Origin of the sequence: Amycolatopsis sp. NPDC023774, assembly GCF_040639695.1 — a bacterium.
Lineage (GTDB): Bacteria > Actinomycetota > Actinomycetes > Mycobacteriales > Pseudonocardiaceae > Amycolatopsis.
This window is the reverse complement of the sequence record NZ_JBFAAJ010000012.1, coordinates 36,108-237,437: the sequence shown is the minus strand read 5'-3', so window position 1 is coordinate 237,437 and position 201,330 is coordinate 36,108. Positions and strand designations below refer to the sequence as shown.

Genomic DNA, 201,330 nt, shown 5'->3' with positions numbered 1-201,330 from the left:
GTTTCTGTTCCTCGACAGCTCAGAAACCTAGACCCAGCAACGACGTGCCCTACTGCTACCAGGGCAAACCCACCCACACATCACTACGAAGAGCCAGAAATAGCCCATCGGTCCGACGGTCACGCGACGTCCGTCGAGCCACACAGCAAGTCCACGCCCAGCCCACTGGTTCGAGCGACACAACGCCTGGCCCCGAATAGCTCACATCCGGAGTGCCGCCGAGCACCACGAGCGCGGTGGCACTCCCGTCTACACTCGCGTCGGCTCCGCAACGCTCCACACCAGATCACTGCGCCGCCGCCGCACGACGGCGAGACCGATCCGCCCCGCACCACGTCCCACCCCACGACGACGTGTACCTCACCGGCACCAACTTCGGTATCGCCACCAAACGGCGACACCAACCCAGTCCCTGCTTCCCTTCACCAGCTGCGCCTCGCCACTGCGCGGCAACTGCTGGCCCGACGGTGTCGCGAAGCTCGATCGCGCGGCCGCCGCCAAACTCGGCGCGGCTCCCCCATCGCCAACCAGGAGGTCGCCACCAAGCGGCAACACCCGGCGCCGCCGCACGTCGCATCTCGAGCGCCGATCGACTACGACGAGCAACCCGCTCCCCGCCGACCAAGGCGTCGCCACCGAGCGGCAACGTCCACCCGGCCGCGCTCGCGGGCTCAATCACCGGACGACTCCCAGCTCAGCGACTAGTTCCACCGCCGGCCAACCCGATCCCGCCGCAAAGCTTTGCGGCCAAGCCAATCCCACGCCCCTCTCTCCGGCCGGCCAAGCTGTCGCCGCCGAGCGGCAACGTCCACCCGACCGCGCCGCGAAGCTTCGCGGACCCAGCGAATTCCGGCTCAGCACCACCACCCCGTCGACCAGCCGTCGCCGTTGAGTGGCAACGCGCCGCCAGACCGGGTCACAGAGCTCGATCGCGGGCGTCGCCACTGAGTGGCGACACCCGCCGTTGCCGTGGTCAGCCACAGAAATCCGGCAGCCGACCTGCAGATCCCACCGTTCGCCACTCAGCGGCAACAGCTCCAGCCGGCGGCGAAAGGCCAAAGCACCGTTGCCACCGAATGGCGAAAGCCGAACCGAACACGAGCCAGCGACCTCAGTCACCACCCCGGAAATACGGAAGCCCGCCGGCCGTCGCCATTCAGAGGCGAACGGCCGGCGGGCCTCGAGGTGAACCGAAGTCAGATGTCCTGGACCGGGTTGGTCAGGGTGCCGATGCCTTCGATGGTGATCGAGACCGACTCGCCGTCGACGATCGGGCCGACGCCTTCCGGCGTGCCCGTCAGGATGATGTCGCCGGGCAGCAGCGTCATGACGCCCGAGATGAACTCGACCAGCTCCGGCACCTTGTGCACGAGGTCGGACGTGCGGCCGTCCTGCTTGACGTCGCCGTTGACCTCGCTGCGCAGTGCCAGGTCCGACGGATCGATCGACGTCTCGATCCACGGACCGAGCGGGCAGAACGTGTCGAAGCCCTTCGCGCGGCCCCACTGGCCGTCGGACTTCTGGAGTTCGCGGGCGCTCACGTCGTTGGCCACCGTGTAGCCGAGGATCGCGCTCGCCGCCCGGTCGGCGGACACGTTCTTCACCGGCTGACCGATGACGATCGCCAGCTCGCCCTCGAAGTCGATGCGACCGACGTCACGCGGGCGCCGGATCGGCGCATTGGGGCCGATGACCGTGGTCGACGGCTTGATGAACAGCATCGGCGCCGCCGGCACCTCGTTGCCGAACTCGGCCGCGTGCTTCGCGTAGTTCCTGCCGACGGCGATGACCTTCGACGGCAGGATCGGCGCGAGCAGGCGGACGTCGGCGAGCGGCCACCGCTTGCCGGTGAAGTTCGGCTGGCCGAACGGGTGCTCGGCGATCTCCAGGACTTGGGCGTCGTCGCCCTCGCCCTCGATCGAAGCGAACGCGACACCACCACTGGGATGAGCAATACGGGCTAGACGCACCCGGCCAGTCTACGTACGCCGCCGCCGAGACGCTCGCCCCCGGCGGCGCGAACGGTCCCCTCGCGCCGTCCCGGAGCGAATGGGCCGCTCGCGTCCGCCGCGACCTGCGGATCGATCGCTACGAGGTGCACGAGAGGTCCGTTCGCCCGCTTTCTCACCGGAAATCCTCGACGTCCACGCCGGCCATGCGCCAACCTGACCGCACAGCCATCGACGCAGCCCACCCGACACAGCCCACCGACGAACCTCGCAGAGAGGAGCCGCCGATCTCAGACGCGAGCCGTGAGGCTCTTGTGGACGAGCGCGTCGCACATCGCCATCCAGCTCGCCTCCACGATGTTCCCGTGCACACCGACAGTGGTCCATTCCCGCTCACCGTCGCTGGATTCGAGCAGGACACGGGTCACAGCGTGGGTGCCCGGGTTTGACGGCAGGATGCGCACCTTGTAGTCGGACAGCTCCACGGCGTCCAACCAGGACAGGTGGGGGCTGAGCGCCTCCCGCAGGGCGGCGTCCATCGCGTGCACCGGTCCGTTGCCCTCGGCCGTGGCGATGACGCGTTGCCCATTCACGTGGACCTTCACCGTCGCCTCCGAAACGACCTCGCCGTCCGACCGGTGGTCGAGGACGACGCGGTACGACTCCAGGTGGAACGGCGGCGTCACCGGCTCCTCACCGGACACGTCCTCGACTTCACGGCGCAGCAGCAACTCCAGCGACGCATCGGCAGCCTCGAACGACCAGCCGTCCGCTTCGAGGTCCTTCACCTTGCGCACCGCGTTCGTCAGCGCTTCGGGCTGGCCGGCAAGGTCGACCCCGAGTTCACGTCCCTTGAGCTCGAGGCTGGCCCTGCCGGCCATCTCCGTGACCAGTACCCGCATGCCGTTGCCGACTGAAGATGGATCGATGTGGTTGTACAGCAACGGATCCACCTTGATCGCGCTAGCGTGCAGCCCCGCCTTGTGGGCGAAGGCCGACGACCCGACGTAGGCCTGGTGGGTGTCGGGTGCGAGGTTGGCGATTTCGGCAAGCGCATGGGAGACGCGGGTGAGCTCGATGGCACCTCCGATCGGGAGGACCTCCATTCCGAGCTTGGTCACGAGGTTTCCCGTCACGGCGAACAGGTCGGCGTTGCCGGCCCGCTCCCCATAACCGTTCGCGGTGCACTGGACGTGCGTCGCGCCGGCCTGCACCGCGGCGACGGAATTCGCCACGGCGCAGGAAGTGTCGTCCTGGCAATGGATTCCCAAACGGAACCCGGTCTTGTCCTTGACCTCGCGCACGGTCTCCGCGAGGCCGAGCGGCAGCTGGCCGCCGTTGGTGTCGCAGAGCACGAGGACGTCCGCGCCGGCACTGGCGCCGGCGTCCAGTACTCGCAGCGCGGTGTCGGGTGAGAACGCGTATCCGTCGAAGAAGTGCTCGGCGTCGAGGAACACGCGCCGGCCTTCGCCGGTCAGAAACGCGACGGTGTCGCGGACCATGGCGCACGCCTCTTCGACGTCGACGCGCAGCGCGCGTTCGATGTGCCGCAGGTCGGATTTCGCCACCAAGGTGACCACGGGAGCTTCGGCGTCCAACAGCGCACGGACCTGCGGATCCTCGGACGCGCGGGTGCCCGCCTTGCGCGTGGCCCCGAAGGCGACCAGCGCGGCGTGCTTCAGCTCCAACTCGCCCTTCGCCGCCCGCGCGAAGAACTCCGTGTCCTTCGGCAACGCGCCCGGCCAGCCGCCCTCGATGAAGCCCACGCCGAGCTCGTCGAGCAGCCGGGCGACGGCGAGCTTGTCGGTGACGGAGTACGTGATGCCTTCGCGCTGGGCGCCGTCGCGCAGGGTCGTGTCGTAGAGGTGGAAGGCGTCACCGAGGGGCGTTTCGGCGGGCTCCGTGCGGGTCACGGTGTCTCCTTGTGGCGGGGCAGAACCTGTTTCTGGCAACAAAAAAACCTCCCGCATGGGTGCGAGAGGTTGCGCGCCGGAAGCTCTTGTGGAGCGTCTATCCGGCGCGCTCGGCGATAATGATCGAGATGGCGGTCATGGTTTGCATGATGCCACAGCTCCGCCCGGCATCCAAGTGCCGGGCGGCGCTTCTCACTTCCTGGGAGCCGGTCAACGGGGCAGACCAGCCAGGTACCTGCCGAACGCTTGCACGGCCGAAGCGTTGCGCGGCCCCTCCACCAAAGCCCCTCGGGGCAAGGCAAAAAGCGGCCCTGCTTTACCGGGAGGTCACGCAGGCCGGTTGCGAGCGGAGGACGTTGTCCTTGTCTGCGACGGTGCCGACCTCACCGCCGTAGTCGTTGGTGAGGATGATGTCGGGCGAGCGCTGGACCACGGCCTCCCGGCTGACCGTGGTCCAGCTGTCGTCGACGTCGGAGAAGATGTTGGTGTCGCCGCTTTGGTGATGACCTCGTGGGGGCCAGCCTTGCGGGCGGCCGTGAACGGCTGGTCGCGGCCGTCGTCGTAGAGGAACACCGTGTGCCGTTGCCCCTGAGTGGCGACGGCCTTCCTGGCCGCCGCGACCTGGTCGCGGTATTGCTTCACCAGTTTCTCCGCGCGGCCGCAGACGCCGAAGAGCTGGCCGAGGTTGCGCAAGGTTGGAGTAGAGCGCTGCGAGCGGAGGCATGATGCCGCACTGCTTGCCGACACCGTCGCGGCAGGCCTCCGTCAGCTGGTCGCTCTGGATGCCGAGCTGCGTGAACGTGTCGGGCGTGAAGCCGGTGCTCTCGGAGAAGCCGCAGGTCCAGTCCGCGAACACCAGGTCGGCTCCGGCGCCCTCTACGACTTCGCAGTTGATCTTCTCAGCAAGCTTGGGCACCTTCGTGAAATCGGCTTCCACGGCGAAGAGGCGACGCCACCCGACTGTCCTTTGTCGACGACGTAGCCGGCCACCCGGTCGTCGAGGCCGAGGGCGAACATCAGCTCGGTGATGCCGATGTCGTTGGCTGGCAACGGCCGGTGTCGGCGGTCCGGAACTTCAGATGCCCGGCGAACCGACGAGGTCGGATCCCGCGGACGGCGCATCATCGGCGGCTCGGTCGGCACGCTCGGCTTCGCCGCTGATCGGCGCCAGCCATGGCGGTTCCGGCGGAGTTGGGTCGGCGCCGCGTTTGCTGCGGAAGGGTTCACCGCTTTTCGGCCACGATCCGAGTGCCGTGTCCGGACCTCCGATGGGTGGACCAGACTCGCGCGAATCGCGCCCGGCCGACGGTGGGACGTCAGCGGATCCGTCACCAGGCTTGGGTTCGCCACTGAACGGCAACGCCGGTGAAAGGCCTGCCGCGGCTGAGTCGGCAAGGCCTGAGTCACCAAAGCCGGATTCGCCGTCGGTCGGCGACGCCCGAGGCGACCCGTTCGGAAGCCGCAGGGAAAGAAGGCGTGGAGTCCGAACCGTCAGACGACGAGAATTTCGGAGCGGCACCGGCAGGGCCCGACCTGCTCAGGGTCCACACAACGACGACGTCAGCCATGCCGAGGAGAGGAGGGTTTCGTCTCCCGTAGACCGCGACGGGAGGGACGAGGGTGATGCTAGAACCCCGCCGGTGTCGGGCTCGCCCGCGGTCTGCGAGAACACAGACCGCGGGCCAACCGTTGCGGAACAGCGCCGGATTTCGACCGGCTTCCGCGGCGGGAGTTCCTTACGACAGCGTCAGCTGACGGAGCGCACGTTCGACGAGACGAGCGCGGCCAGCCGGTCGCCGATCGCCTGGGTGGTGCCGGGCGACGCCTGGTCGCGCGTCGCCAGGTCGAAGGCCACCGACGCCTCGATGCGGCGCGCGGCCTCCTTGTGGCCCAGGTGGTCGAGCAGGAGCGACACCGAGAGCACGGCGGCCGTCGGGTCGGCGAGACCCTGGCCGGCGATGTCGGGGGCACTGCCGTGGACCGGCTCGAACATGCTCGGGTTGCGGCGCGTGATGTCGAGGTTGCCGCTGGCCGCGAGGCCGATGCCGCCGGTGACAGCGGCTGCCAGGTCGGTGATGATGTCGCCGAAGAGGTTGTCGGTGACGACCACGTCGAAGCGCGACGGGTCCGTGACCAGGTGGATCGTGGCGGCGTCGACGTGGGAGTACGCGACCGTGACGTCGGGGTGCTCCAGCGAGACCTCCTCGACGATCCGCGACCACAGCGACCCGGCGTACTCGAGCACGTTGGTCTTGTGCACGAGCGTGAGGTGCTTGCGCGGCCGCTCTTCGGCGCGGTTGAACGCGTCGGCGACGACACGGCGGACGCCGAACGCCGTGTTGACGCTGACCTCCGTGGCGACCTCGTGCTCGGTGTCCTTGCGCAGCAGGCCACCGTTGTTGGTGTACGGGCCTTCGGTGCCTTCGCGCACCACGATCATGTCGACCTCGCCGGCGTCGGCCAGCGGGCCGCGCACGCCCGGGTACAGGCGCGCCGGGCGCAGGTTCACATGGTGGTCGAGCTCGAAGCGCAGGCGCAGCAGCAGGCCGCGCTCGAGGATGCCGCTGGGCACCGTCGGGTCGCCGACCGCGCCAAGCAGGATCGCGTCGTGCTGACGCAGCTCGCCGAGCACCGACTCGGGGAGCAGCTCCCCCGTCGAGTGCCACCTCGCGGCACCGAGGTCGTAGTTCGTGATCTCCGCCGTCGGTGCTACTTCACCGAGCACCTTGAGCGCCTCGGAGACCACCTCGGGCCCGATCCCGTCACCTGGGATCACCGCGAGCCGCATCCACACACCTCCGTAGACCAGGCCACCGAACGCACCGATGGCCCATCCGCAAGAAAACGCCAGCAGCGGAAGGTTACCGGCCGTAGACAAGACGCCGTAGCCGCACCACCCTTATGCCGCATCCTCCCGCAGGGTGAGACACCTGAACGGGTGAAAACAAAGGGGGCCTCCCGGGTCGCCACGACCCGGAAAGCCCCCTATCACCGCTATTCGGGGAACGTGGCCAGTAAGACGAGCCTTCCCCGATCGGAGGACCCCGCCACCCTGTTCAGCCCGGTGACGGGGCCTCACCTCACGGCCGCGTCACCGCCGACTCGATCCGCACGACGCCCGCGCGCGAGCCGGCCGCGTTGTGGTGCTCGATCGCCAGCAGGCCCTTCGGCTTGTCACCGGCGACGGCCCCGGCGTTGCGGTTGACCACCAGCTGGGTACCGGGCTTCGCGACGTAGCCCAGGGCCGCGTCACCGCCGCCCTGCACCGAGAACGCCGGCGCCAACGCGTCGAACGAGATCGGCGTGCCGACGAAGTCGATCAGCCCGTCGGTGCTGCCCGGCGCGACGTAGTAGCCCGCCGTGCCGACGGTGTAGCTGATCCGGTGCGACGCCTCGTTCGGATCGATGCCCAGCGCGGCGATGCTGACCGGCAGCACGATCACGTTGGTGTCGAACACGTTGGTGTCCACGTCGCCGAGCTGACCGTTGACCGCCTGCAGGTCCACCGTCGGGTTGCCCGCCTGCGTCAGCGACACCGTGGCGGCCAGGAGCACGTCGGTGCCCGTCGCCTTCGTCACGAAGGTCTCGAAGTCCGGCTTGCCGTCGCCCGTCGTGTCGAAGTCGACGAACGGGATCGTGTTGCTGCCCAGGTTCGCGAAGTCGCCCCAGGTGGTGAGGCCGAACGCGAGCATGGCGCTCTCCGGTTCGCCCTGCGCCTTGGCGAGCGGGGCCGTCGACGCCGCGCCGATGTAGCGCAGGTCGCCGCCCTTCGCGGTGCCGTTGAGCGTGCAGTCGGACGAGACGCCCGCGCCGCACTCCGGCAGCTGCGCCGATTCGGCCTGCAGCTCCAGGACGCTGACCAGCGAGCGGTAGCGCTGCGCGCCGGTGCCCTGGTCGATGCCCTTGCCGCCGAGGTTCAGCACGGCCTGGTTCTGGCCCCCGCCGAAGTGCACGCCGGCCGGCGTCGTGATGGCCGAGACCGGTTTCGGCGCCGCGTACACGGCGACCCGCAGCGGCACCGTGGCGTCGGTCTTCGGGGTGAACGCGACGCGGCCCGAAGCGTCGGCCACGAACTGGCGGGCGAGCCCGGCCTGCGCGGCCTCCATGGTCGGGTCCATGACCTTGCGCAGCGCCTTCGGGTCGGTGATCTTCAGCGTCACCTTCACCGTCGCGACCCCGCGCGGGCTGAGCTTCACCGAGCTCTTGTCCACTGTGTACTGCACGCCGGGCAGCGAGGTCACGGCCTCGTACGCCACCGAGTACTCGACCGGCGCGGTGCCCTTGTTGACGACCTTGATCGTCTTCGAGAGCGTGACCGGTCCCGCCGCCTCGACGGTGCCGAACGTGACGCTCACGGCACCCGGGTCGTCCTGCACGTAGGCGAGGACCTGGTTGTCCAGCGCGGCCTTGGCGTCGATACGACCGGTCCCGACGCGCTGCGGCGCGTAGGTGTGGCCCGCGCCGTCGGTGATGTCGTGCACGGCCGAGCCGACGACGTCGGCCTTGACCTCCTCGACGTTCCAGTCGGGGTGCGTCTGGCGGACCAGCGCCGTGATGCCCGCGGTGTGCGGGGTGGCCATCGACGTGCCAGAGATGGAGAGCCGGCCGTTGCCGCTGCCGCGGAACGCCGACGTGATCGTGTCACCAGGCGCCGTGACGTCCGGCTTCACCGACGGGCCACGGCCACCACGCGAGGTGAACGAGCTCGGGGTGTCCACGATGGTCTTGTCCGTGGTCTGCAGGCTCGCCCGGCCGGCGCCGAAGAAGCGCACCGCCAGCGTGCCCGCGGTCAGGCCCGGACGCACGGCCGTGGTGGCCTTGCCGGTGAGCTGGAACATCGGCACGCCCGCGTTGCCCGCGATGCCGGCGGCGGGGTGCTCCAAAGTGGACGACAGCAGCACGCCCTTCGCCCCCGCGGCCTGCGCGTTGTTGGCGCGCGCGGCGGAACCACAGGCACGGGTGGCGTCGTTGTCGTCCCACTCCAGCCACGCGATCTTGCCCGCGACCTTGGCCTTGTCCTCGGCGGAGAACGCGTTGCAGCCCGCGTTGTTGGCGGGCGAGATCGGCACGACGGGCGCGGTGAGGTCGAGCGTGTCGTAGCCGGTGTAGTCCTGGCTGTACTGGCCCGGCTGCTGCCCCTTGATCGGGGCGGTGACCTCGAGAGCGTCCTTCAGCTCGCCGGCGTCGCGGCTGCTGGCGACGGTGAGCGCCTCGGGCGTGTTGCCCGGCGAGCCCGCGACGTCGTTGAGGTCGCCGCCGTTGCCGGCCGCGATGACCGGGAGGACACCGTTCTGGGCGAGCTTGCGCACGAACAGCGAGTCGGGGTCGTCCGGCGCGCCGAAGTCGCTGCCCAGCGACAGGTTGACGATGTCGAGGTGGTCGGTGAAGTCACCGTCGCCGTCGGGGTCGAGCGCCCAGTCGAGAGCCTGCGAGGTGACGTTCGTGGAACCCGTGCAGCCGAACACCTTGATCGCGTAGAGCAGGGCCTTGGGCGCGGTGCCCGGGCCGATGCGCATGGCGTCGAGTTGCTTCTTGTTCAGCTTCTTGTAGTTCCCGGTGAACGTGGTGCCGTCGGCGTTCACGCCGAAGCCCGCGATCGTGCCGGCCACGTGCGTGCCGTGCTCGCCGCACGCGATGGGGTTGAGGTCCGGCTTCGGCGTCGGCGAGCCCGTCTTGCCCTCGGCGTCGTAGTCGTCACCGACGAGGTCGGCGCCGCCCACGACCTTCGCGCTCGGGAACAGCGGCGACGGCTTGGTCCGGTCCACCGCCTGATAGGCCGCGGGCGTGCCGGGGCCGCCGAAGTCGGCGTGGGTGTAGTCGATGCCGTCGTCGATCACGCCGACGCGGATGCCGTCACCGAACTTGCCGGTCTGCTGCCAGCTCGCGAGCGTGTTGGTGAGTTGCTCGGCGCTGGCGTTGTTCTTCGTCTTCGGCACGACCGTGCGCACCGAAACGACGTCGGGACGCTTCGCGAGCTCACGGATCTTCGCGGCGTCGGCGGTCACCACGGCACCCGCGACGGCGTTCGACGTCTGCGTGACCAGCTTCGTGCTCGCATCGGCCTTCTTGAGCTGTCCGACGACGGAGTTCACCGCAGCGGCGACGTCCGCCTTCGCGGCGCGCGCGGCCTGCTTGGCCTTCTCCTTGCCGGCGCCCTTGCCCTGCTCGGCGTTGAACGCGTCGACGGCCGGCTTCTTCGCCAGCTCCACAAACGCGGTGACCTTGCCCCGCGCGGCGTCGAGCCGCGGCGAGATCTTGCCCTGCAACCCCGCGGCGGCGACCTTGGCCGGCGCGACCGGGTCGGCGAGCGGCGCACCCTGCGCCGACGCGCCCGACGCGGCGGAGACGGCTGCGGCCAAGACCACCGCGGACACGGCAGCCGTGGAACGCGCAGCCCACCCGGGCAACCGGGATCTGCTCATGAGTACCCAACCCCTTTACTCGAGGCCTGGATCGCGAACCTGCCTGGCGCTCCCCGATCAACCACCCCCGACAGGTGAGCACCGGCGCCGCACCGTGCTCTCACGGTGCGTGGTTCTGCCTCGCGGCACAGAACCTAGCTGCCCGATACACCTACTTTCGTGGTGAAAATGCTCCGTTACACGAATGTTGCCCGTCTGGGGGGACTCGACAAAGGAAAGCCCCTCCCCCCGCCACTCGGACGGGGAAAGGGGCTTTCGAAAAGCGGACGGGACTAGTTGAAGTCCACCGCGCGGATCGTGTGCGCGCCCACGGTGGCACCGATCGGCTCGAGGACGTTGCTGTCCACGTGGCGGTCGACGCGCAGCAGCATCACGGCGTCGGAGCCGTCGGTGGTCTGGCTGATCTGCGCGGCCTCGATGTTGATGCCGGCCTCGCCGAGCAGCGTGCCGACGCGGCCCATCACGCCCGGGCGGTCCGGGTAGTCGAGCAGCAGCACATTGCCCTCGGCGCGCAGGTCGAAGTGGCGGCCGTTGACCTCGACGATCTTCTCGACCTCGTCCTTGCCGGTCACCGAACCGGAGACAGTCAGCGCGGTGCCGTCCGTGTGGACCGCACGCACCGTGACGAGGCTGCGGAACTTCGGGCTCTCGCTCTCGGTGACGAGGTCCACCTGCACGCCCAGCTCCTCGGCGAGCCGCGGCGCGTTGACGAACGTGACCTGGTCGTCGACGACACCGGCGAACACCCCGCGCAGCGCCGCGAGCTGCAGCACCGACGTGTCCTCACTGGACAGCTCGCCCTTGACCTCGACGGTCACCGACGTCGGCGCCTTCGGGCTCAGCGCGGTGAGCACCGTGCCCAGCTTCTGCGTGAGCGACAGGTACGGCCGCACGTGCTCGCCGACGGCGCCGCCGCCCGAGACGTTCACGGCGTCCGGCACGAAGTCCCCGCGCAGCGCCAGCAGCACGGAACGGGCGACGTCGGTGCCCGCACGGTCCTGCGCCTCGGAGGTGGAGGCGCCCAGGTGCGGCGTGACGACCACGTTGGGCAGCTCGAACAGCGGGCTGGCGGTGGTGGGCTCGGTGACGAACACGTCGATGCCCGCGCCGCCGACGTGGCCGCTGCGGATCGAGTCGGCCAGCGCCTCCTCGACGATCAGACCGCCGCGCGCGGCGTTGACGATGATCACGCCCGGCTTGGTCTTCTTGAGCGCCTCGGCGTCGATGAGGCCCTTGGTCTCCGGCGTCTTCGGCAGGTGGATGGAGATCGCGTCGGCGCGCTCCAGCAGCTCGTCGAGCGGCACGAGCTCGATGCCGAGCTGCGCGGCGCGGGCGGCCGAGACGTAGGGGTCGTACGCGATCAGCTTCGTGCCGAACGCGGCGAGGCGCTGGCTGAACAGCTGGCCGATCTTGCCGAGGCCGACGACACCGATGGTCTTGCCGTTGAGCTCGACGCCCGAGAACGAGCTGCGCTTCCACTCGCCGCCGCGCAGGCTCTGGTCGGCGGCCGGCACCCGGCGGGCGACGGCCAGCAGGAGCGCCACGGCGTGCTCGGCGGCGGACACGATGTTCGACGTCGGGGCGTTGACCACCAGCACGCCACGCTCGGTGGCGGCGGGCACCTCGACGTTGTCCAGCCCGACACCGGCGCGGGCCACGACCTTGAGCTGCGTGGTCGCGCCGAGCACCTCGGCGTCGACCTTCGTGGCGGATCGCACCAGGAGCGCGTCGGCGCTCTTCACCGCCTCGAGCAGCGCGGGACGGTCCGTGCCGTCCACATGCCGGACCTCTACCTCGTCACCGAACACACTCAGCACGGAAGGCGCGAGCTTCTCCGCGATGAGGACGACGGGTTTGCTGGGCTTGGTCACGATGCGGCTCCCACTATCTGGTCACGAAATCGAGGACGCTCTCCTACGCGCACGCCGTTGTGCCCGGATGGGCGGGAGTTTAGCCCGGTTGGGGGCCCCGGTGCTGCCCGCGTTGTTAACTCGCTCGTAATCCGGCGAAAACTTCGTCGCGGGGCCGGTCAGGGTGGTCGGGGGTCGGGCTGGGCCGCAGCGGCGGGGGTTGGGTTTGCGGCAAGGAAAACGGTGCTGGGTAGGGGCGGCGGGGTGCGGCGAGTGGGATGTTTCGTGCGTTCCACGTGGTGGGATGAGTGGGTGGTGAGGTAGGGGCGATTGGGGTGAAAGGGATTTACTACGTCGCGGTGCCCGGATGAGGGAAGGGGATGAGCTGAGCCCGCCCCCGAAGAGAAGTGCGGCGCGTGCGCCTTCTTCCCTGCCCGGTGCCGGCGGACCACGGGCGAACCGGGGGGACGGAAGGACTCCCCATGGCCTCGTTGCCCGCCAAACCCGACCTTGCCCAGCTGCGCAAGCTCGCGAAAGAGCTGGCGCGCGCGAAGTTGATCAAGTTGTCCGAGGCGCAGTTCCGCGTCGCGCGAGGGCACGGGTTTCCGAGCTGGCCGAAGTTGCAGGCGTAAGTCCGGCGCGTCGCCGAGGGCGGGCCGAGTCAGCAGCACGCCTACCACGCCGACACCGAGTACTACAGCGAACGCGCCTTCGGGCTGCTCGCGTCCGCCGAGGACGGGACGGCCGGCGCGCGCGAGGCGTTCGAGCGTCAGGAGCAGCCGTTGACGCATGAGGGCGCGCGGACGGTCGTCGCCAAGGAGCACGGTTCGGGTCGTGGCGCGGGTTGCGCCGGCACGTCGTGGCGCCGGCGGACAGTGGCGAGCCGTTCGCGCGGGCGTTTCGCCTCCTGGAGGGGAGGGACGTCGACGGGCTGGCGGCGGTGGTCGACGAGTTCCCCGAGCTCGTCCACGCGCGCGGCACCAACGGCAACGACCTCCTCGGCATGGCCGGCGCCACGTGCGACGAACGGCTCACGCGCGTCCTGCTCGAACGCGGCGCCGATCCCGCGCGGGGCCACGCCCACAGCTGAACCCCGTTGCACCAGGCCGCCTACAGCAACCTCCCCCTGCTCGCCGATCCGCTGCCGACGCCGGCGCACCATTCGACGTGTCCGCACGCGGCGACAGCGGGACTCCTCTCGTCGTCGCGTTGTTCTGGGGAAACCGGGCCGTGGCCGAAAAACTGGCGACGCGCGAGCGGCCCCCTCGCAACCTCCGCGTCGCGGCGGGTATCGGGGACGCCGAGCTGCTGGACGCGCTCGTCCGTCCGAACGGGACACTCGCGACGGCGGCGGGTGCGCACCGTGAGTTCTACCGGCCCCACAGTGGTTTCCCGTTGTGCCCCCACCGACGATCCCGGGAGATCCGCGACGAAGCCCTCAGCTGGGCAGCGCGCAACGACCGCACCGAAGCCCTGCGCACCCTCGCCGAGCGCGGCGCGGACCTCGACGCCGACGTCTACCGCGGCACCGCCCTCACCCGGGCCGCCGCGCAGGGCAAAGTCGCCGCCCTACGCACGGCGCTGGAGTTGGGCGCGGACGTGAACCGCGTCGGGACGTTCGGCGGCCCGAGGCAGTGTGGGGATCACGGCCCTGCACCTCACCGCGCAGAACAATCGGCTCGACGTCATCGAGGTCCTCGTCCGAGCCGGCGCCGACCTCGACGCGCGCGACAACCTCTGGAACTCGACCGCCGAAGGCTGGGCCCACGCGTGCGACCGCCCCGCCTCGCGCGATTTGCAGGCGAAAGCCCGGTAGACAAGCGGAGTCCGTAGTCCGTATCGTCGACTCGGCCGAGACGGACTACGGACTCCGTTTCATTCGCTGGGAGGACTCCATGACCACACCCCGAGAAGTCTTCGAACAGCTTTCCGAGGGCATCACCGCCGGCCGGTTCGACGAGCTTTCGCAGCTGTACGCAGAGAACACCGTCGTCGAGCACGCCACCCCGATCCCCGTCCCCGGCCGAATCGAGGGGCGGGAGGCGGTGCACGAGCGGTTCGTGGGCGGCTTGGGGGCAACGTTGCGGCTGTCGACGAGCGACGTCGTCGTCCACGAGACGACGGACCCGGAGGTGATCGTCGCCGAGTTCCGGTACACGGTGGAATCGTCGCTCAGCGGCAAAAAGACCGAAACCGGGAACATCCAGATGCTGAGGGTGCGCGACGGGCTGATCGTCCACAGCCGCGACTACCACGACTACCTGCGGATGGCGGCCGTCCAGGGCGCGGCGGCCGGGCTCGCCGAGGCGTACGCCCAGGTTCCGCCGCACGAACCCGGCCCGGTCCAACCGCGGCCGGCGCAGCTCGCCGCCCGCGAAAGCCCGCTCGGCGTGTTCCAACGCCTCTGCTACGGCGTTTCCGACCAGCGCTGGTCCGAGCTGCCCGACCTCTACGCCGAGGTCACCGACGTCCGCCACCCGTTCCTGCCGGGCGCACCCGTTCTGACGTCCCGCGAAGACCTGCGCACGCACTTTGCGCTGGCCGGCGAGATCGGCATCCGCATGCAGGCGACGGACCTCGTCACCTACCAGGGCACCGACCCCGAGGTGCTGATCGGCGAATTCGCCTACGAGGGGCAACTATGCGCAACGCCGTTCCGCGTGAACAACATCTTCGTGCTGCGCGTGCGCGACGGGGAGATCGTCGAGTCCCGCGACTACGGCGACCACCCGGCGCTCGCGGCCGGCCGGCTTCAGGAGCTGGTCGAGCGTGTCACCGCCTAGGCCTCGAGATCCTCCGGCAGGTCGAACTCGCCGTCCCGGACACCCTTCACGAACGCGTCCCACTCCGACGGCGTGAACACGAGCACCACACCGTCCGGTTTGGACGACTGGCGCATCGCCACGTACGTGACGCCATCGGTGTGCGGCACGAAGGCGTACTCCACGCAGTCCTCGAGCGTGACGCCTTCGGGCTCGGCCCTGATCCAAGGGGCGTCGGTGAGGTCCAGCTCGTGCCGGATGTGCGCCTTGTCGTCGACGGGCTGATCACTCATGGCACCAGCGTATCGACCCACCGCGACAGGTCTCGCCACTGAATGGCGAAAGCACCGAAAAGGCCCCCTCACCTGCGGGCGAGGGGGCCTTTCGAACGATCACAAGACGATCAGGCGGTCTCGGTGATCGGCCGGTCCACCCACGACATGAGAGCACGCAGCTTCTTGCCGGTCTCCTCGATCGGGTGCTGGTTGCCCTGCTCCTCCAACTTGAGGAAGTTCGGGCGCCCGGCCTCGTCCTCAGCGACCCACTCGCGCGCGAAGGTGCCGTCCTGGATCTCGCCCAGGATCTTCTTCATCTCCTCCTTGACGGCCGGCGAGATCACGCGCGGGCCGCGGGTGAGGTCGCCGTACTCGGCCGTGTCGGAGATCGAGTAACGCTGACGCGCGATGCCGCCCTCGTACATGAGGTCGACGATCAGCTTGAGCTCGTGCAGCACCTCGAAGTAGGCGATCTCCGGGGCGTAACCGGCCTCGGTCAGCACCTCGAAGCCCGTCTGCACGAGCGCCGACGCGCCACCGCAGAGCACAGCCTGCTCACCGAAGAGGTCGGTCTCGGTCTCCTCGGTGAACGTCGTCTTGATGACGCCCGCGCGGGCACCGCCGATGGCGGCCGCGTACGACAAGGCCAGCGCCTGCGCGCCACCGGTCGCGTCCTGCTCCACCGCGATCAGGCAGGGCACGCCCTTGCCGTCCACGAACTGACGGCGCACCAGGTGACCCGGGCCCTTCGGGGCGACCATGGCGACGTCGACGTTGCCCGGCGGCTTGATCAGGTCGTAGCGGATGTTGAAGCCGTGGCCGAAGAAGATCGCGTCGCCGTCCTTCAGGTTCGGCGCGATGTCCTCGGAGTAGATGAAGCGCTGCTTCGTGTCCGGCGCGAGGATCATGATCAGGTCGGCCTCGGCCGCGGCCTCGGCGACGCTCAGCACGCGCAGGCCCTGCTCCTCGGCCTTCGCCCGCGACTTCGACCCCTCCGGCAGGCCGATGCGGACGTCGACACCGGAGTCACGCAGGCTCAGCGAGTGGGCGTGGCCCTGGCTGCCGTAGCCGATCACGGCGACCTTGCGACCCTGGATGATCGAAAGGTCCGCGTCGTCGTCGTAGAAGATTTCCACTGCCATGGGGGTACTGCTTCCTTTCGGGTTACTGCTGAAAAACGACTTGAAGAAAAATCAGCGGGGCGAGGTGGCGGTGATCGAGCGGGCCCCGCGGCCCACCGCGACCATGCCGGACTGCACGAGCTCCCGGATGCCGTACGGCTCGAGCATCCGCAGAAGCGCGCCGATCTTGTCCGACGTCCCGGTCGCCTCGACGGTGAGCGCCTCCGGGGACACGTCCACCACCTTGGCACGGAAGAGCTGAACGGTCTCGAGGACCTGGCTGCGCACGGTCGCGTCGGCCCGGACCTTCACGAGCAGCAGTTCACGCTGCACTGCGGAAGACTGCTCCAGCTCCACGATCTTGATCACGTTGACCAGCTTGTTGAGCTGTTTGGTCACCTGTTCGAGCGGTAGCTCTTCAACGGCGACCACGATCGTCATGCGGGACACCTCGGTGTTTTCCGTAGGGCCCACGGCGAGGGACTCGATGTTGAAGCCGCGGCGGGAGAACAGGCCCGAGACCCGGGCGAGCACGCCGGGCTTGTTCTCGACCAGCACGCTCAACGTGTGGACGGTCATCGGTCTTCTCCTTCCGCAGCGCCAGCGGCTTCGGCGGCTTCGAGGGTCTCGGCGGCTTCCTGCGAAACCTCGTCGTCGTCGAACAGCGGCCGGATGCCGCGGACGGTCATGATCTCGTCGTTGCCTGTGCCCGCGGCCACCATGGGCCACACTTGGGCATCCTTCCCCACGACGAAATCGATCACGACGGGGCGGTCGTTGATCTCCATCGCGCGGCGGATCGTCGCGTCGACGTCCTCCTTGGTCTCACAGCGCAGCCCCGCGCAGCCGAGCGCCTCGGCCAGCAGCGTGAAGTCGGGGATGCGGTGCTTGTGAGTACCGAGGTCGCTGTTGGAGTACCGCTCCGAGTAGAACAGGTTCTGCCACTGCCGGACCATGCCGAGGTTGCCGTTGTTGATCACGGCGACCTTGATCGGCGCGCCCTCGATGGCGCACGTGGCGAGCTCCTGGTTGGTCATCTGGAAGCAGCCGTCGCCGTCGATCGCCCACACCTGCTGCTCCGGCAACCCGAACTGCGCGCCCATGGCCGCCGGGACGGCGAAGCCCATCGTGCCGAGGCCACCGGAGTTGATCCAAGTACGCGGCTTCTCGTACTTCACGAACTGCGCGGCCCACATCTGGTGCTGGCCGACGCCGGCGGTGAACACCGCGTCGGGGCCGGCCAGCTCGCCGATGCGCTCGATGACGTATTGCGGCGACAGCGAACCGTCGTCGGGCCATTCGTAACCGGCCGGGTAGGTGTCGCGCCACGAATCGACCTGCGTCCACCAGTCGGTGAGGTCGGGCCGGTGGCCGTGCTCGAACTCGGCCTTCACGGCGGCGATCAGCTCGCCGATGATCTCGTTGCAGTCGCCGACGATCGGCACGTCGGCCTTGCGGTTCTTGGAGATCTCGGCCGGGTCGATGTCGGCGTGGATCACCTTCGCGTCGGGCGCGAACGACGACGTCGCGCCCGTGACGCGGTCGTCGAAGCGGGCGCCGAGCGCGATCAGCAGGTCGGAGCGCTGCATCGACGCGACCGCGGCGACGGACCCGTGCATGCCGGGCATGCCGACGTGCTGGCGGTGCGAGTCGGGGAACGCGCCGCGCGCCATCAGCGTGGTGGCGACCGGGATGCCGGTCAGCTCGGCCAGCTCCATCAGCTGCGCGGACGATTCGGCCTTGATCACGCCACCGCCGACGTAGAGCACCGGGCGGCGCGCGTTCGCGATGAGCTTCGCGGCTTCGCGCACCTGCTTGCCGTGCGGCCGCAGCGTCGGGCGGTAACCCGGCAGCCGAATGTCGGGCGGCCAGGAGAACGAGGTCATCTCCTGCAGCACGTCCTTGGGAATGTCCACCAGCACCGGGCCGGGCCGGCCCGTCGACGCCAGGTGGAACGCCTCGGCGATGGTCCGCGGGATCTCCGCCGGATCGGTGACGAGGAAGTTGTGCTTGGTGATCGGAATCGTGATGCCGCAGATGTCGGCTTCCTGGAACGCGTCGGTGCCGATCAGCCCACGCGACTGTTGCCCCGTGATGGCGACGACAGGCACCGAGTCCATGTTCGCGTCGGCCAGCGGGGTGACGAGGTTCGTGGCACCCGGGCCCGACGTCGCCATGCAGACGCCGACCTTGCCGGTCGCCTGGGCGTAGCCGGTGGCGGCGTGCCCGGCGCCCTGCTCGTGGCGGACGAGGACGTGGCGGACCTTCGTGGAGTCGAGCAGCGGGTCGTACGCCGGGAGGATCGTGCCGCCGGGGATGCCGAAGACGACTTCGGCGCCGACCGCCTCGAGCGAGCGGACGAGCGACTGCGCGCCCGTGACCCTTACCGGTGTTCCCGCCGGCGGCGCCGGCTTCGGACATGCTCCTGGGACACCGGGCGCGGTCGGCCCGGGCTTCGCGTCGCTGCGCGACGTGGCACTGGTCATCGGTTCTGCCTCGTAGGTTCTCGGTGTCACTCGTTCGGATTGTCTGTGGCCGTACTGCCGGTCGGAAACCGGTTCGACGCAACAAAAAACCCCCGCCGACCAGTAAGGTCGCACGAGGGTCGCGCGTCGACGCAGCGGACTCTTCCTAAGCGTCGACGCGCTGAGGAAGTACGAGGCCGGTCTGCGTTGTCACGACGCTGACGTTAGACCGGCGTCCGCGCGAGTGTCAACTCTGCGGGACGGCGGTTCCGCATGCTGGACCGCCAGTACTACTCTCCGGGCGGCCCCGCGACCCCGGCGCAAGCACGCCGGAGACGCGGTGCACCATTCATTGGTGGCGGAAAAAGAGCAGGGCCAGCGCGCGGACGAAGGCCGGAAGGCCGTGTTCAAGATCCCCAGCACGGCGTACATGGCGATCGCGCTCCTGACCGTGTGTGTGACACCGATCGCACTCGGGGAGATCAACGGGCTGCAATGGCTGTACGTCTTCCCGATCGCGCTGTTCGTCTTCGTCATGCGCACGCGCACCGTCGCGACGCGCGAGGGCCTGGCGGTACGGACGGTGTTCGGCAAGCGCGACCTCCCGTGGTCGGCATTGAAGGGGCTCGCCATCACCGGCAGGGCTCGTGTGCGTGCCGTACTGGGCGACGACACGCAGGTCACGCTGCCGACGGTGCGGACGCGCCACCTTCCGGTGCTCGCCCTGGTCAGCGAGGGGAAGATCAAGGACCCCTCGGGCGTGCTGAGTGACGAAGAGCTGAAGCCGGCCGATGAAAAGGCCACCACGAAGCCGGTCGAGAAGGCCCCGAAGCAGGCCTCCGAGGCCGCGCCCGCCGAGACCGGCGGTTCGACGGCCGAACCCAGCGAGTAGAATTGGTAGGACCAGTTTGCGGAGCGGTCTCGTGACTCCGCCTGGACAAGCCTTCTGACTTGGGAGAATGCCGTGCCGCACCTCCGTTCCCGGACCACCACCCACGGCCGCAACGCGGCGGGCGCGCGCTCGCTCTGGCGTGCGACCGGCATGACCGACAGCGACTTCGGCAAGCCGATCGTCGCGATCGCCAACTCCTACACGCAGTTCGTGCCGGGCCACGTGCACCTCAAGGACCTCGGGGAGATCGTCGCCGAGGCGGTGAAGGAGGCCGGCGGCATCGCGCGTGAGTTCCACACGATCGCCGTCGACGACGGCATCGCGATGGGCCACTCCGGAATGCTCTACTCGCTCCCTTCGCGCGAGATCATCGCGGACTCCGTCGAGTACATGGTCAACGCGCACCAGGCCGACGCGCTCGTGTGCATCTCCAACTGCGACAAGATCACGCCAGGCATGCTCAACGCCGCCATGCGCCTCAACATCCCCACGGTGTTCGTCTCCGGCGGACCGATGGAAGCCGGCAAGGCCGTGGTCGTCGGCGGCGTCGCCCAGGCCCCCACCGACCTGATCACCGCGATCGCCGCCTCGGCGAGCAGCGAGGTCGACGAGGACGGGCTGTCGGTGGTCGAGCGTTCGGCCTGCCCGACCTGCGGATCCTGCTCCGGCATGTTCACCGCGAACTCCATGAACTGCCTCACCGAGGCGCTGGGCCTGTCGCTGCCGGGCAACGGCTCCACGCTGGCCACGCACGCCGCGCGCCGCGAACTGTTCTCCAACGCCGGCCGCACGGTCATCGACCTGTGCAACCGCTGGTACGGCGAGGACGACGCGTCGGCGCTGCCGCGCTCGATCGCCACCAAGGAGGCGTTCGAGAACGCGATGGCGCTCGACATGGCCATGGGCGGCTCGACCAACACCGTGCTGCACATCCTCGCCGCCGCGCAGGAAGGCGAGGTCGACTTCACGATCAGCGACATCGACGAGATCGGCCGCCGCGTGCCGTGCCTGTCGAAAGTGGCGCCGAACTCCGACTACCACATGGAAGACGTCCACCGCGCCGGCGGCATCCCCGCCATCCTGGGTGAGCTCTACCGCGGCGGGAAGCTGAACACCGGCGTCCGCTCGGTCCACTCCCCCGACCTCGACTCCTGGCTGAAGGAGTGGGACATCCGCGCGGAGTCGCCGTCGGAGAAGGCGCTGGAGCTGTTCCACGCGGCTCCGGGCGGGGTGCGCACCACCAAGGCGTTCTCGACGGAGAACCGCTGGTCGTCGCTCGACACCGACGCCGTCGGCGGCTGCATCCGCGACGTCGAGCACGCGTACACGAAGGACGGCGGCCTCGCGATCCTGCGCGGCAACCTCGCCGAGAACGGCGCCGTGATCAAGGCCGCCGGCATCGACGAGGACCTGTGGCACTTCGAGGGTCCCGCGCGGGTGCTCGAGAGCCAGGAAGAGGCCGTGTCGGCGATCCTCAACAAGGAGATCCAGCCGGGTGACGTGCTGGTCATCCGCTACGAAGGCCCCGCCGGCGGGCCGGGCATGCAGGAGATGCTGCACCCCACCGCGTTCCTCAAGGGCTCTGGCCTGGGCAAGAAGTGCGCGCTGATCACGGACGGGCGCTTTTCCGGCGGTTCGTCGGGCATCTCCGTCGGTCACATCTCGCCGGAGGCGGCGGCGGGCGGCCTGATCGGCCTGGTCGAGAACGGCGACCGCATCCTGCTGGACGTCCACGAACGCCGCCTCGAGCTGCTGGTCGACGCCGAGATCCTGGCGGAGCGGCGGTCGAAGATGGAAGCGGCGGAGCGGCCGTGGCAGCCGAAGGAGCGCCAGCGCCCGATCACGGCGGCGCTACGTGCCTACGCCCGGATGGCGACCTCGGCCGACACGGGTGCGGTGCGGGACCCGAACAAGTGAGTCTTCGCTCGCGAGTCTGAGCGGGAGGGCCGTCCACCTGGTGTGGGCGGCCCTTTCCTTGGTCGCCGCTTCGTTCGTTTCCGCTGAGTGGCGACGTCGGTGTTCGCGGTGTTCACGGCAAGTTCTCGCTCGTGAGGGCCGTCCACTCCGGTGCGAGTGAATGGCCCTTTCGTTCGTCGCCGCTCAACGGCGATACGCAGGTCAGCGCGGCAAAACGATGACCACGACCGACGCCGCCGCGGCCAGCAGCAGCGAGACGATGCCCAGCGGTAGCGGCCGCCTGCGCCACGGCGTGTTCTTCTCCAGGGAGATGCGGCCGGCGCCGGTGAAAATCAGGGCGAGGGCGACGATGCCGATGAGGAGCTCGAACTCCCAGCCGCGGCCGTCACCCTCGAAGAAGCCGCCGTGGAACTTCGCGTAGACGACGTTCGCGGCGACGCCCAGGATGCCGGCGGCCGCGAGCGGCGTGAAGAGGCCCACCAGCAGCAGGGCGCTGCCGCCGACCTCGACGATCCCGGTGATCCAGGACAGCAGCGTGGTCTGCTTGTGGTAGCCGAACGTCTCGAGCACGTGCGCGAACCCCGTGATGCCGGGTCCGCCGAACGCTCCGAACAGGTGCTGCAGGCCGTGGGCCCCCACGATCACGGCCAGCCCCACACGCAGGATCAGCAGGCCGAGGCCGCCCTGGCGCACTTCATCGTCGTTGTTGCTCGTCGAGTCCTCGACCCCGGACAGCAGGCCGGTCTGGTAGTCGTCCCCTTGACTGGTCACGCGCGAAGGGTAGGGGATACCGATCCCGGCCGCGGGCGAGCGCGCCGAGGTCAGGGGACCTTTCGGGTCTTGCTGTCAGTACTCGTCGTGGACCAAGTTGTCGGGCAGGTCACCGCCCGCATAGCGCGCGATCTCGGCTGCGGCAACGGCGTACGCACGACGGAGCACCCCGGACACGACCCCGCCGACGTGCGGCGTGATCAGCAGACCGGGCACCGTCCACAGCGGGTGTTCCGCCGGCAGTGGCTCGGGGTCAGTCACGTCGAGCGCGGCGCGCAGGCGGCCGGCGGATAGCTCGGCGAGCAGCGCATCGGTGCGCACAACGGGACCTCGTGCCGCGTTGACCAGCACCGCGCCGTCGCGCATCGCGGCCAGGAACTGCGCGTCGACCATCCCGCGGCTGCGCGACGTGAGGGGGACCATCAGCACCACGATGTCATGCTGCGGCAGCAGTTCGGGCAGTTCAGCGACGCCGTGGACGCCATCGCGGGCCGACACGCCCACCATGGTGCAGCGGACGTCGAACGGTTCCAGCCTGCGCCGCAGCTGTCGGCCGAGGTCGCCGGCGCCGATGATGAGCGCGTGCTGTCCCTGGAGGGTCTCGGACGGGAGCCATTCCCAGTGCCGTTCGCGCTGGGCGGTCGCGAACACGTCCAGCTTCCGGTAGATCGACAGCAGCACCGCGACGACCCATTCAGCCGTGCTACCGCCGTGCGCGCCGCGGCCGGTGGACAGCAGGACGCCGTCGGGGAGCTTGCCCACCCATTCCTCGGCGCCGGCGGAGAGCAGCTGGACGAGTTTGAGGTTGGGCAGTTCGCGCCACAGCTCGTCGCCCGCGGGGTGGCGGCCGGGGATGAGCACTTCCGCCTTCTCGGCCTCCGGCGGAACCGGGTCTCCCCACTGGTAGCGCACAGCGTGCACCATTGGGCTCTCCGAGAGCGCTGCGACGCCCTCGTCGTCAGGTACCAACACAGTCAGAGTCATGATCACCACGTTAGCCACTTACTCCGCGCTCACGCGGGGGCACCTAGGCTGGAGCATCATGCGTACCCGGTACCGGTGGTCGGCGCCGCTGGCCCTCCTCGCCTCTGGCGGGCTCCTGCTGTCGGGCTGCGCGCGGTTCGACGACACCGCCGCCGGCCAGACGTTCAGCGCCGCCCCGGTGCCCAGCCCCGAGTCGCCGCCGCAGGTGCAGGACCCGAACGACCCGTCCGGCGACGGCCAAGGCGGCGTCGGTCAGGGCGGTCAGCAGCAGTCGCCCACGCCGATCCCGCCGCCGCAGGGGTGCAAGGACTTCGACAAGGCCGTGATCGCCACGTGCCTCGACACGGTCGCGGCCGTCGCCGGCCTCCCGGGCGACGGCTCGACCCCCGCGGCGCTCGCCGGTGAACGGAAATCGGGCCGCGTGGTTCTTGCCACAGCCGGCCGCGACGCGACGCCGTTCGAGCAGCTCGACGTCGTCGCCACCGGTGACGGCGGCCTGACCTCACTGGCACTGTCGCCGAGCTACGTCGAGGACCAGCTGGTATTCGCGTACATCACCACGGCGACCGACAACCGCGTCGTGCGCTTCGCGAAGGGCCAGCCGCCGAAGCCGGTGCTCACGGGCATCCCGAAGGGCGCGACCGGCAACCGCGGCGCCCTCGTCGGCGACGGCCGCGGCTCCCTGTTCGTCGCGACGGGCGACGCGGGCAACCCCGCGGCGGCGGCCGACCCGAAGTCGCTGGCGGGCAAGGTACTGCGCATTGACACGTCGGGCAGCCCGGCCGCAGGCAACCCGACCGCGGGCTCGGCTGTGTACGCCTCGGGCCTCCACGCCCCCGGCGGCCTGTGCAGCTCCCCCGACGGCAAGCGCGTGTGGGTCACCGACCAGACCGCTGGGCCCGACGCGCTGTACCGCGTCCAAGCGGGCCAGCCCCTGTCGACGCCCGCGTGGACCTGGCCGGACAAGCCGGGTGTCCGGGGCTGCGCCGACTTCTCCGACCTGGACGGCCTCCTCAGCATCGCGTCGTCCGTCGGCCTGCAGAACCTGCCGGTCAACCCGGACGGGGCCGTCACCGGAAAGCCCAACGTCAGCCTCGACGGCAAGGGCAAGCCCCCCACGACATACGGCCGACTCGCCGCCATGAGCATGATCAGCCCCCAGCTGGCGGTCGCCGGCACCACCAACAAGGACGGCGCCAAACCCGTCTCCAGCGACGACCGCGTTGTCCTCATCACGATCGTCCAAACCGATGGCGGCCCGGGGAAGGATTGAGGTCCGGCTTCGGCCTGACCTGGGGGTTGGTGGTTGTCGCCGTTGAGCGGCGACGACTGGTACCGGGCTGATCCTCGCCCAGCGCGTTGCCTCAGCCGATGGCCCCAGCACGTCGCCATCGACCGACGAACGCCCGGACTTCACGCCACCTCTCAACAGCGCGTCTCCGTTCGCCCTTCGGCGGCGACGAGTTCACCGAACCTTGGCACCGCAGTGGTCGCCACTTCGCGGCGAATCGCGGTGACCGTTCCGAGTCGAGTCGACAGTCGCCGTTTAGAGGCAAATCCCGGTTGCGGTTCCGAGAGACACAGCACCCGCCATCCGGGGGCCAATCCTGCTGCTGTTCCTTGGCGAAGCGGCAGTCGCCCTGCAGTGGCGAATCGCGTTGCCCCATAAGCGAAGCGACAGCACTCGCCACCCAGCGGCGAGTCGCGGTTGCCGTTACCCAGACGAGCCGGCAACCGCTTTCAGAGGCGAATCGCGTTGCCGTTCAGGGGCGAGGTGACCGTCGCCATTGAGAGGCAACGGCGGCTTTCGCCCCTCAATGGCGAGAGCGCGGAGAGCGGCTTTCTGCGCGGGCCGCCCGGATGTCCAGGATTGACGCGGCGATCGACACCAGCACGGCGAGCAGCGCGACGTACCGGCCAAGCCCCGGGTTGATCATCACGCCGGCCGTTTCCAGGAACGCCCGCTGGTCGCTGTCGAAGACCCAGTCCAGCGTCGTCCAGCCGATGACCATGAGCAGCAGCGCGGCAAGGCCCGCGACGAGCCACAGGTGCGGCAGGCCGCTGACCCGGACCTTCCTGACCTGCCCGAAGATCACCACCACGAGCCCGACCAGCACCAGCACCAGCGGCGGGAACCACGAGAAAAAGTCCGAGTGCCAGGCTGAGCGCACGACGTCGTCGTGGGGCAGGGAGTTGAAGGCGTCGCGGACGTCAGCCGTGGCGGTGTCGGCGGTGAGGACCGTCCAGGGAAGAAACACTGCCACGAGCGCGAGCAGCCCGGCACCCAGACCGAGCCACTCGCGCCACGTGACGCGTTTGACGGAGAACGCCACTCAGGAACCGACGCGCTCGATGATGAGCTCGCGCACGCGCTTGGCGTCGGCCTGGCCCTTGGTGGCCTTCATGACCGCGCCGACGATCGCGCCCGCCGCGGCGACCTTCCCGCCGCGGATCTTCTCCGCGACGTCCGGCTGCGCGGCCAGCGCCTCGTCCACGGCGGCGATCAGCGCGGAATCGTCGGAAACGACCTTCAGCCCACGCTTGTCCACCACCTCGCGCGGCGAACCCTCGCCGGCGAGCACGCCCTGCACGACCTCCTTGGCGAGCTTGTTCGTCAGCTCACCCGAGGACACGAGCGCGATCACCTCGGCCACCTGCTCCGGCGTGATCGCCAGCTCCGCGAGTTCGACCTCGCGCGTGTTCGCCTCCTGCGCCAGCGTGTTGACCCACCAGCCGCGGGCCTCGTCGGGCTTCGCACCGGCCTCGACCGTGGCCGCGACGAGGTCGACGGCCCCGACGTTCAGCAGGTCGCGCAACGCTTCGTCCGACAGGTTCCATTCGGTCTGGATCCGCTTGCGCCGCTCGGCCGGCATCTCCGGCAGCGTCTTGCGCAGCTCCTCGACCCACTCGCGCGAAGGCGCGATCGGCACCAGGTCGGGCTCCGGGAAATACCGGTAGTCCTCCGCGGTCTCCTTGGTGCGCCCGCCGGACGTGGTGCCGTCGGCCTCCTGGAAGTGCCGCGTCTCCTGCTTGATCGAGCCGCCGCCCGCGAGAATCGCCGCTTGGCGCGTCATCTCGTACCGCACGGCGCGCTCGACGCTGCGCAGCGAGTTGACGTTCTTCGTCTCGGTGCGCGTGCCGAACTCGGTGGCGTCCTTGTCCATCAGCGACACGTTCGCGTCGCAGCGAAGGGACCCCTGGTCCATGCGGACGTCGGACACGTCGAGCGCCCGCAGCAGGTCGCGCAGCGCCGAAACGTAGGCGCGGGCCACCTCCGGCGCTCGCGCGCCCGTGCCCTCGATCGGCTTCGTGACGATCTCGATCAACGGTACGCCCGCGCGGTTGTAGTCCAGCAGGGAGTAGTCCGCGCCGTGGATCCGGCCGGTCGCGCCGCCCATGTGCAGCGACTTGCCGGTGTCCTCCTCCATGTGCGCGCGCTCGATCTCCACGCGCACGACCTCGCCGTCGTCGAGAGTGACGTCGAGGTAGCCGTTGAAGGCGATCGGCTCGTCGTACTGCGAGGTCTGGAAGTTCTTCGGCTGGTCCGGGTAGAAGTAGTTCTTCCGCGCGAACCGACACCACTCGGCGATCTCGCAGTTGAGCGCCAGCCCGATGCGGATCGCACCCTCCACGGCCTTGCCGTTCACCACGGGCAGCGCGCCGGGCAGGCCGAGGCACGTGGGGCACGTCTTCGTGTTCGGCTCGCCGCCGAACTCGTTTGCGCAGCCGCAGAACATCTTCGTCTTCGTGTTGAGCTCGACGTGGACCTCGAGCCCGAGCACCGGGTCGAAGCGCTCGACGACGTCGGCGTAGTCCATCAACTCGGCCACGGCAGTCACTTCGTTCCTCCCAGCTCCGGGACCTTGTGCACGAGCGACCCGCCGGCGGCGGCGTCGCGTGCGGCCTCGTAGGCGGCGCCGACGCGGTAGAGCCGGTCGTCGGCGAGCGCCGGGGCCATGATCTGCAGGCCGACCGGCAGGCCGTCCTCGTCGGACAGCCCGCTCGGGACGCTCATGGCGGCGTTGCCCGCGAGGTTCGACGGGATGGTGCAGAGGTCGGCGAGGTACATCGCCATCGGGTCGTCCACGCGTTCGCCGATCTTGAACGCCGTGGTCGGCGTGGTCGGCGACACGAGCACGTCCACCTGCTCGAACGCGGAGGTGAAATCCTGCGTGATGAGCGTGCGCACCTTCTGGGCCGAGCCGTAGTAGGCGTCGTAGTAACCCGACGAAAGCGCGTACGTGCCCAGCATGATCCGGCGCTTCACCTCGGCGCCGAAACCCTTTTCGCGCGTCAGCGACATGACTTCTTCGGCGCTGTGCGTGCCGTCGTCGGCCACGCGCAGGCCGTAGCGCATCGCGTCGAACCGCGCGAGGTTCGACGACGCCTCGCTCGGCGCGATCAGGTAGTACGCGGGCAGCGCGTAGACGAAGTGCGGGCACGAGACCTCGACCACTTCGGCGCCGAGCGCGCGAAGCTGCTCGACGGCGGCGTGGAACGACCGCAGCACACCGGCCTGGTAGCCATCGCCCGCGAACTCCTTCACCACACCCACCCGGACGCCCTTGAGGTCGCCACGGGCCCCTTCGCGCGCCGCGGCGACGACCGGCGGGACCGGTGCGTCGATCGACGTCGAGTCCATCGGGTCGTAGCCGGCGATGACCTCGTGCAGCAGCGCGGCGTCGAGCACCGTCCGCGCGCACGGGCCCGCCTGGTCGAGCGACGACGAGAAGGCGACGAGGCCGTAGCGCGAAACCCCGCCGTACGTCGGCTTCACGCCGACCGTGCCCGTGACGGCACCCGGCTGGCGGATCGAGCCGCCGGTGTCCGTGCCGATGGCCAGCGCGGCCTCGAACGCCGCGATCGACGCCGACGAGCCACCGCCCGAACCGCCCGGGATGCGGGCGTGGTCCCACGGGTTGTGCGTGGGACCGAAGGCGGAGTTCTCCGTGGACGAGCCCATGGCGAACTCGTCCATGTTCGTCTTGCCGAGGATGACGATGCCGGCTTCGCGCAACCTGCGCGTGACCGTCGCGTCGTACGGCGGGATCCACCCCTCCAGCGTGCGCGAACCGCACGTCGTGGGGATGCCCTCGGTGGTCAGCACGTCCTTCAGCGCCAGCGGCACGCCCGCCAGCGACGACGCGGGCTGCTCCCCCGCGGCCAGCTTCTCGTCGACGGACTTGGCCGCGCCCAGCGCGCCTTCCGTATCGACGTGCAGGTACGCGTGGACGTGGTCGTCGACCTCGGCGATCCGGTCCAGGTGCGCCTGGGTGACCTCGACCGCGGAGACCTCGCGCGCGTGGATCTTCGCCGCCAGCTCGGCGGCGGTCAGCTTGACGAGTTCACTCACTGTTCTTCTCCCAGAATCCGCGGCACCCGGAACCGGCCCTCCTCGGCGGCCGGCGCGCCGGCCAGCGCCTGCTGCTGCGTCAGGCAGGGGCGGATCTCGTCCTCGCGGAAGACGTTCGTCAGCGGCACGGAGTGCGAGGTCGGCGGGACGTCAGCCGCGGCGACCTGGCTCACCTTCGCCACCGAGTCCAGGATCTGGTCGAGCTGGCCCGCGAAGACGTCCAGCTCGTCATCGGTGACGGCCAGCCTGGCCAGCTTGGCGAGGTGCGCGACCTCGTCTCGGGAAATGTTGGGCACGCGGGTGACTCCCGGGGTGTGCTGTGCGGGTGCGGTCGGAAGCTGCAAGTCTATGGTGGCGGCGCCGGACGGCTCGACCGGGTTATGGCCGGACCTGCTGCGACCCGGGGTGTCCCGTTCGCCGGACAGCGGTCCCCAAGAAGTACCCGGTCTGTCACAATCGGCGCCCGGTTACCGCGTTCCGCGACAAGGCGGAACGCCTGAGGCGAGAGGGGCGTGTGGTGTCGTTCCTGCTGCGGGTCCAGCTTCCGGACTCCCCCGGCACCCTCGGCGCCGTCGCGACGGCGCTCGGCACCGTCGGCGCCGACATCCTCAGCGTCGACGTCGTGGAGCGCGGCGGCGGAGTCGCCATCGACGACCTCGTGGTCGAGCTCCCGTCCGGCCGGCTGCCGGACGCCCTCATCACTGCGGCCGAAAGTGTCGAAGGCGTCGAGGTCGACGCGGTGCGCCCGTACGCGGGGGTGCTCGACACCCACCGTGAGTTGGAGCTGGTCGAGGAGATCGCGGCCCAGCCGAAGTCCGGGCTCGACCTGCTGGCCGAGGGCGTACCGAAGATCATTCGCGCCGGCTGGGCCGTCGTCGTCGAGCACCGGGAATCGGGCACGCGCCGGCTGGCTTCGTCGAGCGCGGCGCCGGAGAACCCGTTCACGGATCTGCCCTGGCTGCCGCTGGAGCGCGCGACCGTTCTCGACGGTGAAGAGGACTGGATCCCGGAGACGTGGAAGGAGCTGGGCACGGAACTCGCGGCGACGCCGCTGGGCAAGCCGGGCAAGGCTCTTCTCGTGGCCCGCCCCGGTGGCCCCAACTTCCGTGCGGCGGAGGTCGCCCGCCTGGCCCACTTCGCCGGCATCGTCGCCGTCGTCCTGGACGGCTGACGGGTCCTGGAATTCGCCGCTGAGCTGGGATTCGCCGCGCAACGGCGACGGCTTCCTTCGGCGAGCGACAGTTCTCGTCGGGGCCGCTTTCCGATTGTTCGGCGGGGCCGCCGCTGAGGGGCAACGACGCCTCAGCGGAGAAGCTCCGGCCGGTCACGTGCGAGCACGGGCCGCTCGTCGGCAACACCTATCCATGGTGTCGCCGACGGGCGGCAACAGCCCTGGCCGGCGCACCTCGGCCTCACCGTGTTCAGGCCGCTCGCCGGACCGTCGCCGCCGCGGGTTCGCTGGCGAGAAGCTCAGCGCTCCCGTGGCTACGCGAGATGCGCCGCCGCGATCACACCGGCAATCGGACCCCTGCCCCAGTCCTTTCGAACGCCCAGTTCCGAACCGTCGCCACTCAGCGGCAAAAGACCCTGACCAGCAGAAACACGCTACAGATCGTACTCATACGCGATCAAGGTGATGTTCGGAAACGGGTTCCAATCCCGCTCCGGCAACCGCCGAAACCCGATGCGCTCGTACAGCCGATGAGCCGTCCGCATTCGATCGAGACTGCTCAACACGACTTTCCCCAACCCCAGCTGCCGCGCCCGCTCCAGCACCGCCCGCGTGAGCGCCTCGCCGATCCCCCGCCCACGCGCGGAACCGGCGACGGCCAGCATCCGGAACTCCAGCTCACCCTCACGCGAGATCTCCGCGTACGACGTACCCGGCCGCACCACCGCGACCGTCCCGAGGACCGCAGCGCCGTCGACAGCCACCAGCAGCTCGGCGTGCTCCGCCCGGTGCGCGACGTCTCGCAGCTCGCTCTCGTACCCGACCTCGTCGGAGAGCAGACCGTCCAGGCGATACGCCTCGACCGTCAGCTCCCCCACCGCCGCGAGCTCCTCGGACCGCGGCGGCCTGATCTCGACGTCACCCATCGGAAGGCTCCTCGGCGGTGCCGGTGTCCAGCGCCACCTCGGCGGCCGCGTCCGGACCGCGCTCCAGCAGCACGCGGAAGCCGTCCTCATCGAGCACCGGTACCTTGAGCTGCACGGCCTTCTCGTACTTCGATCCCGGCGCCTCACCCGCCACGACGAACGCCGTCTTCTTCGACACCGACCCCGCCGCCTTGCCGCCGCGGGCCATGATGGCTTCCTTGGCCTCGTCGCGGGAGAACCCCTCGAGCGAGCCGGTGACCACGATCGACAGCCCCTCGAGGTGACGCGGGATCGAGTCGTCGCGTTCCTCTTCCATCCGCACGCCGGCGCGTCGCCATTTTTCGACGATCTCCCGGTGCCAGTCGACTTCGAACCACTCCTGCACGGCGTGGGCGATGGTGGGGCCGACGCCGTCGACGTCGGCCAGCTCCTCCTCGCTCGCCGCCTCGACGCGTTCGATCGACCCGAACTCGCGCGCCAGCGCCTGCGCCGCCGTGGGCCCGACGTGGCGGATCGAGAGCGCGACGATCACCTTCCACAAGGGACGGTCCTTCGCCACGTCGAGGTTCGCCAGGAGCTTGCGCGCATTGGCCGAGAGGTCGCCGGCCTTGGTGCGGAACAGTTCCACCTCGGACAACGCGTCCTCGTTGAGGTCGAACACGTCGCCCTCGTCGGCGACCACGCGCGCGTCGAGCAGCGCGACCGCCGCCTCGTACCCGAGCACCTCGATGTCGAATGCGCCGCGCCCGGCCAGGTGAAACAGCCGTTCCCGCAGCTGCGCGGGGCAGAAGCGGGTGTTCGGGCAGCGGATGTCCTTGTCGCCTTCCTTCTGGTAGGCGAGTTCCGTGCCGCATTCCGGGCAGTGCGTGGGCATGACGAACTCGCGCTCGTCGCCCGTGCGCGCGTCGACGACCGGCCCCATCACCTCGGGGATGACGTCGCCCGCCTTGCGGATCACGATGCGGTCGCCGATCAGCACCCCCTTGCGCTTGACCTCTTCGGCGTTGTGCAGCGTCGCGCGCGCCACCGTCGAACCCGCGACCTTCACCGGCTCCGTGACGGCGAACGGCGTGACGCGCCCCGTGCGCCCGACGCCCACCTGGATGTCGAGCAACGTCGTGATCGCCTCTTCGGGCGCGTACTTGTAGGCGATCGCCCAACGCGGCGCGCGCGACGTGGTGCCCAGCCGGCGTTGCAACGCGACCTGGTCGACCTTGATCACCACGCCGTCGATCTCGTGCTCGGCGTCGTGGCGGTGCTCGCCCCAGTACGCGATGTGGTCGGTGAGCTCCTTCGCCGTGTGCAGCACGCGCGTGTGCGGTGAGACCGGCAGGCCCCACGCCACCAGCGCGTCGTACGCGTGCGACTGCGTGACCGGCTCGAAGCCCTCGCGCTTGCCCAGTCCGTGGCAGATCAGCCGCAGCCGGCGTTCCTTGGTGATGCGCGGGTCCTTCTGCCGCAACGACCCCGCGGCCGTGTTGCGCGGGTTCGCGTACGGCGGCTTGCCCGCTTCGACCATCTTCGCGTTGAGCTCCAGGAAGTCCTCGACGCGGAAGAAGACCTCGCCGCGCACCTCGATGAGCTTCGGCACGGGAAACTCGTCGGTGCCGGTGAGCTCGTCGGGGACCTGCTCCAGCGTGCGGATGTTGAGCGTGACGTCCTCGCCCGTGCGGCCGTCGCCGCGGGTCAGGCCGCGCGTGAGCTTGCCGTCCTCGTAAAGGAGGTTGATCGCCAGGCCGTCGATCTTCAGCTCGGCCAGGTACTCCGTGGAGCCGATCTCCTTCTCGACGCGCTCCACCCAGGTGAGGAACTCGTCGGTGTCGAAGACGTTGTCCAAGCTCAGCATGCGTTCGAGGTGGTCGTGCGCGGTGAACTCGGTGGAGAACGTGCCGCCCACGTTCTGCGTCGGCGAATCCGGCGTGACCAGCGCCGGGTACTCCTCCTCGAGCGCCTGCAGCTCATCGAGGAGCGCGTCGAACTGTCCGTCGGAGACGATGGGCGAGTCCAGCACGTAGTAGCGGAACTGGTGCCCGCGGACGTCCTCGGCGAGGGCGCCGTGGCGTTCGCGCACGTCGGCGGGGACGTCGGTGACGTCCTGGGCCGCCACTGCCGGTTCAGCGGGGGCGGCCAACTGGTCGTGGGGAAGGTCGCTGCTCACGGGTGGTAACCCTAGCCGGAGGTGCCGACAGTTTCGTCCTCTTGCCCGTTCAGACCCCGGACCAGGTCACGGAGCTCCAGGAGGCCGATCGTGCCCTCCGGCTCGGTCTTGGCGGTCTCGACGCGGCGGAGCCGTTCGGCGGCGACGCGCTCACCGAGCGTGGCGTCCAGCGGGAGGAAGGTCATCGTGGTGCGCGCCGCCGGATCGAGGTCGGCCAGCGCGGGGTGGTAGACGGCCACGTCGACCACCCCCTCGGCCACCTGCGCGACGACACGCACGTCGGCCAGCGAGATGTGGTGGTCGCCGAAATTCACCGTGACCTCGGTCGGGTCCGGGACCGGCGGCACGGAGTCGTGGTGCTCCCAGATGGCATCGTCCGGCGGGGCGGCGGCCTTCCAGGCGTCGGTGAACGGCCGCAGCTCCGGGTCTTCCTGACCGGTGACCACGAGGGCGTAGATGGCCTGGCGGCCGCGTTCGAGCGAGAAGTGCAGCCGCGGGTGCAAGGCCTCGACCAGCACGCAGAGATCGTGCTCGACGCGGTGCGGTTCGCGGTCGCCCAAGGCCGCGTTGACCACGGGGAGCAGCTCGAACCAGCCGGCCCAGAACCTCGCCGCGGCCGCCTCGACGTCGGAAGGCACGGGCTGGGCCGGCCACGGCGTACGCGGGTCGGGCGGCGTCGCTTTGGCGTCGGTGTCGGCGCGGGCAGTGCGGCGGCGGAACAGGCCCATGGAACATCCCCCGTTGTCGATCGTTGCCCGACACGCTACCGGGCGCTCACCACGTCTCGGGCGGCTCCACGAAGGCCTTGCCGAGGTCGCGGGTGAGGGCGAGTGCGCGGCGCATCCACTCGTTCGTGGCGCCGGCCATCCCGCAGGTCGGCGTCGGGACGGCGCGTTCGGCCAGGATCGACCGGTTGAAGCCGAGGCGGTCCACGAGCCTGAACGCGGGGTCGGCGACGTCCTTCAGCGTCGGGCGCGTGCCGGGGTCCGTCGCCGGGACGAGGCCGAGGAACAGCGACGTGCCGCTGTCCCACGTTTCGCCGATCGCGTCCAGCGTCTCAGCCGACGCCTTGCCGAGCAGCGTGACGTCGAACGCGACGGCGTCCGCGCCGGCCGCCCTGAGCAGCGCGAGCGGCGGCTTCGGCGCGCAACAGTGCACGACGACGGGCTGGTCCGTGATCGCCCGCACGCCCTCGATCATGGTCGACAAGAGTTCGCGCGCCTCCGGCTCCGGCACGGCCGACACGTTCCCGTAGCCCGAGGGCGTCGACAGACTCCCGGCGAGGACCGCTGGCAAGGACGGCTCGTCGATCTGCACGACGATCGGCGCCCCGATGCGCGCCTTCAGCTCCGCGACGTGCTGAGCGAGGCCATCCAGCAGCGAGGACGTGAAGTCCCGCAACGCACCACGATCGGTAAGGACGCGGTGCCCACGCGGCAGCTCGATGCCGGCGCCGAGCGTCCACGGCCCGGCCACCTGCGTCTTGAACACCGGCGGCACGACGCCGGCTTTTTCACGCGCTTCCTGCACGGCATCGAGGTCCCACTGCAGGAGGTCCCGCCCCCGCCGGTGATCGTGCCCGGGCCGCCCCGCCACGCGGTATCCACTCGGCACCACCTCCACCGCCAGGTCCACGAGCAGCGCCGCGGTGCGACCAAGAATGTCGGCCCCCACCCCACGCCCCGGCAACTCCGGCAGGTGCGGGAAGTCGGGCAGCTCGCCGAACACGACGGCAGCTGCCTCGGCCGGGTCCGCCCCGGGCATCGAGCCGATCGCGGTCGCCGCGCCGTCGGGCCAAGCTCGTTCAGTCACGGGCGAATTCTCTCCGAACCCACCCGAATGCCTCGCACCGCCCTCGCCGGGTCACCCGAGCGAGCCGGACATTCGCCGCATATCCCTTTGCCAGCACCGAATTCGCGGAGACAGCGATACTCTGGATGGCCATGACGAGCTCCTCGCCACCACCGCCGGGCCGGCGCCCCGACGAGGTGAGTCCCACCCGGCTGCGCCGGTGGGACGACGAGCCGCGCATCCCTGAACGTCGCTACCCGGGCCGCTCCTTCGGCGGGACCCTGTTCACCGAAGCTGTCCTCATCGTCAGCCGACGCGCCGAGGTCGTCGAGACCACCGAGGAGTTCAGCGTCTTCGACCGCGATGGCACCCGCGTCGGCGGCGTGGCCGACGTCAGCCAAGGCTTCCTGCACAAGGCCGCGCGCCTGTTGCCGAAATACGACCAGTACGTCACCCACAAGTTCGAAGTCCGCGACGCCAACCACAGCACGGTGCTGAAAGTGGCGAGGCCGGCCAAGGAACTGCGGACGCGCTTCGTCGTCACTCGCGCCGACGAGACCCCGATCGGCGAAATCGTCCCCACCCGCACCCCGGACGAGACTCGCTTCGCCTTCGTCGTCGACGGCCGCACAGTCGGTCGCGTCGCCGCCACCGGCCGGCAAGCGTGGGACGTAACCATCAAGAACCACGCCGACACCGTGGTTGCCCGCGTCAGCAGCCCGCCGTCCGGGCCTTCGCCGATCGCCGGCGACGCCTACCTCGTCGAAATCCCGCGCCAGCTGCCCGAACCCCTGGCCAGCATGGTCGTCGCCACAACCCTCACGATCGATACGGCCCTCACCCGCCAGACCGCCTGAGCACGTGACCGTTGTCTCAGGCCGCCCAGGTGGACACCGCGCCGGTAACGGCCCAATGTGAGGCGAAAGGCCGGGACGCCGGAGTCCTGCCTGGACGGAGGTCGCCGTGGAGCCGTTGCCCGAAGACAGCAACCGGAACTGGACAGAACCCGGGGTTTACGAAGTGGCCGTCGGCGTCTACCGGATCCCGTTGCCGTTGCCGAACGACGCGCTCCGCGCAGTGAACGTCTACGCCGTCACCGACGGCACCACCCTCGCCCTGGTCGACTCCGGCTGGGCCCTCACCGAAGCGCGCCAGCTCTTGACCGAGGCACTCAAGGGCATCGGCGCCGAACTCGGTGACGTGCGTGAGTTCCTCGTCACCCACGTGCACCGCGACCACTACACCCAGGCCGTTGCTCTTCGGCGCGAATTCGGCAACAAGATCTCCTTGGGCCAGTTGGAGGAGCCTTCACTGAAGGTCACCGCCGACCCGGACCAGCTCCCGATGCACGCCCAGATCGAACTCCTTCGTCACTCCGGCGCCGAAGAAGTCATCGCCGCTCTGGGGCGAATGTTCGCCGACGTCCCCCGCCGCACCGACCTCGATCTGTGGGAGGACCCGGACGAGTGGCTCACTCCCGGCCGCCGCCAGGTCCTGCCGAACCGCGAGCTCGAAGTGGTCCACACCCCTGGCCACACCACCGGCCACGTCGTTTTCGTCGACGACGCCGCAGGCCTGCTGTTCTCGGGCGACCACGTCCTCCCCCACATCACGCCGTCGATCGGCTTCCAGCCGGTGCCGGCCGAGTTGCCGCTCAACGACTATCTCGACTCACTGCGCCTGGTCCGCGGCTTGCCCGACCAGCGCATGCTGCCGGCGCACGGCCCGGTTGCGGACAGCGTCCACAAACGCATCGACGAGCTGCTCGAACACCACCGCCAACGCCTCGAGACGATGGCCGCCCAGGTCGACGCCGGAGCCAGCACCGCGTTCGAAACCGCCAGCCGGCTGGGCTGGACCCGCCGTGGCCGCAAACTGTCCGAAATGGACGCGTTCAACCAGATGCTCGCCGTCCTCGAAACGGGCGCCCACCTCGACCTCCTGGTGTCGCAGAACAAGCTGACGGTGGAGCAGATCGACGGAGTTCGCCACTACCGGACGAACTGATCGGTCTCCAGCGGCGAGAACTCAACTACAACGACCCGGCTGGAATACTGATCACCATGCCCGGTATCACCGTGAGGAAAGCCCGCCGCGACGACGTCGAAGCCATCGTGCGCATGCTCGTCGACGACCAACTCGGCGCCACCAGGGACTCAGCCGACGATCTTGAGCCCTACCTGCGCGCTTTCGAGGCCATCGACGCCGACCCCCAACAGCTTTTGGTCGTGGCCACGTCGAACGACGAACCCGTGGCGACGCTGCAACTGGCGATCCTCCCCGGCCTCGCTCGACGGGGCGCCCTCCGCGGGCAGATCGAAGCGGTGCGGGTCCGCAGTGACCATCGAAGCGCCGAGCTCGGTGGAGACCTCGTCCAATGGGCCGTCGACGAGTGCCGTCGGCGCGGTTGCGCCTTGATGCAACTCACCTCCGACACCTCCCGGACCGCAGCGCACCGGTTCTACGAACGACTCGGTTTCGTGGCCAGCCACACCGGTTTCAAGCTGCACCTGTGACCCTTCCCCGACTGTCTATTCAGCACAGGTACCCCTGCCCGCCGCAACACCCGACGACTCCACGCTGCCACGAATCCCGGGTGACGCCAAGAAAAGGGCGCGAACGGCCCGTTCGTGCCGTTTTGATGACCACGCACCAACTGATGCGTATCGTCGCCGCCATGACCAAATCGAAGCCGGCGACCGCAGCTGCCGACGGTTCCAACAACACCCCCGAAACCGCCGATCTCGACTTCCTTCTTCGTGCCATGCAAGCGAACCTCGAAATTTTCGAGCGCTTGCAGACAGCGCAGCTCATGCAGGTGGCCAAGGACGCGGGTCACCAGATCGCCCGTCTTCAAGCGCTTCAACTCCACTGCCTCGCCGGGTTGCGCAGACGAAGATCGGACGCCCGGGAACTGGCCTCTGAAGTGGCATTGACCTTGCACCTCACGGACAACCGGGCCGGCGCTATGATTTCCGCGGCCGAGGCCCTGGCGAACCGGCTCCCTCGGACCTTTCGCCTTATGGACAGCGGGTTCGTCGACCTGTATCGCGCCATGAAGGTCACCGAGGGCACGGTGTGGCTGTCCGATCATCACGCCCGGATTGTCGACACCCTGCTCGAAGACCGCCTGTCCGACAAAAACCCGACGCAGATCCGCAAAGCCACGGCGTACGCCGCGATGAAGACGGACCCCGAAGGAGCAGCGAACCGCGTCACGCAACGGCGCGCTGAACGCCGGGCTGTCCTGCACCACCAGTCCGAGGGCATCTCGCAGCTTTCCATCGACAATGCACCCACGGAGAAGGCCACTGCCGCTTATCTCCGTATCGACAAAATCGCCCGGGCACTCAAAACAAGCGACGAGAAGCGAACGCTCGACCAGCTGCGCGCGGACGTCGCGCTCGACCTCCTGCTGACGGACAAGGGTGGCGTCGCCGAGCGGGCCGAGGTCTATCTGTACGTCGACCTCCAGACCTACCTGGGGCTCAACGACGACCCAGCTGAGCTGGCGGGGCACGGGCACGTTCCGGCCGAGGTCGCCCGGCGCATCGCGACCGGTCCCGACACGACGCTGCGGCGGATCATCACCGCCCCGCTCACCGGGCAGGTAATCGAGGTTGGCAAGTTCCGTTATCGGCCGAGCATCGACGTCGAGGAGTTCGTGCGGGTCCGGGACCGCGAGTGCCGTCAGCCCGGTTGTCCGAGGCCGGCGCACAACTGCCTGACCGAACCGACGCAGACGAAGGCCGGGTCGGCAACCGACACTGACGGAACGCTGAGCTACTGCATCCGCCACCGGCGCCTCAAGAATCGCGCCGATTGGAAGTATCAGGTCCGGGACGACGGAAAGCTCGTCATCATGACGCCTACCGGCCAACAGGTCGAGAGCATCCCGCCGCCGCTTCACGACCCCGGCCCGCAGGTCGAGCACCCCATGGAGACGCGCAAGGGAGCCTGAGCGACGAGGTCAGCGCGTGCTGGAAATCTTCGCGCTACCAAGGACGAGATCGCCGGCACCGGCATCCGGCCGGTACAAGACCACGACCTGACCCGGAGCAACGCCGCGGAGCGGCTCGCGCAGCTGGACGCTGACGTGCTCGCCGTCGGCCTCGGCGACAGCTTCGGCGATGCCGCCGTGCGCTCGGACCTGCACGACGCATTCGGTCGGACCTTCGAGCGAGCGCCCGCTGGGCCAGATCGCCCGGTCGGCCTCGATCGCCTCAACGCCGAGGCCGGTCGCCGAACCGACCTTCACCGTGCCCGAAACAGGCTCGAGTGAAAGCACGTACCTGGGTCGCCCGTCGGTTGCCGGCGCGTCGATACCGAGGCCCTTGCGCTGGCCGACGGTGAAGCCGTGCACGCCCGTGTGCTGTCCGAGAACGGCGCCGGTCTCGGCGTCGACCAGCTGACCCGGTCGCTGCCCGAGTCGGTTCTCGAGGAACTGCTTGGTGTCGCCGTCGGGGATGAAGCAGATGTCGTGGCTGTCCGGCTTGTTGGCCACCGAAAGGCCACGCTGCTCCGCCTCGGCGCGGACGTCCGACTTCCATGAATCGCCCAGCGGGAACATCGCGTGGCTGAGCTGCTCGGGCGTAAGGGAGGCCAGCACGTATGACTGGTCCTTGCCTTCGTCGGCGCTCCGGCGAAGCTCGAGCTCGCCGTCAACCGTCGCGAGGCGCGCGTAGTGGCCGGTAGCCACGGCATCGAAGCCGAGCGCCATTGCCTTCTCCAGCAACGCCTCGAACTTGATCTTTTCGTTGCAAGTCACGCACGGGTTTGGCGTGCGGCCGACCGCGTACTCGCCGACGAAAGTCTCGACGACCTCTTCGGTGAAGCGCTCGGCGAAATCCCAAACGTAGAAGGGAATCCCGAGGATGTCAGCTGCGCGGCGGGCGTCATGCGAGTCCTCGATTGTGCAGCAGCCGCGCGAACCCGTCCGCAGCGTGCCTGGTTTCGCGGACAGCGCCAGGTGCACGCCGACGACATCGTGGCCGGCGTCAACGGCCCGCGCCGCGGCGACGGCCGAGTCGACTCCTCCACTCATTGCAGCCAGTACCCGCATCGCTTACACCTCTTGCTTCTGGGTCTGCTTGCGCATGCCGGCAAGTCCCGCCTGCCGCGCCCGGGCGACGACCCCGCCGATCTCCCGCGCGAGCGCAGTCACGTCATCCAGTGTCGAAGTGTGGCCCAGAGAGAAGCGCAGGGAGCCGCGAGCGGCCGCGGCGTCGGCGCCCATCGCCAGCAACACGTGGCTCGGCTCGGCGACACCCGCAGTGCAGGCCGAGCCGGTGGAGCATTCGATTCCCTTGGCGTCCAGCAGCATCAGCAGGCTGTCGCCGGCACAGCCGGGAAAGGTGAAGTGGGCGTGCCCGGGCAGGCGCTCACCGCGTCCGCCGTTGAGGATCGCGTCGGGGATTTCGCGCTGGACGGCCTCGATGAGCTCGTCGCGGAGCTTCTCGACGCGCGCCGCGTATTCCGCGCGGCTCTCGACCGCCACGCGGACGGCGGTGGCGAAGCTGACGATGGCCGGGACGTCGAGGGTGCCGGAGCGGACACTGCGTTCCTGGCCGCCGCCGTGGAGAACCGGGGTGCACTCGGTGTCGCGGCCGAGGAGGAGAGCGCCGACGCCGTACGGGCCGCCGAGCTTGTGGCCCGTCAGGGTGAGGGCGGCGGCGCCGCTGGCGGCGAAGTCGACCGGGACAGCGCCGACGGCCTGGACGGCGTCGGTGTGCAGCGGGATGTCGTGGTCCGCGCAAATGGCGGCGAGCTCGGCGATCGGATTGATGCTGCCGACCTCGTTGTTGGCCCACATGACCGTTGCGAGCGCGACTGTCTCGGGCGAGGACTCGATAGCTGCGCGCAGGGTGGCCGGCGAGACGCGACCTTGGTCGTCGACCTCGAGCCAAGTGATTTCGGCACCGCACTGGGACTCGAGCCATTCGACGGTGTCGAGGACGGCGTGGTGTTCCACGACGCTGCACAGGATGCGGCGGCGAGCGGCGTCTGCGCTCTGGCGGGCCCAGTAGATGCCCTTGACCGCGAGGTTGTCACTCTCCGTGCCGCCGCCGGTGAAGATCACCTCGGAGGGCCTGGCGCCCAGGGCTTCAGCGATGATCTCGCGGGATTCCTCCACCACGCGGCGTGCACGACGTCCCGAAGAGTGCAGCGCGGAGGCGTTGCCCACGGTGGACAAAGCCTCGGTCATCGCCGCTACGGCTTCGGGCAGCATCGGGGTGGTCGCCGCATGGTCGAGATACGTCATCGCCACATCAGGGTAGTCCGCTCCAGCCCGTGACGAAGTCCGCCCTGGGCCCGGAAGTGGCCTGTCACACCTTCTGCGGCTATCGGCTGGTCACTCGAACTCCCAGCAAAGCGAGCAGAACGAGGGCGACGGCCAGGATCGCCATCGCGGGCGAGGGGTGGACGGCCGAGGCGACGACGGCCATCAGGACGCCGCCGAGGCCGATGAGCAGGCCGAGCCGACCCAGTCCGCGAGCTGCATGGCGGAGGTGTTGAAGCCGCGTTCGCCTGCCGGGGAGTAGCGGAGCAGGAGAACGGAGACCGCGGGCATGGCGATGCCCATGCCGGCGCCGCCGATGGCGCAGATCACGAAGGCCAGCCATGCGGGGCACCAGGGCTGTGCGACGAAGCCGAAGCCCACCAAGGCCACGGCGACCAGGGCGAAGCCGATGCGGAGCGTTGCCTCGCGAGACCAGTCGAGGAACCTTCCCTGAAGCCCGGAGGCGGCCGACCAGCCGAGGGCGGTGACCGTCAACGGCAAGCCGGCCAGGGCGGGGCCGTAGCCGTGGACGGCACTCATGGTGAGGGGCAGGTAGGCCTCCATCCCGGCATAGGCGCCGGAAAGCAGGGCGCGGGAGGCGACGACGGTGGGCAGCCCAGGACGGAACGTCAGGGTGCCCGTGGGGAGGAGCCTCCGCAGCGCCAAACCGAGGGCCACGAGACCGGCCGTGCCGTAGACGAGGGCGAGAGGCGACGGGTGTTGAGCTGCCCACGTCAAGGCGGCGACCCCGAGCGCAGCGACGACCGCCGGGATGACGCCGGCGCGGCGCACCTCCGCGGCCGGGACGTGGTCGGGCAAGCCGCGGACGACGACAACCAGCAGCGCGACACCGATGGCAACCAGCGGAAGCAGGCCGAGGAACATCCAGCGCCACCCGATGCCGACGGTGATCAGGCCGGCGACCGACGGGCCGATCACCGCGGGCAGCACCCACGCGGCGGCGTTCGCGGCGTAGATGACGGGACGTTCCCGGTCGGTGAATGTCAGGGCGATGAGCAGGGACACCGCGACCAGCAGGAATCCCGAGCCGAGACCCGGCAAGGCGCGGCCGGCCAAGAGCATCGGCATGGACGTCGTGGTGCCGGCCACCACTAGGCCCGCAGCGAACAACGCCGGCCCGGCCAGGAGCGCGGGCGCCGGGCCGCGACGGTCGCCCATGCGGCCGGACAGCACGGTGGCGACAACGCTCGCGATCAGGAACGTCGTGAACGGCCACGAGTAGAGCGCGAGGCCGTGCAGCTCGGCGACGAGCGTGGGCATGGAGGTGGCGACGCCCATGCTTTCGAAGGCCACCAACGTGACCACGAGCAACAAACCGATCGTCGTGAGCCGGTGCTCGCGATTCCACAGGACGCTTCTTCGGGGCTGGAGCTGCGCGTCGCAGGATTCCGCTCATGATCGCCAGCGTGCAACCTCCAGCTCTGTGGAGGTCAAGCCGATTTCACGCGGTCCGGTGCACCGCGACCGGATCGAGCCTCAGGTCGCGGGCGAGCGCGGCGGCCTCGCCGCGCGAGCTGACCGCGAGCTTCTCGAGCAGGTTGCGCACGTGGAACTTCACCGTGTGCTCGCTGAGTTGCAATTGCGCAGCGATCTGGCGGTTGCGCTGCCCCTGCGAAATGCCCGACAGGACTTCGAGCTCCCGTGCGTTGAGCCGGTCAAGCGGACGCAACTCGGGTGGTTCGACGGTGTCCAGCGGCAGCGCGGCGGTGATCGTCGCGCCCCAGCCCGCGACGGCGTCGACCTCCCAACTGCCGCCGAGCGGGGTGATGCGTTCGGTCAGGCCGGGGTCGAGGACGACCTCGGGGATGTCCGGCGCGTCGTCGCGGACGGTGATGCGGAGGACGGCGCGGTCGAGGCGCCAGGAGGCGCGGATCCGGGTCGTACCCGGGCGGTCGAGGGCGGCGATGACGAGGCCGCGTGTCACCGTGCGCGCGGTGTGGGCGATGTCCTGGCGCAGCTGCCGGTCGTCGGTGGGGGCGACAAGGTCGACGGCGACCTCGGCGTGGCCGACTACTGGCGAAAGCTGGTCGGCGAGCACGCCGAACGCGGCGCGAGCGGACTCCGCGGACAGCGCCTGGTCACGGTCCGCCACCGCGCGCAGGTCGAGGAGCGCGCGAGCGGCCAGGTCGGTCGCGGTCTGGCGCGCGGCCGCGTCTCCGAGGCGGCCCGAGCGCAGGACGGCCAGAAGCGCGACGAGCGTGGCCGCATGTGTCTGGCCGAGGTCGGTGACGGTTTGGGCGCGCGCGGCCGCGGCAGCGAGGTTGCTGGCGAGGACCTCGGGGCCCGGGTCGACGGCGCGTTGACCGGCGTCGGTGCTGGTCAGGTGCCAGAGCCGGGCTGCGAGTCCCAATGCCTCGACCGACGGCTCGGCGTCGGACGGTACCAGGGCGATCACCGCGCCGTTGCCGACGGCGGGACGAGAGGCGAGCAGGACCAGGCGACGTTCGGCGCCGGCGAGCACACCGTCGAGGACCACGGCTTCACCCGGAACGGCACGTTCGGCGAGATGGTCGAGCTCCGCGCTGGTCACGGCGCCGGTGATGGTCGTGTCGCCGGTGACTTTGAACGGGCTGCGCGGGCAGTCGCCCGTCTGCATGGCGGCCGCGCGGTGCGGCAGCACGGCGGCGAGCTCCTGCGAGAACCGCGGCAGCATCTCGGGCCGCGGCGCGGAGATGACGCGCACGGCGACGTCGAGCACGTGGGCCGGGTTCGTCCAGGAGGCGTCCATGAGTCCACGGTAGGCGTGCACAAAGGGACCGGTCCTGCTCTTCCGGACAGTGAACGCTGCTCGTCCGAGCGGTTCGGATCGCGGCGCGGGACAGTTGACTCGAAGCAGGACGAACGACCGTCCCGAATCGAAGGAGAGTACGAAGAACCATGCGAGCCATCACCTTCGCCGCGTACGGCGGCCCGGACGTCCTGCAGCTGAGCGACGTCCCACTACCCGAGCCCGGGCCCGGGCAGGTCCGCGTCGCCGTGCGGCGCGCGGGCGTGAACCCCATCGACTGGAAGGTCCGCAGCGGCGCCATGGCCCAGGGCTCCGCGCCCAAAAGGCCGCAGATCCCGGGCGCCGAGTTCTCCGGCGTCGTGGACGCGGTGGGCGACGGCGCGACGGTGGCCGTCGGCGACGAGGTCTTCGGGTGGTCGACCACCGGCGCGTACGCGGAGTACGCGCTGGCCAAGGCCATTGCCCGCAAGCCGGCGAACCTGTCGTGGGAGGACGCCGCGGCGTTGCCCGTGGCCGGCGAAACGGCGTTACGTGTCCTTCGGCTGCTGGACGTCAAGGCCGGCGACCTGCTGCTGATCCACGGCGCGAGTGGCACCGTCGGCCGCTTCGCCACGCAGGTGGCCGTCGCGCTCGGGGCGACTGTCATCGGCACGGCGGGGCAACGCAGCCTCGACGGCGTGAAGTCGCTCGGCGCCATCCCGGTCCTCTACGGCGACGGCTGGCCGGAACGCGTCCGTGCGGCGGCGGACCGGCCGGTGGACGCGGTGTTCGACGCGTCGGGTCACGGTGTCCTGCCGGAGTCTGTGGAGCTGCGCGGGTCGAAGGAGCGGGTGGTGACCATCGCGGACGGGGCCGCGTTCGAGCTCGGACTGCCGTTCTCCGCCGGAGGTGCGGACGACCAGAAGCCCGAGGTACTGGAGGAGATCCTCGAGTACGCGGGACGCGGGCTGCAGATCGCACAGGGCAGGAGCTACCCGCTGGAGGAGGCCGCGGCCGCACAGGAGGAGAGCCAGGCGGGGCATCCGGGAGGGAAGATCACGATCGCCGTTTCCTGACGATCTACGGGGACGGCCGTCTCAACCGGGCAGTGATTCGGTCGAGACGAGCTCCACCTGATCGTGTGGAGGTCTTGAATAATCAAGCCGATTTCTGGCCACAATTGCCTGGTCAGAGAGTTTGCCGCTGAAAGGCGACGGTGTCGGGTCAATCGGTGATGTCTTCTCCGGAGGCTGGCTGGAGGGGCGCCCGCCGGCGTTGCCACTGAGTGGCGAGAGCAGGAAATGCCGTTTGCCGAGGGGCTCTGACCGGGGCTCCGCGCACGAAATTTGCCGCTCAGTGGCGACGACGCGCACGGCGACCAGCCGGCACTATCGAGGCCGGTCAGTGGCGACCTGAGTTCGGCGTTCGGCGGCCAGTACGGACCTGAGGTCGGGTCGAACGTGCTTGCCGGGTTTCGCCAGTCAGCGGCGACACCCAGTGGCGACAGCAACGCGAGTATCACTTCGGAGCAGAGCAGCGCTTCGCGGGTGTCGCCGCTCAGCGGCGACACCCAAGAACCTGCAGGTCAAGCAACAGAGCCAGCTCGGTGGGCCGGGTGTGGCTCGGCCGTCTCGACGGAAGCCTTGGCAGTGGGAGCCGGAGATACCCGCCGGCGACCCTGGGCCGGGATCCGGACCGTCCCGAGAACCGAGTGCACCGAGGCCTCCGCCAGAGCAGCCAGCGAGCGGCGGTCCTCCGCACGACCGGGAGCGATCTCCGGGCAGACGTGCGCCTCGAGGACCAGGCCGCGCAGGGAGGCCACTCGCCGCAGGGAGGCGATGAGGGACTCCGGCCCGATGAACGCCGGCATGCTGGTCTCGCGGCCATCGGCGAGGCGGTAGCGGAGGGCGATTGGCCGGACCGGCACGCCGCCGTCGATGGCGGCCTGGAACGTCGCCGAGGTGAAACGGCCCGAAGCGAGGCCACACCACGTGGTGCCTTCGGGGGTGACATTGACGAGCGAGCCTGAACGCAGCGCGTCCGCGAGCTCGGTCATGGTGGCGGGCAGCGTGCGGAGGCGTTCGCGGTCGAGGAAGATGCTGCCGCCGCGGCGGACGAGGGTGCCGAGGACCGGCCAGGAGCCGATCTCGACCTTGGCGAGGGCGCGCATGGGGCGAAGGGCGTTGATGGCGACGATGTCCAGCCACGAGATGTGGTTGTTCACCACCAGCGCGCCGCGGCCGGCAGGGGCGGCGAGGAAGTCGGCGCCGCCTCGGACGAACAGCTTCACGCCGAACGCGCGGAGCACCGAACGGAAAATGGCCCGAACCAGGCGTTCCCGGCCCCGGCCGCGCAGCCCCAACAACAGCGGCACCGTCAGCAGGGCCGCCAGGACCACGCCGATCGCCGACGCGAAGCGCAGCACGCGGCGCGCGAATGAAACCGTGGCGGCGCCTTCGGTGAGGCAGCCGTCGCCGCAGGGGGACGCCGGCATCCAGGCGTGGCTCATACCTGCACTCCGAGGAAGAACTTGAGGTAACGCTCGTCGATCTTGTGCAGGTCGAGCAGGACGAAGAAGTCGGCGACGCCGAAGTCCTCGTCGAGTGCCGGCGGGCCGCACACCTCGGCGCCGAGCCGCACGTAGCCCTTGATCAGCGGCGGCAGCATGGCTCGGTCGGGACGGACGACGGAGTCGGAATCCCACGGGTGCAGGGGCGAAACGCGGCGCGACTCGTCGGCGTAGTGCTTGGCGCGCAACACATCCCAGACCCCCGCGGCGTAGCTGCCGCCGTCGCTGAGGGGCACCGACGCGCAGCCGGCGAGGTAGCGGTGACCGGAAAGCAGCATGTACCGCGCGATTCCCGCCCACACCAGGCTGACTACCGCGCCGCTGCGGTGGTCCGGGTGTACGCAGGAGCGGCCGGTCTCGACGAGCGTCGAGCGCAAGCCGGACAGGGCCGTCAGGTCGAATTCGCTGTCGGAGTACAGGCTGCCGGCCTGCGAGGCCCGCTCCGGCGGCAACATGCGGTAGCAGCCGACGATGTCGCCGGTCTTGTCGTCGCGCACCACGAGGTGGTCGCAGAACTCGTCGAAGTAGTCGACGTCGAGTCCGGCTTTCAGGGAATTGAGGTGGGCCCCCATCTCCTCGGCGAAAACCTGGTGCCGCAGCTTCTGCGCGGCGAGCACTTCTTCGTTCGCGTGGGCCACGAGCAGGGAGTACCTCGGCGCATCGGCCGGGAGCTCGACACCCGCCTGATCAGTGCTGACGAGGAGCTGAGACGACGTCATGAACACTGTGTACCTGCGACCTGGAAACCGCGGAGAGTGCCAATCGATGACCGATTAGTGCACGTTGAGTTAATTGCAGGTTCTCAGGCTTTTCTCAGGGTCCGACAAACGCCGAAGGCCGCGGAGCGGTGCATCGCCCAGCGGCCTTCGAAGCGGAAAACGTCAGCCCTTGCGCTTCTCAACGGCCTCCGTCAGCTGCGGCGCGACGTTGAACAGATCGCCCACGATGCCGAAGTCGGCGATCTCGAAGATGGGCGCCTCGGCGTCCTTGTTGACGGCGATGATGGTCTTCGACGTCTGCATGCCGGCGCGGTGCTGGATCGCACCGGAGATGCCGAGCGCGATGTACAGCTGCGGCGACACGGTCTTGCCGGTCTGGCCGACCTGGAACTGCGCCGGGTAGTAGCCGGAGTCGACGGCCGCACGCGAAGCGCCGACAGCGGCGCCGAGCGAGTCGGCCAGCTTCTCGACGACGTCGAACTTCTCCGCCGAACCAACACCACGGCCACCCGACACGACGATCGACGCCTCGGTGAGCTCCGGACGGTCGCCACCGACGACCGGCTCGATACCGGTCACCTTCGCGGATTTCGCCGCGTCCTGCGCCGGAATGTCGACAGTCTCCTCGGCCGCAGCACCGTCGGCGGCCTCTGCCTCGACGGCACCCGGACGCACGGAGATCACCGGCGCGCCCTTGGCAGCCTTGGACTTCACGGAGAACGCGCCACCGAAGATGGACTGGTCCACCGAACCGTCGGCGTTCACGCCCACCGCGTCGTAGAGCAGACCGGAGCCCAGTCGCACGGCGACGCGCGCGGCCACCTCCTTGCCCTCGGCGCTGGCGGCGACGAGCACGGCGGCCGGCGAAGCCTGCTCCGCGAGCTTCGTCAGCACGTCGACCTTCGGGGTCACCAGGTAGGTCGTGGCGTCGTCGCCCTCGGCGACGTAGATCTTCGCGGCGCCGTGGCCGGCGAGCGCTTCCTTGGCCTTGGCCGCGGTGCCCGTGGGGCCCACGACGACGGCCGAGGGCTCACCCAGCGCGCGGGCGGCGGTCAGCAGCTCGAGCGTGACCTTCTTGACATCACCGTCGACGTGGTCGACGAGGACGAGTACTTCAGCCATATTTTGTGATCCTCCTCGAAACCGTGTCTCAGATGAGCTTCTGCGCGACCAGGTACTCGGCGACCTTGGTGCCGCCATCGCCCTCGTCCTCCACCTTCTCGCCAGCGGTGCGCGGCGGCTTCGGGGACGACTCGAGCACGGTGGACCACGCGTTGGCGAGACCGACCTCGCCCGCGTCGATGCCGAGGTCGGCGACGGTGAACGTCTCGACCGGCTTCTTCTTCGCGGCCATGATGCCCTTGAACGACGGGTAGCGCGGCTCGTTGATCTTCTCGCCGACGCTCACGAGCGCGGGCAGGTTCGCCTCGAGGTGGGTGATGCCGTCCTCGGTCTCGCGGTCGGCCTTCACGCTGGAGCCCTCGACGGTCAGCCGGCGCACGTAGGTCAGCTGCGGCAGGCCGAGCAGCTCGGCGACGATCGCCGGCACGGCGGCGCCGCGGCCGTCGGACGCCTCGTTGCCGGCGATGATCAGGTCGTAACCCTCGACCTTGCCGATCGCGGCGGCCAGCACTTTGGCGGTGGCGATGGCGTCGGAGCCGTGCAGCGCCTCGTCGGAGACGTGGATGGCCTTGTCGGCGCCCATGGACAGCGCCTTGCGGATGGCGTCGGTGGCGCGGTCGGGGCCGACGGAGATCACAGTGACCTCGCCCTCTCCCGCCTCCTTGATCTTCAGCGCCTCTTCGACGGCCTTCTCGTTGATCTCGTCGAGCACGGCGTCTGCGGATTCGCGGTCAAGCGTGTTGTCGGCACCGGAGAGCTTCCGCTCCGAGTAGGTGTCCGGTACCTGCTTGACCAGGACAACGATGTTCGTCATGGGTCTTCTTCGACCTCCCGGTTCGGGCCGGCTCTCGGCCACGGGACAGTGCTCTACTGGCCGGTAGATTAGGGCCATTCAGGTGGGGAGACCCGCCGAGGTGACGGCATTCACCTGGATGAGCAATCTTTTGAGACCATCGTCCCGATAGTCCGCCGGTTAACCCGTCCAGCACACCGCTCGCCCGATCGGACCAACGGTGGGCTACTGGCAGTAGGCCGACAGGCGTTAATCTCCCGCACCATGCCCGCGCACATCGCCGTAGTCACGGACTCGACCTCGTGCCTGCCCGACAAACTCGCCGCCCGTTGGGGCATCGGCGTGGTGCAGGTCCAGCTGCACGTCGGGGATCAGACGGACGACGAACACCGGTTCGACCGCAATGACCTCATCGCCTCCATGAAGTCCGGCCACAGCGTCACCACCTCGCCGCCCGACCCAGGTGCGTTCTTCTGGACGTACCAGGACGCCGCCGCGCGCGGCGCGTCAGCCATCGTCAGTCTGCACATCTCCGGTCGCCTTTCGGAGACCGTGCAGGCGGCGCGCGAGGCGGCTCAGCAGGTCCGGATCCCCGTGCACATCATCGACAGCGGAACGGCCAGCATGAGCCTCGGTTACGCAGCGGTGTCGGCCGCGCGCGTCGCCGGCGCCGGAGGTCAGCTCGCGCGCGTGCTCGAAGCCGCCGAGCGCCGCGTGCGCGCCGCCACCGAGCTGATCTACGTGGACACGCTCGAGTACCTCCGGCGCACGGGACGCGTCGGAGCCGCCCAGTCGCTGGTGGGCACGGCGTTCTCGATCAAGCCACTGCTCACTGTCCGTAACGGTGAGGTTTCGCCGCTGGCACGTGTTCCCGGCACGAAACGCGCCATGAACCGACTCGTGGACCTCGCGGTGAAGGCCGCGGGTGACCAGCGCGTGGACATCGCCGTGACGCGCTTCGGCTCCGACGAGACCGAGGTCGTGCGACGCCTGAGGGACCGGATCCCCGGGATCACGGACGTCGTGGTCGGCGACGCGAGCACGGTGATCGGCGCGCATGTCGGCCCGGGCGCGCTGAGCATCACGGTGTCGCCGACCTGACTGGCCGCCGACCCGGCACGAACAGCACAACCAGCGGCACCAGCACGCCCAGCGCGAGCGTCGACAGGATCATCACTTAGTCGACCGTCGCGAAGTGGCCGACGTGCCCGAGGTGGTAGACGAAGTGCGGCACGGCGAACAGCAGCGCCGCCACGGCCGCCAGCCGTGCGACGGCTGTGGTGCCGATCACGGCGGCGCCGATCAGCATCGCCGCCAGCGCCAGGTTGAGGGCGCCGAAGTCGCGGATGAGGTGTTCGTCGAACGCTCCGTCCATGCTCACCCAGCCGTGGCGGAAGCCGGGAAAGTCCTGGTAGAAGCCCAGGGGCGACAGGAGCGGCCACAGTCCCGTCGCCGCCGTGACGACGCCGAGCAGCACCAGCAGTACGCGCGTGAGGGTCCGTTGCATGGGTCTGGAACGAGACGGCGGTCAGGAACGTGACACGCGCTAGGGTCGCGCAGGTGACCAACGCAGCCACCCGGGCCGAGGCACTGCACCTCACCGGCGAACGGACCGTCCCCGGCATCCCCGAGGAGAACTACTGGTTCCGTCGCCACGAAGCCGCCTACGTTGCCCTGCTCCCCCACTGCGCCGGCGCGACGGTTCTGGAGGCGGGCTGCGGCGAGGGTTACGGCGCGGGGCTGATCGCGAAGACGGCGCGGCGCGTGCTGGCGCTCGACTACGACGCGCCGACCACGGAACACGTCGCGCGCCGGTACCCCGACGTCGCGGTGGCGCGCGCGAACCTCGCGTATTTGCCGTTGAGCGGCGAATCCGTGGACGTGGTCGCGAACTTCCAGGTGATCGAGCACCTGTGGGACCAGGACGGGTTCCTCGCCGAATGCTTCCGCGTGCTGCGGCCGGGCGGGAAGCTGCTGGTCACGACGCCGAACCGGCTCACGTTCACACCGGATTCCGACGCGCCGCTGAACCCGTACCACACGCGCGAGCTCGCACCGTCCGAATTGGACGGTCTGCTGCGTGCGGCCGGGTTCGCCGTCCAATCGCTACACGGGTTGCATCACGGGGCACGGCTGCAGGAGCTGGAACGCGCGTACGGCGGCTCCATCATCGCCGCGCAACTCGAGGTGGTGATGGGCTCGCTGCCCGGGCAGGCCGTGTGGCCGGCGAGGTTGCTCGCCGACGTCGCGGCGATCGGGTCGGAGGACTTCTCCGTCCGCGGTGAGGACCTGGACGCGAGCCTCGATCTGGTCGCGGTGGCGGTGCGCCCGTGACCTCGGAAGGCACCTTTTGCCTCGTCCTGCACAGCCACCTGCCCTGGTTGCCGCACCACGGCAGCTGGCCCGTCGGCGAGGAGTGGCTCTACCAGGCGTGGGCGCACTCGTACCTGCCGGTCGTCGACCTGCTGCGGCGGTTCGCCGCTGAGGGGCGACGCGACGTCCTGACGCTCGGCATGACGCCCGTGCTCGCGGCGCAGCTCGACGACCCGTACGCGATCCGCGCGTGCCACGACTGGCTCGGCCACTGGCAGCTGCGCGCACAGCACGCGTCGACGCTGTGGGGCGGCGACCCGCTCCTACGCGACCTGGCCGCAGCCGAGCACCAGACCGCCGTGCGCGCGACGGAGGAGCTGGAGACACGCTGGCGCCACGGGTTCTCACCGATCCTGCGGTCACTTGTGGACAGTGACACGATCGAGCTGCTGGGGGGACCGCTCGCGCACCCGTTCCAGCCGTTGCTTGACGAGGATGTCCGCGCGTTCGCCCTGCGCGAAGGCCTGGCCGACACGCAGCTGCGCGTCGGGCGGCGACCGGAGGGCATCTGGGCACCGGAATGCGGCTACGAGCCGGGGATGGAGCGGGGTTACGCGGCCGCGGGCGTGCAGCGTTTTCTGGTCGACGGGCCGTCGCTGCGCGGCGACACGTCGGCGGCGCGCACGGTCGGCCCGTCGGACGTGGTGTGTTTCGGGCGCGACCTCGAGGTGACGTACCGCGTCTGGTCGCCGAAAGCCGGCTACCCCGGCCACGCCGCGTACCGCGATTTCCACACCTGGGCACACGAAGTGGGGCTGAAGGCGTCGCGCGTCACCGGCAAGCAGGTGCCGCCGCACGAGAAGGCACCGTACGACCCGGCGCTCGCGGCCGACGTGCTCGGTACGCACGTGAAGGACTTCGTCGACACGGTCGTCGCGCGGCTGCGTTCGCTGCGGGCGCAGCACGGGCGTGAGTCGCTCGTGGTCGCGGCGTACGACACCGAGCTGTTCGGGCACTGGTGGCACGAGGGTCCCGCGTGGCTCGAGGGGGTCCTGCGCGCGTTGCCCGAGGTGGGCGTTCGCGTGACAACGCTGAAGGGCGCGCTGGAAGCCGGCCACGTGGGGGCGCCGATCGATCTGCCGGCGTCTTCGTGGGGCTCGGGCAAGGACTGGCGCGTGTGGGACGGCGAGCAGGTGGCCGACATGGTTCAGGACAACACGGCGTTGCAGAAACGCTTGCTGGACCTCGTCTCCGGGCACTTCGGCGAGCGCGGGGGGACTGCTCGCGACACCGTGGCCGACCAGGCCGTCGCGGAGGCGATGCTGGCGTTGTCGAGTGACTGGGCGTTCATGGTCACCAAGGACTCCGCCGCGGACTACGCACGCCGGCGCGCCCGGGTGCACACCTCGCGTTTCGACGAGCTCGCCGGGCTGCTGCGCGCCGGCGACCGCACCGGAGCGCACGAGCGCGCGGTGGCCTACCGCCGCGCCGACGGACCGTTCGGACAGCTGGACGCACGACAGCTACTGCCACACAAGTGAAAGGGACACGGAGGAATGAGCATTCGCGACATCCCGCTGAAGACGCTCTCGGGTGAGGACACCACCCTTGGCGCGCTCGGCGGCAAGGCGCTGCTGGTGGTCAACGTCGCCTCGAAGTGCGGCCTGACCCCGCAGTACACCGGTCTGGAGCGGCTGCAGGAACGCTACGGCGACAAGGGCTTCTCCGTCGTCGGGTTCCCGTGCAACCAGTTCGCCGGCCAGGAGCCAGGGACGGCCGACGAGATCCAGACGTTCTGCTCCACCACCTACGGCGTCACCTTCCCGCTGTTCGAGAAGGTCGAGGTGAATGGCGACGACCGTCACCCCCTGTACGCCACGCTCACCCAGACCGCCGACGCCGAGGGCGAAGCCGGCGACGTGCAGTGGAACTTCGAGAAGTTCCTCATCAACTCCGAAGGTGAGGTCGTGGGCCGGTTCCGGCCGCGGACCGAGCCCGAGGACGAGACCGTGGTGAAGGCGATCGAGGCCGCGCTGCCCGCCTGATTTTCACGGCCGGCGAAGGGCGGGAGTCCGTTGGGGTTCCCGCCCTTTTCGTGTCGCCGTTCAGTGGCGAAACGTCCCTATCTGGGGTTTTGTGGTTCCTCCGCGGCTTCGACGGACGGGGACGAGCCGCGGGCGATGACCGCGCGGTTGCGGGGCGCTGCGACGTCCGCGTCCAGTTTGGTCACGCGGCGGTCGTTGGTGAGGAGGCCGTTGACCTCGTTTTCGACGTCCGTGGTCTGGGTGTAGATCGCCCCGGAGAGGCCCAGTTCGCCGACGAGGGACTCCAGCCGGGCGCTGAGCTCCGCGTAACGGCGCGTGAGGTGATCGGCATCAGTGGTCATCTCGTACGCGTTGGGCGAGCCGGGCCAGCGGTGGTCGTCGAGGACGAGCCCGAGGCCGCCGTACTCGCCGTCGACGAGCGCGCGGTGGTCCTGCACGCGCGGCTCGCCGGGACCGACGTACGTGTGGTCGTCGTAGACGTCGCCGGCGCCGGTGTCCGTGCGGGAGAAGCAGCAGTTGACACCGCTGTTCACCACGACGAGGCGACTCGGGTCGAGCTCCTTCACGAGCTCGGCGATCCGCGCCGTGTCGAACTCGCCCCAGCCCTCGTTGAACGGCACCCACGCGATCACCGACGGCACGTTTCGCAGCTGCCGAACCATTTCCCGCAGCTCGGTCTCGAAGCGTTCCTTGCCCTCGGGCACCGGGTCCGGTGCCGGCCCTGGCGGCCCGTCGAACGACACCACCAGCGACGGCATGTCCTGCCAGACGAGCAGCCCCAACCGGTCGGCCCAGTGGTACCAGCGCGCGGGCTCGACCTTCACGTGCTTGCGGACGAAGTTGAAGCCAAGCTCTTTCGTCTTTTCGAGGTCGAACCGCAGAGCGTCGTCGGTCGGCGCGGTGTAGCCGCCGTCGGGCCAATAACCCTGGTCGAGCGGGCCGTGGAGGAAGGTGATCCGGCCGTTGAGGGCGATGCGGGGGCGTCCGGCGGAGTCCGGGACGAGCTCGACGGTGCGCAGTCCGCCGTAGGTGGTGACCTCGTCGAGCACGTCGCCGTGGTGGTCGAGCAGGCGCACGGTGAGGTCGTACAGATAGGGATCGTCGGGAGTCCACCAGTGGGGCTCCGGGACGTCCGCCCGCAGCCTCGTGCCGGCGGCCCCACGGACGCTGACGATCTCGTCGCCGCTGGGTGGCGAAACGCTCAGCTCGACTTGAGCACCACCCTTGACCTGGGGAAACACGGCGAAGCCGGCCAGGTCCGGAGTGATCTCCAGGTCCTCGACGCGGTCGACCGGCACCGGCTCGAGCCACACCGTCTGCCAGATCCCGGACGCCGGCGTGTAGCAGATGCCGCCCGGCGCGTTGCGCTGCTTGCCGAGGGGGAACGGCGAGATGTCGGTGCGGTCCTGGGCGCGAACGGTCAGCTCCTGCGGCCCGGACGCACGCAGCGCATCGGTGACGTCCGCCTCGAACGCCGTGTAGCCGCCCTCGTGGGTGAGCACGAGCTGGTTGTTCACCCAGACCTTCGCCGTCTGGTCGACCGCGCCGAAGTGCAGCAGCACGCGTTCGCCACGCCAGTCGTCGGGAATCTCGAACAGCCGCCGGTACCAGAGGACCTCGTCATGCCGGTTGATTCCGGAAAGTGCCGATTCCGGCGCGAAGGGGACCAAGATGCGCTCGCCGTAGCCGACGGGCCGCGGTTCCTCGGGCGAAGCCGGCCACCCCGCGTAGTCCCAGACGCCGTTCAGGTTCAGCCACCGCGGCCGCCTCAGCTGTGGTCTGGGGTACTCGGGAAGCACGTCGGAGGGGCTGACGAAGTCGGTCCACGGCGTCGTCAGGGGCGGATCCGCGCGCTGCCACTCGGGCTGGCTGGAAGTCATCACCTCCGATGGTGACAGAGATCGAGGGCGGCGACAGCCGGGCCGCCCGACGGAAGCGACTGGCGAGTAACCTCTGCCCATGCGCGTGCTGATGCTGTCGTGGGAGTACCCGCCCGTGGTCATCGGCGGGCTCGCCCGGCACGTGCACGCGTTGGCCCGACACCTCGTCCAGCAGGGTCACGACGTGGTGGTTCTCTGCCGCCACGAGGCCGGCACCGACGCGTCGACGCACCCGCGCAGCGACCGCGACATCGAGGGCGTGCGGCTGATCCGCGTGGCCGAGGACCCGATGCACCTGACGTTCGAGCGTGACCTCGTCGCGTGGACGCTCGCCATGGGCCACGCCATGATCCGCGCCGCGCAGGACCTGCTGCGCACGTGGCAGCCCGACGTCGTCCACGCGCACGACTGGCTCGTGACGCATCCGGCGATCGCCATCGCCGAGGCCGCGCGTGTGCCGCTGGTCGGCACCGTCCACGCGACCGAAGCCGGCCGGCACTCCGGCTGGCTTTCGCACCCCCTCAACCAGCAGGTGCACTCCGTCGAGTGGTGGCTGGCCAACCGCGCGGACGCCGTGATCACCTGTTCGAAGGCGATGCGCGAGGAAGTGGCGCACCTGTTCGAGATCGAGGCCGCCGACGTCGCCGTGATCCACAACGGCATCGAAGAACGCAGTTGGCGCGTCTCGGCCGCCGAGGTGGCGAAGATGCGCGAACGGCACAGCCCCGACGGAGCGCCGTTCCTGCTGTTCTTCGGCCGGCTGGAGTGGGAGAAGGGCGTACAGGACCTCCTGGCGGCGCTCCCCCGCATCCGTCGCCGGTTCCCGGGCACGCGGGTGGTCGTCGCCGGTAAAGGGCGACACCATGACGAGCTGGTCGCTCAGGCGCGCAAGCTGCGGATTCGCCGCGCGGTGGACTTCGTCGGGCACCTGCCCGACCGTGACCTGCGGGCGCTGCTGGCCGCGGCCGACGCCGTGGTGCTGCCGAGCCGGTACGAACCGTTCGGGATCGTCGCCCTGGAGGCCGCGGCCGCGAAGGCACCGCTCGTCGCGTCCACGGCGGGCGGCCTCGGCGAGGTGGTCGTCGACGGGGAAACGGGCCTGGCGTTCGAACCGGGCGACGTCGCGGGTCTGGCCGCGGCGGTCACGACCGTCCTCGGCGACGCCGCCGCCGCGACCCGGCGCGCACGAGCGGCACAGTCGCGCCTCGCCGCGGACTTCGACTGGGGACGCATCGCCGAGGCGACCGCGGACGTCTACCGGCGCGCGCGCATGGGTGAGCCGATCGAGCTGGGACGCCCGAAGATCGCGACGGGCAACGCGTTCGAACTCTGAGTGGCCCGCCGTCAGAACTGGCAGGGCCGGACGCGGGCGCGTGGGCCTGCGCGCGCGCCGAAACCGCAGGCGCAGCGGTGAGAGCAAGGGGCGAAAACAGCGAGCACCGCAGCGACGACGGCTCTGGATCTGCTGGTCATCACGGCTCCCTGGAAATTCGTTGGTGCTCGAAGCCGCCGTCCGTCGCCGCGCGCGAAACAATAGGGGAAGCAGTAGGTAGGCCTGCCTGAACGCGGCGGGTGACCGGTTCATCCGGCTTCGCCGCGGGAATCTGGAACGCATGGTATTTCCGTTCGTCGACCACGCGGCCGGGCTCGTTCCGGCTGTCGTCGGGATGCGCTGTGCGGCAGGGTTTCGCCGTTCTTCGGCTCATGAAATGTTCAACGATCCGCATGCCACGGGGGTCGCGTCTTGGCTGGTGGCGCGGCCGTGACGAGAACGTTGTTCTTCGATCGAATCGACGCCGGGCGGCAACTCGGCCGAATCCTGGCCAGGCAGCCGTGGGTCGAGCCCGTCGTGCTCGGGTTGCCGCGCGGGGGCGTGCCGGTGGCGGCCGAGGTCGCCCGGGCGCTCGGGGCTCCGCTGGACGTCGTGGTCGCACGGAAGATCGGGGCACCCGGGCGGCGAGAGTTCGGCGTCGGCGCGGTGACAGCGGAGGGGCCGCCTTACTACTCGACGCCGGCGTTGCGCGCCTTCGGGCTCACGCCGGAAGCGATGGAGCCGGCGTGTGCGCGAGAGCGGGCCGAGGCACGTCGCCGTTTGGCGGTCTATCGCGACGGGCGTCCGGAGGTCGCGGTGGCCGGCCACGACGTGCTCGTGATCGACGACGGACTGGCAACCGGCGTGACCGCGATGGCCGCCGTCCGCGACCTCCGCGACGCGCGGCGCGTGGTGCTGGCCGTGCCGGTGTGCGCGCCCGATGCCGTCGCCGAGTTCGAGGGCGAGGTGGACCAGTTCGTCGCCGTCGCCGCGCCGAGGCGATTCAGCGCCGTGGGGCGCTGGTACGCCGACTTCACCCAGGTGTCGGACGCGACCGTGATGCGGCTCCTCCGGAACGGATGAAGGGGACCTTCACCCCACTATCCACAACGGACAGTGACGAGCGCCGCCGAATGATGAAAATCCCTGGCGCGAGGGAGGTTCGGAGCGCAAGGTATGCCTGCGTCGCCACCCCGGCGATGGGCCGACGTCGACACCGAGGAGAAACCCGATCATGGACGTCTGGTTCACCGCCGACACCCACTTCGACCACCAGCTCGTGGCGGGCTTGCGCGGGTTCGAAACGCCGCCCGAGCACGACGCGTTCGTGGTCGAGAGGTGGAACGCCACCGTCCGGCCGGGCGACCAGGTGTGGCACCTGGGTGACGTCGGCATGGGCCGGCTGGCACGGTTCGCCGACACGCTTCGGCAGCTGAACGGCGAGATCCACCTCATCACCGGCAACCACGACGAGCCGTGGCCCGGGCTGCGCCAGGCCCACCGGCACCAACGCGCGTGGCTGGAGCATTTCGCCACGGTGCAAGCGTTTGCGCGCCGCCGGATCGCCGGGCAGAACGTGTTGCTCAGCCATTTCCCGTACGAAGGCGACCACGTCGGCGAGGACCGCGGGTCGCAGTACCGCCTGCCCGACGAGGGGCTGTGGCTGCTGCACGGTCACGTCCACAGTGCGTGGCGCAAGCGGGGCCGGCAGCTGAACGTCGGGATGGACGTCAACGACCTTCGCCCCATCCACCTCGACGCCGTCACCACGGAGTTGACCGAGCTCGGGAGTCCGGCCGAAACCAGCCTCTGACCAGCAAAACCTGCCGCTGACCTGGTGTTGCCACTCAGTGGCGACAAGACTCAGCGGCGATAGGACTCAGGGCACGCGACCGGTCAGGATCGTCACACGCACCGGTTCGCGGAACGGCGCGTGAGGCTCGATCGCCGAACGGATGCGGTTCTCGAAAGCCGGCCGTTCGCCACTGGGTGGCAACTCGTCCTCGCCCATGGCCGAGTAGACACCGCCGATGATCTCTTCCGCGGTGAGGTCGCCGGTGTAGTCGACGGTGCGGAGGCCGACGTCGTAGCCGGCGCCGACCAGCGCGGCGCGGTAGCGGTCCTGGCTGGCGCCGTCCGTTCCGCAGGCCGCGGTGAGCGGCCGGCCGAACCAGGCGGACAGCACGTCGAGCAGCGCGCGTGACCAGTCGCTGTCCTGGAGCCACAGCGGCACGCCGTTGGTGACCACCGCGATGCCTCCGCCCTGCCGGAGCATCGGCTTCACGGCGGGGAACAGCGTCGCGTGGTCCATCCAGTGCAATGCTTGCCCGATGGTGACGGCGCCAAGACCGTGGAGCAGGGAATTCAGCGCGGTGACGTCGGTGTCGCCACCCAGGAGCCACGACGCGTTGGTCACGCCGGCGTCGGCCGCGGCGCGGCGGGCGCGCGAAAGCATGTCGGGCGAGGGGTCCATGCCCGCGACCGCCCGGACCCGCGCGGCCATCGGCACCGCGAGCTGTCCCGTGCCGCACCCGAGGTCGAGGACCACATCGTCCCCGGCCAGGGCGAACTCGGCGGCGATCGCGTCGAACACCGCCGTCGGGTAACCGCGGCGGTAGCGGCGGTAGCGGTGGTAGCGGTGGTAGAACTCCGTGACTTCTCCACTGAATCCCAAGCTCATGTCTGGATCCTGGCGGTGGTTCGGGGAGAAATCACGCGCGTTCGCTCACGGCCGAGGCTCAGAAGATCGGGAACTCCTTGCCGTGCTCGGATTCCGGGCGCTTGCCGAAGATCCAGCGTTCGCTTTCCGCGATCGGGCGGTCGTTGATGCTCGCCTCGCGGCGGCGCATGAGGCCTTCGTCACTGAACTCCCACAGCTCGTTGCCGTAGCTGCGGAACCACTGGCCCTCGGTGTTGTGCGACTCGTACTGGAACCGCACGCCGATGTGGTTGCCGCTGAAGCTCCACAATTCCTTGCGCAGCGCGTAGTCGAGCTCGCGCTCCCACTTCTGTGTCAGGAACTTTACGATCTCCGCGCGGCCCACGACGTACTGGTCGCGGTTTCGCCACACGGAGTCCTCGGTGTAGGCGAGGGAGACCTTCTCCGGGTCGCACGTGTTCCAGGCGTCCTCGGCGGCCTGGACTTTCTGGCGTGCGGTGTCCTCGTCGAACGGCGGGAACGGCGGGCGCGGTGTCATGGCGGGCTCCTGCGCGGATCGCGGGAGAACGTTCGTTCTCCCTGGTGTCGGCTAGCATAGAGAACGTTGATTCTCCACACTAGAGGGACACCACGTGAACACCGCGGAAGCCACCGAACGGCTACTCGAGGCCGCCGAAGACCTGTTCTACGCCCAGGGCGTGCAGTCCGTGGGCATGGACGCCGTGCGCAGCCGCTCCGGCGTCTCGCTCAAGCGGCTCTACCAGGTGTTCCCTTCCAAGGACGACCTTGTGGCCGCCTACCTGAACACGCGCGACGAACGCTGGCGCCGGTCATTGCGCGAGTTCGTGGCCGCCCGGGGCGACGACCCGCTGGCCGTTTTCGACTGGCTGCACAAGTGGTTCAGCGAGCCCGACTTCCGGGGCTGCGCGTTCGTGAACTCGTTCGGCGAGTTCGGGACGCTCGCGCCCGGTGTGGCCGCGGCCATCCACAACCACAAGGACGAAGTGCGCGCGTACTTGCGCCGGCTCGTCGCCGACGACGACCTCGCCAACCAGCTCTTCTCCCTGATGGAGGGCGCTACGGTGCTCGCCGCGATCAAGGGCGACCCCGGCGAGGCCGGCACGGCCCGTGCGGCCGCGGCGACGCTGCTGGCCGCGCGGCGCTGATACGGCGGCCCTGAATTCGCCGATGAGCGGCCAGTCAGACCGTGGCCGCTGAACGGCAATCGGCGCCTTCGTCGACAAATCGCCACTCAACGGAGAGCTGTCCCGGTACCGGCGCGGCCAAAACCCTCACCGGCAATCTCCGCGGGGGATGGCCAACTGGCGACGCCGAAAGTCGGTCGCCATTCAGCGGCGACAGACCATCTCCACCCACGGCCGACAAACCAAAAAACGCCATCACATAGCCGCTGGACGGCAACAGCCGAAAACCCGGGTCCGGCGGCGGGGAGCCTCCGCCACCGGACCCGTCTCGCCGCACCGTCCCAAAAAGCGGTGCGGGAAAACCGGCCGCCCCCGGTCAGGTCAGGGGCGGCCGGAGCGGGATCACCGCGCGTCGCACAGGTGACGGGCGTAGGCGCTCGTCGTGAGGAAGCTCGGGAGCTTCTCGCCCAGGGCGGTCTCGGTGAAGATGGCCCGGGCGTCGTCGAGGCGGTGGCCGGCGGGCAGGTCGGCACGGATCGATTCGAACTCGGTGTCCAGGAACTCCACGGCGAGCTCACGCGTCAACGCCGTGCCGTCGGCGAACTTCGTGCCGTTGCGGATCCACTGCCACACCTGGCACCGCGCGATTTCGGCCGTCGCGGCGTCTTCCATGAGGTTGTGGATCGCGGCGGCGCCCGTGCCGCGCAGCCAGGAGTCGATGTAGCGCAGGGCGACGTTGATGTTGGCGCGAACACCGGCCTCCGTCACCTCGCCGCCGGCCGAAGCGACGTCGAGCAGGTCCGCGGCCGAGACGTCGACGTCGTCCCGCAGCCGTCCCAACTGGTTGGGCCAGCCACCGAGCACGCTGTCGAAGACCTCACGGCAGACGGGGACCAGGCCGGGGTGCGCGACCCACGAGCCGTCGAACCCGTCGCCCGCCTCGCGTTCCTTGTCCTGGCGGACCTTCTCGAACGCCGTCGCGTTGGCGTCAGGATCCTTGCTCGGGATGAACGCCGCCATGCCGCCGATCGCGTGCGCGCCGCGGCGGTGGCACGTGCGGACCAGCAGTTCGGTGTAGGCGCGCATGAAGGGGACCGTCATCGTCACCTGCGCGCGGTCCGGCAGCACGAAATCGGCGCCGTGCTCGGAGAAGTTCTTGATGACGCTGAAGATGTAGTCCCAGCGGCCCGCGTTGAGACCGGCGGCGTGCTCGCGCAGCTCGAAGAGGATCTCGTCCATTTCGAACGCCGCGGTGATCGTCTCGATCAGCACGGTCGCCCGGACCGTGCCGCGCGGGATGCCGAGTTCGTTCTGCGCGAACAGGAAAACGTCGTTCCACAGGCGAGCCTCGAGGTGGTTCTCGAGCTTCGGCAGGTAGAAGTACGGGCCGCTGCCGCGGGCGATCAGCTGGCGCGCGTTGTGGAAGAAGTACAGCCCGAAGTCGACCAGGCTCGCCGACAGGGGGCGACCGTCGATGCGGATGTGCTTCTCCACCAGGTGCCAGCCGCGCGGGCGAGCGACGATCGTCGCCGGGTCCTCGCCGATCGTGTAGCGCTTGCCCGACTCGGTGGTGAAGTCGATGTCGCGGCGGATGGCGTCGAACAGGTTCAGCTGGCCGTCGACGATGTTGTGCCACGTCGGCGAAGTCGCGTCCTCGAAGTCCGCGAGCCAGACCTTCGCGCCGGAGTTCAGGGCGTTGACGGTCATCTTGCGATCGGTCGGGCCGGTGATCTCCACACGGCGGTCCTCGAGACCGGGCGCCGGCGGCGCGATGTGCCAGCTGTCGTCAGCGCGGATGCGGCGCGTCTCCGGCAGGAAGTCCAGCTGCTCCTCCCCCGACTGCACGCGCTCGCGCCGGCGGCGGCGCTCGTCGAGCAGCTCGCGACGACGTCCGGCGAAGGCGTTGTCGAGCTTGGCCACGAACTCCAGCGCGGCCGGGGTCAGGATCTCGGCGAACCGGTCACCGGCGGGACCGGTGATTTCGATGCGGTAGTTCAGCTTCTCGGCCATCTCGTACCTCCGCAAGGGAAAGAAGGGGGTGCGGGCCGGCGACCGGGTCGCCGGCCCGCGGAGAACGTCAGTGGAACTGGTCTTCTTCGGTCGACCCCTTGAGCGCGGTGGTCGAGCTCTCCGGGTTCAGGGCCGTGGACACCAGGTCGAAGAAACCGGTGCCGACCTCGCGCTGGTGCTTCGTCGCGGTGTAGCCGCGCTCCTCGGAGGCGAACTCGCGCTCCTGCAGGCCGACGTAGGCGGTCATGCCTTCCCGGGCGTAGCCGTGGGCCAGGTCGAACATCGAGTAGTTCAACGCGTGGAAGCCGGCGAGGGTGATGAACTGGAACTTGTAGCCCATGGCGCCGAGCTCGCGCTGGAACCGCGCGATGGTGTCGTCGTCGAGGTGCTTCTTCCAGTTGAACGACGGCGAGCAGTTGTAGGCCAGCATCTGGTCCGGGTACTCGGCCTTGATCGCCTCGGCGTACTTGCGGGCGATCTCGAGGTCCGGAGTGGACGTCTCCATCCACAGCAGGTCGGCGTACTGCGCGTAGGCCAGGCCGCGGTCGATGCAGGGCTCGATGCCGTTGTTGACCTCGTAAAAGCCCTCGGCCGTGCGACCGCCGGTCAGGTACTTCTGGTCACGCTCGTCGACGTCGCTGGTCAGCAGCGTCGCGGCCTGCGCGTCGGTGCGGGCGACGACGAGGGTCGGCACGTTCAGCACGTCCGCGGCGAGGCGGGCGGCGTTGAGCGTGCGCTCGTGCTGCTTGGTCGGGATCAGCACCTTGCCGCCCAGGTGGCCGCACTTCTTCTCGGACGCGAGCTGGTCCTCCCAGTGCACGCCCGCGGCGCCGGCGGCGATCATGCCCTTCATCAGCTCGAACGCGTTCAGCGGGCCACCGAAACCGGCTTCGGCGTCGGCGACGATCGGCGCGAACCAGTCGATGTCGGTGTTGCCCTCGGCCCAGTTGATCTGGTCGGCGCGACCCAGCGCGTTGTTGATGCGCCGGACGACGGCCGGGACAGAGTTGGCCGGGTAGAGGCTCTGGTCCGGGTAGGTCTGGCCGGCCAGGTTGGCGTCGGCCGCGACCTGCCAGCCGGACAGGTAGATCGCCTTGAGGCCCGCGCGGACCTGCTGCACGGCCTGGTTGCCGGTGAGCGCACCCAGCGAGTGGACGTAGTCCTCGGTGTGCAGGAGCTCCCACAGCCGCTCCGCACCCCGACGGGCGAGCGTGTGCTCTTCGATGACGGAGCCACGCAGCTTCACCACGTCGGCGGCCGAGTAGGTCCGCTGGACGCCCGCCCAGCGGGGGTCGGTCTTCCACTGCTCGGCCAGCTCGGCCGCCGCCTGGTCGAGCTGCTTGGCCTGCTCGGTCATCGGACTCTCCCGTGTTGCGAAGTTTGCGATTGCTCGCCTTGCCTGCCTACGACCCTGACACGAGCACGAATAGGCGGTCTATAGCTCCAATTTGCCAATTTATGTGAAGGATGCGTAGCATCTTGCAAAGCTTGCGAATCATTGGTTGGCAAGCTGGGTGAAAATCCACGGCCTTGATCGTTCACGTAATCGTTCAGGGGCGGAAACCTTCCGGCCGATCGGAGGAGCGATGGACAAAACTTTCGCCGGGGCGCGGCTACGGCATCTCCGAGAGAGCCGTTCGATGAGCCAGGCCGACCTCGCTCGTGTGCTCGAGATCTCACCGAGCTACCTGAATCAGATCGAGCACAACTCGCGGCCGTTGACAGTGCCGGTGCTGCTGCGGATCACGCAGGCGTTCGGCGTCGACACGGAGTTCTTCGCCAACAACGACACGTCTCGCCTGGTCGCGGACGTGAAAGAGGCTTTGCTCGACGAGGTCGTTGGCGTCGAGGTGACCACGAGCGAGCTCAACGAGCTGGCCTCCAACCTGCCGTCGATCGCCCAGGCGCTGGTGAAGCTGCACCGCAGCTACCGCAACGCCGTGGAGAGCACGGTCGCGCTGACCACGGAAAACGGCCTCGGCCTGCACGGCAGCGCCGCGGCGCCATTGCCGCACGAAGAGGTGCGCGACTTCTTCTACGAGCGGGAGAACTACGTCGCGGAACTCGACGAGCGAGCGGAACGCATGGCTGCGGAGATCCCGTTGCGTCGTGGCTCGGCGCTGACGTCGTTGAAGGATCGCCTCTGGCAGCGCTACGGCGTGGAGGTCACAAGTGAAGGGTTGAACGAAGCCGCAGGTCAGCAGCACCGCTACGAGCCGGCGACGCGCGTGTTGCGGCTCGCGCCGAGCTTGCGTGTGGGGCAACAAGCGTTCCGGATGGCTTCGCAGATCGCGTTGCTGGAGTACGACGAACTGATCACCGAGTTGGCCGATTCCTGGGCGTTCTCGGGACCGGCCGCGCGGACGCTCGCGCGCGTCGGCCTGGCGAACTACTTCGCCGGCGCGCTGATCCTGCCGTATGGCCCTTTTCTGGCCACGGCGGAGAAGTTCCGCTACGACATCGAGCGGCTGTGCGACCACTTCGGCGTCGGCTTCGAGACGGTGTGCCACCGGCTTTCGACGCTCCAGCGGCCGAAGCAGCGGGGCATCCCGTTCTCGTTCGTGCGCGTGGACCGGGCGGGGAACATGTCCAAACGCCAGTCGGCCGCGGGGTTCCATTTCTCGCGCGTGGGCGGCGCGTGTCCGTTGTGGAACATCTACGAGGCGTTCGCTTCGCCTGGCAAAATCCTGACACAGATCGCCGCCCTGCCCGACGGCAAACGCTACTTCTGGGTCGCGCGCACGGTCTCGCGCAACATCGGCGGCTTCGGCAGCCCGGGCAAGACGTTCACTGTCGGTCTCGGCTGCGAACTCCGTCACGCGGGACGGCTCGTCTACTCCACCGGCCTCGACCTGGACGAGCCCGCCGCGGCGACGCCGATCGGGATGGGCTGCAAAGTCTGTGAACGCCCGGCTTGCTCGCAACGCGCGTTCCCGGCGATCGGCAAGCCGCTGACGGTCGACGAGAACACCAGCACGTTCGTCCCGTACCCGGCGGTGCCGAAGAGTTCATGAGCTGTGGAGGCGGAGATAGGTGTTGGCGGCGGAGCAGGTAGGCGAGTACGAGGCCGATGTGTGACAACCCGCCGAGCATGAGGTCGAGGACACCGATGAACGGCAGGACGTGGGCGTCGACCAGGGCGCTCACCGCCGCGTAGCCGGGCACCAGCAAGACAACAGTGAGCACGGTGAGCGTGATCCGGCCCCGACGGCCGCCCAGCCAAGGTCGCATCACCGAATACGCCAACGCCAGGGGACCGCGAGCAAGCCGACGCCACAGGACGCCGGTGGCTGCTCGCCCATGGCCGGCAACACCGTGGTTCCGGCCGATGAAGAAGGCGACAGCGAACACGACCGAGACCGGCCGGACCGCTCGTCCGAAACGTTCATGAGCGCGCAAATCAGGCCGCTCGCACCACACTCGGTGACGGCTGGCCGCAAGCTGCCGCCCGCACCGCCTCGGACGTCACGATGAGCGGGAAGTAGATTCAACGATCGTGCAACGGATCGATACCGTCAGTGCCCAGATGGTGGAACAGGCCGCCGAGCGGCTCACGGGTGTGGTCACCCGGACGCCGCTCGAGCCGAACGCCCGGCTGTCGTCCCGCGTGGACGCGCGGGTGTGGCTGAAGCGGGAGGATCAGCAGACGGTCCGCTCGTACAAGATCCGCGGCGCCTACAACTTCATCGTGCAGCTCGACGAGGCCACGCGCTCGCGCGGCGTCGTGTGCGCGAGCGCCGGCAACCACGCGCAGGGCGTGGCGTACGCGTGTCGCCGGTTGGGGGCGAATGGCCGCGTGTACGTGCCGGGCACCACGCCGCGGCAGAAGCGCGAGCGCATTGCGACGCTGGGTGGCGCGCACATCGAGGTGATCGTGGTCGGCGAAACGTACGAAGACGCGTTCGCCGCAGCCAACGACGACGCCCAGCGCACCGGCGCGACGCTCGTGCCCGCGTTCGACGACCCCCGCACCGTCGCCGGCCAGGGCACGGTCGCGCTGGAGGTCGTGGAGCAGCTCGGCTTCGTGCCGGACGTGCTCGTGGTCCCCGTCGGTGGCGGCGGCCTGCTGGCCGGCATCGCGACGTGGGTGCACGAGCGGCACCCGGAGATCCGCGTCGTGGGCGTCGAGCCGGCCGGCGCGATGTGCATGGCCGCGGCGCTGGAGGCCGGCGAGCCGGTGCGGATCGACGCGGTGGACTCGTTCGTGGACGGCGCCGCGGTCCGTGAAGCCGGCGGCGTGACCTACCCACTCGTGCGCGACAGCGGCGCCGAGCTCACCTCCGTGCCCGAGGGCGCCGTGTGCACGGAGATGCTGGCGATGTACCAGGCCGACGGCGTGATCGCCGAACCCGCGGGCGCGCTGGCATCGGCCGCACTCGGGACCACGGTTCTCGTCGAACCCGAGCAGACGGTGGTCTGCATCGTCTCGGGCGGCAACAACGACGTCAGCCGCTACAGCGAAATCCTCGAGCGCTCGCTGATGCACGAAGGGCTGAAGCACTACTTTCTCGTCAGCTTCCCGCAGGAGCCGGGCGCGCTGCGGCGCTTCCTCGACGAGATCCTCGGACCGGAGGACGACGTCACGCGCTTCGAGTACGTGAAGCGCAACAACCGCGAGCTCGGGCCGGCGCTGATCGGCATCGAGATCCCGCGGCCGGCCGAGCTGCCCAGCCTGCTCAAGCGGCTGGAGGCGAGCCCGCTGCAGGTCGAGCAGGTGGAGCCGGGGAGCCCGCTGTTCCACTTCTTGCTCTGACGTTCTCCTGGTCAGGAGCATTCGCCACTGAACGGCAACGGGGTTCAACCGAGTTCTGCGCTGCCCTCGCGATAGATCTTGGCGGAGGCGATGCGACCGTTGCGAAGGTGGTAGAAGCCGGCGATCGGGACCGTACGCTCCTCGCCGCCGTGGGTGAGCCGCTCGGTCAGCTGAGCGGCCACGCGGGCGCCGTCGATCAGGATCTCTTCGATGGTCAGCGTCGGCAGGAGCTGGGTCATGGCGCTTTCGAAAAGATCGGCCAGCTCGGCGCGGCCACGGGCAACCGTCGTGCCCGTGATCCAGACGGCGTCGTCGGTAAAACCCGCGAGCAGAGCGGTGAGGTCGCGGTTGTTGAACGCGGCCACGTGACGCCGCAGGATCTCGCTCACGAGGTGAGTTACCCGCGGCGTCACGGGGTTTCGCCGTTCTGCGGTCTACGCCTGCGGTGCCGGGATCGGCTCGCTGGGGCAGGACTGCGTGGTCGGCTGGCCGGTGTCGAAGAACGTCACCGCCGCGGCAGCGCACGGCAGGCCGGAGAGGGAGCCGTGGGCATCGTCCTCGACGGTCATGAGCGAGCCGCCGATTCGCCGCTGCATGGCGAGGGCCCAGCCGATGGGTGTGACCGGCTCGAAGGCGTGGCCGACGAGCTGCAGCGGACTCTTGCCGGCGCTGAACTGCCACTGAGTCGCGGGCACGGGCCAGCCGACGCACATCTGCTCGTAGATGCCGAACGAACCCACGACCGGGTTGGCCTTGATGCGGTCGACGCGGTGCTGCCAGACGGTGTCGAAGTCGCGGGGACTGGGTGATTCGTTGCAGAGCAGGGCGTTCTGCTGGAAGAAGTTGCCACCGGTCCGTTCAGTGTCCCAGCCGAAGCCGGTTTTCGGCGAGGCCGGGGCACCGGGCTGTACCGGCGGAGCGCCGCCGTCGCGGATGGCGGCGAGCTGGCCGGCGGCCTCCACCCACTGGCGGCGCGGGTAGGCGAAGAACTGGTTGACCGTTTCGCCGTTGAGCGGCGAACCGTCAGGGCCGGTGCGCGGGTGCGCCGCGAGCTCGGCGCGCAGGTCGAGCAAAGCCTTCTCGACCTGGGGCTCGATGCCGCCGAAGCGGTAGACGGAGTCGTAGCGCGCGACCCACGCGGCGAACTCCCGGAAGGTGTTCTCCCCCGCGGCGGCCTGGTCGTCGTCCATCGTCGTGACGCTCAGCTCGGGCGGCATCACGGAGTCGAGCAGCATCTTGTCGACGTGGCTGTCGAAGAGCGTGCGGTACTCGGCGCCGAGGGCCGTGCCCCAGGAGACACCATAGTAACCGATCTTCTGCTCGCCCAGCGCCTCGCGGATGCGGTCGACGTCGCGGGCGACGTTGGGCGTGGTGAACGACTTCACCAGCGCGGGGTCCTTCGCGAAGCACGCCGCGTTGGCCGCGGCCTTGCGGTCGGCGAGAAACCGCGCCTGGTCCTTTTCGGACAACGACGGGTCGGGCCTGGCGTCGTCCTCGTCGCACTGGAGGCTCGCGCTGTAGTCGACGCCGCGCGGGTCGAAGCCGATGAGATCGTGGTGCTCCAGCAGGCCGGACGCCTTGCTCTCCGACATGGTGAGCGGCATCTTCATACCGGACTGACCGGGGCCACCGGGGTTGAACACGATCGCGCCCGTACGCGTACCCGTCGCGCGGATTCGGCTGACGGCGATGTCGATCGTGCGGCCACCGGGGTCGGAGTAGTCGAGCGGCACGGTCACCAGCGCGCATTCGGTGCGCTGGTCGTCGGTGTCCCAGCCCTTCGCGATGGACACGCAGGGTTTCCAGTCCAATCCTTGTGCGGACGCGAGCGCCGGCACGAGGGGGACCATCGCGACGGCCGCGACAACCGGGACGAGTAAACGGAACTTCGGCATGCTGATGATCATCGGGCCCGCGCGTGACGACCCGGATCAGCCGATCGGCTGATGTGCGTCACCGATGAGCCGAGATCAGTGTGTAGTGGACTGTCGCGCGTCAGGAACTGACACGTCCGGCAGGCCGACGAACATCGTCCGGTGCAACTCCCCGACGTGGGCGCGGGTGATGATCGCCGCCTCGTCGGGGTTGCGGGTGGCGATGGCGTGGACGAGCACCTCGTGCTCCCGGTTGGACGCTCGCAGCGCCGACATCCGGTACGGCAGGTAGAACCGGTACAGCTCTCGCAGCACGAGCTCGTACTGCCTCACCGCCGCCGTCGGTGCACCCGAGGCGGCCACGGCGAGGTGGAACTCGGCGTCGAGCTCGTGGAACTCGGCCCACCCGGCGGCGTCGGCCATGCGGCGGACGAGGTCCCGCAGCCGTTCGACGTCCTCGTTGGTTCGCCGCGTGGCGACGAGCTGGACGAGCCCCGCCTCGATCACGAGCCGGTGGTCGATCAGGTCGTGGACCTCGTCCGACGACTCGCGGTACGCGTTCACCGCACCGACCCGGCCCGCCGGCGCGTCGGGCGCCACGTGCGTGCCGCCGTTGCGTCCGCGGCGGCGCACCAGTACGCCGTCTTCGCACAGCGACACGAGCGCCCGCCGTACGGTGATGTCGCCGACGCCCAGCGCACGAGCGATTTCGCCGTTGGGCGGCAATCGCTCCCCCGGGCCCAGCAAGCCGAGCTCGATCGCGAGGGCGATGCGGGCTCGCACGGTGTCGAGCGCGGACAGGCGCCGGATGCCCGTCAGCGCCGGCGAACCCAGGTCGGCAGCCATGCGGAGACCATACCCAACAAAACACCTCAAAGTGAACACTATTGTTTAAGTGAGCAAGATGGACTATTTTTCGGCGCATGCCCCGCCCCCTGCCGATCGCGCTGGCACAGCTGCCGCCGCGGCCGTACACCGACTCCGTCGCGGCGTTCGCGAACCAGGTCGGGACCGTACTGGCCGAGCACCCCGGAACCCGCCTCGTCGCCTTTCCCGAGCTGCACCTCTGCGGGGTCGAAGGGACCGTTGAGGAACGCACCGAGCAGCTCAACGCCGCCGCACAGCCCCTCGACGGCCCACGAACCCGTGAACTGGCCCAGCTGGCAGGCGACCTCGGCGTGTGGCTTTCGCCGGGCAGCGTCTGCGAACGCGGCGACAACGGCGAGCTGTTCAACACCGCCCTCGTCTTCTCCCCCGAAGGCGAGCTGGCCGGCAGCTATCGCAAGGTGTTCCCGTGGCGGCCGTATGAGCCTTATGACCCGGGTGACCGGTTCGTCGTCGCCGATCTCGCCGATGAGGGGCGAATCGGCTTCTCGATCTGCTACGACGCCTGGTTCCCCGAGGTCACGCGTCACCTCGCGTGGCTCGGCGCCGAGCTCGTGCTCAACCCGGTGCAGACCACCACTCCGGACCGCGCCCAGGAACTCGTGCTCGCTCGAGCCAACGCGATCACCAACCAGGTTTTCGTGGCGAGCGTGAATACGGCCGCGCCCGTCGGGGTAGGAGACAGCGTCCTGGTCGACCCCGAGGGCACCGTGCTCGGCGAGCTGCCGGGCGCCGCGTCCGGCGTGCTCGCGAGCACGGTCGACCTGGACGAGGTGGCTCGCGTCCGTCGCGAAGGGACCGCCGGCGTCAACCGGATGTGGGACCAGTTCACGCCGGGTGACGAACCGCTGGAACTCCCCCTGTACGGGGGCCGCATCGAGCCGGACCGGTGGCGTCCGCGAGGAGAAGGAGGCCGATGAGCACCACGAAGGTGACCCCCGGAGCCAAGCTCGAACGACGGCTCGGGCTGCCCGGCGTCGTCCTTTTCGGACTCGCATACATGGCGCCGCTGATCGTGCTGGGCACGTTCGGCGTCGTGGCGACGACGACTGCGGGCACGGCGCCGTCGGCGTACGTCGTCGCGCTGGTCGCGATGCTCTTCACCGCCGCGAGCTACGGCAAGATGGCCGCGACGCACCCCGTCGCCGGCTCCGCTTACACCTACGTGCGCAAGGCCATCGACTCGCGGCTCGGCTTCCTCGTCGGCTGGGCGGTGCTGCTCGACTACTTCTTCCTGCCGATGGTGATCTGGTTGATCGGCGGCGCGTACCTGTCGGCGCAGTTCCCGGACGTGCCGAGCTGGCTGTGGCTGATCGCGTTCATCGTGCTGACGACCCTGCTCAACGTGCTGGGCCTCAAGATCGCCGAGAAGGCCAACTTCGTTCTCATGGCCTTCCAGGTGCTGGTGATCGTGTTCTTCGTCGTTCTCTCGCTCAAGCAGGTGCTCGCCGACGGCCACTCAGTGGCGAGCGGTGACCCGTTCTTCCACCTGGGCAGCACGTTCGGCACGATCTCGGGCGGCGCCGCGGTGGCCACGTACTCGTTCCTGGGCTTCGACGCCGTGACGACGCTGCCCGAGGAAGCCGTGGAGCCGAAGCGGACGATCCCACGCGCGATCCTGCTGACCGCTCTCGTCGGTGGCGGCGTGTTCATCGTGCTCGCGTACGTCACCCAGCTCGTGCACCCCGGTTTCGTCTTCGACGACGAGTCGTCGGCCGCGTTCGAGATCGCGCGCCACATCGGTGGCTCACTGTTCGGGGCGTTCTTCCTGTCGGGGCTGGTGGTGGCGCAGTTCGCGTCGGGCATCGCCGCGCAGGCCAGCGCGTCGCGGCTGATGTTCGCGATGGGCCGCGACGGAGTGCTGCCGCGGGTCTTCGGCCGGTTGCAGCCGAAGCTGAACACGCCGGCGTTCGCGATCGTGCTGACGGGCGTCGTCGGGTTGATCGCGCTGGCGCTGGACGTGACCACGTCGACGTCGTTCATCAACTTCGGCGCGTTCACGGCCTTCACGATGGTCAACGTGAGCGTGATCGCGACGTGGATCCGCACGCGGCACACGACTGAGCGCAACGTGCTGACGTGGCTGGTCGCTCCGGTGATCGGCGCGTTGGTCGACCTGTGGCTGCTGGTGAACCTCGACGGGCTCGCCCTGACCTTCGGCCTGGTGTGGCTGGGGATCGGGATCGTGTACCTCGTCGTGCTGACGCGCGGGTTCCGCCGGCCGCCGCCGGAGATGTCGTTCGAGGAGTGACGGGTTTCGCCGCTGGATGGCCACGGGTTGCCGTTCAGCGGCGAACGGCCATTGCTGCGTCTGCGGCGACGGCTGGGTTGCTGCCGTTCGGCGGCGACAACCAGGTTGTCGCCGCTGAACGGCGAAACCTTCAGCCTTCGCCGAGCGTCTTCTGCAGGGCCTTGTTCGCCTTGCGCGCCATGTCGGCGACGGCTTCGCGGCGGGCGGCGTCGGCGGCGTAGTCGTCCTGGCGGTTGCGCACCACGCGCGCGGGCGAGCCCACCGCGATGGAGTACTCCGGGATGTCGCCGCGCACCACGGCGTGCGCGCCGAGCACGCAGCCGCGGCCGACGCGTGTTCCCTTGAGGACACTGACCTTCGTGCCGAGCCAGGTGTCCGGACCGATGCGCACCGGCGACTTCACGATGCCCTGGTCCTTGATGGGCACGTGGATGTCGGCCGTCACGTGGTCGAAGTCGCAGATGTACACCCAGTCGGCGACGAGGGTGGCGGCGCCCAGCTCGATGTCGAGATAGCAGTTGATCACGTTCTGCCGCCCGAACACGGACTTGTCGCCGATGCGAAGGGACCCCTCGTGGCAGCGGATCGCGTTTCCGTCACCGATGTGGACCCAGCGGCCGATCTCGAGCCGGCCGTAACCGGGACGGCAGTGGATTTCCACGCCCTTCCCGAGGAACACCATGCCGCGCAGAATGATGTGCGGGTTGGCGAGCCGGAACTTGAGCAGGCGGAAGTACCGCACGAGGTACCACGGCGTGTACGCCCGATTGCGCAAAACCCAACGCAGCGAGTCGCGCGTCAGGAACTTCGCCTGGTGCGGGTCGCGCCGGGCCCGCCGCCAAGCGCGCACGCGGGACAACGCGGGCGCACCCCACATCGACGTCATGCCGTTGACCGTAACCTGTGCGGGGAGGCCCGCCACAGGCAAGGGGAGCACGGATGGGGAGCAAGCTGATCATCGACACCGACCCCGGTGTCGACGATGCTTTCGCGATCGCGCTGGCGGCGGTTTCCGCCGACGTCGAGCTGCTGGGGGTGACCACGGTCTTCGGCAACGTGCCGCTGACCAGCACCACGGCCAACGCCCGGCGCCTGCTCCAGCTGTGCGACCGCCCCGACGTGCCGGTCGCCGCCGGGGCTTCGCGGCCGTTGGTGCACCTGAACAAACGCGGTTCGAGCCACGTCCACGGCAACGACGGGCTCTCGGGCCGCGCGGGGACGTTGCCGGAGGCGACGCGGCCGCTGGAGTCGCTGGACGCCGTGGGGCTGATGGTCTCGCTGCTGGACGCGTCCGACGAACCGGTGACGATCGCGCCGATCGGACCACTCACCAACATCGCCGCGCTGCTCGCCGCGCACCCCGGCATCAAGTCGAAGATCTCGCGCATCGTGCTGATGGGCGGCGGCGTCGCGCGCGGCAACAGCACGGCCGTCGCCGAGTTCAACGTCTGGGCCGACCCGGAGGCCGCGCACCGCGTGATCGCCGAAGACGACGTGCCGTGTGTGATGGTCCCCCTCGATCTCACGCACCGTTGCGCCGTGGACAGCGCGTGGCTGTCGAAGCTCGCCGCGTCGGGGCCGCTGGGCCAGGCGCTGGAAGGGCTGACGCCCGACTACCTCGCCCACTACCGGCAGGTGCTGGGCTTCGACGGCATCGTGATGCACGACGCGGTGGCCGTGGCGGAGGCGATCAGCCCCGGGATTCTCCAGACGGAGACCTATCCGGTGGACATCGACGTGACCGCGGGGCCGGCGCGCGGCATGACGCTCGTCGATCGCCGCGCGGTGCCGATCGATCCGACGGGACGGCCGATCGAGGTCGCGGTCGACACCGACCTCGACGGGCTGCGGGAGTTCGTGCTTTCGAGACTTGCCGGAGGTCGGTGATGGCCCGGTCGTCGGAGGGTGCGCAGCCGTCGCCGCTGGAGGGCGACGACGAGAACACGATGTCGCCTCTGAGTGGCGACGACCAGGTCAGCGGGCGTTCGCCGGCTGAAGGCGGCGACCCGGCCGGCGCCGAGTCGCCGGTCGGTGGCGACGACCAGACCACCGTGCCGTCGCCGTCCAGAGGCGACGGTTCGGCGGCCACCGTGCCGTCGCCTCTGGACGGCGAGGGCCCGGCGAACGCCGAAGCCTCGCCGTTGGATGGCGGTCAGGCCGCCGAGGTTTCGTCGGTCGATGGCGACGCTCGGGCTGACCGCGAGGCCTCGCCGTTGGACGGCGACGAGACCATCGCGGCGTCGGACGGTAAGAGCGGAGAGCTCGCAGGGACGTCGCCGACGGGGGGCGACGAGAGCGCCGACGCCTCGCCGTTCGCGGGCGAGGAGGCCGGTTGGGGAGCGTCGCCGGTCCATGGCGATGGCCAGGTCCGGCGTGAGTTTTCGGCTCCGGTCGAGCCGCTGCCACCGTTCTCCGCGGCGATGACCGAGCACCTGTCGCCGCTGGGTGGCGACGGTGAGAAGCCCCAGGTCGGGAAGCGGAAGTCGCGGCGGGGACGGGCGGTTGTGGTGGTCGCGGCGGTCGTCGTGGCCGTCGCGGCGCTGGTGGTGGCCGTGCAGTCCGCGCCGGGGTCGCAGCAGCCGGCGACGACGGCCGCGGAGTCGCCGTCGTCAGCGCAAGCGCCGGTGCCGTCGGTGGTCGCGTCGAGTGTGGCGGTGCCGACAACGCAGCCGAACGTGCCGCAGCCCAGTGAATTCGACGCGTGGGCTTCGAAGACGAGTCAGTGGCTGGACATCCCGCTTCGGGCGATGACTGGGTACGCGGAGGCGACCGTCACGCTCACCAAGGAGCAACCCGCGTGCCACCTGTCGTGGGTGACGCTCGCGGCCATCGGCAAGGTCGCGAGCGACCACGGGCGGGCGCAGGGCGACCACGTCGGCACCAACGGCGTGCTGGCCAAGCCGCTCGGCACCGTCGAGGTCCGCGACTTCTACAGCCGCGTCGTGTCGACGCCCAACGCGTCCGGGCCGATGCAGTTGGCGCCGGCGGTGTGGTCGAAGTGGCAGCGCAGCGCGTCGGGCGGCAAGCCCGATCCGCAGAACATCGACGACGCCGCCCTCACCGCGGGACGCGCGCTGTGCGCCGGTGGCCGCGATCTGGCGACGGACTGGTGGAACGCCGTTTCGTCGCTGCAGGGCGCGCCCGTTTCACTGCACCGGATCCTGGCGACGGTGAACGTCTACGGCACCGTCGGGCAGAGCAGCCAGGCGCCGAACCCCGCGGTGCTGAGCGCGGTCGACTTCGCGATCGACCAGATCGGTCTCCCCTACGTCTGGGGCGGCAACGGCAGCGGCGACCCCGATCCGGGGTTCGACTGCTCCGGCCTGACAACGGCTGCGTACGGCAGCGCGGGCGTGAAGCTCATGCGCACGGCGGACACGCAGTTCCACAGCGTCCCCCACGTGAGTGAGCCCCAGCTGGGCGACCTGATCTTCTACGGTGAACCCACCACGAAGATCCACCACGTCGGTCTCTACATCGGCAACCAGCAGATGATCGACGCCCCGCAGACGGGCCAGGCCGTGCAGGTGCACCCGTACCGCAAGCCCGGCGACGACTACGCGGGTGCGGGGCGGCCGACGGCCTGACGGTCCTGCGACTTCTGATCGACCACGTCGCCGCCACGCTGCCCGGGCCGGGGTTGCCGGAAGAGCTCGTCCTTGCGGCGGACGTGCCGGTAGAGGGCCATCGGGGAACAGCCGAACTCGCGGGCGACCGGGCGCATGGTCAGCGGGTCGACGCAATCGGTGGTGACGGTCAAGCCGGCCCCTTCGACGATGTCGTCACGCGACCAGCGCGCGGGGACGGCCCGGCAGGCCTGGTGCTGTCTCAGCCAGGTGCGCACTCTCGCACCGTGCGATCATCTGCTCCGGCTACACACACGTATAGTCAGCTGCACGTTCGTGTAGTGAGGAGGATGCTGTGGCTGAACTCGACGACCTGACGGCGCGCGCGCGAATCCGCGACGCGGCGATGCAGCTCTTCGGGGAGCACGGGTTCGAGGGCGCGACGATCCGTGGCATCGCGGAGGCGGCGGGCGTCTCGTCGGGCCTGGTACGGCACCACTTCGGGTCCAAACAGGCGCTGCGCGAGGCGTGCGACGCGCACTTGGTGAAGCTGATCCACCGACTCAACGACCAGGCGCTTGCGGGTGCGGGCGGCAACCACGTGGCCGCCGCGCGGATCGCCGTCGGGCCGTACCACGCGTACCTCGCGCGGGCGCTGGTGGACGGCGGCGCCGCGTCGTTGTTCGACGAGATGGTGCGCTTGGGGGCGCAGTGGCTCGCCGACATCGATCGGACGCGGACGGACGCGCCGGACGTCGCGCCCGAGGTGCGGGCGGCGGTGAGCACCGCGATGGCGCTGTCGATCACGGTGCTGCACGAGCACGTGTCGCGCGCGATGGGCGTCGACGTGTTCAGCCCCGAGGGCGATGTGCTGCTCGCGCGCGCCCTGATCGACCTCTATTCGCACCCGATGCTCAGCGCCGAGGACGCGCGCAAGGCGCTCGCCGGGCTCGAGCGGCATCGATGACTTTGGGAGGAACCTGTCATGCCTCATGCGACCCATCCCCGGATCGCGCCGCTTCCGTTGGAGGAAATGGCGCCAGACGACCAGAAGCTCGCAAAACTCGGCGCCGACGAGGTGATCCGGGTGCTCGCGCGGAACCCGTCGTTGATGAAGGCTTCGTCGGGTCTCGGCGAACACCTGCTGTCTCAAGGCAAGCTGCACCCGCGTGTCCGCGAGCTGGCGATCTTGCGGGTCGCGCTGCGGTGTGAGGCGCCGTACGAGTGGGCCAACCACGTGCCCGCTGCGCTCGGCGCCGGCGCGACGGCAGACGAGATCAACGCACTGTCGGACCCGGCCGCGGTGTGGTCACCCGAGGACGACGCGGTGCTGCGGGCGGCCGACGAGTTGTGCGCCGCGGCGTTCGTCTCGGACGAAACGTGGGCGGCGCTCGCGGCGACGCTCGATGAGGAGACGATCCTCGAGGTGCTGTTCCTCGTCGGCTACTACCGGATGATGGCGGGTTTCCTGAACTCCGCGGGGGTCGAGGCGAAGGCAGGCCAGCCAGTGCTGGGCGAGCGCGTGGTGGCGGCCCCCGTCGTGGGACCGGTCGTGGCCGGCGCGTTGCCGTTCAGCGGAGAAACCGCCGTCGACGGGACGTGGCACATCACCTTCACCCACCCGGCGGGGAGCAAGGAGCTGGTGCTGAGCCTCGAAACCTTGGCCAACGGCGTGAGCGGGTCCATCGTGGACACTCAGCTGGGCGTGACGGTCCCCATCGTGTCGGGCAGTGTCGACGGTCATCGCCTGGAGTTCACCGCCGTGGTGACCGATCCGGCACGATTCGACATCGGCGTGGTGGGCACGGTGGACGGCGACGTGTTCACCGGATCGGTGACGATTTCGGGTGGCGGGACGTTCCCCTTTTCGGGCCTGCGCGCGGGGTGAAGTCGCGGAAATGGCGCGCTTGAGGTGGCGTTCGGCTGCTAGCGTCGGATTCCTTCGTTCCTGCTCCCGGATGGAATTCGGCCCATGCGCGCCAGCCTTCGTGCCGGCCTGAATTCGGCACTCAAGAACCGCGACCGCGTCGCCACCACCGCCCTGCGCTCGGCACTGGCGGCGATCGACAACGCCGAGGCCGTGCCGGTCGATCAGCCGTCCACGACGACCGGGACGGAACACGTCGTGGGTGCGGCGCTGGGCGTCGGCGCCGCGGAGGCCGAGCGTCGTGTGCTGACGGAAGCCGATGTGCGCGCGATCGTCGAGAACGAGGTACTGGAGCGCACGACCGCCGCGGACGAGTACGAGCGGCTCGACCGGACCGAGGCCGCGGAGCGGCTGCGCGCGGAAGCCGACGTGCTGGGGCAGCACCTGAAGCTGGCCTCCTGAGGCCGGATCCGGCGATGACCATGGGCCGGAAATCGGCGCTGACCTCGGTGTCGCCGATTTCCGGCAACGGCCTTCGGCGAGGCACCGGCCACTTGCCGGTGACGTCGGCTTCCCGTTCGCCATGGGGTTGTCCACGAGGCCCGAAAACCTGATCTGCGTTCGGTGATACCGCGTGGACAGCACCGCCGGGAAACCGGAGCCCCCGGTACCGTGGTGACGTGAGTGGCAACGAGCTGGGAGAGTTCCTGCGCGCGCGGCGGGCCCGGCTGGCGCCGGGGACGCGGGCGTCACCAGTCATCGCCCGAGGAGGGTGAGCGGGCTGCGGCGCGAGGCGGTCGCGGTGCTGGCGGGCGTCAGTGCGGACTACTACGCGCGCCTCGAGCAGGGGCGCGAACGCAACCCGTCCGGGCCGGTGCTGGACGCGGTCGGGCGCGCGCTGCGCCTGAACACCGATGGTGTCTGGCACACCTACCGCCTCGCCGGCCTCGTGCCGCGGGTGCCGGAGCACCGGCGCGACGACGTCTCCCCCGAACTCCTGCGGCTCATGGAAACCTTCCCCAGCGCGGTCGCGTACGTCACCAACCGGCGCCTCGACCTGCTGGCGACCAACGCACTCGCCGACGCGCTGTTGTCCCCCGTCGGCAAGCCGGCGAACATGGTGCGCACGCTGTTCCACGACCCGGCGGCGGGCGAGCTGTTCGTGGAGTGGAACGACATCGTGGCCGGCGCCGTCGACGCGTTGCGGCTCGCGAGCGGCTACGACCGCGAGGAGGTCGGCGAGCTCGTGGACGAGCTACTGGCCACGAACGAGGAATTCGCCGTTCTGTGTGGCGAAATCACGGCGTGAAGGGGTTCGCCGGGACGCGCAAGACGTTCCAGCACCCCGCCGTCGGCCGGATCGTGCTGGACTACCGGATGTTCGACGTGCGCGACGCGTCCGGCCAGTACCTACTGGTGGGCATCGCGGAACCGAACAGGGCGAGTGCCGACGCGCTGGCGTTGCTGGGGTCGTTGCACGCGGTGGCCGACCAACCGCGGTGAGCCCCGCCAGGGTGTGCCACTCCTAGGCAACGGCGTCCTTCCGGACGCGGTTCGCCGCGGGCACCCTCGAGGTCACGACGGTCCCCACGACCGCGCAGACCTCACGAGGAGTACGCATGAACGGCAAGATCGCGCTGATCACGGGCGCGAGCAGCGGCATCGGAGAGGCCACCGCGCTGCGCTTGGCCGCCGACGGTCACCACGTCGTCCTGGGGCGCCCGCCGCATCGACCGCCTCGCGGCGCTCACGGAGAAGATCCGCGCGAACGGCGGCGATGCCGACTTCCGGCACCTCGACGTGACCGGCCTGGAGAGCGTGCGGGCGTACGTGACGGCCGCGCACAAGCGCCACGGCCGGGTGGACGTGCTCGGGAACAACGCCGGCGTGATGCAGCTGTCCACTCTGGACAAGCTTCGCGTCGACGACTGGAACCGGATGATCGACGTGAACCTGCGCGGCACGCTGCACGGGATCGCCGCGGTGTTGCCGTTGATGGGCGAAACCGGGGGTCACATCGTGAACGTCGCGTCGACGTCCGGCCTGCGCGTGGACCCGACGGCGGCCGTGTACTGCGCGACGAATTTCGGGGTAAGGGCCCGTTCTGAGGGACTGCGCCAAGAGAACACGAATCTCCGCGTCACCATCGTCAGTCCGGGCTTCACGCACTCCGAGCTCGCCGATCAGGGCGGGGATCCAGAGACGCAGGTGGCGGCGCGCGCGGCGAGCGAGCAGCTGGGCATCCCGGCTTCGGCCGTTGCGGACGCCATCGCCTACGCCGTGAGCCAGCCGGCGGCGGTGGACGTGAACGAGATCGTGGTGCGGCCGACGGCCCAGACCGAGCCGGCACGAACGCGATCGGCGCGGCGGGTCCTGTCATGCCAGCCTTCGGCACGGCGGGTCCCGTCGCGCCACCGGAATCGCCGCCGGGCAGAATGTGGTGCCGCAGAACGGATCCGCGAGTCAGGCCAGTGAGGCGGCCAGCTCGTCCAGGAGGTCCATCTGCTCCTGCATGCCACCCTCCATACCGGAATCGATGATGGCGTCACGGACTTCGCGGCTGCCCGTCTCCACGAGGATCGACAGGCTGGTGCGGTCGCCGGAGCCGGCGAAGGTCGTGGTGGTGAGGGCGGCGTCCTCGTCGGACGCGCCGGGGGTTTCGTAGACCTCGCTGCTGACGATGCGTTCGTTGGGGACGATCTCGCGGTACTCGCCGTGGAACGCGACCTCGAAACCACCGTTGGCGTCGAGGACGTAGCGCCACCGGCCGCCGACGCGCAGGTCGATCTCAACGGACCGCATCGTGCCGCGGCGGCCCGCCCAAAAGCGTTTGACCAGCTCAGGCGTGGTCCACGCGCGGTAGACGAGGTGCCGTGGGGCGGCGAACTCGCGGGTGATCAGGATCTGGTCATCGGCCGGCAGCGTCACCTTCGCCGTGCCCGTTGTCGTCTCGGTCATGGTCGCTCTCCTCGCCCGTGGATCGGTCGTCGGTGCGTTCGAGTTCCTCCAGCACGGAGTCCAGCAGCTCGAACCGCTCCTCCCCGGAGCGCTCGAACTGGCGTACCCAGTCGTGGATCGGTTTCAGGGCGCGGCCGTTGAGCCGGTACAAGCGCTGACGTCCTTCGTCCCGGACGTCGACCGCGCCCACTTCGCGCAGCACGCGCAGGTGTTTCGACACCTGCGGCTGCCCCATGCCGAGCAGCCGGACGAGGTCGTTGACGGGGTACTCGCCACCGGCGAGCACATCGAGGATCTCCCGTCGCCGCGGTTCGGCCACGGCGTTGAACACGTCGGTCGTTGTCGCTGCTCGTGCCACGCCGACTATCATATTCCCATATGGGCATGCGTCAAGTGGACGCCGGGCGGGCGCGGACGTGGAACCGCTCCCCCTGTGGCCCGAAAAGGGCGAGAACCTCGCAGGGCACGTCGCCGGGGTTGCCGAACCAATGCGGAACGTGCGTGTCGAACTCCACGACTTCACCCGGCTTGAGGATCACGTCGTGCTCGCCGAGGATGAGCCGCAACTGTCCGGAAAGGACGTAGGCCCATTCGTACCCCTCGTGCACGCGCGGATCGGGGTCCGTGTCCGGCCAGTGCGGCGGGAAGATCTGCTTGTACGCGCGCAGCCCGCCGGGCCGGCGCGTGAGCGGGAAGAACGTGATGCCGTGGCGCACGAAGGAGTTCGCGTGCAGTCGCGGGTCGCTGGTCGGCGCGGTGCCGACCAGCTCGTCGAGCGGCACCTGATGGGCGCGCGCGAGGGCGAGCAGGAGCTCCAGCGTCGGCTTGCGCTGACCTGATTCGAGGCGCGAGAGCGTGCTCACCGAGATGCCGGTGGTCTCCGACAGCTGGGCGAGCGTGGCGTTGTTCTGCTGGCGGAGCGCGCGTAGCCGCGGGCCCACCGATTCGAGGACGCCGTCGACGTCCTGAAGTTCACCGTCCATGCCTCTATTTGCTACTTCGGCAAATTCATTTGTCAAGTCGGCGAGATCTCCGGATAGTCCGAAGGGAGGATCGAACTACAGGAGGATCAGGTGAAAGAGAACTACGACGTCGTGGTGGTTGGCGGCGGTGCCGCGGGCCTCAGCGGCGCGGTTGCGCTTGCGCGCTCACGGCGTTCCGTATTGGTGGTGGACGCCGGCGAGCCGCGCAACGCTCCGGCCGGCCACGTGCACAACTACCTCGCCCGCGAGAGCACACCGCCCGGCGAGCTGTTGGCGGCCGGGCGCGAAGAGGTCATCGGCTACGGGGGCGAGATCGTGGACGGCGCGGTGACCTCGGCCGTCGCACTGGACGGCGGTGGGTTCGTCGTGACCCTCGCCGATGGGAGGACCACGCGAGCGCGTCGCCTCCTGGTGGCGACGGGGCTCGTCGACGAGCTGCCGGACGTCCCGGGCGTCGCCGAGCGGTGGGGCCGCGACGTGCTGCACTGCCCGTACTGCCACGGCTGGGAGGCACGCGACCAGGCGATCGGCGTGCTGGCGACGAACCCGATGGCCGTCCACCAGGCGCTGATGTGGCGGCAGCTGTCGGACGACGTCGTCGTTTTCCGGCACACGGCTGCCTTCGACGAGGAGCAGCTGGCGCAGCTGACCGCGCGCGGGATCCGGGTCGTCGACGGCGAGGTGGCGGCGCTGCGCGTGGAGGGAGACGAGCTCACCGGCGTCGTGCTGCGCTCGGGAGAAGTCGTCGCCCGAGAGGCTGTGGTGGTCGCGCCGCGGTTCACGGCGCGGGCCGACGTGCTCGTGTCCCTGGGGCTGGAGCCGGTGGAGCTCGAGGTCGACGGGCACGTGATCGGCAGTTCGGTGCCGGCCGACGCGAACGGCGCCACCTCGGTGCCCGGGGTCTGGGTGGCCGGGAACGTGACCGACATGAAGTCGCAAGTTGTCGTGTCCGCGGCGGCCGGGCTGACTGCCGGCGCGGTGATCAACGGCGATCTCGTGGCCGAGGACGTACGACGGGCGCGGGAGCCTTTCGCGCACGAACTGGAACGACAGGTCGCCGCGCTGGTCGGCGGCTCGACGAAGCACGGGGTGTGACGATGGCTGAGCAGCACGAAGACGTCCCGTTCGACCAGGATTCCTGGGACGAGCGGTACCGGTCGAAGCCCGCGATCTGGAGCGGGCGGCCCAACGCGCAGCTCGTGACGGAGGCCGCCGACCTGCGCCCCGGCAGCGCGCTCGACGCCGGCTCCGGCGAAGGCGGCGACGCGGTGTGGCTCGCGCAGAACGGCTGGCGCGTGACGGCGGCGGACTTCGCGGCCACCGCCCTCGACCGGGGTGCGGCGCAGGCGGCCGAGCTGGGCGTGGGCGACCGGATCCGGTGGCTGACGACCGACCTCACGACCTGGGTGCCGGACGAGAAGTACGACCTCGTCACGTCGCACTTCCTGCACCTGCCGACCGCCCAGCGCGTCCCGATCTTCGCGCGGCTCGCGGACGCGGTGGCTCCGGGCGGGACGTTGCTCATCGTCGGCCACCACCCGACGGACGTGGAGGGCGCTGCGCACCGGCCGAACGTGCCGGACATGTTCTTCCTGGCGGAGGACGTGGCTGCGACGCTGGACGAGTCGTGGGAGTCCGTGGTCACCGACGCACGGGAGCGGGCGCACGAGATCGACGGGCACGAAGTGTCCATTCGCGACACCGTGCTGGTGGCGCGGAAGCGGTGAATCCCTGGGCCGGGTACCGATTGCCGGTCGGTGGCGACGGGTGTCCGGCCGGGACTCTCACCGGTGGATGTCGGTTGTCGCCGTTCAGTGGCGACGGGTCGCGCTGTTCGCCGTTCGGTGGCGACCACGTTCACCATTGAGTGGCGAATGGCTGGTGGGCGAGCGAAAAAGCGGCGCCGCGTGGGGGCGGCCGGGTTAGCCTGGGCGACATGGCGACTTGGGAAGACGTGGCGCGACTGGGGGCGCAGCTGCCGGGGACGGAGCTCGTCGTCAAGAGGGATACGCGGTCGTGGGGCGTGAAGGGCAAGGCGTACGCATGGGAGCGACCCTTGCGCAAGACCGACTTGGACGCGCTCGGGGACGCGGCGCCGGAGGGTGACGTGCTGGCGGTTCGGGTTCCGGATGCTGGGGCGAAGGAGGCGTTGCTGGCGGACGAGCCGGGCGTTTTCTTCACCACGCCGCACTTCGACGGCTACCCGGCCGTGCTCGTACGGCTGGCCGAGATCGATCTGCCGACGCTCGAAGAGGCGCTCGTCGAAGGGTGGCTCTGCCGGGTACCGAAGATGGTCGGGAAGCAGTACCTGGAGGAGCGCGGCACCGAGTGACATTATCCAGCTCTCCTTAAGGATTCGGTTCCCAAGATCTTTCCTTTGTCCTGCCGATCGGGAAGCCGAGCAGGCGCAGAGTCGGCTGGCACATGCCGCCGGGCGAGGCGGAGCTCGCGGGCGAAGTACGGGAACTGCGCCGGCGCCCGCGGCGGCCGGGTCGCCGGTGCCGGTGGCGCCGTATGTGGATATGGGGGCGTGGCCGACGCCCGTGCTCTCGACGATGTCGTCGAAGGGTGGGGTGAAGGGGTTCACGCTCGGGTTCGTGACGGGCGCCGGATGCAGGGCCAGCTGGTTCAACGCGTACGACCCGCGGTCGGCGTGGCAGGCGAGTGAAATCGCGAAGATCCGGTCGGGCGGGGGTGATGTGAAGGTGTCCTTCGGGGGTGCGTCGGGGATCGAACTGGCGCAGGCGTGCAGCAGTGTGTCGTCGCTCGCGGCGAGTATGACGCGGTGGCGAAGGCGTACGGCCTCAAGTACATCGACATCGACATCGAGGCTGCGGCGGTCGCGGACACGGCGTCGATCCAGCGGCGGTCGCAGGCGCTCAAGACGGTGCAGAACAACAACCCCGGCCTGAAGATCTCGCTGACGCTGCCGGTGCTGCCCAACGGGCTCGACAGCAACGGTCTCGGTGTCGTCAACGCCGCCAAGGCCGCGGGCGTGGACTTGGACCTGGTCAACGTCATGGCCATGGACTACTACCAGGGCGCGGGCGACCAAGGGGCGAAGAGGAAGCCGGCCGCGACTCGAACGCTTGCAACGGCGCACTTTACCGCTGCACCAACGTTTCCCAGCAGCCCTACGAGTTATCGAAGGCCTTCTCCGGCTACAACGGCTGACCGGAGGCCCGGCCTGGGTGTCCACGGAGGACGTCCAGGCCGGGTTACGCCGTCAGGGCAGGTAGTACATCGGGTTCGGCAGCTTCACCGGGTGCTCTGCGTAGCCGCCCTCGAGGTCGCTGAACTGGTCCCCGAGGTTCAGCACGATGTGGGCACCCGTCGCCTGAATGTGGGCGCGGGTGCCCGACTTGTACTGGATCGTAGTGCAGGTCAGGCCGCACGGCAGGTAGTCCGGCGCCGTGCCGGCCGGCTTGAAGAACGCGTCCGCCGGGGCCGGGTAGCCCTCGTTGGCCAGGTTCTTCAGCGACTGCGGGCCCTGCGGGGTGCTGCGGCCCGTCAGAAAGTAGATCTTCACGCCACGCTGGGCGGCCCAGTTCGCCAGTTCCAGCACGGGCTTGTTGGCCACGAACGTGCCGTTGTCGATCGCCTGCTGCTGCTTGACCGGGTCGAACCCGAAGTCGTTGTCGGCCTCCCAGCCGTAGGTGACCTCGGACGTGTCGTCGACGTCGAGCACGATCGCCGGGTCCTTCACCTTGCCGAGCTTCTGCGTGAGGTAGCGCTTCGCGTCGGCCACGACGCGTTTGGTGTCGGTGACGAACCGGCTCGAGTCGGAGTAGTGGTGCTTGCCCGACGCGTCGAGGTAGTCGCCGTAGTAGGCCTTCACGTCGTTCTTGACCTGGCCGATGTTCGCCGGCTCCCGGCCGTGAGCGGCGGTCACGTCGTCGGAGCCGGCCAGCGCGGTCGCACCACCCGCGACGGTGGCGCCGATCGCCGCGGCGGCGGCGAGCTTGAGCAGGGCGGGAAAACGGGACACGGCGACCCCTCCGATGTCTGGGTGAACTTCCGGTTAAGTGCGCCCGAAATCTACGCCAACAGAAGCGTCCGGAGAACCCTCCGAAGGGATGCGTTCAGCGCGGCAGACGAAGGCCACCGGCGACCGGCCGATGCGCGTGAGCACCACAGTGGACTCAGCGCTACCGCGCGGTTTCAGACGGCGACGCAAGGCGTCCGGGTCGATGTCCAGACCGCGGACGAGAATTTCCAGGCGGCCGACGTCGTGGCGTTTCAGTGTGGCGCGCAGGGCTTTCTCGCTGTACGGGCCGTGTCCCAGCACGCGGAAGGCGCGGACGCCCGGCGGCGGGGTGTCACCCGTGAGGTAGGCGATGCGTTCGTCCAGTTGCCACAGGCCGTGGCGCGCCGCGTAGTGGCGGACGAGCCCGGCGCGGACGACGGCGCCGTCCGGGTCGATCAGCCACTCCCCCGGCGGCGAACCAGGCAGGTCGTCCGGTTCGGTGTCGGTGACCGTCCACTGGGTACCGTCCGAACGCAACACCGTGGCGCGCCGGGAGACGCCGGTCTCCAAGCCACGCCAGAGACAGGCTTCGCGAACCTGACCGTCGAGGGAGACCAGCTCCACTTCCTCGGCCCACGGTGCGATGGCGAAATCGAGGCCCGGTGCGCACTTCACCGACAAGGCGCGTCCGGTATAAGCGTCGACGAGCTCGTCCAGCGGCGGCAGGAAGTCCGCCGGTTTCCACGTGCGTCGCCCGGCCGAGTCGCGACGGGCCGGGTCGGCGACCACGACCGTCTCCCGGCTGACGGGGCGCAGAGCGTCGGCCTGCACCACGCCGACCGAAACCGAAGCGGCGGAGGCATTGTGCCGCGCCATCTCCAGCCGCACGCGGTCCACATCGGACCCCAGCGCCCGCGACGCGACCCGCGCCAGCTCGACCAAGTCGGCGCCGACGGAACACGTCACGTCGTGCACAGCGCGGCCGGCCAACCGGGAAGCCCGGTGCCGCGCCACCGCCGTCGCGCTCGCCTGTTGCAGAGCGTCGCCGGTGAGCAGCCACGAGTCGGCGTCCGCGAGCTTCAGAGTCGCCTTCTGCCGCAGCACCACCGTTTCCAGCACCGCCGCGGCGAACCGCTCCCCTACCGAGCGCCGCGCCGCGGCGACGTCGGTGATGCGGGAGGCGTCCGTCAGCGGCAGGGCCGCGCAGTCGGCGAGCGCCGCCCGTCCCGCGGCGGAACACAGGAAGGCGACGTCGTCGAGCGAGAAACCGTAGGCCAACTCAGGAAGGCCGCTTGGTCCCGGTGATCATCACGTTGTAGAAGAGCTCGCGCGGCAGCACCTTCGAAAGCACCTTCTTGTCCAAAGCGGACAACCGCAGCCACAAGTGGTAGGCGAACAGGCGCCACCGCACCGTGAGCTTCTCCTGAGGCACCGCGGCCTCGAACGTCCGGATCGGCCACCCGGCCAATGCGGCCGAGAACTCGTCGGTCACCGCGCGCACGTCCTGCGCACCGGCGCCCCGCGCCATCCCCTCGAGCTCCGACGGGTCGAAGGTGTGGATGTCCACCACGGCTTCCAAGGCCGCCGCACGCGACGATTCGTCCAGTTCGGACTGCGGGCGCCGCCAGCCGTTCAACGCGGGCAGCTTCGTGACCCGCGTGGTGAGGTACCAGGTGATCTGGCCCAGCTTGCGCGCGTAGAAGTCGCCGACCTTGGTCGGCTCACCCGCGAAGACGAACCGCCCACCGGGCTTCAGCACGCGCAGCACCTCGCCGAACGCCTGGCGCACGTCCGGGATGTGGTGCAGCACGGCGTGCCCCACCACGAGGTCGAAGGTGTTGTCCTCGTAAGGGATCCGCTCCGCGTCGGCCACTCGGCCGTCGACGTCGAGGCCCAGCTTCTCCGCGTTGCGCAGCGCCACCTGCACCATGCCCGGCGAGAGGTCCGTGACCGAACCCTTCTTCGCGACGCCGCCCTGCATGAGGTTCAGCAGGAAGAACCCGGTGCCGCTGCCCAGCTCCATCGCGTGGGTGTAGGGCTGGCCGTCTTCACCCGCGACCGCGTTGAACACGTCGGTGGCGTAGGAGATGCAGCGCTCGTCGTACGAGATCGACCACTTCTCGTCGTACGTCCCGGCTTCCCAGTCGTGGTAGAGCACGTTGGCGAGCTTCGGGTCGTCGTAGGCCGCCTTGACCTCGTCGGCCGTGGCGTGCGGGTTCGGGGCCGGGTCGGTCACAGCCGTCACTTCCCCTCGAAAGTGGCCTTGCCGGGGCCGTTCTCGACGAAGGACTTCATGCCGTTCTTCTGGTCCTCGGTGGCCCACAGCGCCGTGAACAGCTGCGTCTCGATCTTCAGGCCGGTGGCCAGGTCGACGTCGAGGCCCGAGTCGATGGCGGTCTTCGCGGCCTTGAGCGCCACGGCCGGGCCGTTCACGAACTGCGCGGCCCACTTGTGCGCGGCGGCGTAGACGTCGTCCGGCGCGACGACCTCGTCGACGATGCCGAGCTTCAGCGCTTCGTCGGCCTTGACGAACCGGCCGGTGTAGATGAGGTCCTTGGCCTTGCTCGGGCCGATCAGGCGCGAAAGCCGCTGCGTACCGCCGGCGCCCGGGATGATGCCGAGCTGGATCTCCGGCTGGCCGACCTTCACGTTGTCGCCCGCCACGCGCCAGTCGGCGGTGAGCGCCAGCTCCAGGCCGCCGCCGAGGGCGTAGCCGGTGATGGCGGCGACGACCGGCTTCGGGATGGCCGCGACGAGCGAGCACGCCGCGGTGAGCTCGGCCCCGAACTTCGAGATCTGCGGGTAGGTGCGGTCGGCCATCTCCTTGATGTCCGCGCCGCCGGCGAAGGTCTTCTCGCCGCCGTAGAGGATCACCGCACGCACGTCTTCACGGTTCGAAGCCTCGCGCGCGGCCTCAGCCAGCTCGGTCTGCAGCTGGTTGTTGATCGCGTTGACCGGCGGCCGGTTCAGGCGGATCGTGCCGACGCCGTTCTCGACCTCGAGGTTTACGAACTCTCCCACGCGACTTCCTCCTCGTTGACGGATGCCGGCAGGCTACCGGCCGGTACGCCCGAACTTACCGGCGCCGGGCGAAGAACCGCTCGCCCGAACGCTGCAGCACCAGGTCCTGATCGAAGGTCTTCGACAGGTTCTCACTCGTGATCACGTCGTCCATCAGGCCCGAGACCACGGCGTGCCCGTCGCGCAGCAGCAACGCGTGGGTGAAGCCCGGCGGGATCTCCTCGACGTGGTGGGTGACGAGGACCATGGCCGGCGCGTCCGGGTCCATCGCGAGGTCGGACAGCCGCGCCACGAGGTCCTCGCGCCCGCCCAGGTCCAGACCCGCCGCCGGCTCGTCGAGCAGCAGCAGCTCCGGGTCGGTCATCAGCGAACGCGCGATCAGCACGCGCTTGCGCTCGCCTTCCGACAGCGTGCCGAACGTGCGCTTCGCCATGTGCGCGATGCCGAGCGTGCCCAGCAGCTCGGCGGCGCGGTTGAGGTCGAGGCTGTCGTAGGCCTCGCGCCAGCGGCCCATCACGGCGTAGCCGGCGCTCACCACCACGTCTTCCACGCGCTCGTCGCCGGGGATGCGCTGGGCGATGGCGGCGGAGGTGAACCCGATGCGGGGGCGCAGGTCGAAGATGTTCACGCGGCCGATGCGGTCGCCGAGCAGGTCGACGGTGCCGGCCGTGGGGTGCAGTTCCGCGGCGGCCAGCCGCAGCAGGGTCGTCTTGCCCGCGCCGTTGGGCCCGAGCACGACCCACCGTTCGTCGAGTTCGACGCTCCAGTCGAGGTCCGCGAGAAGGTCGTTTCCGCTGCGGCGGACGCCGACACCGGACATCCGCACCACGAGGTCGTTTAGGTCGCTGGGCAGGATCGGCTCGCTCACGAGCCCATTGTGGCCGTCCACGCGCGCGCGTCCGCACCCGCCCGGGGTTGACAACGCACCCACGCGCGTGTGACCCCGCGACGGCGTCCAGCGGATGGGACGAAGCAGCGTACAAACCGCGGGCTGTGGCACGATCGGTGCCGTGTCCAGGTCCGCGTCCGCCGCCGTCCCCGCAGCCCGGGGCTCGTTCTGGCGCCGGCGCACGATCGACCTGCTCCTCGTGGCCTCGTGCGGGTGTACGCGAGCGCGGCGCGCCTGCTGAACCGCGGGTTTCGTGCCGCGCTGCGCCGTTTTGCCAGCCGTCACGACTGCTTGAGGAGCACCCGCGTTGACCACGTCGATCACCCGTCCCGACTTCGAGATCCACCCCCGTCTGACCGATCCCCTGCTGGCGCGGCTGCTGCAGCCCGAACGCCTGCTGTGGACGCCGCGTGAGCTGGCCGACCTCACCAAGACCGTGACCACCGAACTCGCCTCCAGCCTGCGCGAGGTGTTGCGCTTCGACGAGGAGAGCCGCTGGTGGGCGCGGCTCGCGCTCACCGACGGGCTGGAGCTGTGGCTGCTGTCGTGGCTGCCCGGCCAGCAGACGAAGCCCCACGACCACGGCGGCGCGGCCGGCTCGTTCACCGTGCTGCACGGCGAGCTGGGCGAGAAATACCGCTATCCCGGCGGCCCGATCCGGCGCCGCACGCACAAGGCGGGCGAGGGCCTCGGCTTCGGCGCCGGACGCGCGCACCAGGTCACCGGCCTCGGTGACGAGCCGGCCGCGAGCGTCCACGCGTACTCGCCGCCGCTGGTGCCCACGCGCGAATTCGCGACGCTGGCCGACGTGCCCGGCGAAATCCCGCCGCTGCCGGTCATACTCGGCCGATGAGCTCGATCGACGACTTCCTCGCCGGCGCCCGGTCCTCCCTGGACCGGGTTCGGCCGGCTCGCGCGGCCGCACTGCAGGCCGAAGGCGCGCTGATCGTGGACATCCGGCCGCACGCCAACCGCGCCGCCGAGGGCGAGATCCCCGGCGCCGTGGTCGTCGAGCGGATCCACCTGGAGTGGCGGCTCGCCCCGGACAGCGAGTGGCGGCTGCCGGGTGTGACCACCGCCACGACAGCGATCGTCGTGTGCAACGAGGGCTACTCGTCGAGCCTGGCCGCGGCGGATCTGCAGCGGTTGGGGTTGAAGAACGCTACGGATCTCGCGGGTGGGTTCCGGGCGTGGGCGGCAGAGGGGTTGCCTGTGGTGGAGGGTGGGTCCCCGGCGGTGCCGTGACGGCGGTTCCGGTCGGCTCCGGCCTGGTCTGCAACAGCAGTGGTGACACCGCGAAGCCGTGCCGTTCGTAGGCCGGCACGGCTCGCTCCGACGAATGCACGGTGACGCGCTCCAAGCCGAGTTCCGCGGCCAGGCGCAGGGTCGCGTCGATCAGCAGCCCACCCAGCCCGCCGTCGCGGGCCTCCGGCACCACGTACACGCACTGCACGTCGCCCGAGGCCCGCGAGAACGCGAGTGGAGTCGGCACCCGCGCCGTGATCGCGAGGAACGCCATCCCGACCACGGCGCCTGCACGCACCAGGACCAGGCACCGGTGCGTGGCCGCGTTGTCCCGCGCCCACGCCGCGAACTCGCGCACGAACGCGGCCCGCTCCTCGTCGGGCAGGCCGTCCCGCTCCGCCACCCACCGCCACCGCAACCGGGCGACGGCCTCGAACTCGGCGGGACGCGCCGGGCGGACCTCGATGTCCGCCACCGTCAGGCGAGGACCACGCGGGCCAGCTCCGCCGGGCTCGCCAGCAGCGGGTGTTTCGGCAGCACCCGCACCGTGTAGCCCACCGAGCCGGCACGGGGCAGGCGCAGTGAGGCGGAGAACGCGCCGATGCCGTCGCCGCGCATGGGGACCGTGACCGTGTCGGTGAGCTCGTCGCCCTCGCCGACCTGCCCGACGACAACCTGGATGTCCACTTCGGACGGGTCGAGGCCGGCGAGGTCGATGCGGGCGCGAACGGTGACCTCGGTGCCGACGACAAGCCGGGCGGAGTGGTCGTAGAGCAGCTCCGAGTCGAAGATCCGCACGCGGGGCCACGACACCTCGAGCTTGGTGCGGTAGTCGGCCAGCGACAGCGCGCCGGCGTACCCGTCGCCGATGGCGGCGGCGACCATGCGCGACGCGGGCAGGTAGCCGGAGTCCACGTACTCGCGGACCATGCGCGACGCCTGCACCCGCGGGCCGAGCGTCTCCAAGGTGTGCCAGACCATGGACAGCCAGCCGGAGGGGACGCCCGAGGAATCCGTGTCGTAGTAGAGCGGCGCGATCTGCTGGCCGAGCAAGTCGTAGAGCGCGGCGGCCTCGAGGTCGTCGCGGCGCAGCGGGTCGGTGACGCCGTCGGCGGTGGGGATGGCCCAGCCGTTGGAGCCGTCGTAGCACTCGTCCCACCAGCCGTCGCGGATGGAGAGGTTCAGGCCGCCGTTGAGCGCCGACTTCATGCCCGACGTGCCGCACGCCTCCAGCGGTCGCACGGGGTTGTTGAGCCACACGTCGCAGCCGCGGTAGAGGTAGCGGGCCATGGACATGTCGTAGTCGGGCAGGAAGACGATCCGGTGGCGCACGGCGGGGTCGTCCACGAACCGCACGATCTGCTGGATGAGCTGCTTGCCGTTCTCATCGGCGGGGTGCGACTTGCCGCCGATCACGATCTGGATCGGGCGCTTCTCGTCCAGCAGCAGAGCGCGCAGGCGGTCGGGGTCGCGCAGCATGAGCGTGAGGCGCTTGTACGTGGGCACGCGGCGGGCGAAGCCGACGGTCAGCACATCGGGGTCGAAGACCCCGTCGGTCCAGCCCAGCTCCAGCGCCGAAGCGCCACGCTGCATCCACGCCGCCCGCACACGCCGGCGCACCTCGGCCACGAGCTTCTCCCGCAGCTCGCGGCGCAGCTGCCACAGCTGCTGGTCGGTGACGCCGTCACGCAGCGAGCTGCTCGGCGTGCGGCCCTCGTGGCCGAACTCGTCGTGGTTGCCGCCCAGCAGCGCGCTCAGCTCGCGCGCGACCCACGTGGGCCCGTGCACGCCGTTGGTGATGGACGAAACCGGCACCTCGTCGTCGTCGAAGCCGGGCCACAGGCGGGAGAACATGCGGCGGGTGACGCGGCCGTGCAGCTCGGAGACGCCGTTGGCGCGCTGGGCGAGCCGCAGTCCCATGTGGGCCATGTTGAACAAGCCGGGGTTGTCCTCCGCGCCGAGCTGCAGCACGCGGCGCACGTCGATGTCGGGCACCAGCCGGCCGTCGGAGAAGTAGCGCTGCACGAGGTCGACGGGGAACCGGTCGATGCCGGCGCTCACCGGCGTGTGGGTGGTGAACACCGTGCCCGCGCGCACGGCCGGGAGCGCCTCGTCGAAGCCGAGGCGGTCGGCCTGGATGATCTCGCGGGCGCGCTCGAGGCCGAGGAACCCGGCGTGGCCCTCGTTGGTGTGGAAGACGTTCGGCTGCGGGTGGCCGGTGAGCTCGCAGAACTTCCGCACGGCCCGGAAGCCGCCGATGCCGGCGAGGATCTCCTGGCGGATGCGGTGGTCGGCGTCGCCGCCGTACAGCCGGTCGGTGACGGGGCGCAGGTTCTCGTCGTTGGCCTCGATGTCGGTGTCGAGCAGCAGCAACGGGATGCGGCCCACGCGAGCGCGCCAGATCTGCGCGTGCAGCGTGCGCCCGCCGGGCATGGCGACCTCGACGAGCACCGCCTGCCCGCCGTCGGTCACCAGCTCCAGCGGGAACGCGTTGGGGTCGATCACCGGGTAGTGCTCGACCTGCCACCCGTCGAGCGACAGGCTCTGGCGGAAGTAGCCCGACCGGTAGAGCAACCCCACACCGACCATCGGCACGCCGAGGTCCGAAGCCGCCTTCAGGTGGTCACCCGCGAGCACGCCCAGGCCGCCCGAGTAGTTCGGCAAGGCCTCGGTGACGCCGAACTCCATCGAGAAGTACGCGACGGCCGCGGGCAGGCCCTCGTCGGTGCGCCGCTGGTACCAGCGCGGTTCGGTGAGGTACTGCTCCAGCCCCGCCGCGGCTTCGTGGGTGCGGCGCAGGAAGTCCTCGTCCACGGCCAGCTCTTCGAGCCGCTCCGGTGGCAGCGCGGTGAGCATCCGCAACGGGTCGCGGATGGCGTTGAAGAGCTCGGCGTCCATCGACGCGAACAGGTCGCGGGTCGGTGGGTGCCACGTCCAGCGCAGATTCGTCGCGAGCGCGCCAAGGCCCGCGAGCGATTCCGGCAGGCTGGCTCGGACGGTGAACCGGCGGACAGCACGCATGGTCAGCGACCATATCGGGCCCGGGGGCGGTGCGCGCATGGCCCGTTCGGGGATAACGCTCACATCGGGCACACCCGCTTAGTAGGGTCCCGGGCGTGATGAGGCGAGGGGGAGCGCTGCTGGTGCTCGCGGTGGTGGCGGCGCTGGGCGCGGCGGCGTGCGGTGACAGCTCGGCCGGGCCGGTGACGCCCGGGGCCGGCAACGTCGCGGGCCTGCCCGTGACCCACTTCGACAGCGGCCTGAAGCGCGGCGCGCCGAAGCCGGGCCTGAACGTGAAGAATGCCGAGGGCGGCCAGGACGACCAGCTGGCCACCGCCGCGATCGCCGACGTCGAGGCCTACTGGGGCGAGGCGCTGCCGACCGACTTCGGGCAGGATTTCAAGCCCGTGACGTCGCTGCTGTCCTACGACTCGCGCACCGACACGGAGCAGACGGCGTGCGGCAGCGTGAAGAAGCTCGTCAACGCCTTCTACTGCTCGGCCGACGACTCGGTGGCGTGGGACCGCGGCGTGCTGCTGCCGATGCTGCGCCAGCGCTTCGGGCCGATGTCGGTGGTCACCGTGCTGGCGCACGAGTTCGGCCACGCGATCCAGTACCGGCTCGGGCCGAAGGCCGGCATCACGAAGAGCACGCCGAGCGTGGTGAAGGAGCAGCAGGCCGACTGCTTCGCAGGCAGTTACTTCCGCTGGGTCGCCGAGGGCAAGAGCAAGTACTACCAGGTGTCCACGGCCGAGGGCCTGGACCAGATCATGGCCGCGCTGTTTTTCATCCGCGACCAGGCCGGCACCGGCGCCACCGACCGGCAGGCGCACGGCACGGCCTTCGACCGGACGTTCGCGTTCCAGTCCGGGTTCGAGAAGGGCCCGAAGGAGTGCGCGGGCATGAACGCGCAGAACGTGCAGGCGCGGCTCACGGAGCGGCCGTTCGACAGCTTGGACACCGGCAAGGGCGACGCGAAGATCTCCGAGCAGACGCTGACGCTGCTGAAGGCGAGCCTCGATGCGGCGTTCGGTGGCGCGGGGGTGAAGGCGCCGACGATCGTGCCGGGCGGCGGCAGCTGCCCGGGGGGGCCGTCGACCCCGCCCGCGTCCTACTGCCCCGCGGACAACACGGTGAACATCGACGTTTCGCGGCTCACGGCGCTGGCGCAGCCGGTGGACGAGGAAGCCGAGGCGTCCGGGCAGCAGAGCACGGGGCTGGGCGACTTCGCAGCGTTCGCGGAGGTGGCGTCGCGCTACGCGACGGGGATCCAGAAGGGCGTGGGGGCGTCGCTGGACAACCCGAACGCCGGGCTGCGGACTTCGTGTCTGGTGGGGGCTTGGGCGGCGTTCACGAACCGGCCCGGCTCGCTGCGCCTGTCCGCCGGCGACCTCGACGAGGCGATCGCGGACCTGCTGCGTCCGGAGGGCCTGGTGTCGGCGGACGTGAACGGCAAGCGGCCGGACAGCGGTTTCGACCGGGTCGAGTCGCTGCGACGGGGGTACCTCGAGGGTTCCGCGGTCTGCTCGAAGCAGTACGGCTGAGCATCCGGAGGCGGGTTTTCCACGCAGGCTGGAAATCAGCGTGAACGGAGTTTCCCGGCCTGCTGGAAACGCGCCTGGCGGGTCAGAACCCGACGAAAGCCCCCGATCGTGGATCGGGGGCCTTCGTGGTGGAACGGCTCAGAACAGGGCGCTCGCCAGGTCGCGGCGGGCCTTCATCACGCGCTCGTCGGCCGGGTCGAAGAGGTCGAACAGCGCGACCAGGTGTTCGCGGACGCGGTTGCGGTCGTCTCCGGCGGTGCGGCGGACGGCGTCGATCAGGCGGGTGAACGCGGCGTCCACGTCCTGCTCCGCGATCTCCAGGTCTGCGGCCGCAAGCTGGGCGTCGAGGTTCGACGGGTCGGCGTCGGCCTTGGTGCGGGCATCCGGGTCGGCCGCTTCGGCGCGGGCGGTGAACTTGACCTGGGCCAGGGCGTTCTTGGCCAGCTCATTGGCGGGCTCGGCGTCGAGGATGCGCTCGTAGGCGGCCTGCGCGGCAGCGAAGTCGCCCCGCTCGAAGGCTTCCTCGGCCTCGGTGAAGCGCGGGTCCTCGGGCTCCTCGATCGGGCCGCGGACCTCCTCGGCGGCACGGATGCCGGGGAGCTTGTCGCGTAGGGCGTCGAGCAGCGCGTTCAGCCACTTGCGGATCTCGGGCTCCGGCAGGGCGCCGGAGAACGCGTCCACGGGCTGGCCGCCGCCGATCGCGACGACGGTCGGGATCGACTGGGCACCGAACAGCTGCGCGATGCGAGGGTTGGCGTCGACGTCGACGCGGGCGAGCACCCACGCACCGGCCGCTTCGGTGGCGAGGCGCTCCAGCACGGGGCTGAGCTGCTTGCACGGGCCGCACCAGTCGGCCCACAGGTCCACGAGCACCAGCTGGTTGAGCGAGCGCTCGACGACGTCGGTCTGGAATGTGGCTTCCGTCACATCCATGATGACGTCCGACGGCGGCGCGCCGCCTCCGGCCGGCGCCGCACCCGCGGGCGGCGCGGGGGGCTGGCTCCGGGACGCTTCGGCCCGGGCCTTGAGCGCGGACAGGTCGACCGCGCCGGACAGTGCGGCGGACATGGCCGCTGAGTTCGCTGCAGATCCGCGTGGGTGTGTCACGCCCTCCATCCTGGCACGGAGCGGGGGGACATTTCACCGCCGGTGCCCGGGTGGCGCGCCCGCGTCGCGATTGGCAGGAGCGCCCGGCTCGTGCATGCTCACGGCGGATGGATCAGGGAGGCCGTGATGTTGAGCCGGCGCAACGCCACCGTGGCGGTGGCCGTCGGGGTGGGCGTGGCGTGGGTCGTGGCGATCACGGTGCTCATCGCGAACCAGCCGGACCCGGGCGCCCCCTCGCCCGTCGCCCTGCGTGACTCGCTGCGCAGCGCCCTCGTCGCCCGCGACTCCGGCGCGCTCGAAGGTCTGCTCGACTACCCGGGCTCGGGCGCCTCCGACTTCGCCGACGACTACGTGGCCGTGCTCGGCGAAGAGGACGTGCGCGACATAGCCGTGCGGCTCGTCCCCGACGACCACTCCCCGACGCGCGCGGTGGTCAGCGGGGTGACCCACGGGTCGCGGTTCACCTACTCCCTGGCGGTGACCAGGGAGGAAGGCCGGTGGACCGTGGCGTTCACCCCGCCGCTGCCGTAGGCGCTCAGTCCTCGCGCAGGTGCGCTTCCACGCGATCGACCTTCGCGGTGAGCTGGCCCGTGTCGTAGCCCGGGCGGATGTCGGCCTTGAGGACGAGGCCGACGCGCGCCGAGCCCTGCCCCGCGGCTTGCACGGCCTGCTTCACGACGGCCATCACCTCGTCCCACTCGCCCTCGACGTTCGTGAACATCGCGTTGGTGGAATTCGGCAGCCCGCTGTCGCGGACGACCTTCACGGCGCGGGAGACGGCCTCGCTCACGCCGGCGTCCGGGTCGCCGCCGGAGGGGCTCACGCTGAACGCGACGATCATGTCGGGATCCTTTCGTCAGGGGAAAACAAAGGCGGCCCGAGCAGGGCGATCGCCGTCTTCCGGGTACCCGCTGATAACTTCGTTTGTCATGAACCGACCGCTGCCGTTCGACCCGATCGCCCGTGCGGCCGAGCTCTGGGAGGACCGGATCGGTCCCGCCGGAACCATGGCCGCGGTCACCGGTCTGATGCGGGTGCAACAGATCATCCAGTCGGCGGTCGACGGCTCGCTCAAGCCACACGGCCTCACGTTCGCGCGCTACGAGGCGCTCGTGCTGCTCACCTTCGCCCGCAACTCGCGGCTGCCGATGCGGGTGATGGGTGAACGGCTGCAGTTGCACCCCACCAGTGTCACCAACATAGTGGACCGCCTCGAGCGCGACGGGCTCGTGAAGCGCGTGCCGCACCCCACCGACCGCCGCACCACGCTGGTCGAGATCACCGACGACGGCCGTGCGCGCCGCGAAGCCGCGACGGCCGCGGTGACGGGCATCGACTTCGGACTCACGGGGCTCACCGAGCGGCAGGTCGAGCAGCTCACCGACCTGCTCACCAAGGTCCGCCGCTCGTCGGGCGACTTCACCGAATAACGCCGAAACCGCGCGAGCCGGGCAAACGCGAAACGGGCCCGCACGACACGAGTCGTCCGGGCCCGTCGAAAGCGGGGAACTCAGGCGTTCACGGTCTCCGGCACGCGGGACTCGAACAGGCCGACCCCGCCGTGGGTGAGGCGCTGCGGGCCGTCGAGGCGGCCGTTGCGCAGGGCCCACTTCTCGAAGATCCAGGTGAACAGCGGCGGGATGCTGGACAGCAGCGCGAGCACCAGGGTCTTCGGGCGCCAGCCGAGCGGCTTGGCGACGGACAGGGAGACCACGACGTAGAGCACGAAGATCACGCCGTGGACCATGCCGATGACGGGCACGCCGCCCTCACCGGAGGAGTGCACGACGTACTTGAGAAACATCCCGATCAGCAACGCGGCCCAGGACAGGGCTTCGGCGACTGCGGCCACGCGGAACACGAGAGCGGCCTTGCTGGACACGACTTCCTCCTGTGCGTCACACGGGTGCGTGCTGCCTGCACACACAAAAACGCGTCCGGCGCACTGTCCAAGGGGGACTACCCGCTTGACGTCAACAGCACTGTCGGACGCGTATGACACCAGTGTGAGGCGTGATGACCCTCACCGAAACACCGGGGCCCGTGACTATCCTCACGACCCCCGCCAGATATGGTCTGGACCACCGTGGGAAACGGCGGGGAAATGCCCGGAAAACCGTGAAGGCCCCTTCCCGGCCTCGCATTCCGGGAAAGAGCCCTCACGGATAGTTCTCAATCGGACACTAACCGGCACAAGGTGACGGCGGTGCCGACGAAGGTGATGTTGCCCACGTGGCCTGCGCGGCATCGGCGGTCAGCGTGAAGTCCAGTGTGGTCCCGCGCCGCAGCTGCTCGACGCTCACGTAGGACTTGTCGGATGGCCGCGCCTGCCGCCCGTCGCCCACCTTCAGGCCGCGGATGTACTGGAGCTTCGCCCCGTCGGCGCCCGGCGCCTTGATCGTCACCGAACGCCCGTTCTGCAGGTGCAGCACCGACTTGGCGAATTGCGGCGCGTTCAGCACGAAGTTCCCGGTACCGGGTACGGCCGGGTAGAGGCCGAGCGCGCTGAAGACGTACCACGCCGACATGGTGCCGAGGTCGTCGTTGCCCGTGACGCCGTTCGGGGCGTTCGTGAACAGCGTGTGGGCCGCGCGCACCACCGCGGAGGTCTTCCACGGCTGGCCGGTGAGCGTGTACATCCACGGCGAGTGCAGGTCGGGTTCGTTGTTGGGGTTGTAGCGGAACTGGTTGTAGTAGGAGTACGGCCCCACGACCCACTCCTCCCGGACGGTCTTCGCCGGGTCCTTCACGAGGTCGTCGTAGGCGAAGAAGTCGTCGAGGCGCTTGTGGGCGTTGTCGGCGCCGCCCATCTCCTTCACCAGGCCGGGCACGTCCTGCTGCACGAGCCACTGGTACTGCCAGGCGGTGCCCTCGTGGAAGCCGTCCTGGCTCTGCGGGCTGTACGGCTGGCCCGCCGGCGTGAACCAGTCGCCGCCGGCGACCTTCGGGCGGAAGAAGCCGGTGAAGCCGCGGTCGGTCACGGTCGGGTCCCACAGCGTCTGGTACGTGCGCCCCTTCGCGGCCAGCGCGGCCGCGTCCTGCTTCTTGCCCAGCGCCGCGGCCATGGCCGACAGCGAGCAGTCACCGAGCGCGTACTCGAGCGTCGCCGAAGCGCCGTGGTTCGGGTCGGTGTCCTGGCCCTTCTTCGGGAAGTTCGGGTCGTACTGCACGAAGCCGTCGGCCTGGTAGCTCGCGTTGCCCGAACGGCCCTGGAACGGCGAGGACGCCGGCGGGATCTGCTGCGAGTTCTGCAGCAGCGCCTCATACGCCTCGACTTCATCGCCCTTCAGCGCGCCGAAGCGCCACAGGTCGACCAGAAACGGCGTGACCGGGTCGCCGGTCATCGTGTTCGTCTCCTGGCTCGCATACGCCCAGCGCGGCAGCCAGCCGCCCTGCTCGTGGATCGCGAGGATGCTCTTCGCGATGTCGCGCGCCCGGTCGGGCTTGAGCAGTGCGAGGAGCTGGTTCTGGCTGCGGTAGGTGTCCCACAGCGAGAAGAAGTCGTAGTACGTCCAGCCGATCGCGCGGTGGATCTTCTTGTCGAAGCCGTAGTAGCGGCCATCGGCGTCGTTCGCGGTGAGCGGCTGCAGGAACGCGTGGTAGAGCGACGTGTAGAACACGGTGCGCTCGTCGGGCGTGCCGCCGGTGATGTCCACACTCGACAGTTCCTGGCGCCAGGTGCGCTGCGCGTCGGCCTTCACGGCGTCGAACGGGCGCACCCGCGAGGCGGCGAGGTTCACGTCGGCGCCGTGGGCGTCCACCTGGGAGATCGACGTGGTGGCCGTGATCTGGTCGCCCTTCGGGAAGGTCAGCCACGCGCCACGCAGGCCCGCACCGCCTTCCGAGGACCTGCTGCCGGGCGTGCCACCCGTCGGCGACCAGGTGCCGTAACCGGAGAACGGCTTGTCGAACTTGGTCGTGAAATACGTCGTGTAGGCCTTGCCGCCGCAGAAGGCCTGCGATTCGACGGTGCCGGAGATCGTGTGGTCGTCGACGATCCGCACGCTGCTGGCGGTCACGGGTTCCTTGGCGTTGGCCTGCCCGACGTTCACGAAGACGTTGGCGGGACCGGACTTGTCGAACGTGTAGCGCTCGACACCGCTGCGGGTCGAGGCCGTGGTCTCCACGTCGACGCCGCCGTAGCCCGTGAGGTGCACCTTGTAGTAGCCGGGTTTGCCGACCTCGCCGTCGTGGGTGTAGGGCGCGGCGTAATTGGCGTTGTCGAACGTGGTGGGCTTGGTCGTGTCGAAGGCCGCGCCCGGACCGACGTCGCCCGTGGTCGGCAGCGTGGACACCAGGCCGCCCTGCTCCCAGCAGCCCGCGCCGGAGAGGAAGAAGTGGCCGAAGCCGCGGATCGCGGTGTCGGTGTAGAGGTACCCGGCGTAGTGGGTCGTTTGCGGACTGACCTGCGTCATGCCGAACGGCACTGAAGCGCCGGGGAACGTGTTGCCCTCGTCCTGCGTGCCGATGAACGTGTTCACGGACTCCAGCGCGTCGGCCGGTCCGGCCGAGGCGGTCACCGGCGTGAGGCCGGCCGCCACGACGGCGAGCGCGACCGCGCCCGCCAGTGTTCTGCTCCTCATCGAGGTCCCTCCGGAATCGGGTCCGTGGAGCGCTCCTCGGGTGAGGAGCGCTCCACGGACCACGGACTGGCGAAGATCAGCCGACGGCGATGGCGAAGATGTGCATGGCGCCACCGCTGACGTTCGACGGCAACGTCACGCTCGCCACCGTCTTTCCTGCGTCGAGGGTGATCGGCGCGGTGCCGAACACCATCGTGCGAATCTGCTGCGGGTCGGTGCCCGACGCGTTGCGGTACGGCGTGGACAGCACGATCCGGTTGCCGAACGCCGGCTGCGCACCGCCGCCACCGAGCGTCCAGTCGGACACGCCGACCGTGGCGGTGGACGTGGTGCCGTCGGTGTAGGTGATCGTGAGCGTGCCCTGCGCGTTGCCGTTCGAGCCGGCGCCGAGCAGCGCGAGCCGGCCCGAGCCGGTCACGGTCACCTTCTGGCCTCCTGCCACGACGTTGTCGGGGTCGCCCGCCGGGAACGAGGGCCAGGTGAAGTTCAGCCCGTCGCTTGTCACCGTGCCGCCCGGCTTGGCGCCGGCCGCGGCCAGCGCGTCGGCCGAGTAGCTCCAGCCACCGCCGTCGAAGTTGGCCTTCGTCGAGTCGGAGTCGGGCGAGATGCCGGCGTTGTCCACTGTGGCCAGCCAGCTGCCCGGCTGCGCCACGAGCACCGTGAGCACGGCCTCGGTGCTCGCCAGCCCCGGCGCGGAGAACGTGACCGGGATGCGGCGGGCGCCGTCGGCGGTGCCCGCGGGCACGGTGACGTTGACCGTGGCCTGTGCCTTGCCGTTGGCGGGCACGGCGACCGAGCCCGACGCCGGCGACAGCGTGATGCCGTCGGCGCTGCCCGCGGTGTAGGTCCACGTCTTCGCGGTGCCGGACAGGTCCTGCACGCCGACGCTCGCCGTCGCGGCCGAGCCCGCCGGGGTGACCACTCGGGCCGGGTTCGCGAACGCGAGACTCGGCTTCTCCTGCTCGCGGAACGACGGCGGGGCGTCGGCCGCCGCGGCGCCCCACTGGGTGGCCGTGGCGGAGCGGGTGAAGTCGAGCGTGCCGCCGGTCGAGATCAGGGCCTCGGGCAGCCATGCCTTCGCGGCGTCGCCACCGTTGACCTTCAACGAGCCGACGTAGTCACCGGCGCCCGGTGCGTTGATCGTGATCTTCTTGCCCGCGCCGGTCGTGAGCACGGCGTGCTCGAAGCGCGGCGTGGACAGCAGCACCTCGGCGCGGCCCGGGATCTCCGGGTAGACGCCCAGCGCGGACCACACGTACCAGGCCGACATCTGGCCGAGGTCGTCGTTGCCGATCAGGCCCTCGGGACGCGGGTTGTAGAGCTCGTCCATCGATCGGTGCACGATGGCCTGGGTCTTGGCCGGGGCGCCCGCGTACGAGTAGGCGTAGGGCGCGTTGGAGTTCGGTTCGTTGCCCATGAAGGCGAACGGCTCCTGCGTGCCCGCGTTCAGCTGCGTGAAGAAGGTGTCCAGCCGCGACTGGGTCGCCGTGTCGCCACCGAACGCGGAGACGACGCCGCCGAGGTCGTAGGGCACCATCCACTCGTACTGCGCGCCGTTGCCCTCGACCCAACCCTGCGAGCTGGCCGGGTCGTACGTGCCGGCGAAGGAGCCGTCGGCGTTGCGCGGCTGCAGGTGGCCGGTGCCCGGGTTGAAAAGGTTCTGCCAGTTCTGCGCGCGTTTCATGAACGTGGTGTAGGTGGCGCTGTCGCCGAGGCGCTTCGCGAACTGCGCGATCGCGAAGTCGGCGCTGGTGTACTCGAGCGTGTCCGCGCCGGCTCCGGGCACGTAACCGAGGCGCAGGTAGTCGGCGAGGCCCGGCCGCTCGGTGTAGCCCTGGGTGGGCTGCGTGGCACCCTTGATCATCAGCAGCAACGCCTTCTGGGCGTCGAAGTCACGCGCGCCGAAGGCGTACGCGCTGGAGACGATGATGTGGTACGGGTCGCCGTTCATCACGCCGGTGTAGTCGTTGGCCACGGTCCAGCGGTCCCACGAGCCGCCCTGCTCGGCGTAGGCCATCATCGAGCGCACGATGTCCGACGTCCGGGCCGGGTCGATCGTGGCGAGCAGGGGGATCTCCGAGCGGTAGATGTCCCAGCCGGAGAAGTTGGTGTACATGGCGTGGCCCTTGTCCGCCTTGTGGATCCGGCCGTCGAAGCCGGGGTAGGAACCGTCCACGTCGGAGAACACGTTCGGCTGGATCAGCGAGTGGTACAGCGAGGTGTAGAACGTGGTCATGTCCGCGTCGGAGCCGCCGCTGACGGCGACCTTGCCGAGCTCGTCGTTCCACGCCTTGCGCGTGCCGGCCGCGATCTGGTCGAAGGACTTCTTGCCGTTGTTCTCGGCCTTCAGGTTCGCCTTCGCGCCGTCCACGGACACGAACGACAGGCCGACCTGCACGTTGACCTGCGCGCCGTTGAGGTTCGCGAACGTCACGTAGCCGCCGCTGCCGGGGCCGCTCACGGTGGTGTCCTGCGTCTTGGCCCTGGCCGGGCGCGCGATCGAGGCGTTCACGCCGTTCGGCTGCGCCACCTTCGCGCGGGCCCCGCCGGTCTCCGACGTCTTGCCGGGCGTCACCGCGCCGTTCTTCCACGTGCCGATCGAGGCGAACGGGGTGTCGAACTTGGCCGAGAAGTACACGCGGTAGGTGTTCTGCGCGCCGCAGAAGCGGCCGCTGGTCGCCCAGCCGCTGATGGTGTCCTTGCCGATGGTGATCGACGCGTCGTCGGTGCCGTTGACCGAGCCGGACGTGTTGACCAGCAGCGTCGAGGACGCGCCGGCGGGGTAGGTCAGGCGCGCGGAGCCGGTGCGCTGAGTCGCGCTCAGCTCGACCTTCGCGCCGCTGTCGAGGGTGACGTCGTACTCGCCCGCCGTGGCGTGCTCGTTGTCGTGGCTGAATTTCGACGTGTAGTGGCCCGGGTCCGTCGCGGGCGAGGTGCTGACCTCGCCGACGTACGGGATGAAGGGGATGTCCTCGTAGGTCGAGCAGCCGGCACCCGAGAGGTGCGTGAGGCTGAAGCCCGCGAGGGCGTTGTCGTCGTAGAAGTAGCCGCCCGGTTGCGACTTCACCGTGTCCGGGCTCCACTGCACCATCCCGAACGGCGCCACCACGCCCGGGAACGTGTTGCCGGCACCGCCACCCGTGCCGTGGTCCTCACCGCCCGGCCGCGTGCCGACGAAGGGGTTCACCCACTTCGCGAAATCAGTGTCCGGGGCTTTCGCGGCCACAGCCGCGGTGGCCGGCGCGACCGCCGCCACCACCGCCGTGGTCAGGAAGATCAGTCCGGCTCTCCAGCGCGCTCGCGCCATCGCCATCGCCTCTCCAGTCGTCGGCGCGACTCGGCCGTCAGGGCCGCGGAGGAGTGGGATGACAACCTTGTCGCGCACACCGTCGATGCGGGCAACCTTGGGCAATCCCTCACGAAAACGTCAAGGCAGGCGTGGGAACCTGTCTGGTTCAAGACACGGTGATCAGCCATCTGCCTCACAACTTTCGCAGGCTGAATCCCATTCGGCGCGAAGCGGGCATTGACAGCGACCCGGCCTTTGGTGTGCAATCTGCGCCATTATGACAACGTTGTCTCCTCATGGCCGGGAAGCGGACGGGCTTCCCCGCCCGGCGAGCCGACGGGCCACGATGAGCGATGTGGCCCGGCTGGCCGGCGTCAGCATCAAGACCGTATCCCGGGTGGTCAACGACGAGCCCGCGGTGCACCCCGACACCGCCGAGCGCGTGGTGGCCGCCATCGAGCAGCTCGGGTTCCGCCGCAACCTCGGCGCGCGCAACCTGCGTCGCGGCTCGACCACGGGCACGATCGGCCTCATCGTCGAAGACGTCGGCAACCCGTTCTACTCCGAGCTCAACCGCGCGGTGGAGCGCATCGCCACGTCGTTCGGCCGCCACGTGCTCACCGGCTCGTCGGAGGAGAACTCCGACCGTGAACGCGAGCTGGCGCTGGAATTCTGCGCGCGCCGGGTCGACGGGATCCTCGTGGTCCCGGCGGGCATGCAGCACGGATACCTCGTGCCGGAGATGCGCGCGGGCACGCCGGTGGTGTTCCTCGACCGCCCGGCCGGCGACATCGTGGCCGACACCGTGCTCGTCGACAACCTCGGCGGCACCATCGACGCGGTCACGCACCTGGTGCGGCACGGGCACCGCCGGATCGCGTTCCTCGGTGACAGCCCCGACATCTTCACCGCGGCCGAGCGTCTGCGCGGCTTCCGCGAAGGCTGCGTGCGCAACGGTGTCTCCTACGACGAGAGCCTCGTGGTGATGCGCACGCCGACGCCCGAGACGATCGCCCACGCCGTGGCGACGCTGCTGACGGGTCCGTCGGCCGCGACGGCGGTGATCGCGGGCAACAACCGCGTGGCCGTGCACCTGCTGCGTGCTCTGGCCCACGCCGAGCACCGGCCGGCAATGGTGAGCTTCGACGACTTCGAGCTGGCGGACCTGCTGGACCCGCCGGTGACGGTGGTCGCCCACGACGTCAGCGCCCTGGGACACGCGGCGGCAGAGCTGCTGTTCGCGCGGATCCAGGGGGATCAGTCCGCACCCAGAAAGGTAGTCCTGCCCGTGCATCTCGTAGCCCGTGGTTCCGGTGAGGTCGCCCCGTGAGCACGCACCTCGAACCGATCCGGCTCCCGGCCAACCAGCCGCCGCAGTTCTACCGCGGTGGCGACGCGATCGCCGCGCTGCGCGGTGCCACCGGTACGGACTCGAAGTTCGGTCCGGAGGACTGGGTCGGCTCCGTCACCACGATGTTCGGCCAGGACACCAACGGCCTCACGAAGCTCCCCAGCGGCGTCTGGCTGCGCGACGCCGTGCGCGAGAACGCCGAGGCGTGGCTGGGTGCCGCGCACGTGGCCACGCTCGGTGACTCCACCGGCCTGCTGGTTAAACTGCTCGACGCGGGGCAGCGGCTGCCGGTGCACTTCCACCCGAGCAACGCGTTCGCGAAGCAGCACTTCGACTCGCACTTCGGCAAGGCCGAGGCGTGGATCGTGATCGGCACCTACGGCGACGACCCGCGGGTGTATCCGGGGTTCAAGGAGACGGTGACCAAGGCGACCGTGTCCGAGTGGACGCGGGAGCAGGACGCGCCGAGCATGCTGGGCGCGCTCAACAGCGTGCCAGTGCAGGCCGGCGACACCGTGTACATCCCGGCGGGCCTGCCGCACGCGATCGGCGAAGGCGTGTTCGTGGTGGAGTTGCAGCAGCCCACCGACTTCTCGCTGACGATCGAGTGGCGCGACTTCCTGGCCTCGCCGGAGAAAGGTCACCTCGGCCTCGGGTTCGACACCGCGCTCGACGCGCTCGACACGTCCGGATGGGACGCCCAACGGCTCACCACGATCGTGACGCACACCGCCGACGACAAGGACACCTCGGTCGACCTGCTCGCGGCAGGCTCCGACGAGTTCTTCCGCGCCGACCGCGTGCAGTTGACCGGCGGCTCGCTGGCGCTCGACCCGTCGTTCTCGGTGCTCGTGGTGCTGGCGGGCTCCGGCACGCTGCGCACGGAACACGGCGGCGAGTTCGCACTGGCCAAGGGCGAGACCTACGTGGTGCCGTTCGACGCCGGGCAGGTCGAGGCGTCGGGGTCGCTGACCGCGATCCGCTGCCGCCCGCCCGCACCCGAGAAGAGGTAGGCCCGTAGCGAAATCCTGCTGGACGCGGTCGACCTCACGAAGCACTACGGCTCGGCGGGAGCGCTGCGTGGCGCCTCCTTCCAGGCCCGCGCGGGGTCAGGTCACGGCCCTGATCGGCGACAACGGTGCCGGCAAGTCGACGCTCGTGAAGTACCTTTCCGGCGCCCGCAGCCGACGTCCGGCAGGATCCTGCTCGACGCTCCGAAGTGCGGCTCGACGCCCCGTGGCCGCGTGGCGGCTCGGGATCGAGACCGTGTACCAGGACCTGGCCGTCGCACCGGAGCTCGACCCGGCGGCGAGTCTGTTCCTGGGCCGCGAAATCCACCGCAACGGCGTTCTCGGCAAGCTGGGGTTGCTCGACAGGGCGGCGCACGCGAAACGGCTTCAAGGACGACTGAAGAACCACCCGAACCCCAAGCCGGCCGAAATCCAGTTCACGCAGACGAGCCGGACCAGGCGGCGTCCGAGGTCACCGCGGCGCCGGCCTCGACGCCGCACCTCATCGGCATCTTCGTATGAACCTCAACACCGGTGAGGGCCCGGCGACCGGCCTGCGCAACGTGGGCAAGATCGTCCGACCTGGTCGGCTTCGACGCGAATTCGTCCGAAGTGGACGGCCTGAAGAAGGGCGAGTACCAGGCCCTCATCGCGCAGGACCCGGCCGCAATCGGGACGCAGGGCGGGCAGCAGGCCGTGGCGACGCTGGAGGGCAAGCCCGTGACGCGGACCCTCACCGCGCAGCCCCACCCCATCCCCAAAGACGACATGGACGCGAACTCACAGTAGATCTACAAGCAGAGCTGCCGAGTTCCAGGCGTTCGGCTGCGAAGGGGACTTTCCCGCACGGAAAGTCCCCTTCGCCGCGTTCAGGGATAGGATCGACTCCCCCAGACTCCGTCGCCGAGGGGAGGCCGCCGATGACCGAGGGTGTCCGGCTGCCGTGGCGCTCCGCCGCGCGCGCCGACCCGGTGCCGGTGCTCGCCGCGGCGCGCAAGATCACCGACGACCTCATCGACGGCCTGGCCGGCACCCACGCGCGGCGCGCGGCCCACGGGCTGCGGCGGCTGTTCGGCGTGGCCGGGCTGGGGCTCACGGACCTGTCGGGCTCGCTGCTGTGGTCGGGCCGGCCGGGGCCGGACGCCACCGTGGCCCACGTGCTCGACGAGGTGCTGCACAGCGAGGAGCCCGCTTCCGCCGACGGGGTGGCCGCGGTGCCGCTGCACGTCCACGACGAGCTGGCCGGCGCGTTGCTCGTGGTCGGCGCGCGAGGTTCGGAGGTGGTGCGGCAGGCGGCCGACGTCGTGGTGCAGGCGCTGGAACGCGGCCGGCTCGAGGCGTCGGCGGACCAGGCGGCACAGGCCGAGCTGCGGGCGTTGCGGGCGGAGATGTCGCCGCATTTCGTGTACAACGCGCTGACTGTGATCGCCTCGCTCGTGCGCTCGGAGCCGGACCGGGCGCGGGACCTGATGCTCGACTTCGCCGACTACACGCGCTACAGCCTGGCGCGGCACGGCGAGTACACCCTGGTGGCCGAAGAGTTCCGCGCGGTGGAGACGTACCTGGCGCTGCAGCGCGCGGTGCTGGGCGAGCGGCTGAAGGTGCAGGTGCGCGTGGCGCCGGAGGTGCTGGCGGTGGCCGTGCCGTACCTGGTACTGGAGCCGCTGGTGGAGAACGCCATCCGCCACGGCATCGAGCCGCGCGCGACCACCGGCCTCGTGCAGGTCCACGGGCAGGCGGAAGGGAACGACTGCGTGATCAGCGTGGAGGACGACGGGGTCGGCATGGACCCGAAACTGGCCACCGACATCCTCGCCGGCCGGGTGGCCGAGGGCAGCGGTCTCGGGCTGGCCAATGTGGACAGACGGCTGCGCAACGTCTACGGCGCCTGGTACGGGCTGACCGTGGAGACGGAAGTGGGTGCCGGCACGCGCGTGGTCGTGCGGGTGCCGCGGTTCCAGCCGGGGGTGCTGCCGTGAGCGGGCTGCGGGTTCTGGCAGTCGACGACCTGGCGCCGGCGCTGGACGAGCTGTGCCGGATGCTGCGCGAGGCACCGGAGGTCGGCGAGGTCGTGGGCGCGGGTGACGCGCTGCGGGCGCTGAAGCTGTTGCAGGCGGACCACTTCGACGCGGTGTTCCTCGACATCTCCATGCCGGGCCTCGACGGGCTGGAGCTGGCGACGCTGCTGGCTCGCCTGTCGGAGCCGCCGGTGATCGTGTTCGTGACCGCGCACGACGGCCACGCCGTGGCGGCGTATGGCATCGGCGCCGTGGACTACCTGCTCAAACCGGTGCGGACGGAACGGCTGGCTGCGGCGTTGGCGAAGGTCGTGCGCATGGCGCCTTCGCAGGCCCAGCGCGCGGTGCCCGACGCGATGGCCGCCCTCCCGGTCGACGCGGGCGGGCGCACCCGGTACGTCCGCCGCGACGACGTGTTGTTCGTGGAGGCCCACGGCGACTACGTCCGCCTCCACACTCGCGGCGGGGTGCACCTCGTGCGCATGCCGATCTCGCGGCTCGAGGAGTACTGGGAAGGGACCGGCTTCACCCGCGTGCACCGCGGTTATCTGCTGTCGGTATCCGCCGTGCTGGAACTGCGCAGCGACACCACGGGTGGGTTGCTGGCGCACACACCCGTCGGCGACGTGCCGGTGAGCCGGCGGCACGCGCGGGAGCTGCGAGACCGGTTGCTGGAAGCGGCGCAGCAGGGGCAGCTGGGATCGTCCTGGTGAGCGCGGTCTTGGGGAGGGCGCCGTGAGCCGGGTCCGGCGGGTCGCCGTGACGAGCCCGCAGACGCGCCTCGCCCGCTCCCGCAGGCAGGCGCGCGGGCGGTGGCGGATGCCGCGGCTGAGGGCGTCCGACGCCGAACGCGCCGCCGTCCTCTACCGGGCGCAACGCAGACGCGGCATCCCCGCGCTGGTCGCCATGTTCGTGCTCGTGCTCGGGCTGCCCGTGGTGTTCGCCGTGGCACCAGGGCTGGACGCGGTGCGGGTGTGGGGCATTCCGTTGTCCTGGCTGATGATCGCGCTGCTCCCCTACCCCGTGATGGCCGCGCTGGCGCGGTGGCAGCTGCGGCGCGCGGAGAAAGCCGAGGAGCGGTAGATGGACCTCGTGCTGGCGGTGACGCCCGTCGTGCTCATCACGCTGCTCATCGGCGTGCGCGGGGTGGCCGCGATGCGCACTACGTCGGACTTCCTGGTGGCGTCGCGGCGGATCTCGCCGTTCGTGAACTCCGCGGCGGTATCGGGGGAGTACCTGTCGGCCGCGTCGTTCCTCGGAGTGGCGGGGCTTGTGGTGAAGGACGGGGTCGGCGCGCTGTGGTACCCGGTCGGGTTCACGGCGGGGTACATCGCGATGCTCGTGCTCGTCGCGGCGCCGATGCGGCGGTCCGGGGCGCTGACGGTGCCGGACTTCGCCGAAGCGCGCTTGGCCTCGCCGGCGCTTCGGCGGATCGCGGCAGTTGTGGTCCTGGTGATCGGCACGATCTACGTCGTGCCCCAGTTCCGCACGGCCGGGCTGGTGCTCACGGCCGTGGGCGGAACGCCGTACTGGGTCGGCGTGGTCATCGCGGGCACGGCCGTGAGCGTCACCCTCGCGCTGGGCGGCATGCGCGCGGCGACGTACGTGCAGGCGTTCCAGTTCTTCCTGAAGCTGCTGCTGTTCCTCGTGCCCGCGCTGTGGCTCGTGCTGCACGTGAGCGACGCCGACCGCGACGCGGCGCTCACCCCCGTCGAGTTCACCCGCTTCACGCACGAGACGCCGGTGGACTTCGAGCACGACGTGACCGTGGTCCTGCGCGAGCCCACCACGATCGTCACCGCGACCGGGCCGCGCACGCTCCCGCCGGGCGAACTGACCGTCCACAGTGGAGAGCGCCTGGTCTTCGCCACCAACGCGCCCGTGCCCGACGTCAGCGACGGCGCCGCGCTCGGTGGTCCAGACTGGCAGCGGCCGCTGCTGGACCTCGACAAGGGTTATCCGCTGCTCGGCACGTGGGCCGTGCTCATCGCGACGATGCTCGGGACCATGGGCCTGCCCCACATCCTGATGCGCTTCCACACCAGCCCGGACGGCCGCGCCGCCCGCCGGACCGCCGCGATCACCGTGGCGCTGCTCGGCGTGTTCTACCTGTTCCCCGGCGTCTACGGCGTGCTCGGCCGCGTGCTGGTGCCGGAGATCTACCTTTCCGGCGACACGGACACGGTCGTCGTCGCGCTGCCGGCGCAAGTGGACACCGGCTGGGCCGGCGAGCTGTTCACGGCGCTGCTCACCGCGGGCGCGTTCGCGGCGTTCCTGGCGACGTCGCTGGGCCTGCTGCTGGTGATGTCGGGCGCCATCGCCTACGACCTCATGCCCGGCGGCCTGCGCCGCCTGCGCGTGACCGTGGTGTTCGCCGCCGCGGCGATGGTGGTGCTCTCGCTGCCTTCGGCGCAGCTCGACGCCGGGGTGCTCGTGACGTGGGGCTTCACCGTGGCCGCGTCGACGTTCTGCCCGCTGCTCGTGCTCGGCATCTGGTGGCCGCGCCTCACGGCCGCGGGCGCGATCAGCGGCGTGGTCACAGGGCTCGTCGCGTCGTCCGGCTCGATCCTGTTCGCCCTGGCCGGGCCTCGGCTCGACGGCTGGGTGGCGATCTTGGTGTCACAACCGGCACCCTGGTCGGTACCACTCGCGTTCGGCGTCATGGTGGCCGTCTCCCTGCGCGGCCGCCCGCCGTCCTGGGCCGGCGCGGCGATGCTCCGCCTGCACCTCGACGAGCGAGCACCCGGCCCGGAGCCGCCCCATTCGTCCGCACCCGCTTACCGTTCGTCGACCGTTCGTCGTGTCGCCCGGCGTTTGAACCGCTGACGCTTCCACCCCAGCGCCGGGCTCCCTAGTGTGGCGCGGACCACAATCCGCAGCGTCGCGAGGGAGTGACCATGAGTCCCACCGACTCCGGCGTGTCCGACGGCTCGCCGGACACCTGGGAGCAAGTCCAGGAGAGCGCTGAGTTCAGGCAGCTACGCCACCGCCTGCGCAGCTTCGTCTTCCCGATGACCGCGCTGTTCCTCATCTGGTACCTGCTGTACGTGCTGTTGGCGGATTACGCACACGGCTTCATGAGCACGAAGATCGCCGGCAACTTCACGGTTGGCCTGCTGTTCGGCCTGCTGCAGTTCGTGTCGACGTTCCTCATCACGTGGCTGTACGTGCGCTACGCCAACCGGAGGCTCGACCCGCTGTCCCAGCGGATCCGCGAAGACATCGAGAGCCCGGCCGCGAAGGAGTCCGAATGAACACCCTCGCCGCAGGCGTCGAAGGCAGCAACCCGACGCTGAACATCATCATCTTCGCGGTGTTCGTGGCGATCACGCTCGTGATCGTGTTCCGCGCGAGCCGCAACACCAAGACGGCGTCCGACTACTACGCCGCCGGACGCGCGTTCTCCGGCCCGCAGAACGGCATCGCGATCAGCGGTGACTACCTGTCGGCCGCTTCGTTCCTCGGCATCGCGGGCGCCATCGCGATCTACGGCTACGACGGGTTCCTCTACTCGATCGGCTTCCTCGTGGCCTGGCTCGTCGCACTGCTGCTGGTCGCGGAACTACTGCGCAACACCGGCCGGTTCACGATGGGCGACGTGCTGGCGTTCCGCATGAAGCAGCGCCCGGTGCGCGCCGCGGCGGCGATCTCGACGCTGATCGTGTCGTTCTTCTACCTGCTGGCGCAGATGACGGGCGCCGGTGGCCTGGTCGCCCTGTTGCTGGGCATCGAGGGCAAGACCGCGCAGTCGGTGGTCATCGCCATCGTCGGCGTGATCATGATCGCCTACGTGCTCATCGGCGGCATGAAGGGCACCACGTGGGTGCAGATCATCAAGGCGGCGCTGCTCATCATCGGCGCGCTCGTGATGACGCTGTGGGTGCTCGCCAAGTACGGCTTCAACTTCTCGTCGCTGCTGCAGGGTGCCGTCGACAAGGCGGGCGCGGCCGGCGAGACGCTGCTCGGGCCGGGCAAGCAGTACGGCGCCACGGGAACGTCCAAACTGGACTTCTTCTCGCTCGGCATCGCGCTGGTGCTCGGCACGGCGGGCCTGCCCCACGTGCTGATGCGCTTCTACACCGTGCCCACGGCCCGCGACGCCCGCCGTTCGGTGGTCTGGGCGATCGTGCTGATCGGCGTGTTCTACCTGTTCACGCTGGTGCTGGGCTATGGTGCCGGTGCACTGGTCGGGCCCGACGACATCAAGGCCGCGCCCGGCGGCGTGAACTCGGCGGCGCCGCTGCTGGCCCTCTACCTCGGTGGCCCGGTGCTGCTGGGCCTGGTCTCGGCGATCGCGTTCGCGACGATCCTCGCTGTGGTGGCCGGCCTGACGATCACCGCGTCGGCGTCCTTCGCCCACGATGTGTACGCGAGCGTGGTGAAGAAGGGCAAGCCGCAACCCGGTTCGGAAGTACGCGTCGCCCGGATGACCGCCGTCGTGATCGGGGCTGTCGCGATCGCCGGTGGCATCCTGGCCAACGGGCAGAACGTGGCGTTCCTCGTGGCGCTCGCCTTCGCCGTCGCGGCCTCGGCCAACCTGCCGACGATCCTGTACTCGCTGTTCTGGAAGCGGTTCAACACGCAGGGTGCACTGTGGAGCATCTACGGCGGCCTGATCATCTCGATCGTCCTGATCGTCTTCTCACCGGCGGTGTCCGGCAAGCCGATCGACGTGAAGACGGGCAAGAGCCCGTCGATGCTCCAGGGCGTGGACTTCCACTGGTTCCCGCTCGACAACCCGGGCCTGGTGTCCATCCCGGCCGCATTCCTGCTCGGCTGGCTCGGGACGGTGTTGTCGAAGGAACACAACAAGAAGAAGTACGCGGAGATGGAGGTCCGCGCCCTCACGGGTGTGGGTGCGGAGAAGGCTGTGAAGCACTGAGTTGCCCCGTAAGAGCGGGCCGGGACTGTTCAGTCCCGGCCCGCTTTTGTGCTGGGGGACTTACAACCCGAGCGGCAGCACCAGCTCCAGGTCGGTCTTGCGCACCGGCGTTCCGTCGACCGTGGGGCCGTCCTCGGTCGGCTCGATGCCCCCGGCGGCGACGCGGTCGAGGGTGCGCAGGCCGAGGGGGCCGACGGTGCCGAACACGGTGTAGTCGGGCCGCAGGGTGGAGTCGCCGTAGACGAGGAAGAACTGGCTGCCGTTGGTGTCCGGGCCGGCGTTGGCCATGGCGACCAGGCCACGGGCGTAGATCCGGCCCGGACCCGACGGGTTGGTGGTCGAGGGCGGCAGGTCGGTGGGCAGTTCGTCGCGGAAGCGGTAGCCCGGGCCGCCTTCGCCAGTGGCCGTCGGGTCGCCGCACTGCAGGACCTGCAGCGTCGGGTACGCGGTGAGGCGGTGGCAGGTCGTGTTGTTGAAGAAGCCGTGGCGGGCCAGGTGCAGGAAGCTCTGCACCGCGCACGGGGCTTCGCCGCGGTCGAGCTTCAGCGGCAGCAGCCCCTGGTTGGTGATCACGGGGACGTCGACCTTGCCGCGGTCGGGGGTGTGCTGCGGGTCGGGCGGCAGGGGCACGGGACGGGCGACGGGACGGGCGGCGGGCTCGTCCGGCGTTTCGGTGTACTGGCAGGCGCCGTGGGTGGTGCTGGGCGCAGCGGCTTGCGTTGCGTGCGCCGCCGGGGTGAACGCGGCGCACAGCGCACCGATGGCCAGGGTGGTGACGAGGAGCCTCTTCATGCGGTAACCCTCCCAGTGAGGAGGGCAGTATACGAACGGTCCGGACCATTCGGCGCCCGGCGAAAGTCGGGCGCTCACGAAACGCTGACCGGCTCCTGACAACCGTTCCCTAGCGTCCCCGGTCATGATCACTCGCCTCTTCCTCAGCGTCGTGACCGCCGCCGCGGTGGCGACCGCGCTGCCCGCGGTCGCGTCGGCCGCGACCGGACCGGTCGTGCAGCCCCTGGCCGTGTCCGCGGCCGACCGGCAGGCCGTGCTCGACTACTGGACCCCGGAACGGATGAACGCGCTCACTCAGCCCTCGTCGGACAACCCGCCGACTGGCGGCCCGGACGGCGCGCCGTGGACCACCAGCAACGCCGTGTCCAAGACCGTCGGCCGGCTCTTCTTCACCGACCACGGCGAAGATTCCAGCTGTACGGCCACCGTGGTGGACAGCGCGAACCGCAGCACCGTCGTCACGGCCGCGCACTGCGTGAACAACACCGACCTCCTCGCCGAGAACAACCAGTGGACGCGCACTCGATGTTCATCCCGGGCTACCACGACGGGCAGGCGCCGTACGGGAAGTTCGTCGGCCGCTTCGGCGTGGCGGACCGCAGGTGGCTCGCGAACGACCAGATCGACGCGCAGAAGTTCGACACCTTCGACCAGGCTTTCGTTGTCCTCAACCACGGCACGGACGGCGTTTCCGTGCAGGACAAGGTGGGCGCGGCGCAGAAGATCGGCTTCGATCGGCCGGGCAGCGCTGACGTCTACCAGTTCGGCTACCCACGCGCCTCAGCCGATCCCACGCGCGAAGGCCTGCCCGAATACACGGGCGCGCGCCTGGCGTTCTGCACGGGCCCGACGCGCGAGTGGCCGGGCACCCCGGACTTCCCCGACTCGCCGAACCAGTGGGGCACGGCGTGCGTCATGGGCGGCGGCTCCAGCGGCGGCCCGCGCCTGCGCGACTTCAACCCGAAGACCGGCCTCGGCACGGTCGTCGGCGACAACACGGAAGCGGGCTTCTTCGACGCCGCGGGCAAGCCGTGCGAGCGCGATGCGGGGTGCGCGCGGTACCTGGTGGGGCCGCAGTTCAGCACCGCGGTGACGAAGCCGTTGTTCGAAACGGCACAGCACGCCTGACCCGGGTGAGCGAGAAAGGCCGGCAGCCGTGGAGGCTGCCCGGCCTTTCGCCGATCCAAGAACTACTTCGCCGCCGGAACGCGCAGCAGCAGCGCGTCACCCTGACCGCCACCGCCGCAAAGGGCCGCGGCACCGAGGCCACCACCGCGACGGCGCAGCTCGTGGATCAGGTGCACCGCCAGCCGGGCGCCCGAGGCGCCGATCGGGTGGCCCAGGGCGATGGCGCCGCCGTTGACGTTGACCTTCGACGGGTCCAGGCCGAGCTTTTCGCTGGCCACCACGCCGACCGCGGCGAACGCCTCGTTGATCTCCACCAGGTCGAGGTCGCCGACGTCGAGCTTGGCCTTCGCCAGGGCCTTGCGGATGGCGTTGGACGGCTGCTCGTGCAGCGACGCGTCGGGGCCGGCGACGACGCCGTGGGCGCCGATCTCGGCCAGTGGCGTGAGGCCCAGCTGGGCGGCCTTCTCGGGGCTGGCGACGATCACGGCCGCGGCGCCGTCGGAGATCTGCGAGGACGAGCCGGCGGTGATGGTGCCGTCGGAGGCGAAGGCGGGGCGCAGCTTGGCGAGGCCGTCGACGGTGGTGTCGGCGCGGACGCCCTCGTCGGTGGAGAAGACAATCGGGTCGCCCTTGCGCTGGGGGATGGTGACGGGCGCGATCTCCTCGCGGAAGAAGCCGGCCTCGATGGCGGCGGCGGCGCGCTGGTGGGAGCGCGCGGAGAACTCGTCCTGCTGCTCACGCGTGACGCCGTAGCGGGCGTTGTGCTTCTCCGTCGAGGCACCCATGGCGACCTGGTCGAAGGCGCAGAAGAGGCCGTCGTAGGCCATGTGGTCGAGCATCGTCACGTCGCCGTACTTGAAGCCGCCGCGGGACTTCGGCAGCAGGTGCGGAGCCTGCGTCATCGACTCCTGGCCGCCGGCCACGACGAGGTCGAACTCGCCGGCGCGGATGAGCTGGTCGGCGAGCGCGATGGCGTCGAGGCCCGAGAGGCACACCTTGTTGATCGTGAGCGCCGGCACGTCCATCGAGATGCCCGCGGCCACGGCGGCCTGGCGGGCCGGAATCTGGCCGGCTCCCGCGGTGAGGACCTGACCCATGATCGTGTACTCGACCTCGGAGGGCGAAACCCCGGCCTGCTCCAGCGCGGCCTTGATCGCGATGCCGCCGAGCTGCGCCCCGGTGAAGTCCTTCAGCGAGCCGAGCAGCCGCCCGATGGGGGTACGGGCCGCACCCAGGATCACGGAACCGGACACGTCGTCCTCCCAAGAATTCTGAACACCTACCGTCTCATGACTGTACCTGGGCCCGCGGCTTCTTGATGGAGCCAGTGTGAGGGGGCGCACGTGGGTTTTCAGGGGGCTTCACCAGGGTGGTGGCCCTTATCCTGCCTCCATGAACACTGAGTCCATGCCAGCCGTGCTCACCCCGTTCGTGACCGCGATCGACCACGTCGGGATCGCGGTACCCGACCTCGACGAGGCGATCGCCTTCCACAAGGAGCACTTCGGCCTGGAGGTCGCGCACGAGGAGGTGAACGAGGAGCAGGGAGTCCGCGAAGCGATGCTGCGTGCGCCCGGCACCGCGGGCACCGAGACGATGATCCAGCTCCTCGCGCCGCTGCGCGACGACTCGACGATCGCGAAGTTCCTCGGCCGCAACGGGCCCGGCCTGCAGCAGCTGGCCTTCCGGGTGTCCGATGTGGACGCCGCCGCGGCCGCGCTGCGCGAGCAGGGCCTGCGGCTGCTGTACGACGGCGCCAAGCGCGGTACCTCCGACAGCCGCGTGAACTTCGTGCACCCCAAGGACGCCGGCGGCGTGCTCGTGGAGCTGGTGGAGCCGGCCGCGCACTAGGGGGCTCTGGTTTTCCGTTGGCCTGCGGTCGCCAGGTGTCGCGGCGCTGAATGCCCAAGTCGGTGCAGGTGGTCTGCCAGGTGGTTTTGCGGTGCACCCAGGCCGTGTCGGTGAGCTCTCGTTCGATGGGATTGCCCACGCTGGTGAACCAGGAGCGAGCGCGACGGACGAAGGCGGCGCAGGTGGCTGCGGTCTCGTTGGAACGGATCTCGGTGCAGGCCAGGCGAGAACGATCCTGAAGAGCGGGGTGCAGGAACGCGTCACCATCCGGCCGCGGTTGCGGCGCCCTCGGCGTCCGCGGGTCCGTTGCCCGCCGTCGTCGGGAAGACGCCCGAGCCTCCACCTCGACGTGGACGAGTTCGCCAAGTCGGGCTCGTTCACAGCGGCGTCCGGGTTCACCGGTGGCGCGGTCACAGGCGGCCAAGGACGGATTGCCGTGACGGCGTGGCACCGCATGTGCGGTCGGGATCGCGACCTCGGTGCGCATGGCCGGCCGGCCCGATCTTGTGCTCGCGCCGCAACGCGTCGGCCTGGCTCTCGATGAGGTCGGGAGCCTGGGTTCGGGCTGCGGCGCGGCCGACGGGCGCGGTCGGTCCTCCCCCGCCGCCCCGCTCGTGCGGTAACGCTCGGGCCAGCGCGACGCCGCGGTGTGCGGGACCTGGAACCGCTCAGTGTCCTACGCCGCAACGGCCAACACCGAAACTCGAGGTCCTCACCCAGCTCAAGATCATCACAGCCGTATCGTCGCGTCACCGAGGTGCCCGAACACAGCTAGAGCTCTCGGTTCTCGGGCTCCCGCGCCTTGGCCGACAGCGCGTTGGCCAGGAAGGTGAGCTCGCCGTCGAACTCGGCGGGGCGGTCGTCGCCGGAGTGGCGGGCCGTGGCGTGACGGTGGCTCACCGCGCGGGCGAGCAGGCCCGAGGCGCTGTCGAGGTCGGCGACGGCGAGGCGCCCGCCCGTGGCGCCCACGATCACCGAGCGGACCAGGCGCACGAGGTGCTGGAAGCGTTCTCCGAGCGCGTCCCGAACCACGTAGTGGGTGTCCGCTTCGCGCCACAGCACGTGAGACAAGCCGAGCGAGCCGGTGAAGCGGCGGTCGAGCTCCGAGACGAGCCGCCGCAGCGACCCGGCGAGGTCACCGGGCACCACCACCGCGGCGGGCTCGATGTTCTCGTCGGGCAGCCGCGCGACCAGCGCCGCCAGCAGGTCGGGTTTGCGGCGGAAGTAGTAGTGGACGAGACCCTTCGGCACCCCGGCGCGCTCCGCGATGCGGGACGTCGGGGTGGCGTCGAAGCCGGACTCGGCGAAGAGCGCTTCGGCCGCGCAAAGGATCCGCTCCTTCGCCGAGTCATCCGTCATGTCAGCTCCTTCAGTGCGGCATCGCCGTCCGATGGGCGGCGGTCGCCATCGGCATCGCGGCGGCGCCGGCGATGATCGTGAGCGCACCGGCGACCCAGGACGTCCAGGACGCCCCGTTGAACTCGGTGTACCCCATCACCCACGGCGCGATGAACAGCAACACCCCGAGGACGATCTGGATGCCCTCGCCGTAGACGACGCCGGGCGCCGCGAGCGACACCAGGCCGTCGATGGCGATCAGCGCACCGAGGATCACCATCGTCCACATCGTCATCGTGTCCGTGCTCAGCCAAAGGGGTGAAAGAGCGGCGACAACACCGATGACGACCTCGGCCCAGTCGTGGGGCCGAGTCCAAGCGCGCGTCGAGACTTCACTCATTCGTGCTCACCTCCGCAGAGAACCTGCTGTTCAGGAAGTTTCCCTGCTTCGAGCATGCGCCTTGATTGGCCGGCCGGTCAAGATCTGTCGGTCACAGTTGCGCACAACCGGTTCCGGCGGGGTTTTCGGCCATCGGGCTACTGTGTTCCGCCGCTCGGCGCAGGCTCGTCCGGACACCGTGGGTGCTCACCCGTCCGTGACCCCGTAGCGGCTACGGTAGGACCATGAGCCTTGGCGAGGAACGGGAGCTTGTGCCGCTGGGAGCCGGCTTCGACGTGGCGAAGCGCGGGTACAGCCGAGCGCAGGTCGACGAACATCTGGAACGGCTCGACGCCGACCTGAAGATGCTCACCGGCGACCGCGACGCCGCCATCGCCCAGGCGGGTGATCTGGCCCGGCAGCTGGAGATCGCGCGCGGTGAGATCGCCGACCTGCGCGGGCAGGTCGACCGGCTGGCGCAGCCGCCGACGAGCGTCGAGGGCCTGTCCGAGCGCTTGCAGCGGATGCTGCGCCTGGCGCAGGACGAGTCCGCCGACACCCGGGCGCGCGCCGAGGCCGAGGCCGGCCACATCCGCGCCAAGGCGGAGACCGACGCCAGCGCCATGCGCGCGCGGTACGAGCAGTTGCTCACCGAACTCGACCTGCGCCGCAAGGAGATGGAAGCCGAGCACCGCAAGGTCCTCGAAGACGCCCGCGCCGAAGCGAAGTCGATCACCGACAAGGCCGAGGCCGAGCGCAACAAGCTCGACGCGGAGTCCGAGGCCCGCCGCACGCAGGTCGAAGAGGACTTCGAGATCGCCATGGCCGCCCGCCGCACCGAGGCGATGCGCGTGCTGGCCGAGCAGGAGGCCGCGTCGAAGGCCGAAGCCGAGCGTCGCGTGCGCGAAGCCGCCGAGGACGCCGCCGCCATTCGCGCCAAGGTGCTGGAAGAAGAAACAGCGGCCCGCGCCGACATCGAGCGCCGTCAACGCGAATCCGTCGCCGACGCGAACAAGCGCAAGCAGGACTCGATCACCGAGGCCAACGCCCGCCTCGCCGAAGCCGCCGACGAGGCCCGCCGCCGCGTCCGCACGGCCACCGACGAGTCGAACCGCCGCATCACACAGGCCAACGAGCGCGTCGAGGCGCTGCGCAACGTCCGGACCAGCCTGGCCGAACAAATACGCCAGGCGCGCACGGTGCTGGCGGAGGCCCACCACGTGCTCGGCGAGACCGACACGGTGGTGCCGGCGGACATCAGGGCTTCCATCGAGCCGAAGACCCCGGTCCCGGCTGCCGCTCCCGCTGCTTCGGGTTCGGGTTCGGCCGAAGGCGACGTCGAGAAGACGGTCCGCCTGCGCACGAGCGACGTCCCCAAGCCCAAGGCCCAGTCCTCGTCCCGCCCGGCCGGCAAGCCCACCGGCGACTGACGCCCGGGTCCAGCCCACGAACGGCGTCAGGCAGCCCGGGTCCACGACCCGGGTTGCCCGCTGTCCCGGCCAAGCGCAATCGCGCCTGCCGACACCTCCGCCCCCGCGCCTCGACCGCGCCGGCACCGCGCGCCGTGCCGCCCCACCACTCACCTCGGGCCGGCACGCACCCGAAGCAACAGATCGAGCCACTGGGTCCAGTAGGCAACCACGGCCCGAGATCGCGCCAGCGTTCGGACCGAACCACCCGGCCCTCAACGCAACCACAACGCGAAATCACGCCAGCGTTCAGACCGAACCACCACGCCCTCGCCGCAACCACAACGCGAGATCGCGCCGGTGTGGGGATCGAGCGGTGCGATCGGCCACCAGGCCGATCCGACCGCTCGATCCCCACACCGGCTCAAAGGCGATCTCGCACGCCCCGGCGGAGCCGGGGCAGACAACACAGCCAGGCAACACAGCGAAGCAAGCAACTGGCGAGTAACCTTCCCCCGACAAGAGGGGCAGTGGCGCCCCGATTCGAGATCGCCGGGAGGTTTCGGATGGCTGTCTATCGGACCGTGGTGGTGGGGACGGACGGGTCGGACTCGTCGTTCGCCGCGGTGGATCGGGCGGCGGGGGTGGCCGCGGATGCCGAGGCGAAGCTGGTCGTGGTGTGCGCGTACTACCCCGCCAGCAAGCACGACGTGGAGCAGGCGCAGGATGAGCTCGGCGACGAGGCCTACCAGGTCGTCGGGTCAGCGCCGGCGGAGGACACGTTGCAGAGCGCGCGCGACCGCGCCGCGAAGGCCGGGGCGAAGGACATCCAGACCATTGCCGTGAACGGTGAGCCGGTGCACGCGCTGCGCAAGGTCGTGCACGACACGTCGGCCGACCTGCTGGTGGTGGGCAACCGCGGCCTCAACACGCTCGCCGGGCGGATCCTCGGCTCGGTGCCGGCGGAGGTGGCGCGCAAGTCCGGGGTCGACGTGCTGATCGTGCACACGACCTGACCCGTGGCCGGCTCCCCTGACCTGCAGCAACGCCTCGAGAAGCTCCTCCTCGGCGGCCCGCGCAAGTACACGCGCCTCGATGTCGCAGCGAAGGCCGGCGTGCCCGAAGAACGCTCGCGTCGCCTGTGGCGCGCCCTCGGGTTCGCCGCGGCGGACGACGACGAGGTGGTCTTCACCGACGCCGACGTGCAGGCCATGCGCACCGCAGACCAGCTCGTGGCGTCCGGGCTCGTCGAGCGCAACCTCGAGGTCGCCGTGACGCGCGCGCTCGGGCAGCACCTGTCGCGCCTGGCCGAGTGGCAGGTGCACATGCTGTGGACGCTCATCACCGAAAATCCGGACCTCGACGACCGCCAGGTCACGCGGCTCGTGGAACGCCTGCTGCCCGAGCTGGAACAGGTGCAGAACTTCGTGTGGCGCCGCCACCTCGCCGCCTACGCCGGGCGCGCGTTCGCCACGGACGAGGACCTCGAGGCGCGGCCGCAGATCGTCGGGTTCGTCGACATGGTGGGCTACACGAAGATGACCCGCCAGGTCGACGAGGACGAGCTCAGCCACGTGCTCGACGCGTTCGAGTCGCTGGCCGCGGGCGTGATCGCCGACCACCGCGGGCGGATCGTGAAGATGATCGGCGACGAGGTCTTCTTCGTCACCGACTCCCCCGAGTCGGGTGCCGAGATCGCGTTGGCCCTGACCGAACGCGCGTCGGCCTCCGAGGACCTGCCCGCTGTCCGCGCCGGGCTCGCTTCCGGGCGCGTGCTGGCCCGCTTCGGAGACGTCTACGGCTCGGTCGTGAACCTCGCGGCGCGGCTGACGTCCGTGGCCCGGCCGGGCACGGTGCTGGTCGACCGCGAGCTGGCGGCCGCGCTCGAACCCCTGCCCGAGTACGAGCTGCGGACGCGCCGGCCCGTCGCCGTGCGCGGGTACAGCCGGCTGCGGCCCTCGGCGTTGCGGCGGGCGCAGGACCGGCCGTCGGGGATGTTCGCGGCGGCGCAGGAACGCGCGGCCGAGGCCATGGGCCTGGTCGAGACGACCCGGGCCGCGACCGAACCGGACCGCCCCGACGATCTCACGCCGGGTTCAGGCCGGGGCCGGCGGCGCAGGCACTGATCAGGCGTCGTAGTCCACCGTCACGCGTTCACTCGCCGGGTGCGACTGGCACGTGAGCACAAAACCGGCGTCCACCTCGGCCTTCTCCAGCGCGAAGTTGCGCCGCATGTCCACGGCGCCATCGGTCACGCGCGCCCGGCAGGTGCCGCACACCCCACCCTTGCACGCGAACGGCAGGTCCGGCCGGAATTTCTGCGCACCGTCCAGAATGGACGATTCCTGCGGCAGGCTCATCGTGGTCGAGCGGCCGTCGAGGATCAGCGTGACCTCGGAGGCGGCGCCGGCCACCGCCGGGTCGACGTGCTTGACCGGCTCCGGCGGCACGTCGTCCACGTAGAACAGTTCCTGGTGCACGCTCGACTCCGGCACGCCCAGGGCCGTCAGCACCTCCTGCGCCCCGGCGACCATCCCGAACGGCCCGCACAGCCAGAAGTGGTCCACCGACTCCACCGGCACCAGCGAGCCGAACAGCGCGCGCAGCTTGTCGGCGTCGAGGCGGCCGGTGAACAGCTCGGCCTCGCGCGGTTCGCGCGAGAGCACGTGGATGAGCTCGAGCCGCGCCGGGTAGCGGTCCTTCAGGTCGGCCAGCTCGTCGGCGAACATCACGGTGTCCGTGCGGCGGTTGCCGTACAGCACGGTGACGGTGGCATCCGGCGTGGCGAGCAGCGAAGCGACAATCGACAGGACCGGCGTGATCCCTGAGCCGGCCGCGATCAGCACGTGGTGACCGCCCGCGGTCAGGTCCGGCGTGAAGGTCCCGGTCGGTGCGGAGACCTCGACGACGTCACCCGGGCGCACGTCCTGGACGAGCCACGACGAGAACACGCCCTCGGGCACCAGGCGCACGCCGACCCGCGGCCGCTGACCGGCGGGAGCGCAGATGGAGTACGACCGGCGCTCGTCGCGGCCGTCGACGGTGCGGCGCAAGGTCAGCGACTGGCCAGGCGCGAAGGCGAACGTCTGCGCGAGCTCCTCCGGGACGTCGAAGGTCACGGCGACCGCGTCGTCGCACAGCCGCTCGACGTCGGCCACCCGCAGGGAGTGGAAGCCGGTGCGCCGGGAAATCGTGCTGGTCAACTCAGATCTCCTTGACGTGTTCGAACGGTTCCAGGCACGCGCGGCACCGGCGCAGCGCCCGGCACGCGGTGGCGCTGAACCGCGACTGCTCCTCGGTGTCGAGCGAACCGCAGTGCGGGCACGCGATGCGCGACACGGGCGGTGACAACGTGAGCGGCACCGGTCCACTCGCACGCCGCGGCGCCGCACCCGGCGGCGCGATGCCGGCCTCGGCGAGCTTGCGGCGCCCGTCGGCCGAGATCCAGTCCGAGGTCCAGGCCGGTTCGAGCACCGTGCGGATCTCGACGTCCGAGTAGCCGGCGCCGAGCAGCGCGTGCTCCAGGTCGTCGCGCATGGTGTCCATGGCCGGACAGCCGGTGTAGGTGGGGGTGATGGCCACCGTCACGCGACCGTCCTCTTCGGACACCGAACGCAACACGCCGAGATCGGCGAGTGTCAACATCGGCAGTTCCGGGTCGGTCACCGTGGCGGCCACCGCCAGCGCGGTGTTCGATGCCGCCTCCGCCGGAAAGAGCACGTCGGCGGTCACCATGTCGCGTCCGGCATCGCCCGCGCCACGCTCTGCAGCTGCGCCAGCAGGAACCCCATCTGCTCAGTGTGGACCCCGTCGCGACCGGTCCGCCCGGACACGCCGGCCACGGCTCCCGCGGTCGGGCGTTCCAGCGTCGCCGCGGCCAGCACCTGGTCGAGGACGACGTCGAACTCCGGTCGCAACGTCGCGGCGTCCGCCAGCTCCAGCGGGTGCGTCTTGAACAGCTCGTCGACGTAGGGCCACACCGCGTCGAAACCCTCCTGCATCCGCTCGTGCGAGAGCGGAGTGCCGTCGCCCAGGCGGACGACCCACTGCGCCGCGTAGTCGCGGTGGTAGGCGAGTTCCTTGACGCCCTTGGCCGCGATCGCCGCGAGTACCGGGTCGCCACTGGACTCCAGCTGCTGCAGCAGCGCCAGCCGCCAGGTGGAGAACACGAGCAGCCGCGCCATCAGGTGGCCGAAGTGGCCCCCGCCGAGCTCCGCGAGCCGGACGTTGCGGAACTCGTGCTCGGCCCGCAGGAACGCGAGTGTGTCCTCCGAGCGGTCGGTCCCGTCGGCCTTGCCGGCGCGCGCCAGCAGCAGGCGGGCCTGGCCGAGCAGGTCAAGGCCGATGTTGGCGATCGCCACCTCGTCCTCGAGCTCCGGCGCATTGGTGACCCACTCTTGCAGACGGTGCGAGAACACCAGCGCGTCGTCGCCCAGCATCAAGCAGTACGCCGCCAGCGAAGCGGCGTCCACCCCCGGGGGCACCGAAGTGTCCACACCGGACAGCGGGTCGGCGAAGCCGGTGCCGAAGGCCCACCGGGCGTCGTTGTCCTCGGTGATGGCCTCATAGACGTTGTCGAAGGACATCAAGGCCTCACATGTGCGGAACGTTGTCGGGGATGTCGTAGAAGGTCGGGTGCCGGTAGACCTTGTCGCCGCTGGGTGCGAAGAACGGGTCCTTCTCGTCCGGCGAGGACGCGGTGATGTCCGACGCCTTCACGACCCAGATCGACACGCCCTCGTTGCGGCGCGTGTACAGGTCACGGGCGTTGTGCAGCGCCATCTGGTCGTCCGCCGCGTGCAGCGAGCCCACGTGCACGTGGTTCAGCCCGCGCTTCCCGCGCACGAACACCTCGTACAATGGCCAATCGTGCTTCACAGCGAACCTTCCTTCTTGGCAGCGTGCGCAACCGCGGCTTCCCGAACCCAGGCACCGTCGTCGTGCGCCTGCTTCCGATGAGAAACGCGCTGCTTGTTGCACGGACCGTTGCCCTGCAGCACGTTCTTGAACTCGTCCCAGTCGACGGCACCGAAGTCGTAGTGCTCCCGATCGGCGTTCCAGCGCAGGTCCGGGTCCGGGAACGTGACGCCCAGCGCCTCCGCCTGCGGCACCGACATGTCGACAAAGCGCTGCCGCAGCTCGTCGTTGGTGTGCCGCTTGACCTTCCAGGCCATGGACTGCGCGGTGTTCGGCGACTCCGCGTCGGGCGGGCCGAACATCATCAGCGACGGCCACCACCAGCGGTTCACGGCCTCCTGGACCATGTCCCGCTGCTGCTGCGTGCCGCGCATCATCGTCATCAGCAGCTCGTAGCCCTGCCGCTGGTGGAACGACTCTTCCTTGCAGATCCGGATCATCGCCCGCGCGTACGGCCCGTACGAGCTGCGGCACAGCGGCACCTGGTTGCAGATCGCCGCGCCGTCCACCAGCCAGCCGATCACACCGACGTCGGCGAAGGTCAGCGTCGGGTAGTTGAAGATCGACGAATACTTCTGCCGGCCGGTGATCAGCTTGTCGGTGAGATCCGCGCGGTCGGCACCCAGCGTGGCCGCGGCCGAGTACAGGTACAGGCCGTGGCCGGCCTCGTCCTGCACCTTCGCAAGCAGGATCGCCTTACGCCGCAACGAAGGCGCACGCGTGATCCAGTTTCCCTCGGGCTGCATGCCGATGATCTCCGAGTGCGCGTGCTGCGCGATCTGGCGGATCATCGTCTTGCGGTAGCCCTCGGGGACCCAGTCGCGCGGCTCGATGCGCTGGTCGCGCTCGATGGTGTGCTCGAAGTGCTCGAGCAGGTCTTCCTGGGAAACGGTTGCGGTCACGGCTGCTCCTTCGAAACGAGCGTGAGCACGTCGTACTTCGCCACGGAGTCGCCGGTCTGGTTCACGACGTCGGCGGCCCAGCGGACCTCGCCGTACTCCTGGTCGATGCGCGGGGTGATCTGCTTGGCGGTCAGCGTCACGGTGAGCGCGTCGCCTTCCTTGACCGGCGTGAGGAACCGCAGGTTCTCCAGACCGTAGTTGGCGAGCACCGGGCCCGGCTCCGGCGAGACGAACAGGCCGGCCGCGAACGACACCACGAGGTAGCCGTGGGCGACGATCCCGCCGAACAGCGGGTTCGCGGCCGCGGCGGCCTCGTCGGTGTGGGCGTAGAAGGTGTCGCCGGTGAACTCGGCGAAGTGGTCGATGTCGGCGCGGGTCACCGTGCGCGGACCGGCCACCACGGAGTCACCGACGCGCAGCTCGGCCAGCGACTTGCGGAACGGGTGGCCACCCTCGACGCGCGGCGCGCCCTCGACCCACCGGCCGGTGACGGTAGCGAGCACCTTCGGGCTGGCCTGCACGGCCGTGCGCTGCATGTGGTGCAGCACGCCGCGGATGCCGCCCAGCTCCTCACCACCGCCGGCGCGACCGGGCCCGCCGTGCACGAGCTGCGGCATCGGCGAGCCGTGGCCCGTCGACTCCTTCGCGTCGTCGGCGTCCAGCACCAGCAGCCGGCCGTGGTACGGCGCGACGCCCAGCACGATCGTCCGCGCGAACTCCGGGTCGCCGGTCACGATCGACCCGGCAAGGCTGCCGCCGCCGCGCGCGGCGAACTCGATGACCTGCTCGATCGAGGTGTAGGGCATCAGCGTGGACACCGGCCCGAACGCCTCGACCTCGTGCGGCTCCGAACGCTGCGGGTCGGCCTTCAGCAGCACCGGCGACAGGAACGCGCCGGTCGACTCGTCGGCGCCGACGACGTCGACGTGCTCCGGATCGCCGTAGACGACGCTGCCCGCGTCGAGCAGGGCCTTGAGCGAGCGGCGGACCTCTTCACGCTGCTCCAGGCTGGCCAGCGCACCCATGCGCACGCCCTCGGCGGTCGGGTTGCCGACCACGACCTGCGCCAGGCGCGCGCTCGCGGCCTCGGCGACGTCGTCGAGCATCTCCGCCGGCACGAACGCGCGGCGGATCGCGGTGCACTTCTGACCCGCCTTCACGGTCATCTCCGTGACCAGCTGCTTCACGAACAGGTCGAACTCCGGCGTGCTCGGCCGCGCGTCGGGCGCGAGGATCGAGCAGTTCAGCGAGTCGGCCTCCGCGTTGAAGCGCACGGAGTTGCGCACGACCGCGGGGTGCGCGCGCAGCTTCTGCGCGGTGGACGCGGAACCGGTGAACGACACCAGGTCCTGCGCGGTCACGTGGTCGAGCAGGTCGCCGACGCTGCCGGCGATGAACTGCAGCGAACCCTCGGGCAGGATGCCGGACTCGATGATCAGCTCGACCAGCTTCGCGGTGAGGTAGGCGGTCTGGCTCGCGGGCTTGATCAGGCTCGGCACACCGGCGAGGAACGCGGGCGCGAACTTCTCCAGCGGCCCCCACACCGGAAAGTTGAACGCGTTGATCTGGATCGCGACGCCGTGCAGCGGTACGGCGACGTGCTGCGCGACGAAGGTGCCGCCCTTGCTCAGCGGCTCCACCGCGCCGTCGATGTACACGGTGTCGTTGGGCAGCTCGCGCTTGCCCTTCGACGCGTAGCTGAACAGCACGCCGATGCCGCCGTCGACGTCGAACTTCGAATCGCCCAGCGTGGCGCCGGTGCGCGCCGACACCGCGTAGAGCTCCTCGCGGTGCTCGCGCAGGTGGGACGCGAGAGCCTTGAGCAGGGCCGCACGCTGGTGGAACGTGAGCTCACGCAGGGCGGGGCCGCCCACGCGGCGGCCGTAGTCGAGCGCGCCGGCGAAGTCGACGCCGGTCGACGAGACGCGGGCGACCTCCTCGCCGGTCGCCGCGTCGTGCAGCGGCGCACCCTCGTCCGTCGCCGTGTGCCAGCCGCCGGAGACGTAGCTTCTGAGCAAAACCATGCTGACCCTCTCGCCGTGCCGCGCGTAAGGCACCCGCGCGCAATTACCAACCGGACGTTCAGTAATTCCATCGTAGCGGCTCCCGCTCCTGATCGGAAGTCCTGGTGCTTGACAGGGAACCTATGGCACATCTTTACTAGCCGCGGGCCTGGATTACCGGCCATTCGGTCAGTTTCTCACGGGGAGGTCGCCCGACGTGACGGCGCGCAACGCGGCCCACACCATGTTCGACACCGACGAGGCGTCGAAGGGCCTGGGCATCGAGCTCGTGGCAGCCGCCGACGGGCGCGCGGTCGCGACGATGAAGGTGACGGAGTCGATGGTCAACGGCCACGACATCGCCCACGGCGGCTACCTGTTCCTGCTCGCCGACACCGCGTTCGCCCTCGCGTGCAACACCCACGGACCGGTCACCGTCGCCGCCGGGGCCGAGATCTCCTTCGTCGCGGCCGGCCGCCTCGGCGACCACCTCACCGCCACAGCCACCGAGCGCACCCGCTACGGCCGCAACGGCATCTACGACGTCACCGTGCACCGGGACACCCCCGAAGGACCCCAGGTCGTCGCCGAGTTCCGCGGCCGCAGCCGCGTCATCGAGAAGAGCCGGGAAACCCGATGAAAGACAACGCCGAAAAGCTTTCAGTGGACGAGCTCGCCGCCCTCCAACTGATGCGTCTGCAATGGACACTGCGGCACGCGTACGCCAACGTACCCTTCTACACCAAGAAATTCGACGAGACGGGCGTGCACCCGGACGACTGCAAGGAGCTGGCGGACCTCGCGAAGTTCCCGTTCACCACCAAGGCTGACCTGCGCGACAACTACCCGTTCGGCATGTTCGCCGTGCCGCAGCAGGACATCCGGCGCATCCACGCGTCCAGTGGCACCACCGGCAAGCCGACCGTCGTCGGTTACACCGAGGAAGACATCGACACCTGGGCGACCGTGATGGCGCGTTCGATCCGCGCGGCCGGCGGACGCCCCGGGCACAAGGTGCACGTGGCGTACGGCTACGGCCTGTTCACCGGCGGCCTCGGCGCGCACTACGGCGCGGAAAAGCTCGGCTGCACGGTGATCCCGGCGTCGGGTGGCATGACCGCGCGCCAGGTCCAGCTGATCACCGACTTCAAGCCCGATATCATCATGGTCACGCCGTCGTACATGCTCACCCTCCTCGACGAGTTCACGCGCCAGGGCGTGGACCCGCGGGCCAGCTCGCTCAAGGTCGGCATCTTCGGCGCCGAGCCGTGGACCGAGCAGATGCGCGCGGAGATCGAGGAGCGGTTCGCGCTCGATGCCGTGGACATCTACGGCCTGTCCGAGGTGATGGGTCCGGGTGTGGCGCAGGAGTGCGTGGAGACCAAGGACGGCCTGCACATCTGGGAGGACCACTTCTTCCCCGAGGTGATCGACCCGTTCAGCGAAGAGGTGCTGCCGTCCGGCGTGCAGGGCGAGCTGCTCTTCACGTCGCTGACGAAGCAGGCGCTGCCGATCATCCGCTACCGCACGCGCGACCTCACGCGGCTGATGCCGGGCACGGCGCGGCCCGCGTTCCGGCGCATGGAGAAGGTGACCGGGCGCAGCGACGACCTCATCATCCTGCGTGGCGTCAACGTCTTCCCGACGCAGATCGAGGAGATCGTGCTGCGGACCGACGCGTTGAGCCCGCACTTCCAGCTGGTGCGGTCGACGCGGGGCCGGTTGGACCAGTTGACCGTGCGGGTGGAGGCGCGTCACGACGCGTCGGCGGACGCGCGGACGGCTGCCGCGGCGGCGTTGATCGCGGGCGTGAAGGACGGCGTCGGCGTGACAGTGGGTGTCGATGTGGTGGAACCGGACACCTTGGAGCGTTCTGTGGGCAAGATGCGTCGCGTGATCGACGAGCGGGACAAGACGTGACGACCCCTCCGGCCCGGCGTGGGCGGCCTGGATACGACCTGGAGTCATTGCTGCGGGTCGCGGTGAAGCTGTTCAACGAGCGCGGATACGACGGCACCAGCATGGAAGACCTGTCGCGCAAGCTGGGCATCACGAAGTCGGCGATCTACCACCACGTGCCCAGTAAGGAAGAGCTGCTGCGGCTGTCGGTGGACCGCGCGCTCGACGGGCTGTTCGAGGTCGCGGCGTCCACGGAACGGCTCGACGGCCGCGCGATCGACCGACTGGAGCACCTCGTGCGAGGCAGTGTGCTGGTGCTCGCCGACCGGCTGCCGTTCGTGACGCTGCTGCTTCGCGTGCGCGGCAACACCAAGGTGGAACGTTCGGCGCTGGCCCGCCGGCGCGAGTTCGACCGGCTGGTGACGGATCTGGTCAAGCAGGCCGAAGCCGAAGGTGACGTGCGGCCCGACATCGACCCCGCCGTTGCCGCGCGGCTGCTGTTCGGCACGGTGAACTCACTGATCGAGTGGTACCGGCCGCGCCGCGGCTCCTCGGGCGAGGAGCTGGCGGACGCGGTGTGCAAGATGGCGTTCGACGGCCTGCGCGCATGAGCCGCGGCGCCCCGCCACCGTCCTACTGTGCCGATCGTTACCAATCCGACCACAGTCACGGCCGAATGGCTTCGTAGCAACGGTTACGTGCTGCGTGAGGGTCGGCCTACTTTTGGCCGGATCAGTAACGTGACACTCGCCGCCGGAAAGCCCCACCCGGCGGCGATTCACTCCCCCGTCGCGGTCTCCGGCGGCCGGCGCGCCTGCCAGAGCATGGCGGCGCGCAGCTGCTCGATCAGGACCTCGTCGTCTTCTTCGCTCGGTTCGGCGCCCAGCGGGATCCAGCGCTCGCTCACGAGGGCACCCTCGTCGTAGTTGCTGATGACGATGCCGTCGTAGGACAGGTCCGCCGCACACTCGCCGCGACACTCGCCCGCACAACAGGATTCGTCCACGCGCACCTGGCGGTGCTGCAAGCGCACGCTGACCCAGCGCCCCGCGGGCCGGGTCGTGCCACCCTCCGCATCGCTCATCTGCTCCTACCCCACGCGCCCAGCCCCCGTTCGATCCGTCGTCCGAGCGGGCGGCGAAGTTACCGGCCGGTTGTTCCGGTTCAATAACGGCCTGGTCCGACCGCGCAAATACCGTCACGCACAACAGCGGGACACGATCTTTACGTGCAGTAAACAACTTGTTGACAGCACGACGGAGGACGAGAAGGCTGGCCGGATGAGCACCGGAACCCGGCCCCCGCGGCGCCGGCTGGAACCGGCCGAGCGCAGGGCCGAGATCCTCGCGGTGGCGCGGCGCCTGTTCGGGGCCGGCAGCTACGCGTCAGTGTCCACTTCGGACATCGCGGCCGCCGCAGGGGTGGCGAGGCCCCTGATCAACCACTACTTCGGCGGCAAACGCGAGCTCTACCTCGAGGTCGTGCGGCAGATGATGATCGTGCCCGCGCCCGTGGTCGAGTCGCTGCCCGAAGGTCCCGTGCGGCGCCGGCTGGAGGTCGGCATCGAGCGCTGGATCGACGTGGTCGATCGCAACCGCGACGCGTGGCTCACCGCGATCGGCCCGGAGTCCGCCGGCCGTGATCCCGAGATCGAGCGGATCATGCTGGAGGCCGACGACGTCGCGGCCGACCGCGTGCTGGCCGGGGCCTTGATGACCGACGTCACCGAGGGCCGGGAAGAGTTGCGCGCGATGATCCGGTCGTACGGCGGGATGTTGCGCGCGGCGTCGCGCGAGTGGCTGATCCGCGGCACGCTCAACCGCGCCGAGCTGCGGACCTTCCTCGTGGAATCGATCATGGGCCTGATCGAGGTCACCTACCCGGCCGTGCTCGCGGAGCGGAACGGCGCGCGTAGGCCGCCGGAGTCGTCCCCGTCCACCGTTTGAACGCGTAGATGAAGCTCGACGCCTCGGCGTAACCCAGGCGCAGCGCGACATCCTCGACGGACAACGCGCCGGTGTCGAGCATTTCCTCGGCGAGCGTCTGGCGGACCTCGTCCACGAGCTGCCGGTAGCCCGTGCCGGCGTCGGTGAGGCGGCGACGCAGCGTGCGCGGGCTGACGGCGAGCTGGCGCGCGATCTCGTCCATGCCGGCGTCGACGCCGCCCAGGCGCACCAGGCGTTCGCGCACGAGCTGGGAGATGCCGGACCGTTCGCGGCGGCGGGCGACGAGCGCGTCGCACTGGGCCGCGCACAGAGCCACGGTCTGCTCGTTGGCCTGGGGCAGCGGCATGGTGAGGAACGCGGGGTCGAAGCTCGCGCGGTGGCGTTCGGCGCCGAACTCCGGCTCGACACCGAAAGTGTCCACATAGGACTGAACCGACGACGGTGCCGAATGCCGGAACTCCAGGCCCCGCGGGGAAATCCCCGGCAGCAGGTCGCGCATCACAGTGTGGATCGCGGCGAGGTCTCTCAACACGAGGAAACGCGAGACGTCGGCGGGTACGCGTGAGTCGTCCAGCACCAGGCTGATCCCCTCCGCATCCAGCTCCGCGTGGGGGATGCAGAAGGTGAAGCTCAGGTCCAGGTAGCGCAACGCGAACAGCATCGCGTCGCGCATCGTCGGGCTGCTGATGCAGGCGAAACCGAAGATGCCGAACGTCGTCACGCGGTAGCGGCGGCCGAGTTCGAGCGCGACGTCGTCGCCGCCGCCGGTCTGCGCGGCGACGGCTCGGACCACGGCCAGCTCCTGCCGCGCGTCGACCTGGCGGTCCGGACCGGTCAGCGCCTCGCGCGGGGTGCCGGGCAGCAGCTTCTCGGCGGGCACGCCGTGGTCCTCGGCGAACCCGAGCATGAGCAGCACGCTGGCGGTGCCGCGGGGAAAGTCCCAGTCGCGGACCGCGGGGGTTGCCAGCTCTGCCATGGCCGGAATTATGGATCAGGTCAGGCCGGCAGTGCTCATCGAGGACGCGTTCTGTCCGCAGTGCCCATTACGCTCGCGCGCATGAAGCTGAGCCTGCGAGCCCTCAACCGCGCGACCCTGGAGCGGCAGCTGCTCCTGCGCCGGGCGTCGATGCCGGCGCTGGCGGCCATCGAGCACCTCGCGGGGCTGCAGGCGCAGGCGCCGCTCCCGCCGTACTACGCGCTGTGGGCGCGGCTGCACGGCTTCAAGCCACACGACCTGGCGAAGCTGCTCCTCGACCGGAGCGTGGCACGGATCGTGCTCATGCGCGGCACCGTGCACCTCGTGACGGCGGCAGACGCGCTGGCGTGGCGCCCGCTCGTACAGCCGATCATGGACCGCGACCTTCGGACGAACACCCTACATGCGGCGCGCGTGGCCGGACTCGATCACGGTGAGGTGGCCGCCGTGACGCGCGAGCTGCTCGCGGACCGCCCGTACACGAGCGCGCAGCTGGGTGCCGCGCTCGCCGAGAAGTGGCCCGAGCGCGAGAGCGACGCGCTCATGCACCTGGCGCGCTGCCTCCTGCCACTCGTGCAGATCCCGCCGCGCGGCGTGTGGGGCCAGGCCGGCCAGCCGACGTACCAGCTCGCGGACCACTGGCTGGCCGGCACCGGAGCCGGGTCCTCGGCCGGACAGCTGGTGCGGCGCTACCTCGCGGCGTTCGGCCCGGCGACGGTGGCCGACGTGCAGGCGTGGTCGGGCCTGACGAAGCTCGGTGAAGTGGTCGACGGAATGGACCTGCGCACCCACGTCGACCACGCCGGCCGCACGCTCTACGACCTGCCCGGGGCGACGCTGCCCGGCGAGGACGTGCCCGCACCGCCGCGGTTGCTGGCACCATTCGACCAGCCACTGCTGTCCTACGCCGACCGCACGCGTGTGATCTGCGACGAGCACCGCAAGCGCGTGATCAGCCAGAACGGTCTGGTCAAGGGCACGCTGCTCGTCGGCGGGTTCGTGAAGGGCGCCTGGGAAATCAAGACCACCCGCGACACGGCCACGCTCGTGCTCACGCCGTACGAACGGCTGCCGAAGCGCGACTCGGCCGCGTTGGAGAGCTCCGGCAAGCGGCTGCTGGTCTGGGCGGAACCTGGCCTGCGCCACGACGTCCAGCTGCTGCCCGCGTGATCCGACGCTGTCCGGAATTCTCGATTCTCTGACCGTTCGTGTCCTTCCACCTCGGCGGACGCGTCGGTAACTTGCTCAGGATGGGTGACACGGCAAGAACGCCGTCGGTGCTGATCGTGGGCACCGGGTTCGGCGGGGTCGGCACGGCGATCGAGCTGAAGCGCGCCGGCTTCCACGACTTCACGATCCTCGAGCGCGCGAACGAACCCGGCGGGGTGTGGCGCGAGAACACCTACCCCGGCGCGGCGTGCGACATCCCGTCGCCGCTGTACTCGTTCTCCTACGCGCCCAATCCCCACTGGCCCAAGCGGTTCTCGATGCAGCCGGACATCCACGCGTACCTCAAGCGCGTGGTGGCGGACTACGACCTCGGCCCGCACATCCGCTACGGCCGGGACGTCACGTCCGCGACGTTCGACGAGGGCCGCTGGCGAGTGGAGACGGCGGGCGGCGAGACCTTCGAGGCCGACGTGTTCGTGCCGGCGGTCGGGCAGCTGTCACGCCCGGTACTGCCCGACATCGCGGGGCGCGACAGCTTCGAGGGGGTCGCGTTCCACTCCGCGCAGTGGGACCACGAGGCAGACCTCGACGGCAGGCGCGTCGCCGTGATCGGCACCGGGGCGAGTGCGATCCAGTTCGTGCCCGAGCTGCAGAAACGCGCCGGCAAGCTCACGATCTTCCAGCGCACGGCGCCCTACATCATGGCCAAGAACGACACGCGGTACACGCGCTGGCAGAAGCGGCTGTTCGAACGTCTCCCGGCGACGCAGCTGCTCGGCCGCCTGCGGATCTTCCTGCTCGCCGAGTACGCGACGTACGCGATGACGCGCCACCCCGTGCTGGCGAAGGCGTTCGAGCTGCGGACCGCGCAGCTGCGGCACAAGCACATCAAGGATCCCGCGCTGCGCCGGAAGCTGACGCCGAAGTACCCGTTGGGCTGCAAGCGGATCCTGTTCACCAACGACTACCTGCCCGCGCTCGCGCAGCCGAACGTCGAGGTCGAGACCGGCCGGATCCGCGAGATCACGCCACGCGGAGTGCGCACGGAAGACGGCGTGGAGCACGAAGCCGACGTGATCGTGTACGGCACCGGCTTCAACGCCACCGACTTCCTCGGCTCGATGAAGGTGCTGGGCCTCGAGGGGCGCAGCCTCGACGACGCGTGGCGCGGCGGCGCCCGCGCGTACCTGGGGATGACGGTGCCCGGGTTCCCCAACCTGTTCTGCGTTTACGGTCCCAACACCAACCTCGGCGCGGGCTCCATCATCTACATGATCGAGCGGCAGGCGCGTTACATCCGCCAAGCCGTGGAACAGCTCGCGCGACCCGGGGTGTCCTATGTGGACGTGCGACCCGAGGTGGAGGAGCGCTACGACCGCGAGGTGCAGCAGCGGCTGGGCCACAGCGTGTGGAGCGCGTGCACCAGCTGGTACCGCCAGGCCGACGGGCGCGTGAGCACCAACTGGCCCGGGCTGGTGACCGAGTACGACCGCAGGACCCGGGTGCTCGACCCGGCCGACTTCAGGGTGGTGGCCTCGTCTTGAGCAGCACGGTCTTGAACCCCGACTACGACGTGCTCGTGATCGGCTCGGGCTTCGGCGGCAGTGTCACGGCGTTGCGGCTTACGGAGAAGGGCTACCGCGTCGGCGTGCTGGAGGCCGGGCGGCGCTTCGCCGACGACGAGTTCGCCAAGACGTCGTGGCGCCTGCGGAAGTACCTGTGGGCCCCGAAACTCGGCCTGTACGGCATCCAGCGGCTGACCCTGCTGAAGAACACCTTCGTGATGAGCGGCACCGGCGTCGGCGGTGGTTCGCTGGTCTACGCGAACACGCTGTACGAGCCGCCGGACGCGTTCTACCGGGACAAGCAGTGGGCCCACATCACGGACTGGAAGGACGAGCTGGCGCCCTACTACGACCAGGCCAAACGCATGCTGGGCGTCGTCGAGAACCCACTCACGACGCCGGCCGACGAGGTGCTGCGCGAGGTCGCGGACGACATGGGCATCGGCCACACCTACCGCCGTACCCCTGTCGGCGTGTACTTCGGATCACACCCGGGCGAAGAGACCCCGGACCCGTTCTTCGGCGGCGCCGGCCCCGCGCGACGCGCCTGCACGCACTGCGGCGAGTGCATGACCGGCTGCCGCGTCGGCGCGAAGAACACGACCGTGAAGAACTACCTCTACCTGGCGGAGCAGGCCGGCGCCGAAGTCCACCCGCTGACGACGGTGGTCTCCGTGCGCCCGGTCGACGGCGGCTACGCGGTGGACACCGAACGCACCGGCCGCTGGATCCGGCGCGGCCGGCGCACCTTCACCGCGGGCGAGGTCGTCTTCTCAGCCGCGGCGCTGGGCACACAACGGCTCCTGCACCGCCTCCGCGACAACGGCACGCTCCCGGGCCTGTCACTGCGCCTCGGCTTGTTGGCGCGTACCAACTCCGAGGCCGTGCTCGCCGCGCGTTCCCTGCGCGAGGGCACCGACTACACGCGCGGCGTCGCCATCACGTCGTCGATCCATCCGGACGCCGTCACCCACGTCGAGCCCGTGCGCTACGGCAAGGGCAGCAACGTCATGGGCCTCATGGCCACCGTCCTCGTGGACGCCGAGCCCGGCAAACGCCGGTGGGCGCTGGGCCTGCGGGAACTGGCCAGGCGCTGGCGCCAGCTGCCGCGCCTGCACAACCCGCGGCGCTGGTCGGAACGCATGATCGGCCTGCTCGTGATGCAGACACTCGACAACTCCGTGACCACGTACACGAAACGAGGTCTGCTGGGCCGCCGCATGACCACCCGCCAAGGCGCCGGCGAGCCGAGCCCCGACTGGATCCCCGCCGGGCACGAGGTGACCCGACGCGTCGCCGCGAAGATCGGCGGCCTTCCGCAGGGCGCGTGGACCGACCTGGCGAACACCCCGATCACCGGCCACTTCATCGGCGGCTGCACCATCGGCGACTCCCCCGACACCGGCGTCGTCGACCCCTACCAGCGCGTCTACGGCCACCCCGGCCTCCACATCGTGGACGGCTCGACGATCTCGGCCAACCTGGGCGTGAACCCGTCGCTGACGATCACCGCCCAGGCCGAGCGCGCCATGGCGTTGTGGCCGAACAAGGGCGAGCCGGATCCGCGCCCTGCACTGGGCGAGCCGTACCGACGGGTGGCGCCGGTGACGCCGCTGAAGCCGACCGTGCCCTCGACGGCGCCAGGCGCACTGCACCTGCCGATCATCGACATCTGGATCAGGCAGTGACCTCGGGCAGTGACCATCGAGCGCTGACCAGCCGATTCAACAGTTCCTCAACACATCCACCAACCACCACCAGGCACGCTTGCGACGTCGCACGCGCTCACCCCCCTCTGGGCACGTGCACTGGGGGTGTCTTGAAAGGAGCTCCCGCGACGACTCCCTCCCTGCCGTCGCGGGAGTCCTTCCAAGGTCTTGTCCGCCAGCGCCCCTAAGGCAGGTTCGCGAGCGCGCCGCCAACGGTGTTCGCGAACGCGTACCCGGCGGACGCGTCCCAGTTGATCGACCAGGTCATGGCGCCGCGGATCGCCGGGTACGTGGCCGAGGGTTTGAAGCCGGCGCAGCTCGTGCCGCGAGCGAGGCAGTTCAGCGCCGAGACGACGTTCGACGGAGCCTGGTAGCCGCCGCCCGCCGAGCCGGAAGCCGGCAGACCGAGGGCCACCTGGTCGGCCCGCAGACCACCCTGGAGCTGGATGCACGCCAGCGCCGTCAGGAAGTCCACAGTGGCCTGCGCGTAGACCTGGCCGTTGCAACCGAGCATGGTGCCCGAGTTGTAGTACTGCATGTTGACGACCGTGAGGATGTCCTTGATTCCCAGCGCGAGCTGGAAGTAGCCACCCTGCGTGGACTGCATGTCGATCGTCTGCGGCGCCATGGTGATGATCGAGCCGGCGCCGTTGTGGATGCTGCGCAGCGCCTGGCCCATGTAGGTGGCGTTGATGCCGTTCTCGAGGTCGATGTCCACACCGTCGAAGCCGTAGCTCGAGATCAGCGACTTCACGGAGTTGGCGAAGTTGTTCGCCGACGACGAGTCGCTGACGTTGATCGTGCCGTTCTGGCCGCCGACGGAGATGATCACCTTCTGGCCACGGGCCTGCACGGTCTTGATGTCGGCGCGGAACTGCGTGTCGGTGTAGCCGCCGAGCTGCGACGACAAGCCGGGGTCGAGCGTGAAGTTCACGGCGCCCGGCGTGCCCGTGGCGTCGGCGAAGGCCACGGCGATGATGTTGTACCGCGTGGGCACGTCGGCCAACCGCAGGGCCTTGGCGCCGTTGTAGAAGTTCTGCCAGTAGCCCGTGAGCACGTGTTTGGCCAGGTCACCGGTCGTCGGCGGCTGCGAAGTGGTGGGGGTGGGCGGAGTCGTGGGCGTAGTGGGTGTCGTGGGCGTGGTCGGCGTCGTGGGCGGCGGGGTGCCCGGGCCATCGAGGTAAACGTCGTCGGCCAGGTAGCCCGGCTGGCCGTACCAGCCGTGCAGGTACACGGTGATGCTCGTGGACGCGCCCGTGGTGAACTCGACCGAGAGCCGGCTCCAGCCGCTCGTGCCGGGCGTCCAGGTGCTGGTGTCGGCGCCGCCGGTGCCGGAGACGCCCAGGTAGACGTAGCTCCCCTGCACCCAGGCCGACAACTGGTAGGCGGTGTTCGCCTTCACCGTCACCTGCTGCGAGCACTGGGCGGTGTCCGACGACGAGGGCGCGGCGCTGAGCGCCTTGGTGCCGCCGTGGGCGCCGCTGGACACCACGGAGGCGGAACCAGTGCAGGTCCAGCCCGAGAGGCTGCCGCTTTCGAAGCCGGGGTTGGCGAGGATGTTGGCTGCGGACGCGCTGCCACCGATGACGAAGGTGGCACCGAGGCACGCGGCCACGGTGGCGATCAGGGCGCCGATCGCCAGTTTGGGTCTGCGGGACGGGCGAGGTTGTGGGGACCGTTCGGAGAACACAGCGAGACCTCCACGAAAGAGTGAGGCAGGTCACCACAAAGTGGACTAGACCAATCTCGGTGTCAAGGAACCGTTCGGGCGTCGCTTCGACGGGGCCATACGAAAGTCGCACCGCGCCGGACGGCAGAATGCTCGGCACGGAACACCGAGACGGAGCAGGAGCCTGGTTGTGAGCGTGCAGTCGGTCGAGGAACGGATCGCCGAAGAGCTGGGGGTGCGCGAAGGTCAGGTCAAGGCCGCGGTCGATCTCCTCGACGGGGGGTCGACCGTGCCGTTCATCGCCCGGTACCGCAAGGAAGTCACCGGGATGCTCGACGACGCGCAGCTGCGCACGCTCGAGGAACGGCTGCGTTACCTGCGGGAACTCGACGAGCGGCGCGTCGCCGTGCTGGAATCGATCCGCACGCAGGGCAAGCTCGACGAGGCGCTCGAGGCCCAGATCATGGCCGCGGACACGAAGTCGCGCCTGGAGGACATCTACCTGCCGTACAAGCCGAAGCGGCGGACGAAGGCACAGATCGCCCGTGAGGCGGGCCTCGAGCCGCTGGCCGACGGCCTCATGAACGACCCGAACACCGACCCGCAGGCCGCGGCCGCGGTGTTCGTCGACGCCGACAAGGGCGTGGCCGACGCGCAGGCCGCGCTCGACGGCGCCCGCTCGATCCTCGTGGAGCGCTTCGCGGAAGACGCCGACCTGATCGGCGAGCTGCGCGAGAAGATGTGGACCGAGGGCCACATCGCGTCGAAGGTCCGCGCGGGCAAGGAGGAAGAAGGCGCGAAGTTCGCCGACTACTTCCAGTTCTCCGAGCCGTACACGAAACTCCCCTCGCACCGCATCCTCGCGATGCTGCGCGGCGAGAAGGAGGAAATCCTCGACCTCTCGATGGAGCCCGAGGAGCCGGCCGCGGAAGACGCCGAACCGCGGGTGGGGCCGACGCAGTACGAGCAGCGGATCGCGCAGAAGTTCGGCATCACGCAGGAGGGCCGGGCGGCCGACAAGTGGCTCGGCGACACCGTGCGCTGGGCCTGGCGCACCAAGATCCTGCTGCACCTGGGCATCGACCTGCGGATGCGGCTGCGCCAGTCGGCCGAGGACGACGCCGTGCGCGTGTTCGCTGCGAACCTGCGCGACCTGCTGCTGGCCGCTCCGGCCGGCACGCGCGCGACCATGGGCCTGGACCCGGGTTTCCGCACCGGCGTGAAGGTGGCCGTGGTCGACGCGACCGGCAAGGTCGTGGACACGCACGTGATCTACCCGCACCAGCCGGCGAACAAGTGGGACCAGTCGATCGCCGAGCTGGCCGCGTTGTCGGCGAAGCACCACGTGGACCTGATCTCGATCGGCAACGGCACCGCGTCGCGGGAGACGGACAAGCTCGCGCAGGAGCTCATCAAGAAGCACCCCGAGCTGAAGCTCACGAAGGCCGTGGTCAGCGAGGCGGGCGCGTCGGTGTACTCGGCGTCGGCGTTCGCGTCGCAGGAGCTGCCGGGCATGGACGTCTCGCTGCGCGGCGCCGTCTCGATCGCGCGCCGGCTGCAGGACCCGCTGGCCGAGCTGGTGAAGATCGACCCGAAGTCGATCGGTGTCGGGCAGTACCAGCACGACCTGTCCGAGGTGTCGCTGTCGCGCTCGCTCGACGCGGTGGTGGAGGACTGCGTGAACGCGGTGGGCGTGGACGTGAACACCGCGTCCGCTCCCCTGCTCACGCGTGTTTCTGGCATCACCACGGGTCTGGCCGAGAACATCGTGGCCCACCGCGACACCAACGGCCCGTTCAAGTCGCGTACGGCGCTGAAGGAGGTCGCGCGGCTCGGGCCCAAGGCGTTCGAGCAGTGCGCCGGCTTCCTGCGCATCCCGGACGGCGACGACCCGCTCGACGCGTCCTCGGTGCACCCCGAGGCCTACCCGGTGGTTCGGCGGATCCTCGACCGCACCGGCACGGGCATCCGCGAGCTCATCGGCAACGCGCGCACGCTGCAGGCGCTCAAGCCGGCCGAGTTCGTGGACGAGACCTTCGGGCTCCCGACCGTCACGGACATCCTGACCGAGCTGGAGAAGCCCGGCCGCGACCCGCGTCCGGCGTTCAAGACGGCGACGTTCGCCGAGGGCGTGGACAAGATCGGTGACCTCAAGCCGGGTATGCGGCTGGAAGGCGTGGTCACGAACGTGGCGGCGTTCGGCGCGTTCATCGACGTCGGCGTGCACCAGGACGGCCTGGCCCACGTTTCGGCGCTGTCGAAGAACTTCGTGAAGGACCCGCGCGACGTCGTGAAACCCGGCGACATCGTGAAGGTGAAGGTGCTCGACGTCGACGTGCCGCGCAAGCGGATCTCGCTGACGCTGCGCCTGGACGACGAGCCGGGTGCTTCGTCGCAGGACCGGCGCGGTGGCGGTGGTGGCGGCGGCGGTCGTGACCGTGGTCAGGGCGGCGGTGGCGGCCAGGGCGGCGGCGGTCAGCGGCGGGGCCAGCAGGGCAACCGCGGCGGTGGCGGCGGCGGTCGTGACCGTGGGGGCAACGCCGGCGGTGGCGGCGCCATGGCCGACGCGCTGCGGCGCGCCGGGTTCGGCAAGTAGCGCCGGGTCAGCGGGTCCGGAGCCAGCGGATTTCGCCGTCGTACCACTCGTCGGTGGGCGTGAGCCCGGCGGCGGTGGCCACGGCGGCGGAAGCCCGGTGCCCGGGGCGGACGTGGGCGAGTACGGCGGGCACCGCCTGCCGTTCGAGCCAGGCGACGAGGCCCTGGGCGGCTTCGGTGGCGATGCCCCGGCCCTGCCACGGCGTCCCCACCACCCAGGCGAGCTCGGCGCCGGCGCCGCTGACGGTCGCCTGGACGGTGCCCGTCAGGCACTCCTCGCCGCGAAGCCGGATCACCCAGTTCAACCAGGTCACGGCCGGGTCCGGAGAGCCGGCGGTCATCCGCTCGTAGCGCGAGCGCAGGGCTTCGGGCGTGTCCGGCGTGCCGCCGATGAAGGTGTGCAACGCCGGATCGGACAGCACCCGCGCCATCTCCTCGGCGTGCGCGACGAGCAGCGGCAGCAGGTCCAGCCGCGGGGTCTTGATGGCCTCGGCTTCGAGGCGGGGTGCGGTCACGGCGCGTCATCGTAGCCGCGCGGACGAGCGCGGCCCGGGTTCGCGGATCAGTGCGACCGCGAACCCGGTGCGCCTCAGCGTTCATCACTGCTGCGCAATTCCCAGCAACGCTGCCTCGAGCGCGATCAGGATCTCCGCGGTCGCTGTCGGATCGCCCAGAGAGCGGCCCGTGGCTACCTCGACCCGTGCAACCGGTGGCGGACTGTGTTGGGGTGGCAGAACAGAACGGCCGCGGCGCCCGACGCCGATCCCCCGTTGTCCCGCCACGCGGCCAAGGTGTCGAGGAGGACCTTGCCTTGCTCCGGGGGCAGGTCGAGGATCGGCCCGAGCACGGCCTGCCGGACTCGCTGCATCGCGTCGGGCGCGCTGACCGCTGCGACGGCAAGGGAACATGGTGACGTGCGGGGTGCCGGCGACGGTGCTCGCCAGGGCGATGCGGGCGAACCGCAGCGCGGCCGCCGTATCCGTCAGCGCCAGGTACGGCGAGTTGACGCCGATCCGGCCGCGGGCCGACTCCGTACGCGTCGACGTGAGCGGGCGCAGGCCGGCGTCGGTCTCGAAGCGGACGATCCCGATCTGCGCGTCGGGCGTCAGCCGCCGGGCCGATCCGATGCGGCTTGCCCACAAGCGGTTCTCGATGCCAGGCAGCGCCTCCTGGGCCAGTGGCACCGATTCGGCCGCGACCACGACGAACGGCCCCCGTTCGGGCAGCCGAAGCACGTCGGCCACCTCCCAGACGGACATCGTCGGCGGTCACGAGACACCAGCTCGGGATGGTCCGCCGGCCGGGCACTCCGGAAGGGGTGGACAGGCAGGACAGCGCGAACCCGCGCTGGGCGACGGCCAGGAAAGCGGCGAGATCGGTGTCCGGCGCAGCACAGCTGGTGGAAGAACTGCAGGTCGATGTACCCGTCGGCGTCGCCTCGGGCGCACCCGGTACGGGCGCCGAACCAGGCGCTCACCCAGTTCGGCGGTGCCGCCGTGTGTGAAGGACTCGAGCAACGTCTCTCCCTCATCCGGCGCGAAAGCGGCGATGTAGACCAACGTCCGCACGTTCGAGATGCCCGCCCTGGATCGTCGCGACGAAGCCCCCTGATGTAGCCGGGGTCGGCGGCGACCCCGGCGGCCACCGCCGGCCAGCCTGACGCGTCGGAAGGCGCCGTGGACCAGTACAACCGTGGTCAGCGCGGGAGCGGCCATGACCAGCCTCGTTCCGGTTGTGGGTGAAAGGGATGCCTGCTCACCGTGCAGCAGGGCACACGGTGAGCAGGCATGTTCCCGATCAACCGGAACGAGGTCATTTGTTGTCCGTCAGGACAACGGACCCGGTGGCTCTAGGCGTCCATCTCGTAGGTGCCCGAGAGGTCGCGCACCACTGTCCACACGCGAGCGAAGCGGTCGGCGTCCACCACAGGCTTGCGCAGGGCCGCGAGGGCCAGCTCCTGCTGCTTGTCCGTGGAACTCGCCTTGCCGTTGAGGTCCACGGCGGCCGCGCTGAAGTCCTGCACCAGCACGGCGAAGAGCTGGTCCACGACGTCGTCGGACTCGCCCGTGAGCTCGGCCTGCTCCAGGATCAGCTGGCCGTAGACGACGAGGGTGAACAGCTCCGTCAAAGCCAGCCCGAAGTCCAGGTCGGCCTGCTGGGCCTCGTCCGGCGCGGCTTCGGTGAGCAGGCGCACGAGGTGGTCGGCCTGTTCGCGGAAGAGCGCGACGTTCGGGAGGTGCGAAGCCTTGCCGTAGGCCGTTTTCCAGTCGTGGAACCGGACCTTCGACAGACCGCGCGCGGGGCCCTGGCGAAAGAGGAACTCGTCGTCCGCGGCGTCGTCTCGGGTCGGCACCGGGGCGTAGTCCTGGGGCGCGAAGAGGTAGGCGGGCATGAACTTCGCGATCAGCGCGAGGTTCACTGCCACCGTGCCCTCCAGCTTGGGCAGGCCGTCGATGTCGTTCTTGGCCATCGCGAGGTAGGTGTCGGCCTCGAATCCCTTGGCCGCCACGACGTCGGCGACCAGGCCGATCACCTTCTGCGCCTGCGTGGTCACCTTCATCTTGGTGATGGGGTTGAACAGCAGGTAGCGCCGGTCGTCCGGGCCGGCGGAGCGGAAGTAGTCCACGGCGCGGTCGGAGAACAGCTTCATGCCGGCCAGCCGCGCGTAGGCCTCCACGAACTCGCGGCGCACGTGCGGGAAGTCGGTGACGGGCTTGCCGTAGAGGATGCGGTTGTGCGCGTGGGTGATGGCTTCGTACAGCGAGTGCGTGGCCATGCCGATGCCGCCGAAGCACAGGTTGAACTTGCCGATGTTCACGGTGTTGAGCGCTGCGCTGAAGGCCTCCGCGCCGACGTGCAGGATGTCCTCGGCGTGCACCGGGTAGTCCTCCAGGCGGAACTCGGCGACGAACATCTGCGAGGGCACGATGTTCTTCACCACGTGGTAGTTCGGGTGCGTCGAGTCGGCGTAGAAGAACACGTACTGGTCCGGGCCCGCGACGCCGTCGATGCGGCCGAAGACCGACACCGTGCGGGCGACGTTGCCGTTGCCGATGTAATACTTCGAGCCGTTGGCACGGTAACCGCCCGCGCCGTCAGGAGTGAGCACGAGGTCGGAGGAGTAGATGTCGGCGCCGTGGTCCTTTTCGGACAGGCCGAACGCGCCGACGCCGCCCGCGTCCAGCGCGTCGGCCGCCCGCTTGCGCGCGACCTCGTTGCCGCTCTGCCACACCGGGCCGAGCCCGAGGATGGTGACCTGCCACGGGTACCAGTAGTTGAGGCCGTAGAAGCCGAGGATTTCCGACAGCGCGGCGACGCGGCTGGTGTCCCAGCGCTTGTCCGGCGCGCCGTCGGCTGCGGCGGCGGGCGTGAGGAAGGTGGCGAAGAGGCCTTCCTTGCCGGCGAACTCGAGGAAGTCCGCGTAGATGGTGTGGCGGTGGTAGTCCTCGGTGAGCTTGCGCTTGCCGCGTGACTCGAACCACTCAATCGTGGCCAGCAGCAGGCGTCGGGTCTCGGGGTCGAACGACTGCGGGTCGTAGGCCCGCGGGTTGAGCAGCGGCATGGCTCTCCTCCGTATTACCGGCGGGTAACTTAGCAAGGGGCCGGGGTGCGGGCAAACTCACTCGGCCCTTTGTGCACAGTCGGCTATACTGATCTTGCGGTCCGCTCAGTTCTGCCTCGGATCGCGTCTTGTTGTCGACTACCACGCGCCGCGGCCCCCCCGAGGTCTGCGCCGGGCAGGACAACCCTTCTCACGTATGGAGAACCGGGGCGTTTCGAGCGCCCGTACGCACTTATGACCACTTTCACTGAACTCGGCCTGCCCAAGTCCCTGGTGGACGCGCTGGCGGCCCAGGGCGTCACCTCGCCGTTCCCGATCCAGGAAGCCACGCTGCCGCACACGCTCGCGGGCCGCGACGTGCTCGGCCGCGGCCGCACGGGCTCGGGCAAGACCTACGGCTTCGCGCTGCCCGTGCTGGCCCGCCTCGCCGCCGGCCCCACACGCCGGCGCCCCGGCCGCCCGCGCGCGCTGATCCTCGCGCCGACGCGCGAGCTCGCCACCCAGATCGAGGCCACCATCGCGCCGCTGGGCAAGGTGCTGGGCCTGAAGACGACCACGATCTTCGGCGGCGTGAGCGCGTCTCCGCAGATCACGCGCCTGCGCGACGGCGTGGACATCGTCGTCGCCTGCCCCGGCCGGCTGGCCGACCACATGCGCTCCGGCGAGGTGAAGCTCGACCAGATCGAGATCACCGTGCTCGACGAGGCCGACCACATGGCCGACCTGGGCTTCCTGCCCGAGGTGCGGCGCATCATGGACCAGACGCCCGAGCGCGGGCAGCGGCTGCTCTTCTCCGCGACCCTCGACGGCGGCGTCGACGTGCTGGTCAAGCGCTTCATGCACGACCCCGTCACGCACAGTGTCGACTCGGCGCAGTCGCCGGTGTCGACCATGACGCACCACGTGCTGCACCTCGAGGAGACCCACCGTCTGCCGGTGCTCGTCGACCTCACGGCCGCCCCCGGCCGCACGCTCGTGTTCACGCGCACGAAGCACCGCGCGAAGAGCCTCACACGCAAGCTGGTGGCCAGCGGCGTGCCGGCCGTCGAGCTGCACGGCAACCTCGGCCAGAACGCGCGCACGCGCAACCTGGAGGCGTTCTCGTCGGGCGCCGCTCGCACACTCGTCGCCACCGACATCGCCGCCCGCGGCATCCACGTGGACGACGTCACCCTCGTCATCCACGCCGACCCGCCCGTGGAGCACAAGGCCTACCTGCACCGCTCCGGCCGCACCGCGCGGGCGGGCGCGTCGGGCACCGTGGTGACGCTGATGACCGACGAGCAGATCGCCGACGTCCGCGACCTCACCCGCAAGGCCGGCATCAAACCCACGACCACGCAGATCGGCCCCGGCCACCCGCTGCTGGCCGAGCTCGCCCCCGGCGAGCGCACCTTCGACGCCTCGCCGCGCCGCCCGATCGTCGACAACCGCCCGAAGAAGGTCACCGCGTCCGGCGGCGACGCTTCCGTACGCGGTGGGCGTCGTGGTGGACCGGCTCCGGAGAACCGCGGTGGGCAGGGCGCTCGCGCCAACGCCCAGTCGCGCCGGGGCGAGTCGGCCGGGCGCGGTGGCTCCAGCCGTGGCAGCCGTGGTGGCGCCGGTCGGGACTCGTTCGGTGAAGCTCGCGGTCGCGGCGGCGCGGCGCGGGAAGCCGTGGGTGACGGCGCCGGCCGCGGTCGCGGCGACGGCGGCCGTTCAGCCGGCGGCCGCGGTGGTGCCGGGCGCGCGAACGCCGGCCGCGGTGGTGCCGCAGCAGGGCGCGCGGGGGGCGGTCGCGCTACAGCGACCGCCCGCACGCAGGGCGAACCGCGCCGCGGTGGTTCCGGCCAGTCGGCGACGCGTTCCCAGCAGCCCAGCCGCGCCGGCTCGGCCTCCGGCTCCAGCCGGGGCGCGGCGGCGTTCTCGGCCGGCACGCGCGCGGGATCTCGCCGCACCGGGCGCTGACCGTCCACTTACGACCGGCCCGCAGGCTTCTCGCCCGCGGGCCGGTCTTCGTTTCCCCCGCGCCACCCCCGTGCGGCGTTGGTTGCGTTCAACGCACCCAACGCCACATTGGGGCGTTGCGGGCCGAGCGGAGCGTGCCGGAGGCAGCGGTCAGAGCCGGCCGAGCAGGGCGAGCGCCGGCGGGAACCCGACCAGCACCACGAACGCGGCGATGTTCGTCTTCTTGTACTGCACCAGCAAAGCCACGAACTCACGCAGGAAAGCGCTCGGCACGAAGTACGAAGCGGTCTTCGCGCCGATCACGTCCAGGCGCAACCGCAGGCGGCGAGCGAGGATGGCCGTGCGGAAGACGTGGTAGTTGTTCGTCACCGCGAGAATCCGGCCGGAGATCCCCCGCACGCCCAACAGCTCCACGCTGAAGCGCAGGTTCTCGTCGGTCGTCGTGGCCTTGTCCTCCAGCAGCACCGACGAGCGAGGCACCCCGGCGTTCTCCAGGTACGCCGCCATGGCCGCGGCTTCCGAAGTGAGCTCGTCACTCCCCTGGCCACCCGACACGACCACGACCGCCTCGGGCGAACGGTGGTAGCACTGGACGCCCCGGTCCAGCCGGCTGGCCAGCAGCGGCGGTACGCGGTCACCCAGCAAGCCGGAACCCAGCACGATGATCGCGGCGGCGCGGGCGCGGCGGTTCAACCGGCTGTAGAGCACGGAGTACATGAGCAGCGCCGTGAACACGAACGCCAGGTACGCCGAGAACAGCAGCGCCGACAGGGCCAGCACGATCAGCCACGGCGCCGCGCGGGTGAAGGCGACCGCGCCGACCGTGAAGGCGTACACCGCCAGGATCGCCAGCCCCGCGAGCAGCGACATCATGTTCGCCGGCCGGTGACCTTCGCGGCGCCACATCACCGCGCCGTTGGCGATCAGCGCCCACGGCAGCACCAGCGCGGCGACCACCGCCACCACCCCGACGAGGATCAGCACCACGGTCTGCAGCCACACCAGCCCCGCGGTGAGGCTGAAGAGCCACAACCCCGTCAACACCGAAGCGAACGCGAACCACACGGCGTTGCCGAACCGCCGAGGCTCGCGCAGGAACCGCACGACGAAGATCAGATCGGCGAGCAGCGCCAAGATCACGGGGGCCATGATCGGACATTGTGGCGGGTGCCGCGAGAACGCGTCGGGTGAACCCCGTCAGAGCGAGGACGTGAGCCCGCGCGCCCGCAGCACGGCGCGCTCCAGCGGCCGGAACACCAGCAGCTCGATCCCGATCCCGACGAGCAGGATCAGGAAGATCGCCGCGATCACCTTCTCGATCGCGTTGAGTGACGAGCCCTGGTTCAGGTACGCACCCAAGCCGACGCCCAGCTGCGGCGACAGCGCGATGAGCTCGGCCGCCATCAGCGAACGCCACGAGAACGCCCAGCCCTGCTTCAGCCCGGCGAGGAACCCGGGCAGCGCGGCCGGCAGCAGGATGTGGCGGGCCGCGGCCAGCCGGCGGGCCCCCATGACCTGGCCGACGCGCGGCAGGATCGGCGGGATCTGGTCGATGCCGGACACGAGGCCGTTGGCGATCGACGGCACCGACCCGAGCAGCACGACGAAGTAGATCGCGGCGTCGTTGATGCCGAACCACAGGATCGCCGCCGGGACCCAGGCCACTGACGGCAGGCTCTGCAGGCCCGTGAGCAGCGGCCCGATCGCCGCGCGCACCACGCGGACCTTCGCGACGAGCAGCCCCAGCGGCGTCCCGATCACCACGCCGGCGGCGAAGCCGAGCGCGGCGCGGTGCAGCGAGGTCCAGATGAAGCCGAACACCTCGCCGTCGGTGAGGCGGTCCCAGAACTCGTTCCACACGGCCAGCGGCGCGGGCAGCTGCGCCTCCGGCCAGTACGCGGCGGCCCACAGGATCTGCCACACGACCACGAGCAGCACGAGCGCGACCACCGGCGGCAGGAATCCCCACGCGAACCGGCGCCAGAACGACGGGCGGCGCTCCCCTACCGGAGCGTCGAGCGCGTCGAGCCCGGAACCGACGGCGTCCAGCTCGTCGACGGGTCCGTCAGGCTGCGGCATGGGTACTGATCACCTTTCGCAGGTGGCCGGTGATTTCCTCGGTCAACTCCTCCGTGTCGGCCAGCGGCACGTCGGTCCACTCGCGCACCACGCGACCAGGACGCGACGACAGCAGGACCACGCGCTGGCCCAGCCGCACGGCCTCGCGCACGTCGTGGGTCACGAACAGCACCGACGTGCCGGTGCTCCCCCACACACGCAGCAGCTCGCCCTGCAGCACGTCGCGGGTGATGGCGTCGAGGGCGGCGAACGGCTCGTCCATCAGCAGCAGGGCCTGCTCGGCGTCGCCGCCGACGCGGTGGGTCGCCGCGAGCGCGCGGGCCAGCGCGACCCGCTGGCGCATGCCCCCGGACAGCTCGTGCGGACGCTTCCTGCCCACGCCACTCAGCCGCACCAGGTCCAGCAGCTCGGCGGCCTTGCGGCGGCGCTCGGCGCGGCCGAAGCCGGCCAGGCGCAGCGGCAGCTCGACGTTGCGCGCGGCCGTGAGCCACGGCATGAGCGCGGCCTCCTGGAACATGACGGCCGGACGCGAGGTGTTGAGCGTGATCTTTCCCGCCGACGGCGCGTCGAGGCCGGCCACGAGGTTCAGCAGCGTGCTCTTGCCGCAGCCCGACGCCCCGAGCAGGCACACGAACTCGCCCGGCGCCACCGCCAGGTCCACGCCGTCGAGCGCCACCACGGCGCGCCCGGCCGGGCCGAACGCCTTGCCCACGCCGGAAAGCCGCACCGCGGCCGCGCCGGTGAACTCGGTCCGTCCACTGGGGAGGGTGATCGTCATCGCGCGCTGCCTCTCTCTTGAATCACCGAGCCGGAATCACTTGGCCAGGGCGGGAGCTTCGACGGCGGGCTGTTTCGCTTCCTGCAGGACCTCGTTGAGCGGGCCGAAGTCAGCGAACCCCTTCAGCGCCACCGCGGACTTCGCGACGCCGGCGGTGACGGAGTCCTGCGCCAGCTGCGGGAACTGCTCGGGAATCGGATCCGTGGTCAGCTCGATGCCGGAGAACGCGCGGTCGAGCACGGCCGGGCTCAGCGAGCTGCCGGCGAGCTTCTTGAGCGCCCCGTTGACGACCGTCTTCGCGTCGGCGGGGTTGGCCTTGGCCCACTCGATGGCCGCCAGCTCGCCCTTCAGCACCGCGCGCACGGTGTCGGGGTGCTGCTGCAGGAACTCGCTGCGCACGATCACGACGGTGGTCGGGAACCGGCCGTCGGGCCACAGCGACTTCTCGTCGACGAGCACCTTCGCGCCGGCGTCGAGCACCAGCCGCGAGGACCACGGCTCGGGCAGCCAGCCGCCGTCGACGTCGCCCTTGCGGAAAGCGTCGAGCGTCTTCGGATTGTCCATCGTGGTCACGGTGACCTGGCCGGTGAGCAACTTGGCGGCCAGGAACTTTTTCAGCGCCACGTCCTGGGTGTTGCCCAGCTGCGGCGTGGTGAGGGTCTTGCCCTTCAGCTGGCCGACGCTGGTGATGTCCGGCTTGACCACGAGCTGCGCGCCGCCCGACACCGCGCCGGAGACCAGCTGGATGGCGCCTTCGGACTTGCTGAACGCCGTGATGGCCGGGCCCGACCCGATGAACGCCATGTCGAGCGAGTTGCCGAGCAGCGCGTTGACCTCATCGGGGCCGGCGTTGAACGTCTGCGTGGTGAGCTTCGTCGGGCCCAGCTGCTGGGTGAAGAAGCCCTTGCCGACGCCGATCAGCGCCGGCGCGTGCGTGACGTTCGGGAAGTAGCCCAGACGCACCTCCGTCGCCGCGCCTTCGTTCGCGGCCGCGGCCTGGGGGCGCTCCGCGCGCGAGCAGCCCGCGAGGGCACCCACCGCGGTCAGCGCGACGAGCGCAGAGGCGAGCAGGCGGGTTCGCGGGAGCTTGCGCACGGGTGGGCCCTTCCAGCGGTGACGGGTCCCGGCGAGGTTCGCACGGCCACTCACCCGGGCGCATGGACATCCGCATGGCGGGAATTCTGCCGCGCTCCCCTTGACAGGTGCGCCGTCACTTGCTCAGCAGCAGCGACCCGTCGCCGAACTCGTGCCAGAGGTACCTCCGTTCGACGGCCGCGTCGTAGGCGCGCTGCACCAGGGCGGGGCCCACGACGGCCTCCAGCAGGAGCAGGTGCGAGGCCTCGGGCGTGTGCAGGCCGGTGACGAGCCCGTCGACGATCTGCGCCGGGTGGTCCGGGCCCAGCACCAGCGACGTCCAGCCGGACGCGGCGGTGACGGCACCGTCGGCGACGGCCGACTCCAGCGCGCGGGCCGCGGTGGTCCCCACGGCGACCACGCGACCGCCCTGCGTGCGCACCCAGTTGACGAGCGCGGCCGTGGTGGCGGGGACGCGGAAGCGCTCGGCGTACGGCGGCTCTCCCGCGTCCGGCGACGAGACGCCGGTGTGCAGGAGGATCGGTGCGAAAAGCACGCCACGGGAGACCAGCCGTGTCACCAGTTCCGCGGTGAAGGGGCGGGCGGCGCTGGGCATTTCCGCCGAGCCGGGGTCGAGCGCGAAGACGGTCTGGTAGTCGGTGAGCGGCCAGGTGCGCGGGACGTAGCCGTAGCGGATGGGGCGGCCGACGAGCGCCAGGTACTTCCCGACGCCGCCTTCGACGTCGACGCGGGCGCGCCACAGGCGCCGTCGGCCGGCGACGTGCGGGGCGGACAGGGTGAGGGCGGCTCCGGCGGGCAGGGCGAGGTGCTCGCCTTCGCGGCCGTCGAGCAGCGGGCCGGCGGGGGCGCGGAGTTCGACGACCCAAGTGCCGTCGTCCAGCTCGGTGGAGAAGTGGACGCCGACGACGTGGTCGCCGCGCACGGCGTCGACGGCCGCGGGGAGCGTCCCCGAGGTGTTGACGACGAGCAGGTCACCGGGCCGCAGGTGGTCGCCGACCTCGCGGAACGTGGCGTGGTGGACGCCGGCCGGGCTCGCGGTGAGCAGGCGGACCTCGTCGCGGGCGAGGCCCCGCGCTTCGGGTGGTGCGGCGGCGAACAGGTCGTCCGACAGCGTGAAGCGGGTGTGCGGAGTGGTCACGAGCGCACCGCCGTGGCGAGGTCGGCGGCGCGGTAGCGGCCGCTGGGCAGGCGTTCGTCGAGCAGCCTGAGGAACGCGGGCACGGCCGTCTCGGGCAGCGGACGGTCGGAGATGTCCTCGCCGGGGAAGGCGAGCTGGTGCATGGCCGTGCGCAGGTCACCGGGGTCGACGGCGTAGACGGCGAGCTCGGGGTTCTCGACGCCGAGGACGGCGGTGGCGTGGTCGAGCGCGGCTTTCGCCGAGCCGTAGGCACCCCAGCCCTCGTAGGGTTCGACGGCGGCGTCGGAGCTGATGTCGATGAGGGTGCCGTTCGCGGCTTTCAGCGCGGGCAGCAGCGTCCGGGTGAGTGCGAGCGGCGCGAAAACGTTGGTGCGGTAGACGGATTCCAGGGCTTCGAGCGGGTAGTCGGCCAGCGGCGGCAGCGGGCTGACGCCGAGGCTGCTGGCGTTGTTCACGAGCAGGTCGAGCCGCGGCCCGGCGGCCTCCGCGAGGGCGGCGCGGTGCGCGGGGTCCGTGACGTCGCCGGACACGGCCGTGAAGCCGAGCTCGTCGGCGGTGGCCCGCAACGCCTCTTCACCCCGTGCGGTGCCCAGCACTGTCCACCCGCGACGGACGAGGGCCCTGGCGAGGGCCCGCCCCAGACCGGCTGACGCGCCGGTGATGACGGCGACTGGCATGGTTCCTCCTGGAGTAGGTACCAGCCAGCGTGCGACCTCTACTTTACTGGAGGTCAACCTTCTTGCCGCCGCGCAGGAGCACGTACGCCACCAGCGAAACCACGAACCCCGCGTAGTACGCCAGGTCCGCACCGTGCAGGGCGGCGGCGACGGGTCCGGTGTAGACGGTGGTGTTCATGAACGGCACCGCCGCCGCGAAGCCGACCAGAAAGGCCACCAGCGCGGCCCATGACCGGGTGGGTTTGCGCAGCTCGGCACCGATGTCGAAGCGCCGGCCACCGCGGGTGCGCCGCAGCCAGTCGGGCACCACGACACCCAGGAACGGCGGGATCCAGTAGCTCACGAACAGCAGCACGTTCTCGAACTTCGCCGACAGGTCGCCGCTGTGCATCCAGAGGATGAGCACGAACGCCAGCACGGTCACCACCACCGCCGACACGGGGCGGCGCAGGCGCACGCCGACCGTCTGGAGGGCGAGCGAGCCGCTGTAGTCGTTCATGGCGTTGGACGACACTGCGGCCAGCGCGATCACCAGCAACGCCAGGCCGCCGACCGCGCCACCGCCGACCAGCTGCGAGACGCCGGCGGCGGTCTGGTCGCCCAGCGCCGAGCCCAGCGCGAGGCCGATGCCCTCGCCCAGCGCGTAGGACGCCACGAGCCCGAGCAGCGTGAACCAGAAGACCCCGCCCGGCTTGGTGTCGGCGGGCAGGTAGCGGCTGAAGTCGGCGGCGTAGGGCGCCCACGAGATGGCGAGGCTGAGCGTGATCGTGGAGAACAGCACGATGGCGCCCGCGTAGTCGCCGCCCGTCGCGGAGTCGGTGAAGGTGATCGGGTGGTCGAGCACGACCTTGACCGCGAGCGCCACGAACGCTACCACGAGCACCGCGCTCATCACCGCCTGGACGCGGTGGATCACGGCGTAGCCGAACACGCCGAGCAGGCACTGCAGGACGAGGACCAGGACCACGGCGACCCAGAACGGCAGCCCCGTGAGCTCCGCCAGTGCTTCACCGCCGAAGAGCCCGACCAGCGCGTCCCAGGCGATGCTGCCGAGCCACTGCACGAGCCCCGGCAGCACCACGGTCTTGCCGAACGGCAGCCGCGCGAGCGGCAATTGTCCCGCGCCGGTTTTCGGGCCCCACGTGGACAGGTACGCCGGCGGCAGCGAACCGAGGATGGTGCCGACGAGCGCGACGATGAACCCGGTCGTGAAGCCCAGCCCCAGCGTCGAACCGAGCGTGCCGGTGAAGACGGCGGTCATGGTGAGGTTGGGCGCGAACCACACGCTCGCGAGGCGCCACGGCCGGCCGAACCGGTTCGCCTCGGGCACGGGCGTGATGCCGTGCGTCTCGATGGCGAAGTCGCCCGCGCCGGACGGCATGCGTCCCCCGAAGACGTCCGCGTCGATCCCGCTCATGTACTGGCCCTTCTCCCGTTTTGCCGGGTGTCATGATTGCCCTTGGCCGGGGTTGGGGGAAGCTTCCGCGACGAACGTCTCCCCGGCTGGGAAGAGTTCGGGTCGAGGAGATCGAAAGAGACCGAGTTTCCCAGATTGCCGGTGACCTCGACCACGGTCCCGGCAACCGCGATCCGCTCGCACGGGTTCGACCACGGCGCCACCACCCACCGGAAGTTTCCCACGAAGTCGAGCCTCGCGAAGAACCTCGCGAGCCGTGTGCGCCGTCGCCACAGACTCATCCCGTCGGCGATGTCCGCGCGTGCGCCTTCATCGATGTCCATCACGTCCTCGGGGTCGGCCAGGACCTCGCCGCAACGCGACGAGGCGTTCGATCATGGAGCTTCTTCTCGAGGCAGCTGGCACGGTTTCGGCTCGGGTGATCGTTGGTGCCGCGTTTTCCGCTATGCGCTGCCGCGCCCCGCTGGCACGATGATCGAATGGGGGTTCTGGCGTCGCGGCGCTTCGCCGTGTTCTTCGGCGCGCGGCTGGTGTCGCTGCTCGGCAGCTCGATGACACCGGTGGCCCTGGCGTTCGCGGTGCTCGACGCCAGCCGGGGCTCCGGCGACCTCGGCATCGTGCTCGCGTCGAACATGGTGCCGATGCTCGCGTTGCTGCTGGTCGGCGGCTCGGTGGCCGACCGCTTCCCGCGTGACCTGGTACTCCGCCTCGCCAACCTGGGCAGCGGCGCGACCCAGCTCGTGGCGGCGGCGGTGCTGCTGACGGGGAACTACTCGTTGCCGTTCCTGGTGTGCACGGAGTTCGCCAACGGGGTGCTCACGGCTTTCACGACGCCGGCCCTGCGCGGGATCGTGCCGCAGCTGGTCGACCGGGGGTTGCTGCGTCAGGCGAACTCGCTGATGTCGTCGGCGCGCAACATCTCGAAGGTGGCGGGCCCCTCGATCGCCGGTGTGCTGGTGGCCACCGTCGGCGGCGGCTGGGCCATCGCGGCGGACGGTTTGTCTTTCGTGGGGGCCGGCCTGGCGTTCAGTTTCCTGCGCCTGCCTCCGGTTGCCGACTCGTCGCGCGCGGGCGTCCTCCACGGCATCCGCGAGGGCTGGCACGCGTTCCGGCGGATCACGTGGCTGTGGCAGATCGTGGCCGCGTTCACGGTCGTCAACATCGCTCAGACGGGCGTCTGGCAGGTCCTCGGGCCGACCATCGCCCGTGCGACCCTCGGCGAGGCGTCGTGGGGTGCGGTGCTGAGCGTGCGGGCCGCGGGGGTGCTGATCACGGGGGCGGTGATGTACCGGGTGGCGGCCCGCCGGCTGCTGACCTTGGGGCAGGTGTGCGCCGCTTTGTCGGCCACGCCGCTGATCGTGCTGGGGACTTCACCGGGCTTCGTCGTGCTTTCCGCCGCGGCGTTGGTGGCGGGTCTCGGGGGCGGGGTCGCGAATGTCGCCTGGGAGACGACGGTGCAGGAAAAGATCCCCGGCCATCTGCTCTCGCGGATGGCCGCGTATGACGACTTCGGGTCTTACGTCGGGATTCCGATCGGTCAGCTGTCGGCGGGGCCGCTGGCTTCGGCGTTCGGCGCCGGACCGGTGGCCACGGCCGGCGGGGTGGTACTGGCGGCGGCGGCGCTGGTGCCGTTGCTGTCACCGGTGGTGCGGAAGATGCGGCACACTCCGGCGGAGGCCGGTTCGCCCTCGGGCGGCGCCTGATCGACCCCGCTCGAGAACGAAGCAGGCCCCCACCCTGCCGCAACACGCGGCGGAGCGGGGGCCTGCACCGACCCTCAGTAGCGGATCACACGAGCAGCAAGAAGGCCAGACCATTGGGCGAGCCGAGGCCCGTCACGTCGTCGTAGCCCTTGGTGGTGTGGATCGTGAGGTTGGGGTAGTCGAGCGTGCGGGCGGAGGTCAGCAGGCCGTCCGTCGCGTCGACGCTGTTGGCGAAGTCCACGCGCTCCACCGCGGCGTCCACGTGTTTCACGTCGTAGATCGTGCCGGTGCGCGACGTGAGCTGGTAGAGCGCCGGGTTGATGAAGCCGTGGTGGAAGTGGTCCAGGCTGTCGGCCACGGCCATGACGCCGGCGAAGACCGGGGACGCCAGGCTGGTGCCGCCGATGCGGTACTGGTCGTAGTACACGCCGTCGGGGAAGGTCTGGGTCTGACCCACGAGCATGCCGGTGTTGGGGTCGGCCACCGCGGAGATGTCCGGGACGACGCGGCCCTTGGCTTTGCCCCTCTGGTTCTTCGTGGACAGCGCGTCCGGCACGACGCCCTTCTGGTAGGCCGGCTGCGCGAACACGCGGCTGGTGCCACCGCCCGCACCGCCGTTGAAGGCGCCCGGGAAGGACGGGGTGTAGGTGCCCGCGGTGAGCGTGGACTTGCCCGTTTCCCAGCCGGTTTCGAAGGTCCGCTTGCCGGAGGCGTCAACCGCCAGCGAGGTACCGCCGACAGCGGTGACCCACGGCGAGGAAGCCGCGAAGTCCGGCGAAGGCGTGCCGAGGCGCGCGACCTCGTCACCGTTGTCGCCGGAGGAGAAGTACACGCCGATGCCCTCGAGCGCGGCCTGTACGGCGATCTGGTTGAACGCCTTGATCTCGTCGGTTGGCAGGTCCTCGCCGGTGTCGCCGTAGGAGTTCGACACGATATCGGCCTTGTGGCCGGCGATCACGTAGTTCAGGGCGGTGTCGAGCGAGAGGTCCTCGCAGTCGGAACCGCCGACGTACAGGATGTTCGCGCCCGGGGCGAGGCCGTGGGCGGCTTCGACGTCGAGCGTCTCCTCGCCGTACCAGCCGGAAGCGTCGCACTGGTCGGGGCCCTCGTCGGCCGGGTTGGCCGGGAAGACGTGCTGGCTGAACTGCGCCTTCGTCAGCGGGTGCGCCGGGTCGTTGCGCTTCGCGTACTCGGACGCGTCGGCGTAGATGGTCGGCGACGCGAAGGCGTCCACGATCGCGATCGTGGTGCCGCGGCCGTCGGCCCCCAGCTTGGCGGCCTGGTCGAGGCCGTACGCCGAACGCAGCTGCGCCGGCTTGTAGCCGCACGGCGCGTACGGCAGCTGCTTGCCGTTGTACGCCGGGTCGACTGTGTCGGTCTTCTGGGCGTAATAGTCGGAGCACGGGCCGGAGTTGCGGAACCCGGCGCCGGGTGGCGCGGTGGCCGGCCCCGCGGACTTCGCGGAAGCGGTGTCGGCGCCGGAAGTGTGGTCCGGCTTGAGCAGGCTGGTCGCCTGGTCGACGCCGACGACACCCAGCACGGACGAGGCAAGCGTTGCCGGCACGGACAGGTTCTTGTCCGCCGCCCGCAGCGTCTGGCCCTTCACGGCGTACTTGCCGAGCGTGACGTCGAACGCCTTCTGCACCTGGTCCGCCGTACCGGCCGCCTCCACGTACGCGCGGTTCGACGGCACGTCGCCGATCTGGAACCCGGCACCGGACAGCCAGTTCTTCACCGCGGACACCGTCGCATCTGATGCGGTGAAGCGGTCGCGCACCTGCTGCGGCGAGAGGTACTGCCGGTAGCTGTTGGAGTGCGGGTCGGACACGCCCGCCGCCGCGGCTTCGGCACCGGCCTCGTCACGCAGGTTCAGGTACACGCGGAAGTCGAGCTTGGACGCCGGCGCGGTGTCCGCGACCTTGGCCCCGGGGTTTGCCCAGATCGGGTGCGACGCGGGGATGTCGGCCCGGCCCGGGGCCGATGCCGCAGACGCCAGCCCCGGCGTGGCGGCCGCGAGGCCACCGGCCATAGCCAGCGAAAGGAACACGGTGAGACTTCTTCGCACAGGCAACTCCCTCGTGAATCGCGGCCCCCAGGCCGCAAGCGTCCGGCCCGAGACTAGGTCCGCACCGGCTGCTGGGGAAGCGTCCGGCCCGCCGGTGCGGAACCGTTATCTCCAAGTCGCACTCGATCTTCATTGGTGTGCAAGGAGGAAGTCCGGTTCGTCCGCACTGTCACGAGTGGAATGTCGCCTAACGGAACAAAAGTCCGACTTCCCGGTTCCGCATCGCGGTATCACGGAGCACGCCGAACGGGGAAACACCACCTACTTCCGTCGGTTGCTCACGCCGCCTGCAGCCCCTTCGAACCCGCGCCGACCACAAAGCTCTTGTCCGTCTTGATCACCAGCTTCGCCGGGTCGTTCACGCTCGTGTCCGACACCACCACGAAGTCGGCCAGCATCTGCGCCGGCGTCGCGGTGACGCGCACGTAGCCGCGTTCTCCCTTGCAGTACTTGATGTGTGGGTTGTTCGCGAGCCACGCGGCGCTGGGCGGCGCGGCGTCGTCGCTGTTGGACGTGACCGAGGTGGTCACCAGCTCCGAGCCGACGATCGGGTCGCTGTGATCGAAGTAGTCCTTGCGCAGGTCGGCCGCCCAGTGCCGGTGGACGTCGCCGGTGAGCACCACCGGGTTCGGCACCCCGCGGTCGATCCAGCCTTGCGTGATCCGATCGCGCGAGGCCTGGTAGCCGTCCCACGAGTCCGGGCTCTCGCACGTCGCCGAGTCGCCGTCGCCGTCGCGCTGGGCGAAGAACACCTGCTGACCCAGGAAGTCCCACGTGGCCGGGTGCGTGTCGAACGCCTTGAGCAGCCACTGTTCCTGCGCCGTTCCGGTGATCGTGCGCGAGGTGTCGCGGTAGGGCCCGCACGCCGTGCCGGTGACCTGCGCGCTGCGGAACTGGCGCGTGTCCATCATGTGGAAGCGAGCGAGATTCCCCCAGAGGAACTGGCGGTACAGCTGGATCGACGAGCCGATGGGCTTGGCCGTGGACCGGATCGGCATGTGCTCGTAGAACGCCTGGAACCCGTAGCCCTTGCGGGCGGCCGAAGCCGGGCTCGTGGTGGAGTTCCAGTTGTTCATCACCTCGTGGTCGTCGAACACGACCAGCCACGGAGCCAGCGCGTGCGCGCCTTGAAGGTCCACATCGGTCTTGTGCTGGCCGTGCCGAGCGCGGTACAGAGCCAAAGTCGTGGTGTCCGAAGGCACCGCGAGCCGCCGTGGGTTGAGTTCCGCTTTCTTGCGTCCAGAGGGCTTTTCGTAGATGTAGTCGCCGAGGAACAGCACCAGGTCCGGGTCGTCGCGCACCACGCCCTTGTACGAGTGGTACCAGCCTTCCTCCCAGTGCTGGCAGGACGTGAAGCAGTACTTCAGCTGGTTCACGGCCGCGCCCGCGGCGGGCGCCGTGCGCGTGCGTCCGACCGGCGAGATGTAGCCGGCGGACTTGAAGCGGTAGAAGTACTCGCGCGCCGGCTCGAGACCCGTCGGCTCGATGTGCACGCTGTGCGCCGACGCGCGCACGGCGTTGACCGAACCGCTTTGGACGATCGAGGAGAACGCCTCGTCGTTCGCGATCTCCCAGTCCACCGCGTACGTCGCGTCGGGCATGCCGCCGAACCCGTCGGCGTTGAGCGGCGCGGGCGCGAGCCGCGTCCACAGCACCACGCTGTCGGGCAGCGGGTCGCCCGAGGCGATGCCGAGCTGGAACGGGTCGTGGATCGCCGGGGCGGCGACGGCGGTGCGCGCGTTGGCCCACGAAGGCAGAGCGGTCGTCGCCGCGGCCGCGGTCACCGCGGCGAGTCCGCCCAGCAGTACCGAGCGCCGGTTCACCTGGCCCATGTCAGGGGATCCTTTCGGGGAGTAGGGGTTGTCAGGCCGCGAAGTCGGTGAGGCCGGCGCTGCAGCCGGCGAACGTCGGCGGCGAGGTGTTGTGGCCCGTGCAGACCTTGTAGAAGACCCATTTGCCCTTCCCGACGGGCGCGGCCTTGTCCACCGACGTGCCGTTCCCGCCGGAAGCCCAGACGTAGTACGGGCCCGAGCCGTCGGAGAGCCAGTACTGCACGACGCCGGAACTGCCGTCGGCATTGGTGTCGTAGGCGACGAAGTGCGCGTCGGACGAGCGGAACACGCCCTCGGCGGCGCAGGACGCGGCGCACTGGGCGCTGCCGGTGCCGGTGCCGCAGTCGGGTGCGACGCGGCCGTCGGAGCCGGTCTGCACGTAGCCGTCGGACACGTAGCCGCCGAGCGCGGGCACGTAGTCCCAGATCGTGGTGGTGCCGAGCGGGCCGGCCACGGAACTCCCGGTCGTCTGGCACTCGATGGCGACGGTCGCACCGTTGGCCACCGTTTTCACGGCGGTGGCGGCGGCGTTGGGTGCGCGCCGGACGTTGAGCGGGTCACCCGCGGTCTGGACCTTGCCGGGCACCGTCGACGACACTGCCGACGCGGGCACTCCCGCGGTCAGCGCGAACCCGCCGATCGCGGCCAGGACAACCCCGAATCCGGCGAGGCGCCGGAGCTTCGAACGCTTCATGGCCATAGCGTGTCGAAGCCTTGTACACGACCCGTACAAATCGCGATATAGGGACGTCAGCCGCCGAATGGATCTAGCTAACCCGCGCGAACGCTCCTAGCATGCCCGGTCATGGGGACCTTGCCGCTCAGGCGGGTAAATTGTTGACTTCACTGGCGTTCCGAATTCTCGGACCGTTGGAGGTCATTGCTGAAGGCCGGACCGTCCCACTGGGCGGGCCCAAGCCGAGGTTGCTGCTGGCCGCACTGGCTTTGCAGCCGAATGTCGTGGTGTCCACCGAAGTGCTGGTCGAAATCCTCTGGCCGGGTACCGCACCTCGTTCCGCGGCAGCCAACATCCGCACCTACGTCCACTCCCTCCGCAGGCGGCTCGCGGAAACGGCACCCGAGCTGGGTGACCGCATCAGCAGCCGCGCGTCGGGATATCTGCTCTCGGCCGCAGACGAAGAACTCGATCACGTGCTGTTCGCCGACCACGCGGCCCAAGCGCGGAAAACGTTCGAACGCGGTGACGCGGAAGCGGCGCTCGCGTTGCTCGACAAAGCCGACGCCCTTTGGCGCGGCGAAGTGCTCGAAGGCCTGCCGCACGATCACGGCTGGGGCGCGGCCATCGCGCGGCTGACCGAGCTGCGCCTGTCGGTTCAGGAGCAGCGGCTGAGGGCGCGCCTCACGCTGGGGCGCCACGGCGAGGCCATCGCCGAACTGCGCGGCCTCGTCACCGAACACCCGTTGCGCGAAGAGCTGTGGCGGCAGCTCGTGGCGGCGCTGCGCGACGGCGGCCGGATCGCCGAGGCCGTGGAAGCCTACGAGCTGGCCGAGCACACGCTGGCAGAAGAGCTCGGGGCGAAACCCGGGCCCCGGCTGCGGGAGCTGCGGGCCACGCTCGTGACGCCCGCCGCGGTGCCCGAGCCGCCGGCCGAGCTCGCCGTGCTGCGGCCGCGCGCCCAACCGGAGCTGCCCATCTGCCAGCTCCCGCTCGACCTGCCGGACTTCACGGGCCGCGAGGACGTGGTCGACCAGCTGGTCACGCGCCTGCGCGAACACGGCGAGACGGGCCGGCCGACGGTGGTGGTGCTCTCGGGCGCGCCCGGCGTCGGCAAGTCCGCCATCGCGGTCCGAGTGGCCCACGCGGTGCGCGACGCGTTCGGAGACGGACAGCTCCACGTGGACCTCGCCGGCACGTCGTCGTCGCCCAGGGCGCCGATGGGCGTGCTCGCGGAGTTGTTGCGCGCGCTCGGCATTCCCGACGCGGGCCTGCCGCGCGATCTGCCGGAACGTTCGGCGCTGCTGCGCTCGCGCCTGGCCGGCAAACGCATGTGCGTGGTGCTCGACGACGCGGGCAGCGCCGCCCAGGTGCGCCCGCTGCTGCCGGGCACGGGCGCGTGCGCGGTCCTCGTGACGAGCCGGGTGCGGCTGCCCGACCTCGACGGCGCGGTGGCGGTCGACGTCGACCTCCTGCCCGAACCGGAGGCCGCGCGGCTGCTGGAGGGCATCGTCGGCGCCGACCGCGTGGCGGCCGAGCCCGACAACGCCGCCGCGATCCTGCGCCAGTGCGGGCACCTGCCGCTCGCGATCCGCGTGGCCGGGGCGAAGCTCACCAACCGGCCCAGCTGGTCGCTGCGGATCCTCGCCGACCGGCTGCACGACGAGCGGCGCCGGCTCGACGAGCTGCGCGTCGGCGACCTCGCCGTGCGCGCCAGCGTGACGCTGAGCTACGACCTGCTGCCGATGTCGGCGGCCGCGGCGTTCCGCTGGCTGGGTGCACTGGGACCGATCCAGTTCCCCGCGTGGGTGGTCGCGGCCGCGCTGGGCCGTCCGTCGGCCGACGACGTGCTCGACGTGCTCGTCGACGCCCACCTGGTGGAGCTCGTCGCGTCCGACGCCACGGGCCAGCCGCGGTACCGGCTCCACGACCTGCTCCGGGTGTACGCGGCAGAGCTGGCGGAGCGGGACGCGCCGGAGAAGACGCGCCACGCGGCGCGGCGGGTGCTCGAGGGTTACCTCGCGCTGGCCGTCGCGGCGGCGGAGCGGATGCCGATCCACTTCTTCGGCCAGTACCGCGACCACGCCGTGCCCTACCCGGAGCTGCCGGACGGGACGGAGCAGCTCCTGGCCGACCCGGCCGCGTGGTTCGCCGCGGAGCGCCACTCCGGCGTCGCCGCGGTGACGCTGGCCGCGCAGCTCGGGTTCGACGACCTCGCGTGGCAGCTCACGGCCGCGTTCACGCCGTACTTCGACCTGCGCGGGCACCAGGACGACTGGCACGCCACCCACGAGGTGGCGCTGGCGGCGGCCCGGCGCGCGGGGGCGGTGCGCGGCCAGGCGATCGTGCAGCGCAACCTGGGGCAGATCCACCTGTACCAGGACAGCTACGCCGCGGCCTTCGTGGCGTTCGACGCGGCGCGGGAGCTCTACGAACGCGTCGGCGACGCGCAGGGCATCGGCGTCGCGCTCGCCGGGCTCGGCACGGTCCTGCGCATCCAGGGCGACAACGACCTCGCGCTGGAACGCTGCCACGAAGCGTCGAGGCTGTTCGCCGAAGCCGGCGACCGGCACGGCGAGGCGGTGATCCGCATCGCCGTGGGCGCGGTGTGGATGGCGCAGAAATGCTACGCGCCGGCCAAGCGGTGGTTCACCGACGCGCTCGAGCTGGCCGCCGCGATCGGCGACCGGCACCGCGAGGCCCACGCACTGCAGCGGCTCGGGCTGCTGCACCAGCACGAGGGCAACCTCGGGCCCGCGCGCGAGTTCGTGACGCGTGCGATCGCCGTGTTCACCGATCTGGGCGACGACCACTGCGTGGGTTACGCCAACCAGAACCTCGGTGAGCTGTGCCTGTACAGCGGCGATTTCGCCCACGCGCAGCTGTTGCTGGTCAACTCGCTGAGCGTGCACCGCCGCAACGGCGACCGGCGGTCGGAGGCCGAGGTGTCGCAGCTGCTCGGTGAGCTGCATTCGGCGCTCAGCCAGCCGGAACGCTCGCGCACGTACTCCGAGCGCGCGCTGGCCATCTGGCGGGAGCTTTCGGCGCGGCCGCAGCAGTCGGCACTGGAAACGCGGCTGGAGTCGGCTCCGGGTGACGGGCCGCGGATCGTGTCCGCCTGACCCGTACGCGCGGGGCCGCTTGCGCGGCGAGGGGTCCTGTCGAGACGAGGATTGCGTCTCGACAGGACCCCTTTGTCGTGGAGGAGCGGGAATGGTCCGCAGAGGTCTGGTTCGGCGCGTGCTCGGGGTGCTTTCGGCGGTGCTCGCGGTAGTCCCCGTGACGCCGGCCGCCGCGGCCGGTTCGTGGCTGGTGGACCTGTCCACCGTGGACGGTGACGACGTGAACGTGTTCTCGGTTTCGGGTTTTTTGACGTTGGCCGACTCCGCGTGGGACCCGGTGACCGCGCGGAGTTCAGGGGTTCTCGTCACGGCTACGCGTCGCCTCGGATCCTCGGTGGGCCGGGTGACCGCGCGGGTGGCGGACGCCGTCCCGCCGGGCACCACCGTGGAGGTCGACGTCCGGGGCCGCGACACGGCCGGTGACTGGACGGAGTGGACCCCGGCGGGCCAGGAGTTCCCCTTCGCGGTCCAAGTGGTACAGGCCAGAATCGCCCTGTCCAGTACAGCCGACGGTGTGCGGCCGACCGTGCGCTCGGTGGCGCTCACCGCGTCGGGTGGCTCAGCGCGGGCCGCGGTGGTCACCGAACCGCTGACCTACCGGATCTACGCGACACGTGAAGGCCTCGTCGGCGGCAAGACGTCCAACGGCCACGTGATCGCCAAGAGCGACCACTTCGTGTCGTTCCCCTCGACGAAATCGGTGTCACCCAAGGGAACCGGCTCGTACACGGCGAAAATCTGCCGCACCGACGGCACCCGCTGCGAGTTCGCGCCCGTGTGGGAGGTCGGGCCCTGGAACACCCACGACGACTACTGGAACCCGTCGGACCAACGCGCCACCTTCCCTGCGCTGCCCCAGGGCACGCCCGAAGCGCAGGCCGCGTTCCAGGACGGCTTCAACGGCGGCAAGGACTCCCGCGGGCGCACGGTGAAAAACCCGGCCGGCATCGATCTCGCCGACGGCGTCTTCTGGGACGGCCTCGGCCTCACGGGCAGTTCGTGGGTGGACGTGACCTACCTCTGGACCGGTACCGGTGGCGCCACCGGGTTGATCACCACCGTCGGCGCGCCGCTGAACCTGCGCGAAAGCCCCAGCACGTCAGCGGCGATAAAGGGCGTCGCCGCGCCGTATGCGCGCGTTCCGATCGAGTGCTCGGTGCCCGGTGAGTCCGTGAGCGGTGCCCTCGGCACCAGCGCGATCTGGGACCGCGTGGGTCCGGACCTCTACGTCTCGGACACGTACGTGAAGACCGGCGCCGGCGGTCCCGTCGCGCCGATATGCCCTTGAGCTGCGACGACAGGCGACCAATACTGGACAATTCGCCAAGCCTGAGGGGGCAGCATGACCACACTCGACACGAACGACGTGACTCCGTTGCGGCGGGGGTTCGCGGGGACCGTCTTCACCGCGGCCGACGACGGCTATGACGACGCGCGGAAGGTCTGGAACGGTCGGATCGACCGGTATCCGGCCGTGATCGCGCAGGTCGCCGGCACCGCCGACGTCGCGACGGCGCTGGCGTTCGCCCGCGAGCACGGGCTGCCGGTGAGCGTGCGCGGCGGAGGGCACAGCTTCGGCGGGTTCTCGATGTGCGACGACGGCGTGGTGATCGACCTGAGCGCGCTGCGCGCGATCACCGTGGACACGCACGCGTCCACCATCCGCTGCGGTGGTGGCACGACCTGGGCCGAGCTCGACGCGGCGGGCCAGCGGGAAGGGCTGGCGGTCCCGGGCGGCACGATCAGCGACACCGGCGTCGGCGGGCTCACGCTCGGCGGCGGCGTCGGCTGGCTGACCGCGCGCCACGGCCTCAGCGTCGACAACCTGCTCTCGGCCGAGGTCGTGACGGCCGACGGCATGCCGCGGCACGTGGCGGCGGACGAGAACGCCGACCTGTTCTGGGCCCTGCGCGGCGGAGGCGGCAACTTCGGCGTGGTGACGGAGTTCGAGTTCCGCGCGCACCCGGTCGGCCCGGTGATCGAGCTGGGCCTGTTCTTCTGGCCGCTCGCCCAGGGTCTCGAGGCACTGCGGTTCATCCGCGACACCGTCGCGACGCTGCCGCCGACGATGGGCGCGATGCTGGTGGGCCTCAACGCGCCGCCGGCCGGCTTCGTGCCCCCGGAGGTGCACTTCGCACCGGGCTACGCGCTGGTCGTCGCCGGGTTCGAGGGGCCGGATCAGCACGCCGCGGTGGTCGCGAAGATCCGGCGCGGGCTGCCGACCGCGTTCGAACTGGTGTCGCCGGTCCCTTACCTCGCCCTGCAGAAGATGCTCGACAACGCCGCCCCGCGCGGGGTGCTCGCGTACGAGAAGTCGCTGTACGTGGAGGAACTGAGCGAGGAGGTGCTCGACGTGATCGCCGAGCACATGCCGCGCAAAGCGTCACCGATGTCGATCACGCCGATGTTCCTGATGCGCGAGGCCTTCACCACCGTGCCCGAGGACGCGACGGCGTTCGGCGGCCCGCGCACGCCGAAAATCGCGGTGAACCTCGCGGCGATGGCACTCGACGAGCAGCTGTACCTCACGGACTGCGAGTGGGTGCGCGATTTCTGGACGGCGCTCACGCCGTTCGCCTCCAGCACCAGCGGCTACGTCAACTTCATGACCGAGTATGACGAGAACCGCGTGCGCGCGGCCTACGGCGCGGAGAAGTACGACCGGCTGGCGCTGATCAAGGCGAAGTACGACCCCGGCAACGTCTTCCACCTGGGCGCCAACATCCGGCCCGCCGTGGTCGTCTGAGGAGACGAAGGTGCCGGCCGCCGTGTGTCACAGCGGCCCGCACCCGCTCTGCCCGCACCTCAGTGCCCGGACAGGTCGATCGCCTGGTCGAGCTCACGGGGCTTCAGCACGCGCAGGATGCCTTCGAGCAGGTAGTAGTCCGCGTACGGCAACGAGATCTCGATCCCGTCCTCGGCCGGGCGGTTGCGCGTGCAGCGGGCCACCACCGCGTCGGCGCGGGTCGACTTCGTCGTGAGGCATGTCCGGGAAGTCGCCTCGAGCAGGCGCAGACCGGCGGCGCGGTACTCCGGGCGGCCCGCGGCCGAGGCGAGGTCGATGAGGCCGCACGCCATCACGACCCCGGCGGAGGCGTCCTTGATGTCGTGGGGTGCCTGCGGGGCGGTGTAGTCCCACACCGGCACGTTGTCCGACGTCAGGGCCTTCAGCGCGAAGTCGGCGAGCCGCCGCGCGGTCGTGAGGAACGAGCGGTCGCCGGTGCGGCGGTACATCGTCGTGAAGCCGTAAATACCCCACGACTGCCCACGCGACCAGCACGAGGCCGGGCTGTAGCCCTGCACGGTGTTCGGGCCGATCTCGGCGCCGGTGGCCGGGTCGAAGTCGAACACGTGCGGCGTGGAGCCGTCGGGGCGCAGGAACACGCGCTGCGCGGTCTTCGCGTGCTCGATGGCGATGTCGAGGTACTGGCTGTCGCCGGTCTGCTTGGTCGCGAAGTCGAGCAGATCGAGGTTCATGATCGTGTCCATGATGATCCGGCCCGCGTCCTTCGGGTCGGTCAGCGAGCCCCAGGCCCGGATGAAGCGACCCTTGGCGTTGTAGCGCTTGATCAGCGACGAGGCCGCCTGGATCGCGCCGGCGCGCCACTTGTCGTCTCCGGTGATGCGCCACGCGGTGACCCACGACGGGTAGAACAGGAATCCGAGGTCGTGCGTGCTGGTGTCGTTCTGGCGCGGCGCGAGTTTGTCGGCCGACGCGAGTGCGAGCGTGCGGAATTGTTCGTCGCCGGTGTGCAGGTATGCCATCCAGAGCGTGCCGGGCCAGAATCCGCCGACCCAGTCACCATTCTGCGAAAAGGCCCATTTCTCGAACTTGGTCCCGGTGGGAAACGAGGTGACACCCGGCGCGACCGCGCGCAGCTTCTTCACCGCGTAGTCTGCCGCTGAGCGGAACAGCTGCGCCTGGCTCGCGACGTCGGACACCCCTTGCTCGGCAGCCGCTGCCGCAACGGTGCTGGTCGCGGTCGCCGCCACGGCGGCACCGGCCGCGGTGGTCAGCAGGGTACGCCGGGAAACGCTCACGATTGCCCGCCAATTCACAGTCGTGGAAACACCAGTGGGGAAATGCCTCACGAGAAGGCCGCCTGAGTTTTACACGACCGTCATGTGCTTGTACACCCACCAAAGCGTGCTTTCACGGTTGTGAATAGTTCATGGATGTGAACCCACTATTCCGCGCTCCGGACCGGGGTGAACCACGTGCTCACTCCGGCCCGGACCAGTCAGTGGTGGTGGTGCGCGTGGACCACGGCGTGCCCCTTGCCACGGCCGATCATCCACTTGTTCACCGGCACCGTGACCACGAAGGCAACGAGGAGCGAGAACAGCAGCGACAGCCAGAACAGCGCCGTCGCCAGGCCAGCGTCCATCGCGCCCGGGACCACGACGATCACGAGGTTGTCGACGATCTCCATCACCGCGATCGACACGGTGTCGGCGGCCAGCGCGACCTTGAACGCCGCCGAGAAGGTCAGGCCCGACTTCAGGACACCGCGCATCGTCAGGCCGTAGCCGAAGACGAACGCGAGCACGATCGCCAGCACCACGGTGGCCGTGTTGTGCAGCCCGAAAGCGGTGCCGAGAACCATGCCGAGCACCTCACCGATGGCACAGCCGGTGAGGCAGTGCAGCGTCGCCCGGATCGCGGTGGACCAGGACGCGCCGTGCTGGTGGTCAGTCATGTTCTCCACTATACCCCCTTAGGGTATTTCGAATCACCGGTCAACCGCCGAGGAGCGACTTCATCGTGGTGATCTCGGCGTTCTGGGTGTCGACGATCCGCTGGGCGATGGCCTTCGCGCCACTGCTGCTCCCCTGCGCCAGTTCGGTGCGAGCCATCGCGACGGCGCCGGAGTGGTGCTGGATCATCAGTTCGAGCCACTCGCGGTCGTAGGCGGCGTCGCGCAGCCGGTCAAGGCCGGCGGTGTCGACCATGCCGGGCATCTGACCGTGGTCCATGCCGGACATGGCGCCCATCGTCGCCGGGGCCGGTGCGCCCCAGGCCTTGAGCCACGCCGCGAGCTGGTCGATCTCGGGCTCCTGGGCCCGCTGGATCTGCTTCGCCAACGTGATCACGCGCTGGTCATCGGTGTGCTGCGGCACGGGCCCGGACATCCCCACGGCCTGGCGGTGATGCGGAACCATGTCCTGCGCGAACGTGACGTCCACGGCGTTGTGATCAGCGGCGGGCGGGGCCGCGCTCGGTGACGAGCAGCCGACGAGAACGGCGGCGATCGCCGGCAGCGCGAAGCCTGCCAGGATCTTGCGATTCATGACGTTTTCCTTCCCCACTGGGTACGACGGCATTCGGACACGAAGGAGCTCGCGCCCGATCAGATCCGCAGCACGCAGGAGGCGGTGAGGAGTGCACGGCCCGTTCGCGAGGGCGGCGCCCGGGCAAACCCGGCAGATCCACGTTCGACCGGGTCCGGCACCACACCTTCACGACGCCGGCGCAGCCAGGCCGCCGCGAGCACCAGCCCGGCCGCGGCCAGCAGCACCGCGAGGCACACGTGCAGCATCGCGTGGCCGCCGTCGCTGCCGGACGGCGCGGCGGCGATCGGTTCCGCGAACGTCGAAGCCACAGGCACCGGAGCCACCGCCACCGCGGGCGCGTCCGTAGCCGAGTGCGCGACGGGCACCGCCGAAACCACCGGCAGCCCAAGCATCCCGGCTATCTCGCCACTGCCGATCTCGCCACCGCCCATCCCGCCACCGTCCATCCCGCCACTGCCCATCCCGCCACCGCCCATCCCGCCACCGTGCGGCGCCGGGACGTGATGCATCGCGAGCACGCCGAAGACCAGCACGCCGAGCAACAGCCAGCGCGCTGGGGCCGGAAGCGGGAACCCGCGGGGTGGTCGACTCATCGCGCCCAGCCTAATCACATACCCCAAACGGGTACCAGGTGATTCCAAGATCACCGTTGAACTCACTTCCGTAACCCTTTGCACACGACCGGTTGACCCCTGTGAGCACACTCCCTTACGGTCACTCCAGGTCGCCGGCGGTGCGCAGACCGTGAACCGAAGGAATGGTGGGGATGCGAAGGCCGTCCAAGACGCTCTTCCTGGGCGTCGCGCTGCTGCTCAGCGCAGTGGTGGGGCTCGGCAGCTGTTCCTCCGCGCTCCACACGCCGACGGTCGACAGCGGCGAAGCCCCGATCCGGATCGCCTTCGTGCCGAAGGTCGCGGGCATCGCGTACTTCGACGCCATGAACGCCGGCGGCCTGGAAGCGGCGAAGCGGCTCGGCGCGCAGTGGATCACGCGCGGCCCCACGACGGTAGACCCGGCGGCCCAGACTGCCATCCTGCACGACCTCGTGGCCCAGCACGTCGACGTGATCGCCGTGGCGCCCAACGATCCCCGCGCACTCGCGCCCGCGATCGCCGACGCGCGCGCCAAGGGCGTCCACGTGCTCACCACCGACACCGACGCGCCGGAAACACCGCGTGAGGTGTTCGTGAACCAGGCCTCCCCCGAGGACGTCGGCACCACGCTCGTCGACGCGCTGATGGCGAAAACGGGCGGCAGCGGCGAGTTCGCCATCGTCTCGTGCGGACGGACTGCCGTGAACCTCAACGCGTGGATCTCCGTCGAGCAGACCTACACGGCCCAGCGCTACCCGAAGGCGCGGCGCGTGGAGACCGTCTACGCCGGCGAAGACACGACCACGGCGACCGAGCTCGCGAAGCAGGTCCTCGACCGCCACCCCGACCTCACGGGCCTGATCGGCGAGTGCACCACGTCGGCGCCCGGCGTCGCGCAAGCGGTGCGGGACCAGCAGAAGATCGGCCGCGTCTTCACGGTCGGCACGGGCACGCCGCAGACGATGAAGCCGTACCTGCTCGACGGTTCCTGCTCGATGTCGGTGCTGTGGAACGTCGAATCGCTGGGCTACCTCACCGCCTGGGCGGCGCAACAGCTGGTGGAGGGCCGCTCGTTCGGCCCCCGCAACAACGTGAGCCCCGAACTGCCCGCGGTGAGGTACGACGCGCGCTCGAAGACCATGCTGCTCGGCGAGCCGCTGCTGATCACCCAGGACAACGTGGACCAGTTCAAATACTGACGGCCGGAGCCCCGAAGAAGGAGCCCCGGCCGTGCAGTCCCTTGTTGAACCAGCGCCTTGCTGTGAAACGGAAACTCAGCGAACGTCGATGGTGACCGTCGCCGTGGTGACGCGGGCGGGCAGCTTCGTCGTGTCGATCTTCAGGTACTCCCCGTCGTCCTGCCGGCCGTTGGGCAGCGTCTTGGCGTGGAGCGCGTACGGCGGCGCGGTGTTCGAGAGGCCGTCGATGCCGAAGTCGTTGTCGTTGCTCACCACGAGGGTGCGGCCGCCGTCGGTGGTCGCGACGCCCTCCACCTTGTCGTGGCCGAAGAAGCCGCCGGTCGGGTCGAGCCCGGTCACGAGCGCGCCGAGGTCGACGTACAGCTTCTTCGAGACCGGATTGATGCCCACCTTGGCGAGGTCCGCGGTGGCCGCTTCAGTGGTGTCCTTGCCGACATAGGCGTCGATGCTCGACTGCGCGGCACCCACGAGCAGCCCGCCCTTGGCGGAGTCGTAGGCGGCACCGGCCACCTTCGCCTCCGGCCCGACGTCGGTCGCGCCGTGCAGGTCGATCTCGTAGATCTTCTTGAACGCACCGGGCTCGAAGTTGCCGTCGCGTTCGTCCACGAGGAACTTCGTCGACGACAGCGCGGTGATCTCGCTGACGGCCGTGCCCGTGTCGTCCGGGTCCTGCAGGAGGTACAGGTACTCGCCCGTCGCGCGCGTGCGCAGGTCGACCGTGACGATCCGCAGTGTGGTGACGTTGCCGGGCTTCTTGGTGAGGTCCGGCTGCTGCAGCGCCGACTGCATGATGCCCACGAGCGTCTCGCCGTCCGGTGTGAGGGCGAGGCCTTCCATGCCCTTGTTGGGCACCCGATACTTCAGCTCCTCGGGCAGAGAGCCGTCGAACGGCGAGAGCCGCTCGATCGCGCGGCCGTCGGCGCGGAAGTGCGTGATGAAGGGACCGTACTCATCGGACACCCAGAACGTGCCGTCGCGTTCGGCGACGAGGCCCTCGGAGTCGTACCCGTTGGGGGTGGCCGGCAACGGCTTCCCCTCGAGGCCCACGATCGTCTCGCCGGTGTCGGCGGCCGTGCTGACCTGCCCGTTGTACGGCGAACCGTCCCTGGCGCGCAACGGGATCCGCTTCTCGAGCACGGCCTTGGCGTCCTTGAGGCGGAACTTGCCGATGGCCGGGTCGAACGCGGGCAGCGGCTCCACCTTGGACCCGTCCGGCGCGTCGACGTTCGGGCCGCGATCGGTGAGGCCGTAGAACTCGTCGCGCGAGCCCGGCACCGGCGTGAGCGCGGAACCGTAGGCGCCACCGGCCAGCGTCACGCCGCCGATGGTCGCCAGCGGCGGCAGCGAGGTCGGGTAGAGCTGCACGGCGTCCGACACGGAGTACGTGAAGGTGTCGCGGCCGTGGAAGCCCGGCGCGGGTGCGTAGCTGAACGACCCGCTTGGGTCGAGGGTCAGGGACCCGTGCGCCGGGGCGGTGTGGCGCACGATGGCGCCACTCGCGCCACCGCGGCTGTCGTTGCCGAGCACCCCGTCGCCGTGCACTTGCAGCGACCCGCCGGCCCGCGCCCCGTAGTGGTCGTCGCGGGCGGCGAACGCGGTGGGCCCGCCGCCTCCGTGCGCCGACGCCGTGCCGGTGGCCAGCAGCGGCAGGGCCAGGATCCCCGCGGCGACCCCGATTCTCACGCGCTTCATCCGTTTTCTCCTCTTCCGGCGTCACCCGACACCGAAGGAGGAGTCTGGTTAACGGAGTTGGACAACCGCCGTCTTCAAGGCGACGACCGCGTTAACGGCCTCGTCTCACATGCGCCGCTGCCGCTCCACCACCGATCACGAGAACCAGCACGGCAACGCTCCACCTGCGTTGTTTCTCCACGCGGTGGCCGGCGTCGGCCACCGGCTGCGGTGTCGCAACGGGATGGAACTTCGTCGGTGGCGCGACCGAAGTCGAGGCGACGATCGGGACGGGCGAAGTCGCGTTCGGCGGCCAGGGCACTGCCGGCGGCTGTTCCGCGAGCACCGGCGGCGGTGGATCTTCCGCCGACTGCGAAGGTTTCACCGAGTTCGCCGACTGCGAAGGTTTCACCGAGTTCGACGACGGTGGGGGGTCCAGTCGCGGGGGCGGCGGAGTCGGCGGCGAGGGTGGCGGCGGCGGTGCTGTCGCCCCGGCGAGACACCCGGCCCCGTCGGAGGTGTAGAGCTCGGGCCCGGTGCTGATTTCCTGGGGCCCACCGGAGCCGTCGCGCGCCAGGCGGTAGGTCACGCTGCGGTGGCCGATGCGGTTCGCCGTCGCGTAGAGGGCACCGTCCGGACCGAACACGACGGAGCCGTACGCCGTGGCGAGCGGGAATTTGAGACCTGGCACTGTGGCGACTCGGCCGTCGCGGGGGTTGATCGTGACCACCGAGCCATGACCCGCGGCCGTGACCGAAACGCCGTAGAGCAAGCCGTCCGCCGGGCTGTAGGCGAAGTCGTCGACGCCTGCGGACAGGACGACAGGCCGTAGCTGCAGGTGCGCGACCACGTCGAGGTAGTGGGGACTGGCCGGGTCGACGTCCACTGTGTACAGACTGTTGGCGTGCAGCAGGTACCACGAGTTGCCGGACATCGCGCCGCCGGTGGAGCCGGTCGCCCAGCTCCAGATTCCGTGGCGCGCGCCGGCGCGGAACACGCCGCCGAGATCGGTCACGTGGCCCGAGCTGTCGATCCGCACCGCGTGGGCGCCGTCGTGGAAGTGGCCCGAGGCCGGGCCGTCGGCCACGCCGTAGACCACGCCGTGCGCGGCGGAGTAGGCCATCGCGTTGATGGTGTAGCCGGGGTTGCCGAGCGACTGCCGCCGGCCGGTCGGCAACGTGAGCCGAACGAAGGACGACGAGCGCGAGTTCTGACTCTCCACCTGGAGAACCGCGCACGTCGCCGGCGCGGCCGGGTGCGTCCGGCCGGGTTGCTCGAGCCACCCCGACGCCACGAGCAGCGCCGACACGGCCGCCGCGGCGGCCGCCACCGGGAGGAAACGGGGAATGCGCACGCCCTCAGCCCAGTCGCGCCAGTGCCGAGCTGAACGCGTCGGGCTGGATGCTCGCGCCGCCGGCGAACGGGTTCTGCAGCTGGAAGATCGCGTAAAGCAGCAGTGCGATCGTGCCGGCCAGCGTCGACACGATCACCAGGTGCGCCGCCATGCGCGTGCCGCCGAAGAGGTTGGGCAGCAGCACGGAAATCAGGCTGCCGAGGATCAATGCGAACCACACCACGGAGCCGACTCCGCTCGTGGCGGCGTCGGTGAGGCGCGCCTGTCTGGCCTGGTAAACCTGCCACAGGTCGTTGGCTGCCTCGGTCTTGCGGTCGTTCTCCCAGTCGCTGCTCGCCCGCGCGCCGGCGATGGTGCGGCGCAGCTGGTCGAGCTGCGTCCAGCCGGTGTCGGGGATCGTGCCGCCGTCGGCCAGGCGCGGCCATTCCTGGTGCTGCACGGTATTGGCGTACGCGGTGGCGAGCTGCTGCACGCGTTGGCCGGTGTCGCCCGGCAGCGCTTCGGCGGCCCAGGTCATGGAGACGAGGCTGTCGGCCTCGGTGTAGGAGCCGTCCCGCGCGGTCCCCCCTGCGTCGAAGAGCGAGATCAGCACGAACGCCACGAGCACCGCGTGGAGCCCGCCGACAATGGTGAACACCTGACCGGCCGCATCGTTGTTGTCACGACGACCTTCATCCCAGCCGAACCGCCTCACCAGATAGCCGATACCGCCGCCGATGACAGCCGCTCCGACCACCCAGAAGATCCCGGTCAGGTAGACGTTCATCCGACCCCTTTCACACTCGCAGGCCACTGGATCCACCATTGTTCGGCGAATTTCCGGAAGTGGGCCCGCTCAAGTTAGTCATCTGATTCCCGGCCGACAAGAAGCGGCAGTTCGGTTCATTCGAGTGGCCCTGCGAGGCACCTGATGATCACTGGAACGGAGCAGTTGAATGTTGGAACACCTGCTCTGGATATGCCACTCACCTGCGGGGCACCGGTGATCTACAGTCGAAATTCCCGTCCGGGTGAGGCCCGCAGACCGAGGGTGACGAACGCGGTACGGATCAAGATCGTCTAAAACTGGCGCTCCGACAACAGCAACTGGAATGTCCGATTACCCGTTCTGGCAAACAGGTGAACCGACCCGGTTACCCGATCGTGGGATTGTCGAGCGAGGCCGGCTTGCTATGTTGATTCCGCGGTGCCGACCCCGAATTAATTGCAGCAGGATAACGAACTCAAATTCGTGCTGGAAACTTTCTCACACATCCGAAATCCTACGATAGGTGGTTTTCGCTGTGACCGTCACGGACCCCGTGGACTCCGCGAATCAGGAACAACCGCAGCTGAGCCTGGGCCGGGCCGCGGCCCGCACGCTCGCGACGACGACCAAGTCCGTTCCGCAGATGCAGGGCATCACCACGCGGTGGCTGCTCAAGGTGCTGCCGTGGGTCAAGGTCTCGGGCGGCGCGTACCGCGTGAACCGCCGGTTGAGCTACGCGGTGGGCGACGGCCGCGTCACGTTCGCCACCACCGGCGCCGAGGTCCGCGTGATCCCGCCGGAGCTGGGTGAACTGCCGCCGCTGCGCGGTTTCGACGACGAAGAGGTGTTCATCGAGCTGGCCGGCCGGTTCGTGCAGCACGAGTTCTCCCCCGGCGACACGCTCGTGGAGTTCGGCCACCAGGCCGACCAGATCTTCCTGGTGGCGCACGGCAAGATCAGCAAGGTCGGCACCGGCGCGTACGGAGACCAGACGGTGCTCGGCACGCTCGCCGACGGTGACTACTTCGGCGACACCGTGCTCACCAACGCCGACGGGATCTGGGAGTACACGGCCAAGGCCGTGACCGCGTGCACCGTGCTTACCCTGTCCCGCAGCGAGTTCCAGGGCGTGCTCGACCGCTCGGAGGCGCTGCGCGAGCACCTCGATGCCGTCGCCGCCGGTTCGGCCGGGCCGGCGAACGACCACGGTGAAGCGGTGATCGACGTCGCCTCCGGTCACGACGGCGAACCGCAGCTGCCAGGCACGTTCGTGGACTACGACAGCTCGCCGCGCGAGTACGAGCTGAGCGTGGCGCAGACCGTGCTGCGGGTGCACAGCCGCGTCGCCGACCTCTACAACCAGCCGATGAACCAGATCGAGCAGCAGCTGCGGCTCACCGTCGAAGCCCTGCGTGAGCGGCAGGAGCACGAGCTGGTCAACAACCGCGACTTCGGCCTGCTGCACAACGCGGACTACTCCCAGCGCGTGTCCACCCGCACCGGCCCGCCGACCCCCGACGACTTCGACGACCTGCTTGCCCTGGTGTGGAAGGATCCCGCGGTCTTCCTGGCGCACCCGAAGACGATCGCGGCGTTCGGCCGCGAGTGCAGCCGCCGCGGCGTGTACCCGGACGCGGTGGACCTCGGCGGGCACCAGGTGCCGGCGTGGCGCGGCGTGCCCGTGTTGCCGTGCAACAAGATCCCGGTCACCGAGACCCGCACCAGCTCTGTGCTGCTCCTGCGCACCGGCGAGCAGTCGCAGGGGGTCGTCGGTTTGCACCAGACCGGGCTGCCCGACGAGTACCAGCCGGGCCTGAACGTGCGGTTCATGGGCATCAGCGAGCAGGCGATCATGTCGTACCTGGTCAGCGCCTACTATTCGGCCGCCGTGCTGGTGCCCGACGCGCTGGCCGTGCTGGAGAACGCCGAGATCGGGCGCGGTGACTGAGCATGGCCGCACCCGCCACCCCGCCGCGCCCGCCCGAGGCCGCCCCCGTGCGGCCCGGGCCGGCGCCGCTGCCCCCATCGGCGTTCGGGCCGACGGGCCTGGGCACGAGCGCGCTGCGGATCGTGCCGAGGCCCGCGTCCCAGAGACCTCCCGAAGCTGAGCCCACCAAGCGAGGAACCGCATGACCGTGACCGAAGAGCCGCCGCTTTCCCTTTCCACGCGCGCGGCCCGGACCCTGGCCACCACCACGAAGTCGCTGCCGCAGATGCGCGGCAGCACCCCGCGGTGGCTGCTGTCGCAGCTGCCGTGGGTGGAGGTGCCGGCCGGTTCGTACCGCGTGAACCGCCGGCTGACCTACACCGTCGGCGACGGCCGGGTGAGCTTCTTCAACACCGGCGCGCGGGAGCAGGTGGTCCCCGCGGAGCTGGCGGAACTGCCGCTGCTGCGCGGGTTCGCGGACGCCGACGCACTGGCCGCGCTGGCCGAGCGCTTCGAGCAGCGCGAATACGAGCCGGGCGACACCATCGTGACCGCCGGTTCGCCGCTCGACTCGGTGGTGCTGGTGGCGTTCGGCAAGGTTTCGCGCACCGCACCCGGTTCCTACGGCGAGGAAGCGCACCTCGGCACGCTCACCGCGGGCGACCACTTCGGCGCCGAGCTGCTGGGCGGCTCCGCGGGGAGCTGGAACTTCACCGCCAAGGCAGCCACGCGGTGCATCGTGCTGGCGCTGCCGGCGGAGGCGTTCGAGCAGCTCAACGGCCGCGTCGAAAGCCTGCGCGCACCCCGCCATCCTCGCTGGGGATGCGTTGCTGACGTTGGCCTTCGACGTCCTGGCCACGGACGGCCCGGCCGCCGCTCGCGTCCTGAGCACGGCAGTGCTGGACCTGTTGCACGGCCAGAACGAGGACCTGGCCTTCGAAAGACGAGCGTCGGTCGACCGGTCTTCCTGCATTCGCATGGCCGAGGGCAAGACGGGCGCTTTGCTCGGCGCCGCGTGCACCCTGGGCGCACTGGTCGTCGGCGGCCGCGGCACGCACGTCTCGGAGCTCGGCGCGTTCGGCCGCTCGCTCGGCCTGGCGTTCCAACACGTCGACGACCTCCTCGGCAATCTGGGGCGACCCGGCCGTGACGGGGAAGCCGGTGTATTCGGATCTGCAGAACCGGAAGAAGTCGCTGCCGGTGGTGGCCGCTTTGGCCTCGGAGACCGCGGCCGCCCGGGAGCTGGCGGCGTTGTACCACCAGGAGGCTCCGCTGTCGCCCGCCCAGCTCGCCAGGGCCGCGGCGCTGGTCGAATCGGCGGGCGGGCGGTCGTGGAGCGCTGAGGAAACCGCGCGGCTGTTGACCGCCGCATTGTCCGCCTTGTCCTCCACGACGCCGGTGCCTCGCCCCGCCGCGGAGCTCACTTCGCTGGCCCATCACATCACCCACCGCGACCACTGACCCGGCGCGCTCGTGCCTATCCCCCGAGGCGTGAGCGCGCCGTTCCGTTGCACTGTCGTTCCGACACAGCACGCAGCTGAGTTTCATTCACCAACGGGCCCCTGAACGTCTTCGACTCGGCGATCATGATCGCCCTACATTGACTGCTCGACAGAATCGAAGCGAGCGACGAACCCCGGGTCGTCGTGTTCGACAGCGACGTCGAGGATTTCTTCCTCGCCCACTTCGGCATGAGCGGCGCGTCGACCGAGGTGGCTCGCGCCAAGGGCCCGACCGGGCTGCGGACCAGCGTCGACATCACGACCCGCCTCGCCGATTCGTCCGTGATCAGCGTCGCGAAGATCCGCTGCCGAGCCCGCGGGATCGGCAGCGAGTTCGCCCTCGCGTGCGACCTGCGCTTCGCCAGCCAGGAAAAGGCCATCCTGGGCCAGCCCGAGGTCGGTGCGGGAGTCATCCCCGGCGGCGGCGCCATCGAGCGGCTCTCCTCACTCGTGGGCCGCGGACGAGCGCTGGAGCTCATCATCGGCGCCGACGACTACTACGCCACCGCCGCCGAGCGCTACGGATACGTCAACCGGGCCGTCCCCGATGCCGAACTCGACCAGTACGTCGACGCCTTGGCGAGGCGGATCGCGCCGTTCGGGCGGCAGCCCATCGCCGCCGCGAAGACCTTGGCCAACAGGACAACCCTGCCCGAGGTGAGGCACCTCATCGAAAGCCAGGGGAAAGTTCGCCGAGACGCTCACCTGGCCGGACACCGCGGCTCGCGTCCACGAGCTGTTCAGCCGGGGCCTGCAGCAGCCCGGCAACCTCGAAACCCGGTTCGGTCACCACCTGGGCCTGTCGCCGGAAGAAGCAGCACGACAGTAACCCGCCACCGCAACGGTTCGGCCACGCTGAGTTGCGAAGTGATATCCTGAGCACTATGGCACGACCGCCGAAAGACACAGGAGGCCCTGGCGAGGACTTGTCCAACGAGCCGGCCTGCTCCATCGAGCGGAGCCTGGAAGTCCTCGGCGAGCGGTGGACCTTTCTGATCCTGCGCCAGCTTTTCCGCGGCCAGACGAGGTTCAGCGAGCTGCGCGAGGCGCTGGGCATCGCGCCCAACCTCCTCAGCGCGAGGCTGCGGACGCTGACCGAGGCCGGAATCGTGAAGACCGTGCCATATCAGGAGATCGGGGCGCGGCAGCGGCAGAGCTATCACCTCACCGCCGCCGGTCTCGAGCTGCGGGTCGTGCTCCTCGGACTGCAGCAGTGGGGAGACCTGCACCGGCCACGCCCGGCCGGTCCGTCGGCCGCGCGCCGATCGAAGACCACCGGGCGGGCCGTGCGGGTGGCGTTCGTCGACGAGGACGGGATCGAGGTACCCGTCGACGAGGTGGAGACCTTCGCGCAGTGAGCCGCACTCGGATATCCTCGGATATCTGAGTACTAAATATGTATCCAGAGTGCTAGCGTGCTCACCATGGACATCAAAGGATCTGTCGCTCTGGTCACCGGAGCCAACCGAGGCATCGGCCACGCTTTCGCCCGCGCACTCGTCGAACACGGCGCCGCCAAGGTCTACGCCGGCGTGCGGGACCCGACAGCCGTCACCGACCCGCGCCTCACGCCGCTGCGCCTGGACGTCACCAGCGCCGAGGACATCGGGGCCGCCGCGGCCGCGGCCGGCGACACCACCATCGTGATCAACAACGCGGGCATCCTCGGCTCCGTCGGTGAACTGCTCACCGGCTCACTGGACACCGCGCGGCAGGTGCTGGAGGTCAACTTCTTCGGCACCTGGGCGGTGTCGCGCGCGTTCGCGCCGATCCTCGCCCGCAACGGCGGCGGCGCGCTGGTCAACATGCTCTCCGTCGCGTCCTGGAAGGGCACCGCGCGAACCGCCGCCTATGCCGCGTCGAAGGCGGCGCAGTGGTCACTGACCGATGCGCTGCGCGAAGGCCTGCGCGACCAGGGCACACTCGTGGTGGGCGTGCACTCCGGCTACGTCGACACCGACGGCGCGGCCTGGTTGGACGTGCCGAAGATCAAACCGGCCGAGGTCGCCGCGCTAACCATGCAGGCCTTGCTGGCCAACCACGTCGAGGTCCTGGTCGACGACACGGCCCGCCGGCTGAAGGCCTCACTGTCCCAGCCCCTCGACTGAGCAACGGCTCACTTACCCGGCCGGGTAAGGCCATCGCGATCGGCACCTTCCGACAGCACGACCTTGTCGGTGTCGGCCAATGCCTCGGTGCCGCGCGCGGTCGCCGGGGCCGTAGTCAGGTCCCGCAGCCGGATGGGCGGGCCGAGGTCGATCAACGTCGGGAGGTACTCGGCCTTCGAGACGGCCCAGTGGCCGCCCGTCCGGGTGAAGGTGAAGCGGGCGGCCGTGCCTTCTTCAGTGGAGCCGCGGGGGTCGTCGTGGCGGGCGATTTCGTTGCCCAGGCCGTAGGCGACCCACTTTCCCTCGACCTTTTCGAACGGCTGGACCACGTGTGCGTGGTGGCCGACGATCAGGTCGACGTCGGGCGACGCCAGGAGCTTGCGCGCCAAAGTGGACTGGTCGGCGGTCACCGAGTGCTGGTACTCGACGCCCCAGTGCAGGCTCGCGATCACGACCTGCGCGCCGGCCTCGCGGGCGGTGTGCGCGGCCGCGAGGATGTCGTCGGCGTCGATTTCGTTGGCCAGCCAGGGTTTTCCGGCAGGGACCTTGATCCCGTTGAAGCCGAAGGCGAACGACAGCTGCGCGACCTTGACGCCGTGCACATCGAGGATCAACGGCGCAGCGGCTTCGGCAGCCGAACGCGCCGAGCCCGTGTGCTTCAAGCCCACCTCGTCGAGCTTGTCGAGCGTGCGCGTGATCCCGGCCGCGCCCTTGTCGAGTGTGTGGTTCGACGCCGTGGAGCAGGTGTCGTAACCGGTGTCCTTGATGGCCTCGGCGATCTGCGGTGGCGCACTGAACGACGGGTAGCCCGTGTACGGCCCGCCCTCGGGCGCGAGCGGCGTCTCGAGGTGGCAGATGGCCAGGTCGGCACTCGCCACAAGCGGCTTCACGCCCGCGAGGATCTCGCGGTAGTCGATCGTGCCGCCGCCGTCGGTGGTGGCCTGGTCGGTGAGCGCCGGGTGGATGAGGACGTCGCCGGTCGCCACGACCGTGAACGACGCCGGGTCTGCCGACGCCGACAAGCCCGAGGCGGACGGCGGGGCCGGCCGGGGGGCGGCCGCCTGCGGAGCGCCACTGCACCCCGCCAGCACCAGCGCGGCCCCGGTCCACGCGACGACCGAGCGGCGGATGTGCGTCATGTTCGCCCCCTTTGTCCAGCTGCGGCCCACATCCTGCCGCATGTCGACCGGACAAGACGCAACGGCCACCATGACGGACCGTAATCGAACCCAAGTCAACAAGAAAACCCACCAGCCACCGAAACAGCAGCGCGATCAGCGCGAAGCAACAAAGCCTGGTCAACCGAGAAAAAATACGATAATTAGCCCGCCAACCACCGGTAGGAAAATCACTCTCCGTAGGTATCCATCCGTTAACTGCGGCAGATCCTGTGGTTGACGTCACCTGATCCGGTGTCTTGTAATACGAGTAACGCGGAGTTCACACCCACGCAACTGTCGTCCTCGGCCCCCATGGGAGCACTCGATGTCCACATACCCGCACAGGTCACGCACCTGGAGCGTTGTTGGTTGTTGTTTGATTGCCGGTGCAGTGTTGGCCGGATGCTCCTCCGGCAAGGACACCGCCGCGCCCGCGCAGCAGGCGCCGACGAACGGCAAGATCACGCTGTACTACCTCCAGAAGCAGGGGGACCAGCAGTACTTCGTGGAGCAGGCGCAGGGCGCCCAGGAGAAGGCGAAGGAGCTGGGCGTCGACCTCAAGGTCGTCAACCTCGGCCAGGACGCCAACAAGGCCATCACCGAACTCGACGCCGCGGTCGCGCAGGGGGCCAACGGCGTCGCCATCGTGGTGCCGGACCAGGCCATCGGCCCGGAGGTCATCGACAAGGCGAAGTCCGCCGGCATCCCGCTCATCTCCTCCGATGACGTGATCAAGGACGGCACCGGCAAGGCCGCCCCGTTCGTCGGATTCAACGGCACGCAGATGGGCACCTCGGTCGGCCAGGAAGCCGCCAAACTGTTCAAGGCCGCCGGCTGGTCCCCCGCCGACACCAAGGTGATCAGCGCCTTCAAGCAGGACCTCACCGTCTGCACCGACCGCGTCAACGGTGCCAAGGCCGCGTTCGAGAAGGACGCCGGTGCGCAGGTCGACGTGATCAACGTGGGCACCGACAACTCCCCCGTCGACGCCCAGAACCGCGCCGGCGCCGTGATCAGCTCCAATCCCGGGGTGAAGCACTGGGTCGTGTGGGGTTGCAACGACGAGAACGAGACCGGTGTCGTCACCGCGCTCGCCAACTCCGGCGTCGCCGCGAACAACATCATCGGCGTGGGCCTGGGCGCCTACCTCGACTGCAAGGACTGGGCCGCGGGCAAGGACACCGGCAACAAGTCCTCCCTCTACATCTCGGGCGCCGAGGTGGGCCGGACCGCGATCCAGGTCCTCGTCGACAAGGTCAAGAACGGCAAGGACCTCCCGCTGGAGACCATCGCCAAGACCCAGATGGTGAACAAGGACACCTTCAAGGCGGCCGGAGTCAACTGCACCTGACCGACCGCGCCCGGGGGTGTCCACACGCGACACCCCCGGGCTCCCCCCGTGAGGAAGGCTGAGGAAGGCTCACCATGGCCAGTTCCACGGCGCTCATCGCCGAGGGCATCGGCAAGCGCTTCTCCGGCGTCACCGCGCTCGACGACGTGACACTGGAGTTCCACTCCGGCGAGGTGCTCGCGCTCATGGGCGAGAACGGCGCCGGCAAGTCGACGCTGCTGCGCGTGCTCTCGGGCGACCACGAGCCCAGCGACGGCACACTGCGGGTCGACGGCGAGCCGGTGGTGTTCGACAACCCACGCGCCGCGATGGCCGCGGGCGTGCGCGTGATCTACCAGGAACCGGAGATCATCCCGCACGTCTCGGTGGCGGAGAACGTGTTCGTGGGCGAGCTTCCCTCGCGCGCCCGTGTGTTCAGCCGCCGCACGCTGAACCAACGCACGCGCGAAGCGCTCGTCGAGTACGGCTTCGAAGGCGTGCTCGACCCCACCACGCTCGGCAGCAAGCTCTCGGCCGCCCAGCGCCAGCTCGTCGAGATCCTGCGAGTGCTCACCGCGGCCACCCCGCCGCGCGTGATCGCCTTCGACGAACCCACCTCATCGCTCTCGGAGCATGAGGTCGACGCGCTGTTCCGGCTCATCCGCCGGCTGCGGGACTCCGGCGTGGCCGTAGTCTACGTGTCACACCGCATGAAGGAGATCTTCCAGCTCGCCGACCGCGTGGCCGTGCTGCGCGACGGCAAGCTCGTCGGCGTGCAACAGGCCGCGGAATCAGACGAGAACCAGCTGGTGCGCATGATGATCGGCCGCGACCTCTCGGCGCTGGAGCGGCGCGAGACAGCCGAGACCGGTGAGGTCGTGCTGCGGCTGGACCACGTGACCACCGACGACGTCACCGATGTCTCGTTCGAAGTCCGCACCGGTGAGGTCGTGTGCCTGGCCGGGCTCGTCGGTGCCGGGCGCTCCGAGCTGGCGCGTGCGATCGTCGGCGATCTGCCCGTGCGCTCGGGAACCGTCGAGCTGGACGGGAAACCGTTCAAGGCCCGCACGCCCGGCGACGCCGTGAAGGCGGGCATCGGGTTCGCGCCCGAGGAACGCAAGACCGACGCGTTGCTGATGCAGCGTTCGGTGCGCGACAACGTCTCCATCGCCGTGCTCGACCGCCTGCGCCGCTTCCGCGTGATCAAGCGGGCGAAGGAACGTGAGCTCGTGGCGGAGTACATCCGCGAGCTGCGCGTGCGCACGCCGTCGATGGAGCAGGAGGTGCGCAAGCTCTCGGGCGGCAACCAGCAGAAGGCCGTGCTCGCGCGCTGGCTCGCCCGCCGTCCGCAGCTGCTGATCCTCGACGAGCCCACCCGCGGCGTCGACGTCGGCGCCAAGGCCGAGATCTACCGCATCATCGACGGTCTCGCCGCCGAAGGCATCGCCCTGCTCGTGATCTCGTCCGACCTGCCCGAGGTGCTCGCGCTGGCCGACCGCATCGTCGTGATGCGCGCCGGGCACGTCGCGGGCCAGGTGAGCCGCGACGAAGCGACCGAAGAAGCCGTACTGACCCTGGCCATCCCGGCGACGGAGCCGGCCGCCGAAGACATCCAGGAGGTGGGGGCGTGAGCACCCCGACCCGGCCCAGCCCCGCGCAGGAGCAGCCGACCGAACAGCCCGACCCGCACCGCGTCTCCACGGCGCGCAGGGTGCTGGGCGGCATCGGCGTGCAGAACAGCAGCCTGATCATCACGCTCGTGGTGCTCGTCGTGCTGCTCTCGACGCTGAACGACAACTTCTTCCGCACCAACAACCTGCTGCTCATCGGCAGCGCGATCACCATCATGGGCCTGCTGTCGCTGGTTCAGACGCTGGTGATCATCCTCGGCGCGCTCGACATCTCGGTCGGCTCGATGGCCGGGCTCGCGTCGGTGATCTCGGCGATGGCCTTCACGTCCACCGGCAGCTCGATCGTCGGCATCCTCGCCGCGGTCGGCACCGGCATCCTGTGCGGTCTGGTCAACGGCCTGATCATCATCTTCGGCCGGGTGAACCCGGTCGTCGCCACCCTGGCCACGCTCGCCACGTACAAGGGCATCGCGCAGGTCGTGTCCGACGGCAAGGCGCAGGGCTACACCGGCGCCGACGACCTGTTCATCTTCCTGGCCAAGGGCAGCGTGCTCGGGCTGCCGACGCTGGTGTGGGTGTTCCTGATCGTCGCGGCGGTGCTGCACTTCCTGCTCAAGTACACCGACATCGGCCGCAACGTGTTCGCCATCGGCGGCAACGACACGGCCGCGCGACTGGCGGGCATCAACATCAACCGCTACATCATCGGCGTCTACGCGCTCGTCGGTGTGGTCGCGGCCATCGCGGGCGTGCTGATCACCGCTCGCACGGGCTCGGGTCAGCCGACCTCGGGTTCCGAAGGCCTCGAGCTGCAGGCCGTCACGGGCGCGGCACTCGGCGGCACGATGCTCAAGGGCGGCAAGGGATCCATCGTCTCCACGGTGCTGGCGGTGTTCATCCTCGGCGTGCTCGACAACGGCATGTCGGGCCTGGGCATCAACCAGTTCTGGCAGAACGTGGCCCACGGGGCGCTGCTCGTGGTCGCCGTCGTGCTGCAGCAGCTGCGCAGCGGGGAGCGGCGCGTCGGTCTGCCGGCCTGACGTGGGCGCCGACGGGGCCGGCCTGCACGCCCGCATCGTCGACGCGCTCGGTCGCCTGATCGTCGAAGGCGCGCTGCCCACGGGCGAGCCGATCGTGCCCGAGGACATCGGGCGCCGCTTCTCCGCCTCCCGGACGGTGGTCCGGGAGGCCTTGCGGGTCCTGGAGTCGAAGGGACTCGTGGCGGCGCGGCCGCGCGTCGGCACGTGGCCGCAGCCGCCGGAGGCATGGGACGCGATCGACCCCGACGTGATCGGCTGGCGCGTCCGCGGGCCGGATTCGCTGCGGCAGCTGCACGATCTGATGGAGCTGCGCCACCTCGTCGAGCCGCAAGCCGCGCGGCTGGCGACCCGGCACCGCGCGCCGGACGAGCTCTCCGCGCTGGCGGCGGCGTACGGGCTGATGACCGACGCCGTCGAACGGGAGGACGCCGAGGCGTTCGCCGAGGCCGACACGCTGTTCCACGCCGCCCTCGTGCGGGCCGCGGGCAACGCCCTGGTCACTCAGCTGCAGGTGCCGGTCGTCGCCGCCCTGCGGGCCGCACCCGAGCCGACGGCGGGCACGCTCGTGGCGCACTCGCGCGTGCTCACCACGGTGCTCGCGAAGAACGCCGACGGCGCCGAGAACGCGACGCGCCGGCTGCTGGAAACCGTTGCCACGTACCACTCACCGGCACCTTGACACGCCCAGTGGTCCATACCATAGTCCGTGATCGACCGGCCACCGACCACGATGGCCGCCGCCGCCCTGAGCTGCTTGAGGAGGACGCACCCATGCGTTTCCCGGGAATCCGCGGTTTCGCCGTGCTCGCGGCGGCGGTGACGGCCGGTGGGCTGGCGCCGGCCGTGGCGAGTGCGGCACCGGCGGCGCCGGCCGCGCAGTGCGCGGTGGCCGACGCGATGGTGAAGGCCGGTGACCACTGGGTCGCCCACGGAACGAACCTCGCGCCGGCCGACTGGCAGAACGCGACGTTCCACGTGGGCAACCTCGCCGTGGTCCGCACCACCGGCGTGTCCAACCACCAGACGCTGCCCTGGGGTGAAGCCAACAACTACCTGCTGCCCACCACAGCGGGCCGGCCGTTCTCGCCCGAGGACGAGGCCGCGGGCGAGGCGTACCTCGACCTGTACACCTACTTCCACCCCGACCCGCCGATCCTCGCCGACCTGCGTTCGCGCCTGGCCGACGAGGTCGCGAGCGTGCAGGCCGGCCACACGGACTACTGGGACCACGTGAGCGCGCTGAACATGGCGATGCCCTCGTTCGTCCGCATCGGCGTGATGGACTCCTCGGAGCCGACGCTCGCCGCGATGCAGAAGCTTTTCCAGCACACGGAGAAGAGCCTGTTCGACGAGTTCTCCGGCCTGTGGCGCACGGACGCGCACTCGCTGTCGTACTGGTCGCAGGGCAACGGCTGGGCACTGGCCGCCCTGACGAAGGTGCTGCAGGTGCTGCCCGCGAACGACCCGCGGCGACCGGAGTACCTGCGCGTGTTCAAGAAGATGGCGACGACGCTGAGCGTGCTGCAGCGGCCGGACGGCTTCTGGAACGCCAACCTGCTCAACCCGTTCGGCGGCCCCGAGAGCAGCGGCACGTCGCTGATCACCTACGGCCTCGCGTGGGGCGTCAACGCCGGGGTCCTCGACGGCCGCTGGTTCGAGCCGGTGGTCGGCCGGGCGTGGAAGTCCTTGTCCACCAAGGCGGAGACTGCCGACGGCTTCATCGGCTACGTCCAGCCGAAGACCGACGGGCCCGGCCCGGCGAAGGCCACGGACACCTCGGCCGCGGGCGTCGGCGCGTTCCTCCTGGCTGGTCAGCAGGTCGCCGACCTCACCCCGGGCTGCGCTCTGCCGCCCGCGAACTGAGCCCCGCGCCCCCAATGTGGCGTTCCGTGCGCTCAACGCACCCAATGCGGCGTTCGGTGCGTTCAACGCAACCAACGCCACATTGGAGCGGGTCGGCTAGGTGAGACAGTCCTGGGGGTCGCCGCGGGTCAGGGCGGGGTCGGTTTGGTCGAACGTGCGCGCCTGGCCCGGGCCGGAGGTCCGTGTCTCGAAGCGCACCGTCACGCGGCCGTGGCCCGCGCCCTGGACCCAGCCGGTGCCGAACTCCGGGTGCACGACGTCGTCGCCCGGGCGCCAGCCGCTCGACGACACCGGCGCCGACCCGCCCGGCGACGGCGCGACCGCCACCACCGGTTCAGTCGAAGTCCCCGCCGGCACGGCGAGCGTGAACAACGCGTCCTGGTGCGGCACCGAAAGCCCGCTGAACGCCACGCCCGCCAGCCGCACGCCGCCGAACTCCTGCGGGTCGAGCAGCAGCCGTTCGGCGGTGGCGGCGAGCTGGTTGAGGTCGTCGGTGGGTGATGCCGCGGTCTCCGACCGCGTCACCGTGCTCATGTCCGTGTGCCGCAGCTTCACCACGACGGTGCGCGCGACCCGGCCCGCCTTCACCAACCGCGAGTGGGCGCCCGCGGCGATCTTGCGGACTTCCGCCCGCAGCCGGGTGAGGTCCACGATGTCGACGTCGAACGTCGTCTCGGCGCTGACCTGCTTGGCCTCCCCGCGTTCGGCCACGGGCCGGTCGTCCGCGCCGCCCGCGAGCTTGCGCAGTTCACGCCCGACGACCCCGCCGAGCGTCGCCACGGCATCCGGCTCCGACAACGCCGCCAGCTCCCCCAGCGTCAGCACACCGATCGTCCGCAGCTTCGCCTCAGCCACCGGCCCGATGCCCCACAACGCGCGCACCGGCAACGGCGCCAGGAACTCCCGCTCCGTACCCGGCGCCACCACCAGCAGCCCGTCCGGCTTCGCCCGGTCCGACCCGATCTTCGCAACCTGCTTGCCCGTCCCCGCCCCGATCGAGGCCGTCAGCCCGGTTTCCGCGCGGATCCGCGCCCTCAGCTCCTCGGCGAACCGCGTCACCTCGGCCACCGAAGCGCCCGCCAGCGAAGGCGGCTCCGCGAACGCCTCGTCCAGCGAAATCCGCTCCAGGACCGGTGCCACGTCGGCGACGATGTCGAAGACCTGCTTGCTCAACGTCTCGTACAACCGGAACCGCGGCGGCAGGACCACCGCCCCCGGCGGCAGCAACCGCCGAGCCTGCGACATCGGCATCGCCGAACGCGCGCCGTACTCACGGGATTCGTAGCTCGCCCCGGCCACCACCCCACGCGGCCCGGTCCCGCCGACGACGACCGCGCGGCCCCGCAGCGTCGGGCGCGTGAGCTGCTCGACCGAGGCGTAGAAGGCGTCCAGATCGAGGTGGACGACCCAGCGGGTCACGTCAGTTCCCGCCGGTGGCGTCCAGCAGCCGGTGCAACGCCGTCGTGTAGGACTCGAAGGCCGCGCGGCCCTTGGCGGTCAGCTTCACCAGCGTGACGGGCGTGCGGTGCTCGTAGGCCTTGGTGATCTCCACGTACTCGGCGTCCTCGAGCTTGCGCAGGTGCGTGGAGAGGTTGCCGGCCGTCATGTCGAGCAGCTGCTGCAACCTCGGGAAGGTGATCTGGTCGCCGTGGTGCAGCCCGGCGAGCGCGACGGTGACGCGCAGCCTGGCCTGGGCGTGGATCACCGGGTCGAGCTCCGGCAGGCTCGCCTCCGTCACCGGTCGGCCACTCGCGTCGGACCGGAGCGCCGTTCCCGGACGAAGTACACGAGCGATGCCACGAGGAACCCGCCGCCGCCGGCCAGGGACAGCACGAGGAAGTTGCCAGGGACGCCCACGAGCACGCTCGCGCCGCCGCAGACGACGATCCACGCGCCGAAGCCGTATTGCAGCCGGTCCTGCCACAGCATCCCGCCCGCGAGGTACAGCACGCCGGTCAGCAACAGCGAGGTGCCCGACCACAGCAGGGAGATCGTGTGCGGGTCGAGCTCACCCGCCTTCATCACGCGGAGGTTGATCAGCGTCAGCGCGGCGAACGAGATCATCCAGCTCCAGCCGTACATCGCGCCGGTGCGGCGCGAAGGGCCGCGGATGCCGCGGCTGATGCGGCCGCCGTGATAAGCGGAGTACGCGATCGCCACCACGAACAGCACCGCGACCACGATGCCCGCGGTCCACCCGGGCATCAGCGGCCGCGCGTGGCTGTCGTCGGCCAGGTACACCAGTCCCCAGCCGATCAGCCACGTGAAGGCCCAGACGCCGAGCAGACGCGCCGGGCCGGCCCCCAGCTCCCGGCGCGTCCGCTCGTTCTGCCGGGCGATGAGGTTCAGCGACTCGGCTGCCGACATCGGCTGCTCTTCGTCGTCATCCACCTTGATTCGCCCTCCACCGTGCCGACCCCGCAGACAGCACGGAAGCTACTGTGCTGCTGGTTACCAATCCGACCACAGTCACGGCGGAAGGGTTGCCACACACGGTAACGTCCGGTTCCGTGCCCGCCTACTTCCGGTCCGATCGGTAACAGCTGTCACCTAACTGACCTTCGCCGTGTCCAGCCGGAACCGGCGCACGACCACCAGCGCAGGCACCACCAGCCAGGCCGCCAGCACCCCCACGGCGAGACCGAGCCCACTCGCCCCGCCCACCGGCATCGTGCCGACGCGGCCGAGCCAGTACGTCGGGACGAAGTGGGCGATCGTGCTCATCCAGGCCGGCATGATCGACAGCGGCATCCACAACCCGCCGAAGATCCCGAGCGGCAGCATCAGCGCACCGGTCATCGCGCCCACCGTGTCGCCCTTGCCGAACAGCCCGAGCATCAGGCCCAGCACCGCGAACGGCAGGGCGCCGAGCCACAGTGCCAGCGCGGTCAGCACCCACTGCGTCGCCGTCAGGTCGACCCCGCGCAGGGCGCCGGCCACGAAGATCACCAGCACCACGGGCAGGGCCATCGCCATCGCTGAGGCGAGCTTCACGAACAGGTAGTCCGGCGCGCGCATCGGCGTGAGGCGCAGCTGCCGTTGCCAGCCGTCGGTGCGTTCGGTGGCCACCCGTGTGCCGGTGAACAACGCGCCGCTCAAGGCGCCGTACGCGCCCATGTTGATCATCGTGGTGGTGCTCGCCTTGAGCCCGTCCGGGCCGACGTAGTCGCCGAACAGGCCGCCGAAGAGCAGGAACATGGCCAGCGGCACGACGATCGTGAACAGCGCGAACTGCGGGGCGCGCACGATGCGCAGGATCTCCAGGCGCAGGTACACGGAGTTCATCGGAGTGCTCCTTCCGGCTGGTCGGTGGTCTCGGCGTCGTTGTCGGCGGTCAGCGCGAGGAACGCTTCTTCGAGGCCGATGGCGGTGATCTCGATGTCGCGCGCGTCCGGGAACGTGGTGAGCAGCGCGCGGATCGCGAGGTCGGAGTCGGCGCACGCCAGCTCGGAGCGGCCGCCCTGGAGGCGCGCGGTGGTGACGCCGGCGAGCGCGGCCAGCTCAGCCTCGTTCACGCCCGGCACCACGGCCCGCAGCACTCGGCCGGAGACTGCGGCGCGGACCTCTGCGACCGTGCCGTCGGCGACCACGCGGCCGTGGCGCACGAGCACCACGCGGTCGGCGTAGTCCTCAGCCTCGGCCAGGTAGTGCGTCGCGAACAGCACCGTGCGGCCGCCTGCGCTGAACTCGTGCATCGAGGCCCAGAACGAGCGCCGGCCGTCCACGTCCATCGCGGCGGTCGGCTCGTCGAGCACCAGCAGCTCGGGATCGCCGGCCAGGGCCAGCGCGTAGCGCACGCGCTGCAGCTGGCCACCGGAAAGCTTGCCGCAGCGGCGGTTCGCGAAGTCCGTGATGCCGGCGCGTTCGAAGACCTCCGCGGCCGGCAGGGGCTCGCGGTACATCGAGCGCATCAGCCCGACGAGCTCGGCCGGCGTGGTGTCGCGCAACAGGAAGCCGTTCTGCACCATCGCGGCCATCCGCCCGGCGTCAACGGCGGCCCGCGCGGCGCCGCCGAACACGCGCACCTCACCCTCGTCGGGCCGGGTGAGCCCGAGCAGCATGTCGATGGTGGTCGACTTGCCGGCGCCGTTGGGGCCGAGCAGCGCCACGACCTCGCCGCGGCTGACCTCGAGGGTCAGCTCCTCGACGGCGTGCACCGGCCCGAATCGTTTCGTCAGGCCTCTCAGACTGAACGCTTCACTCATTCCGTCCCCCATCTACTTTGTGTTGCAAACCTGCTGGGCAACTTTGTAACACAAACCTCGCTGCGATGAAAAGTGCTACGAGCCGCGAACTTGGGTGATCAAGGTCCCCAACAGGTCCTCGGGCGGCCTCCGGAAACGACGAAGCGCCGGGTGGGACTGTGCCCCACCCGGCGCTTCGACCAGTGTTTCAGCTGGTCAGAGGTGACCCAGCAGCGGCAGCGCGTCGGCCTTCGCCTGCGAAGACGCCGACGGGGCCGGTTGCGGCTGCGGCAGCGGCGCGCACTCGACGTCGGCGGTGCGGCCCGGCTTGCGGGCCGGCAGGGCGCCGGTCGCGAGGTAGTCCGCGATCTTGGTGTCCACGCACGCGTTGCCGCGCGGCGTGATGGCGTGGCTCGTACCACCCGGCTCCGCGATCAGCGACGCACCCGGGAAGCGGCTGCGGACCTCGAGGCTGCCCTCGTACGGCGTGGCCGCGTCGAGCGTCTCGTCGATCATCAGCACGCTCTGCACACCCTTGCCGTCGACCTGCACGGGCTTGCTCGCCTTCGCGGGCCAGTAGACGCAGGGCGCGTTGAACCAGGCGTTCTGCCAGGTGAAGTACGGCGCCTTGAGGAAGGTCTGCCAGTTGTCGAGGCGCCACTGGTTCCAGTTCGTCGGCCACTGCACGTCGGTGCACTGCACGCCGAGGTACACGGCGTAACCGTTGTCGCTGTCGGACTCGTAGAGCGCCTTGACACCCGACGGGTCGCCCTTGGTCACGATCGCCGACAGCGCGTCGGCCACGTCGAGCCAGGTCAGCTGGTAGTAGCTGGCCTGCTGGATCACGTCGGTCAGCTCGTCGGGCCCGATCTGCCCGCCCGCGGGCTTGCGCGAGAGCTTGATCAGCTCACGGTCGACGGTCGCCTTCACCGAGGCCTGCGTCTTGCCCAGGTGGTAGGTGCTGTCGTACTTGGCGAGCCAGCCGAACCAGATGTTGATGTTGCGGTCGAAGGCCACGTCCTGGTTCAGGTTCGCCTGGTACCAGACGTTGCGCGGGTCCACCGTCGAGTCGAGCACCATGCGGCGCACGCGCTGCGGGAACATCGTGCCGTAGACCTGGCCGAGGTAGGTGCCGTAGGAGTAGCCGTAGAAGTTGATCTGATCGGCACCCAGGGCGGCGCGGATGGAGTCCATGTCGCGCACCGAGTCGGTGGTCTTCAGGTTGTCGAGCAGCGCCTTCGGGTTCTTCTTGGCACAGTCCTCGGCGTAGCCCTTGGCGCGGTTGAGCCACGCCTTCTCGAGGCTCGGCGTGAGCGGCACGTACGAGGGCCGGTCGAAGCTCGTGTAGTTGTTGTCGCAGGAGAGCGCGGGCTTGCTGGAGCCGACACCGCGCGGGTCGAAGCCGATCCAGTCGTACGCGTCACCCGCGTGGTTGGGCACGTTGGCGCCGACGCGCGAAAGCGTCAGGCCCGAGCCGCCGGGGCCACCGGGATTGGTGAGCATGACGCCCTGGTACTGCGAGTCCGGCGTCTTGTGCTTGATGCGGCTGACGGCGAGCTGCGCCTTCTGGCCGCCCGGGTTGCTGTAGTCCAGGGGCACGGTCACGAAACCGCACTGGGCGCCGGCCGCCTGGAGGCCGGCGTTGTCGCACTGCCCCCACGCCACGGGCGGCGGGGTGTAGGCGGCGGGGGCGGTGGCCGGCGCCGCTGACGCGACGGGCGCGGTGACCAGCGAGGCCAGCGTCGCGACGGCGACTGCCGCGAAGACAGCACGTCTCACGGGAGTTTCCTTCTCTGTCGGGGTTCTCGTCTGTCGGGTCCGCCAGACGTTAGTCGTCATGGCGGCGCCCGGCCGGTTCATCGTGGCGCTCTGCCCGATAGTCCCTACGAAAGGTGGATGGCGGAAATTCGGTTGGTCCCCGTGCCGGGTCGCCGTTACGGTGGCCGCCATGACGATCTTCCAGCGCTTGCGGCAGCTCTAGCCCCGGCGTGACTCTTCACGGCCGCGCGTTCGCGGCCGTCTCCCTTGCGCGCCGGGTCCTCCCTCTTCGACGGAAAGGACCTGCGTCTTTCATGCGCGGACACATCGCGATGGTCGGCACCACCGCGCCGAGCCACATCTACCCGTCCCTGGGCGTCATCGCCGAACTCGTGCGGCGCGGACACCAGGTGGGCTACGTGGTGGGCTCACCCCTCGAGTCGCTGGTCGCCCCGACGGGCGCCCGCGTCGTCACCCACCCGACCTCGCTGCCCCTCGGCGAGGCCGGCGTCTGGCCCGACGACCCGGCCGACGCCATGCGCGTCTTCCTGGACGAGGCGATCGCCGTGCACCCGCGGCTGTTGTCGACGTTCGACGACGACCGCCCCGACCTGGTCTTGTACGACATCGGCGGGCTCGGTGCGCCCCTGCTCGGCGCCCGGTACGGGGTGCCCGCCGTGCAGCTGTCGCCGACGTTGGTGGCTTGGGAGGGCTACGACGATGACATGGCCGAGGCCATGGGCCCGATCAAGACCTCACCGTCCGGTGTGGACTACGCCCGCACGATGACCGCGTGGCTGCGCGAAAACGGGGAGACCGAGGAGGCGTGGACCTGGCTGTCCCACCCGCCGCGGGTGCTGTCGCTCATTCCGCGGGCGATGCAGCCCAACGCCTCCCGGGTCGGCTCGCACGTCCAGTTCGTCGGACCGTGCCTGTCGCCGGACAGGCTGGCGGAGTCGTGGACGCCGCCGTCGTCGGGTAAACCGGTGCTGCTGGTGTCGTTCGGGACGGCCTTCACCGATCAGCTGCCGGTGTACCGGGCCTGCCTGGAGGCTTTTGCCGACTCACCTTGGCACGTCGTGATGTCGATCGGCTCGTTCGTGTCCGCGTCGGACCTGGGCCCGCTGCCGCCGTCGTTCGAGGTGCACTCCCGCGTCCCGCAGCTGGCGGTGCTGTCGGCGGCCGCGGCGTTCATCACCCACGCCGGGATGGGCAGCTGCACCGAAGCGCTGTGGTACGGCGTACCCACGGTGGCCATCCCGCAGGCCGCCGACCAGTTCGGCAACGCGGCGCAACTGGAGACGCTGGGGGTGGGCCGCCACCTCCCTGCTTCGTCGGTGACCGCCGCTTCACTGCGTGCGGCGGTGGACGAGGTCGCCGGCTCCGCCGAGATGGCCGCGCGGCTGTCGTCGTTGTCCACGGAAATCCGCGCCCACGGAGGTATTCCGGCGGCGGCCGATGCGGTGGAGGCGTTCTTGAAGTAACGGGCCGGTGGGGTTCCCGGTCTCCGCCGGGACCCCACGTCACTCAGGCTCTGATCTCATTCAAATAGTTGTAGATCGTGTACCGCGTCACGTCCAGATGCGTGGCCAGGTGGTCCACCGCGTCCTTGATGAGGAAGAACCCCGCCTCGTCGAGCTCGCGCACGACGGCGGCCTTGTGGCGCTTCTTCATCAGGTCCACGGGGATGCCCGCCTTGCCGATGGCGCGCTCTACCAGGAAGCGTTGCAGGCTGTCGACGTCGGGCGGGAACGACTCGGGCCGCGAGGCAGCCGCGTCCGAGGAAGGTGACGTTTCGCTGTTCACACACAGGCAGCCGACCGCCACGCCGTCGGCGTCGCGGAGGAAGAGGGTGGACGAGCGGATCGCGCGGCCGTCCGGGCCGTGGGTGCGGTAGTTGGTGAGGTCCTGCGTGGTGCCGCGGCGGACGAGGCCGAGCAGGAGGTCCGTCATGGGCCCGCCGACGGTGCGGCCGGTGACGTCGCCCGCGATGGCGACGATGGAGTCGGGCAGGCGGGACAGGTCGTGGAGCAGAACCTCGTTGCCGGGGCCCAGCATGGCGGCCAGGCCATCGACGGCGGGGATCAGGGCGGTGAGCAACGCGTGCGTCGCACCGCCCGAAACCACCGACGGAAAAGCCACCGAAGTACGCGGGCGCAGCAGGCCGTCCAAAGCGGACCGGACGGCCTCGGCCGCGGAAACCGGCGTCGACGCGTGCGGCGAGAGGCGGACGTGTTCCGGACGCACCGTCGCCGCGATGCCGGCCGCCGACAGAGCCGCACCCACCTGTTCCGCCGGGTGGCCGGGCAGCTCGAACGCCAGGATTCCGGCCCGACGGTCCACAGCGGACACGATCGACGCGCCCAGCGACAGCAGCACTTCCTCCAAGGCGGCCACGCGTTCGCCGATCCGGCCGGCGATCGCCCCGACCCCCGCCTCCTCCACCAGCTCCAGAGCCGCCGCGAAGGCACCGGACGTGATGGGGCTGAGGTTCGAGATCGACCAGCCGGCGGCGGTCGTGTCGGCGGGGTGGATCTCGTCGTCGAACAGGCCGGGGTCGCGCGCGCCCGTCCAGCCGGACAGGATCGGGTCCATGCGCTCCAGCGCACGGTCGGACAGCACCGCGAAGCCCGTGCCCCAGCCGGCCCGCAGCCACTTCTGGCCGCCGACCACGAGCACGTCCGCGACCTCCCACGGCGCCTCGATCACACCGAAGCCCTGGATTCCGTCGACGACCAGCAGCCGGTCGCCGGCCACCTCGCGCAACGCGGCGAGGTCGGCGCCGTAGCCGGTGCGGAAGTCGACAGCGCTCACCGACACCACCGTCGTTTCGGGCGTCAAAGCCTCGGCGACCCGGGAGGCAGTCACATATCCGGCCGGCAGCCGCCGCAGCCGCACGCGCCCGGCCTGAGAAGCACGAGCCCACGGATACGTGTTCGCCGGGAACTCCCCCGCCGAGACCAGCACCTCACCGCGGGAGTTGAACGCCGCCTGGAACAACCCCAGGCTCGTGTGCGGCAGCAGCACGGTGTGGTCGGTGTCGCTCCCGCACAGCCGCGCCGCGGCCGCCTTCGCGCGCGTCTCCTGGCGCATCAGTTCGTCCACAGTGGACGGACCGGCCTTCGTCGCCGCTTCCAGCAGGTTCGCCGTGGTGTCGAGCACCGCGTGCGAGGGCGGCCCGAACCGCGCGAAGTCGAGGTAGCCGGCGGGCTCGTCGAACTGCAGCAGGTACCGGGGTGAGATCCGCGTCACGAGAGGACCCGCGCGAGGAACTGGCGGGTGCGCTCGTGCTCCGGGTTCTTCAGCACGGTCTCGGGCGGCCCCGTCTCGACCACCGCGCCGTCGGCGAGGAACACCACCTCGTCGGCCGCCTCGGCGGCGAAGGCCATCTCGTGCGTCACGACCACCATCGTCATCCCCTCCCGCGCCAACGTACCCATCACCGCCAGCACCTCCCCCACCAGCTCCGGGTCGAGCGCCGACGTCGGCTCGTCGAACAGCATCAGCTTCGGTTTCATCGCCAGCGACCGCGCGATCGCCACGCGCTGCTGCTGCCCACCGGAAAGCTGCGCCGGGTACGCGTCCGCGCGGTGGGCCAGCCCCACGCGGTCCAGCAGTTCGAGTGCCTCGGCGCGCGCTTGGTCCGCGTTCGTCCCGAGCACGCGCACGGGCCCCTCGACGACGTTCTCCAATACGGTCCGGTGCCCGAACAGGTTGAACCGCTGGAACACCATACCGATGTCACGGCGCTGGCGAGCGACGTCCTTTTCGCGCAGCTCATACAGCTTCCCACCGCGCAGCTTGAAGCCGATCGGCTGGCCGTCGACCCAGACCTGCCCGGCGTCGATGGTCTCGAGGTGGTTGAGGCACCTGAGAAAAGTGCTCTTGCCCGCCCCCGACGGCCCGAGCAAGCACACCACCTGCCCCCGGTGCACCTCCAGGTCGATGCCCTTGAGCACCTCGGTGCTCCCGTAGCTCTTGCGCACACCGACCGCGCGCAGCAATGGTTCAGACACGGGCACTCCTCACCAGCGGCATCCCCCGCAACGCCTTCCCCACCCTCGCCGCGGGCCCGCGATCGGCCGCGCCGAACGAACGTTCCAGGTAGTGCTGCCCGACGCCGGCCACGGTCACCACGACCATGTACCAGATCGCGGCCGCGATGAGCGTTTCCATGACCAGCAGGTTGTTGGACGAGATGTTGTTGGCCGCGTGGATCAGCTCGGTCACGCCGATCACCGACGCCATCGACGTGCCCTTGAGCATGTTGATGAAGTCGTTGCCGGTCGGCGGGATGATCACACGCATGGCCTGCGGCAGCACCACGCGCCGCAGCGTGGCGCCCGGCGTCATGCCGATGGACTTCGCGGCCTCGGTCTGCCCGACGTCCACACTGGTCAGCCCCGCGCGCACGATCTCGGCCATGTACGCACTCTCGTTCAACGCCAAGCCGAGCAGAGCCGCGGTGAACGCGCTGATCAGCACGTTCGTCTGCTCGTGGACGAGGTAACCGCCGAAGGGCAGCGGGATCGAGATCGTCGGGAAGATCAGCGCGAGGTTGTACCAGATGAGGATCTGCAGCAGCACCGGAAGCCCGCGGAAGAGCCAGATGTACGCGGCCGCGAACCACTTCGCCACCGGGTTGGCGCTGCGGCGCAACAGGGCGATCAGGATGCCGAGCACGATGGCCACGGCCTGCGAGATCACCGCGAGCACCACCGTGTTGAGCAGCCCGACGGCCATCACGCGGTAGAACACGAAGTCGGGCACCGAGTCCCACTCGATCTGGGCTTGCGCGAGCGCGAACCCCAGCAGCACGAGCAGGACGACGATGACCGCCGCGCTTACCCAGCGACCCCAGTGTTTCAGCCGGACGATCGGCAGCGGCTCAGCTCCCGCCATTGACGGCCGCCTCCTTGACCGCGCCCTGCTCCACGCCCCAGGCCTGCAGGATCTTGCCGTACGTGCCGTCGGCGATGAGCTCCGTCAGCGCCTGCTTCACGGCGTCACGCAGCTTCGTGTTGGTCTTGGCGAAGCCGATGCCGTACGGCCCGCCCTCGATCGGCGCGCCCGGCACGACTTCGAAGAACTTGCCGTCGCCCGCGGTGCGCGAGATGTAGACGGCGCTGGGCAGGTCGTTGAGGATCGCGGCGACGCGGCCGGTGCGCAGCTGGTTCTGGTTCTGCGTGTCGGAGTCGGTGGCCGTGACGGTGATCGCCGGCTTGCCCGCCTGCGTGCACTTCACACTCTGCGCGGCGGCGAACTTCTGGTGGCTCGTGCCCTGCACCACGGCGACGTTCTTGCCGCACAAGGTGTCCGGCCCGGTGATGCCGTCGGGGTTGCCCTTGCGGACCATGATCGTGATGCCGGAGGAGAAGTAGTCGACGAAGTCGATCTGCTGCTGGCGTTCCTTCGTGTCGTTCATCGCGGCCATGGTCAGCTCCACCCGACCCGACTGCAGGCTCGTGATCAGCGAGCCGAACGCCATGTCCTGGTACGACACCGTCACGCCCAGCTTGGCGCCGATCGCCTTCGCCAGGTCCACCTCGTAGCCGATCGGGGTCTTGCCGTCGCTCGAGTAGAAGTTGTTGGGCGCCGACTGGATGTTCGACGCGAGGTGCAGCGTCTTGGCTTGCGTGACGGCGGGCGGCAGGGCGGCGGCGAGCTGCGCGTCCGGCTTCACGGCGGCGATCAGCGCGCCGTTGTCCGGAATGGGCGAGGCTCCCCCGCCGGCCGGCTGCTGCTTGCCGCCGGCGCCGTCGGGGCCACCGCCGCAGGCCGCGGTGACGAGGGCGAGCGCACCGGTCAGCAGGACGGCCTGCCAGGCGCGGGTACGGGACGGCGACGGCATCGGGGACCTCCAGGGCGTCGTGATGGGCGGAACGGTACAACTCGTTGTTGAAGGGGTCAACAGGCAGTTGAAGTTCGCTGGTCCACCGGGTCTGCGTATCGGAGTCCCGAGGTGCACGGGAGCTACGAAGAGCTGCTTGCCGCCCGTCGATCGACGCCGTCTGCAACCCGACGCCCAACGGCCTCCACGGCCGCTGGACCCTCGCCGCAACGGCCGCCGGCAAGCACGTGCCGTGCGAAAAACCTTTCACCGCCAACGCTTCCGAGGCCCGCCTGGTGGCCGACGCGGCCGAAGCGGCCGGCGTGGTGATGGAGGCCTTCCACTACCACTACCACCCGTTCACCCGGCGCATGGAGGAACTGCTGGCGTCCGGCGAGGCGGGCGAGGTGCAGCACATCGAGACCGCGGTGTGCTTCCGCTGCCGCGCTTCAAGGACATCCGCTACAACCCGTCCCTGGCGGGCGGCGCGACCATGGACACGGGCTGTTACGCCGTCCACGTGGCCCGGGTTCTGGGCGGCGCGATCCCGGCGGTGGCCGATGCCCGTTCCAAGCTGCGGTCCCCGGAGATCGACCGCGCCATGACGGCGTCTTCGCGCTTCCCGTCCGGCGCGACGGGCCGGGTGCGCGCCTCACTTTGGTCGTCGGGCGTCCTGCGCATCAGCGCCCGCGTGGTCTGCAGCCGCGGCGAGCTGCGCGCGATCAACCCGCACTCACCGCGGTCCTGGCACCGCTTGTCCCTTCGCCGCGGCGGTCCCGCTCAGTGGAACGCTTTTCCCACCGGCCGTCGTACGCGTATCAATTGGAAGCCTTCGCCGACGCGGTGCTTCGCGATGTGCCGGCTTTGACGTGCCCTGCCGACGCCATCGAAACCATGACCGTCGTCGACGCGATCTACGAAGCCGCCGGCTTGCGCCCGCGCGTCCCCACGTCCTGACGCACCTTCATCAACGCGAACCCCAGCAGGTTGAGCCCCCGCCACGCGCGGGGCTCGTCCACGCGCTTGTCCTCCGGCGCCAGCCCGATCCCCCACACCCGATCCACCGGGCTCGCCTCGACGAGCACGCGCGCCCCGGTGTTCGCCAGGAACTCGGCCAGCCCGGCGTTCTGCCCGAACTTCGCCGCGTTCCCTGCCACGACGATGTCGAACCGGTTTGCGTTCCACACTTCGTCGTCGAAGCCCCTCACTTCACGGCCGAGTGCCTTCGCCGCCCCCGGATGCCGCGCCGCCCGAATCCGCTCCGCCACGACCTCGTCCCCGAACAGCGTCGCCTTCCGCCACATCATGTAGTGCTCCGCGGTGGCGAACAGGCGGCCGTCCACCTCGAACCCCGCCGGCCACCACTGGCTCAGACACCCCGCCCCGATCCGCCCACCCGGCTCCGGCCGGTGCCCCCAGAACGAGAGGTACTTGAACCGCCGCCCCCGGTCCAAGGCACGACAGAGCTCATCGAACGTCCGCGGCAGTGGTCCCATACGGACAGTGTGAACGACATCGGGGAATTTCGCCCAAAGTTTCCGCAGGTTGACGGGTTGAGGCCGGGTGTTTCGGCGCAACGGGGCGGCCAGTTGGAGGATCGGGGCTTATCGCTGAGTGGGATTCGGGTGGGGTTGCCGGTGGGGAGTTCGCTGGCGCGACCCACCCCCTACCGCACGAGGCGTCCTCATCCCGACAACGCAACTCGACCTGGCCATGCCGTGCGAAATGGCCCATCGCCGCAACGCAACGCCACCCATCCCGCACCTCGGCCCACCCTTGCCGCGCGAAACGGCTCACCCCCACAAACAACGCCGCCCATCCCTCGCCTCAAGCCGACCTGGCCATGCCGCACGAAACGGCCCACCACCGCAACACAACGCCACCCATCCACACCCCAGACCGACCCACCCTTGCCACGCGAAACGGCCCACCCCCACAGACAACGCCGCCCATCCCTCGCCTCAAGCCGACCCACCCCAAACGAAACACAACAGGGCCTCCGAAACACAGCCCCCTCCGGACTCACCCTGGTTCCCCACCACACAAGCGACACCTTTCGCCCACCACAAAACGCAACGAGCCCTCCCAACCGCGGGAGACCTCTCACCCCTCCCCTTCCCCTCCCGGCTCCCCGGCAAGAAGCCTCAGCGCGGTTCGGGGCTGATTGTCAAGGTACTCTTTCCCGCCTTGACAATCAGCCCCGAACCGTAGCCATAATTGTCGGCTTCGGGGAGCTCTCGTTGAGCGTTCTACTCTTTCGCCGCAGGCGAAACTCTTCGGCATCGAAGAAGAAAAGATCGCCTACGGCGGAAAAGAAATGTACATATCACCACCCCGATTTTTCTATCGTTCTACGGTGGTGGGGGTGTGTTAGATAATGAAATATTAAATATAAAAAAATAAACAACCACAGAGAAAGTGAAATAAAAGGGGGGGGCGGGGGGAGGGGGGGTGTAGGAG

Annotated in this window: 178 protein-coding genes, 10 pseudogenes and 1 riboswitch; of the genes and pseudogenes, 85 read left to right on the top strand and 103 right to left on the bottom strand. The window is 69.9% G+C overall.

The window, feature by feature from the left end; genetic code table 11:
• Positions 1-1,196: 1,196 nt before the first annotated feature.
• From AB0F91_RS25195 to serA, 6 genes are all read right to left on the bottom strand, one after another.
• Positions 1,197-1,970, bottom strand: a complete 774-nt coding sequence (locus tag AB0F91_RS25195; protein ID WP_360601055.1) for a fumarylacetoacetate hydrolase family protein — start codon at positions 1,968-1,970, stop codon at positions 1,197-1,199.
• Between the two features lie 269 nt (positions 1,971-2,239).
• The gene (cimA, locus tag AB0F91_RS25190; protein WP_360601053.1) at positions 2,240-3,862 is read right to left on the bottom strand and encodes a citramalate synthase; all 1,623 of its coding nucleotides are present in this window, start codon (positions 3,860-3,862) and stop codon (positions 2,240-2,242) included.
• A gap of 316 nt (positions 3,863-4,178) precedes the next feature.
• Entirely contained in the window at positions 4,179-4,799 is a 621-nt protein-coding gene (locus AB0F91_RS25185) for a hypothetical protein (protein ID WP_360601051.1), read from the bottom strand.
• A 680-nt stretch (positions 4,800-5,479) separates the two neighbouring features.
• Positions 5,480-5,637: riboswitch (cobalamin riboswitch) on the bottom strand.
• Positions 5,610-6,650: a 3-isopropylmalate dehydrogenase gene (locus tag AB0F91_RS25180; RefSeq protein ID WP_360601049.1), complete on the bottom strand. Its 1,041-nt coding sequence runs from the start codon at positions 6,648-6,650 to the stop codon at positions 5,610-5,612. (Overlaps the previous riboswitch by 28 nt.)
• Before the next feature lie 292 nt (positions 6,651-6,942).
• The gene (locus tag AB0F91_RS25175; protein WP_360601047.1) at positions 6,943-10,284 is read right to left on the bottom strand and encodes a S8 family serine peptidase; all 3,342 of its coding nucleotides are present in this window, start codon (positions 10,282-10,284) and stop codon (positions 6,943-6,945) included.
• Between the two features lie 272 nt (positions 10,285-10,556).
• Positions 10,557-12,155 (bottom strand): phosphoglycerate dehydrogenase, encoded by a 1,599-nt coding sequence (serA, locus tag AB0F91_RS25170; RefSeq protein ID WP_360601045.1) that lies wholly within the window; start codon positions 12,153-12,155, stop codon positions 10,557-10,559.
• Between the two features lie 461 nt (positions 12,156-12,616).
• On the opposite strand from serA, the gene AB0F91_RS25165 reads away from it, so the two are divergent.
• The 5 genes and pseudogenes from AB0F91_RS25165 to AB0F91_RS25145 all read left to right on the top strand — a co-directional run bounded on the left by AB0F91_RS25165 (position 12,617) and on the right by AB0F91_RS25145 (position 14,917).
• Positions 12,617-12,766, top strand: coding sequence for a hypothetical protein (locus AB0F91_RS25165; RefSeq protein WP_360601043.1), 150 nt, complete (start codon positions 12,617-12,619; stop codon positions 12,764-12,766).
• Positions 12,767-12,978: 212 nt separating this feature from the next.
• Positions 12,979-13,224, top strand: coding sequence for a hypothetical protein (locus tag AB0F91_RS25160; protein WP_360601041.1), 246 nt, complete (start codon positions 12,979-12,981; stop codon positions 13,222-13,224).
• Positions 13,152-13,682: pseudogene (locus tag AB0F91_RS25155) on the top strand (hypothetical protein); the annotation flags it as partial. The gene AB0F91_RS25160 and the pseudogene AB0F91_RS25155, both read left to right, overlap by 73 nt.
• An 88-nt stretch (positions 13,683-13,770) precedes the next feature.
• Positions 13,771-13,950: an ankyrin repeat domain-containing protein gene (locus tag AB0F91_RS25150; RefSeq protein ID WP_360601039.1), complete on the top strand. Its 180-nt coding sequence runs from the start codon at positions 13,771-13,773 to the stop codon at positions 13,948-13,950.
• A 79-nt stretch (positions 13,951-14,029) separates the two neighbouring features.
• Positions 14,030-14,917, top strand: coding sequence for a nuclear transport factor 2 family protein (locus AB0F91_RS25145; RefSeq protein ID WP_360601037.1), 888 nt, complete (start codon positions 14,030-14,032; stop codon positions 14,915-14,917).
• Here the strand turns inward: AB0F91_RS25145 and AB0F91_RS25140 are convergent.
• The 4 genes from AB0F91_RS25140 to AB0F91_RS25125 form a co-directional block, all read right to left on the bottom strand.
• Positions 14,914-15,189, bottom strand: coding sequence for a DUF397 domain-containing protein (locus AB0F91_RS25140; RefSeq protein ID WP_220237610.1), 276 nt, complete (start codon positions 15,187-15,189; stop codon positions 14,914-14,916). The two genes, AB0F91_RS25145 and AB0F91_RS25140, sit on opposite strands and share 4 nt — an antisense overlap.
• Before the next feature lie 110 nt (positions 15,190-15,299).
• Positions 15,300-16,313 (bottom strand): ketol-acid reductoisomerase, encoded by a 1,014-nt coding sequence (gene ilvC, locus AB0F91_RS25135; protein ID WP_360601034.1) that lies wholly within the window; start codon positions 16,311-16,313, stop codon positions 15,300-15,302.
• 51 nt (positions 16,314-16,364) lie between these two features.
• On the bottom strand, positions 16,365-16,871 hold the full coding sequence (gene ilvN / locus AB0F91_RS25130; RefSeq protein WP_360601032.1) for an acetolactate synthase small subunit: 507 nt from the start codon (positions 16,869-16,871) through the stop codon (positions 16,365-16,367).
• Positions 16,868-18,778: an acetolactate synthase large subunit gene (locus AB0F91_RS25125; protein ID WP_360601030.1), complete on the bottom strand. Its 1,911-nt coding sequence runs from the start codon at positions 18,776-18,778 to the stop codon at positions 16,868-16,870. The genes ilvN and AB0F91_RS25125 overlap by 4 nt, the downstream gene beginning before the upstream one ends.
• Before the next feature lie 334 nt (positions 18,779-19,112).
• Between AB0F91_RS25125 and AB0F91_RS25120 the strand changes: the two genes are divergently transcribed.
• Positions 19,113-19,649, top strand: a complete 537-nt coding sequence (locus AB0F91_RS25120; RefSeq protein ID WP_360601028.1) for a PH domain-containing protein — start codon at positions 19,113-19,115, stop codon at positions 19,647-19,649.
• Between the two features lie 72 nt (positions 19,650-19,721).
• Positions 19,722-21,566, top strand: a complete 1,845-nt coding sequence (gene ilvD, locus AB0F91_RS25115; RefSeq protein ID WP_360601026.1) for a dihydroxy-acid dehydratase — start codon at positions 19,722-19,724, stop codon at positions 21,564-21,566.
• A gap of 201 nt (positions 21,567-21,767) precedes the next feature.
• Here ilvD and AB0F91_RS25110 read toward each other — a convergent pair whose 3' ends face one another.
• On the bottom strand, positions 21,768-22,337 hold the full coding sequence (locus tag AB0F91_RS25110; RefSeq protein ID WP_360601024.1) for a DoxX family protein: 570 nt from the start codon (positions 22,335-22,337) through the stop codon (positions 21,768-21,770).
• Between the two features lie 75 nt (positions 22,338-22,412).
• Positions 22,413-23,321: a 2-hydroxyacid dehydrogenase gene (locus AB0F91_RS25105; protein WP_360601022.1), complete on the bottom strand. Its 909-nt coding sequence runs from the start codon at positions 23,319-23,321 to the stop codon at positions 22,413-22,415.
• Between the two features lie 58 nt (positions 23,322-23,379).
• Between AB0F91_RS25105 and AB0F91_RS25100 the strand changes: the two genes are divergently transcribed.
• The gene (locus AB0F91_RS25100) at positions 23,380-24,594 is read left to right on the top strand and encodes a PQQ-dependent sugar dehydrogenase (RefSeq protein WP_360601077.1); all 1,215 of its coding nucleotides are present in this window, start codon (positions 23,380-23,382) and stop codon (positions 24,592-24,594) included.
• A 541-nt stretch (positions 24,595-25,135) separates the two neighbouring features.
• Here the strand turns inward: AB0F91_RS25100 and AB0F91_RS25095 are convergent.
• The 4 genes from AB0F91_RS25095 to gatC are packed head-to-tail and all read right to left on the bottom strand — an operon-like array spanning position 25,136 to position 28,970.
• Entirely contained in the window at positions 25,136-25,654 is a 519-nt protein-coding gene (locus tag AB0F91_RS25095; RefSeq protein ID WP_360601020.1) for a hypothetical protein, read from the bottom strand.
• Positions 25,655-27,160: an Asp-tRNA(Asn)/Glu-tRNA(Gln) amidotransferase subunit GatB gene (gatB, locus tag AB0F91_RS25090; RefSeq protein WP_360601019.1), complete on the bottom strand. Its 1,506-nt coding sequence runs from the start codon at positions 27,158-27,160 to the stop codon at positions 25,655-25,657.
• On the bottom strand, positions 27,157-28,674 hold the full coding sequence (gatA, locus tag AB0F91_RS25085) for an Asp-tRNA(Asn)/Glu-tRNA(Gln) amidotransferase subunit GatA (protein WP_360601017.1): 1,518 nt from the start codon (positions 28,672-28,674) through the stop codon (positions 27,157-27,159). The genes gatB and gatA overlap by 4 nt, the downstream gene beginning before the upstream one ends.
• Positions 28,671-28,970: an Asp-tRNA(Asn)/Glu-tRNA(Gln) amidotransferase subunit GatC gene (gatC, locus tag AB0F91_RS25080; protein WP_220237599.1), complete on the bottom strand. Its 300-nt coding sequence runs from the start codon at positions 28,968-28,970 to the stop codon at positions 28,671-28,673. The genes gatA and gatC overlap by 4 nt, the downstream gene beginning before the upstream one ends.
• A 221-nt stretch (positions 28,971-29,191) precedes the next feature.
• On the opposite strand from gatC, the gene AB0F91_RS25075 reads away from it, so the two are divergent.
• Entirely contained in the window at positions 29,192-29,845 is a 654-nt protein-coding gene (locus tag AB0F91_RS25075; protein ID WP_360601015.1) for an amino acid-binding protein, read from the top strand.
• Between the two features lie 434 nt (positions 29,846-30,279).
• Here the strand turns inward: AB0F91_RS25075 and AB0F91_RS25070 are convergent, their stop codons facing one another.
• Genes AB0F91_RS25070 through AB0F91_RS25055 form a run of 4 tightly spaced genes read right to left on the bottom strand, consistent with a single transcriptional unit; the run spans position 30,280 to position 34,741 of the window.
• A complete protein-coding gene (locus AB0F91_RS25070; protein ID WP_360601013.1) occupies positions 30,280-30,771 on the bottom strand; it encodes a GNAT family N-acetyltransferase in 492 nt (163 codons plus the stop codon).
• Complete coding sequence (gene ligA / locus AB0F91_RS25065) at positions 30,764-32,929, bottom strand: NAD-dependent DNA ligase LigA (protein ID WP_360601011.1); 2,166 nt, start codon at positions 32,927-32,929, stop codon at positions 30,764-30,766. Before ligA ends, AB0F91_RS25070 begins: the two co-directional genes overlap by 8 nt.
• Before the next feature lie 11 nt (positions 32,930-32,940).
• Entirely contained in the window at positions 32,941-33,657 is a 717-nt protein-coding gene (locus AB0F91_RS25060; RefSeq protein WP_360601009.1) for a hypothetical protein, read from the bottom strand.
• A 46-nt stretch (positions 33,658-33,703) separates the two neighbouring features.
• Positions 33,704-34,741: a methionine synthase gene (locus tag AB0F91_RS25055; RefSeq protein ID WP_360601007.1), complete on the bottom strand. Its 1,038-nt coding sequence runs from the start codon at positions 34,739-34,741 to the stop codon at positions 33,704-33,706.
• A 131-nt stretch (positions 34,742-34,872) separates the two neighbouring features.
• On the opposite strand from AB0F91_RS25055, the gene AB0F91_RS25050 reads away from it, so the two are divergent.
• The 4 genes from AB0F91_RS25050 (at position 34,873) to AB0F91_RS25035 (ending at position 38,681) form a co-directional block, all read left to right on the top strand.
• Positions 34,873-35,577 carry a scramblase gene (locus AB0F91_RS25050; RefSeq protein WP_360601005.1) on the top strand — a complete coding sequence of 235 codons (705 nt, stop codon included), beginning with the start codon at positions 34,873-34,875 and terminating at the stop codon, positions 35,575-35,577.
• A 106-nt stretch (positions 35,578-35,683) separates the two neighbouring features.
• On the top strand, positions 35,684-36,727 hold the full coding sequence (locus AB0F91_RS25045) for an MBL fold metallo-hydrolase (RefSeq protein ID WP_360601003.1): 1,044 nt from the start codon (positions 35,684-35,686) through the stop codon (positions 36,725-36,727).
• A gap of 56 nt (positions 36,728-36,783) precedes the next feature.
• The gene (locus AB0F91_RS25040; RefSeq protein WP_360601001.1) at positions 36,784-37,236 is read left to right on the top strand and encodes a GNAT family N-acetyltransferase; all 453 of its coding nucleotides are present in this window, start codon (positions 36,784-36,786) and stop codon (positions 37,234-37,236) included.
• Positions 37,237-37,397: 161 nt separating this feature from the next.
• Complete coding sequence (locus AB0F91_RS25035; RefSeq protein ID WP_360601000.1) at positions 37,398-38,681, top strand: DUF222 domain-containing protein; 1,284 nt, start codon at positions 37,398-37,400, stop codon at positions 38,679-38,681.
• A gap of 9 nt (positions 38,682-38,690) precedes the next feature.
• Here the strand turns inward: AB0F91_RS25035 and mnmA are convergent, their stop codons facing one another.
• From mnmA to AB0F91_RS25015, 4 genes and pseudogenes are all read right to left on the bottom strand, one after another.
• Positions 38,691-39,782 (bottom strand): tRNA 2-thiouridine(34) synthase MnmA, encoded by a 1,092-nt coding sequence (gene mnmA, locus AB0F91_RS25030; RefSeq protein ID WP_360600997.1) that lies wholly within the window; start codon positions 39,780-39,782, stop codon positions 38,691-38,693.
• Between the two features lie 3 nt (positions 39,783-39,785).
• Positions 39,786-40,982: a cysteine desulfurase family protein gene (locus AB0F91_RS25025; RefSeq protein ID WP_360600995.1), complete on the bottom strand. Its 1,197-nt coding sequence runs from the start codon at positions 40,980-40,982 to the stop codon at positions 39,786-39,788.
• A gap of 79 nt (positions 40,983-41,061) precedes the next feature.
• Positions 41,062-42,299: pseudogene (locus AB0F91_RS25020) on the bottom strand (MFS transporter).
• 163 nt (positions 42,300-42,462) lie between these two features.
• Positions 42,463-43,749 carry a LuxR C-terminal-related transcriptional regulator gene (locus AB0F91_RS25015; RefSeq protein WP_360600993.1) on the bottom strand — a complete coding sequence of 429 codons (1,287 nt, stop codon included), beginning with the start codon at positions 43,747-43,749 and terminating at the stop codon, positions 42,463-42,465.
• A gap of 149 nt (positions 43,750-43,898) precedes the next feature.
• Here AB0F91_RS25015 and AB0F91_RS25010 point away from each other — a divergent pair, with 149 nt between their 5' ends.
• Positions 43,899-44,804 carry an NADP-dependent oxidoreductase gene (locus tag AB0F91_RS25010; protein WP_360600991.1) on the top strand — a complete coding sequence of 302 codons (906 nt, stop codon included), beginning with the start codon at positions 43,899-43,901 and terminating at the stop codon, positions 44,802-44,804.
• A 509-nt stretch (positions 44,805-45,313) separates the two neighbouring features.
• Here AB0F91_RS25010 and AB0F91_RS25005 read toward each other — a convergent pair.
• The 4 genes from AB0F91_RS25005 to AB0F91_RS24990 form a co-directional block, all read right to left on the bottom strand.
• Positions 45,314-46,237, bottom strand: coding sequence for a lysophospholipid acyltransferase family protein (locus AB0F91_RS25005; RefSeq protein ID WP_360600989.1), 924 nt, complete (start codon positions 46,235-46,237; stop codon positions 45,314-45,316).
• The gene (locus tag AB0F91_RS25000) at positions 46,234-47,016 is read right to left on the bottom strand and encodes a GNAT family N-acyltransferase (RefSeq protein WP_360600987.1); all 783 of its coding nucleotides are present in this window, start codon (positions 47,014-47,016) and stop codon (positions 46,234-46,236) included. Before AB0F91_RS25000 ends, AB0F91_RS25005 begins: the two co-directional genes overlap by 4 nt.
• A gap of 162 nt (positions 47,017-47,178) precedes the next feature.
• Complete coding sequence (locus AB0F91_RS24995) at positions 47,179-48,138, bottom strand: electron transfer flavoprotein subunit alpha/FixB family protein (RefSeq protein ID WP_360600985.1); 960 nt, start codon at positions 48,136-48,138, stop codon at positions 47,179-47,181.
• 28 nt (positions 48,139-48,166) lie between these two features.
• Positions 48,167-48,952, bottom strand: a complete 786-nt coding sequence (locus tag AB0F91_RS24990) for an electron transfer flavoprotein subunit beta/FixA family protein (protein ID WP_360600983.1) — start codon at positions 48,950-48,952, stop codon at positions 48,167-48,169.
• Positions 48,953-49,195: 243 nt separating this feature from the next.
• On the opposite strand from AB0F91_RS24990, the gene AB0F91_RS24985 reads away from it, so the two are divergent.
• Positions 49,196-50,032 (top strand): DegV family protein, encoded by an 837-nt coding sequence (locus tag AB0F91_RS24985; protein WP_360600981.1) that lies wholly within the window; start codon positions 49,196-49,198, stop codon positions 50,030-50,032.
• On the opposite strand, the pseudogene AB0F91_RS24980 reads toward AB0F91_RS24985, so the two are convergent.
• Positions 50,013-50,438 (bottom strand): annotated as a pseudogene (locus AB0F91_RS24980) (hypothetical protein). The gene AB0F91_RS24985 and the pseudogene AB0F91_RS24980 overlap by 20 nt on opposite strands.
• Positions 50,439-50,491: 53 nt before the next feature.
• On the opposite strand from AB0F91_RS24980, the gene AB0F91_RS24975 reads away from it, so the two are divergent.
• The 3 genes from AB0F91_RS24975 to AB0F91_RS24965 are packed head-to-tail and all read left to right on the top strand — an operon-like array spanning position 50,492 to position 53,289.
• Positions 50,492-51,265, top strand: coding sequence for a class I SAM-dependent methyltransferase (locus AB0F91_RS24975; RefSeq protein ID WP_360600979.1), 774 nt, complete (start codon positions 50,492-50,494; stop codon positions 51,263-51,265).
• Positions 51,262-52,785, top strand: a complete 1,524-nt coding sequence (locus tag AB0F91_RS24970; RefSeq protein ID WP_360600977.1) for a glycoside hydrolase family 57 protein — start codon at positions 51,262-51,264, stop codon at positions 52,783-52,785. The genes AB0F91_RS24975 and AB0F91_RS24970 overlap by 4 nt, the downstream gene beginning before the upstream one ends.
• Before the next feature lie 15 nt (positions 52,786-52,800).
• Positions 52,801-53,289: a glutathione peroxidase gene (locus tag AB0F91_RS24965; protein ID WP_360600975.1), complete on the top strand. Its 489-nt coding sequence runs from the start codon at positions 52,801-52,803 to the stop codon at positions 53,287-53,289.
• Positions 53,290-53,366: 77 nt separating this feature from the next.
• Here the strand turns inward: AB0F91_RS24965 and AB0F91_RS24960 are convergent, their stop codons facing one another.
• Complete coding sequence (locus AB0F91_RS24960) at positions 53,367-55,169, bottom strand: sugar-binding domain-containing protein (RefSeq protein ID WP_360600973.1); 1,803 nt, start codon at positions 55,167-55,169, stop codon at positions 53,367-53,369.
• 79 nt (positions 55,170-55,248) lie between these two features.
• Between AB0F91_RS24960 and AB0F91_RS24955 the strand changes: the two genes are divergently transcribed.
• Positions 55,249-56,502: a glycosyltransferase family 4 protein gene (locus tag AB0F91_RS24955; RefSeq protein ID WP_360600971.1), complete on the top strand. Its 1,254-nt coding sequence runs from the start codon at positions 55,249-55,251 to the stop codon at positions 56,500-56,502.
• A gap of 139 nt (positions 56,503-56,641) precedes the next feature.
• Here AB0F91_RS24955 and AB0F91_RS24950 read toward each other — a convergent pair whose 3' ends face one another.
• Positions 56,642-56,896, bottom strand: a complete 255-nt coding sequence (locus AB0F91_RS24950; RefSeq protein WP_360600969.1) for a hypothetical protein — start codon at positions 56,894-56,896, stop codon at positions 56,642-56,644.
• Positions 56,897-56,931: 35 nt separating this feature from the next.
• On the opposite strand from AB0F91_RS24950, the gene AB0F91_RS24945 reads away from it, so the two are divergent.
• Positions 56,932-57,564, top strand: coding sequence for a phosphoribosyltransferase family protein (locus AB0F91_RS24945; protein ID WP_360600967.1), 633 nt, complete (start codon positions 56,932-56,934; stop codon positions 57,562-57,564).
• Positions 57,565-57,715: 151 nt separating this feature from the next.
• Positions 57,716-58,294, top strand: coding sequence for a metallophosphoesterase family protein (locus AB0F91_RS24940; RefSeq protein ID WP_360600965.1), 579 nt, complete (start codon positions 57,716-57,718; stop codon positions 58,292-58,294).
• Positions 58,295-58,360: 66 nt separating this feature from the next.
• Here AB0F91_RS24940 and AB0F91_RS24935 read toward each other — a convergent pair whose 3' ends face one another.
• Together AB0F91_RS24935 and AB0F91_RS24930 are read right to left on the bottom strand one after the other, a co-directional pair.
• Positions 58,361-59,161 carry a class I SAM-dependent methyltransferase gene (locus AB0F91_RS24935; RefSeq protein WP_360600963.1) on the bottom strand — a complete coding sequence of 267 codons (801 nt, stop codon included), beginning with the start codon at positions 59,159-59,161 and terminating at the stop codon, positions 58,361-58,363.
• Positions 59,162-59,219: 58 nt separating this feature from the next.
• Complete coding sequence (locus tag AB0F91_RS24930) at positions 59,220-59,678, bottom strand: nuclear transport factor 2 family protein (protein ID WP_360600961.1); 459 nt, start codon at positions 59,676-59,678, stop codon at positions 59,220-59,222.
• A gap of 94 nt (positions 59,679-59,772) precedes the next feature.
• Between AB0F91_RS24930 and AB0F91_RS24925 the strand changes: the two genes are divergently transcribed.
• The gene (locus AB0F91_RS24925; RefSeq protein ID WP_360600959.1) at positions 59,773-60,306 is read left to right on the top strand and encodes a TetR/AcrR family transcriptional regulator; all 534 of its coding nucleotides are present in this window, start codon (positions 59,773-59,775) and stop codon (positions 60,304-60,306) included.
• A gap of 381 nt (positions 60,307-60,687) precedes the next feature.
• On the opposite strand, the gene aceB is transcribed toward AB0F91_RS24925, so the two are convergent.
• Positions 60,688-62,295, bottom strand: a complete 1,608-nt coding sequence (gene aceB / locus AB0F91_RS24920) for a malate synthase A (protein WP_360600957.1) — start codon at positions 62,293-62,295, stop codon at positions 60,688-60,690.
• Between the two features lie 67 nt (positions 62,296-62,362).
• On the bottom strand, positions 62,363-63,652 hold the full coding sequence (aceA, locus tag AB0F91_RS24915) for an isocitrate lyase (RefSeq protein WP_360600955.1): 1,290 nt from the start codon (positions 63,650-63,652) through the stop codon (positions 62,363-62,365).
• Positions 63,653-63,881: 229 nt separating this feature from the next.
• On the opposite strand from aceA, the gene AB0F91_RS24910 reads away from it, so the two are divergent.
• Positions 63,882-65,309 carry a short-chain fatty acyl-CoA regulator family protein gene (locus AB0F91_RS24910; protein ID WP_360600953.1) on the top strand — a complete coding sequence of 476 codons (1,428 nt, stop codon included), beginning with the start codon at positions 63,882-63,884 and terminating at the stop codon, positions 65,307-65,309.
• Between the two features lie 482 nt (positions 65,310-65,791).
• Positions 65,792-67,048 (top strand): threonine ammonia-lyase IlvA, encoded by a 1,257-nt coding sequence (ilvA, locus tag AB0F91_RS24905; protein WP_360600951.1) that lies wholly within the window; start codon positions 65,792-65,794, stop codon positions 67,046-67,048.
• Between the two features lie 44 nt (positions 67,049-67,092).
• On the opposite strand, the gene AB0F91_RS24900 is transcribed toward ilvA, so the two are convergent.
• The 3 genes from AB0F91_RS24900 to AB0F91_RS24890 all read right to left on the bottom strand — a co-directional run bounded on the left by AB0F91_RS24900 (position 67,093) and on the right by AB0F91_RS24890 (position 69,768).
• Positions 67,093-67,437, bottom strand: a complete 345-nt coding sequence (locus AB0F91_RS24900; RefSeq protein WP_360600949.1) for a nuclear transport factor 2 family protein — start codon at positions 67,435-67,437, stop codon at positions 67,093-67,095.
• Positions 67,438-67,482: 45 nt separating this feature from the next.
• Positions 67,483-68,943, bottom strand: a complete 1,461-nt coding sequence (locus AB0F91_RS24895; protein WP_360600947.1) for an alpha/beta fold hydrolase — start codon at positions 68,941-68,943, stop codon at positions 67,483-67,485.
• A 75-nt stretch (positions 68,944-69,018) separates the two neighbouring features.
• Complete coding sequence (locus AB0F91_RS24890; RefSeq protein ID WP_360600945.1) at positions 69,019-69,768, bottom strand: FCD domain-containing protein; 750 nt, start codon at positions 69,766-69,768, stop codon at positions 69,019-69,021.
• Positions 69,769-69,845: 77 nt separating this feature from the next.
• On the opposite strand from AB0F91_RS24890, the gene AB0F91_RS24885 reads away from it, so the two are divergent.
• Together AB0F91_RS24885 and AB0F91_RS24880 are read left to right on the top strand one after the other, a co-directional pair.
• Positions 69,846-70,727 (top strand): carbon-nitrogen hydrolase family protein, encoded by an 882-nt coding sequence (locus AB0F91_RS24885; RefSeq protein ID WP_360600943.1) that lies wholly within the window; start codon positions 69,846-69,848, stop codon positions 70,725-70,727.
• Complete coding sequence (locus AB0F91_RS24880; RefSeq protein WP_360600941.1) at positions 70,724-72,058, top strand: APC family permease; 1,335 nt, start codon at positions 70,724-70,726, stop codon at positions 72,056-72,058. The genes AB0F91_RS24885 and AB0F91_RS24880 overlap by 4 nt, the downstream gene beginning before the upstream one ends.
• 130 nt (positions 72,059-72,188) lie before the next feature.
• On the opposite strand, the gene AB0F91_RS24875 is transcribed toward AB0F91_RS24880, so the two are convergent.
• Positions 72,189-72,944 carry an acyltransferase gene (locus AB0F91_RS24875; RefSeq protein WP_360600939.1) on the bottom strand — a complete coding sequence of 252 codons (756 nt, stop codon included), beginning with the start codon at positions 72,942-72,944 and terminating at the stop codon, positions 72,189-72,191.
• Between the two features lie 53 nt (positions 72,945-72,997).
• Here AB0F91_RS24875 and AB0F91_RS24870 point away from each other — a divergent pair, with 53 nt between their 5' ends.
• Together AB0F91_RS24870 and AB0F91_RS24865 are read left to right on the top strand one after the other, a co-directional pair.
• Positions 72,998-73,945 carry a nucleoside hydrolase gene (locus tag AB0F91_RS24870; RefSeq protein WP_360600937.1) on the top strand — a complete coding sequence of 316 codons (948 nt, stop codon included), beginning with the start codon at positions 72,998-73,000 and terminating at the stop codon, positions 73,943-73,945.
• A gap of 533 nt (positions 73,946-74,478) precedes the next feature.
• On the top strand, positions 74,479-75,645 hold the full coding sequence (locus tag AB0F91_RS24865) for a C40 family peptidase (RefSeq protein ID WP_360601075.1): 1,167 nt from the start codon (positions 74,479-74,481) through the stop codon (positions 75,643-75,645).
• Here the strand turns inward: AB0F91_RS24865 and AB0F91_RS24860 are convergent.
• Entirely contained in the window at positions 75,615-75,902 is a 288-nt protein-coding gene (locus AB0F91_RS24860) for a TetR/AcrR family transcriptional regulator (RefSeq protein ID WP_360600935.1), read from the bottom strand. The genes AB0F91_RS24865 and AB0F91_RS24860 overlap by 31 nt on opposite strands.
• A gap of 77 nt (positions 75,903-75,979) precedes the next feature.
• On the opposite strand from AB0F91_RS24860, the gene AB0F91_RS24855 reads away from it, so the two are divergent.
• The 7 genes and pseudogenes from AB0F91_RS24855 (at position 75,980) to AB0F91_RS24825 (ending at position 79,966) form a co-directional block, all read left to right on the top strand.
• Entirely contained in the window at positions 75,980-76,591 is a 612-nt protein-coding gene (locus tag AB0F91_RS24855; RefSeq protein ID WP_360600933.1) for a helix-turn-helix domain-containing protein, read from the top strand.
• Between the two features lie 18 nt (positions 76,592-76,609).
• Positions 76,610-77,512: a carboxymuconolactone decarboxylase family protein gene (locus AB0F91_RS24850; protein ID WP_360600931.1), complete on the top strand. Its 903-nt coding sequence runs from the start codon at positions 76,610-76,612 to the stop codon at positions 77,510-77,512.
• A gap of 84 nt (positions 77,513-77,596) precedes the next feature.
• Positions 77,597-77,953, top strand: coding sequence for a hypothetical protein (locus tag AB0F91_RS24845; RefSeq protein ID WP_360600929.1), 357 nt, complete (start codon positions 77,597-77,599; stop codon positions 77,951-77,953).
• 310 nt (positions 77,954-78,263) lie between these two features.
• Positions 78,264-78,800, top strand: coding sequence for a helix-turn-helix transcriptional regulator (locus tag AB0F91_RS24840; RefSeq protein WP_360600927.1), 537 nt, complete (start codon positions 78,264-78,266; stop codon positions 78,798-78,800).
• Entirely contained in the window at positions 78,797-78,994 is a 198-nt protein-coding gene (locus AB0F91_RS24835) for a hypothetical protein (protein ID WP_360600925.1), read from the top strand. Before AB0F91_RS24840 ends, AB0F91_RS24835 begins: the two co-directional genes overlap by 4 nt.
• Before the next feature lie 116 nt (positions 78,995-79,110).
• Positions 79,111-79,167 (top strand): annotated as a pseudogene (locus AB0F91_RS24830) (hypothetical protein); the annotation flags it as partial.
• 52 nt (positions 79,168-79,219) lie between these two features.
• Positions 79,220-79,966: an SDR family oxidoreductase gene (locus tag AB0F91_RS24825; RefSeq protein ID WP_360601073.1), complete on the top strand. Its 747-nt coding sequence runs from the start codon at positions 79,220-79,222 to the stop codon at positions 79,964-79,966.
• Here the strand turns inward: AB0F91_RS24825 and AB0F91_RS24820 are convergent.
• Genes AB0F91_RS24820 through AB0F91_RS24810 form a run of 3 tightly spaced genes read right to left on the bottom strand, consistent with a single transcriptional unit; the run spans position 79,955 to position 81,432 of the window.
• Positions 79,955-80,449, bottom strand: a complete 495-nt coding sequence (locus tag AB0F91_RS24820) for an SRPBCC family protein (protein ID WP_360600923.1) — start codon at positions 80,447-80,449, stop codon at positions 79,955-79,957. The two genes, AB0F91_RS24825 and AB0F91_RS24820, sit on opposite strands and share 12 nt — an antisense overlap.
• Complete coding sequence (locus AB0F91_RS24815; protein ID WP_360600921.1) at positions 80,400-80,807, bottom strand: metalloregulator ArsR/SmtB family transcription factor; 408 nt, start codon at positions 80,805-80,807, stop codon at positions 80,400-80,402. Before AB0F91_RS24815 ends, AB0F91_RS24820 begins: the two co-directional genes overlap by 50 nt.
• A 31-nt stretch (positions 80,808-80,838) precedes the next feature.
• The gene (locus AB0F91_RS24810; RefSeq protein ID WP_360600919.1) at positions 80,839-81,432 is read right to left on the bottom strand and encodes a cupin domain-containing protein; all 594 of its coding nucleotides are present in this window, start codon (positions 81,430-81,432) and stop codon (positions 80,839-80,841) included.
• A 90-nt stretch (positions 81,433-81,522) separates the two neighbouring features.
• Between AB0F91_RS24810 and AB0F91_RS24805 the strand changes: the two genes are divergently transcribed.
• The 3 genes from AB0F91_RS24805 (at position 81,523) to AB0F91_RS24795 (ending at position 83,764) form a co-directional block, all read left to right on the top strand.
• Entirely contained in the window at positions 81,523-82,527 is a 1,005-nt protein-coding gene (locus AB0F91_RS24805) for an NAD(P)/FAD-dependent oxidoreductase (RefSeq protein ID WP_360600917.1), read from the top strand.
• Positions 82,528-82,529: 2 nt separating this feature from the next.
• Positions 82,530-83,159 (top strand): class I SAM-dependent methyltransferase, encoded by a 630-nt coding sequence (locus AB0F91_RS24800; protein ID WP_360600915.1) that lies wholly within the window; start codon positions 82,530-82,532, stop codon positions 83,157-83,159.
• A gap of 209 nt (positions 83,160-83,368) precedes the next feature.
• Complete coding sequence (locus tag AB0F91_RS24795) at positions 83,369-83,764, top strand: MmcQ/YjbR family DNA-binding protein (RefSeq protein WP_360600913.1); 396 nt, start codon at positions 83,369-83,371, stop codon at positions 83,762-83,764.
• Positions 83,765-84,658: 894 nt separating this feature from the next.
• Here the strand turns inward: AB0F91_RS24795 and AB0F91_RS24790 are convergent.
• The 5 genes from AB0F91_RS24790 to AB0F91_RS24770 are packed head-to-tail and all read right to left on the bottom strand — an operon-like array spanning position 84,659 to position 89,288.
• Positions 84,659-85,420, bottom strand: coding sequence for an HAD family acid phosphatase (locus AB0F91_RS24790; RefSeq protein ID WP_360600911.1), 762 nt, complete (start codon positions 85,418-85,420; stop codon positions 84,659-84,661).
• A gap of 33 nt (positions 85,421-85,453) precedes the next feature.
• A complete protein-coding gene (locus AB0F91_RS24785) occupies positions 85,454-86,677 on the bottom strand; it encodes a class I SAM-dependent methyltransferase (protein WP_360600909.1) in 1,224 nt (407 codons plus the stop codon).
• A 1-nt stretch (position 86,678) separates the two neighbouring features.
• Positions 86,679-87,644, bottom strand: a complete 966-nt coding sequence (locus AB0F91_RS24780; protein ID WP_360600907.1) for a class I SAM-dependent methyltransferase — start codon at positions 87,642-87,644, stop codon at positions 86,679-86,681.
• Positions 87,641-88,420: an enoyl-CoA hydratase-related protein gene (locus tag AB0F91_RS24775; RefSeq protein WP_360600905.1), complete on the bottom strand. Its 780-nt coding sequence runs from the start codon at positions 88,418-88,420 to the stop codon at positions 87,641-87,643. Before AB0F91_RS24775 ends, AB0F91_RS24780 begins: the two co-directional genes overlap by 4 nt.
• A 55-nt stretch (positions 88,421-88,475) precedes the next feature.
• Positions 88,476-89,288: an ABC transporter ATP-binding protein gene (locus AB0F91_RS24770; RefSeq protein WP_360600903.1), complete on the bottom strand. Its 813-nt coding sequence runs from the start codon at positions 89,286-89,288 to the stop codon at positions 88,476-88,478.
• 328 nt (positions 89,289-89,616) lie between these two features.
• Between AB0F91_RS24770 and AB0F91_RS24765 the strand changes: the two genes are divergently transcribed.
• Together AB0F91_RS24765 and AB0F91_RS24760 are read left to right on the top strand one after the other, a co-directional pair.
• Positions 89,617-90,162: a cysteine dioxygenase family protein gene (locus tag AB0F91_RS24765; protein WP_360600901.1), complete on the top strand. Its 546-nt coding sequence runs from the start codon at positions 89,617-89,619 to the stop codon at positions 90,160-90,162.
• Complete coding sequence (locus AB0F91_RS24760) at positions 90,159-90,554, top strand: rhodanese-like domain-containing protein (protein WP_360600899.1); 396 nt, start codon at positions 90,159-90,161, stop codon at positions 90,552-90,554. Before AB0F91_RS24765 ends, AB0F91_RS24760 begins: the two co-directional genes overlap by 4 nt.
• A 28-nt stretch (positions 90,555-90,582) precedes the next feature.
• On the opposite strand, the pseudogene AB0F91_RS24755 reads toward AB0F91_RS24760, so the two are convergent.
• Together AB0F91_RS24755 and glgP are read right to left on the bottom strand one after the other, a co-directional pair.
• Positions 90,583-91,029, bottom strand: a pseudogene (locus AB0F91_RS24755) (GNAT family N-acetyltransferase); the annotation flags it as partial.
• A gap of 2 nt (positions 91,030-91,031) precedes the next feature.
• Positions 91,032-93,575, bottom strand: a complete 2,544-nt coding sequence (gene glgP / locus AB0F91_RS24750; protein ID WP_360600897.1) for an alpha-glucan family phosphorylase — start codon at positions 93,573-93,575, stop codon at positions 91,032-91,034.
• Between the two features lie 98 nt (positions 93,576-93,673).
• Between glgP and AB0F91_RS24745 the strand changes: the two genes are divergently transcribed.
• Positions 93,674-95,098: a neutral zinc metallopeptidase gene (locus tag AB0F91_RS24745; protein ID WP_360601071.1), complete on the top strand. Its 1,425-nt coding sequence runs from the start codon at positions 93,674-93,676 to the stop codon at positions 95,096-95,098.
• Positions 95,099-95,236: 138 nt separating this feature from the next.
• Here the strand turns inward: AB0F91_RS24745 and AB0F91_RS24740 are convergent, their stop codons facing one another.
• Positions 95,237-96,166 carry a tetratricopeptide repeat protein gene (locus AB0F91_RS24740; RefSeq protein WP_360600895.1) on the bottom strand — a complete coding sequence of 310 codons (930 nt, stop codon included), beginning with the start codon at positions 96,164-96,166 and terminating at the stop codon, positions 95,237-95,239.
• Positions 96,167-96,331: 165 nt separating this feature from the next.
• Between AB0F91_RS24740 and AB0F91_RS24735 the strand changes: the two genes are divergently transcribed.
• Positions 96,332-96,736, top strand: coding sequence for a hypothetical protein (locus tag AB0F91_RS24735; protein WP_360600893.1), 405 nt, complete (start codon positions 96,332-96,334; stop codon positions 96,734-96,736).
• A gap of 4 nt (positions 96,737-96,740) precedes the next feature.
• On the opposite strand, the gene AB0F91_RS24730 is transcribed toward AB0F91_RS24735, so the two are convergent.
• On the bottom strand, positions 96,741-97,046 hold the full coding sequence (locus AB0F91_RS24730) for a thiamine-binding protein (protein ID WP_360600891.1): 306 nt from the start codon (positions 97,044-97,046) through the stop codon (positions 96,741-96,743).
• Between the two features lie 88 nt (positions 97,047-97,134).
• Between AB0F91_RS24730 and AB0F91_RS24725 the strand changes: the two genes are divergently transcribed.
• Positions 97,135-97,635 carry a MarR family transcriptional regulator gene (locus AB0F91_RS24725; RefSeq protein ID WP_220237531.1) on the top strand — a complete coding sequence of 167 codons (501 nt, stop codon included), beginning with the start codon at positions 97,135-97,137 and terminating at the stop codon, positions 97,633-97,635.
• An 80-nt stretch (positions 97,636-97,715) separates the two neighbouring features.
• On the opposite strand, the gene AB0F91_RS24720 is transcribed toward AB0F91_RS24725, so the two are convergent.
• The 3 genes from AB0F91_RS24720 to AB0F91_RS24710 all read right to left on the bottom strand — a co-directional run bounded on the left by AB0F91_RS24720 (position 97,716) and on the right by AB0F91_RS24710 (position 104,101).
• Positions 97,716-98,087 carry a DUF3817 domain-containing protein gene (locus tag AB0F91_RS24720; protein ID WP_360600889.1) on the bottom strand — a complete coding sequence of 124 codons (372 nt, stop codon included), beginning with the start codon at positions 98,085-98,087 and terminating at the stop codon, positions 97,716-97,718.
• A 301-nt stretch (positions 98,088-98,388) separates the two neighbouring features.
• Positions 98,389-100,788, bottom strand: coding sequence for a GH92 family glycosyl hydrolase (locus AB0F91_RS24715; RefSeq protein WP_360600887.1), 2,400 nt, complete (start codon positions 100,786-100,788; stop codon positions 98,389-98,391).
• A gap of 76 nt (positions 100,789-100,864) precedes the next feature.
• The gene (locus AB0F91_RS24710) at positions 100,865-104,101 is read right to left on the bottom strand and encodes a GH92 family glycosyl hydrolase (RefSeq protein ID WP_360600885.1); all 3,237 of its coding nucleotides are present in this window, start codon (positions 104,099-104,101) and stop codon (positions 100,865-100,867) included.
• Positions 104,102-104,423: 322 nt separating this feature from the next.
• Between AB0F91_RS24710 and AB0F91_RS24705 the strand changes: the two genes are divergently transcribed.
• The 9 genes and pseudogenes from AB0F91_RS24705 (at position 104,424) to AB0F91_RS24665 (ending at position 113,338) form a co-directional block, all read left to right on the top strand.
• Positions 104,424-105,407 (top strand): LacI family DNA-binding transcriptional regulator, encoded by a 984-nt coding sequence (locus AB0F91_RS24705; protein WP_360600883.1) that lies wholly within the window; start codon positions 104,424-104,426, stop codon positions 105,405-105,407.
• Positions 105,404-106,441, top strand: a complete 1,038-nt coding sequence (locus AB0F91_RS24700; protein WP_360600881.1) for a class I mannose-6-phosphate isomerase — start codon at positions 105,404-105,406, stop codon at positions 106,439-106,441. The genes AB0F91_RS24705 and AB0F91_RS24700 overlap by 4 nt, the downstream gene beginning before the upstream one ends.
• Positions 106,442-106,453: 12 nt before the next feature.
• Positions 106,454-107,227: pseudogene (locus tag AB0F91_RS24695) on the top strand (ATP-binding cassette domain-containing protein).
• Between the two features lie 131 nt (positions 107,228-107,358).
• The gene (locus tag AB0F91_RS24690) at positions 107,359-108,417 is read left to right on the top strand and encodes a histidine kinase (protein WP_360600879.1); all 1,059 of its coding nucleotides are present in this window, start codon (positions 107,359-107,361) and stop codon (positions 108,415-108,417) included.
• Positions 108,414-109,169 carry a LytTR family DNA-binding domain-containing protein gene (locus tag AB0F91_RS24685; protein WP_360600877.1) on the top strand — a complete coding sequence of 252 codons (756 nt, stop codon included), beginning with the start codon at positions 108,414-108,416 and terminating at the stop codon, positions 109,167-109,169. Before AB0F91_RS24690 ends, AB0F91_RS24685 begins: the two co-directional genes overlap by 4 nt.
• 22 nt (positions 109,170-109,191) lie before the next feature.
• A complete protein-coding gene (locus AB0F91_RS24680) occupies positions 109,192-109,539 on the top strand; it encodes a hypothetical protein (protein ID WP_360600875.1) in 348 nt (115 codons plus the stop codon).
• Positions 109,540-111,282 carry a cation acetate symporter gene (locus tag AB0F91_RS24675; protein ID WP_360600873.1) on the top strand — a complete coding sequence of 581 codons (1,743 nt, stop codon included), beginning with the start codon at positions 109,540-109,542 and terminating at the stop codon, positions 111,280-111,282.
• A gap of 71 nt (positions 111,283-111,353) precedes the next feature.
• On the top strand, positions 111,354-111,710 hold the full coding sequence (locus AB0F91_RS24670) for a DUF485 domain-containing protein (RefSeq protein ID WP_360600871.1): 357 nt from the start codon (positions 111,354-111,356) through the stop codon (positions 111,708-111,710).
• Positions 111,707-113,338, top strand: coding sequence for a cation acetate symporter (locus AB0F91_RS24665; protein ID WP_360600869.1), 1,632 nt, complete (start codon positions 111,707-111,709; stop codon positions 113,336-113,338). Before AB0F91_RS24670 ends, AB0F91_RS24665 begins: the two co-directional genes overlap by 4 nt.
• 60 nt (positions 113,339-113,398) lie before the next feature.
• On the opposite strand, the gene AB0F91_RS24660 is transcribed toward AB0F91_RS24665, so the two are convergent.
• A complete protein-coding gene (locus tag AB0F91_RS24660; RefSeq protein ID WP_360600867.1) occupies positions 113,399-114,130 on the bottom strand; it encodes a peptidylprolyl isomerase in 732 nt (243 codons plus the stop codon).
• A 294-nt stretch (positions 114,131-114,424) separates the two neighbouring features.
• The gene (locus AB0F91_RS24655) at positions 114,425-114,616 is read right to left on the bottom strand and encodes a hypothetical protein (RefSeq protein WP_360600865.1); all 192 of its coding nucleotides are present in this window, start codon (positions 114,614-114,616) and stop codon (positions 114,425-114,427) included.
• A gap of 24 nt (positions 114,617-114,640) precedes the next feature.
• Here AB0F91_RS24655 and AB0F91_RS24650 point away from each other — a divergent pair, with 24 nt between their 5' ends.
• On the top strand, positions 114,641-115,258 hold the full coding sequence (locus AB0F91_RS24650) for a hypothetical protein (RefSeq protein ID WP_360600863.1): 618 nt from the start codon (positions 114,641-114,643) through the stop codon (positions 115,256-115,258).
• A gap of 62 nt (positions 115,259-115,320) precedes the next feature.
• Here the strand turns inward: AB0F91_RS24650 and AB0F91_RS24645 are convergent, their stop codons facing one another.
• Positions 115,321-116,511 carry an acetyl-CoA C-acetyltransferase gene (locus AB0F91_RS24645; RefSeq protein WP_360600861.1) on the bottom strand — a complete coding sequence of 397 codons (1,191 nt, stop codon included), beginning with the start codon at positions 116,509-116,511 and terminating at the stop codon, positions 115,321-115,323.
• A gap of 139 nt (positions 116,512-116,650) precedes the next feature.
• Between AB0F91_RS24645 and mce the strand changes: the two genes are divergently transcribed.
• A complete protein-coding gene (gene mce, locus AB0F91_RS24640) occupies positions 116,651-117,109 on the top strand; it encodes a methylmalonyl-CoA epimerase (protein ID WP_360600859.1) in 459 nt (152 codons plus the stop codon).
• Between the two features lie 771 nt (positions 117,110-117,880).
• On the opposite strand, the gene AB0F91_RS24635 is transcribed toward mce, so the two are convergent.
• Complete coding sequence (locus tag AB0F91_RS24635) at positions 117,881-118,468, bottom strand: TetR/AcrR family transcriptional regulator (RefSeq protein WP_360600857.1); 588 nt, start codon at positions 118,466-118,468, stop codon at positions 117,881-117,883.
• Positions 118,469-118,478: 10 nt separating this feature from the next.
• Positions 118,479-118,847: an SPW repeat protein gene (locus AB0F91_RS24630; RefSeq protein ID WP_360600855.1), complete on the bottom strand. Its 369-nt coding sequence runs from the start codon at positions 118,845-118,847 to the stop codon at positions 118,479-118,481.
• A 224-nt stretch (positions 118,848-119,071) separates the two neighbouring features.
• Here AB0F91_RS24630 and AB0F91_RS24625 point away from each other — a divergent pair, with 224 nt between their 5' ends.
• From AB0F91_RS24625 to AB0F91_RS24615, 3 genes are all read left to right on the top strand, one after another.
• Entirely contained in the window at positions 119,072-120,256 is a 1,185-nt protein-coding gene (locus AB0F91_RS24625) for a chromosome segregation protein (protein ID WP_360600853.1), read from the top strand.
• A gap of 545 nt (positions 120,257-120,801) precedes the next feature.
• Positions 120,802-121,251 (top strand): universal stress protein, encoded by a 450-nt coding sequence (locus AB0F91_RS24620; RefSeq protein ID WP_360600851.1) that lies wholly within the window; start codon positions 120,802-120,804, stop codon positions 121,249-121,251.
• A gap of 3 nt (positions 121,252-121,254) precedes the next feature.
• The gene (locus AB0F91_RS24615) at positions 121,255-122,361 is read left to right on the top strand and encodes an adenylate/guanylate cyclase domain-containing protein (RefSeq protein WP_360600849.1); all 1,107 of its coding nucleotides are present in this window, start codon (positions 121,255-121,257) and stop codon (positions 122,359-122,361) included.
• Here the strand turns inward: AB0F91_RS24615 and paaE are convergent, their stop codons facing one another.
• From paaE to paaZ, 6 genes are read right to left on the bottom strand one after another with little or no spacing between them, the layout of a single operon-like run.
• Positions 122,362-123,438 carry a 1,2-phenylacetyl-CoA epoxidase subunit PaaE gene (paaE, locus tag AB0F91_RS24610; RefSeq protein ID WP_360600847.1) on the bottom strand — a complete coding sequence of 359 codons (1,077 nt, stop codon included), beginning with the start codon at positions 123,436-123,438 and terminating at the stop codon, positions 122,362-122,364.
• Position 123,439: 1 nt separating this feature from the next.
• Positions 123,440-123,970, bottom strand: coding sequence for a 1,2-phenylacetyl-CoA epoxidase subunit PaaD (paaD, locus tag AB0F91_RS24605; protein ID WP_360600845.1), 531 nt, complete (start codon positions 123,968-123,970; stop codon positions 123,440-123,442).
• Positions 123,964-124,821: a 1,2-phenylacetyl-CoA epoxidase subunit PaaC gene (gene paaC / locus AB0F91_RS24600; RefSeq protein ID WP_360600843.1), complete on the bottom strand. Its 858-nt coding sequence runs from the start codon at positions 124,819-124,821 to the stop codon at positions 123,964-123,966. Before paaC ends, paaD begins: the two co-directional genes overlap by 7 nt.
• Before the next feature lie 7 nt (positions 124,822-124,828).
• Positions 124,829-125,113, bottom strand: a complete 285-nt coding sequence (gene paaB / locus AB0F91_RS24595; protein WP_220246877.1) for a 1,2-phenylacetyl-CoA epoxidase subunit PaaB — start codon at positions 125,111-125,113, stop codon at positions 124,829-124,831.
• A complete protein-coding gene (gene paaA / locus AB0F91_RS24590) occupies positions 125,110-126,054 on the bottom strand; it encodes a 1,2-phenylacetyl-CoA epoxidase subunit PaaA (protein ID WP_360600841.1) in 945 nt (314 codons plus the stop codon). Before paaA ends, paaB begins: the two co-directional genes overlap by 4 nt.
• On the bottom strand, positions 126,051-128,078 hold the full coding sequence (paaZ, locus tag AB0F91_RS24585) for a phenylacetic acid degradation bifunctional protein PaaZ (protein ID WP_360600839.1): 2,028 nt from the start codon (positions 128,076-128,078) through the stop codon (positions 126,051-126,053). The genes paaA and paaZ overlap by 4 nt, the downstream gene beginning before the upstream one ends.
• Before the next feature lie 223 nt (positions 128,079-128,301).
• Here paaZ and paaI point away from each other — a divergent pair, with 223 nt between their 5' ends.
• From paaI to AB0F91_RS24570, 3 genes are read left to right on the top strand one after another with little or no spacing between them, the layout of a single operon-like run.
• Entirely contained in the window at positions 128,302-128,697 is a 396-nt protein-coding gene (gene paaI, locus AB0F91_RS24580) for a hydroxyphenylacetyl-CoA thioesterase PaaI (RefSeq protein WP_360601069.1), read from the top strand.
• The gene (paaK, locus tag AB0F91_RS24575; RefSeq protein ID WP_360600837.1) at positions 128,694-129,977 is read left to right on the top strand and encodes a phenylacetate--CoA ligase PaaK; all 1,284 of its coding nucleotides are present in this window, start codon (positions 128,694-128,696) and stop codon (positions 129,975-129,977) included. The genes paaI and paaK overlap by 4 nt, the downstream gene beginning before the upstream one ends.
• Positions 129,974-130,567, top strand: a complete 594-nt coding sequence (locus AB0F91_RS24570; RefSeq protein ID WP_360600835.1) for a TetR/AcrR family transcriptional regulator — start codon at positions 129,974-129,976, stop codon at positions 130,565-130,567. The genes paaK and AB0F91_RS24570 overlap by 4 nt, the downstream gene beginning before the upstream one ends.
• Before the next feature lie 167 nt (positions 130,568-130,734).
• Here the strand turns inward: AB0F91_RS24570 and AB0F91_RS24565 are convergent, their stop codons facing one another.
• A complete protein-coding gene (locus AB0F91_RS24565) occupies positions 130,735-131,040 on the bottom strand; it encodes a hypothetical protein (RefSeq protein ID WP_360600833.1) in 306 nt (101 codons plus the stop codon).
• A 196-nt stretch (positions 131,041-131,236) separates the two neighbouring features.
• Here AB0F91_RS24565 and AB0F91_RS24560 point away from each other — a divergent pair, with 196 nt between their 5' ends.
• Positions 131,237-131,902 carry a helix-turn-helix domain-containing protein gene (locus AB0F91_RS24560; protein ID WP_360600832.1) on the top strand — a complete coding sequence of 222 codons (666 nt, stop codon included), beginning with the start codon at positions 131,237-131,239 and terminating at the stop codon, positions 131,900-131,902.
• Here AB0F91_RS24560 and AB0F91_RS24555 read toward each other — a convergent pair.
• On the bottom strand, positions 131,829-132,878 hold the full coding sequence (locus tag AB0F91_RS24555; RefSeq protein WP_360600830.1) for an AraC family transcriptional regulator: 1,050 nt from the start codon (positions 132,876-132,878) through the stop codon (positions 131,829-131,831). The genes AB0F91_RS24560 and AB0F91_RS24555 overlap by 74 nt on opposite strands.
• An 81-nt stretch (positions 132,879-132,959) precedes the next feature.
• Between AB0F91_RS24555 and AB0F91_RS24550 the strand changes: the two genes are divergently transcribed.
• From AB0F91_RS24550 to AB0F91_RS24540, 3 genes are all read left to right on the top strand, one after another.
• On the top strand, positions 132,960-134,048 hold the full coding sequence (locus AB0F91_RS24550) for a winged helix DNA-binding domain-containing protein (protein WP_360600828.1): 1,089 nt from the start codon (positions 132,960-132,962) through the stop codon (positions 134,046-134,048).
• 80 nt (positions 134,049-134,128) lie between these two features.
• Positions 134,129-135,592 (top strand): NAD(P)/FAD-dependent oxidoreductase, encoded by a 1,464-nt coding sequence (locus tag AB0F91_RS24545; RefSeq protein WP_360600826.1) that lies wholly within the window; start codon positions 134,129-134,131, stop codon positions 135,590-135,592.
• Positions 135,589-137,301 (top strand): GMC family oxidoreductase, encoded by a 1,713-nt coding sequence (locus AB0F91_RS24540; protein ID WP_360600824.1) that lies wholly within the window; start codon positions 135,589-135,591, stop codon positions 137,299-137,301. The genes AB0F91_RS24545 and AB0F91_RS24540 overlap by 4 nt, the downstream gene beginning before the upstream one ends.
• Positions 137,302-137,506: 205 nt before the next feature.
• On the opposite strand, the gene AB0F91_RS24535 is transcribed toward AB0F91_RS24540, so the two are convergent.
• Positions 137,507-139,012, bottom strand: coding sequence for a glycosyl hydrolase family 18 protein (locus AB0F91_RS24535; RefSeq protein ID WP_360600822.1), 1,506 nt, complete (start codon positions 139,010-139,012; stop codon positions 137,507-137,509).
• A gap of 169 nt (positions 139,013-139,181) precedes the next feature.
• On the opposite strand from AB0F91_RS24535, the gene AB0F91_RS24530 reads away from it, so the two are divergent.
• Complete coding sequence (locus AB0F91_RS24530) at positions 139,182-141,587, top strand: Tex family protein (RefSeq protein WP_360600820.1); 2,406 nt, start codon at positions 139,182-139,184, stop codon at positions 141,585-141,587.
• Between the two features lie 7 nt (positions 141,588-141,594).
• On the opposite strand, the gene AB0F91_RS24525 is transcribed toward AB0F91_RS24530, so the two are convergent.
• The 4 genes and pseudogenes from AB0F91_RS24525 to AB0F91_RS24510 form a co-directional block, all read right to left on the bottom strand.
• Positions 141,595-142,101: a GNAT family N-acetyltransferase gene (locus AB0F91_RS24525; RefSeq protein ID WP_360600818.1), complete on the bottom strand. Its 507-nt coding sequence runs from the start codon at positions 142,099-142,101 to the stop codon at positions 141,595-141,597.
• A 173-nt stretch (positions 142,102-142,274) separates the two neighbouring features.
• Complete coding sequence (locus AB0F91_RS24520) at positions 142,275-142,454, bottom strand: helix-turn-helix domain-containing protein (protein WP_360601067.1); 180 nt, start codon at positions 142,452-142,454, stop codon at positions 142,275-142,277.
• 82 nt (positions 142,455-142,536) lie between these two features.
• Positions 142,537-142,845 (bottom strand): annotated as a pseudogene (locus AB0F91_RS24515) (PucR family transcriptional regulator); the annotation flags it as partial.
• A gap of 590 nt (positions 142,846-143,435) precedes the next feature.
• Entirely contained in the window at positions 143,436-145,148 is a 1,713-nt protein-coding gene (locus AB0F91_RS24510) for an acyl-CoA dehydrogenase (protein ID WP_360600816.1), read from the bottom strand.
• Positions 145,149-145,382: 234 nt separating this feature from the next.
• Here AB0F91_RS24510 and AB0F91_RS24505 point away from each other — a divergent pair, with 234 nt between their 5' ends.
• Complete coding sequence (locus AB0F91_RS24505) at positions 145,383-147,095, top strand: DEAD/DEAH box helicase (RefSeq protein ID WP_360600814.1); 1,713 nt, start codon at positions 145,383-145,385, stop codon at positions 147,093-147,095.
• Between the two features lie 150 nt (positions 147,096-147,245).
• Here the strand turns inward: AB0F91_RS24505 and AB0F91_RS24500 are convergent, their stop codons facing one another.
• The 8 genes from AB0F91_RS24500 to AB0F91_RS24465 form a co-directional block, all read right to left on the bottom strand.
• On the bottom strand, positions 147,246-148,244 hold the full coding sequence (locus tag AB0F91_RS24500; protein ID WP_360600812.1) for a YdcF family protein: 999 nt from the start codon (positions 148,242-148,244) through the stop codon (positions 147,246-147,248).
• 48 nt (positions 148,245-148,292) lie between these two features.
• Positions 148,293-149,174 carry an ABC transporter permease gene (locus AB0F91_RS24495; RefSeq protein WP_360600810.1) on the bottom strand — a complete coding sequence of 294 codons (882 nt, stop codon included), beginning with the start codon at positions 149,172-149,174 and terminating at the stop codon, positions 148,293-148,295.
• Positions 149,161-149,952: an ABC transporter ATP-binding protein gene (locus AB0F91_RS24490; RefSeq protein ID WP_360600808.1), complete on the bottom strand. Its 792-nt coding sequence runs from the start codon at positions 149,950-149,952 to the stop codon at positions 149,161-149,163. Before AB0F91_RS24490 ends, AB0F91_RS24495 begins: the two co-directional genes overlap by 14 nt.
• A gap of 36 nt (positions 149,953-149,988) precedes the next feature.
• Entirely contained in the window at positions 149,989-151,047 is a 1,059-nt protein-coding gene (locus AB0F91_RS24485) for an ABC transporter substrate-binding protein (protein ID WP_360600806.1), read from the bottom strand.
• A gap of 115 nt (positions 151,048-151,162) precedes the next feature.
• Positions 151,163-152,185 carry an S-adenosylmethionine:tRNA ribosyltransferase-isomerase gene (locus AB0F91_RS24480; RefSeq protein WP_360600804.1) on the bottom strand — a complete coding sequence of 341 codons (1,023 nt, stop codon included), beginning with the start codon at positions 152,183-152,185 and terminating at the stop codon, positions 151,163-151,165.
• Positions 152,182-152,862, bottom strand: coding sequence for an SDR family NAD(P)-dependent oxidoreductase (locus AB0F91_RS24475; protein ID WP_360600802.1), 681 nt, complete (start codon positions 152,860-152,862; stop codon positions 152,182-152,184). The genes AB0F91_RS24480 and AB0F91_RS24475 overlap by 4 nt, the downstream gene beginning before the upstream one ends.
• A 43-nt stretch (positions 152,863-152,905) precedes the next feature.
• Positions 152,906-154,279, bottom strand: a complete 1,374-nt coding sequence (locus tag AB0F91_RS24470; RefSeq protein ID WP_360600800.1) for a cytosine permease — start codon at positions 154,277-154,279, stop codon at positions 152,906-152,908.
• Positions 154,276-154,602 (bottom strand): hypothetical protein, encoded by a 327-nt coding sequence (locus AB0F91_RS24465; protein ID WP_360600798.1) that lies wholly within the window; start codon positions 154,600-154,602, stop codon positions 154,276-154,278. The genes AB0F91_RS24470 and AB0F91_RS24465 overlap by 4 nt, the downstream gene beginning before the upstream one ends.
• Positions 154,603-154,758: 156 nt before the next feature.
• On the opposite strand from AB0F91_RS24465, the gene AB0F91_RS24460 reads away from it, so the two are divergent.
• Positions 154,759-155,982, top strand: coding sequence for an MFS transporter (locus AB0F91_RS24460; RefSeq protein ID WP_360600796.1), 1,224 nt, complete (start codon positions 154,759-154,761; stop codon positions 155,980-155,982).
• An 85-nt stretch (positions 155,983-156,067) separates the two neighbouring features.
• On the opposite strand, the gene AB0F91_RS24455 is transcribed toward AB0F91_RS24460, so the two are convergent.
• From AB0F91_RS24455 to AB0F91_RS24445, 3 genes are all read right to left on the bottom strand, one after another.
• Positions 156,068-158,047, bottom strand: coding sequence for a S53 family peptidase (locus tag AB0F91_RS24455; RefSeq protein ID WP_360600794.1), 1,980 nt, complete (start codon positions 158,045-158,047; stop codon positions 156,068-156,070).
• A gap of 278 nt (positions 158,048-158,325) precedes the next feature.
• Positions 158,326-159,879 (bottom strand): alkaline phosphatase D family protein, encoded by a 1,554-nt coding sequence (locus AB0F91_RS24450; protein ID WP_360600792.1) that lies wholly within the window; start codon positions 159,877-159,879, stop codon positions 158,326-158,328.
• Positions 159,880-159,910: 31 nt separating this feature from the next.
• On the bottom strand, positions 159,911-160,573 hold the full coding sequence (locus tag AB0F91_RS24445) for a hypothetical protein (protein WP_360600790.1): 663 nt from the start codon (positions 160,571-160,573) through the stop codon (positions 159,911-159,913).
• Between the two features lie 101 nt (positions 160,574-160,674).
• Here AB0F91_RS24445 and AB0F91_RS24440 point away from each other — a divergent pair, with 101 nt between their 5' ends.
• From AB0F91_RS24440 to AB0F91_RS24430, 3 genes are all read left to right on the top strand, one after another.
• Complete coding sequence (locus AB0F91_RS24440; RefSeq protein ID WP_360600788.1) at positions 160,675-163,677, top strand: BTAD domain-containing putative transcriptional regulator; 3,003 nt, start codon at positions 160,675-160,677, stop codon at positions 163,675-163,677.
• Positions 163,678-163,768: 91 nt separating this feature from the next.
• Complete coding sequence (locus AB0F91_RS24435; protein ID WP_360600786.1) at positions 163,769-164,965, top strand: hypothetical protein; 1,197 nt, start codon at positions 163,769-163,771, stop codon at positions 164,963-164,965.
• 54 nt (positions 164,966-165,019) lie between these two features.
• Entirely contained in the window at positions 165,020-166,423 is a 1,404-nt protein-coding gene (locus AB0F91_RS24430) for an FAD-binding oxidoreductase (protein ID WP_360600784.1), read from the top strand.
• 59 nt (positions 166,424-166,482) lie between these two features.
• Here AB0F91_RS24430 and AB0F91_RS24425 read toward each other — a convergent pair whose 3' ends face one another.
• The 4 genes from AB0F91_RS24425 to AB0F91_RS24410 all read right to left on the bottom strand — a co-directional run bounded on the left by AB0F91_RS24425 (position 166,483) and on the right by AB0F91_RS24410 (position 169,565).
• Positions 166,483-167,718, bottom strand: a complete 1,236-nt coding sequence (locus AB0F91_RS24425) for a glycoside hydrolase family 88 protein (RefSeq protein WP_360600782.1) — start codon at positions 167,716-167,718, stop codon at positions 166,483-166,485.
• 200 nt (positions 167,719-167,918) lie between these two features.
• Entirely contained in the window at positions 167,919-168,377 is a 459-nt protein-coding gene (locus AB0F91_RS24420) for a DUF4396 domain-containing protein (protein ID WP_360600780.1), read from the bottom strand.
• Between the two features lie 40 nt (positions 168,378-168,417).
• Complete coding sequence (locus AB0F91_RS24415; RefSeq protein ID WP_360600778.1) at positions 168,418-168,969, bottom strand: DUF305 domain-containing protein; 552 nt, start codon at positions 168,967-168,969, stop codon at positions 168,418-168,420.
• A gap of 59 nt (positions 168,970-169,028) precedes the next feature.
• Positions 169,029-169,565 (bottom strand): hypothetical protein, encoded by a 537-nt coding sequence (locus AB0F91_RS24410; protein ID WP_360600776.1) that lies wholly within the window; start codon positions 169,563-169,565, stop codon positions 169,029-169,031.
• Positions 169,566-169,738: 173 nt separating this feature from the next.
• Here AB0F91_RS24410 and AB0F91_RS24405 point away from each other — a divergent pair, with 173 nt between their 5' ends.
• Positions 169,739-170,764: an autoinducer 2 ABC transporter substrate-binding protein gene (locus AB0F91_RS24405; RefSeq protein WP_360600774.1), complete on the top strand. Its 1,026-nt coding sequence runs from the start codon at positions 169,739-169,741 to the stop codon at positions 170,762-170,764.
• A gap of 75 nt (positions 170,765-170,839) precedes the next feature.
• Here AB0F91_RS24405 and AB0F91_RS24400 read toward each other — a convergent pair whose 3' ends face one another.
• The 3 genes from AB0F91_RS24400 to AB0F91_RS24390 all read right to left on the bottom strand — a co-directional run bounded on the left by AB0F91_RS24400 (position 170,840) and on the right by AB0F91_RS24390 (position 174,555).
• A complete protein-coding gene (locus tag AB0F91_RS24400) occupies positions 170,840-172,456 on the bottom strand; it encodes an esterase-like activity of phytase family protein (protein WP_360600772.1) in 1,617 nt (538 codons plus the stop codon).
• Positions 172,457-172,547: 91 nt separating this feature from the next.
• Positions 172,548-173,789 (bottom strand): hypothetical protein, encoded by a 1,242-nt coding sequence (locus AB0F91_RS24395; RefSeq protein WP_360600770.1) that lies wholly within the window; start codon positions 173,787-173,789, stop codon positions 172,548-172,550.
• A gap of 4 nt (positions 173,790-173,793) precedes the next feature.
• The gene (locus AB0F91_RS24390; protein ID WP_360600768.1) at positions 173,794-174,555 is read right to left on the bottom strand and encodes a hypothetical protein; all 762 of its coding nucleotides are present in this window, start codon (positions 174,553-174,555) and stop codon (positions 173,794-173,796) included.
• Between the two features lie 517 nt (positions 174,556-175,072).
• On the opposite strand from AB0F91_RS24390, the gene AB0F91_RS24385 reads away from it, so the two are divergent.
• The 6 genes and pseudogenes from AB0F91_RS24385 to AB0F91_RS24360 all read left to right on the top strand — a co-directional run bounded on the left by AB0F91_RS24385 (position 175,073) and on the right by AB0F91_RS24360 (position 180,074).
• A complete protein-coding gene (locus AB0F91_RS24385; protein ID WP_360601065.1) occupies positions 175,073-176,485 on the top strand; it encodes a family 2B encapsulin nanocompartment shell protein in 1,413 nt (470 codons plus the stop codon).
• 181 nt (positions 176,486-176,666) lie between these two features.
• Positions 176,667-177,263: pseudogene (locus AB0F91_RS24380) on the top strand (cyclic nucleotide-binding domain-containing protein); the annotation flags it as partial.
• Positions 177,264-177,270: 7 nt separating this feature from the next.
• Positions 177,271-177,925, top strand: a pseudogene (locus tag AB0F91_RS24375) (polyprenyl synthetase family protein); the annotation flags it as partial.
• A gap of 143 nt (positions 177,926-178,068) precedes the next feature.
• The gene (locus AB0F91_RS24370) at positions 178,069-178,845 is read left to right on the top strand and encodes an enoyl-CoA hydratase/isomerase family protein (protein WP_360601063.1); all 777 of its coding nucleotides are present in this window, start codon (positions 178,069-178,071) and stop codon (positions 178,843-178,845) included.
• Between the two features lie 47 nt (positions 178,846-178,892).
• The gene (locus AB0F91_RS24365) at positions 178,893-179,324 is read left to right on the top strand and encodes a helix-turn-helix domain-containing protein (RefSeq protein ID WP_360600766.1); all 432 of its coding nucleotides are present in this window, start codon (positions 178,893-178,895) and stop codon (positions 179,322-179,324) included.
• A gap of 66 nt (positions 179,325-179,390) precedes the next feature.
• Entirely contained in the window at positions 179,391-180,074 is a 684-nt protein-coding gene (locus AB0F91_RS24360) for an SDR family oxidoreductase (protein WP_360600764.1), read from the top strand.
• A gap of 8 nt (positions 180,075-180,082) precedes the next feature.
• On the opposite strand, the gene AB0F91_RS24355 is transcribed toward AB0F91_RS24360, so the two are convergent.
• Positions 180,083-181,213: a CapA family protein gene (locus AB0F91_RS24355; protein ID WP_360600762.1), complete on the bottom strand. Its 1,131-nt coding sequence runs from the start codon at positions 181,211-181,213 to the stop codon at positions 180,083-180,085.
• A 412-nt stretch (positions 181,214-181,625) separates the two neighbouring features.
• Between AB0F91_RS24355 and AB0F91_RS24350 the strand changes: the two genes are divergently transcribed.
• The 5 genes from AB0F91_RS24350 to AB0F91_RS24330 all read left to right on the top strand — a co-directional run bounded on the left by AB0F91_RS24350 (position 181,626) and on the right by AB0F91_RS24330 (position 187,098).
• The gene (locus tag AB0F91_RS24350) at positions 181,626-182,585 is read left to right on the top strand and encodes a substrate-binding domain-containing protein (protein ID WP_360600760.1); all 960 of its coding nucleotides are present in this window, start codon (positions 181,626-181,628) and stop codon (positions 182,583-182,585) included.
• 74 nt (positions 182,586-182,659) lie between these two features.
• The gene (locus tag AB0F91_RS24345) at positions 182,660-184,195 is read left to right on the top strand and encodes a sugar ABC transporter ATP-binding protein (protein ID WP_360600758.1); all 1,536 of its coding nucleotides are present in this window, start codon (positions 182,660-182,662) and stop codon (positions 184,193-184,195) included.
• Positions 184,192-185,235, top strand: coding sequence for an ABC transporter permease (locus AB0F91_RS24340; protein ID WP_360600756.1), 1,044 nt, complete (start codon positions 184,192-184,194; stop codon positions 185,233-185,235). Before AB0F91_RS24345 ends, AB0F91_RS24340 begins: the two co-directional genes overlap by 4 nt.
• A 1-nt stretch (position 185,236) precedes the next feature.
• Positions 185,237-185,914 (top strand): FCD domain-containing protein, encoded by a 678-nt coding sequence (locus AB0F91_RS24335; protein ID WP_360600754.1) that lies wholly within the window; start codon positions 185,237-185,239, stop codon positions 185,912-185,914.
• 92 nt (positions 185,915-186,006) lie between these two features.
• Positions 186,007-187,098, top strand: a complete 1,092-nt coding sequence (locus AB0F91_RS24330; protein WP_360600752.1) for a glycoside hydrolase family 88 protein — start codon at positions 186,007-186,009, stop codon at positions 187,096-187,098.
• Between the two features lie 96 nt (positions 187,099-187,194).
• Here AB0F91_RS24330 and AB0F91_RS24325 read toward each other — a convergent pair whose 3' ends face one another.
• The 6 genes from AB0F91_RS24325 to AB0F91_RS24300 all read right to left on the bottom strand — a co-directional run bounded on the left by AB0F91_RS24325 (position 187,195) and on the right by AB0F91_RS24300 (position 193,061).
• Positions 187,195-188,517, bottom strand: coding sequence for a DNA polymerase IV (locus AB0F91_RS24325; RefSeq protein ID WP_360600750.1), 1,323 nt, complete (start codon positions 188,515-188,517; stop codon positions 187,195-187,197).
• A 1-nt stretch (position 188,518) separates the two neighbouring features.
• Positions 188,519-188,836: a transcriptional regulator gene (locus AB0F91_RS24320; RefSeq protein WP_360600748.1), complete on the bottom strand. Its 318-nt coding sequence runs from the start codon at positions 188,834-188,836 to the stop codon at positions 188,519-188,521.
• Positions 188,833-189,465 carry a hypothetical protein gene (locus tag AB0F91_RS24315; RefSeq protein ID WP_360601061.1) on the bottom strand — a complete coding sequence of 211 codons (633 nt, stop codon included), beginning with the start codon at positions 189,463-189,465 and terminating at the stop codon, positions 188,833-188,835. Before AB0F91_RS24315 ends, AB0F91_RS24320 begins: the two co-directional genes overlap by 4 nt.
• 183 nt (positions 189,466-189,648) lie before the next feature.
• Positions 189,649-190,383 (bottom strand): ABC transporter permease, encoded by a 735-nt coding sequence (locus AB0F91_RS24310; protein WP_360600746.1) that lies wholly within the window; start codon positions 190,381-190,383, stop codon positions 189,649-189,651.
• Positions 190,380-191,303 carry an ABC transporter ATP-binding protein gene (locus AB0F91_RS24305; RefSeq protein WP_360600744.1) on the bottom strand — a complete coding sequence of 308 codons (924 nt, stop codon included), beginning with the start codon at positions 191,301-191,303 and terminating at the stop codon, positions 190,380-190,382. The genes AB0F91_RS24310 and AB0F91_RS24305 overlap by 4 nt, the downstream gene beginning before the upstream one ends.
• 195 nt (positions 191,304-191,498) lie before the next feature.
• Positions 191,499-193,061 carry an alpha/beta hydrolase gene (locus tag AB0F91_RS24300; protein WP_360600742.1) on the bottom strand — a complete coding sequence of 521 codons (1,563 nt, stop codon included), beginning with the start codon at positions 193,059-193,061 and terminating at the stop codon, positions 191,499-191,501.
• Between the two features lie 293 nt (positions 193,062-193,354).
• On the opposite strand from AB0F91_RS24300, the gene AB0F91_RS24295 reads away from it, so the two are divergent.
• Positions 193,355-194,524 (top strand): macrolide family glycosyltransferase, encoded by a 1,170-nt coding sequence (locus AB0F91_RS24295; protein WP_360600740.1) that lies wholly within the window; start codon positions 193,355-193,357, stop codon positions 194,522-194,524.
• Positions 194,525-194,567: 43 nt separating this feature from the next.
• Here the strand turns inward: AB0F91_RS24295 and AB0F91_RS24290 are convergent, their stop codons facing one another.
• Genes AB0F91_RS24290 through AB0F91_RS24275 form a run of 4 tightly spaced genes read right to left on the bottom strand, consistent with a single transcriptional unit; the run spans position 194,568 to position 198,891 of the window.
• Positions 194,568-196,292 (bottom strand): aminotransferase class V-fold PLP-dependent enzyme, encoded by a 1,725-nt coding sequence (locus AB0F91_RS24290; RefSeq protein WP_360600738.1) that lies wholly within the window; start codon positions 196,290-196,292, stop codon positions 194,568-194,570.
• The gene (locus AB0F91_RS24285; protein WP_360600736.1) at positions 196,289-197,056 is read right to left on the bottom strand and encodes an amino acid ABC transporter ATP-binding protein; all 768 of its coding nucleotides are present in this window, start codon (positions 197,054-197,056) and stop codon (positions 196,289-196,291) included. The genes AB0F91_RS24290 and AB0F91_RS24285 overlap by 4 nt, the downstream gene beginning before the upstream one ends.
• On the bottom strand, positions 197,049-197,942 hold the full coding sequence (locus tag AB0F91_RS24280) for an amino acid ABC transporter permease (protein WP_360600734.1): 894 nt from the start codon (positions 197,940-197,942) through the stop codon (positions 197,049-197,051). Before AB0F91_RS24280 ends, AB0F91_RS24285 begins: the two co-directional genes overlap by 8 nt.
• The gene (locus AB0F91_RS24275; protein WP_360600732.1) at positions 197,929-198,891 is read right to left on the bottom strand and encodes an ABC transporter substrate-binding protein; all 963 of its coding nucleotides are present in this window, start codon (positions 198,889-198,891) and stop codon (positions 197,929-197,931) included. Before AB0F91_RS24275 ends, AB0F91_RS24280 begins: the two co-directional genes overlap by 14 nt.
• A gap of 77 nt (positions 198,892-198,968) precedes the next feature.
• On the opposite strand from AB0F91_RS24275, the pseudogene AB0F91_RS24270 reads away from it, so the two are divergent.
• Positions 198,969-199,142: pseudogene (locus AB0F91_RS24270) on the top strand (Gfo/Idh/MocA family oxidoreductase); the annotation flags it as partial.
• 158 nt (positions 199,143-199,300) lie between these two features.
• Positions 199,301-199,738 (top strand): hypothetical protein, encoded by a 438-nt coding sequence (locus tag AB0F91_RS24265; RefSeq protein WP_360600730.1) that lies wholly within the window; start codon positions 199,301-199,303, stop codon positions 199,736-199,738.
• A gap of 46 nt (positions 199,739-199,784) precedes the next feature.
• Here AB0F91_RS24265 and AB0F91_RS24260 read toward each other — a convergent pair whose 3' ends face one another.
• On the bottom strand, positions 199,785-200,366 hold the full coding sequence (locus AB0F91_RS24260) for an NADAR family protein (RefSeq protein ID WP_360600728.1): 582 nt from the start codon (positions 200,364-200,366) through the stop codon (positions 199,785-199,787).
• Positions 200,367-201,330: the final 964 nt, after the last annotated feature.

Bases quoted from the DNA above. Each gene is read 5' to 3' on its own strand.
- AB0F91_RS25040 (WP_360601001.1), top strand. From the start codon at position 36,784: ATGCCCGGTATCACCGTGAGGAAAGCCCGCCGCGACGACGTCGAAGCC.
- AB0F91_RS25180 (WP_360601049.1), bottom strand. From the start codon at position 6,650: ATGCGGCTCGCGGTGATCCCAGGTGACGGGATCGGGCCCGAGGTGGTC.
- AB0F91_RS24275 (WP_360600732.1), bottom strand. From the start codon at position 198,891: ATGCCGTCGCCGTCCCGTACCCGCGCCTGGCAGGCCGTCCTGCTGACC.
- mnmA (WP_360600997.1), bottom strand. From the start codon at position 39,782: ATGCGGGTACTGGCTGCAATGAGTGGAGGAGTCGACTCGGCCGTCGCC.
- AB0F91_RS24705 (WP_360600883.1), top strand. From the start codon at position 104,424: ATGAGCGATGTGGCCCGGCTGGCCGGCGTCAGCATCAAGACCGTATCC.
- AB0F91_RS24445 (WP_360600790.1), bottom strand. From the start codon at position 160,573: ATGAAGCGTTCGAAGCTCCGGCGCCTCGCCGGATTCGGGGTTGTCCTG.
- AB0F91_RS24885 (WP_360600943.1), top strand. From the start codon at position 69,846: ATGCCCCGCCCCCTGCCGATCGCGCTGGCACAGCTGCCGCCGCGGCCG.
- AB0F91_RS24740 (WP_360600895.1), bottom strand. From the start codon at position 96,166: ATGTCCGCCGCACTGTCCGGCGCGGTCGACCTGTCCGCGCTCAAGGCC.
- AB0F91_RS24990 (WP_360600983.1), bottom strand. From the start codon at position 48,952: ATGACGAACATCGTTGTCCTGGTCAAGCAGGTACCGGACACCTACTCG.
- AB0F91_RS24995 (WP_360600985.1), bottom strand. From the start codon at position 48,138: ATGGCTGAAGTACTCGTCCTCGTCGACCACGTCGACGGTGATGTCAAG.
- paaI (WP_360601069.1), top strand. From the start codon at position 128,302: ATGTTCGACACCGACGAGGCGTCGAAGGGCCTGGGCATCGAGCTCGTG.
- AB0F91_RS24475 (WP_360600802.1), bottom strand. From the start codon at position 152,862: ATGCCAGTCGCCGTCATCACCGGCGCGTCAGCCGGTCTGGGGCGGGCC.
- AB0F91_RS24360 (WP_360600764.1), top strand. From the start codon at position 179,391: ATGGACATCAAAGGATCTGTCGCTCTGGTCACCGGAGCCAACCGAGGC.
- AB0F91_RS24390 (WP_360600768.1), bottom strand. From the start codon at position 174,555: ATGAACGTCTACCTGACCGGGATCTTCTGGGTGGTCGGAGCGGCTGTC.
- paaK (WP_360600837.1), top strand. From the start codon at position 128,694: ATGAAAGACAACGCCGAAAAGCTTTCAGTGGACGAGCTCGCCGCCCTC.
- AB0F91_RS24890 (WP_360600945.1), bottom strand. From the start codon at position 69,768: ATGGCTGCCGACCTGGGTTCGCCGGCGCTGACGGGCATCCGGCGCCTG.
- AB0F91_RS24660 (WP_360600867.1), bottom strand. From the start codon at position 114,130: ATGAAGAGGCTCCTCGTCACCACCCTGGCCATCGGTGCGCTGTGCGCC.
- aceB (WP_360600957.1), bottom strand. From the start codon at position 62,295: ATGGCCGAGAAGCTGAACTACCGCATCGAAATCACCGGTCCCGCCGGT.
- AB0F91_RS24635 (WP_360600857.1), bottom strand. From the start codon at position 118,468: ATGACGGATGACTCGGCGAAGGAGCGGATCCTTTGCGCGGCCGAAGCG.
- AB0F91_RS24965 (WP_360600975.1), top strand. From the start codon at position 52,801: ATGAGCATTCGCGACATCCCGCTGAAGACGCTCTCGGGTGAGGACACC.
- AB0F91_RS24730 (WP_360600891.1), bottom strand. From the start codon at position 97,046: ATGATCGTCGCGTTCAGCGTGAGCCCCTCCGGCGGCGACCCGGACGCC.
- AB0F91_RS25050 (WP_360601005.1), top strand. From the start codon at position 34,873: ATGACGAGCTCCTCGCCACCACCGCCGGGCCGGCGCCCCGACGAGGTG.
- AB0F91_RS24960 (WP_360600973.1), bottom strand. From the start codon at position 55,169: ATGACTTCCAGCCAGCCCGAGTGGCAGCGCGCGGATCCGCCCCTGACG.
- AB0F91_RS25105 (WP_360601022.1), bottom strand. From the start codon at position 23,321: ATGACTCTGACTGTGTTGGTACCTGACGACGAGGGCGTCGCAGCGCTC.
- paaZ (WP_360600839.1), bottom strand. From the start codon at position 128,078: ATGGTTTTGCTCAGAAGCTACGTCTCCGGCGGCTGGCACACGGCGACG.
- AB0F91_RS24620 (WP_360600851.1), top strand. From the start codon at position 120,802: ATGGCTGTCTATCGGACCGTGGTGGTGGGGACGGACGGGTCGGACTCG.
- AB0F91_RS24735 (WP_360600893.1), top strand. From the start codon at position 96,332: ATGTTGAGCCGGCGCAACGCCACCGTGGCGGTGGCCGTCGGGGTGGGC.
- AB0F91_RS24310 (WP_360600746.1), bottom strand. From the start codon at position 190,383: ATGAACTCCGTGTACCTGCGCCTGGAGATCCTGCGCATCGTGCGCGCC.
- paaC (WP_360600843.1), bottom strand. From the start codon at position 124,821: ATGTCCTTCGACAACGTCTATGAGGCCATCACCGAGGACAACGACGCC.
- AB0F91_RS24410 (WP_360600776.1), bottom strand. From the start codon at position 169,565: ATGAGTCGACCACCCCGCGGGTTCCCGCTTCCGGCCCCAGCGCGCTGG.
- AB0F91_RS24895 (WP_360600947.1), bottom strand. From the start codon at position 68,943: ATGCCGAAGTTCCGTTTACTCGTCCCGGTTGTCGCGGCCGTCGCGATG.
- AB0F91_RS25165 (WP_360601043.1), top strand. From the start codon at position 12,617: ATGGCCTCGTTGCCCGCCAAACCCGACCTTGCCCAGCTGCGCAAGCTC.
- AB0F91_RS24400 (WP_360600772.1), bottom strand. From the start codon at position 172,456: ATGAAGCGCGTGAGAATCGGGGTCGCCGCGGGGATCCTGGCCCTGCCG.
- AB0F91_RS24715 (WP_360600887.1), bottom strand. From the start codon at position 100,788: ATGAGGAGCAGAACACTGGCGGGCGCGGTCGCGCTCGCCGTCGTGGCG.
- AB0F91_RS24880 (WP_360600941.1), top strand. From the start codon at position 70,724: ATGAGCACCACGAAGGTGACCCCCGGAGCCAAGCTCGAACGACGGCTC.
- AB0F91_RS24435 (WP_360600786.1), top strand. From the start codon at position 163,769: ATGGTCCGCAGAGGTCTGGTTCGGCGCGTGCTCGGGGTGCTTTCGGCG.
- AB0F91_RS24405 (WP_360600774.1), top strand. From the start codon at position 169,739: ATGCGAAGGCCGTCCAAGACGCTCTTCCTGGGCGTCGCGCTGCTGCTC.
- AB0F91_RS24490 (WP_360600808.1), bottom strand. From the start codon at position 149,952: ATGACGATCACCCTCCCCAGTGGACGGACCGAGTTCACCGGCGCGGCC.
- AB0F91_RS25005 (WP_360600989.1), bottom strand. From the start codon at position 46,237: ATGAGCCACGCCTGGATGCCGGCGTCCCCCTGCGGCGACGGCTGCCTC.
- AB0F91_RS24845 (WP_360600929.1), top strand. From the start codon at position 77,597: ATGCGCGCCAGCCTTCGTGCCGGCCTGAATTCGGCACTCAAGAACCGC.
- AB0F91_RS24460 (WP_360600796.1), top strand. From the start codon at position 154,759: ATGGGGGTTCTGGCGTCGCGGCGCTTCGCCGTGTTCTTCGGCGCGCGG.
- AB0F91_RS25145 (WP_360601037.1), top strand. From the start codon at position 14,030: ATGACCACACCCCGAGAAGTCTTCGAACAGCTTTCCGAGGGCATCACC.
- AB0F91_RS25025 (WP_360600995.1), bottom strand. From the start codon at position 40,982: ATGACGTATCTCGACCATGCGGCGACCACCCCGATGCTGCCCGAAGCC.
- AB0F91_RS24955 (WP_360600971.1), top strand. From the start codon at position 55,249: ATGCGCGTGCTGATGCTGTCGTGGGAGTACCCGCCCGTGGTCATCGGC.
- AB0F91_RS24710 (WP_360600885.1), bottom strand. From the start codon at position 104,101: ATGGCGATGGCGCGAGCGCGCTGGAGAGCCGGACTGATCTTCCTGACC.
- AB0F91_RS24315 (WP_360601061.1), bottom strand. From the start codon at position 189,465: ATGTCGGCAGCCGAGTCGCTGAACCTCATCGCCCGGCAGAACGAGCGG.
- AB0F91_RS25175 (WP_360601047.1), bottom strand. From the start codon at position 10,284: ATGAGCAGATCCCGGTTGCCCGGGTGGGCTGCGCGTTCCACGGCTGCC.
- AB0F91_RS25070 (WP_360601013.1), bottom strand. From the start codon at position 30,771: ATGGGTGACGTCGAGATCAGGCCGCCGCGGTCCGAGGAGCTCGCGGCG.
- AB0F91_RS24550 (WP_360600828.1), top strand. From the start codon at position 132,960: ATGAAGCTGAGCCTGCGAGCCCTCAACCGCGCGACCCTGGAGCGGCAG.
- AB0F91_RS24280 (WP_360600734.1), bottom strand. From the start codon at position 197,942: ATGGCGGGAGCTGAGCCGCTGCCGATCGTCCGGCTGAAACACTGGGGT.
- AB0F91_RS24870 (WP_360600937.1), top strand. From the start codon at position 72,998: ATGGGGAGCAAGCTGATCATCGACACCGACCCCGGTGTCGACGATGCT.
- AB0F91_RS24330 (WP_360600752.1), top strand. From the start codon at position 186,007: ATGCGTTTCCCGGGAATCCGCGGTTTCGCCGTGCTCGCGGCGGCGGTG.
- AB0F91_RS24295 (WP_360600740.1), top strand. From the start codon at position 193,355: ATGCGCGGACACATCGCGATGGTCGGCACCACCGCGCCGAGCCACATC.
- AB0F91_RS24465 (WP_360600798.1), bottom strand. From the start codon at position 154,602: ATGGACATCGATGAAGGCGCACGCGCGGACATCGCCGACGGGATGAGT.
- AB0F91_RS24725 (WP_220237531.1), top strand. From the start codon at position 97,135: ATGAACCGACCGCTGCCGTTCGACCCGATCGCCCGTGCGGCCGAGCTC.
- AB0F91_RS25010 (WP_360600991.1), top strand. From the start codon at position 43,899: ATGCGAGCCATCACCTTCGCCGCGTACGGCGGCCCGGACGTCCTGCAG.
- AB0F91_RS24985 (WP_360600981.1), top strand. From the start codon at position 49,196: ATGCCCGCGCACATCGCCGTAGTCACGGACTCGACCTCGTGCCTGCCC.
- AB0F91_RS24495 (WP_360600810.1), bottom strand. From the start codon at position 149,174: ATGCCGCAGCCTGACGGACCCGTCGACGAGCTGGACGCCGTCGGTTCC.
- AB0F91_RS24625 (WP_360600853.1), top strand. From the start codon at position 119,072: ATGAGCCTTGGCGAGGAACGGGAGCTTGTGCCGCTGGGAGCCGGCTTC.
- AB0F91_RS24305 (WP_360600744.1), bottom strand. From the start codon at position 191,303: ATGAGTGAAGCGTTCAGTCTGAGAGGCCTGACGAAACGATTCGGGCCG.
- AB0F91_RS24675 (WP_360600873.1), top strand. From the start codon at position 109,540: ATGGACCTCGTGCTGGCGGTGACGCCCGTCGTGCTCATCACGCTGCTC.
- AB0F91_RS24510 (WP_360600816.1), bottom strand. From the start codon at position 145,148: ATGCCGCTGCTCAACCCGCGGGCCTACGACCCGCAGTCGTTCGACCCC.
- AB0F91_RS24940 (WP_360600965.1), top strand. From the start codon at position 57,716: ATGGACGTCTGGTTCACCGCCGACACCCACTTCGACCACCAGCTCGTG.
- AB0F91_RS24430 (WP_360600784.1), top strand. From the start codon at position 165,020: ATGACCACACTCGACACGAACGACGTGACTCCGTTGCGGCGGGGGTTC.
- ilvN (WP_360601032.1), bottom strand. From the start codon at position 16,871: ATGACCGTCCACACGTTGAGCGTGCTGGTCGAGAACAAGCCCGGCGTG.
- paaD (WP_360600845.1), bottom strand. From the start codon at position 123,970: ATGGTGACCGCCGACGTGCTCTTTCCGGCGGAGGCGGCATCGAACACC.
- AB0F91_RS24505 (WP_360600814.1), top strand. From the start codon at position 145,383: ATGACCACTTTCACTGAACTCGGCCTGCCCAAGTCCCTGGTGGACGCG.
- AB0F91_RS24935 (WP_360600963.1), bottom strand. From the start codon at position 59,161: ATGAGCTTGGGATTCAGTGGAGAAGTCACGGAGTTCTACCACCGCTAC.
- AB0F91_RS24950 (WP_360600969.1), bottom strand. From the start codon at position 56,896: ATGCGGATCGTTGAACATTTCATGAGCCGAAGAACGGCGAAACCCTGC.
- AB0F91_RS24355 (WP_360600762.1), bottom strand. From the start codon at position 181,213: ATGACGCACATCCGCCGCTCGGTCGTCGCGTGGACCGGGGCCGCGCTG.
- AB0F91_RS25000 (WP_360600987.1), bottom strand. From the start codon at position 47,016: ATGACGTCGTCTCAGCTCCTCGTCAGCACTGATCAGGCGGGTGTCGAG.
- mce (WP_360600859.1), top strand. From the start codon at position 116,651: ATGAACACTGAGTCCATGCCAGCCGTGCTCACCCCGTTCGTGACCGCG.
- AB0F91_RS25125 (WP_360601030.1), bottom strand. From the start codon at position 18,778: ATGACCAGTGCCACGTCGCGCAGCGACGCGAAGCCCGGGCCGACCGCG.
- AB0F91_RS24760 (WP_360600899.1), top strand. From the start codon at position 90,159: ATGAGCTCGATCGACGACTTCCTCGCCGGCGCCCGGTCCTCCCTGGAC.
- AB0F91_RS24850 (WP_360600931.1), top strand. From the start codon at position 76,610: ATGCCTCATGCGACCCATCCCCGGATCGCGCCGCTTCCGTTGGAGGAA.
- AB0F91_RS24865 (WP_360601075.1), top strand. From the start codon at position 74,479: ATGACCGAGCACCTGTCGCCGCTGGGTGGCGACGGTGAGAAGCCCCAG.
- AB0F91_RS24810 (WP_360600919.1), bottom strand. From the start codon at position 81,432: ATGGACGGTGAACTTCAGGACGTCGACGGCGTCCTCGAATCGGTGGGC.
- AB0F91_RS24690 (WP_360600879.1), top strand. From the start codon at position 107,359: ATGACCGAGGGTGTCCGGCTGCCGTGGCGCTCCGCCGCGCGCGCCGAC.
- AB0F91_RS24670 (WP_360600871.1), top strand. From the start codon at position 111,354: ATGAGTCCCACCGACTCCGGCGTGTCCGACGGCTCGCCGGACACCTGG.
- AB0F91_RS24875 (WP_360600939.1), bottom strand. From the start codon at position 72,944: ATGACGTCGATGTGGGGTGCGCCCGCGTTGTCCCGCGTGCGCGCTTGG.
- AB0F91_RS24665 (WP_360600869.1), top strand. From the start codon at position 111,707: ATGAACACCCTCGCCGCAGGCGTCGAAGGCAGCAACCCGACGCTGAAC.
- AB0F91_RS24800 (WP_360600915.1), top strand. From the start codon at position 82,530: ATGGCTGAGCAGCACGAAGACGTCCCGTTCGACCAGGATTCCTGGGAC.
- ilvC (WP_360601034.1), bottom strand. From the start codon at position 16,313: ATGGCAGTGGAAATCTTCTACGACGACGACGCGGACCTTTCGATCATC.
- AB0F91_RS24910 (WP_360600953.1), top strand. From the start codon at position 63,882: ATGGACAAAACTTTCGCCGGGGCGCGGCTACGGCATCTCCGAGAGAGC.
- AB0F91_RS24565 (WP_360600833.1), bottom strand. From the start codon at position 131,040: ATGAGCGATGCGGAGGGTGGCACGACCCGGCCCGCGGGGCGCTGGGTC.
- AB0F91_RS24260 (WP_360600728.1), bottom strand. From the start codon at position 200,366: ATGGGACCACTGCCGCGGACGTTCGATGAGCTCTGTCGTGCCTTGGAC.
- AB0F91_RS24450 (WP_360600792.1), bottom strand. From the start codon at position 159,879: ATGGGCCAGGTGAACCGGCGCTCGGTACTGCTGGGCGGACTCGCCGCG.
- AB0F91_RS25015 (WP_360600993.1), bottom strand. From the start codon at position 43,749: ATGGACGCCTCCTGGACGAACCCGGCCCACGTGCTCGACGTCGCCGTG.
- AB0F91_RS24470 (WP_360600800.1), bottom strand. From the start codon at position 154,279: ATGAGCGGGATCGACGCGGACGTCTTCGGGGGACGCATGCCGTCCGGC.
- AB0F91_RS24745 (WP_360601071.1), top strand. From the start codon at position 93,674: ATGAGGCGAGGGGGAGCGCTGCTGGTGCTCGCGGTGGTGGCGGCGCTG.
- AB0F91_RS24415 (WP_360600778.1), bottom strand. From the start codon at position 168,969: ATGAATCGCAAGATCCTGGCAGGCTTCGCGCTGCCGGCGATCGCCGCC.
- AB0F91_RS24930 (WP_360600961.1), bottom strand. From the start codon at position 59,678: ATGACACCGCGCCCGCCGTTCCCGCCGTTCGACGAGGACACCGCACGC.
- AB0F91_RS24545 (WP_360600826.1), top strand. From the start codon at position 134,129: ATGGGTGACACGGCAAGAACGCCGTCGGTGCTGATCGTGGGCACCGGG.
- AB0F91_RS24555 (WP_360600830.1), bottom strand. From the start codon at position 132,878: ATGGCAGAGCTGGCAACCCCCGCGGTCCGCGACTGGGACTTTCCCCGC.
- AB0F91_RS24630 (WP_360600855.1), bottom strand. From the start codon at position 118,847: ATGAGTGAAGTCTCGACGCGCGCTTGGACTCGGCCCCACGACTGGGCC.
- aceA (WP_360600955.1), bottom strand. From the start codon at position 63,652: ATGACCGAGCAGGCCAAGCAGCTCGACCAGGCGGCGGCCGAGCTGGCC.
- AB0F91_RS25100 (WP_360601077.1), top strand. From the start codon at position 23,380: ATGCGTACCCGGTACCGGTGGTCGGCGCCGCTGGCCCTCCTCGCCTCT.
- AB0F91_RS24820 (WP_360600923.1), bottom strand. From the start codon at position 80,449: ATGACCGAGACGACAACGGGCACGGCGAAGGTGACGCTGCCGGCCGAT.
- AB0F91_RS24795 (WP_360600913.1), top strand. From the start codon at position 83,369: ATGGCGACTTGGGAAGACGTGGCGCGACTGGGGGCGCAGCTGCCGGGG.
- AB0F91_RS24560 (WP_360600832.1), top strand. From the start codon at position 131,237: ATGAGCACCGGAACCCGGCCCCCGCGGCGCCGGCTGGAACCGGCCGAG.
- AB0F91_RS25060 (WP_360601009.1), bottom strand. From the start codon at position 33,657: ATGGGCCTGTTCCGCCGCCGCACTGCCCGCGCCGACACCGACGCCAAA.
- AB0F91_RS24420 (WP_360600780.1), bottom strand. From the start codon at position 168,377: ATGACTGACCACCAGCACGGCGCGTCCTGGTCCACCGCGATCCGGGCG.
- AB0F91_RS24345 (WP_360600758.1), top strand. From the start codon at position 182,660: ATGGCCAGTTCCACGGCGCTCATCGCCGAGGGCATCGGCAAGCGCTTC.
- AB0F91_RS25140 (WP_220237610.1), bottom strand. From the start codon at position 15,189: ATGAGTGATCAGCCCGTCGACGACAAGGCGCACATCCGGCACGAGCTG.
- glgP (WP_360600897.1), bottom strand. From the start codon at position 93,575: ATGCGTGCTGTCCGCCGGTTCACCGTCCGAGCCAGCCTGCCGGAATCG.
- AB0F91_RS24440 (WP_360600788.1), top strand. From the start codon at position 160,675: ATGCCCGGTCATGGGGACCTTGCCGCTCAGGCGGGTAAATTGTTGACT.
- AB0F91_RS25035 (WP_360601000.1), top strand. From the start codon at position 37,398: ATGACCAAATCGAAGCCGGCGACCGCAGCTGCCGACGGTTCCAACAAC.
- AB0F91_RS24520 (WP_360601067.1), bottom strand. From the start codon at position 142,454: ATGCAGCGAGTCCGGCAGGCCGTGCTCGGGCCGATCCTCGACCTGCCC.
- AB0F91_RS24500 (WP_360600812.1), bottom strand. From the start codon at position 148,244: ATGGCCCCCGTGATCTTGGCGCTGCTCGCCGATCTGATCTTCGTCGTG.